Genomic DNA, 225,400 nt, shown 5'->3' with positions numbered 1-225,400 from the left:
CACTTCCCGGCGCCCTTCCCCGGGCGTCGGATTCCACCTAGGATTCGGCCTGTGACCTCGACGTCATCGGATCGGATCGCCGCATTCTTCGACCTCGACAAGACGGTGATCGCCCGATCCAGCGCCCTCGCATTCACCCGCCCCTTCTTCGACGGCGGGCTGCTCACCCGTCGCGCAATGCTGAGGTCGGCGGTTGCGCAGCTGCAATTCCTGCTCGCCTCCACCGGCGACGATCAGGTGGAGCGGCTCCGCAAGCATGTGACCGACATGTGCACCGGCTGGGACGCCGGCCTGGTTCGCGAGATCGTCTCCGAGACACTCGAGGAGGTGGTCCGGCCGGCGATCTTCAGCGAGGCCGCAGCCCTGATCGAACAACACAGACGCGCAGGCCACGAGATCGTGCTCATCTCCGCCTCCGGAATCGAGATGGTGGAACCGATCGGCCGCCTCCTCGGTGCCGATGTGGTCCGGGCGAGCATCATGCGCGTGGTCGACGGTCGATACTCGGGAGAACTCGAGTTCTACTGCTTCGGCGAGGCCAAGGCGATCGCCATGCGGTCACTCGCCGACGAACGCGGCTACCGCCTGGACGAGTGTTACGCGTACTCCGATTCGAGCACCGATCTGCCGATGCTGACCGCGGTCGGCCACCCCGCCGTGGTGAATCCAGACAGGGCGCTCCGTCGCCACGCGACCGAGAACGGTTGGGAGATATTCGATTTCCCGAATCCGCTACCCGCATCGCCGTGGTCGTCCAAGGCCACAGTGACGCGTACGGCGCTGTGCGCCACGGGGATTGGCGCCGCCGCCGCGGCAGCGATCGTCTATCAGCTTCGGCACTCGAAAAACGCCAGGTCAGAGGCCGCGTGAAGATTTTTCACGAAGGGCTTGATGTGATGGGAATCACCATGTACAAATGACTTACGGAGCCCCGGACGGCCCAGCTTCTCCCGGAAGAGAAGGGCAGAAGCCCCCGGACCGGCAAGCTCCCAGCACGGGCGGCAAGCACCCACGCGGAGCGCGCCGCATTGGCACAAGTGTTGTGCGCCTGCGACATTGCGGGCATCATTCGCGAAATCTCTTTTGGGCCGACAACCCGACGTTCGATTCACGACGAGATGCCAGCAGTCCCTCGCCGAGGCGGATACCACAACCCACATATGCACGCCTGGTCACTTGGGCCCGTGCTTGCGGGCGGCCGCACCGATCGGAGATCCGATCGGTGGGCCGCCCGCAAATATGTGTGCGGCTCCTACTCTTGACGGCGATCCGTCGGTGACGCCGCCGATCAGCCGCGGGCCGCGTCGGCGATCGCCCTGGCCTCTGCGCCGCCTGCCTCCATCGCCTCGCAGCACAGAACGATCCACGCACCGATCGCCTCCGGATCGCCGGTAGCGAAGCGTGCGGACAGTTCCCGGTACTCACCGAGACGCTTGAGCCAGGTCACCTCCGGCACGCCGAGCAGATGCGGGTCGAGCCCGGTCATCGCCGAGACCAGTCGCGACGCGGCGCGCGCGACCACTCCGTTCGCCTCGGTGAAGGGTGCCAACGCCAACAGTTCCCCGTGCACCACGGCGGCCAGCACCGGAGCCGGCGCCGACGTGCCCCCGGTGATCAACTGCCCGAGCAGGTCGAGACGCTGTGCGATATGCGGCTCGGGGCGGGGACGGCCGAGCAGCTCCGGATCGTCGAGCAGGTCGGCGGCGGCGAGTGTGTGCAGGCGGGCCAGCGACTGGGCGGGCGCGCGCCGGAACACCGCGACTGCCTGATCGATCGCATCGCTGTCGAGCGACTGGGCCACCCGGACCGCTCCGGCGGCGATCGGGTCACCGAGATCCGACCGCGAGATGTCCGTGGTGCCGCCGTCGATCGCTGCCGACGACCGCCCGGCCCGCCACGAGGCCTCGCGGGAGGTCTTGTCCCACTGCCGCAGGTTGATCGGATGACGATGTGCCGCGCTGACCGCGTCGCGGGCCCGGTCGGACGCCTCGCGAACGCCGGGCAGGTCGAGCAGCGGCGACAACGGATCTGAACTCACGCGTTCAACAGTAGCGGCACCTGCGCGAGCGCCGCCGACCGCTGACGACCGACCGCTCATCGCTCGCAACCCGCATGCAACCGTCCCGCCGTCACACTGTCAGACGGTAGTGATTACCTTCACAATGGAAGTCTCTTCGCCCTGCAGACCCGTTCCGGTCTCACCGTGTGGCCGGAGTCGATGAACGAACAGAGGAAAGGCAAACGACGATGTCTTCGAGCGCAAATCAGGTCTACCCGCCGTCTCCCGAATTCGCTGCCGACGCGAATGCGACGGCCCAGCTGTACGACCGCGCCGAGGCCGATCCGCTCGAGTTCTGGGCGCAGCAGGCACGCCGCCTCGACTGGGACACTCCATTCGGCGAGGTCCTGGACTGGTCCAACGCCCCGTTCGCCAAGTGGTTCGTCGGCGGCAGGCTGAACGTCGCCTACAACTGCGTCGACCGTCATGTCGCCGCGGGCAAGGGTGATCGCGTCGCCATCCACTGGGTCGGCGAGCCCGGGGACTCGCGCGACATCACCTACAGCCAGCTCAAGGACGAGGTCTCACGCGCCGCGAACTATCTGGCGTCCATCGGGCTGCAGGCAGGCGACCGCGTCGCCATCTACATGCCGATGGTTCCCGAGGCCGTCGTCTCGATGCTCGCCTGCGCCCGGCTCGGCCTGACCCACTCGGTGGTCTTCGCGGGCTTCTCCGCCACCGCCCTCCGGTCGCGAGTAGACGATGCCGAGGCCAAGGTCGTCATCACCACCGACGGCCAGTACCGACGCGGCAAGCCGGCACCGCTCAAGGAAGCCGTCGACGAGGCCCTCGGCACCGGCGACGACGCCGCGAAGTCGGTCGAGAAGGTGCTGGTGGTGCGGCGCACCAACCACGACCCGAACCTGAACTGGGTGGAGGGCCGCGACGTCTGGTGGGACGACACGGTCGGCGAGTCGTCACCCCATCACGAGCCCGAGGCCTTCGACGCCGAGCACCCCCTCTTCCTGCTCTACACCTCCGGCACCACCGGCAAGCCCAAGGGCATCGTCCACTCGTCGGGCGGCTACCTCACGCAGGCCAATTACACCTTCCACAACGTCTTCGACCACAAGGAGGGCCGCGACGTCTTCTGGTGCGGCGCCGACATCGGCTGGGTCACCGGACACACCTACCTCGTCTACGGACCGCTCTCCAACGGCGCCACCGAGGTGATCTACGAGGGCACGCCGAACACTCCCAACGAGCACCGGCACTTCCAGGTGATCGAGAAGTACGGCGTGACGATCTATTACATCGCGCCGACTCTCATCCGCACTTTCATGAAGTGGGGACGCGAGATCCCCGATGCGCACGACCTCTCGTCGCTGCGCCTCCTCGGCAGCGTCGGCGAGCCGATCAACCCCGAGGCCTGGCGCTGGTATCACGAGGTCATCGGGGGCAGCCGCTGCCCGATCGTCGACACCTGGTGGCAGACCGAGACCGGCGGCATCATGATCTCCCCGCTCCCCGGCGTCACCGCGACCAAGCCGGGATCGGCCATGCGCCCCCTGCCCGGAATCAGCGCCAATGTGGTGGACGACAACGGCAATCCGGTGCCCGACGGCGAGCAGGGCTACCTCGTTCTCGACCGTCCGTGGCCGGGGATGCTGCGCGGCATCTGGGGCGACGACGAGCGGTTCAAGGAGACCTACTGGTCGCGCTTCGCCGAGCAGGGCTGGTACTTCGCCGGCGACGGCGCGCGGTACGACGAAGACCACGCACTGTGGGTCCTGGGCCGAGTGGACGACGTCATGAACGTGTCGGGGCACCGCATCTCCACGTCCGAAGTGGAATCGGCGCTGGTGGCGCACTCGGCCGTGGCCGAGGCCGCCGTCATCGGCGCCGCGGACGAGACCACCGGTCAGGGCATCGTCGCATTCGTCATCCTCATGGAGGGCGCCGACGCCTCCGGCGATTCGCTGATCGCCGAACTCCGCGAACAGGTGTCGGTCGACATCTCGCCGATCGCGAAGCCCCGGGAGATCAACATCGTCCCGGAGCTTCCCAAGACGCGGTCGGGCAAGATCATGCGGCGCCTGCTCAAGGACGTCGCCGAGGGCCGCGAGTTGGGCGACACCTCCACCCTCGTCGATCCGTCCGTATTCGAAGCCATCCGGTCGCGCAAGAGCTGATCGCCGGACCGTCCGCATCGACACCGCCGACCTGCCCGGGTCGGCGGTGTCGTTTCGCGGTACGACCCGACATGGCAACATGAGACCGACCAACGATCTTCAAGGGAGTATTCGTGAGCGGAAATTCCGACACCTGGCCGAGTGAACCGAGCAACGCTCCCCGCGTTCCGTCGATCCCCATGTCGGACGCGAACCTCGGACCGAGCGGCGAACCGACGATCGGCAATCTGGTCAAGGACGCCGCCGCGAGCGCCTCCACCCTGTTCCGCGCCGAGATCGCGCTGGCCAAGTCCGAGCTGGTCCGCGAGGCCAAGAAGGCCGGCGCCGGCGGTGGACTGATGATCGTGGCGGCCGTGCTGCTGCTGTACGCGAGCCTGTTCTTCTTCGTGTTCCTCGGCTTCCTGCTCGACATCTGGCTGCCGACCTGGGCTGCGTTCGGCATCGTCTTCCTGGTGCTCCTGGTGGTCTCGATCGCCCTGATAGTCGCTGGGTACGTGTTCCTGAAACGGCTTCGAGCGCCGGAGAAGACGATCGAATCGGTCAACGAGCTGGCGACCGTGATCCCCGGTCACCACGAGTCGACCGGCGGTATGGCGCACCCGCAGATCCCGCCTGCGCGCGACCCGATGCGCAACTGATCCATCACCGCCAGATTGACGAGCACTCCTCCGGACCCGACCCTGGTCCGCTTCGATGGACCGTGGCGGCACTTCGACGTCCGCGCCAACGGTCTGCGCTTTCATGCCGTGGAGACGCAGCGGTTCGTGGCCGACCGTCCGTTGGTGCTGCTGCTGCACGGCTTCGGCGAAGTCTGGTGGTCGTGGCGACACCAGCTCGAAGCACTGACCGAGGCCGGCTACCGCGCCGTCGCCGTCGACCTGCGCGGCTACGGCGACTCCGACAAGCCACCCCGCGGATACGACGGGTGGACGCTGGCCGGCGACACCAACGCACTCGTGCGCGCACTCGGCCACACGAGCGCCACGCTGGTGGGTCACGCCGACGGCGGACTCGTCTGCTGGGCCACGGCCACACTGCATCCCGCGGTCGTCGAACGGGTGGCGGTGCTGTCGTCGCCACATCCGCGCGCGCTCAAGCGCGGCGTTCTCTTCAACTCCGAGGAGCGGTCGGCGTTTCTCCCGCTGTTCCTGCACAACCAGCTGCCTCGCCTGGGCGAGCGTCGCCTCACCCGGGCGGACGGAGCCTTCATCGAGGAGTACTTCCGGGAACGCTCCGGACCGGCTTGGCAGCAGAGCCCCGACTTCGCCGAGACGATCGCCCGCAACCGGCTCGCCATTCAGATCCCCGGCGTGGCCCACTGCAGCCTGGAGTACCGGCGGTGGGCGTTCCGATCGCAGTTCCGCAACGACGGCCGGCGTTTCATGGATCTCATGGACAAGCGGCTGCCGATCCCCATCCTCGCCGTGCGCGGCCACGACGACGAGTACATCCTCGACTCGGTGATGGTCCAGAGCCGCCACTGGGCAGCCGACATGGACTACCGGATCATTCCCGACACCGGGCACTTCGCACACCAGGAAGCACCCGAGGAGTTCAACGCGCTGCTGCTGCAGCTCCTCGGCCGGTGACGAACGCCGCCGCTCGAGAGTCCGATCGATCCCGGATCAGCCCGAGACGCATTGCTGCGTCGCCGCTTCGGAATCGCTCTGCTCCGAAGCCGCGAGATCGCGCTGAACCTGTTCCGCGGTGAGGACGAAGCCGGTGTCCTCTGTAGGGTCCTCTGCGGCGCCGAAGACCACGCCGAGGACTTTGCCGTCGGTGGAGATCATCGGACCGCCGGAGTTGCCCGAACGGATGTTGCCGCGCACCGTGTACACCTGGCGCTGCACCTGGCGCGGGCTCTGATAGATGTCCGGCCCGTTGAGCTCCACCACATTCCGCACGCGCAGCGGCGTGACCGTGAAGGGCCCGTTCTCAGGGTAGCCGAGAGCGATGGCGTCGTCGCCCGTCTGCGCCTGCCCGGAGGCGAACTCGAGGGCCGGCGCGCGCAGTCCCGGCACGTCCAGGACCGCGACGTCGTTGCGCGGGTTGAACCAGACGACGGTGGCCTCGTAATCGCCGCCCGCCGACGTCTGAACGCTCACGGTGTCGGTACCCGCCACGACGTGCGCGTTGGTCATCACGCGCTCGGGCGAGACCACGAATCCACTGCCCTCCAGCGCCTGACCGCAACTGCGGGCCACACCGCTGATCTTGACGACGCTCCGCTTCGCCGAGCGCACCGTGGGCTGGTCGACCAGAGCCGCGTCGGGCGGACCGACGTTCGCCACGCGCGTCTGCCCGAACGGCCCGATCACCTCCTTGAGCCCGGAACTGTCGACCAGACCGGTGAACTCGTCGGGCAGGTCGCGCACCCACTGCGGGGCCACCTTGTCGACCGTCTGAATCACCTTCGAGCCGTCGATCGCCGACGAGAGACGGAATTGGTCCGTACTCCGCAGAGGGAAGGCGAGCAGCCACGCAGCGATCACGATGGCGATCACCTGCAGCACCGAACCGATCCAGCTGTCCACGCGCCGCAGTCCCGGGGAGTGGATACTGCTGCGCACCGCACCGCCGAGGACCATGCCCGCGACTTCGCCGATGATGACGAACACGACGATCAGCACCACGCCGATCAACAGCCTCAGCCGGGCGTCGTCGAAGCGTTCGATGACGACGGGAGCCAGCAGAATTCCCGCGACCGCACCCAGGACCACGCCGAAGAAGGCCAGTGCGGACGCTGCCGCACCCTGGCGGTATCCGCTCAGCGCCGCCAGCAGGGCGACGACGAGGATCACCAGGTCGACCCACACCGATCCGCTCATCGATCTCCGTTCACGTCGGCGGCGAGGCCGCCGTCCCGGGGGTCGGAGAACCCCGACACCTGCCGACCGCCGGTCTCGGCGATCATCTGCTCCAGTGGGCGCACGTCGTCGGTGTCCCACGGGACGTCCCAGCCCGCGGCTTCGCTGATCGCCGCCAGCAGTCCACCGGTGAATCCCCAGACCAGCATGCCGTCGTAGAGAAACGCCGGGCCCTTGTACACGGTGGTTCCCACGAGCGACCGGCTCACCTGGAAGCGGTTCTCCGGTGCCAGGAGTTCGCGCAGGTTCACCCTGGTTACCCTCGCCGTCTCACCGTGGTCGACGGCGTACACGTGGCTGGGGCGTTCCCAGTGTGCGAGCACCGGGTGCACTTCGAAACCGGTCGGCACCGGGAAGGCGGGCAGATTCGCCAGCACTTTGACGCCGTCGTCGGTGAGTCCGGTCTCCTCCCGCGCCTCTCGCAGCGCGGTGCCGACGGGATAGTCGTCGCCGGGATCGCGGCTGCCGCCCGGAAAGGCGATCTGTCCGCTGTGCGTCCGCAGGGTGGCGGCGCGCTCGGTGAGCAGCACGTCCGCGTCGGCGGGCAGTCCTCCGGCCGCCAGCGGGTCGGCGGCGAACGACCCGGCGAAGAGCACCAGAACGGCCGCGGCACGGTGTCCGCGCAGGCCCGCGACGAGCCGTGCCCGACCGCCGCCTCGGCTGAGCACCTTCTCGTTGACGACCTCGGGGTCGTCGGTCACCGGGCGCAGCCACGGCGGGATCTGGTCCCGGGACACGAGCGGCCCCACCGGAACTCCGCTCACTGCGCTCCCCCTACGTCGACACCCAGCTTCTCACGGACCACCTGTGCGAGCTGCGCCTCCGAATCGAACACTCGCGGCAGCACATCGGCCACGGTGCCGTCCGACCGGATCAGAACGGTCGACGGGAACACCCGGGGCGCCCCGATCGCCTTGGCGACCGCACCGTTCGGATCGGTGACCACCGGAAGATGCACCCCGACCTCCTGCAGGAATTTCAGGACGAAGTACGGTTTGTCGCCGCCCTGGCTTGCGTGAACGGCGAGCACGTTCAGGCTCTCGCCCGCGTCCGTGGAGAACTGGTCGAAGATCGGCAGCTCACGACGGCAGGGCAGACACCACACCGCCCACATGTTGATGACCAGAGGCTTTCCCGCCGTGGTCACGCCGAGGTCCACGGGTGCGCCGGTGGCCATGCACGGAACCGTGACACCGGCCAGGACGGAATGCGGGCCGGCCGGCCCCGTGCCGTCGGGACAGGGCTGCAGTGCGGCCGCCGCGCGCTCCTTGCTCAGCTCGTCCTCGGACACCTGCTGATCGGTCACACCAGAGGTGGAGGTCGCCGCCGTCGTCCCGCCGCCGTCCGCGGTGTCATCGGGCCCGCCACGGGGCCAGAGCGCCACGATCAGCGCGACCGCGACGATGACGAACGCCAGCGTGGCCCGGGCCGCGGGCTCCTTCAGGATCTTCACTGAGCCGCTCCCGACTGCTCGACTCCGGCCAAGGCGAGCAGATGCTCGGTCTCCGGCCCCTTCACCAGTGCCGCCGCCACGCCCTTGTCAGTGGGCCCCTCACCGTAGGAGGGACAGTCCTTGGCGAGCACGCAGACACCGCACGCCGGTTTGCGGGCATGGCAGACGCGCCGACCGTGGAAGATGATGCGATGCGACAGGTCGGTCCAGTCGCGCTTCTCGAACAGCGCGCCCACCGCGTGCTCCACCTTCACCGGGTCGGTCTCCCGAGTCCAGTCCCAGCGCCGGACCAGCCGGCCGAAATGCGTGTCGACGGTGATCCCCGGCACGCCGAAGGCGTTGCCCAGGACGACGTTGGCCGTCTTGCGCCCGAAGCCGGGAAGGCTCACCAGATCCTTGAGATTCGCCGGCACCTCGCCACCGAACCGTGAGACCAGCGCCTGCCCCAGGCCGATGATCGAATTGGCCTTGTTCCGATAGAAGCCGGTGGACCGAATCATCTCCTCCAACTCGGTCCGGTCGGCCTCGGCATATGCGCGCGCGTCCGGGTACCTGGCGAAGAGCGCGGGCGTCACCTGGTTCACGCGCACGTCGGTGCACTGTGCCGACAGGATCGTCGCGACCGACAGTTCCAGCGGCGTTGTGAAATCCAGTTCGCAGTAGACGTGCGGGAAGGCCGCCTCCAGCGCTCGGTTCATCCGCCGCGCCCGCCGGACCAGGCCCAGCCTGGTCTCTTCCTTGCGTCTACTCACAACAGACCAGGTTAGCCGCCGTGCCCCCGGCCGCGCGGTCGGCTGACCTCGCCGGCCCGGGTAACCGCAGGTCACAACTCGGTGACGAGAGCCGTCTGGGTTTGCGGCACCCCCACGGCCCCGGTGTTTACTGTTCCTCATGCAAGGACTGGCCGGACTTCTCTTCCCCGCTGTGCTGATGCTCTTCGCACTCGCGATGGAGAGGGTGCAGGCGGGACTCGACCGACTGTCAGTGGGCCCGGCCCACGTCGAGGAGTTCCTGGAAGCCGCGGATGAGACCGACGTGAGCAACCTCGCGAAAGACGGGCTGCCCGCCGCACTCGACGAGCTCCGGAGCCGGCGCAGCAAGCCGATCGCGGAAACAGACGAACCGGAATCCAGTCGCGCGTCCTGAAGTCCGGTGAGCGTGCAGGCGGCCCGAGCCGCAGGTACGACGCGCGCTAGTTGCCTACTAATGCGAACAGTGATCAATCCAACATCTATGATCTTTCACGTAGTCTTTATCACTGGACGCGGCAAAAGCATTTGAGAGAGGTTCTTTAGGTGGAAGAAGTACTAGCACGGGCCGGCATTTTCCAGGGTGTCGAACCCACCGCCGTCGCAGCTCTCGCGAAGGAACTTCAGCCGGTCGAGTTTCCGCGCGGTCATGTCATCTTCCACGAGGGCGAACCCGGCGACCGTCTTTACATCATCCTGTCCGGCAAGGTGAAGCTCGGCCGCCGCTCGCCGGACGGTCGCGAGAACCTGCTGACCATCATGGGTCCGTCGGACATGTTCGGTGAGCTGTCGATCTTCGACCCCGGCCCCCGCACCTCGTCGGCGACCACCGTCACCGAGGTCCGCGCGGTCACCATGGACCGCGACGCGCTGCGCAAGTGGATCAAGGACCGTCCGGAGATCGCCGAGCAGTTGCTCCGCGTGCTGGCACGTCGCCTGCGCCGCACCAACAACAACCTCGCCGACCTGATCTTCACCGACGTCCCGGGTCGCGTCGCCAAGCAGCTCTTGCAGTTGGCGCAGCGCTTCGGCACGCAGGAGGGCGGCGCACTGCGCGTCACGCACGACCTCACGCAGGAAGAGATCGCCCAGCTCGTCGGCGCCTCGCGCGAGACCGTCAACAAGGCGCTCGCCGACTTCGCACAGCGCGGATGGCTGCGACTCGAGGGCAAGAGTGTCCTGATCGCGGACTCCGAGCGCCTCGCGCGCCGCGCACGCTGAGCAAGCGCAACAATCAGTACCGACAAACAGGTCCGAGGGCATTTCGCCCTCGGACCTGTTTGTCAGTCCTGATCTCCGCCGCACGCGCTCACAGCGTGCGGAGATACTCCAATTGAGTCTTCACCGACATCTTCGCGGCCGGCCAGAGCTTCTGATCGACGTCGGAGTAGACCTTCCGGACCACCTTCATCGGCTTGGCCTTCTCCGGTGAGACACCGAGTTCGTCGAGCGCGGCGACGATCTGCGCGAGACGTTCCTCGCGATGCGACTTGTAGTAGCGCGCAATGGGTTCCAGCTCCGGATGGTCGGGGCCGTGTCCGGGCAGCACGACCGCGTCGGAGGCCTCCACCAGCAGCCGATTGAGCGAGTTGAAGTAGTCCTTCAGCGAACCGTCCGACGGATCGAGCACGGTGGTGCCGAAACCGAGAATGGTGTCGGCGGTCAGGATCGCACGCTGCCCCTCCCACTCGACGAGGAAGCTCGTGGAGTCGGCCGTATGTCCCGGGGTGTGCATCACCGTGATGGTCACACCCGCCGCCTCGATGACTTCACGGTCCCGCAACCGCGGGGCGCCCACCGAGTACTCGTCCGAGTAGGCCCGCTGCGGTGCGCCCACGAGTTTGCGCATCCTCTTGCATGCACCGACGTGATCGTGATGGCGATGGCTGATGAGGACGAGTTCGACCTCCCCGGCCGCGGCCGCGACGGCCCGCACGTGTTTGCCGTGCTTGGTCGGTCCCGGATCCACGACCACCGCGGTCGACGAACCCGGCGCTCGCAGGATCCAGGTGTTCGTGCCGTCGAGTTCGAACGAGCCGGGATTGTGACACAGCAGCACAGAGGCGAACGGCGTCACCTCACGCACTACGCCGTATGCGGGATGGACCGGCTTGTCGTCGGCGGAAGCGTCGGCATGAAGGGGCATTCACCGAGCCTACCGAGCGACCGCCGCGTCACCACACCACCGGTGCCAGGAACTTCGTGGCGTAGGCCCGGACGGTCTCGACGTCCGCGATGTCCAGACGCGAGGTCCGGATCTGCGTGAGCGACAGCGCGACGCGTACGAAATGCTCCGACACCAGCAGAAGATCGTCGTCGGGCATGGTCGCGCCCGCACGACGCAGCGTGCCCGCGACCGCGGCGCCGGAGGCTTCCAGGAACTCTCCGGCGGTACGGGAGGTCTGGCTCACCAGAACGTCGGCGACGTCCGGCTCGTCGAGCAGCAGTCGGCGCACGAGCGGATCCTCGTCGACGATCCGCGTGCATTCGACGAAGGCCTCGACCACCGCCTCGCGCGGCGGCAGGCCGCGGACGGCCGCGGCGAGATGCCGCATGGTCGCGAGTGCGATCGCCTCGCCGACCTTCGCGAGCAATGCGTCCTTGTTCGGGAAACGCCGGTACAGCGTGCTGCGCGAGACGCCCGCGGCGCGCGCCACGGCGTCCATGCCGGCCCGCCGCACTCCGACCTCCGCGAACTCGCGGCGCGCCGCCGCCAGGATCACCGCTTCCTGTTCCTCGGGACGCACGCTGGTCCGCAGCCTCCGGGCACCGCTCCCCGGTCGGGTCATTTCACCTGGACGACGATTTCCACCTCGACGGGCACGCCCAGGGGGAGTTCGGCGACCCCGACGGCCGACCGCGCGTGGACGCCGGCCTCGCCGAAGATCTCACCCAGCAGGTCCGACGCTCCATTGATCACGCCGGGCTGACCGGTGAATCCGGGTGCCGAGGCGACGAATCCGACCACCTTGACCACCCGGACGATCGAGTCGATGCCGACTTCGGCGTGCACGGCCGCGAGCGCGTTGAGCGCGCAGAGCCGAGCCGCCGCGTTCGCCTGTTCCGGCGTGACGATACCTTCCGCGCCCTCGGACACCTTCCCCGTGACGCTCACCTGACCGTCGGCCACCGGGATCTGTCCCGAGGTGTACACGAGATCGCCGACGCGGAGTGCGGGGGTGTAACTGCCGACCGGTGCGACCACCGTCGGAAGATCGATTCCGAGTTCCGCCAAGCGCTTCGACCACTGCCCGCTCATCGGTCAGGCCTTCGGACGCTTGAGGTATGCGACGTGCTGTTCTCCGGTGGGACCGGGCAGAACGCTCACCAGTTCCCAGCCGTCCGAGCCCCACTGGTCGAGGATCTGCTTGGTCGCATGCGTGAGCAGCGGAACGGTGACGTATTCCCAGGCGGTGACTTCACTCATGGTGCCAACCTTAACGGTTAACCGCGGTCACAGTAGACACGGTCGATAAGGTGATCGGCGTGGTCAACGAAGTTCGCAAGGACGGTCCCGGGGCGTGGCCGGCGCAGGCGGCGAGCGCGCGTCTGCATTTCGTGTCCGGCAAGGGCGGTACCGGAAAGACGACGGTGGCCTCAGCGCTGGCACTCACCCTCGCCTCCGAGGGTAAGAAGGTCCTGCTCGTCGAGTGCGAGGAACGGCAGGCCATCGCCCAGCTCTTCGACGTCCCCCCGCTTCCGCCCACCGACACTCAACTGGTCGGGATGGACGGCGGTGGCTCGGTGTGGGCGCTCGCACTTCAGATCGAGCACGCCCTGCTGGAGTATCTGGAGATGTTCTACAACCTCGGCTTCGCCGGGCGGGCGATCAAGAAGGTCGGCGCGATCGACTTCGTCACGACCGTCGCCCCCGGACTCAAGGACGTCCTGGTGACCGGCAAGATCAAGGAACGCGTCATCGCCACGGACAAGAACGGCGCGCGGACCTACGACGCGATCGTCGTCGACTCACCTCCGACCGGCCGAATCGGCAACTTCCTCGACGTGACCACCGCGATGCGCGATCTGGCGAAGAGCGGCCCCATTCGGAATCAGTCCGAAGGTGTTGCGGCACTGCTGCATTCGCCGGAGACCGCGATACACCTATGCACCCTCCTGGAAGCCATGCCGGTGCAGGAGACCATCGAGGCAGTCGCCGAACTGCGTGCCAAGAACCTCAACATCGGCGCCATCGTCGTCAATCGCGTCAACCCGTCCTATCTTCCCGAAGCCGAGGCGGACGCCATCGCCGAGGGCCGCATCGACTCGGCGCGGATCGAGAAGAGCCTGGCGGAGGCCGGCGTTCACCTGTCCGACGACGATCTGGCCGGTCTGCTGACCGAGACCATCGACTACGCGGCACGGCTTCAGGCGCAGCAGATCGCGCGCGCCGAACTCGACGACGTCGACGCCGCGCAGGTGGAACTGCCGACCGTGGAGAACGGTGTCGACCTCGGCGCCCTGTACGAACTGTCCGCCGTGCTCAAGGAGGCTGGAGCGTAATGCCCGACCTGAAGATGGGCGCGGTCCTGGCCGACCCCGGAACCCGCGTCGTGGTGTGCTGTGGGTCGGGCGGCGTCGGCAAGACGACGACCGCCGCGGCGATGGCCCTGCACGCCGCCGAGCGCGGCCGCAGAGTGGCGGTTCTGACCATCGATCCGGCACGTCGCCTCGCCCAGTCGCTGGGAATGTCGGAGCTGACCAACGAACCGCAGCCGGTTCCCCTCGACAGGGTCGACGGCGCGGGCAGTCTCGACGCGATGATGCTCGACATGCGGCGCACCTTCGACGACATGGTGATCGAACACTCGACGCCGGAGCGCGCCGAGTCGATCATGAACAACAGCTTCTATCAGACAGTGGCGTCGTCGTTCTCGGGCACGCAGGAGTACATGGCGATGGAGAAGCTGAGCCGACTCCTCGACGAGCAGCGGTGGGATCTGATCATCGTCGACACGCCGCCCTCCCGGAATGCGCTCGACTTCCTGGACGCCCCCCAGCGCCTCGGCTCGTTCCTGTCCGGTCGACTGATGCGCATGCTCGTCGGCGGCGGTCGCGGCGTCGGCCGCGTGCTGACCGGGGCGATGAGCCTGGCGATGCGAGGCATCTCCACGATCGTCGGCGGGGAGATCCTGCGCGATGTGGCGACCTTCGTACAGTCCCTCGACTCGATGTTCGGCGGATTCCAAGAGCGCGCCAACCGCACCTACGAACTGCTCAAGCAGCCCGGAACCGAGTTCGTCGTGGTGGCCGCCCCCGAGCCCGATGCGCTGCGCGAGGCCTCGTTCTTCGTCGAACGGCTGTCGAAGGACTCGATGCCGCTCACCGGCCTGATCGTGAACCGGACCCACCCGACCCTCACCTCCATGACGGCCGCTGCGGCCGAGACCGCGATGACCGGCATGGACGATGAACTGACGCGCGGCGTGCTGAAAGTGCACACCGAGCGCGCCGCCACCGCCAAGCGCGAGGTGCGCCTGCTTCAGCGGTTCACCTCGTCGCACCCGAGCGTTCCGCTGGTGGGTGTGCCGGCGCTGCCCTTCGAGGTGGCCGACATGTCGGCCCTGCGCGCAGTCGCCGAACAGATCACCAGCCGCGGCTGACCGAAGGACCGCACAGCCCCAGACGACGAGGAGCCCGGCGCGTGCCGGGCTCCTCGTCGTTCAGTTCTGGTCGGGAACTGCGCCGAGACGCTGTCGTCGGCGCTGCGCTTCGAAGAACGCCGCCCACGACGTCACTTCGGGATGCTGACGGAGCAGCGCGCGACGCTGCCGCTCGGTCATTCCGCCCCAGACGCCGAACTCGACGCGATTGTCGAGCGCATCCGCACCGCACTCGAGTTGCACCGGACAGTGTCTGCAGATGGTCGCAGCCTTCCTCTGAGCAGCTCCGCGGACGAACAGATCGTCCGGGTCACCTCCACGACAACGCGCCTGGGAAACCCAAGCCAGTCGAGCCTCTGAGTCAACGGTGGTCAACGGCGCCAGAGTCATTGCGCAATCCCGCCTTTCACAAACCCATCGACATGCCCCTGGTTGAGCGCATGCATAAGATCCTGCTGTGATTCGTACCTACCAATGAGTTTCTTTGTTAGGTAACTCACGTTTCCAATCTATTGAGGCGGCCGATGCAACGCAAGTCGGTGGGCTATGGTCCTGAGTTCGACGCAGGTCGGGCCGACATCCGCGCAGGTGGATACGGCGCCCCGCGGCGAATCACACGTATCCTGGCCATCGTGCGCAAGACTTCGAACCTCGCAGGCCTGGCCGTCGCCGTCGTGATGGCCGCGGTCCTCGTGGCCGGACTCCTGTTCCCCGTCGCCACCGGAATGGGCGTGCTCTCGAACCGGGCAGCCGCCACGATGGAGAACTCGTCGTCCGAGCTGCTGGGCGGAACCGTCCCCGAAGTCACCACGGTGACCGACGCGAACGGCACACCGATTGCGCTCCTCTACGACCAGTACCGCTACCAGGTCGGATACAACGACATCTCGCAGGACATGATCCGGGCGATCATCTCGATCGAGGACCGGCGTTTCCTCGAACACGACGGCGTCGACTGGAAGGGCACCATCCGTGCGGCCCTGAAGAACTCGTCGTCGGGTGAGGTGCAACAGGGTGCCTCGACGCTCGATCAGCAGTACATCAAGAACTACCAACTGCTGGTTCTGGCCCGGACCGAGGCCGAGCGCGAAGCGGCCACGGAGACGACACCCGCGCGCAAACTGCGGGAGGTGCGGATGGCCCTGACTCTGGAGCAGACGCTCACCGATCAGGCCAAGCGGGAGAAGGGACTCGACGACGCCGCCGCGAAGCAGGACGCGAAGAAGCAGATCGTGACCCGCTACCTGAACGTCGTACCGTTCGGCAACAACGCCTACGGTGTGGAGGCCGCGGCCCAGACGTACTTCGGTCACTCCGCGAAGGAGCTGACGGTGGAACAGGCGGCCATGCTCGCCGGCATGGTCCAGTCGAGCTCCGGGCTGAACCCGTACACCGATCCGCAGGCCACCATGGCGCGGCGGAACACCGTGCTCGACACCATGATCGAGAACTTCCCCGAACGTCGCGCCGAACTTGAGGCGGCGAAGAAGAAGCCGCTCGGCGTGGTGCCCGCGCCGAAGACCCCCGTGCAGGGATGCATCTCCGCGCACAACAACGGCTTCTTCTGCGACTATGTCCTGCAGTACCTGGCCGACAACGGCATCCCGCGCGCACAGGTGATGCGGGGCGGTTACCTCATCCGAACCACCCTGAATCCCGAGGTCCAGGCCGATGCGGTGCGGTCCGCGCAGCAGCACACCGCTCCGGACACCGACGGCATCGCGACCGTGATGAGCATCGTCGCTCCCGGCAAGGACTCTCACGACGTGCTGGCGATGGCCTCGAGCCGCAATTACGGCCTCGACGCCAAACGCGATGAGACAGTTCAACCGCAGCCCTTCTCTCTCGTCGGCGACGGCGCCGGCTCGATCTTCAAGCTGTTCACCACGGCCGCGGCGATGGAGAAGGGGTTGGGCACGGGCAGCGTGCTGCCGATCCCGTCGAGCGTCGCGGTGTACGGCATGGGCGACAGCAACGGTGCGTTCGGTTGTCCGGTGAACGCGTACTGCGTCAAGAACGCCGGCGCGTATCCGCCGTCGGCGTCGGTGACGCAGGCCCTCGCCACGTCGCCGAACACCACCTTCGTCCAGCTGCTTCAGCAGGTCGGGGTGAAGCCCGCGGTCGACATGGCGGTGCGGCTCGGACTGCGCTCGTACAACGAGCCCGGTACCTCGGGTGTTGGCGATCAGAGCCTCGCCGAGTATGTGAAGAAGGGCAATTTCGGCTCGTTCACGCTCGGCCCGTTCGCGGTGAACGCGCTCGAACTCTCCAATGTCGCAGCGACCCTCGCCTCCGGAGGCACGTGGTGTCCGCCGAACCCGATCGCGTCGATCCAGCAGGTCAAGCGCGATCAGTACGGCAACGCGGTGCTCGACCAGAACGGACAGCGCGCGATGGTCAACGTCCCGTTCAACCCGCCCAAGTGCGAACAGGTCGTCGAGTCCGGGCTGGCCAACACGCTCGCGAACGCGATGAGCGAGGACGACAAGGGCGGCGGCACGTCGGCGGCCGCGGCTTCGGCGGCGGGCTGGAACCTGCCGCTGTCGGGCAAGACCGGCACCACCGAGGCGCACCGCTCGGCGGCCTTCCTCGGATTCACCAACCGCCTCGCCGCCGCCGTCTACACCTACAACGACGGTTCGCACCCGGCGGGCATCTGCACCTCGCCGCTGCGCCAGTGCGGCGACGGAAATCTATACGGCGGCTTCGAGCCGGCACGGACGTGGTTCTCGGCGATCGGACCGATCGCGACCAAGTTCGGTCCGGTCGCGCTGCCTCCCGTGGATCCGCAGTACGTCGCGGGCAGTGACCGCGGACGCATCCCGCAAGTGAGCGGACTGCCCGCCAGCCAGGCCACCTCGCGCTTGCAGGAGGCCGGTTTCAAGGTCACCGAACTCGAAGTCGACAGCACTCGCCCCAAGGGCACCGTCGTCTTCACCGCTCCTTCCGACAGCGCGATGCCGGGAAGCACCATCGCGATGTACGTGAGCAACGGCCGCGGCAAGACCTCCGGCGACGGCACGTCAGACAAACCGGCGGAGAAGACGGTGCAGGTGCCGGGAGTGGGTCCGGTGGTCATCGAGGTGCCCGGCGGCTGACGGCGCAGCGCGGGGTCGGCGGGCGTCTTCGGCGCGTATCCTGAAGTCCATGGTCTCGGTTCCCGGATTCGGTGCGCCCTCGCGCACCACACGTGACGCCTCAGCTCTCACCCGCGTCGTGGCCGGTGCCGCCGGTGCGGCCGCCGCCGGTCTCGTGTATTCGACGGTGATCGAGCGCAACGCATTCACCCTGCGTCACGCGACGCTGCCGGTGCTGGAGCCGGGATCGTCGCCCTTGCGCGTGCTGCACATCAGCGACATCCACATGATGCCGAACCAGCATCTCAAGCAGGCATGGATCTCCGAGCTGGAGCGACTCGAGCCCGACCTGGTGGTCAACACGGGCGACAACCTCGCCCATCCCAGCGCGGTCCCCGCTGTGGTGCAGGCACTGGGCGGGCTGCTCGCGCGCCCCGGCCTGTTCATCTTCGGCTCCAACGATTACTTCGGCCCGAAACCGAAGAACCCGTTCAAGTACTTCAAGAAGAACCACACACGCACGCACGGCGAGCCGCTGCCGTGGCAGGATCTGCGCGCGGCCTTCACCGAACGCGGCTGGCTCGACGCCACGCACACGGTGCGCGAACTCGAGGTCGGCTCGGTGCGCATCGTCGCGGCCGGCGTCGACGACCCGCACATCGAACGCGACCGCTACGAGGCGATCGCCGGGCGACCCAACCCGCTCGCGCAACTGCGGCTGGGGCTGACGCATTCACCGGAGCCCCGCGTGCTCGACTCCTTCGCCGACGACGGGTACGACCTCGTGCTGGCGGGCCACACGCACGGCGGTCAGCTGTGCCTGCCCGGCTACGGCGCGCTGGTGACCAACTGCCATCTCGATCGTTCGCGGGTCAAGGGCGTCTCCAACTGGGGTTCGACGATGAAGCTGCACGTCAGCGCGGGCCTCGGTACCTCGCCGTACGCGCCCGCCCGGTTCTGCTGCCGCCCGGAGGCGTCGCTGCTGACGCTGACCGCGGTGTCGAACGGCGGCGACGTCGACAGCGTTCAGCAGTCGTTGCCCCAGCTCGCCGACCAGTTCAGCTGACCGAGACGGCATGACCACCGACCGGGAACGGATGCTGGCCGGCGAGTTGTACCGCGACGCCGATCCCGAATTGGTCGGGTTGCGCAAGGCCTGCGCGCGGCTGCTGGACCGATTCAACGCGACCGCCGCCGACGAGGACGGCGTGCGCGACGCACTGCTGCGTGAATTGCTGGGCGGCCTCGGCGAGGGCAGCTGGGTGATGCCGCGTCAGATGGGAGCCGGGAGCGTCGTCACTCGCGATCTCCCCGACCATGTATTCGCCGCGGGCAATCCCGCGCGAGTGATCCGCGAGTTGCCGATCGAGGCTTGAGGTCGCGGCGTAGTTCCCGGCGCACGAGACCGGCTATTCGAGGGCGGTCCGTCCGGCTCCCTCCCCTTAGACAGGAGCGGGACGGACCGCGTCATCGCACCCGTCCGGTTCACTACCCTCCCCAGAGCAACCGCCGGACGGGGCGGCGTCCGCTTGCATCAGTTAGCAACGGACTTTTTCAAGTGAATCAGGCTCACGAGTTCAACACAAGACTGGGTGCGTGAACTGCCACCGGAGTCCTCCTTCTGAACGACTCGAGTGGGTGCCTGTCCCATCGCTGATGAACTGGCCGGGCGTCCGCCGTCAGCCCGAATCCGCCCAGAAGGCGGCCGTAGCACGATCACTGACCGAGAGAACTCCGATGGAACAGTTACGCCGCGGTATCGAGCGTCGGGGTCGGCACGATCTGCTTGAGCAGTAAGCTCGCGGAAGCCTGACCTCTACCGCAAGGCCGGGTCTCAACGACGATCTGACACCTGAGCAGAACGGACACGCACGATACGAGGAAGCCCCCGGCTCGCATCTCTGCAGGCCGGGGGCCTCAACTGCTTCTCAACCAAAGCGTCGGGGTAGCGGGATTCGAACCCACGACCTCTTCGTCCCGAACGAAGCGCGCTACCAAGCTGCGCCATACCCCGTGTATGACCTGCAATAGCGTACAACGAGCTCGGCCGAACTACTAAATCGTCAGGTCAGGACGGGTTTTCGAGGGCACCGGAGCTGACCGACCCGTCGGCGACCGCGGCATCGAGGCGTCCGTGGTCACCGATGTTGATGCGGCTGTACTCCACCGAGAAGTCGGCGATCGCCGCGTCGAAGGCCTTTCCCGCGTCGGCCAGGTATGCCGCGATCTCGTGGCGGGATGCGGTACGCGCGTGCGCCTGCGCCAGCACCTCGCCGCACAGCGCCCCGTAGTACTCCATCCCGGCCGGAAGCAGCGACTCCACGACCACCGACCCCTTGCCGTCGCGCAGCTGGCGCACGTAGAAGTCGGTGTCGACCGTCGCCTCCCCGCCGGCCGCACGGACCCATCCGAGGAAGATGTCGCTCGACGCCTGCAACAGTTGCTGACCGAACACGACACGCTGTCCCTGATTGGTGTACTCGCAGCCCGGCACGAACGGCGCGAGGACCGATTCGGAGGCCTCCTTGAATTGAAGAAAGAGCGGATCGGTCCCCCGCGCCCCGCCGAAGAGCGCGATCCAGCACCGGGTGCCGACGCTGCCGACGCCGACGACCTTTCGCGCCGCCTCGATGAAGGAGTACTGCGAGAACAACTCGGCGACGTGCGCGGGCAGGGTGCGCGCGTAGCGTGCGAAGGCCTCACCGAAGTAGTCGTCGAGTTGGACCTTCGACATCGACGGCGCGACCTCGGACGCCGGCACCAGCAGCGGCGGATCGCTCTTGATGTGCGCCCCCGCGAGATCGACGTAGCAGAGCTTCTCGAGCGCCTGCGCGCTGTCCCGGTGCCGCGCCTTCCGGAGCGCCTTCTGCGTCCGCTTCGACGCGGCGGTGTCGAAGCGGTCACCGAGATCGGCGACCACCTCGTCGGCGTCGACTCGCGCATACCAGCATTCGAGGGCGGGTTTGGCCTCGCTGGCGATCATCGTCTTCCGGTACGCCTTGGCCGCGAGGCGCGCCATGCTGCGGCCCGTCGTCTCGTCGAAGCCGTTCGCCTGCGACGCGATGACCATGCTGGCCGCGAGGCGCTTCACGTCCCACTCGAACGGGCCGGGGTGCGTCTCGTCGAAATCGTTGAGGTCGAAGACCATCGCGCGTTCCGGTGAGCGGAACAAGCCGAAGTTGCTCAGATGCGCGTCTCCGCACAACTGGGTCACGATGCCGGTGCTGGGAGTCGCCGCGAGGTCGGAGGCCATCACCGCCGCCGCACCGCGATAAAACGTGAACGGCGTGGCCGACATCCGCTGATGTCGCACCGGGGTCAGTTCCTGCAGCCGCGTACGGTCCTGTTCGAGGATGATCTCGAGCGAGTCCCTGCGGGTCGCGGCCTCCGGCACCGCAGCCAGTTGGTCGACGGGCAAAGCCATTGGCCGGTTCCCTTCTCTCTATTGATAGGAGACGAACCAGGGAACGGGGTCGACGTTCATGGTCCGGCGTGGAGAGAACATGGGCTTGTCCTCCGTGTAGAAATTCTTCCACCCGAGCCACGTCCGGGGAGGCAGGCCCGCGACAATCCGGTTCCACGTCTGCATCTTGACGTTCGGCACACCGTGGCCGTCGGCGTGAACGAGGAACGCGAGTTCGGTGCGCGAGGTGTCGATCTTCGATCTGTCACCCAGCATGTCGGCGTCGAACTGGTGCAGGACAAAGGCCTTCTGCGGCAGATTCCGACTCTTGACCAGGTCGGCGAGCCAGGTCGAGACCCGGTTCACCTCCGCGGGCGAGACGGACCCGATCTGCTGCAGGTGGACTTGATTCGGCTTCAGCCGCCACTCCGGGTCGAGGGCCAGGCCGACGTGCGGCTGCAGCAGCAGTTCCCGATACATCTTGGCCTGGTCGAGAAAGTCCATCCGGCCCGGTTGCAGGTCGAGGGTGACGTAGACGCCGGCCTTGCGCGCGGCGTCGACCCACGGCCGCACCGCCGCCACGTCGAGCGCCGAGGTGTAGTTGCCGCCCGGGCCGGGATCGGCGGACGCGACGGTCACGATGATCTCGAAGCCCGGGACCACCGGGACGGGCGAGAGGCGGTCGTACTGCGCTGCGACGGCTTTCGCGCGCCGGATGGACGCACTGATGCTCTGCCTGCCCAGAGGCCCCAGTTCGGGCGCACCGGGCGATCCGTAGAGCGCGACGACGCGGCGCCCCGGGAACATCAACTGTCCGCCGCCGGGGAGTTCCGGGAGGCTCCGCGCGAGTTCGACGCGGCGCGCCAGGAGCCGGGGGTCGCCGAATCCCGATCCCACCGCGAGGATCGGCGCCCCGGGCCGCGCCTTGACGAGGTTCACTGCGCGCCCGGAGCTTCTCGGATCGGGCGACGGCACGGCCGCGACCTCCGCGTGTGCCGCCTCGGCGGTCGCGATCGCGTCGTCGCCGGCCGCCGAAAGCAGCACCACGGTGCCCTCACCGCGCGTCGCGGCACCGCCGGCGAGCAACCGGACGTCGTCGGTGACCGGAACCGGCAGTGCCGGGACGCGGCCGACCCGGACCGCGCGCTCGACACCGAGTCGCTCCAATTCCGCTGCGACAGTGCGGGAATTCGTGTCATCGACCGCGAAGACCGGCACGCCATTGACGCGCGCGGCCTCCGCCGCGGCGCGGCGCTCCGACTCTCGTGCCGTCGGAGCGACCACGACCGCGGTCGGCGACGAGGCGAACAGTTCGCGACTCACGAGGACGGATCCGGGCGCACCGGCGTCGTCGACGACGCGGATCGACCCTCTCGCAAACGCCACGGCCGCGGGGTCTCCGACCACGGGAATCGCCGATGCCGTCACCAGTGCGGCGACCGCCAGCGTGACGACTGTGATGTAGAACAGACGAGCGCGGCCCGTGGTGGTGCGAGCCGGCGTCATTCCTCGTCGGACTCGTACGAGTCCGCGAAGGACACCCGCGGGGTGGTCAGCGCCGAGTATCCCGCCACAGCGGCGTGCACCACCGCGGCGAGGGTGAATCCGATGGCGAAGACGATCGCGGCGGCCCAGGCCACGACGCCCACAGCACTGTCGATCCCATCCAGGAGCAGCACCGCGGACGCCGCGAGGACGCCCCCGAGCAGGGCCCAGACGGCCGATCGAATGCGCGGACCGATCGCTCGGCTGAAGAACAGCCGCTCGTAAACCGCTGTCTCGAACTCTTCTACCGCGGCGAGCCGGACGGCGTCGGTGCCCGCCAGCTCGCGCAGCGACGCGGCGAGTTCGGCGTCGCGTTTGAGTACCGCGGTCTCATTCTGCCGGTATCGCACGAATGCGATGGTCGCGATGGTGGCCGCCAGCACTGCGGCGGCGGCGACGATAGCCCAGTTGTTCACGAGAGTTCACCGTACCGGGCCCCGTGCCGCGAATCACACGCGCGATGTGACAGTGCTCGCGATATTGCCGCGCGTGGCCTTCGAGTACGGGCAGAAGGCGTGCGCGGCCTGTGCCAGTTCGGCGGCCTCGGCGGTGTCGAGCCCGGGCAGATACACCTCGATGTCGGCGGTGAGTCCGAAGCCGCCGTCGGCGTCGTCGCTGCCGATGCCGATGTTCACCTTCACCGACGTGGCGTCGGTGAGAGTGGCGCCCTTGCTCTTGGCGACGTGCCGGAGCGCACCCATGAAGCACGCCGCATAGCCCGCGGAGAACAGCTCCTCGGGATTGCTGCCCTCGCCGTTGCCGCCCATCTCGACGGGCGGAGCGAGCACCAGGTCGATCCGGCCCGACTCGGAGACCACCTCGCTGTCGCGGCCGCCGCCGGTCGAGGTCGACGAGACGTGGTACACGGGGGTGACGGTCATTGCGTTCTCCTTAGTTCGGTCAACTCGAAACGGGAACGGTTCCAGGCGCATGGCCGAACCGGACCCGCTGTCCCCAAGCTACCCGCCGGAGGCGCGCCGGAAGGGTTTCATGGCCATCGACTTCGGCAGCCACTCGTTGATCGGCCTGCGCAGGGTGATGAGCGCGGAGAGGACGAGCACCCCGCATTGCACCCACGCGAGCACTCGCAGCGACGCCGAGACCTCCGGATAGTGGAACAGCAGATCCGCACCGACGACGGTGAACAGGACCGTCACGGTGATCACCGAGAGATAGATGCTGCGCAGATTGCGGCTGTGCGCCCGCGCGGTACCGACAAGCAGCGGATATCCCAGTGCCGTGAACAGCGGGATGCCCACGAGCAGCGCGGGCGTCCAGAACGACGCCATCGAGGCCGCCTTCTCTCCCGGATCCACCCCCGGGACGTTCTGCAGACCTGGCTGCAGACGCTCGGCCATCAACCCCTCGAGCCAGGAGAGATTGGCGAATCCGTACACGACCCACGCCAGGCACGCCACCGCGGCGATCGCCCAGACCACGCGCGCGTCACGGACGAGCGCGACCGGCGGCGGGCCGGGGTCGACGGGACGCGCCGGATACCTGCCGCTGAGATCGCTGTCCTTCGACCGCCGCGCGATCTCGGCGAGGTCCTCGGCGTCGAGTTCGGCCTGCGTCGGAATCCGATCGCGGTCGGCGTCGTCGTCGAACGGTCCGGGAGTGGTCATGTCATTGATGATGGCACGACGCGCACGCCGGTCCGGTGGGCACTAGCCGGAGATCTTCAGCATCCGGGTCACGGTGCCCTGCCAGAGTGTTCCGCCCGGCGCGATCATGCCGGTGAGCTGCATCGGCTCGTCGATCGGCGCGGTCCCCACGCGCCGCGTCGCCACCCGTCGACCGGTCTGGAAGTCGACAGCGACGTAGTCGACCGGTCCCGACTGCTGCGGTCCCGGCACGTACGGGCCGTAGGCGAGACCGTGAATCAGACCGTCCGCCCGGGACAGCCGCGGCAGCGTGGCCATTCGGTCGGTGGTGTTCTCCCATACTCTCGTGCACGCCCCGTCGCGGACGTCGATGCGCGTCATACCGCCGCGGAAGGGAGCGAACGCCGGATCGCTCGGCCCACCGCTCACCGCCATCGGCGGGTACTGGAATCCGTACGTGCTGGGGATCACCAGGCTGTCGCCCCACGCCATCGGGGAGTTCTCGGTCCCCTGGTTCGGTGATGCGAAGGCCCGCGTCCGGCATACCTGCGAACCGTCGTCGGAGCGGTAGACGATCAGGTTCGGCACCGCGGCGTTGTCGACGATCGCGACCCAGCCGTCGCCGCCGGGACCGAAGTAGGTCGGCGTGGTGCCCGATCCCCAGGTCAGCTGTCCCGGCCGGCGGGCGGCACCGCGATCGTAGGCGCGCCGCCACACCGTCCGCGGCACGCCGTGGGCGTCCGCGCGCATCTCGTAGAGTGCGTGCGTGGTCAGCACCGACGCACCGGAGCGACGGACGGTGAGCCCGTTGCCCAGTTCTTCGCCCTTCGGCAGGCGCGTGGCCCCGACCCGGCCGTCGGGCAGCACGGTGCCGATGACGCCCTCGGTGGTCGCGAACCAGGTGCGCCCCTGATAGTCGGGGGCCAACCCGGTCACGCCGTCGCCGCCGAGGTATTTCGACACGTCGGTGCTCTCGTCGACGCGCAGCGCCCAGCCGGACCGCGTCCGGTGGTGACCGACCCGCAGGATCTTGCCCGAGCCGTCGGCCACCACCACCCGGTTCCGGTCGTCGAGGAACCCGTACACCCCGCCGAGGAGCTTGCCCTTGGTCAGCGGCAGCCGCGCGACGACCTGGGCGGTCCGCGGATCGAACATGGTCACCACCGGGGTGGCGAACTGCGGCGGGGTACCCGCGACGTAGGCCGTGCACAACGAGACCGGGAAGCCGTCCGAGCCCACGAAAGTCGCGGCGCACACACCGCCGGGAACGCTCGACGCCGCGACATGCCCGGTCTTGCCCGGCCCGCGCAGGACGGTGCTGTCGGTCGATTCGGGATCACCGTGCATCAGCGAAGTGGAGGCCGGGCCGACGCCGGGAACGGCCGGGCTCGCCACGGCAGTCGTCGTCGACACCGTGACGAGCCCGATGACCGCCGCCGACAGGGCGATCAGGAAGCGCTTCATGTCAGTCATGACCAGTAGTCGATCACATGATCGCCGATCACGGGCGACCACTTGCACACGACCGACTGGTCAGCTGTTCAACTCACTGAGGATGTAACTCGTCGCCGGCAGCATCTTGGCCAGCATCGGCAGTGCGTGATTCACGACCAGCCCGGGGAAGATCGGCGGCGTGAAATCGTTGTCGAGCCGCACGTCCGCCCCCTGGGCCTTCCAGTCGCGGTACAGCTGCACCACCTGTCCGTGCGGGATGACGTCGTCACTGACCCCGGTGGAGATCAGCACCGGTGCGTTCGGCTTGAGGCGGCCGATCCGCTGGTCGTCGAGCATCTTCTGGACGCGGGGGTACTTCTTGATGACCGCGCTCAGCGACTTCCCGTTGCGAGTCCACTGGTCGGTGCGCTGGAATCCGTGCGTGAGACCGGTGTCGGCGATGCATTGCGTCGCGACGTCTTTCAGGGCGCGGCGCCCGGTCGCGCTGGTCTCCTTCTTCAGGATCGGGTCGAGCGCCGGATACCGCGCCACGAGTCCGTTGATGGCGTAGCCGATCGCGCCCGAGATGAAGGTGCCGTCGATCTGGCCGATCACCTTGGACAGATCCGCGGGAGGCGCACCGGCGTAGGTGGCCTTCACGTTGAGGTCGGAGGCGTAGGTGGACGCCAGCTCGGCTGCCGACGCGGTCGCACCGCCGCCCTGGGAGTAGCCGGAGAAGGCGACAGGAGCGTCCTTGGGTGCCTTGGCCACCTTGAGTGCGGCGCGGGCGGCGTCGAGCACGGCCCGACCGGACTCGAGACGGTTCACGTACGTGTGGATGCCGGGCGTGCCCATGCCGACGTAGTCGGTGAGCACCACCCGCACGCCGTTGAGCAGGAAGAGGTTCATCTCGAGCCCGGAGTAGTTGACGCCGAGACTCGGCTTGGTCGGGTCGATGGACATCGGCAGCGAGAGCATCTTCGACCCCGCGCACTGGTCGCCTTGTCCGACGGTGCCGGGCGCCAAGACGACGGTGGGCCGCGGCCCCCTGCCGTGCCACGGCGCGGTCGGCTCGACCACTGCGCCGGTGACGGCCGTCGGCTTCCCGTCCTGCCGCGTGGTCGTGTACATGATGCGGGTCGCGGTCCCCGGCCATTGGTTGCGAACGCCCGGGATCTGCAGCAGGAGCTGCGTGGGCTGGGTGCGAACCACCGATCCCGGGGCCTCCGACAACCGAGCGGGAGGGCGATAGAAGTCGCCGACGGCACCCGCGTCGCCGGTGCCGGCGACGAGCCCGGAGGCCGCGACCGCACCGACGACGGCGATCGAACCGGTGCGCCTGACGACGCTGGAAACGGATGAACTTCTGGACGAGACGAATCCCCGAATTTTTCTCACGGGAGTAATCTACGCCATAAGTTACCGCTTGGTAAGTCCCGATTTCGACGTTCGCCGCCGACGAGCGAACCCGCCCGCCGCCAGGCGCGCGTCGTCAGACCAGCAGTTCGGCGATCTGGATCGTGTTGAGCGCGGCACCCTTTCGCAGGTTGTCTCCGGAGACGAAGAGCGCGAGGCCACGCCCCTCCGGAGCGCCCGGATCCTGACGGATACGCCCGACGAGAGAGACGTCGCCGCCGGCCGCGTCGAGCGGGTTGGGCACGTCCGCGAGCCGGACCCCGGGCGCGCCGTCGAGGATCTCGCGTGCCTGCTCGGGGGTCACCGCTTCATCGAACTCGGCGTTGATCGACAGCGAATGGCCGGTGAAGACCGGGACGCGGACGCAGGTTCCGCTGACCAACAGCTCGGGGATGCCGAGGATGCGTCGCGACTCGTTGCGCAGCTTCTGGTCCTCGTCGGTCTCACCGCTGCCGTCGTCGACGAGGTTGCCCGCGAGCGGCACCACGTTGAACGCGATCGGCGCGACGTAATTGATCTTCTCGCCGAGATCGACGGCGTGCCCGTCGTAGACGAGCTGCTCGGCGCCGTCGACGCCGGCGCGCACCTGCCCCGCGAGTTCCTGCACGCCCGACAGCCCGCTGCCCGAGACCGCCTGATAGCTGGAGACGATCAGCCGGCGCAACCCCTTGGCGTCGTGCAGTGGCTTGAGCACCGGCATCGCAGCCATCGTGGTGCAGTTGGGGTTCGCGATGATGCCCTTGGGCGGGTTCTTCGCGAGCTCACCGTTCACCTCCGACACGATCAGCGGCACATCGGGATCCTTGCGCCAGGCCGACGAGTTGTCGATCACCGTTACTCCGGCGGCGGCGAACCGCGGCGCCTGCACCTTCGACATGGTTCCGCCCGCGGAGAACAGAGCGATGTCGAGCCCCGCCGGATCTGCGGTCGTCGCGTCCTCGACCACCACTTCACCGCCGCGCCACGGCAGCTTCTTGCCCGCCGACCGCGGCGACGCGAAGAACCGCACCTCGTCGGCCGGGAAGTTCCGGTCTTCGAGGATCTGACGCATGACGCCGCCGACCTGGCCGGTGGCGCCGACTACTCCGAGTCGAATACCCATCTGAGCGTCCTCCTATCGTCCGGTGCCGCCGTAGACCACGGCGTCCTCGTCGGCGCCGAGACCGAAGGCCTCGTGCAGAACGCGGACCGCCGGATCCAGATCGGATTCACGGACGAGGACCGAGATCCGGATCTCGGAGGTGGAGATCAGTTCGATGTTGATGCCCGCGTCGCTGAGCGACTCGCAGAAGGTCGCGGTGACCCCCGGATGACTCTTCATTCCCGCACCGACCAGCGACACCTTGCCGATGTTGTCGTCGAGCACCACCTCGCGGAAGCCGATCTCCGACTTGAGCTTGCCCAGTTCGGCCACGGCGACCTCGCCGAGCTCCTTCGGCAGCGTGAAGGTGATGTCGGTCTTCCCGGTCTCCACCGCCGACACGCCCTGCAGGACCATGTCGATGTTGATCTCGGCGTCGGCGACGGCGCGGAACACCTTCGCCGCGTAACCGGGCTTGTCTTCGATGCCGACCACGGTGACCTGAGCTTCGCTGCGGTCGTGGGCGACGCCGGTGAGGATTGCTTCTTCCACGGGGATGTCCTCCATCGAGCCGGACACAACGGTGCCGGGCTTAGTCGAGTACGACGAGCGCACATGAACTGGAACGTTGTATCGGCGGGCGTATTCCACGCAACGCAGCATCAGCACCTTCGCGCCGCATGCGGCCATCTCGAGCATCTCCTCGAAAGAGATGTGATCGAGGTGCTTGGCATTGCTGACGATGCGCGGGTCGGCCGTGTAGATGCCGTCGACGTCGGTGTAGATCTCGCAGACGTCGGCCTCGAGAGCGGCGGCGAGGGCGACGGCGGTGGTGTCCGATCCGCCGCGGCCCAGCGTGGTCACATCCTTGGTGTCCTGCGAGACGCCCTGGAAACCGGCGACGAGGACGATCTTCCCCTCGTCGAGCGCACTGCGGACCCGGCCCGGAGTCACGTCGATGATCTTGGCCTTGCCGTGGCTGCTCGTGGTGATCACGCCGGCCTGCGAGCCGGTGAACGACTGCGCGTTCTCCCCGAGGCCCTCGATCGCCATGGCGAGCAGCGCATTGGAGATGCGCTCGCCGGACGTGAGCAGCATGTCCATCTCACGGTCGGGGGGATTCGGGTTCACCTGTTCTGCCAGATCGAGCAGTTCGTCGGTGGTGTCACCCATCGCAGAGGCGACGACGACCACGTCGTTCCCTGCGCGCTTGGTCTCGACGATGCGCTCGGCGACCCGGCGAATGCGCTCGGCATCCGACACCGAGGATCCGCCATACTTCTGGACGACCAGTGCCACGTCGTGCAACCTTCCTTATCTGTACAGCTGTCTCGTCTACATGAGCTTCTGCAGCTTCTGCGGGAATCGCGCGGGGTTCACCTTACCCGCCGGACCTGGCGCGGCACATTTCGCGGAGGCCACCGTAGGATCACCTCCGATGACTACCGTGCGCCCGATGTCCACCATGCGACGCTTCGGCATCACCCACGAGTTCGCCCTTCGATGCGTCGGGGTGTACCTGACGATTCGCGTCGTCGGCATCGTGATCCTCACGGTCTTCGCCGGACTCCACCACACCGGTCTCACCGCGCTGCTGTCCATGTGGGACGGCGAGTGGATGCTCGGCATCGCCCAGCACGGCTACGGCGGAATCCCCCTGTGGTTCACCGACGGAAACGGCGTCCACACGGAGTTCACCGCGTACGCATTCTTCCCCGGTTATCCGATGACGGTGCGGACCGTCGCCCTGGTCCCCGGCCTGTCGCCGTTCGCCGCGGCCATGATCGTCAACGTGGTCGCGGGATGCCTCGCCGCGGTGGCGGTGGGTCGTATCGGAGTGATCTGCTCCGGGCGGATCCGTTCCTCGGTTCGGTCGACGCCCGACCAAGCCTCGACGGCCGGACTGGTCCTGGTGGGCCTCTTCGCCGCCACGCCCATGTCGGTGGTGCTGAACATGGCCTACACCGAGGCGGTGTTCTGCGCACTCGCGGGCTGGGCGCTCGTCGGAGTCCTGGAGCGGCAGTGGCTGCTCGCCGGACTCTGCGCCCTCGGTGCCGGACTCGTCCGGCCGACCGGCGTCGCGGTGATCGCCGCCGTGATGCTCGCAGCGATCGTGGCCCGGCGCGACGGCCCTCGTGCGTGGGCCGCCGTGATTCTCGCGCCGCTCGGTTACCTCGGCTACCTGGCAGTGGTGTGGGCGCAGACCGGCTCGGCGACGGGCTGGTTTCAGATCCAGACGACGGGGTGGAACACCACATTCGACGGCGGCGCGGCCACCTGGCGATTCCTCACCCAGACGCTCGGCAGCGGATCGGACTTCTCAGCGATCGCAACGGCCCTGTTGATCATCTCGGTGCTCGTGTTGTTCGGTTGGTCGGTCGCCGACCGCGTGCCGTGGCCGGTGCTCGTCTACGCGGCGGCCGTGCTGGCGTCGATCCTGCTGTCGGACGGCCTGATGATGAGCCGTGCGCGACTGCTCCTGCCCGCGTTCGTCCTGCTGATCCCGGTGGCCGTGCGGATCGCGCGACGGCCGCGGACCGAGATCATCGCCTTCCTCGCAGTCGCCGCCCTGTTCTCCGGCTGGTTCGGTGCCCGCATGCTCACCGTCTTCCAGTACGCGATCTGACGACGGCGCGCGGCTATCCCTTGATCTGAAGCCACGCCTTCGACCACCCGTCGTAGCCGACGCACTCGACGTTCTTGCGACCGTCGACGCAGTCGCGCATCGGCGTGGTCCAGTACCAGATGTGCGAGGCGTACTCGGGGTCCGCGGAGTGGTACACCGCGCAGTGCGTCCGGTCCCGCATCAGCTCGCACGCCTGCGCGTTCGCGGGTGACTCGCCGAAGTACTCCGCGACGCGCGCGTTGACCCGCGCGCTCACGATGTAGTCGACCCAGCGGTACGCGCAGTTCGGATGCTCGGCCCGGGAACTGATCATCCACGAGTCCGACCACCCCGTCGATCCCTCATCGGGCAGCACCGTCGCCACCGGAGCACCGCCGTCGCGGGCGAGGTTGGCCGCCATCTGCCACGTGGAACCGAGCACGCTCCAGCCCGCGCTGAACGCCTGCACCTCGCGGACGATGTCGTTCCAGTACTCGCCGACCGCTCTGCGCTGCTCCTCGAGCAGCGCGACGGCCGCGTCGAACTGCCTCCGGTCGAGCGCGTAGGGATTCGTGATGCCGAGATCGGGCCGGTGCCGCATCAGATACAGCGCGGCGTCGGCGATGTAGATCGGCGAATCGTAAGCGGTCACCCGGCCCGCATAGCGCGGCGCGTCCTCGAACACGGCCCGCCAGGACGTGGGCGCGGGTCGCACGACGTCGGTGCGATACATCAGGAGATTGGCACCCCAGCCGTGCGGCACGCCGTAGGTGATCCCGTTCTTCGCATTCCACGGCTTGCCCTTCAAGAAGGGATAGATGTCGGAGTACGAGGGGACCAGCGCGGTGTTGATCGGCTGTACGTCACCGGCGTCGATCAACCGCAGCGACGCGTCGCCCGATGCCGAGACCACGTCGAACTGACCGGTCCGCATCAAGGACACCGCTTCGTCGGAGGTGCCGAAGGTCTTGACCTCCACCTGGCAGCCGGTCAGGTCCCGGAACGGCTGCACCCAGTTCACGGACCGGTTGTTGCTCCCGTCCTCGGCGTAGCCCGGCCATGCCAGGACGTTCAGCACGCGCTCTGCCCGACCGAGGACCGATCGCATGGGCACCGGGCCGGGACCGGCGGTGCTGCAACCGGCCACGAGTGCGGTCGCCGCGACGAGGATCGTCGCGGCGGCCAGCCTGCCGATCGTGGCCACGCCTCTCCTTGCCGGCCGCCGTGGGCGGCCTCCACAGCCCGTTGTACTCCACCCGGGACCGTCGCGGTCCGCGATCGAATCACCGGTGTGCTTCTGATGTCGATCGGCCGGAAACGAGGTCGCTGACCACCGCATATCCGGCGTAGCCTGAACGGGCCGCGGTCGCGCTTGCATCGCCGGCCGCGCCCGCGATCCACCCCTCACAGATCTGGAGCCCGCACGCATGCCCTCGGTCCCGCCGCCCACCGGCACCGCACCCGCGGCCGATCGGAAGACATGGTTCGGGCTGGCGGTTCTGATGCTTCCGGTGCTGCTGGTCTCGATGGACTTCTCAGTGCTGTACCTGGCGATGCCGACGATCACCGCGGCGCTCGACCCGTCGGCCACACAGCAGTTGTGGATCCTCGACATCTACGGGTTCCTGATCGCCGGGCTGCTCATCACGATGGGCAACCTCGGCGATCGGATCGGGCGACGGCGGATTCTGCTGTGCGGCGCGGGTGTATTCGGCGGCGCGTCGGTGCTCGCCGCGTTCTCGCCCGGTGCCGGGGCTTTGATCGCGGCCCGCGCGTTGATGGGCGTGGGAGGTGCGACGCTGATGCCCGCGAGCCTCGCGCTGATCGCCAACATGTTCAAGCGCAGTCACGAACGCGCTCGCGCCATCGGGGTGTGGACCTCGGCGTTCGCCGGCGGTGCCGCCATCGGCCCGGTTCTCGGAGGCCTTCTGCTGCACCACTATTGGTGGGGAGTGGTGTTCCTGATCAACGTGCCGGTGCTCGCGGTGCTCTTCGCGGCGGGGCCGTTCGTCCTCCCCGAGTACCGATCGGCCCGCACCGGTCGGTTCGACGTCGTCGGTGTCGCGCTGTCACTGCTCGGCATCCTCCCCGCCGTCTACGCGGTCAAGGCGCTCGCGACCGAGGGGGTCTCACCGCTTGCGGCGACGGCGGGTCTGGTCGGCATCGCGATGTTCGCAGTATTCCTCCGCCACGAGGCGCGCACGCGCGATCCCCTGCTGGACTTGAACCTGTTCCGCAACCCCACGGTGAGCGTGTGCCTCGCCATCGCGCTGGTGGGAATGATGGCCGAGGGCGGCATCGCCTATCTCTCGAACGTCTATCTCCAGTCGGTGCTGGGCCACGACGTTCTGGCCGCGGCGCTCGCCGGACTCCCGATGGCGGTGACGATCGCCGTCTTCTCCGTCGTCGCCGATCGCATCGCCCGACTGGTCGGAAAGCGGTACGCCCTGGCCGGCTCGCTGGTGGTCGCCGCGACGGCGAATCTCGGATTCATCGCACTGGGCACCACGTCGTCGCTGTGGGTGTACATGGCCCTGAGCGCTCTCGCCGGAATCGGATACGGTGTGCAGTTCTCGCTGGTGACCGATGTGGTGGTCGGCGCCGTGCCGCCGGAGCAGTCCGGTGCCGCGTCGGGCATCTCGGAGACCTGTTTCGAACTGGGAACCGCCCTCGGCCTGGCTCTCTTCGGCTCGCTGGCCACCGCGGTCTTCCTGTCCCGCGGCGGCGACAGCGGGGTGACGGGATCGCTCGGTGAGACCCTCGTCCGCGCCGACGCCATGAGCACCGGCGGAGACGCCCTGGCAACGGCCGCGCGAGAGGCCTTCGTCGACGGACTGCACGCGACCACACTGGTGAGCGGTCTGCTGCTCGCGGTGTTGAGCATCGTCACCGTCCTCGCGATGCGCCGCAGCGAGCACCGCGCCGAAGCAGCCGTCGAGGTGTGACGACGAAGACGCGGGCCCCGACGTCCACAGTCGAGACCCGCGCCCTGCCGCAGGAGTGCGCCTACTCGGCGCATCCGTTCACGGATCAGCGGTGCCAGAGAATCTCTTGCCCGAGAATCGCATTCACACCCATGGCGAATCCGTCCCACACCGGCAGCCAGACGCTGTTGTAGAAATCGGACTGTGCGAAGGCGACCCCGAGGTCGCCGATGATCGGCACCTCATGCCACTGCACGCTTCCGCTGCTGCCCATCTCGTCTCCATTTCTCTAAAGAATTTGTAAACAAGGTGATCCTAACCTAACTTTTTGTGATGGCAACCGGCCCCGGCATCGCCGGACTCAAGTGCTATCGTTGATGTCATGCAGCGTGCACTCCTCCTCGGTTGCCGCGGCGGGGTCTGATCCGACCGGCCCTCCGTCGCGGGGCCTCTTCACGCGCCGGTCAAAACCCCTTCTTTTGATCAGGAGATTGACCCCTCATGGCACCAGCAGACGCTTTCACCTCCGGTCCGAGCCGCATCGTCGAGCCCAACGGACCCATCCCGGACGGCCAGCCCAGCTGGAACCCGCAACGCAATTCGGCGATGCCCGTCCACCGCTACCGCAGCTTCGCCGATGAGGTCGAGAAGATCGCGCTGCCCGACCGCACTTGGCCCGACAAGGTGATCGACCGGGCACCGATGTGGTGCGCCGTCGATCTGCGCGACGGCAACCAGGCTCTGATCGATCCGATGAGCCCGGCCCGCAAACGACGCATGTTCGATCTGTTGGTCCGCATGGGCTACAAGGAGATCGAGGTGGGCTTCCCCTCCGCGAGCCAGACCGACTTCGACTTCGTCCGCGAGATCATCGACGAGGGCGCCATCCCCGACGACGTGACCATCCAGGTGCTGACCCAGGCCCGCCCGGAACTGATCGCCCGCACCTACGAGGCCTGCGCCGGCGCGCAGAACGTGATCGTCCACTTCTACAACTCCACGTCGGTCCTGCAGCGCCGCGTCGTATTCCGCGCTGACAAGGCCGCGATCACCAAGATCGCCACCGACGCGGCCGAGCTGTGCCTGGCCGAGGAGCAGAAGTACCCCGACACCAACTGGCGTTACGAGTACTCCCCCGAGAGCTACACGGGCACCGAGTTGAGCTACGCCAAGGAGGTCTGCGACGCCGTCTCCGAGGTGATCGCCCCGACCCCCGACAAGCCGTTGATCATCAACCTGCCCGCGACCGTCGAGATGACGACGCCCAACGTGTACGCGGACTCCATCGAATGGATGCACCGGAATCTGGCGCGCCGTGACTCGATCATCTTGAGCCTGCACCCGCACAACGACCGCGGCGAGGGCGTCGCGGCCGCCGAACTGGGTTACATGGCGGGCGCGGACCGGATCGAGGGCTGCCTGTTCGGCAACGGCGAGCGCACCGGCAACGTCTGCCTGGTGACTCTCGGCATGAACCTGTTCAGCCGCGGTGTCGACCCGCAGATCAACTTCTCGGACATCGACGAGATCCGCCGGACCGTCGAGTACTGCAACCAGCTGAACGTTCCCGAGCGGCACCCGTACGGCGGCGACCTGGTCTACACCGCGTTCTCCGGCAGCCATCAGGACGCCATCAACAAGGGCCTCGACCAGATGAAGGTCGACGCCGACGAAGCCGACAAGGACGTCGACGACATCTTGTGGCAGGTCCCTTACCTGCCCATCGACCCGAAGGACGTGGGCCGCAACTACGAGGCCGTGATCCGGGTGAACAGCCAGTCCGGCAAGGGCGGCGTCACGTACATCATGAAGGCCGACCACGGACTGGATCTGCCGCGTCGACTGCAGATCGAGTTCAGCCGCGAGATCCAGAAGATCACCGACGGCGAGGGCGGCGAGGTGAACCCGAAGGCGATGTGGGACGTGTTCTCCCGCGAGTACCTGGAGCCCGTGAAGCCACTCGAGCGGGTGCGGCAGCAGGTTTCGGCTGCCGAGACCGACGACGGCGAGGACTCGGTGACCGCGACGGTTCTCGTCGACGGCACCGAGAAGGAGATCTCCGGATCGGGCAACGGTCCGCTGGCCGCTTTCGTCGACGCACTGTCGACCATCGGGTACGACGTCCGGGTCCTCGACTACTCGGAGCACGCGATGACGGCCGGCGGCGATGCCGAGGCCGCGAGCTACGTCGAGGCGGAGATCAACGGCGAGACGGTATGGGGCGTCGGCATCGCCTCGTCGATCACGACCGCGAGCCTGCGCGCCGTCGTCTCCGCGGTGAACCGGGCCTTCCGCACCGAGACGCCGGCCGAGACCGCCGCCGAGGGCGCCCGCACGTGGGCTCCCTGACGCGCCCGCGTCGCAGCCGAACCGAGCACTGAACCCCGAACGCACCGGACCCCGCGAACCGAAGCTCGCGGGGTTCGGTGCGTTCACGCCCGGTGCCCGGCTGTCAGAAGAGTCCTCGGACGAGGTCGGAGACGACACCGCCGCCCAGACTGCCGCTGCTGCTGCCGAGGCTTCCGTCGCCGTCGGGAGTTCCGGGAGTCGGAGGATCGGCGTCATCATTCACCGAGACGATGACCGGACCGGAGATAGCACCGGAATGGCCCGCCGTGCCGCTGTAAACCGCGGTGACGGTGAAGTCTCCGGCGGCCGCGAACGCGTGCTGCAGCTTCGCCGCGCCGCCGGAGACCGTCACGGGCCCGCCGACGTCGTCGCCGTTGACCTTGAACTGCACTGTCCCGCCGGTCAGGTCGGCCGGCGTCAGCTCCGCCTTGAGCTCCACTGCGGCACCCGGCTTCGCGGTCGCGGGAGCGATCACCTTCACCGTGGTCTCCGTCTCGCTCGGCTCGGGGTCGGAGACCTTGATGGTCTTGGCCGCCGACGTCGAGCCGGAGAACCCGGCCGCACCCGAGAACACCGCGGTGACCTCCTTGTCCCCGGCCGAGGCGAACGAATGCTTCAGCACAGCCGCACCGCCGGAGACAGCCACCGGAGCACCCAGATTCGCTCCATCAGCCTTGAACTGCACAGTGCCCCCACCCGGATTCGGCGACACCGACGCCGACAACGTCACCTCGTCACCGGTCGTCGCGGCGCCCGGCACCGACAAGGTGGTCACCGTGTCCTCATCCACCGGCGCGGCATCCACGCGAATGGTGGCGAGCGGACCGGCGCCGGCATTGGTCGGGCCACCGTCGCTGTCGCGCGGCGAGCAACGGGTCGGGGCCCACTGAGTACCGAACAGACTGGCCTTCGCCAACTGTGTACTGAAGTTCTCGTTCGCGTTCTGGTTCGCGGCGTTACCCGCGATCCGCACGGTGGGCTCGATGACGCCGGCGGTGCCCGCCTTCAGCGTCACGTCGATCGCCGGCATGCGGAACCACGTCTCACCGCTCGAATTGGTGGTGCCGTCGAGGTTCTTCTTCGTCTTCGGGATGACGATGCCGCCCTCGCTGTTCGTGCTCGACGTAGGGCTGTTCGCGATGACCTGGTTGTTGCCCGACAGCCTGATGACCGAGCCCGTCGGGCTCACATTCCCGCTGTTGTCGACCAGCAGAACATTCGGCGCCACGCCACTGAGGCCGACGGACGATCCCGCCACCACATCGGCGCTGACGAAGGTGGAGTTCGCCGGGACGGCGAAGTCGTACTTCAAACGCGACAGGTTGGTGGTGGTGGCACCGGAATCCTTGTCGGGGAACGAGGACGGGTTCGGCTGAATCCGGATCGTGAACTTCTCGCCCTCGGACACCGACTCCGGAGCGTCGACGGTGATCGTGTTGCCGACAGGCTTCTTGACCGTCACGATCGAACTCGCCACGCAGATCGACTGGAAGGTGGTGTCGGTCGTCGCCGCCGAGGCCGGCGCGTCGACGACCACCATCGCTCCGGCTAGAAGTACCGATCCGCTCGCCACGGCGAGCACTCGGCTGGTGGACAGTCTCATTCAAGAATCCTTCACTGGGATGATTGACAACGTTCGTAGGACAGGTATGTCAGGAAAGCCGTGGCCGGGAATCGCGAAATGTGACCAGAGGCACAAAAGTCCTCTTTACCGGCGGGTCGTCCGAATAGACGACAGAACTGGTCAAAACAGTGCGAGTGCGAACACCGAATCCGCCGCCGTGGCTCGCCGGTGGGCCGTACGGCCTGACGATCAGTCACGAGGTCGGTTGCGAGATCTCACCGCGAGGCGCCGCGTACCTGGATTGGCTCACAGCTCGCTGACCGGAAGCTATCGCTCCGACAGGTACAGCGCCCGAGCCTCCCGCACGTTGCGTCCACGCAACGCGCGCACGACGTCGGCCGGAACCTCGACGAACTCGTAGTCGGCGTCCAGTCCGCCGAGCGCCAGCGCGATCCACCCCGGATCGTCGGTCTGCATGGTGACCAGGCAGCCGTCGGGGTGCTCGGTGACCTCCGACCACCGGCCGATGCGGCCGCGCACCGCCTCCGGCTCGGCGTGAACCACGGCGCGCACCTGGAGTTGGTCCCGGCCTCCGCGCAGGCTCTCACGCACATAGGCCGCGGGGTCGCCGCCCGGCACCGCACGCGGCGCGAACCGCCGCTTCTGCGGTTGAGCAGCGCTGAGCCGGTCGAGCCGGAACGTGCGCCAGTCCTGACGATCGAGGTCGTACGCGAGCAGGTACCACCGGCGACCGACGGGAATCAACCGCAGCGGCTCGGTGCGGCGAGTGCCGGACGCACGTCCGGCCCGCGGTGCGGGCGCGTAATCGAAGGTGAGCTCCGTCGCGTCCCGGCACGCCAATGCCACTGTCGTCAGGGTCTCGGCGTCCACGGCCGGCGCCTGCTGTTCGCCGGGGAGCAACACGCTCATGGCCCGCAGCGCATCCGCACGCCGGCGCAGCCGAGGCGACAGCACCTGCATCACCTTGGCCAGCGCCCGCACCGAGGCCTCCGCCATACCGGCGGCCGAACCGTGCGCGGCCGTCCGCAGCGCACTCACGATCGCGACGGCCTCCTCCTCGTCCACAACCAGCGGCGGCAGCGACCCGCCGGGAGCCAGTTGGTATCCGCCGCCGCTGCCCCGCACCGACTGCACCGGATAGCCGAGATCCCGAAGCCGTTCGACGTCGCGGCGCACGGTCCGCTCGGTGGTCTCCAGACGGTCGGCCAGCTCCACCGCCGACCACAGGCGGTGCGCTTGGAGCAGCGCCAGCAGCTTCAGCGTCCGCGTCGTCGTATCGGCCATGACTGCATCATGCCCCAAACAACGGACAGAAACTGACCGGATTATCCGCCGCTCTTCCGGACGGGAATCGTCCGCAATGGTTCGTAGCGTCATCGGTGCAACAGACCCCCATCACCACAGGAGTTCCCGATGACCGTCACAGCCGAGCCCCCTCCCCTGGCAACCGCGTCCACGAGGAGTTTGGACAGTCCGCCGATCGTCGGGCGCGCCCGGACCGTCGCCTTGGTCTGCCTGTTGGCGGCGTCGTTCATGGAGTTGATGGACGCCACGGTCGTCAACGTCGCACTGCGGACGATGAGTGCCGATCTCGGCGCGTCGCCGACCGCGATGTCGTGGATCGTCGCGGGCTATCCGCTCGCCTACGCGACCGGGCTCGTGCTCGGTGCCCGTCTGGGAGATCGGTTCGGTCGACGCCGACTGTTCCTCATCGGTCTCGTCGCCTTCGGCGTCACCTCACTGGCCTGCGGTCTCGCCGACACGCCGACGCAACTCGTCGTGTTCCGGATCCTGCAGGGTGCCGCGGCGGCACTGATGATCCCGCAGGTGCTGACCAACATCCAGGTGCTCTATCCACCCGCCGAACGCGGCCGCGCGATGGGACTGTTCACCTCCGTCATCGGGATCGCCGCCGTGGCCGGTCCGGTGCTGGGCGCCGTCATCACCTCGGGCGACTGGTTCGGACTCTCGTGGCGGCCGGTGTTCCTCATCAACGTCCCGGTGGGGCTGCTCGCCCTGGTCGCGGCGCGCGTCTTCATCCCGGAGACTTACGCTTCCCGTCCCGCGCCCATCACGCCGATCTCCGCGGCGCTGCTCGGCGGTTCGCTGGCAGCGTTGATGGCGCCGGTCACACTGGGACCGGAGAATGATTGGCCCGCTTGGGGATTCGTCATGATGGCGGCGGGCGTCGCCGGCCTTGCACTCTTCGCTCGGCGGCAGGTCATCACTGCTCGCGCAGGCGGAACACCGCTGGTTCCGCCCGCGGTGTTCCGGTCTCGTTCGTTCACCGCGGGGCTGACCGCGTTCACCGCACTGAGCATCCCGACCGGCGGGTACTTCCTCGTCCAGTCCCTGCACGTCCAGGCCGCGCACGGCTGGTCGGTCCTGCACACCGGCCTGATGTGGGTGCCGTTCTCGATCGCCGTACCCGTCTTCGCCGGTCTGTCCGCGACTGTCCTGGCCGCCCGATTCGGCAAGCACGTCCTGCAGGGCGGAGCGTGGGTGTTCATCGTCGGGATGACGTCCATGATCGTCGCCGACCGCTCGGCCCATCCGGCCCTGTGGTTCACCGTCGCACTCATCGTCGCAGGCGCTGGTTTCGGACTCATCGTCGGGGCCGCCGGCCTGCTGGTTCTGAACGACGTGCCGGTCGGGCTCGCCGGCGCGGCGTCCGGCGTGTTCAACACCGTGCAGGCACTGTCGGTGGCGACGGGTGCGGCGGTGATCGGCACGGTGTACTCGTCGGTGTCGAGCGCATACGGCCTCGCCACCGGCTACCGGGTCTCGTTCCTGGTGATGATCGGACTGGTCGCGGTCGGTGCAGCGGCCGCCCAACTGATGCCGAAGCCCGTGCGGATCGCGGTGTAGCGGCCCAGGCGGGGCGAGGACGTCCGCCCGGCGGGAGCGCCAGGCGGACCCTCTATCCGGCCGAGGCGACCGCCTTCGCCACAGCCTCACCCATCCGCCGGACGGTGGCCTGCGCGTCCGGGCTCAGCAGCGCCATATTCGCGAATCCGTGGATCATCGTCCCGGCGCGCTCCACGGTCACCGGGACGCCGGCCTGTTCGAGCGCAGCCGCGTACTCGAGGCCTTCGTCCCGCAGCGGGTCGAACCCGGCGACCACCACGTGGGCGGGCGACAACCCGGAGAGATCTTCGGCAAGCAATGGCGAGACCCGAGGATCGGACAGTTGGTCGCGCGAAGCCAGGTAGGTGTCGCAGAAGTAGTCGATCTGTTCCTCGGTGAGGTAGTAGCCGGTGGAGAACTCATGGACCGACGGCCGCTTCCGCGACATGTCGACCACCGGATAGATCAGCAATTGCAGACACGGGGTGATCTCCTCGCCACGCACCTGCTGTGCGACGACCGCAGCGAGATTGCCTCCCGCGGAATCACCGGCCACCGCGATCTGACGCGGATCGACGCCCCAGTCCGGCGCCTTCTCGACGGCGTAGCGCCAAGCCGCCACGGAGTCGTCGACCGCCGCCGGGAAGAGGTGCTCGGGGGCCAACCGGTAATCCACCGACAGCACGTCGGCGCCCGAGGCGATCGCGAGCGCCCGGACCACCGAGTCGTGGCTGGCCCGGCTGCCCAGGACGAACCCGCCGCCGTGATAGAAGACGATCAGTCCTCGGCCCTTGCCCTCGAGGCTGTATCGCGTGACGGGCACGCCTCCGGCGTCGGTGTCGATCACCAGATCCTCTTCGACGGCGAACGGCTCGAAGGCCTCCGCCATCATCGCGCTGTGATAGTCCATCGACTGCCGTGATCGGGAGACCAGATCGCCGACCAGCGCCAACGATGGAATGTAGGCCGCCGCGGTCACGACCAGTGCGAGCATCGGGTCGAGACGATCACCGTCGCCGTTCACCGTCGTCAGGCGGCTCATCGCCTTCCGCACGGGTGCGGGCAGTTTGGCCGACGCCTTGAGCGCGGTCCGCTGGATCTTGAATGACATGGGCAGTTCGACTGCTGTTGCGCGACTCACAGTGCAGAACTTATCACCGTCAACTCATCGGGTCACCCCTCAGATAAGAACAGTTGACTGTGCAGTTAGCTGTCTAATTGCTAGAGTTGCACTCATGGTCCAGCACTCGTCCGCCGAAGTCGGAAACCGTCTGCGCGCAACGATCGCCGAGCTGAACCGGAAACTGAGGGCCAATTCGTCGGTCCTGGACCTCACCCGTTCGCAGTCGGCCGTGATCGGCTACCTCGATCGCCACGGCGCCTGTTCCACAGCCGATCTCGCCCGTGCGCACGGTGTGCGTCAGCAGTCGATGGCCGCGATCGTCGCCGCCCTCACCGACGCCGGCCTGGTGGTCGGCTCCCCCGATCCGACCGATCGCCGCCGCACCTTGCTCGCCCTCTCCGAGAACGCCCGCACGGAACTGACCACCGGACGGCTCCAGCGAGCGGACTGGCTCGCGCACGCCGTCGACGCGGCCCTCACTCCGGACGAGGTGGCCCGCCTGGCCGATGCGATCGAGTTGCTCGGCCGCATCGCGGACCAGCCCTGAAGCACCTCCGCCCCACGAAAGGATCACCATGCCTGTCACCGCAGTCGACCGCGACGCCGCACTGATCGTCATCGACCTCCAGAAGGGGCTGTCGGGCCGCGACCTCGCACCGCACAGCTTCGCGGACGTGGTCGAGCGTTCCGCGGCGCTGACCGACGCGTTCAGCGCGCGAGGGCTGCCGGTGGTCATCGTCACCGTCGACGCCGTGCCGCCCGGCCGCACCGACCTCTCCGGCCCGCCCATGGAGTTCCCCTCCGGCTGGAGCGACTCGGTAGCACCCTTCTCCGACGCCCCGGACGCGTGGCGCGTCACGAAGCGGTCGCCGGGCGCCTTCACCGAGACGCCCCTGCACCGACTGCTGCGCGAGCGTGGCGTCACCCAGGTGGTGGTGGTCGGCGTGTCGACGTCGATCGGCGTCGAGATGACCGCGCGGCAGGCCTACGAGCTCGGATACAACGTCACCGTCGCCCTCGACGCCTGCTCGGACAGCGAAGGGTCGCGGCACGCCTACAGCGCCGCCTCCGTCCTGCCGAAGGTCGCCGAGACGGGATCGGCCGCGGACGTCATCGCTGCGCTGACCCGGGCGTGAGAACAGACACCGACCGCCGCCTCGACGCCCATCCGTTCGGCATCGGATTCACCGCGCCGCTGATCCTGGCGTCGGTCCTCAACCCGATCAACAGCTCGCTGATCGCGACCGCGATGGTGGGCATCGGCGTCGACTTCCACCGCGGCCCCGCCGACACCGCGATCCTGATCTCGGTGCTCTATCTGTGCAGCGCCGTCGCCCAGCCCACCATGGGCAAGCTGGGCCCGCTGTTCGGCGAGCGGCGCGTGATGATCGCGGGGATCGGGCTCGTGCTGACCGCCGGCGTCATCGGCGCAGCGGGCTGGTCGTTCGGGGCGCTGGTGGCCTCCCGCGCACTGCTCGGCGTCGGCACCTCCGCCGCGTATCCGATGGCGATGTCGCTGATCCGCAAGCGGTCGGACGCCGCCGGCGTCGGAGTGCCCAGCCGGATCCTAGGCGTCTTCTCGATCACCGGACAGGTGATCGCGATGGTCGGACTGCCGATCGGCGGCGTCCTCACCGGCGTCTTCGGCTGGCGAGCGGTGTTCTTCATCAATGTTCCCGCCGCCCTCGCCGCTCTGCTCCTGGTGCTCACCGGTGTGCCGAAGGACACCGTGGCCTGGCCGACCGACCTGCGTCGGACTCTGACCGCCGTCGACCCTCTGGGCATCGTGGCGTTCGCCGTGGCGATCGTCAGCGCACTCCAATTCATCGACTCGCCCAGCGCGTCGACGTGGTGGCTCGCGGCGGTGGCCGTGGCGGCGACCGCCGTCCTCATCGGATGGGAACGCCGGTTCTCGACTCCGTTGATCGACGTCCGGATGCTGGTGTCGAACCGCCCGCTGATCCGCACCTATCTGCGGCAGACGCTCGCCTCGCTCGGCATGTACACGACCATGTACGGCGTCAGCCAATGGATGGAGGACGCGGCCGGCTACCGGCCGACGCAGGTCGGCATGCTCCTCGCTCCGATGTCGGCGACGAGTATCGTCGTCGCCGCCGTCTGTTCCCGGCGCAGCACCGTCCGCAGCCCGCTGATCGCGACCGGCATGGCGTTCTGCGCGGCCGGAGCCGTGATGCTCGCGCTGCGCCACGACGCCCCGGTCTGGGCGATCCTCGCCATGTCGCTGCTGGTCGGTCTGGCGAACGGCCTGAACAGCTTCGCCAACCAGGCGGCCCTCTTCATGCAGTCCCCGGCCGACCAGGTGGGCGTCGCATCCGGCCTGTACCGGACCTTCGCGTACATCGGCGCCATCACCTCCGCGGGCCTGATCGCCGCGGCGTTCGGCAGTCGGGCCACCGACGCCGGGTTCCACATCGTCGGATGGGCCACCATGGCGATCGGCCTGTGCGCGGCGACCCTGACATTGACCGACCGCACGCTGCCGCGACACGCGTGAGCTGGGCTGTCACCGCCCTCACAGTCGGCGCCGGGCGATCGTGCTCCCCGGATATGGGAAACTCGTGGAATGTCGGAAGCCCGCCGCATCCCTGACCGTCCGCGCCCGCCCGTCCGCACTCGCGTGGCACTCACCGCCGCTGCCGCGGCCCGCTGGGCCTCGCGTGCCGCCGGCCGTGGGAAGGGCTCGATGATCGGCGGCCTCGTCGCTGAGAAGATCGATCCGCGCATCATGCTCCGGCTCGCCGCCGGCCGCGAGATCGCGCTGATCACCGGAACCAACGGCAAGTCGACGACCACCCGCATGACCGCCGCCGCCCTCGCCGGGCTCGGCGAAGTGGCGACCCAGGCCGACGGCGCCAACATGGACGCGGGCATCATCGCGACGCTCAGCCTCCAGCCCGACGCCCCGGTCGCCGCGCTGGAAGTGGACGAACTGCACGTGGCCCACGTCGCCGACAACACGTCGCCGCGTGTCTTCACCCTGTTGAACCTCTCCCGCGACCAGCTCGACCGCGTCGGCGAGATCAACATCATCGAGCAGAGTCTGCGCGGGGGAATCGCCCGCCACCCGGACGCGGTGGTGGTCGCGAACTGCGACGACGTGCTCGTCACCTCGGCGGCCTTCGACGCTCCGAACGTGGTGTGGGTGGCCGCGGGGGCCGGCTGGGTGGGCGACTCGGTGAGCTGCCCGCGGTCGGGAGAGCCGATCGTGCGCCACGGTGAGGACTGGTACTCGACCGGCGACGAGCGCTTCCGGCGCCCGGCCCCGCAGTGGTGGTTCGACGACGACAAGATCTACGGCCCGGACGGGTTCGTCGCACCGATGGCGTTGAGGGTGCCGGGCCGGGCCAATCGCGGCAACGCCACCCAGGCCGTCGCGACCGCCGTCGCGATGGGCGCCGACCCCGCGGACGCCGTCGCGGCCGTCGGCACCGTCGGCGAAGTGGCCGGCCGATACGGGACCGTGCAGCTGGGCGACCATCGGATCAGGACCCTGCTGGCGAAGAATCCGGCCGGCTGGCAGGAGGCCCTGGCGATGATCGACACCGACGCCGACAGTCTGGTGATCGCGGTGAACGGGCAGGTCCCCGACGGGGAAGACCTCTCGTGGCTCTGGGACGTGCGCTTCGAAGAGTTCGAGCAGGTCGAGGTGGTCGCCTCGGGCGAGCGCGCCGCCGACCTCTCGGTGCGTCTGCTGTACGCGGGCGCCGAGCACACCGTGACCGACGATCCGTTCGCGGCGATCGCCGCCTGCCCACCGGGCCGAGTGGAAGTGCTCGCAAACTACACCGCATTCCGCGACCTCGGCGTCGCACTGGAACGCGCCGGAGCCCGGCCGGTCGAGAACACTGTGGAGGACAACGCCCGATGAGCGAATCGACCCTGCGGATCGGTCTGGTGCTTCCCGATGTGATGGGCACCTACGGCGACGGCGGAAACGCCCTCGTCCTGCGACAGCGTGCGCGCATGAGAGGCATCGACGCCGAGATCGTCTCGATCACGCTCGACGACGAGGTACCCGAGTCGCTCGACGTCTACACCCTCGGCGGCGCCGAGGATTACGCCCAGCGGCTCGCCACCCGTCATCTGCAGCGGTATCCGGGGCTGCAGCGCGCGGCGGACGCCGGACGCCCGGTGCTCGCGATCTGCGCGGCGATCCAAGTGCTGGGTCACTGGTACGAGACCGCTGCGGGCGAGCGCGTCGCGGGGATCAGCATGCTCGACCTCACCACCTCTCCGAGGCAGTCCCGGGCGATCGGCGAGCTCGTGACCGCACCGATCATCGACGGTCTCAGCCAACCGCTCTCCGGGTTCGAGAACCACCGCGGCGCGACCTCCCTGGGCGCCGCGGCCGCACCGCTGGGCCGGGTCCGCCACGGTGTCGGCAACGGCGCCGGCGCCGGGGTGGAAGGCGCCGTGCAAGGCAGTGTCGTCAGCACCTACATGCACGGCCCGGTCCTCGCACGAAATCCCGAACTGGCCGACTATCTGCTGTCGAAGGCGGTCGGCACGGAACTGGAGCCTCTCGACCTGCCGCAGGTGGACCGGCTGCGCCGGGAACGGCTCGCCGCCGCTCGCTAACCGAGCACCCGGCACCTCGCCCGCGTGTCGTCGACCGCGAACCAGCCCTCCTCGAAGTCCTGCCACCGGGCCAGATGATCGCGTTCGGCCTCGCCGTCACGCTGCACGGTTCGGCGCAACCGGTCGGCGGCGGGAGGACCGTCGATCCAGAACCGATGCGTGAAACGATCGGCCGTGCAGCGCCGCGCCGACGTCACGCCCTCGACGATCAGAATCGGCTGCCACCGCATCCAGACCTCCGGCCCCACCTCCGGTCGGCCGTCCACCCAGACCCGGGGCCGATAGAAGTAGTCGTGACGCCGTTCGTAGGCGCGGATCACATCGTGAACCAGTTCCGGCCACCACGAGGCGGGGTCGTCCCACGTCGCGTAGTCGTCGGTGCTGACCAGCACTGAGGCGCGGCCGCGCTCGGCGAGCGCACGGACGAGCTGCGCTGCGAACGTGCTCTTGCCCGCCCCCGACGGACCGTCGATCGCCACCATGGCGTCGGTCAGCCCTCCGCGGACCGCGATCTCGTCGGCCAGCCACGCCCAGTCCTGCGGTGAGGGATCGCGCTCCGCCGGTGGAAGGTGGTCGTCGGCCAACGCTCAGACCAGGATGCGCCGACCGGACAGCGCGCGGCCGAGGGTCAGTTCGTCGGCGAACTCGAGGTCGCCGCCCATCGGAAGTCCCGACGCCAGACGGGTCACGGACAGCCCGGGGAAGTCTTTGAGCATGCGCAGCAGATATGTCGCCGTCGCCTCGCCCTCGGTGTTGGGATCGGTCGCGACGATGATCTCGGAGACGTCCTGGCCGTCGGGCTGGTCGCCCAGACGACGCAGCAGTTCGCGGATCCGGAGCTGGTCGGGGCCGATGCCGGACAGCGGGTCGAGCGCACCGCCGAGGACGTGGTAGCGGCCGTCGAACTCCTTGGTCCGCTCGATCGCGTAGATGTCCTTCGGCTCCTCGACCACGCAGATCTTCGTGACGTCCCGGCGGGGGTCGCCGCAGATGCGGCACAGCCGATCGGCGGCGACGTTGCCGCACTCGACGCAGAAGGTGACGTCGTCGCGCACGTGTCCGAGGGCGGCGATCAGCCGGTCGATCTCCACGTTCTCGCCCGCGAGCAGGTGGAAGGCGATCCGCTGAGCACCCTTGGGACCCAGCCCGGGAAGTTTCGCGAGCTGGTCGATCAGATCCTGGATCGGGCCTTCGTACATGCGCCAGTCCGTCAGCCCAGGCCGGGCAGTCCGCCGCCCGCCAGCGGCCCCATCTTCTCCGCGACCAGGGCATCGCGCTGAGCCACGAAGTCGGCGAACGCACCGACGATCAGATCCTGCAACGTCTCGACGTCCGCGGGATCGACCACCTCCGGCGAGATCTCGACGGCGGAGACCGTCCCGGCGCCGTCACCGGTCACCGTCACCAGTCCGTTGCCCGCCGACCCCACCACCGACGTCGCGGAGATCTCCGCGTGCGCCGTCTCCATCTGGGTCTGCATCTGCTGAACCTGGGCCATCAGCCCGGCCATCGGGTTGTCGCCGCCGGCGCCGCCGAACAGCGCACTGGGGTCGAATGCGTCAGTCACGACTCCCAGGGTAGTCGCCGGGACCGGCCAGGAGACGCTCGACGTGTTCGGCGAGTTCGGCGACCGTGGTGCCCGAACCCGGTACCACGCGGAACGACAGCACCTCGTCGCCGAAGAGTCGAGCCGCTCGCGGTGCGAGCGCGAACTCGAAACGGTCGTCACCGACGCGGCGCCACTGCACGACGCCCCCGTACACCGGGGCGCTCGCGCCCGTGGTCACACAGTATCCACCGGCCCGGGGACCACCGGGGAGATCGCGCAGCAACTGGAAGCAGGCGTCCGAGTCCTCGTCGAGGAACACCACACCCTCGCAGCCGAGGTCCGGGTGCCGTTCGAAGGATCCGATGATCGCCACGACCGCGAGGATACGCGCCGGAGACCCCTGCGCTCGCCGCTCAGCGGGCGGTGCGGAACTCCCGGCGCTCACCGCTGAACGGATCGGTGAACTCCAGTGCCGCGGCGACGAGCCGGAGGGGCCGGGAGAAGTCACCACGATCCGGTGCGGCCGCCAGGTCGGCGTCGACCTCGGGGTACAGCGGATCGCCGACGATCGGGACGCCGAGCTGAGCCATGTGCATCCTGAGCTGGTGGGTGCGGCCGGTGTGCGGCGCCAGACGGTATTCGGCCAGCCCGTCGCCGAGCCGGGTCGACAGTTCGATGTCGCTGATCGCGTTCACCTCGCCCTCGACGACGCGGGCACGCAGGTCGCCCGCGGTCTTGACGATCCGGTTCTCGATCCGCACGCCGCCGGCCAGAGCGTCGTCCGCCGGCGCGATCGCCCGATACTCTTTGCGAACGCGCCGCTGCGCGAAGAGTTCCTGATAGGCGGCCCGCACCTCGCGGCGGCGCGTGAACAGCAGCACGCCCGCCGTCAACCGGTCGAGCCGGTGTGCCGGGGCCACGTCGTCGGAGCCGAGTTCGCGACGCAACCGCACCAGCGCCGTCTGCGCCACATGCGCTCCGCGCGGCATCGTGGCGAGGAAGTGCGGTTTGTCGACCACCACGAGATCGTCGTCCAGGTGCAGGATCGGCATGTCGAAGGGCACCGGCGGCTCCCGCGGCGGGTCGCGGTACAGGTACACCGGAACCGGTCGGAGCACCGGCGCATCGAGATCGACCGGACGGCCGTCGGCGTCGACCAGTTCACCGGTGCGCGACCGCAACTCCAGATCGGCCGCAGTGACGCCGGTCAGGACCGGAGCCGCGAGGAGCGCCTCACGCACCGACCACCCGCCGGGGCCGTCCGGCAGACGCAGAACCACCCGGGTGGCATCGATGCCGTCCCGGGCGGTCAGCGGTTTGACGCGGCGGCGTCCCCTGCGGCTCAGCTCAGCTCTCGAGACGCTGCTTGAGATTGGTGAGAAGGGCCGTCTGGATGCGGTTGAGTCCCTTCGGGGCGAAGGTCTTCTCGAAGAACCCGCCGATGCCGCCCGCGCCCTTCCAACTCGTCGTGGTCTCGACGCGCGAGCCGGTGCCCTCGGCAGTGACGCGGTAGGTGGTGACCATCGTCGAATTGCGATCGGTCTCGGTGATCGTGTCGCCCGCGACCGTCACGTCGGCCAGCACGTCGCGCTTGCGCTTCTCGGTGGCCTGCAGAATCCAGTGGACCACCGTTCCCGAACCGTTGCCGCCCTCGTCGACGCGATAGTCGCGGTAGTTCTCGGGAAGAATGCCCTCGCGCACGTTCGCGTAGTCGGCCAGGGCCGCACTGACGGCCTCGGGAGCTGCGTTGATCTGGATTGCTGCGCTGGCTGTTAGCTGTCCCACGTCGGAAGGCTCCTTCTGAACTCGTCTTGGGTCCGATTCACTTCGTTCACCGTACGGCGATCAGGCTACGGTAGGAATGTGGCTTTGAACGCATCCGAGTACGACGATGCCGCCTTCGCGCGCGGCAAGCAGAAACTTCTCGACAGCTACCGAGCTATCCCCGACGGCGCCACTGTGCGACTGGCGAAGAAGACGTCGAATCTGTTCCGCAAGAGGGCCGAGACGTCCGCTCCGGGTCTCGACGTCTCCGAACTGCATCGCGTGATCTCGGTCGATCCCGAGGAACAGACCGCGCAGGTCGCGGGGATGTGCACCTACGAGGACCTCGTGGATGCGACTCTGCCGTACGGACTCGTGCCCCTGGTGGTCCCGCAGCTCAAGACGATCACCCTCGGCGGCGCCGTCACCGGGCTCGGTATCGAGAGCACCTCGTTCCGCAACGGTCTCCCGCACGAGTCGGTGCTCGAGATGGAGATCCTGACCGGATCGGGCGAACTGATCGTCGCGACACCCGACAACGAGCACCGCGACCTGTTCTTCGGATTCCCCAATTCCTATGGGACGCTTGGGTATTCGGTCCGACTCAAGATCAGGCTCGAACCGGTTCCGCCCTTCGTCGAGTTGCGTCACGTTCGCGTGCACAGCACCCGCGAGCTCCAGGATCTGCTCGACCGGGTCGCGACCGACCGCGAATACCGCGGCGAGCGCGTCGACTATCTCGACGGGGTCGTCTTCACCTCCGACGAGGCGTACGCCGTGCTCGGACGGCAGACCGACGAGCCCGGCCCGGTGAGCGACTACACCGACGCGAACATCTTCTACCGATCCATCCAGCACGACGGCGCCGAACCCAAACGCGATCGGCTGACCATCCGTGACTATCTCTGGCGCTGGGACACCGACTGGTTCTGGTGCTCCCGCGCATTCGGTGCCCAGAATCCGCGCATCCGCCGGTTCTGGCCCGCCAAGTACCTGCGCAGCAGCTTCTACTGGAAGCTGATCGGATACGACCAGCGGTGGAACATCGGCGACAAGCTGAACGCCGTCAAAGGTCTGCCGCCCACCGAGCGGGTGGTTCAGGACATCGAGGTCCCGATCGAGCGAACGGCCGATTTCGTCGACTGGTTCCTGGACGAGATCCCGATCGAACCGATCTGGCTCTGTCCGCTCAAACTGGCCGAGCCGTCGCCGATCGCCGTCGCCGGCGACGACGAGACCGTCCAGCCGTGGACCCTGTATCCGTTGGAGCGCGGGAAGTTCTACGTCAACATCGGGTTCTGGTCCGGGGTGCCCGTCACCCCCGGCCGGCCCGGGCACACCAACCGGATCATCGAGCAGAAAGTCAGCGAGCTGGGCGGACACAAGTCCCTCTACTCCGAATCCTTCTACGGCTCGGAAGAATTCGACGACCTCTACGGCGGCGAGGCGTACGACGATCTCAAGCGTCGCTACGATCCCCGCGGCCGTCTGCTCGGCCTTTACGAGAAAGCGGTGAAACGCGCATGAAGCTGGCCCAGATCTTCGAAACCCTCGTCGGCGACGATCTCGCCGTACGGATCACGGCATACGACGGCAGCACCGCGGGACCCGAGGACGCCGAGTACGGGCTGAATCTCAAGACCTCGCGCGGCACCACGTACCTCGTGACGGCGCCCGGCGACCTCGGGCTCGCCCGGGCCTACGTCTCCGGCGACCTCGAGCTGATCGGCGCGCATCCCGGCGACCCGTACAGCGCACTGCAGGCACTGGCCGCCGATCTGAAGTTCTCCAAGCCGAGCCCGCTGGAGATGGCTCAGGTGGCGAGGGCCATCGGGCTCGAGCATTTCAAGCTGATCCCGCCGCCCCCGCAGGAGAGCCTGCCCCGTTGGCGCCGGTTCGCCGAGGGGCTGCGACACAGCCGCGAGCGTGACGCCGAGGCCATCCACTACCACTACGACGTCTCGAACCGCTTCTACGAGCTGGTGCTCGGTGAATCGATGACCTACACCTGCGCGGTGTACCCGAACGCCGACGCCACCCTCGAGGAGGCACAGGAGAACAAGTACCGGCTGATCTTCGACAAGCTGAACCTGCAGCCCGGCGACCGTCTCCTGGACATCGGCTGCGGCTGGGGCGGGATGGTCCGGTACGCCGCGCGCCAGGGCGTCCACGCACTGGGAGTGACCCTCTCCAGCGAGCAGGCCAAGTGGGCGCAGCAGGCGATCGAGGAGCAGGGGCTGTCGAAGTTCGCGGAGGTCCGCTTCAGCGACTACCGCGACGTCACCGAAACGGGTTTCGACGCCATCTCGTCGATCGGACTCACCGAGCACATCGGCGTCGCCAACTACCCGAAGTACTTCGGATTCATGCGCGACAAGGTCCGCACCGGCGGCCTCATCCTGAACCATTCGATCACCCGCCCCGACAACCGTTCGCGGAGCAAGGCCGGCCCGTTCATCGACCGCTACGTGTTCCCCGACGGCGAACTCACGGGATCGGGCACCATCATCTCGAAGATGCAGGACGTCTCGCGCCTCGAAGTGCTGCACGAGGAGAACTTCCGCCACCACTACGCGATGACGCTGCGCGACTGGAACGCCAACCTCGTCGCGAACTGGGACGAGGCGGTCGCCGAGGTCGGCGAAGGCACCGCCCGCCTGTGGGGGCTGTACATGGCGGGATGCCGCATCGGCTTCGAACGGGACATCGTGCAGCTGCACCACGTCCTGGCGACCAAGATGCAGCTCGACGGAACCACGAATCTACCGCTGCGTCCCTGGTGGCAGCCGTAGGTCCGAGTTCGTGAACGAATCCCCGATTCGCCGTCCGGCCTGCGCGGCCGAGTAGTCGGCGGGTCGGGGATTCGTCTACGCGCGGCTACTCGACCGGCCGAGCGCCGAGCTCCGACTTGAGCAGTTCCAGGGCCACCTGGTCGGGGTCGAGACGGTCGTCCGGGGTCCCCGACTGGGCCTGCGCCACCATCTCGTCACGTTCGGCGTCGGTCAGCTCCTCGTCGGGCACCGGCGGCTCCGGTTCGGGTTCCTCCGGCGCGGGCGGCGGGGCCGGTTGCTCACCGTGCGTCTGCTCCGACCGTGGCCGGCTCGGCCGGGTGTACGTCTGACGGCGGGGCTGTTCCCGTTCCGGGGTGCGCTGCGGGGTCGGCGCCGCCGCCGGTGCCGACCCGGGCTGGGCGTGCACGACGGCGACGCTGAAGCCCTCGCCGAAGACCTCGACCACCGCGGCGGTCAGGGCACGCAGTCCGCGATCGTCGGACAGGCGTCCCACCAGCGCGGGATGCGGATGTCCGAGCACCACCTGGGTGCCGTCGACCTGATGTACGAAAGCGGCCGAGAGCATCGCTTCGAGGACGGTGCTCTGCGTCCGCACAGCCGCACGGATGTCCGGCCACCGAGCCGAGACGGCGTCCACCGTGAGTCCTGTCGGGGCCTGCGGTTCCGGTTCGGGGGCCGGTTCGGACGCGGGATCGGGCTGGTGCGGCTCGTCCGCCGGCGGGAGCTGATCGGCGTCCATCGGCGGTTCGGGCGGTGGCGGGATCTCCTCGTCCGCGGCGGAGCGCTGCACCTGTTCGCGCTGCGTGTGCTCGCGTCCGACGGGCTCGCGCTGCTGCGGCGGCTCCGGAGCCCGTGGATCAGACACCTCCGGCGGATGGGGAGCCGAGACCGCGGGCTCCTCGGCGCGCGGCGCCTCAGCGGACTCGGGGGCGGGAGTGCTGGGTTCGGGTGCGCTGGGTTCGGGTGCGGGCGTGCTCGGCCGCGGAGCGGGAGGCTCAGGCGCGCGGGGCTCGGATGCCGGCGCAGGCGCATCGGCCGTGTCGACGGCCGCACGCGCTTCTTCGACGGCCTTGCGCTGCGAAGGCCGGACGAAGCGCGGTGCGGGCTCGTCCGCGGCGGGGGCGGCGGGAGCGTCCGTCACCGCGACGGGCACGGAGCCCGGGGCGGATGCTCCCGCGGGACGCCGTTCCAGCGTCTCGATTCGCTGCAGCAGCGCAGCGTCGTCGGCCGAGGCCGCAGGCAGAAGCAGACGGGCGCACATCACCTCCAGCAACAGGCGCGGCGACGTGGTGCCGCGCATCTCGCCGAGCGCGGTGTGCGCCACCTCGGCGTACCTCGTCAGAGTCGCGGGCCCCAGTTCGGCCGCGGCCTCGCGCATCGCGGCCAGTTGATCCTCGGGGGCCTCCACCAGCCCGCGCTCGGTGGCGTCCGGCACCGCCTGCACCAGGATGAGGTCGCGGAAACGGTCGAGCAGATCGATCGCGAAGCGTCGCGGATCGTGCCCGGCGTCGACCACCCGCTCGACGACGCCGAACAACGCTGCGCCGTCGCCCGCCGCGAGGGCCTCCACCGCGGCGTCGATCAGCGCCGAGTCGGTGACACCGAGCAGGGCGAGCGCGCGGTCGTAGGTGACGCCCTCGTCACCCGCACCGGCGAGGAGCTGATCGAGGATGCTGAGGCTGTCGCGCGGGGAGCCGCCGCCGGCGCGAATCACCAGCGGATACACCTCGGGCGCCACCACCACGCCCTCCTTGGCGCAGATGTTCTCCAACAGACCGCGCATCACCGGCGGCGCGAGCAGACGGAACGGATAGTGGTGCGTCCGCGACTTGATGGTCGTCAGCACCTTCTCCGGCTCGGTGGTCGCGAAGATGAAGATCAAGTGCTCCGGCGGCTCCTCGACGATCTTCAGGAGCGCGTTGAAGCCGGCCGACGACACCATGTGCGCCTCGTCGATGATGAAGACGCGATAGCGCGACTCGGCCGGCGCGTAGAACGCGCGGTCGCGGAGATCGCGGGTGTCGTCCACGCCGCCGTGGCTGGCCGCGTCGAGCTCCACCACGTCGAGATTGCCCGGTCCGCCGGGACCGAGCGAGACGCAGGACGAGCACGTGCCGCACGGGGTCGACGTCGGGCCCTGCTCACAGTTGAGTGAGCGGGCCAGGATGCGGGCCGACGAGGTCTTGCCGCAGCCGCGCGGACCGGAGAAGAGATAGGCGTGATTGATGCGGCCGGTATCGAGGGCTCGGCTCAGAGGCGCGGTGACGTGCTCCTGGCCGACGACTTCGGCGAAGGTTGCCGGGCGATAGGTGCGATAGAGAGCCACGACGCAAGACTACCGGCGAGCCCCGACAGCCGTGCCGGCGCTCACGACCGGCCGGCCGCGGGCGCCGGTCGCCCGGGTCCGGGCCGTCGATACGCCACGATCGTCACCACCGAGGTGACGACGAGGATCAGTGTCAACGGCTGGGTGGTGAACCAATCGAACGGCGGGGGGTGCTTGAAGAACAGGCCCGTCAGGTACGCCTCTTCCACGCTGCGGTTGGCGTACCACATCGGGAAGGCGAAGTGCGTCCGCCAGGCGATCGCGGATGCGAACCCGCCGAGGGCGAGCGCGGCCAGCGCGAAGGCGCCCGGGCCGGGGATCCGTTCGGCGATCTGGTGGATCGCGACGACCAGCAATGGGACCAGCCACACCCAGTGGTGCGACCACGCGACCGGGGAAACCGCGCACGAGGTCATCCCGACGATGGAGAGCGCCAGCAGTTCCTGACCGTGCCGATGCGCCAGGACGCAGGCACGGCCCGCCAGCAGCACCAGCGCGGCGGAGAGCACCAGCCACAGCAGGGTGCTCGGGTGGTCGGTGTGGGTGAAATTGGCGATCGCGCCGCGAATGGACTGGTTGCCATAGGTCTGCGGCGAGGAGACCCGGTCGGAGTCGAACATCGTGCCGAACCAGAAGTCCTTCGACGCCGACGGCATGAGGGCGAACCCGAGCACCACCGACGCCGCGAAGCCGGCGGCCATGCGCGCCGCGGTCCGCCATTGCCGGATCGCCAGGAGGTACGCACCGAACATCAGCGGTGTCAGCTTGATGCCCGCGGCGATACCGGCGCCGACGCCCCGAAGCCGGCTGCCCTCGGGCCGCGCCAGATCGGCGATCACCAGCAGCATCAGGAAGACGTTGATCTGTCCGAACCAGATGGTCGACCGTACCGGCTCGAGCAGCGCGCTCAGCAGCACGATCGACACCGCGATCGCACGCAGCCGCCAGGTGACCTCGTGTCCGAGACTCTTGAACCCGAGCACCACCACCAGATACAGCGCGACGAAGATCGCGATGGTCCAGACCAGGTGCGCCGGGCCCGCCGCCATCCACGCGAAGGGAGCGAAGAGAACCACCGACAGCGGCGCATAGGTGAAGTCCATCTGGCCGAGCAGCTTGGCCTGGTAGAGATCACCGCCGTCGAGCACCACCTGGGCGCCCGCCCGGTACACGTCGAGATCGAGGAAGTTCTGGAACAGCCCCCAGTACGGCTCGGTGAAGGGGATCAGGGAGTGCTGTGCCCAGACCGAGAGCAGCCCGGCGAGGAGGAATCCGACGACCGCCGGCGTCGACCGTTCGAGCTTCACCGGGAGTCGCTACTCGGAGCCCAGCAGCACCTCGGTCGCGGCGAGCAGCGCGCAGGTGGCGACGCCGTCCATTGCGGTGGCGAGCTCGTCGATCGACGGGAAGGTCGGGGCGAGACGGATGTTCTCGTCGCGCGGATCCTTCTTGTACGGGAAGGTGGATCCGGCGGCCGTCAGCGCGATGCCGGCATCCTTCGCCAGCTCGATGGTGCGTTTCGCGGTGCCGTCGATGACGTCCAGGCTGATGAAGTAGCCGCCCTCGGGGTGAGTCCATGAGGCGATCTTGCTGTCGGCGAGCCGGTCCTCGAGGATCTCCAGCACCTTCGCGAACTTGGGTGCGATGAGCTCGCGGTGCCGGGCCATCAGTTCACGCACGCCGTCGGCGTCGCGCAGGAACATCAGGTGCCGCAGCTGGTTGAGCTTGTCCGGACCGATGGTCGAGACGCTGACGTTCTTTGTGAACCAGTCGAGGTTGGTCTTCGACGACGCGAAGAACGCCACGCCGGCGCCGGCGAAGGTGATCTTGCTGGTGGACCCGAAGACGTAGACGCGGTTCGGGTTGCCGGCCTCGGCGGCCAGATCCAGGATCGGCAGCGGTTCGGGTGCGCGTTCGACCAGCGTGTGCACCGCGTATGCGTTGTCCCAGTAGATGCGGAAGTCGGCGGCGGCGGGCATCGCGACCAGCTTGCGCGCGACCTCCTCCGACACCGAGTACCCGGTGGGGTTCGAGTAGGTCGGGACCAGCCACATGCCCTTGATCGACGGATCGGCGGCGGTCAGCGCCGCGCAGGCATCGACGTCGGGGCCGTCGGGGTTCATCGGGACGGTGATCATCTCGATGCCGTACCGCTCGGTGATGCCGAAGTGGCGGTCGTAGCCGGGAGCCGGGCAGAGGAACTTGATCGGCTCGGCCGACCACGGCTTGTCGGAGTCGGGGTTTCCGCCGAGCAGTGAGTGCACCGTGATGTCGTGCATGATCTGCAGGCTGGCGTTGCCGAGGGCAAGGGTGCGGTCGGCGCCGGTGCCGAGCAGTTCGCCGAAGATCGCACGGAGTCCTGGCAGACCGGTGACGCCACCGTAGTTGCGGCAGTCGGTGCCGTCCGGGCTGGTGTACGTCTGCCCCGGCAGCGACAGCATCTCGTTGGAGAGGTCGAGCTGGTCGGGGGCCGGCTTGCCGCGTGTCAGATCGAGCTTGAGTCCGGCTGCCCGGAGGACCTCGTAGCGCTTTCGCAGATCGTCTTGGGTGGTGCGGAGTTGGTCGACACTCATCGAGTGAAAGTTCAACGTGAACCTCTCCCACAGACGCGGCCTCGCGGCGGCTGCAGATGTAACGCGCGAAAAAAGTTAAGCGGACCCCGCGCACCCGAGAGAGCCCGTTGACCCTTGCTGCCTTCCGGCCCTGGGGGAGTTCACAGGATGCACGCCGCGCGGGATCCGTAGAACAGTGTAGCGGGTCGTTTTGGGTTCCATGCACCCCACCCGCTACGATCGTTCTGCCTGGAGGATTCGCCTAGTGGCCTATGGCGCTCGCCTGGAACGCGGGTTGGGTTAACAGCCCTCAGGGGTTCGAATCCCCTATCCTCCGCAGATGTGGTCCCCTGCCCGTTTCCGGGCAGGGGACCACTTGAATTTCGCGCGCAGAATCCTGTCGAGTCGGCACCCTCTCAGGTACTCAACTCGACAAGATTCTCGTGCTAGCTCAGAAGAGCCGCTTGAGCAGGTTCGTCTCGGCGAGGTCGACCAGTTCGTCGCCGCGGCCGGACATCACGGTCCGCAGCGCGTACAGCGCGAAGCCCTTCGCCTGAGCGGCGGAGATCGCGGGCGGAATCGACAGTTCCTGCCGCGCGGTGGTGACGTCGAGGACGGCGGGGCCGTCGTGCGCCAGGAAGTCGCGCACCGCGGCTGGCAGGGCCGAGGCATCGGTGACGCGGCGGCCCCAGATCCCCACCGACTCGGCCAGCGCAGCGAAGTCCGGATTCTCCAGATCGGTGCCGAACGTGACGAAGCCCGCCGCCTTCATCTCCAGCTCCACGAAGTTGAGCGACGAATTGTCGAAGACGACCACCTTGACCGGCAGCGAATTCTGGACCAGCGTCAACAGCTCGCCGAGGAGCATCGCCAGCCCGCCGTCACCGGCCATCGCGATCACCTGACGCGCGGGGTCGACCGCCGAGACTCCCACACTCTGCGACAGCGCGTTGGCCATCGATCCGTGGTTGAACGATCCGATGAGACGACGCCGGCCGTTCATCTTCAGGTAGCGGGCCGCCCAGACCACCGGCGACCCGACGTCCGGGACGAAGACTGCGTCGTCGGCGGCCATCTCCGACAGCAGCTTCGTCAGGTACTGCGGATGGATCGGATCGCCGTCGGCGGACGACGTCGCCAATTCGTCAAGCCCGGCGCGAGTGCGCGCATAGTGGTCGAGTGCCGTGGTCAAGTGCTCGTCGCTGCGGCCGCCGGAGATGAGCGCTGTCAGCAGGGGCAGTGTGTCGGCCGCGGATCCGATGAGCGGGAGATCCACACGGCAGCGCCGACCGATCTGGCTGCCGCGGACGTCGAGCTGAATCGTGTACGCCTTCGACGGCAGGAACTGGGAGTACGGGAAGTCGGTGCCGATCATCAACAGCGTGTCGCAGTGCTCGATGGCGCGGTAACCCGACGAGAAGCCGAGCAAGCCGGTCATGCCGACGTCGTAGGGATTGTCGTACTCCACGAACTCCTTGCCGCGCAGCGCATGCACGATCGGCGCCCGCAACGCCTCGGCCAGCGCCACGAGCTCGTCGTGGGCACCCGCAACTCCGGCGCCGGCGAGGATCGTCACGCGCTCGGACTCGTTGAGCCGGACGCCGGCGAGCTGCAGCGACTCGTCGTCCGGGCGCATCACGGTGCCCGCCGCCCGAATCCGGGACACACGGTCCGGCCTGTCGATCTTCTTCAGGAACAGTTCGCCCGGAATCACCAGGACCGACACGCCTCGCTCCTCCACCGCCGTGCGGACGGCGATGTCGAGAAGGTAGGGCAGCTGGTCGACGGTGCTCAGCGTCTCGCAGAAAGAACTGCATTCGGCGAAGATCTGCTCGGGATGAGTCTCCTGGAAGTACCGCGTCCCCACATTGCCCGCCGGGATCTGCGCCGCGATCGCCAGTACCGGCACCCGCGACCGATGCGCGTCGTACAGGCCGTTGACGAGATGGAGGTTTCCCGGACCGCAGCTGCCGGCGCACACCGCGAGCCCGCCGGTGATCGCGGCCTCACCCGCCGCCGCGAAAGCGGCCCCCTCTTCGTGACGCACATGCGTCCATGTCACGTCCTTCGACGTCCGCAGGACGTCGGTGAAGCCGTTCAGCGAGTCACCCGGGATGCCGTAGATCCGTCGCACCCCGGCTGCCGCGATGGTGTCGACGATGAGGTCTGCGACCGTGTAGCTCATGGATTCTCCCCTCCGGAGACGTCGACGGGCTCCTCCAGGAGCCAGTCCTGATCGAGGCCCTCCTGGGGCCGGAAACTCACCGCGGTGTTCGCGAAGGCCAGCAGCGGGACGGCGAGCAGGCCGCCGACGATTCCCGCGACCATCAGGCCGATCGCGATCACCAGGATCACCGCCACGGGGTGCAGCTTCACCGAACGCCCGAGCAGGAAGGGCTGCAGCACATGCCCTTCCACCTGCATCACGACGATCAGCACGACCACCACCAGCACCGCGGTGAACCAGCCGTGCGTGGCCAGCGCGACGAGGACCGCGAGCGATCCCGCGGCGACCGATCCGACGATCGGGATGAACGCGCCGAGGAAGATCAGCGCCATCAACGGCATCACCATCGGCACCCGCAGGATCGCCAGGCCGATGCCGATGAACACGGCGTCGATGAACGCCACCAGCACCGTCGCGCGGACGTACGACTGCAGCGTCCGGTAGCCGGCGTCGCCCGCCCCGCGCACGTGCTCCCGGTGCGCCGACGGCACGATCCTCGTCACGAACTCCCAGATGCGGTGGCCGTCGTACAGGAAGAAGATCAGCAGGAAGACCGTCAGCAGTGCGGCCGTCACCAGTTTGGTGGCGACGGTTGCGGTGTCGAGGGCTCCGGTCGCGATGCTGGCCTCGTGAGCCTTGAGCCAGTCGATCATGTCGTTGCTGACGTTGCGCAGGTTCTCCGAGTCCATGTGCAGCGGCCCGGTCTCGAGCCAGTTGCGGGTCTTGGAGATGGAATCGGCGATGTCGCCCGACATCCGAGGGATGCCCACGATCAGCTGCTGAACGACGAAGGTGAGTCCGGCGGCGATGATCGCGAAGGTCGCGACCACCGCGGTGAGAACCCCCACTGATCGCGGGATCCGGTGCCGCTCAAGCCATCCCACCAACGGCACGAGGAGCGCCGAGAGCAGGATCGCGACGGCGACCGGGACGAAGACCTCCTGTGCGAAGAGGAAGAGCTTGCCGAGCGCGTACAGCCCCGCGGCGAGGATCAACAGACGCCAGGTCCACGCGGCGGCCGCGCGAACGCCCGGATGGACCTGTGCTGCGGCCCACGACGGGTCGTTCGGGGACGGGCGGTCGCCCGGTTCGGCGCTCACACGGCGAGCTTACTTGGGCTCGGCGATCCGCGAGCGGTGTCGAGGCCGCCGATCCGCCGTCAGAACCGCACGGTCACCGGCGACGCCTGCCCCAGCGACAGCGCGGCGAGGGAGACGGGAGTGATCCCCGAGCGGAAGGCGGCGGCGATCGCCGTGACGTCCTCACCGCGCGAGAGCCGCTCCACCTGCGACCGCGTGAGCGTCAGATCGGCGACATCGACACGCCGCAGAACGTCGTCACCGTTCATGTCGGTGGTGGACGTGCGCATGCTCAGCACCGCGCGGGTGCCGTCGACACGGATGATCGGATCGGCGAGCGCGATCTCGAGCAGGTGGAACTTCGTGGACGCGACGACGGTTCCGCGGTACCGCAGTTCTCCCCGCCCGTTGCGGACCGTGTTCTCGGCGAGCGCGAACGACATCGCTCCCGCGTCGTCCACCCCCGCGCCGCCGCTCCCCGACAGCGCACCCGAGGTGGTGCCGCGGACGGTCTGCGCGAAGCTCGGCGAATACGCCCACACCAGGTTCTTCGGTGCGGGCTGAGGCGTGTTCGGGCCCGGCTGCGTCGAATAGTCGAGCGGCACCGACAGCTCCTGGGCCGCGTTCACCGCGTCCGCAGCACCGAAGGTGTAGATGCCCCAGCGGCCGCCGGCCGGCGAGGTCTTCGGCGTGGCCAGCGTGATGCGGGCGGTGAACTCGCCGCTGCGGCTCAGCGGCACCCACTGCTGCCGGACGGTGCGGCGCATGTCGAACGGAACGTCGGGCACCCGGTCGAGCGCGTCGCGCGAGAGCACCCACTTGGTCTGGGCTCGGACGGTGGTCCGCGACGATTCGGGAGCTCCCTGCGACGGCCGCCAATCCGGCGCGAACGCACCGAAGGTCACGAACGTCCCGTGCGGCACGCCCGGCGGGACCGGAACCGGAAGACCGGAGGTGTTGGCGCGCGGATCGAAGCCGGTGCCCTTGACGACCACCTGATCGCCGGGGTGCAGTCGCGTCGCGCCGGCCGGGGTGACCCCGTCGGCGAGGAACACCTCGATGGCGGGCTTCCACGTCTTGGCGTCGGCAGTCCCTACGCAGAATGCGGTCAGCGACAGTGCCGTCAGGCCGGCGGCGAACAGCACGGCCACCCGAAGGAGCTTGTTCATGAGCCGAGCCTAACCTATGTCCACTTCCGGTCGAATGGGGCTTAAGTCCCGCGACCGAGACTGCACCGCGTGCCGATTTCTTCAAGAACGCGGCGACGCACGGGCCGACACTGGAGACATGAACGAGAGAAAAGACACCAACATCTGGGCAGGCATCACCTCCGACGACCCCGTCGCACTGCGCGAATGGCTCGAATCCATCGGCTTCGAACCCGGAATCCTCGTGGAGGGCGACGGCGACGGCGAGGTCCTGCATTCGGAGATGCTCTGGCCCGACGGAGGACGGGTCATGGTCCACTCCGCGTGCAAGAAGGACACGACGTTCTCCACTCCGGTCGGATCGGCCTCCCTCTACGTGGTCGTCACCGACCCCGACGCCGTGTACGCGAAGGCGACGGCGATCGGTGCGCGACTGGTCCGCGACATGGCGGAGGAGGACTATGGATCACGAGGGTTCTCCGTCGCCGACCCGGAGGGGAACACATGGAGCTTCGGAACCTACGCGGGCTGACCGGCGTCGGGATCGTCCCCTACGACGTGACGGGCAGCGCTCCAGGCGAGCACCTGGGGCTGCCCGGCACCAGCGCCACCCTGGTCGTCGACCTCGCCGACGGCCTCGTCCTCAGTTCCGGCGACAGCCCGGTCACCACCACCTTCCGGTGCTGTATCGCCGGGATCCACCTGCGACCGGTCACGATCCACCACAACGGCGTCCAACGCGGCGTGCAGCTCGACCTCTCGCCGGCGGCGGTACGCGCACTGCTCGGGATGCCCGCCGGCGAGCTGGCCGGGCAGATGGTGGAACTGTCACAGATCGACACCGCGTTCGCCCGCCGACTTCACGAACGACTCGCGCAGACTCCGGCAGGCGAGCGGGGCGCGGTGTGCGCCGCGATGCTCGCCGAGACGGTCTCCGAGGACACACCGCGGTCGGACGCATTGTCGGTCTGGGAGGTGATCGCCCGCCGCCGCGGTGATGTCACCGTTTCCGAACTGGTCGAATCGTCGGGCTGGTCGGCGCGACACCTCACCGCGATGTTCAACGCAGAGTTCGGCATCGGCCCCAAACAGGCGGCCCGCCTCACCCGATTCGAGACCGCCCGCGCACGGCTGGAGTCCGGGCACCGGGCCGTGGACGTGGCCGCATCGTGCGGTTACGCCGACCAGGCCCACATGTCACGGGAGTTCACCGAACTGACCGGATACTCGCCGCGCGCCCTGCTGAAGCGCAGGGCCGAGGAGTTCGCGTGAGCGCTGCTCCGACTGCCGGTCACTCCACCCGGTTCCCCGCCTCATCCCAATGCTCGGCCACCTTCTTGCTCGGCTGGACGCGCGGCGGTTCGCCCGGCATCTTCGGGTAGTTCGGCGGGTAGACCATGTCGCCGAGACCGTTCGCCTCGTCGCGCTCGACCATCTCGAGCAGGCGCTCGAGCCCCGAGTGGTGCTCGTCGATGCCCGACCACGGATCGCCGCGCCGCTCCACCAGAGCCGGGACGGTGGCGACGGTGAGATCATCGGGATCGACGTCGACCAACTCCTCCCACGTCACCGGTGCGGAGACGCGGGCGCGCGCGGACTTGCGCACCGAGTAGGGCGAGGCCATCGACCGGTCGCGCGCGTTCTGGTTGTAGTCGATGAAGATGCGGTCGCCGCGCTCCTCCTTCCACCACGACAGGGTCACGGCGGCGGGGTCGCGCCGTTCCAGTTCGCGACCGAACGCGATCACCGCGCGCCGCGTGGCGATGAAATCCCACTCCGGGCGGATCGGTACGAAGACGTGCACCCCGCGACTGCCCGAGGTCTTCACGTACCCGGTCATCCCGAGATCGTCGAGCAACGGTCTGACCAGATCGAGCGCCACCCGGCGGACGTCGTCGAAACCCTTGCCGTCCGGCGGATCGAGGTCGATCCGAAGCTGATCGGGATGGTCGTTGTCGGGCGCCATCGTCGGCCAGGTGTGGAATGTGACAGTCCCGAGGTTGGCGGCCCATACGACGTCGGCCGGGATCCGGGGGCAGAAGGCATCGCCGGTCCGCTTGGACGGGAACACGATTCGCGTGGACTGCACATGATCGGGGTGATGCTTCGGCAGGTGCTTCTGATAGATCTGCTCACCGTCCACGCCGTCCGGGAAGCGCTGCAGGAAGGTCGGGCGCCCGCCGATCGCGCCCAACAGCGGTCCGGCGAGCGCCACGCTCCGGTAATAGTCGACGAGATCGGCCTTGCGACCGCCGTGCTCGCCCAGTTCGGGGAAGTAGATCTTGTCGGGGTTGCTCAGCTTCACCTCGACCCCGTCGACGTCGAGCAGGACCGGCTTCGGTTTCGGCATGTCACTGTCCTCCGGTCACGAGAACGTCGAAGACGTCGTAGGTCAGGGGCACGTCGAGCTGGTCGTAGCCACAGCTCTCCGGTTCCCGGTCGGGGCGCCACCGGAGGAACTTCACCGTGTGCCGGAATCGCTGATTCTCCATCTGGTCGTAGGCGAACTCGGCCACCAGCTCCGGCCGGATCGGAATCCACTCGCCGCTGCCGGCCGCGCGCCAGCGGCTCACCTCGCCTTGTGCGACGCGATCCGGATCGAGCCGCATCGGCTCGAGCATCTCCTGCAGTTCGATCCGCTTCTTGTCGGAGAACGCACTGGAACCGCCGACCATCCGCAGTTCCCCCTCGGCGTACAGCCCGAGCAGCATCGACCCGAGTCCGGTGCCCGACTTGTGAATGCGATACCCGATCACCACGCAGTCGGCGGTGCGCTTGTGCTTGACCTTGACCATCTCCCGTTTCCCCGGGACGTAGACGCCGTCGAGCCGCTTGCCCACGACGCCGTCGAGCCCGGCGCCCTCGAACGCGGTGAACCAATCGGTCGCGACCGCCGAGTCCCGGGTGACGCGGCTGACCTGGATGCGGTCGTCTCCGGATTCGGCAGCGGCGTCCAGCAGCGCGCTGCGCCGGACCTCGAATCGCTCCGCCGTCAGGTCCATCGAGTCGGTGGCCAGGGCGTCGAAGCCGATGAACACGGCCGGTGTCTCCTCCGCCAGTCTCGCCACGCGCGACGCCGCGGGGTGGATGCGTTGCGAGAGCGAATCCCAGTCGAGCCGGTTCACCCCGCCGATGGGCCGGGCGACGGCGACCTCGCCGTCGAGGACCACCCGCTCGGGAAGCACCGCATGCGCCGCGTCGACCAGCTCCGGAAAATAGCGGGCCAGATCCTTGCCGCCCCGCGAGGACATCACGACCTCGTCCCCGTCCCGGAAGATCAAGGCCCGGAAGCCGTCCCACTTGGGTTCGTACGACCACACCGGCTCGCCGCCGGGTTGGTCGGGCACGGCGGTGACCGCCTTGGCCAGCATCGGTTGCACGGGCGGGTTCACCGGGAGGTCCACCCGTTCATCGTCGCCGAGCAACCGGTGGTTGGCAATCACCCCGGCCGTCGGCGGCACGGCTCAGGCGATGTCGGCGCGTTCCCGCCCGGCGCCCACTGCTCGCCGGACGAACTCCGCCACCCTGGCCACAGCGTCCCTGGTCTGCGCCGAACCGGGGACCGCGGCGGGGAAGGCGTGGATCTGACCGGCGTACAGGTGGAGTTCGTTGGTCACCCCGGCGCGGTCGAGGGCGGCGCACAGGTCCATCGCGTCCTTCTGCAGCGCCTCGCCGCGACCGCAGACGACGATCGCGGGCGGGAACAGCCGCGCCACCGCGTCGAGCGTCACGTTCAGCTCGCCGTCCAGCACCTCCGGGCCCTGGTCGTAGAACTGCCGCAGCTTCTCGATCTTCTTGATCGGCAGCATCGCGTCGTGACGGCTCGTCCGATCGGCGCCCGGCGAGAGGTTGAGCAGCGGCGACAGCCCGACGTACGCGTCGGGGCGGGCGAGGCCGTCCCGCGCGGCGTACTCGACGATCTTGGCCGCGATGTAGCCGCCCGCCGAGTCGCCCGCGACCACCACGGCGTCGAACTCGCCCGACCGCCGCAGCTCGCGGTACACCGCATAGCCGTCGCGCACCGACGTGCCCACGCCGACTTCGGGGCACTGCCGGTAGGCGACGTTGACCACCGGCGCTCCGACCGCCCGCGCGATCGCGGCGGCGATCGGCCGGTGGGTGTCGAGGCCGCCCGCGAGGAACGCGCCGCCGTGCGTGTACAGCACGGCGATCCGCGAATCCTCGATCCCGTCCGGCGTGATGCGCTCGACGCGAACCTCGGCGATCGTCTCCGGCGTCACGAAGACGCCCCGGATCGGGCGGGCGTTCCGCGCCGCCCACTGATCGAGGACCGCCAGCCGGCGGAGGGTGGAGGGCGTCGCCGGAATGATGCGCATGAGCGTTTTGACGATCAATCGGCAGAGCCAGAACACCAGGAAGGAACGGGCGTCTCGCTCATCGTGTTCAACCAACGGCATCGTCTCATCCTCCCCCACCTGCGCGCGGCGGAGTCGATCGACCCCAACCCGTCCCCTTCGCCAACTCCGCCAGCGCCGGCACCGCACGGCGCGGCAGCGGCTCGGTCAAGGTGAGCCAGGTGGTGGAGTGGATCACGCCGGGGTACCCCACGATGGTCTCGATCAGCTCCAGCAGCTCGGGCTGAGTGGCTGTCGCGACGCGCACGAGCAGATCCTCCCGCCCGGTCACCGTGTGCACCTCGATCACCTGCGGTATCTCGGTGACCTCGCGCGCGATTCTGGTGAGGCTGCCCTGCTCGGTCTCCAGCGCGAGGAAGGCCTGCACCACCAGACCCGCCTGCGCCAGGTCGATCTGTGGACGGTAGCCGGCGATCAAGCCGCCTTCTTCGAGCCGCCGGATCCTCGACTGCACCGTGTTCCTCGAGATCCCGAGAGTCGTCGACAGACTCGCCACGCCCTGGCGGGCATCCCGCTCGAGCAGTTTCAACAACTCCACGTCGAGCTCGTCGATGCTGAGCATATTCGTCACCTCTCACTGAGATCCACGTCACCAACTGAACAAATCTACCAGTTGCAGATCGATCAGTTGACCACCTTGCCACCCGATGGCCACCATTTAAGCATCATCCGGTGATCCGCCTCACAGATGCGGACCGACAGATTGGTGGCCCATATGACCTCCGTCGCCGAACCGCAGGCACCGACGTTCGATCTGGCAGACAAGTACCGCCCCAATTCGGGACCGGTCCTGCTGACGGGCGTCCAGGCCGTGGCACGCATGCTGATCGAGAACCACGAACGCGAGCGCCGCGCCGGCCGCGACGTCGCCGCCTTCGTCTCCGGCTATCAGGGCAGCCCGCTGGCCGCGGTCGACAAGGTCTTCGGCGAGGTACCCGATCTCGCCGGGCACGGAATCCGGTTCGTCCCCGGCCTGAACGAAGAACTCGGCGCGACCGCCGTCTGGGGCAGCCAGCAGGAGCTGCCGAAGGGCAAGCGGACCCACGACGGCGTGGTCGGCGTCTGGTTCGGCAAGGGCCCCGGTCTCGACCGCGCGAGTGATGCCTTCCGCCACGCCGCGATGTACGGCGCGCACCCGAAGGGCGGAGCCCTGGCGATGGTCGGCGACGACCCGGCCGCCAAATCGTCCACCGTGCCGGCCGCCAGTGAACGTTCCCTGGCCGCGCTCTCGATGCCGGTCCTGTTCCCGCGCAACGCCGAGGAGATCATCTCGTTCGGCATGTTCGGCATCGAACTCTCGCGCGCCACCGGCTGCTGGCCCGCGATGAAGCTCGTCGCCGATGTGTGCGACGGCCTGTGGACCCTGAACCGCGACTTCGCGGACCTGCACATCGAGGTTCCCGACCTGGAGTGGGAGGGCCGCCCCTGGACGTACCGCCAGCGCGTCATGGCGGCGCCGCCCGACAGCGTCCTGGCCGAGGCCGACCTGTACGGCCCGCGCTGGGCGATGGTCGAGAAGATGACCACCGCGAACGACATCGACCGCATCGAGGTCGATCCGGCGCACGCCTGGCTCGGCATCGTCGCCGTCGGCACCGCGTACGACTCCGTCCGCGAGGCACTCGGCGAACTCGGACTCACCGAGGACGACCTCCTCCACGCCGGCATCCGCATCCTGCGCGTGGGCATGCCCTACCCGCTCGGCTCGGAGAAGGTGCGTCGACTGGCCGACGGCGTCGAGAGCGTTCTCGTGATCGAGGACAAGACCTCGTTCGTCGAGTCCCAGGTGATCGACATCCTCTACGGCCGAGCCGACGCGCCCCGGATCCTCGGCAAGCGCGACGCCGACCGCCGGCCGCTGGTGCCCGCCGACGGCGAGCTCACCGCCGCCCGTCTTCTCGCGCCGCTGCGCCGGGTGCTCGCCGGGCGCGTCGCGATCACCGTGCCGAAGCCGGCACCGCCGAAGCTGACTCTCCTCGACACCAAGCGCACGGCCTACTTCTGCTCGGGCTGCCCGCACAACCGCTCCACCGCGGTGCCCGACGGCTCCCTCGCGGGTGGCGGCATCGGCTGCCACACCCTCGTCACCATGAGTTCGCGTACCGACTCCCAGGTCACCGGCCTCACGCAGATGGGCGGCGAAGGCGCACAGTGGATCGGCCAAGCGCCGTACACCGACGTCGAGCACATCTTCCAGAACGTCGGCGACGGCACGTACTTCCACTCCGGCCAGCTCGCGGTCCAGGCGTGTGTGGCCGCCGGGGTCAACATCACGTACAAGATCCTGTTCAACGCGGCCGTCGCGATGACCGGCGCGCAGGACGCCGAGGGCGGTCTCACCGTCGGACAGCTGACGCACAAGCTGCGTGCCGAGGGCGTCGCCAAGATCATCGTGTGCGCGGAGGATCCGTCTCGCCACCCGAAGGGCTCGCTCGCCGCGGGCACGCTCCTGTGGGACCGCGACCGGCTCGACGAGGCCCAGCGACTGCTGCGCGAGGTCAAGGGCGTCACCGTCCTGATCTACGACCAGCAGTGCGCGGCCGAGGCGCGCCGCAAGCGCAAGCGCGGGACCCTGCCGACGCGTCGCACCCGCGTCATCATCAACGAGGCGGTCTGCGAGGGCTGCGGCGACTGCGGCGTGAAGTCGAACTGCCTGTCGGTGCAGCCGGTGGACACCGAGTTCGGCCGCAAGACCCGGATCGACCAGACCAGCTGCAACACCGACTACAGCTGCCTCGACGGCGACTGCCCGTCGTTCGTCACCGTCGAACTGCCCGAGGACGGCGCGGGGGCGAAGGCGCCGAGCAAGCCGGCGCCGGTGCCGCCGGCGGTCGCCGACCCCGAGGTCGACACCCTGCGCGGCACGCACAACATCTTCCTCGCGGGTATCGGCGGCACCGGCATCGTGACCGTCAACCAGGTGCTCGGCACCGCCGCCCTGCGCGCCGGGCTCCACGTGGAGGGCCTGGACCAGACCGGCCTGAGTCAGAAGGCCGGTCCGGTCACCTCGCACCTGCGGCTCAGTGACGACACCGCGTCCAACGGAACGGCCCGGACGACTGCCGGCGCGGGATCGAACCGGATCAGCCCGGCCTCGGCCGACTGCGTCCTGGCGTTCGATCTGCTCACCGCCGCCGACGCGAAGCACGTGGGCGTCGGCGACGCCGAGCGCACCCTGACGGTGGCCTCCACCAGCGCGGTCGCGACCGGTGAGATGGTCTACGACCGCAACGTCGCCTACCCCGAGGACGACACGCTGCTGCGCCGCGTCTCCGACCACGCGCGACGAGTGGTCTCGTTCGACGCGCTGAGCGCGGCCGAGGCGATCTTCGGCCACACCGCGGCGGCGAACTTCCTGCTGGTGGGCGCCGCCTACCAGGCGGGTGCCCTGCCGATCCCGGCCGCCTCGATCGAAGAGGCGATCGCGGTCAACGGCGTCGCGGTGAAGGCCAATCAGACGGCCTTCCGCTGGGGCCGGGTGGCCGTCGCCGATCCGGAGGCGTTCGCCGCGGCCACCGCGGCCGCCGAGGTGGTCTCGCGCAGCGACACCGTGGTGCCCACGCATCTGTTCACCCGCACCACGCTCACCGGGACCGTCCTCGAACTGGTTCAGCGGCGCGCGGCGCAGCTGATGGCGCATTCCGGAGAGCGGGCCGCCGCTCGGTACGTCCGGGATGTGGAGCTGGTGTGGCAGCGTGAGCGGGCGGTCACCGACAGCACCGAGCTGTCGGCCGCCGTCGCCGAGAACCTGCATCGCCTGACCGCCTACAAGGACGAGTACGAGGTGGCGCGCATGCTCACCGACCAGGCGTTCATCGACTCGGTCGCCGCCGAGATCCCCGGTGCCACCGGCCTCACCTACAAGCTGCATCCGCCGGTGCTGCGCGCCATGGGCCGCGAGAAGAAGATCGGTCTCGGTCCGCGCTCGCACGTCGCGCTCCGCGTGCTCGCCAAGGGCAAGTTCCTGCGCGGCACCAAGCTCGACCCGTTCGGCTACGCCGAGGTGCGCAAGATCGAGCGCCGCCTGCTCGCGCACTACCGCGATCTGGTGACCGACCTGGTCGCCGGCCTCACCGCCGCTCAGTTCGACGAGCAGCGGTACGCGGCCGCCGTCGACGTGGCCCGCGCCCCCGAACTGATGGTCGGCTACGAGGACGTCAAGCTCCGCAACATCGACCGCTACCGCGCCCGTCTCGCCGAACTCGGCGTCGACACCACCCCCATCCGCTGAAAACCGACCGTCTCAACCGCCCCCCGGAGGAACCACCATGACCACTGCGCACTCATCGTCGGAAGCCACTCGCGTCCTCGCCCAGACCAGCGTCTTCTCGCACCCGGACATGTCGATCGATCCCCCGCACGAGCAAGTGGTGTTCTGCCGCGACGCCGAGACCGGACTGCGCGCGATCATCGCGGTGCACAACACCGCCCTCGGGCCGGCGCTCGGCGGAACGCGCATGTATCCCTACGCCGCGGAAGCCGATGCGGTCGGCGACGTGTTGCGGCTCTCGCGCGGAATGACCTTCAAATCGGCCGCGGCCGGACTCGACCTGGGTGGCGGGAAGGCGGTCATCATCGGCGACCCCGCGGTGCACAAGACGCCGGATCTGCTCCGCGCCTACGGCCGGTTCGTCGACACCCTCGGCGGGCGCTACATCACCGCCGGCGATGTCGGCACCACCTCCGACGACATGGACCTGATCGGCGAGGGCACCTCGTATGTGGCGTCGAAGACCGTCGCGGGCGGCGGTTGGGGCGACACCGCGCCGATGACGGCTCTCGGAGTCTTCTACTCACTGCTGGCGGCCGCCGAACGCGTGTGGGGTTCGGCTGATCTCACCGGCCGAACGGTCGGCGTGGAGGGCGTCGGCAAGGTCGGCGTCCAGCTGGCCGACCTGCTGACAGGTGCCGGAGCGACCGTGTTGGCGGCCGATCCGTACGCTCCCGCCCGCGAGGCCTTCGCCGCCCGCTTCGCGCAGGCGCGCATCGTCGACGACGTCCGTTCGGCGCAGCTCGACGTGTACGCGCCGTGCGCGATGGGCGGCACCGTCACCGAGACGCTCGCAGGCGAGACCGCCGCGGCGATCATCTGCGGCGCGGCGAACAACCAGCTGACCAGCCCGTCGGTTGAGCAGGTTCTCGGCGCACGCGGCGTCACCTGGGTTCCCGACTACATCGCCAACGCGGGCGGCGTGATCCAGGCCTTCGGCGAGCAGCAGAACTGGACCCGCGACCGCGCCCAGGAGAAGGTGGAGGCGCTGCGCGACCGTGCGGGCCACGTCCTGGACACCGCGGCATCGAAGAAGATCACCTGCGGCGACGCCGCCCGGCTGATCGTCGCCGAACGGCTGTCGCAGGCACGGTAGTGCCGTGCTCCCGTAACGGGAGCCGGGAGGAGACGCCGGGCGATACACTTGCGCACTCATGGCGACTCCTCCCGAACGGATCTCCGAGTACTCCCGCAGGCACTTCCTGGGCCTGACCGCGAGCGCGGCCGGAATCGCAAGCGCCGCAACGCTTCTTCCTCCTTCGTTGGTGTCGGCAGCGGCACAGGACCGGCCTGCGGGATCGCTCGAGGATGTCGAGCACATCGTCGTCCTGATGCAGGAGAACCGTTCCTTCGACCACTATTTCGGGACGATGCGCGGGGTCCGCGGCTTCGCCGACAATTCGGCGAAGCCGGGGGTCTTCCTGCAGAGCGGCGTCCACCCGTTCCTCGCCCGCGAGGCCGCCAATCGCGGCTCCCTGTCGGTGGAGTACCTCGCATCTCTGCCTCACGAGTGGGCCGACGGACAGCAGGCCCTGGCCGGCGGGCGGTGCGACGGCTGGGTCGCGGCGAAGGGCAAGGCCACGATGGCCTGCTACGACCGCCGCGACATCCCGTTCCACCACGCGCTGGCCGAGACGTTCACCGTGTGCGACGGCTACTTCGCATCGTCGCCGACCGGGACCGGCACCAACCGCAACTACCTGTTCTCCGGCACCAGCGGATTCGAACCGTGGGGCGCGAGGTCGGTGGGCAACGAGATGTACGCACCCGTCCATCCCGGTCTCACCTGGGAGACGTACGCCGAGTCGCTGCACCGCGAGGGCGTCGACTGGCGCGTGTACCAGGAATGGGACAACTTCACCGACAACAACCTCGACTTCTTCGCGCACTTCCGAGGCATAGGACGCGACGCCGTCGCGCGCGCCGGACAACCCGGAGTGGATCTCACCGGTTTTTACACTCTGCTGATCGAGACCGGGGCCAAGGACGCGCACGGCAACGTGGTCCCGTCGGCGGATCAACGCTCCCGGGCACGGGCGGTGCATCGGGCCGCCCGCGGCCTCGGCGAACAGGCCGCAGAGCTCTACGATCGCGCGCTGTATCGCAGCGAACCGGGCACTCTGGTCCCGCGCTTCCGCCGGGACGTCGAGAGCGGGCGACTCCCGGCGGTGTCGTGGATCGTCACCTCCGAGGCCGACTCCGAACACCCCCGCAGTTCATCGCCGGTCCAATCGGCGGGCATCACCTACCGACTGCTCGACGCGCTGGCGTCGAACCCGGAGGTATGGCGCAAGACGGTGGTGCTGCTCAACTACGACGAGTTCGACGGCTACTTCGATCACGTGGTTCCGCCGCTGCCGCCGGTCGGGGAGGCCGACGAGTGGTGGGAGGGAAAGCCGATGGGGCTCGGATTCCGGGTGCCGATGACCATCGTGTCCCCGTGGACCGTGGGCGGCCGGGTCTGCTCCGAGGTCTTCGACCACACGTCGGTGATCCGGCTCATGGAGGCGGTCACCGGCGTGCGCTGCCCCAACATCTCCGCGTGGCGCCGCGCGGTGTGCGGAGATCTGGTGTCGACCTTCGATTTCGGCCGCACTGACGGACTGCGCGTTCCGGCACAGCCCGCACCGCCGCCACCTTTCCGTCGCCGCTGGACGGCTCGGCCGGGCGGCGCCGCTCCGACGCAGGAGACTGGAACCGCCACGGCGCTGCCCACGCCGTACCGGCTTTCTGCGAACGTGGTCGACGGTGTCCTGGAACTGGTGAACACGGGCCGTCGCGCCGCCGTCTTCGGCGTCTTCGCAGACGGCGACGCCGCTCACCACACGGTGCTCGGACGCCGCCGGGTCCCTCTTCCTCAGCGCGCGCGACGGGTCGTCGTCACCGGTCCCGACCGCTTCCTGCGCGATCTGTCCCTCCGCCCGGGAGGATCGTCGGCGCAGGTGATGCCCGACCACGACCGCGGGCGCCTGTCGGTCGACGGGCGTGACGTCACCGCAACGCGCGTGCACGGCAGCTGGTACGAGGTGACCGTGGTCGGCCCCGAGGGGAGGCAGTACTTCACCGGCCGCCTCGAGAGCGGAGCCGTCACCCGTACGAGTCCCCTGCGCCGCCCGCCCGGCTAGTCGAACCGTCGAGACAGCCTCCACCGCCCACACCCGATTGACCGACACCACCCAGCGTCATATAGTCCACATGGACTAATTGATCTGGAGCATTCGATGTCGGCTGAACAACCGCGGCTCACGCCGCTCGGTGTGATGGTCCTCGCGCTGCTGCGCGAGGGCGCCATGCACCCGTACGAGATGGTCCGCCTGCTCAGACAACGGCGCGACGACCGCATGGTGTCGATCACGAACGGCACGCTGTACCACACCGTGGACCGGCTGAATCAGCAAGAACTCCTGGTCGAAGTCGGAGTGGACCGCGAGGGCAACCGCCCCGAGCGGACCACGTACCGACTCACCGACGCCGGGCGCGACGCGGTCACCGAGTGGGTTCGCCGAGAGCTGCCCCGGAACGACCGCACGGCGCAATTCCGGGTCGCCCTCGCCGAGGCCCACAACCTCGACCGCGACGAGGTGATCGCTCTCCTGACGCTGCGGCGCGAGGGGCTCGCCGCCGATCTCGAGGTCCACCGCCGAGGCCTGAGCGATGCCACCGGCCGCGGTGTGCAACCGCAGTTCCTCATCGAAGTGGATCGTCAGGCCGATCTGATCGAGACCGATCTCCGCTGGACCGACCGCCTGCTCCAACGCCTCGCCGATCCCGACTACGCGTGGGGCGTCGACTCCGCGACATCACCGACACCCGTGCTCCGCACCGACTCGAAGGACTCGAAATGACAGTCTCGTCCGGCACCGCCGACTCGCAGCGGAGCCCGTGGCCCGCACTCTGGGCACTGGTGATCGGCTTCTTCATGGTCCTCGTCGACACGACCATCGTGTCGGTCGCGAATCCGGCCATCAAAGAGGCACTCGACCCCGACACCGACAATCTCGACAACGTCGTCTGGGTCACCAGCGCCTACCTGCTCGCCTACGCCGTGCCGCTGCTGATCACCGGGCGGATGGGCGACCGCTTCGGTCCCCGCAATCTCTACCTCATCGGCATCACCGTCTTCACCCTGTCGTCACTGGGCTGCGGTCTGTCGAACTCCCTGGCCATGCTCGTCGCGTTCCGCGCCGTCCAGGGTCTCGGCGCCGCGATGATCACCCCGCAGACCATGGCTGTGATCACCAGGACGTTCCCGGCGCATCAGCGCGGAGCGGCGATGGGTCTGTGGGGTTCGGTGGCGGGTGTGGCGATGCTGGTCGGCCCGCTGGCCGGCGGTCTGCTGGTCGATCACGCCGGTTGGGAGTGGATCTTCATCATCAACGTCCCGGTGGGCGTCATCGGCTTCGCCGCGGCGTGGCGCTTGGTTCCCCGCCTCGAGACCCACCAGCACCGGTTCGACGTCGTCGGCGTGACGATCAGCACGATCGGCCTCTTCCTCATCGTCTTCGGTCTCCAGGAGGGCGAGAAGTACGACTGGGCCGCCTGGGTGTGGACGATGGTGATCGGCGGTGTGGCGATCATGGCGCTGTTCCTCTGGCAGCAATCCCGCACCGCGAGCGAACCGCTGGTTCCGCTGGCACTGTTCCGCGACCGGAACTTCTCCATCTCCAACCTCGGCATCGCCGTCGTCGGCTTCGCGGTCACGAGTATGACGCTCCCGATGATGTTCTACGTCCAGGTGGCACGCGGACTGAGCCCCACGAAGTCGGCGCTGCTGCTGATTCCGATGGCCGTCCTCGCCGGGGTGCTCGCCCCGCTCGCCGGCAAGCTCCTCGACCGGACCGATCCCCGATTCCTGCTGGTACCCGGCCTCGGCCTCTACAGCGTCTCGCTGTTCTGGTATGCGTCGATGATGAACGCGGACACCGCCATTCCGATGTTCCTGCTGCCCGCCGCGCTGATGGGCATCGCCAACGCCGGCATGTGGGGACCGCTGGCGACCACCGCCACCCGCAATCTCCCGCCGCGGCAGGCCGGCGCCGGAGCCGGCATCTACAACACCACTCGACAGATCGGGTCGGTGATCGGGTCGGCCGCCATCGCCGCCGGCATGCAGTCCCGGCTGGAGGCCAACGTGCCCGGCGCGGGCGACACCGGCTCGGTGGGCGTCGGGCAACTGCCGGACTTCCTGGTGGCGCCGTTCTCCACCGCCATGGCGCAGTCGATGCTGCTGCCCGCATCGATCCTGATAGTCGGTGTGGTCGCGGCGCTCTTCCTGGTCCGGCCGGAGAGCACGAGGCCGGGGTACCGGGCGGAGACGACGGCGGCGGTCGACACTACCGTGTAGACATGCTGCCGCCGAGCCCCGCGGGCCGCTTCGCACCGTCGCCGTCGGGCGATCTGCACATCGGAAACCTGCGCACCGCGGTCCTGGCATGGTTGTTCGCCCATGCCACGGGCCGCGGTTTCGCGATCCGGATGGAAGACCTCGACCGCGTCCGGCCGGGATCGGACGTCCGGCAGTTGCGGGATCTCGCGGCGCTCGGCCTCAGCTGGGACGAGCCGGTCGTCTACCAGTCACAGCGGCTCGAGGAGTACCGCGCCGTGGTCGACGAATTGGTGGCCGCCGGACGCACGTTCGAGTGCTACTGCACTCGCCGGGAGATCCTCGAAGCGCCGAGCGCACCGCACGCGCCGCAGGGCGCTTACCCCGGAACGTGCCGCGACCTCAGCGAGGCGCAGCGCGCGCAACGACGGTCGGAGCGGCCCGCCGCGATCCGCCTGCGCGCCGAGGTCTCGTCGTTCACCGTCCACGACCTGCTGTACGGCGAGTTCACCGGCGACGTCGACGACTTCGTCCTGGTCCGGAACGACGGAACCCCGGCGTACAACCTGGCGGTGGTGGTCGACGACGCGGCCACGGGTGTCGACCAGGTGGTCCGCGGCGACGATCTGCTCAGCTCCGCACCCCGGCAGGCCTTCCTCGCGACTCTGCTCGGTCACCGCCCGCCCGAATACGCCCACGTGCCGATGGTCCTCAACCGCTCCGGGGCCCGCCTCGCGAAGCGCAACGGCGCCGTCACCCTGACCGATCTCGCCGGCCACGGGGTGGACGCGGCATCGGCGCTGTCGATGATGGCGGAGTCGCTGGGACTGGCCGCCGCCGGTGAACCGGTCACATTGAGCGTTCTGGCGGAGCGATTCGACCCGTCCACGCTGGTTCGCACACCCTGGGTGTTCGTCCCGCCGGAGTGAACGGCGGTCCCGGCCGCGTTTCCCGGGGCCGACCGCTGCGACGAGAGGCCCGACCGGGCGAACCGGTCGGGCCTCTCGTCAGCGGACTCTGAGCGTCAGCCCAGGCGATCGCGCAGGTGCTTGAGCTGGTCGGCGAGCTCGGCGGGGAGCTTGTCCTTGCCGTCCTCGACGAACTCGAACCACTCCTCGATGGTCGGCAGTTCGTCGCGCCATTCGTCGGCGTTCACCGCGAGTGCCTCGGCGAGATCGGCCTCGGAGACGTCCAGTCCGGTGAGATCGAGCTCGCCCGGCGCCGCGACGATGCCGATCGGGGTCTCGACGCCCTCGACGTTGCCCTCGATGCGATCGACCATCCACTTCAGGACGCGGCTGTTCTCGCCGAAGCCCGGCCACAGGAAGCGGCCGTCCTCGCCGCGGCGGAACCAGTTGACGTAGAACACCGCGGGGAGCTGCGCGCCCTCCTTGCGGCCGATGTTCAGCCAGTGCTTGAAGTAGTCACCGACGTGGTAGCCGAGGAACGGCAGCATCGCCATCGGATCGCGGCGGACGGTGCCCACCTTGCCCTCGGCCGCGGCGGTCTGCTCGGAACCGACGGTCGCGCCCATGAAGACCGCGTGCTCCCAGTCGCGGGCCTGGGTGACCAGCGGCACGGTGGTCTTCCGGCGACCGCCGAAGAGGATCGCCGAGATCGGCACGCCCTGCGGGTCGTCCCACTCGGGAGCCAGCGTCGGGCACTGCGACATCGGGGTGCAGTAGCGCGAGTTCGGGTGGGCGGCGTTGGTCCCGGACTCGGGGGTCCAGTCGTTGCCCTTCCAGTCGATCAGGTGCGCCGGAGTCTCGCCGCCGATGCCCTCCCACCACACGTCGCCGTCGTCGGTGCGCGCGACGTTGGTGTAGATCGTGTTGCCTGCCTCGACGGTCTTCATCGCCGTCGGGTTCGAGTCGTAGCTGGTGCCCGGTGCGACGCCGAAGAAGCCGAACTCCGGATTCACCGCGTACAGCCGGCCGTCCTCGCCGAAGCGCATCCAGGCGATGTCGTCGCCCACGGTCTCCGCACGCCATCCGTCGAGAGTGGGGTGGATCATCGCGAGGTTGGTCTTGCCGCACGCCGACGGGAACGCCGCGGCGACGTAGTAGACCTTGTCCTCGGGGCTGATCAGCTTCAGGATCAGCATGTGCTCGGCCAGCCAGCCCTCGTCGTGCGCCATCGCCGAGGCGATGCGCAGCGCGTAGCACTTCTTGCCCAGCAGCGCGTTGCCGCCGTAGCCCGAGCCGTAGGACCAGATCACCCGGTCCTCGGGGAAGTGGACGATGTACTTCTCGGTGTTGCAGGGCCACGGCACGTCGGTCTGTCCCGGCTCCAGCGGGGCGCCCACCGAGTGCAGGCCCTGGACGAAGAAGCCGTCCTCACCGAGCGCCTCGAGCACCTTGGGGCCGACGCGGGTCATCACGCGCATCGACAGCACGACGTACTCGGAGTCGGTGATCTCGATGCCGAGCTTGGGATCGTCCGATCCGAGGGGACCCATGCAGAACGGGATGACGTACATGGTGCGTCCGCGCATGCAGCCGCGGTACAGCTCCGTCATGGTCGCACGCATCTCGGAGGGCTCCACCCAGTTGTTGGTGGGGCCTGCGGCTTCTTCGGTCTTGCTGCAGATGAAGGTGCGAGATTCGACGCGGGCGACGTCCGCGGGGTCCGAGAGCGCCAGGTACGAGTTGGGCTTGCGCTCGTCGTTCAGCTTGGTGATGGTGCCGGACTCGACGAGTTGCGCAGTGAGGCGATCCCACTCCTCGTCGCTGCCATCCGACCAGACAACTCGGTCGGGCTGCGTCAATTCGGCAACCTCGGCCACCCAGGCGATGAGCCCGGCGTGCTTGGTAGGGGCGCTCCCGGGCTCGACGCCCGGAATTGTCGCAGCGGTCATGCGGATCTCCTCATCGAAAACTCACGGGTGCCTGCGCGCAGTGGCTGTGCGAACGCATACTGGCCCCAGGATACGCCCCATACGCCGTGGACCGAACCCCCGGGCATCGCGACCAGCGGCTATTCGAGTCGGCCCAGCGTCGTCGGACTCCACTCGGCGTCATGCTCGCCCAACGCCCCCGCGTCGACTCGGCAATCTGTTCGCAGAACGGACACCTGGTCCACTCGCCCGTCCCCGTCGGTATCGGCGACGATCGCCGGGGAACCATCGACCTCGCAGGTCAGCGAGTCACGGACACCGTCTCCGTTCGCATCGAACTCCGCGGGCCCGAGGTCCCACAGGGCACCGTCCGAGTACCACCACAGGTGGTCGTGAACATCGACACCCGGCGAGTTCTCAGCGTCGGACATCACATCGAAGCCGGACGGGTGGTGCACCCCTCCCTCCGGGGAGATGAGACCATCCTCACTGTCTCCGGCGAGTCCTCCGGTCAATTCGTCCATCGGTTCCATCAGACGCGAGCGGGTCGCGTCCGGTTCCATACCTCTCTCGTGAACTGAGCTTCGGCCGCGCCGGCCCTGGTGCCGATGCGGTGTTCCATGCCGAGCCGCCTCGACGCGATCACCTCAGCGGCCCACCGTTCCAGCCGCGCGTGATCGGCGGATGCGCGGCGGACGGACACCACCCATGCGGCGAGCGCGACGCCGCCCAGGAGGGTGAGCACGGTCCCGGCGATGCCCAGTCCGGCCCACTGCAGGGTCGGCGCGATCACCATCCGGCCGATTCCGAAGCCCATCGATGCGCCGAGGAGCAGCACCATGACATCCTCGGTGCGGCGACCGCCCTGCGGTCGAGGCACCACCCGCATGCCGTTCCCGAACGGCTCGGGCGGAGACGGCGGAGACGAGCCGCCGGCCAGTCCGCCGACGGCCGCTGCCCGAACCTGATCGAGCCGCTGCGCGAAGTGGTCCATCACCCGGTGTTCGAGCGCGTCGAGCAACGACGGCAGCCAGTCGGTGAAACCGGGAGCGGCGCTGGCGTCCGGCACGCAGCGATGCACATCGGACGTCGCGGCCCGCAACGATTCGATCGCCTCCGCCCTGGAGGCGACGATGCCCGCTCGCAGTCCGGCGAGCCGATCGGCACGGATCAGCGCGACCGACTCCGAGGGCGGCTGCGCCCTCTGTCCGCTCTCGGCCCGCGCGGGAGTCCGGGGAACGGCTTCACCGTCGGCCCGATCGCGGCACCAGCGTGCCAGTTCCGGGACACCCGACGCGGAACCGGACGCGCTCGCGAGCGCCGCGGAGGTCGCGAACACCGGAAGTCCGCGCTGCGGATCCAGGCGGCGCCGCGTCTCGGCCAGCGCTTTCGGCCATGCCGGGAAGGCGTCGACGCGACACGCCACGAGTGCCGTGGGCAGGCCCGCCGCGGCGAGTTCGGCCAGCAGCAGGTCTTCTTCTTCGCACGCCGGCATCGACGAGTCGATCGCCAGCACGGCCGTCCGCGCCCGCGTGGCCTGCGACGCGGCGTCGGCCGGGCTGCCCGCGACGAGGATCTCCTCCTCCCACAGCCCGGCGGCCGCCAGTGCGGCGGCGAGTCCCGCCGGATCGGCTCCGGCGGTTCCGGCGATCAGCAGAGTCATCGGACCCGCTCCCCCGCCAGACGCCGTACGAGCGCGACGCGGTCGAAGCCGCGGGCCGCATGCAGGCGCAGTCCCGAGAGTCTGCGCACCCGGCGGCCGCGCGCGATCTCCGCGGATGCGGCGGCGATCGGCGCGACCAGCGCGTCCAGACCGCTCGCCTGCCGCAGCCGCACCGCCAGCGCCTGCGCGTCCAGGTCGGGGTCGGTCGATACGGCGGCCAGCGACTCCACGAGGCCGGCGCGACCGAGCAATGCGAGGAGCCGCGCTGCGGAGCCCTGGTCGGGCGCGGCTGCGGCGAACGCCGCCGCGGACTCGGGAACGCGGACCCCGGCGGCCGCCCACGACCGCAGAACGTCCACGTCAGCTGAAGTGATCCGCGCCGCGGCCGGCAGTGCGGACACCGGATGCACCGGACAGGCGAGATCCTCGCTCGCGTTCGCGGCGAGCCGGTCGGCGTCGGGCCGGGTGTCGGCCTTCGTGGCGACGACGACCACCGGCACCTCCGCTGCCCGGATCGCGGCGCGATCACAGGCGCGCGCCTGTGCGCCGATGACCCGGATCAGCAGATCCGCGGGGTCGTCGAGGCGCCGGTCGTGATCCGGACCGTCTCCCCGGTCCTGACCGACCGGTCTGGCGACCACGCCGAAGCGCGCGGCGAGCGCGGCGGCCATCGTCGAACTGCCCGCGCCGGGCGCCCCGGAGACGTCGACCACCAATGGTGTGCGTGCGAAGTCCGGCCCGTCGAATGCGAGGCCGCTGAGAATGGGTTCCACCCCGTCCACCTCCCCCAAGGTGTCTGCGTGCACTGAACCTACCCCGCAGGTCCGACATTGTGCGGCGGTCGCCGGAATCGGGCGATCCGAGGCGGCTGATCGGGGTGTCCGTTGTGAGCGAGCACCGTAAATAGGACACCATGGAACGGTGAACACCGACGCCGCCGATGGATCGGCGCCCGACACCGACCGCTCCCGCCTCTACCCGAGAGTCACCAGCTTCCGGTTCCGGCGCGGGACTCTGACCCCCGGACAGCAGCGCAATTGGGAGACTCTGTGGCCCCGGCTGGGTCGCGACCTGCGCACCGGACCCGACCGCGCGGACGAGCCACCGCTCGAGGCGGCGGAGTGGTTCGGACGGCAGGCTCCCCTCATCGTCGAGGTCGGCAGCGGCACGGGCATCTCCACCGCGGCGATGGCCGAGGCCGAGCCGGACGCCGACGTCGTGGCCGTGGAGGTGTATCAGCCCGGGCTCGCGCAGTTGGTCGGCCTCGTCGACCGAGCCGGACTGACCAACGTCCGCATGGTCCGCGGCGATGCGACCGTCGTCCTCTCCGAGCTCATCGGTCCCGACACCCTCACCGGCGTCCGCGTGTTCTTCCCCGACCCGTGGCCCAAGTCGCGCCATCACAAGCGGCGTTTCCTGCAGTCGGGCACCATCGAACTGATCGCCGATCGACTCAAGCCCGGCGGCGTCCTGCACATCGCGACCGATCACGCCGATTACGCGCTGTGGATCGCCGAACTGCTGGCGACGCAGCGTCCGGACCGGCCGCATGTGGTGCCGCTGACCTTCGACTCGCCGATTCTGCTCGACCGCCCGACCACCAAGTTCGAGGGCCGCGCCCAGGAGGAGGGCCGAGAGGTCAACGAGTTCGTCTACGTGAAGCCGCATCCCAAGCCCACGCGCACGGAGACCAGGGAGGACGACGCATGAGCCCCGAGTTCGCGGAGACGATCTCCGGCGCGAGCAGTGCTCGCCGACTGCTGCTGGTGTGGGACGCCCCGAATATGGACATGGGTCTCGGAGGAATCCTCGGCGGCCGCCCGACCGCCGCGCACCGGCCGCGGTTCGACGCCCTGGGCCGCTGGATTCTCAAGCGGAACGCCGCTCTGGCGGCGAGTCTGCACGCCGAGGTCGAGCCCGAAGCCACCGTCTTCACCAACATCGTGCCCGGCAGCGCCGACGTGGTGCGCCCGTGGGTGGAGGCGCTGCGGAACGTCGGTTACGCGGTGTTCGCCAAGCCGAAGCTGACCGAGGACAGCGACGTCGACGCCGACATGCTCGACCACATCCAGGTGCGACGTCATACACCCGGCCTCGCCGGTGTGATCGTCGCCTCAGCCGACGGCCAGGCCTTCCGGGAACCGCTGCTGGAGATCGCGGCCGAAGGTGTGCCGGTCACCGTCATCGGTTTCCGGGAGCATGCGAGCTGGGCGTTGACCTGCGAAGAGATCGAGTTCATCGATCTCGAGGAGATCCCCGGCGTGTTCCGCGAACCGCTGCCGCGGATCAGTCTCGACTCGCTGCCGGACGAGGGCGCCTGGCTCACCCCGTTCCGTCCCCTCACGGCGTTGCTCAAGTAGACAGGTCTTCAGAGACCTGAAGCCGTGCGCAGGTTTTCTCAGTTTAGGCTGCGAGAATCGCACTTTCGGTACCCGCAAGTAGGAAGGACACCGGCGTGTTCGGATCCATCGGCTCATTCGTCTACCGAATGCGCTATACCGTCATCGCCGTCCTCGTCGCATTGATGGGCGGTCTGGGGCTGTACGGCATCAACCTGCCGCAGTACCTGTCCCAGAGCGGATGGTTCGACCCGGGCTCGGAGTCGGCCCAGGGATCCGTCATCGCCGACACCGCCCTCGGGCGAGACCACAAGTCCGACGTGATCCTGCTGATCACGCCGCCTGCGGGGACCAAGGTCGACGATCCGGCGTTCAGCGCCAAGATCGAGAACATCGTCGACGACCTGGTCAAGGAGCATCCGGACATCGTCAGCCGGGAGTCCGGCGACGGGCACGCGGGCATCATCGATCCGTTCGAGAAGGCCGACGCGGGCGCCGGTCAGACCGCTGCCGAGATCAAGCAGTCCCGGATGTGGACGGCCGACCGAAAACACGGTTTCGTGTCCATCGGCGTCGCGGGTGACGACGACACCACGATCCTGAACAACTACAAGACCATCGAGCCCTTCTTCGACGGGCTCGCCGAGCGGTACGACCTACCGGGAACCAAGTTTCAGCTGGCCGGTCTGCAACCGATCGCGGCCGCGATGAGCAAGGGTATGGAAGACGACATCTCGCGCGCCGAGGTGATCGCGCTACCGGTGGTGGCGATCATGCTCCTGTTCGTCTTCGGCGGCGTGGTGGCGGCCGTGCTGCCGGTCTTCATCGGCGGTCTGACGATCGCCGGCTCCCTCGGCATCATGAAGGTGCTGGCGCAGCTCACCGAGTTGAACATCTTCGCCCAGTCGGTGGTCACGCTGATCGGTCTGGGCATCGCGATCGACTACGGCCTGTTCATCGTCAGCAGATTCAGAGAGGAACTGGCCGAGGGATACACGGTCAAAGCCGCGGTCCGAAGAACCGTGATGACCGCGGGCCAGACCGTGGTGTTCTCGGCGACCATCATCGTCGCCGCGCTGGCCTGTCTCCTGATGTTCCCGCAGGCCTTCCTGAAATCCGTGGCGTACGGGGCGATCGCGTCGGTCGGTCTGGCCGCCATCCTGTCGATCACCGTCCTCCCGGCGATCCTGGCGATCCTGGGCCGCCGGATCGACGCGCTGAGCCTGCCCTTCCTGCGTCGGACCAAGACGCGCGAAGAGATCGAGGCCGGATTCTGGGGCCGCCTGTCCGGATGGGTGATGCAGCACCCGGTCAAGACCGCGGCACCCACGGTCCTGCTGCTGCTGGCGCTGATCATCCCGTTCGGCAACATCCAATTCGGCGGCATGACCGAGGCCTATCTCCCGCCCGACAACGCGAACCGCGTCGCGCAGGAGGACTTCGACAAGTACTTCCCGACCGAGCGCACCGAAGACCTCAAGCTGATCGTCACCTACGACCAGAACACCGACGACGCGGCGGGCAAGATTCAGCGGATCGCCGACGAGGCCAACCAGATTCCCGGGTTCACCAAGCAGTTCTCGCCCACGGCCGACGGCGGAGCCCTCGAAGGCGTGTACGGCGACGACGAGACCGGGCTCGGCGTGACGCAGATGTCGGCCGGTCTGGTGGACCGCAACACCGCACCCGAGGCGATCAAGAAGCTCCGCGAGATCGACGACCAGGGCATGACCGTCTACGTCGCCGGCACCCCGACCCTGACCCAGGACTCCATCGACGCGCTGATCAAGCTGCTCCCGTGGATGGCCATCCTGCTGGTCCTGGTCACCGGCCTGCTGATGTTCCTGGCGTTCGGTTCGGTCATCCTGCCGATCAAGGCGGCGCTGATGACCGCGCTGGGTCTGGGCTCCACGCTCGGGATCCTGACGTGGATCTTCATCGACGGTCACGGCTCGTCGATCGCGAACTTCACTCCCGGGCCGCTCTTCGCGCCGGTGCTGGTTCTGATCATCGCGATCATCTACGGCCTGTCGACCGACTACGAGATCTTCCTGCTCTCCCGCATGGTCGAGGCCCGGCAGCAGGGCGCGTCGACCACCGAGGCGATCCGGGTGGGCACCGCGCACACCGGCCGCATCATCACCGCGGCCGCGGCCATCCTGGTGGTGGTCACCGGCGCGTTCGGCCTGTCGGACATCGTCATGATGAAGTACATCGCCTACGGCATGATCGCAGCGCTGATCCTCGACGCGACGGTGATCCGCATGCTGCTGGTGCCGTCGATCATGAAGTTGCTCGGCGACGACTGCTGGTGGTCGCCGCGCTGGATGCAACGACTGCAGCAGAAGATCGGCCTCGGCGAGACCATCCTCGAGGACGACCCGAGCCAGAAGCGCCCCGACTACTTCGACGCGGTGCCCGCGGGCACCTCGGGCGGCGTCGTGGCCGCGGCGGAGGCACCGACCACCGCGATGCGGGTACCGGCCGGAGTGGCCGAACGTCCAGTGGCCGGACGGGCCGAGCCGACGGGGCCCCGCCGCGCGCTCTCGCGGCACGAGACGCCGGGTGAGTCCGACAGCGGACCCCAGCCCACCGCCGACAGTACGCTCGACGAACTCGTCGACGACGAGGTGGTCGCGCCGTCCGCCGCGCGCACCGACCGCCGCGGCTCCGGCCCCGACACCGGCTCGTGGAAGCTCGGACTCGGCGGCGTCCGCCAGGTGAGCCCGGATCAGCGCCCACGACCGCAGGCAGCCCCGTCGGCACGACCGCAGACCGCACCGCCTGCACCTCAGCCGCGTCCGGTGCGGACGCCGATCGCACCGACGACGGGCGGTGCGACGCCCGCTGCACGGCCACAGGGACCCGCTCCCACCGCCCCGGCGACCGCGCGCCGCCCGATCGGTGCACCGCCGGTACCGCCGCGCCGGGTTCCGCCGCGCCCGGTGGTACCGGGTCAGAGCGGCCCGCAGCCCGTGGCTCCTCGCCCGGCGACCGACCAGCCGCAGGCCCCCGCGCCGCGCCGCGCCCGGGCCACTCCCCCGGCACCGACACCGCCTCCGCGCCCGACCGCACCGGCACCGGAGGCCCCGGCCCGTGAGCCCGCGGCACCCGAGCCGCAGGCCCCTTCGCGCGAGCTCCGCGCCGACCGCGGCGAGGAGGGAACCCAGATCAGCGTGCAGGATCTGCTGCGCCGGAGCCGTCGGGCACAGCAGGACGGGGAATAGGTCCCTCGCTACCGGGCAGTTACGCTGTAGCGCATGCCCAACGACGACGCCGACCACGTCGCCGCGGACCCGACGCCCGAGGGCGGGTCCTCGCGACCGTGGCGCCGTTGGCTCCGATGGGGTCTGATCGTCCTCGTCGTCGCCATTCTGGTCACCGAGGGCGTGATCGTCTGGCCCAAGCTCACACAGACCTGGGCGCGCATCGGCGAGCTCCGGTGGCAGTGGGTCTTCGTCTCCATCGTGGCTGCTCTGCTGTCGATGGACAGCTACGGCCAGGTGCAGCGCGTCCTGATGCGTTCGGCAGGCGTCCGGGTCCGGCAGCGCGAATCACTGGCGGTGATCCTGGCCTCGAACTCGGTGTCCCAGACCCTGCCCGGCGGACAGGTCCTCGCTCCGGCGTTCATCTACCGCGAGAGCCGGCGCTGGGGCGCGACACCGGTGGTCGCCTCCTGGCAGCTGGTGATGTCCGGGCTGCTGGCGGGCGCCGGACTGGCGCTGCTCGGTCTCGGCGGAGCCCTGCTCGCCGGCGCCAAGACCAGTCCGTTCTCGGTGATCTTCAGCGTCTCGCTGTTCGTCGTGTTCGTGGCGGTCGTGCAGTACATGGCCAGTCATCCCCAGGTGCTCGAGACCATCGCCGCCCGGCTGCTCGGCTGGTTCAACGAGTTGCGCGACAAGCCCGCCGACTACGGGACAGACCGACTCCACCAGATCATCACCCAGCTGCAGGCGGTGAAGCTCGACCGGCGCAACGCCGTCGAGGCGTTCAGCTGGAGCCTGTTCAACTGGGTCGCTGACGTTCTCTGTCTCGCCGCCGCCTGCTATGCGATCGGCGCGCATCCCTCGATCTCGGGTCTGATGGTCGCCTATGCCGCGGGCAAGGCGGTCGGCACCGCGGTTCCGCTGCTGCCCGCCGGCATCGGCGTCGTCGACGGCGTCTTGGTCGCGGCCCTCGCCTCCGCGGGCATGGGCGCCGCGGATGCGCTCACCGCCGTCCTGATCTACCGCATCATCAGCTACATCCTGATCGCACTGATCGGTTGGGTCGTCATCGCGGTGCGGTACCGGGGTGCGTTCAAGTCCCGGCGCAGTCTGGACGACGAGATCGCCGAAGACACGACGCAGAAGTATCCGGTCATCGACCCCGGACAGCTGGATCGACGGTCCGACGACGGTCGCGATCCCGGTGCCGGCGAGACGCCGAACACAGGGTAGGGAAGGCCGGCCGGTCCGGGGATACGGTGGGGACATGACCGCACCCGTATCCGTCGCGCCGGTTCAGCGACGTCTCGTCCTCCCCGCCGTCGCCGACTTCGCGGCGATCTGCGTGTTCGTCGCCGTCGGCCGCAGCAGCCACGATGAGGCCGGCTCGTTCACCGGATTCCTGACGACCCTGTGGCCGTTCCTCGTCGGAGCGATCGCCGGCTGGGCGATCGCCGCCGCGACCACCCGGGGCCGAGACCTCGCGCCCGCCGCACTCTGGCCCGCCGGCGTCGCGGTCTGGGTCTCGACCGTCGTCGTCGGGATGCTGCTGCGCGTGGTCTCCGGGCAGGGCACGGCCCTCTCGTTCTGCATCGTCGCCACCATCGCGACCGGTGTCCTGCTGCTGGGCTGGCGCGCCGTCGCCGGTCTGGTGACGCGGCGCCGCGTCACTTCAGCGTGAAGTACTTCTGCGCCACCTGAAGGGCCGCGGTACCGGACTTGTCGCCCTCGCAGTAGATGACGATGATCTTGCCGCCCTGAGAGCCGACGAACCAACCGGGTCCCTGTGGCCCGTTGGTGCCGACCAGCGCCTTGAGGCCGGGAGCACGGGTCAGATCGCTGGCGTCGCCGGTCTTCGCCGTGGTCGTCATGGACGCCTGGATCCGCCGGACCACGCCGTCGTCGAGTTTGCCCAACTGGCCCCCGGTGACCTTGGTCTTCGACCCCTTGATGACGAACGGCGGAGCCGCGGTCCGGTCACCGCCGGCTCGTTCCAGGGCGACTCCCAGGGCCGCCATGTTGATCATCGACGCCGTGTAATCCTTCGGGTGGTACGCGGCGGCGGACACCTTGGGCGCGGTGCCGCTCGGCAGGCTCATTCCCGGAACCGTGAACTGCAGGCCCAACCCGAGTGAGTGCAGCACCGACTCCGCGCTGTGCTGATCGGCGCCCTTGCCCTCCGCGGCGATCGCGTCGAACACCGGGTCGAGGGTGCTGCCGACGGGATAGGCGATGCCCGCCTCGATGTTCTTGGCGGCCGCGGCGTCGTTCTGCGCCATCCCGCGGATCGCTCCGGTGGCGGCGTCGAGGGTCATGATCGTCGCCGGCTGCGCCACCTCGACGGCGGCGTCGCCCAGGGTGAGCTGTTCGTTCGGGTCGATCGTCGTCACGATGTCCGGGCCCGCCCCGCCCTGATGCCCGGCGAGTTTCTGCGGCGGCGCCCCGGGCGCCACGAGCTGCACCTGCCAGCCGGCGGTGGCGTCGCGGATCGCGTTCCAGTAGTTCGTCAGACCGGCGCTCAGCGGGGTCGACAGCCGGCGGTCGGTCATCACGAGCATGCCCGACTTGTTGACGTTGACTCCCGCGATCCGAGCCGGATCGGAAGTGAGCATCTGCATGTCGGAGTCGCGCAGCGTCACCGCGACCACCTGCCGTCCCTGGGAAGCGGCGAGCTTGTCGTCGATCGATTTCACCGTCACCATCGGGGCCACCGGAGCCACCGCGTTCGCCAGCGCTCGCACCGACTTGTCGAGATCCTTGGTCGCGGCCGGGTCGATGGTGATCTCGTTGACCGGCTCCATCTGCATGAACGGCTTGCCCGACGCGCTGCGCACCACCGGCGCCGGAGTGGCGTCGGTGCGGACCTCCTGCAGTCGGCCGTCCGGGGTGAGGCCGGTGTACAGCAGCCCCGGATCCCACTGGACCTTCCAGCCGGAGGAGAGCCGGCGTGCCGACCCCGAGGTCTTGGTCTGGAAACTCCGGTCGCCCGCCCAGTTCCACGTGGTGGTCAGGGTGAACGAGGCGCTGCCGTCGCTGTACTCCACGAGCCGCCCGGTGTCGACGGACACCTCACGCGGATGCATTCCCGCGAACGTGACGCCGAGCAGCTCGGCCGCCTGACTCGGCGACGTCGTCAGGTCGGCCGCTCCCTGCGTGTCCTGCCTGCTGATCGCGTCCGCGAATGCCGAGACCGCACGCGAAGCATCCGAATCGTCGTCGGAAGAGCACGAGACCATGGCGAGAACCACGGCCAGCGCAGCGACGACAGCGAACACCGCTCTTCCAACCCGCGAAACCATAGTCCCAATTATCACTTCATTCCCACCCGTTTCTCTGGCCACAAGCTCGCATTCCGGGAACTATGTGGTCACAATCGCACAACGCGCCGCTCACGGCACCCGTTCCGGGCGACGGAGGACAATGGACTCCATGAGCACGTCCATCCTGCGATCCACGGACCGCGCGCGCACCACCACCGGCTGGCTCGACTCGGCCCACTCCTTCTCGTTCGGCGACCATTACGACCCGGCGAACACCCACCACGGCGTGCTCCTGGTGCAGAACGAGGACGTGATCTCTCCCGGTGAGGGCTTCGACACACATCCGCACGCGGACACCGAGATCGTCACCTGGGTGCTGTCGGGATCGCTGGTCCACCAGGACTCCGAGGGACACAGCGGCGTCATCTATCCCGGCCTCGCACAGCGGATGAGCGCAGGCACCGGCATCCTGCACTCCGAACGCAACGACGACGCCGAGTCGGCGGACGAGCCGGTGCACCTCATCCAGATGTGGGTGATGCCCGACGAGTACGGCATCACACCGGGCTACGAGCAACTCGACATCTCGGGCGAACTGCGACCGGGACGCCTCGTCACCGTCGCCTCCGGTTCCCCCCGCCACGACTCCGCGATCCGAATCGCCAATCGCGGGGCCACCCTCTCCGCGGCCAGACTCACTCCCGGACAGACCGTCGCGGTGCCGTCGTCCCGCTTCACGCACCTGTTCGTCACCCGCGGCACCGCGCAGGTGGAGGGCGAGACGCTGGAGGCCTCCGACGCCCTGCGCGCCACCGACTTCGGCGGAACCGTCGTCCGGGCGGCCACCGATTGCGAACTGCTCGTCTGGTCGATGGATGCGCGGCTCGGGGAATAAACCCCGGCGTGATGTCACTATGGAGGGCGTGACTATCGAGCAGACCTCCGGGCTCGACCTCGAGTGGGTCGAACCATCCGTACGCGCCGCAGACGACCTCTTCACCCACGTCAACGGGAAATGGCTTGCCAGCCACCGGATTCCGGACGATCGCAGCATCGACGGAGCGTTCCACGTGCTGCGCGACAACGCTGAGGAGGACGTCCGCGCGATCGTCGAGGAGTGCGCCGAGGGCTCCCCCGAGCCGGGCACGCCCGCCGCCAGGATCGGCGACCTCTACGCGTCGTTCATGGACGTCGATCGGGTCGAGGAACTCGGGGTCACACCGATCGCCGATCAGCTCCAGGAGATCGCCGGCGTCTCCGACACCTCCGAACTGGCCGCTCTGATGGGGCGTCTGCAGCGCGAGGGAGTGGGCGGCCTGTTCGGCTTCTACGTCGACACCGATGCGCGACGGTCCGACCGCTACCTGGTGCACATCACCCAGAGCGGTCTCGGACTGCCCGACGAGTCCTACTATCGCGAAGACAATCACGCCGCCGTGCGCGAGGCCTACCGCGCTCACATCGCCGCGATGCTCGGACTGGCCGGTGTCGCCGACGCACAACGGCAGGCGACGGCGATCTTCGACCTCGAGACCGCGATCGCATCGCATCACTGGGACGTGGTGCGGCGACGCGACGCCGAGGCCGCCTACAATCTGCGGACCCTCGCGGAATTCGGCGATCTCGCCGCCGGTTTCGATCTCGCCGGCTGGCTGACCGGTCTCGACGCGGGCGAGACGTTCGCGGAGGTGGTGATCGGTCAGCCGTCGTTCATCGAGTCGAGCGCCGGACTGCTCACCTCGCAGCCGCTCGATTCATGGAAGAGCTGGCTCGCCTGGCGGCTGCTGCGCACCGTCGCACCGTATCTCTCCAGCGCCTTCGTCGACGAGAACTTCGCGTTCTACGGCAAGACCCTCACCGGTGCCGAGGTGATCCGCGACCGATGGAAGCGCGGTGTCGGTTTCGTCGAGCAGGCGGCAGGCTTCGCGGTCGGCGAACTGTACGTGGAGCGACACTTCCCGCCCGAGGCGAAGGCCCGGATGGACGAGCTGATCGCCAATCTCGTCGAGGCGTATCGCCGCAACATCGGCGATCTGCCATGGATGACCGAGGCGACGCGCGCCCGGGCCCTGGCGAAACTCGACAAGTTCACCCCCAAGATCGGCTACCCGGCCAAGTGGATCGACTACTCGACTCTGGAGGTGGACCGCACCGACCTCGTCGGCAACTCCCGCCGCGCCGCGGCTTTCGAAACCGCACGCGAGCTCCGCAAGATCGGCCGCCCGGTCGATCGCGACGAGTGGTTCATGACGCCGCAGACGGTGAACGCCTACTACAACCCGGGGATGAACGAGATCGTCTTCCCGGCGGCGATCCTGCAGCCCCCGTTCTTCGATCCGAACGCCGACGACGCGGCCAACTACGGCGGCATCGGCGCGGTGATCGGCCACGAGATCGGCCACGGCTTCGACGACCAGGGCGCGAAGTACGACGGCGACGGCAACCTGGTGGACTGGTGGACCGACGACGACCGGGCCGAGTTCGGCAAGCGCACTTCGGCACTGGCAGCGCAGTACGGCGAGTTCACGCCTCACGGGCTGGACGAGAAGTACAAGGTGAACGGCGAGTTCACCCTCGGTGAGAACATCGGCGATCTGGGTGGGCTGTCGATCGCCCTGGTGGCATACGAGATCGCGCAGGAGAAGTCCGGCGCCACGCCGCCGGTGATCGACGGACTGACCGGACGGCAACGGGTCTTCTACAGCTGGGCCCAGATCTGGCGTACCAAGACCCGGGACGAGGAAGCCATCCGGCGTCTGGCCATCGACCCGCACTCGCCGCCGGAGTTCCGCTGCAACGGTGTGGTCCGGAACGTCGACGCCTTCTACGACGCGTTCGACGTCGTCCCCGGCGATGCGCTGTATCTGCCGCCCGCCGATCGCGTCCGCATCTGGTGAGGCAGCCGACCGGCGCTCTCGATGGTGCGAACACCGCATAGCCGGTAGACATGGAGGCCATGACCTCCTCGCGGCTCGCCCGCACGCTGGTGCCCGCCGTGCTCGTGCTGATCTGGCTCGGGGTGGCCGGGGCCACCGGACCGCTGGCCGGAAAGCTCAGCACGGTCACCACCGACGACGCGAGCGCGTTCCTGCCCTCGTCGGCCGAGTCGACCCGCGTGGCCGAGCAGCTGCCCGCGTTCACCGACACCGGCTACTTCCCGGCGATCGTCGTCGCGGAGAAGCAGGACGGCGGGCCGATGACTGCGGCCGACACCGCCTTCGTCTCCGACGCCGTGACTCCACTGGCCGGAACGCCGGGCTTCGCGCCGCAGTTCTCTCCCGCGATCGGGGCGGCGGACGGTGCGGCCGTCCAACTGTTCGTCCCGGTCTCCACTGACGGGAAACCGAAGGAGCAGATCGGGAAGCTGCGCGATGCGCTGGCGAATCCACCGCCCGGAGTGGCAGTGGCCGTGACCGGCCCCGCCGCCCAGGCCGCCGACCTCTCGAACGCCTTCGCGGGCATCGACGGCGTCCTGTTGCTGGTGGCCGGGGCGGTGGTGCTGGCGATCCTGATCGTCGTATACCGCTCGCCGATCCTGCCGCTGGTGGTGCTGCTCTCCGCAGTCTTCGCCCTCGCACTGGCGTCGGGCGTGGTCTACTGGCTCGCGTCCGCGGGCACCCTGGAACTCAACGGGCAGAGCCAGGGAATCCTGTTCATCCTGGTCTTCGGCGCCGCCACCGACTACGCCCTGCTTGTGGTGGCTCGCTACCGCGAGGCGCTGTCGGCGAAACCGGACGCACGCGCGGCCCTGCGCACCGCGTGGCGCGCCACCCTCCCCCCGATCTGCGCGTCGGCTGCCACCGTGATCCTGGGCGTCCTCTGTCTGCTGCTGTCCGACCTGAACTCGAATCGCAGCCTCGGCCCGATCGCGGCGATCGGCATCGCCGCTTCGTTGCTCGTCTCGATCACCTTCCTCCCGGCCGCCCTCGCGCTCATCGGACGCACCGCGTTCTGGCCGCGCCGGCCCGGGCCGGCCAACGGTTCGACGCACCGGATCTGGCAACGGGTCGCCGCATTCGTCGCCCGTTCGCCGCGCAAGATCTGGGCGGTCACCCTCCTGGTGCTCGTCATCGGCGCCGCATTCGCCCCCGCTTTCCGCGCCGGCGGCGTCTCCACCGACGACTTCTTCCTCGGTGAGACCGAATCGGTGACCGGCGCGCAGATGCACGGCAGGCACTTCGACGCCGGGTCGGGCACCCCCACCTGGGTGATCACCGACGATGCGGCCGCGGTCCGAACCGCGGAACGGGTTCGTGCGGTCGACGGCGTCGCAGCCGCCGAGATCCTCGCCGCCGCATCGGGTCCCGTCACCCACGACGGGAGGCAGGCGATTCAGGTGACGCTGAACGATGACCCGAACTCCCTCGCCGCACAGGACACCGTGGTGCGGATCCGGAACGCCGTCTCGTCCGTCCCCGGTGCCGACGCGGAGGTCGGCGGCGCCACGGCTGTCGACCTGGACACCCGGACCACCGCCGAACGCGACCGCAACGTCATCATCCCCATCGTGTTGGCTGTGGTCCTCGCCGTCCTCGTCGTCCTGCTGCGGAGCCTTCTCGCACCGCTGATCCTGCTCGCGACCACGGTTCTGTCGTTCGGGACCGCGCTGGGCGTCGCGGCACTGATGTTCAACGGCCCGTTCGGCTTTCCCGGCGCCGATCCCGTCGTCCCGCTGTTCGCGTTCGTGTTCCTCGTGGCGCTCGGCATCGACTACAACATCTTCCTGATGACCCGGGCCCGGGAGGAGGCGCAGGCACACGGCACCCGCGACGGGATGATCAGAGCCCTCACCGGCACCGGCGGCGTCATCAGCGCAGCCGGTCTGGTGCTCGCCGCCACGTTCAGCGCCCTCGCGGTGATCCCGCTGCTGTTCCTGGCCCAGGTGGCCTTCCTCGTCGCGTTCGGCGTCCTCGTCGACACGCTGATCGTGCGATCGCTGCTGGTTCCGGCGCTCACCCTCGACATCGGACCGCGGATCTGGTGGCCGGGCGCCATCGCCGCCGACACGTCCCAGGACGCGCGCACCGCGGACTGACGCGCTCCTCGCGCGAACCGCCCGGCGCGGGGTCAGTCGCGCGGCGTCGTCCCGAAGACCGCCACGGCCCGCTCGGGCTTCGCCTCGGCGTAGTACACCTCGGCCGTATCGCCGACCAACGGCCGAGCGCCGAGGGGGAACTCGTCTCTGCCGGTCAACTGATGGGTTCGGCCCTCCGCGTCCCGATACTCGATCCGGTAGTGGACGGTGGCGTGGGTGCTCTCGATCGCCTCGGCACGGTCGCCGTCGGACTCGACCACTGTTCCGCGGACCCGCGTCCCCTGCCGATAGAGCCAGATCCGCGGAACCACCCGAAACAGCCAGATCACGACGCAGATCACTCCGACCACGGCGGCGGGGACGGCGACCCACGGCACGCCGCCGGCCGCCGCGCCGATCGCCGCTCCGACGCCCAGCGCGCCGACGGTCAACGACATCCACGCCGTCGGGATCGCGAACCCGCCGGCGATCGCGGCGAGCAGTGCCACCGTCGCCAGCGTGAGACTCTCCGATCCCCGGATCCCCGCGGCGAAGATCGCGCACCACACCGAGCACCACAGGGCGGCGCTCACTGACACCACCAGGGTGCGCGTCATCGTCTCGGGACGAGGCCACATGCTCCCAGACTAACGATCCCGACCGATCGGACACCGAATCCGCTTCGATCCCGTGCGGAACGCACTAGCGTCGGCAGCACCCAGCCGATACGACCTCCGGAAGTGATTCCCGTGACCGCTGCCTCCCCAGAATCCGATGTGCGCCATGACTTCACCTCACTGCGAGCGGGCGGGATGAACTGGCAGTCGTTCCCGCTCCGACTGTTCACCAAGGGCAACGCCAAGACCTGGAATCCCGCGGCGATCGATTTCTCCCGAGATGCGCAGGACTGGGCCGCGCTAGACGACGAGCAACGCCGGAGCGCCACCTACCTCGTCTCGCAGTTCGTCGCGGGAGAGGAGGCGGTGACCCAGGACATCCGGCCCTTCATGGACGCGATGGCGTCCGAGGACCGGTTCGGTGACGAGATGTACCTGTCGCAGTTCTGCCTCGAGGAGGCCAAGCACGCCCAGGGTTTCCGACTCTGGATGGACGCCGTGGGCCTCACCGGCGATCTGCACCCGTACGTCGCCGAGAACCCCTACTACCGGCAGCTCTTCTACGAACAGCTGCCGCAGTCGCTACGGGTGCTCTCCGCCGACCCGTCGCCGGTCAACCAGGTCCGCGCCAGCGTCACCTACAACCACGTGATCGAGGGAAGCCTGGCACTCACCGGCTACTACGCGTGGCGGCGCATCTGCGTCGAAACCGAGATCCTGCCGGGAATGCAGCAGTTGATCGGCCGAATCGCCGAGGACGAGACCAGGCATATGGCCTGGGGCACGTTCACCTGCCGCAGGCACGTGGCGGCCGACGACTCGCTCTGGCAGGTGGTCACCGACAGGTTCGGCGAACTGATCCCCCTCGCGATGGGCATGATCGCCTGGGTCGACGATCAGTTCGACGAACCGCCGTTCGGCATCGACAACGACGACTTCCTCGAGTACGCGGCAGATCGCGCGCAGCGCAGGCTGCACGCGATCGAGTCCGCGCGCGGAAGGAACGTCGAAGACATCGACGTCGATTACAGTCCGGCGACGCTGGAGGAGACGTTCAACGCGGAGGACGAGGCCTCGCTCGGTGGCGACACCGAGGCTTGAGCGCCCGCGTCAGCTCGTCAGGTGTTGCCCGCCTTCCACTGATCCCAGCTGAGTTCCCAGTCGCCGTAGGTGTCCCAGACGGGCAGCGGCGGGCCGCCCGAGTTGGTGATCTCGACGACGTCGCCGAGACCGAAGTGATCGAACATCCACTGCGAGTCGGCCGGACTCAGATTCACGCAGCCGTGCGAGACGTTCGAGGCGCCCTGCTGCCCCACCGACCACGGCGCGGAGTGCACGAACTCACCGTCGTTCGAGATGCGCAGATCGTTGTAGACGGTCTCGCGGTAGTAGCCGGGATCGCCCTGGCAGACACCGAAGGTGCACGAGTCCATGACGGTCTGCGCGGCCTTCTCGGACACGACGTGCGGACCTGTGTGCGACGGATTGTTCGGCTCGCCGAGGCTCATCGGCATCTGTTTGACCTGCTCGCCGTTGTGGAAGACGGTGAGCAGTTCGGTGGCGCCGTCGGCCTTCGCCACCCAGGAGTCGTGGACGGTGTAGTCGACGGCGTTGTCCTCGGCGCCGTAGACGCCGCCGCCGAGATCGACGCCGTATACGTCGGCTTCGATGTGGATCTTGGTGCCCGGCTTCCAGTATTCGGGGCCGCGGTAGTGGACGTTCTGGTCGTCGATCCAGTACCAGGCACCCGGCTGAGCGGGTGTGGTCGTCACTTTGAGGTGTTTGGTCACTTCGGCCTTGTCCTTCACCGGCTTGGTGAACTGGAAGACCATCGGCTGACCGACGCCGATGCCGACGTCGGAGACCACGTCCGGTGCCGGGACGACGTTGGCGTACGCGGTGTCGTCGGGGGTGATGGTGGTGACGGTGAACGACTTCGTCGTCGGCTTCTTGTCGCTGTTGACCGCTGTGGCGTCCACGGTGTAGGTCCCGCCGTACCCGAGGTCCTCGGAGGTGGTCCAATGCGTCGCGGTGGCGTCGAGCTTTCCGTCGACCTTCTTACCCGCCGCGTTGGTCACCGTCACAGCGGTGAGTTCTCCTCCGGTCGCGTCGACGACGATCGGCGTCGTCGGATTGATCGGCTTGCCGTTCGCCACGGGCACGCCGATCGCCGCGGGAGCCGGAGGCGGGGCCGAAGTGCCACCGCTGCACGCGGCGAGCACCATCGCCACGCCCACCAGGCATGACACCAGCGCGGCGGAATTACGTCGAATCACCATCTATCCCCTCGAGAGCAAAGAGCGGTGCCGTGCACCACTCGACGATTCTCCCCCGACTTCCTGTGAATCACTGAGCCGATCTGTCAGCGAGCGTCAAGGCGACCGCCGTCACACCTGTGGCCGCACCCGTCACGACCAGCACGGACGGCCATGCGCCCAGCTTCTTCGCCAGCGGGTGTGAGATTCCGAACGCACCGAGGTACGTTGCCGACAAAGCTCCCGTAACGGCCGCGCCGCGATGGAGCCAGCTGCGGCCGGCGCCGACGCCGGCGGCGGCGAGCACGGCACCGCCGAGGGGACGGATCCCGGAGTATCGGGCGGCGGCGAACCCGCCGATCAGACCTGCGGCGACGAGCGGAACTGAGACATCGATCTTCACGCGCTCCAGGATACGTCCAACCAGCAACTAGAACACGTTCTATTATGGCGGAATGGACGTGACCTACGAGGGAACCAGACGCGAGATCAGCACCGACGAGGGAGTAATCCGGTATCACGAGGCCGGTGAGCACAACGACGACGTGCTCATCCTGCTTCACGGATCCGGCCCCGGCGTCAACGGCTGGCGCAACTACCGCGGCAATCTCGGCTTCTTCGCCGAGACGCACCACTGCTACATCATCGAGTTCCCGGGGTTCGGCGTCTCCGATCCCGTCGACGGCCATCCCGTCCTGACCGCGGGCGCATCCGTCATCCGGTTCATGGACGCCCTCGGCATCGCCTCGGCGGCGATGATCGGCAATTCGATGGGCGGCGTCGTCGGCATCAACCTCGCGATCAAGTATCCGGACCGGGTAGAGAAGCTGATCACCATCGGCGGCGTGGGGCCGAACATCTTCAGCCCCAGCCCGTCGGAGGGGATCCGTCTGCTCCAGGAGTTCACCGACGCACCCGACCGCGACAAGTTGGTCCGGTGGCTCAACTCCATGGTCTACGACCGCGCGCTGGTGACCGACGACCTGATCGACGAGCGGTGGGCCGCCGCCAACGATCCGGCCGCGCAGAAGACCGCCGCGATGATGTACGGGTCGAAGGCCTTCGAGATGATGCAGCAGTACCAGGCGAACGCCGACACTCCGCCCTACTGGGCGATGATGCACAAGGTGAAGTGCCCCACCCTGCTGACCTGGGGCCGCGACGACCGCGTCAGCCCGCCCGACATGTCGATGGCGCCGATGCGGCTGATCCCGGAAGCCGAACTGCACGTCTTCCCCCAGTGCGGCCACTGGGTGATGATCGAAGCCAAGGACGCCTTCGAGTCGACCGTTCGGGCCTTCCTGGCCCGCTGACGCCGGGCGCGGCGGCTCAGGACGCGCCGTCGCGCTCGGACGCGCGGGCCGCGATCACGGCCGGTGCGAGCACCGACGCGAGGTCGTCGGCGACGTCGCTGTCGGCGTCCGGGGCGGGCGGCATGGCCACGTAGCTCAGTGCCGTGCGCGCGATCATCCGCGCGATCCGGCCGGCCGTCTCCGCGTCGATGGCGATCCACGACTCCACGAGGATCACCTCGAGGCGGTCACTCGCCGCGGCGATGATCGGCGCGGCGTCGGTGGTGATCAGCTTCAGCAGGTCCGGTTTGGCCTCGCCCGACAGCAGCGACTGGATCATCGGGTCGTCGGCGGCACTGGCCAGGAAGCGGGCGAAACCCGATCGCAGCGCACCGGTCACGTCTCCGACGTTCGCGGCCACGGCCGCGCCGATCTCGCCGGTGAACTCGTCCGCCAATCGCAGCGCGTAGGCCTGCGACAGGCCGGCGCGGGAGGCGAACTCGTTGTACACGGTCTGCCTGCTGACACCGGCCTGCCGGGCGACGTCGGCCATCGTCACCCGAGCCCAGTCCTTCTCTCGCAGCAGAGTGCGGAGACCGTCCAGCAGCGTCGTACGCAGCAGCTGCTTGCTCGCGACCGCGAAGCTGGACGAGGACTGGGCTGGGGCACTCACACCTTCGAGACTAGCGCCGCCGCGATCTCCGAGCGGCACGCGCGGGCGGCCGCCGCCCGACCGATGGTGACCGCGCCCACCAGTTCTCCGTCGACCACCGTGCGGACGGTGGCGTCGGCGTCGTCGATGGAGCCGTCGAGCTCCACCTCGCCCTCCGCGGTGGGCCACCCCACCATCTGGACGTTGACTCCGTACTGCACGGTCCACGCCCGGGGCACCTCGACGAACGGTGCCGCCGGCTCGCCGCGCAGTCCGGCGAGCACCGACTGCGCGACCGCCCTGCCCTGATCGGTGGCGCCGAACCAGTGCTCGCCGCGAGCGGGCCGTCCGGTCCGCAGGTCCGGCGGTCCGGCGGCGTCACCCGCCGCGAACACGCCCGGCACCTCGGTGGCCAGCGTCGAGTCGACGACGATCCCGGCCGGGCCGGTCGGCACGCCGGCGGCGGCGGCCAGCGCCACTTCCGGCGAGGCGCCGATCGCCGCGACGACGGTGCCCGCCAGCTCGGCCCCGCCTGACAACTGCACCCGCTCGGAGGTCGCCGAATGCGCCGCAGACCCGAGGTGCAGTCGCACCCCGTTGCCCTCGTGGAGCCGCTGCAGGTAGTCGGAGACCACGGCGGGCATCACTCGCGACGCCACGCGCCCGCCCGCCTCCACAACCGTCGCCGACATGCCGTGAGCCGCGGCCGAGGCCGCCAGTTCCAGGCCGATCAGCCCGCCGCCGATAACGACGAGCCGCTGCGAGTCGTTCAGACCGTCGCGGATCGCGATCGCATCGTCGCGCGTGCGCAGGGCCGGCACGTCGGCGGCGAGCCATGACGGGCGGATCGGCCGGCCGCCGGTCGCCAGGACGAGGGCCCGGTAGTCGAGCCGGGTGCCGTCGTCGAGTGCGACCGTCCGCGCCGCGGTGTCGATCGCGGTGACGCTGACCCGCGTGCGGATGTCGATGCCGCGCGAGGCCCAGAAGTCGGGCTTCTGCAGGGCGATCCGGGACTCGGAGAGGTCCGCGCCGAGCAGATCCTTCGACAGCGCGGTCCGCCGGTACGGCGTGCCGGGCTCGGCGCCGATCAGCGTGACCGGTCCGTCGTACCCCTCGGCCCGCAGCGTCGCCGCCGCGGTGACGCCGGCGGTGCCGGCTCCCACCACGACGACGCCCGCATCGGATGCGGTCTGCCCGGTCATGGGCGGGCGACCTCGACCATCTCGAAGTCGGCCTTGGCCGCCCCGCAGTCGGGGCAGCTCCAGTCGTCCGGGATGTCGTCCCAGCGGGTGCCGGGGGCGATGCCGTCCTCCGGCCAGCCCTCGGCCTCGTCGTATTCGAAGCCGCACTGCATGCAGCGGAAGAGTTTGTAGTCGGTGGTGCTCATGTCACTGTCCAATCAGTTCGAAATCGATCTTCTCGCGGACGCCGCAGTCGGGGCAGGCCCAGTCATCGGGGACGTCCGACCACGCGGTACCGGCCGGGAAGCCTTCGCGCGGAGCGCCTTCGGCTTCGTCGTAGACGTACTCGCACACTTCGCAGCGGTAGGCGCTCATGCCGATGCCTTTCCGTATTGGGCCTGGACCCTCCGTTCCTTGCCGGGCTGGATGTTGATCTTCGAGAGGTCGCCGTCGTAGTGCTCGAGCACCCGATGGTCCATGACTCCGCGCCACACCGGCGGGAAGTAGGTCAGCGCGATCATGCTGGCGTATCCGCTCGGGAGGTTCGGCGCACCGTCGAAACTCCGCAGCGTCTGGTATCGCCGCGTCGGATTGGCGTGGTGATCGCTGTGCCGCTGAAGGTGGTACAGGAAGATGTTGGTGCAGATGTGGTCGCTGTTCCAGCTGTGTTCCGGCGTGCAGCGCTCGTAGCGGCCGCGCTCGTTCTTCTGCCGCAGCAGTCCGTAGTGTTCCAGGAAGTTCACCGATTCGAGCAGCGAGAAACCGTAGACGGCCTGCAGTGCCGCGAAGGGCAGGATCTGCCATCCGAAGATCGCGGTCAGCACGCCCCACAGCACGATCGACATCGCCCAGGCGTTCAGGACGTCGTTGCTCGGATGCAGGACCGGACGCCCGAGACGCTTGAGACGGGTCGCCTCCAGCTCCCATGCGGACTTGAGGCTGCCGAACACACTGCGCGGCAGGAATCGCCAGAAGCTCTCACCGAATCGGGAGGTGGCCGGGTCCTCCGGGGTCGCGACGCGGACGTGGTGGCCGCGATTGTGCTCGATGTAGAAGTGTCCGTAGCAGGTCTGCGCCAACGTCACCTTCGACAGCCAGCGCTCCAGCGAGACCTTCTTGTGTCCCATCTCGTGGGCGGTGTTGATGCCGATGCCGCCCATGACGCCGATCGACAGCGCCAGACCGATCTTGGAGACGAGCCCGAGGCCTCCGTCGACGCCGAGCCAGCTCAGGTCGTCAGCCGTCCACAGGTAGCAGGCCAGGACCACGCTCGCGAGCTGGAACGGGATGTACGCGTAGGTGCAGTACCGGTAGTACTTGTCGTTCTCCAGCTGCTCCATCAACTCGTCCGGCGGATTCTGGCCGTCCGGACCGAAGAAGATGTCGAGGATCGGCAGCAGCACGTACAGCAGCAGCGGGCCGATCCACCACCAGACGGGCGACACCGTCGACACCCAGCTCCAGCCGAGTGCGTCCGATGCCCAGTTGAACAGTGCCACCAGACCGGTGGCCATGAACACCGCGGTCGGCGGGACCAGGCCCAGCAACCACAGGTATCGCTTCTTGTCGCGCCATTCCACCACCTCGGCGGTGCTCCGGTCGATCGTCGGGTTCGCCATGTGTTCCTCCTCGTCCAGCGAACTAGTGACGTTGACATTAGATGTTGTTACGTACGATGTCTAGACATTCACAATAATTTTGTAAAGTCGCCCAGGGCACCCCGCCTCCGTCGCCGGAATAAGATCGTCCGCATGCACTACTCACGGTTCGTCGCGATCGGCGACTCCCAGACCGAAGGAATGTGCGACGGCGACCCCGCGAGCGGCTACCGAGGCTGGGCCGACCGTCTGGCGGAGCACCTCGCCCGGCACAACCCCGACCTGCGGTACGCCAACCTCGCGGTCCGCGGCAAGAACACCCGGAACACCCGCGACGAGCAGCTGGAACCGGCCCTCGCGCTGGAGCCCGACCTGATCGCCGCACCACTCGGCATGAACGACGTGATCGGCCGGATCGATCTCGGCGAGGTTCACACCGACCTCGACTACATCTACCGGCGGCTGGCCGGTACCGGAGCCGACGTGGTGGTCTCGACCTTTCCCAACATCGCGGAGACCATCCCGTTCTCCGGCCGCATCGAAACGCGGCTCGCAGCGATCAACCAGATGATGCGCGACTTCGCCGACGCCTACGGCTTCGTCCTGGTGGACCTGCATGCGGCGCCGGTCCTCTCCGACCTCCGATCGTGGTCGCCCGACCGCCTGCACGCCTCGCCCCTCGGCCACGACCGCTTCGCCGCCGGAGCCGCGCACGCGCTCAGTCTGCCCGACAGCTCACCCGATTGGGGACGGCCGCTGCCTCCGGCCGGCGATCCGAACCGGGTGCTGCGCACCCTCGGCGACGCGCGCTGGTTCGTCGAGTTCTTCACGCCGTGGATCATCCGCAAGGTCCGCGGACGCTCGCTCGGCGACGGCCGACTGCCGAAGCGGCCGGAACTGACGCCGGTGGCGCCTCCGGCCGCCGCGGCGGACGCACTCAGCATCCGCGTGGTCCCGAACGCGGACGTCGCCGCGGAAAACCCGATGGAGGCGTGAGGCATCTCGTCGTACGGTGATCGAGTGAACAGACGACTGACCGACTCGATCGCCGTCGAAGCCGTGGACCTGGTGAAGAAGTTCGGTGACTTCACCGCGGTCGACGGGATCAGCTTCGCCGTTCCCACCGGAACCGTTCTCGGCATGCTCGGGCCCAACGGCGCGGGCAAGACCACCACCGTCCGCATGATGACCACCTTGAGCGCACCCACCTCGGGCACCGCGCGCATCAACGGCTTCGACGTCCTCGACGAGCCGGACGGCGTCCGCCGCAGCATGGGCCTCACCGGCCAGGCCGCCACCGTCGACGAACTGCTCACCGGCCGGGAGAACATGCGCATGATCGGCGGGCTGTACGGTATCGGCCGCCGCGTGCTCAAGGAACGGACCGAGCAGCTCCTCGCACAGTTCTCGCTCACCGACGCGGGCGACAAGACCGTCCGCGAATACTCCGGCGGCATGCGCCGGCGCATCGACCTCGCGGTGAGCCTCCTGGCGTCGCCGCCCGTGCTCTTCCTGGACGAACCGACCACCGGCCTCGACCCGCACAGCCGCAACGAGTTGTGGGAGGTGCTGCGCGGTCTCGTGGACGACGGAACCACCCTGGTGCTGACCACGCAGTATCTGGAAGAGGCCGATCAGCTCGCCGATCGGATCGTCGTGATCGACGCGGGCAAGATCATCGCCGAGGGCACCCCCCTCGAGCTCAAGCAGCAGGCCGGAGCGGCGAGTCTGGTGGCCACCGTCACCCATTCCGCCGACCTCGCGGCCGCGCAGGCACTGCTCGCGCCGATCTCCGACGACCTGTTCGTCGACCGGCACGCGCGCACCCTCACCCTGCCCGCGGGCGGCCTCGCGGACCTGACGCATGTCGCGCGGGTTCTCGACGACTCCGGCATCGCCATCGACGATCTCGGCCTGTCGCGGCCCAGCCTCGACGACGTATTCCTCAGCCTCACCGGACACCGCGCGGAGTCCGTTCCGGAGGCCGACTCCGAAGGAGCCGACGCATGAGCGCCCCCGCCCTCGACCGAGCCATCGCGGCCCGGCCGCCGTCTCTCTGGCGTCAGACGTCGATCATGGTGCAGCGCAGCTTGATCCACACCAAGCGCATGCCGGAGATGCTGTCGGACGTCACCGTCCAGCCGATCATGTTCGTGGTGCTGTTCGCGTTCGTCTTCGGTCCCGCCATGCCGGTGCCGGGCGGCGGAAGCTATCGCGAGTACCTGCTGCCCGGCATCATGGGCCAGACCATCGTCTTCACCGCCTTCATCGTCTCCAACGGCATCACCGCGGACGTCGACAAGGGGATCGTCGACCGCTTCCGTTCTCTCCCCATCAACCGGACGTCGTATCTGCTCGGCCGGGCGATCGCGTCGCTGATGCACTCGTCGATCGGGATCGTGGTGATGGCGCTGACCGGCCTGGCGATCGGCTGGCGCATTCACACCTCGCTGCTCGAGGGGGTGCTGGGATTCGTCCTCGTCCTGGTGTTCGGTTTCGGGATGATCTGGTTCGGCATCCTCGTCGGGTCGTGGCTCAAGTCCGTCGAAGCCGTCAACGGGTTCATGTTCACCGTGCTGTTCCCGCTGACCTTCCTGTCGAACGCCTTCGTCCCGACCGCTCCCATGGCCACCTGGCTCCGCACCATCGCCGAATGGAACCCGGTGTCCTCGCTGGTCCAGGCGATGCGGCAGCTGTGGGGCAACGGACCGCACGCCACCGACGCGTCAGCGCTGCCGCTTCAGCACCCGATCCTGGCGACCATTCTGTGGTCGGTCGCGCTGACCGCCGTCTTCGCCCCCTTCGCACTGCGCGCCTTCCGGCGCCGCACGGCGGACTGAACGCATCTGCCGATCCACGCCGAAAGCCCCGGTGAACGCCAGTTCACCGGGGCTTTCTCGCGTCGTGTGCCGCTAGCGCGTCACTTCTTGACGAGGTTCTCGTTCGTCAGCTTCTCGACGCCGGCGTCCGCCTTCTCGACGAGCGAGGCCGGCGGCTCGAAGTGGCTGCCGTACTTCGACGCCAGGTCGCGAGCGCGGTCGACGAAGCCCTTGAGGCCGCCCTCGTACTGGTTGATGTACTGCACCACGCCACCGGTCCACGCCGGGAAGCCGATGCCGAAGATCGAGCCGATGTTCGCGTCCTCGACGGAGGTGAGCACACCCTCGTCGAAGCACTTCACGGTCTCGAGGGCCTCGGCGAAGAGCATGCGCTCCTTCATGTCCTCGAGCGGGATCTCATTGGTGCCCGAGGCGAAGTTCTCGCGCACGCCAGGCCAGATGAGGCCGCGCTTGCCGTCGGCGTAGTCGTAGAAGCCCGCGCCGTCCTTCTTGGAGGTGCGGCCCAGGTCGACCATCTTGTCGATGACGGCGTACGAGCCGTGCGACGGGAACTCCTGACCCGCGGCCTTGGCTCCGGCCTCGGTCTCCTTGCGGATCTTCTGCATCAGGGTGAGCGTCAGCTCGTCCGACAGCTGCAGCGGCGGAGCCGGGTAGCCCGCCTGGCTGCCGGCCTGCTCGATGAACGCGGGCTCGATGCCCTCACCGACGGCCGCGATGGCCTCGTTGATGAAGGTGCCGATGACGCGCGAGGTGAAGAAGCCGCGGCTGTCGTTGACGACGATCGGCGTCTTGCGGATCTGCAGGGTGTAGTCGATGACCTTGGCGAGGACCTCGTCCTTGGTCTTCTCACCGCAGATGATCTCCACCAGCGGCATCTTGTCGACGGGCGAGAAGAAGTGGATGCCGATGAAGTCCTCGGGACGGTTGACGCCCTCGGCCAGGATGGTGATCGGCAGGGTCGAGGTGTTGGAGCCGAGGACGGCGTCCGGCTCGACGATGTCCTGGATCTCCTGGAACACCTTGTTCTTGACCTCGACCGACTCGAACGCGGCCTCGATCACCAGGTCGACGCCCTTGAAGTCGGCGGCGTCCACGGTCGGGGTGATGCGGTCGAGCAGAGCCTTGCTCTTCTCCTCGGTGGTCTTGCCGCGCGAGAGAGCCTTCTCCTCGAGCTTCTCCGAGTAGCCCTTGCCGCGCTTGGCCGCCTCGATGTCGATGTCCTTGAGGACCACCTCGATGCCGGCCTTGGCCGAGACGTAGGCGATCGCCGCGCCCATCATGCCCGCACCGATGACGCCGACCTTCTTGGCCTGGTACTTGTCGAAGCCCTTCGGCCGCGAACCGCCGCCGTTGATGTGCTGGAGGTCGAAGAAGAACGCCTTGATCATGTTCTGCGCCACCTGGCCGGTGACCAGCGACACGAAGTAGCGGGTCTCGACCAGATCGGCGGTGTCGACGTCGACGTACGCGCCCTCGATGGCAGCGGCCAGGATGGCGCGCGGAGCCGGCATGTTGGCGCCCTTGATCTGCTTGCGCAGGAGAGCCGGGAACGCCGGCAGGTTGGCGGCCACCGACGGGTTCGTCGGAGCGCCACCGGGCATCTTGTAGCCCTTGACGTCGAACGGCTGCTGGGCCTCCGGGTTGGCGGCGATCCATGCCTTGGCGGCGGGGATCAGTTCCTCGACCGAGCCGACGACCTCGTTGACCAGGCCGATCTCCTTGGCCTTGGCCGGCTTCAGACGCGGGCCCTGGAGCAGAACGCCCATGAGCGCCTGCTGGAAGCCGAGCAGGCGCACGGTGCGGACCACGCCGCCGCCGCCCGGGAGCAGACCGAGGGTCACCTCGGGCAGGCCGAGCTGGTTGCCCTTCACATCCGCGGCGACGCGGTAGTGGCAGTGCAGCGCGATCTCCAGGCCACCGCCGAGTGCGGCGCCGTTGATAGCGGCGACGACCGGCTTGCCGAGGGTCTCCAGGCGACGCAGCACGGCCTTCATGGCGTTGGTGCGCTCGGTGATCTCGGTGGCGATCTCCTCCTTGGACTTGTCGCCGCGTCCCGCGGTCATGTCCTTGAGGTCGCCGCCGGCGAAGAAGGTCTTCTTCGCCGAGGTCAGGACGACACCGGTGATGTCGTCCTTCTCCGCCTCCAGGCGATCGACGGTCGCCGCCATCGACTCCATGTAGAGGTCGTTCATGGTGTTGGCGCCCTGGTTCGGGTCGTCCATGGTGAGGATGACGACGCCGTCGGCGTCCTTCTCCCACGTGATCATGTTCGCAGTCATGAGATGAGTCTTTTTCCTTCTAGTTCCGGGGCGATCAGAGACGCTCGATGACGGTCGCGACGCCCATGCCGCCGCCGATGCAGAGGGTGACCAGGCCGTAGCGGCCGCCGACGCGCTCGAGCTCGTCGAGGGTGCTGCCCATGATCATCGCGCCGGTGGCGCCGAGCGGGTGGCCGAGCGCGATGGCGCCGCCGTTGATGTTGACCTTCTCGTGCGGAACCTTGAGGTCCTTCATCCACTTCATGACGACCGACGCGAACGCCTCGTTGAGCTCGAAGACGTCGATGTCGTCGACGGTCAGGCCGGCGCGCTTGAGCGCGAGCTCGGTGGCCGGGGTGGGACCGGTGAGCATGATCGACGGCTCGCTGCCGACCTCGCCGTACGACACGATGCGGGCGCGCGGGGTGAGGCCGTTGCGCTTGCCCGCCTCCTCCGAACCGACCAGGACCAGACCCGAGCCGTCGACGATGCCGGAGCTGTTGCCGCCGGTGTGGACGTGGTTGACCTGCTCGACGTTCGGGTACTTCTGCATCACGACGTCGTCGAATCCGGCCATGGCCGCCAGGCCCGCGAACGCCGGCTTCAGCTTGCCGAGGCTCTCGACGGTGGTGCCGGGACGGCGGTGCTCGTCGTTGTCGAGCAGCGTGACGCCGTTGATGTCCTTGACGGGGATGATCGACTTCGCGAAGCGGCCCTCGTCCCATGCCTGGGCGGCGCGACGCTGCGACTCGGCGGCGTAGGCGTCGACGTCCTCACGCGAGAAGCCCTCGATGGTGGCGATCAGGTCGGCGCCGATGCCCTGCGGAGCGATGTAGTTGTCGTACGCGGTGGCGGGGTCCATGAAGAGCGCACCGCCGTCGCTGCCCATCGGCACACGCGACATCGACTCCACGCCGCCGGCCAGGACCAGATCGTCGAAGCCCGAGCGGACCTTGGCCGCGGCCAGGTTCACGGCCTCCAGGCCCGAGGCGCAGAAGCGGTTGATCTGGGTGCCCGGAACGCTCTCGCCGAGACCCGAGGTGAGGGCGGCGGTACGCGCGATGACCGCACCCTGCTCCCCGACCGGCGACACGACGCCGAGGACCACGTCGTTGATGTCCTTCGGATCGAGATCGCTGTGGCGGGTCAGCAGTCCGTCGATCAGACCCGAGACCAGGTCGATCGGCTTGACGCTGTGCAGCGAGCCTCCGCGCTGCTTGCCACGGGGCGTACGGACCGCCTCGTAGATGAATGCTTCGTCGGACACAGGTGTTCCTTTCACACGAACCGAGAATGGTTTCCCTCGTAGGCTAACCCGCAATAACGTATTTGGCTATACCCAGTGGTCAAGTGGTTCATATACAGCCATCCATCGGCTATGGTCGGTTCATCATGACAACCACCAAGGCGACCCGGCGCACGCGGTCGACGGATCGGCGCCGCCAGCTCATCGATGCAGCGACAGTGCTGTTCGCCGAGCGCGGCTACCCGCATGTGTCGGTCACCGACATCGCCCGCCGGGCGGGCGTGAGCGCGCCGACGGTGTACCGGCACTTCGCCGACAAGCAGGCGCTCCTGCTGGCGGCGGTCCAGACCCGCGTCGACGAGCTCGAGGAGAGCACCGCGGGCGCCGACCTCGCGAGCAGCGACCATCCGGCCGACGCCCTCGCCGCCAGCGTCACCGAGCTGAGCATCTCCAACCCGCATGCCACGTCGCTGTGGCGCTGGTCGGGACAGCACCTGTCGGCCGACGAGAACGCCGATGTGGTCCGCCGCACCCGCGCCGTGCTCCGACAGTGGGCCTCGGCCATCCGCGCCGACAGACCCGAGCTCACCGAACGCGAGTCGATGTATCTGGCCGGCGCCGTGCTCAGCGTGGTCGGCAGCGGCGCCGGGCGTGCCGTTCGCAGCGGTGCGCACGAGATGGAGGAGATGGTCCTCGCACTGGTCCGCCAGACCATCCGGCTCACGCCGAGCCACGCCGTCCCCCTGCGCCAGACCGCCGGGCCGGGCGACGACGCCCCCACCCGCCGCGACGAGATCCTCGACGCCGCCGCCCGCCTGTTCGCCGAGAACGGCTTCGCCGGAACGGGAATGGACGAGATCGGCGCGGCGGTCGGAATCACCGGGCCGAGCGTCTACAAGCACTTCCCGTCGAAGCTGGCGATCCTCGTCGGGATCAGCCAGCGCAGCGCCATGCGACTGGAGGCCGGCGTGATGGCCGCGTACGCGATCACACCCGATCCGGCGGGGCGGCTGAACGCACTGGTCGACCACTACGTCGACGCCGTCACCTCCTCTCCCGACCTGCTCGTCGGCTTCGTCAGCTCCTATGTCCTCGCGGGCGAACCGCAGGCCGCCGAACTGCTGGCGGTGCAGCGCCGCTACGTGGCACGCTGGGTGCAGCTGCTCACCGGCATCGACGCCGACCGGCCGCCCGGATCGGCGGTCCTGGCTGTGCATGCAGCGCTGGCGATCGTCAACGACGCGGTCCGGCTGCCGCGCAGCACGCCGCGCCCCGAGTTCGCCGCCCGCATGGCCTACCTCATGAAAGGTGTGATGGGTGTCTGACCCTCCGCTCGAGTACTCGCGGGACGAACTGATCACCGCCCTGCGGCTCGATCCGGAGTACGCGCAGCGGTTCTGGAACGCCTTCGGTTTCGCCCGCGGCGAGGGCGGCTCGGGTCAGCGCTTCTCCGAGGAGGACCTGGCCGCGCTCGGCGTCTTCGCCGGCAACGATCAGGCCATGGACTCCACCGCCCAACTCGCCGCGGCGCGGGCGATCGGACAGGCCACCGCGCGACTGGCGCAGTGGCAGGCCGAGGAGATCACTCGGTTGGCGGCCGACCCCACCGTCGACGCCACGGCCGAGGAGATGGTTGAGGCGCTCGCACGAGTGCAGGATCTCGTCTGGCGGCGGCATCTGGCGGTGGGACTCACCGACGCCGGCCGGGCAGCCGAGCACACCGAGGTGGTCGTCGGATTCGCCGACATCGTCGGCTACACCTCACTGTCCCGGCGTCTCGGGATGGCCGAACTCGAGACGCTGCTGGAGACCTTCGAGTCCGCGGCGCACACGATCATCACCGACCACGGTGGTCAGATCGTGAAGACGATCGGCGACGCGGTGCTGTTCACCGTCATCGACGCCGGCGCGGCCGCGGAGATCGCCGTCGAACTGCACCGTCTCAGCACCGACGGCGAGTTGCCGAGCCTGCGCATCGGCATGGCCCGCGGCGACGTGCTGATGCGGATGGGCGATGTCTTCGGCGAGCCGGTGAACATCGCCTCCCGGCTGGCGAGCGCGGCGCGGTCGGGCACCACATTGATCGACGAGGCCCTCGCCACCGCACTCCGCGACAACGCCGCGACACACGTCGGGCCGATCCCGTCGCTCTCGGTACGCGGCTACCGCAAGCTGCGCGCGTACAAGCTCGTGCGCGACCGCAACTGGACGGCGTGAGGCGGCCGGATGGGCCGGGTGCGCCGGACCGCCGGCACCGCACCTTCTAAGGTCTGAAGGCATGAGGACCAGGAGTTCCACCCCGCGCCGCAGCGCACTGGCGGGGGCCGCCGCGCTCCTGCTCACGGGCGTGACGACCGCATGCTCGCCAGGCACGGAGGACTCCTCCATCACGGTGTCGGCTCCGTCGTCGCTGCAGGCCGTGATGGCGGCGATCGCGACCGAGTTCGAGGAACAGCACCCCGGCGCCCGGGTCACCGTCGCCGGCCCCTCGGCTGCGTCGGCCGATGTCATCGCGACCGACGACGAGGCGTCGATGGACAGGCTCGGCCGGCGGGTGATCGGCCCCCGGCGCTTCGCCTCCAACTCGCTGGTCATCGTGGTTCCGCCGGGAAACCCCGGCCATGTCACGGGGTTCGCCGACCTCGCGCGCTCCGGTCTCCGGGTGGCGGTGTGCTCCGACCGGTTGCCGTGCGGTGCGGCCGTGGTGGACGTCGAACGGATCGAGTCGGCCGCGCTCACCGATCCGATCCACGTCGACTCCGGCGAGGCCGCGGTCGCGTACGTGGCGTCCGGGCGCGCCGACGCCGCTCTCGCCTACCAGACGCAGGCTCGCCCCGGCCTCGGCGTGAGCGTCTCCACGGTGGACGATCCGGTGTTCGCCAAGGCGATCAACAGATATCCGATCGCCGTCGTCCGGTCCAGTGACGACAAGTCGCTGGCCGAAGACTTCGTGAAGACGGTCATCGGTCCCACCGGCGGCGAAGTCCTCTCCCGTGAGGGCTTCGGTCCGCCGTCCGGGTAGGCCGCTCGCCGCGGCGTCGGGTGGCTACGCGGTGTACGACAGCGCGTCGAGCGGGTCGGCGTAGATCGCGTCGAGCGCGACCGCACCCGCCGCCTTCTGCTGCACCGTGATGGCCGAACGTGCCACGCGGACGTCGCGCTGGGTGATGACCGTGGTGGCGCGCAGCGCCTTGCTCACGGCCGGCAGCGCCTCCGGGTAGTCGGTGAAGGCCTGTCCGCCGAGGATGACGTGGTCGGGATTGAAGATGTCCGAGATCAGCGCCACCGTGCGGCCGAGCACCTCGCCGCGTTCGGTCAGGATGTCGTTGGCGACCGTGTTCCCGGTCCGTGCCAGCGTCCGCAGCTCGTCGAGGGAATCGACCTCGAGTCCGGCTCGCTGGGCCGCGTAGAGGATGCCCGAATCGCTGACCGTCGGCTCGAGGCGTCCGGTGCGGTCGGGATCGAGCAGGGTGGTCGGACCGGTTGGGAAGTGCCCGATGGTGGGCGGGCCTGCGGCCGGCGTGTGCACGGCACCGTCGACGCTGAACGCGATGCCCACCATTTCGCGAGCGTAGAAGTAGAGGAAGTTCTGGCTCTGGTCGGCGGGATTGACGACCTGTTCGGCTGCGGCCATGGCCTCGACGTGCGATGCGACCGATACCGGCAGTCCGAGCGACTCGGCGATCAGCCTGCCGACCGGGACGCCCTCCCAGCCCAGACGGGGGTGGTCGACGAAGCCGCCGTCGGCCACGCGACCACCGATGGCCACGCCGGCCCACAACAGGCGCTTGCCCACCCAGCGGTCGGCGAACCGGCGGGCGCTGGCACCGATCTGAGCTACGACCGCCTCGGGGTCGTCGGCCTGGGGAGTGGGAATCGCGATCGCACCGGCCACCCGATGCTGGAGATCGTGGGTCGTGATCGAGGTGACCTTGTAACCGATGTGGATGCCGACCGTGAGGTATCCGTCGGTGTTGATCTCGAACGGAACTCGCGGACGCCCGACCGCACCGGGCGGGGTCAGGTCGGCGCGCTCACGGATGAGGCCGGCCTTGAGCAGTGCGCTCACCTGACGGTTGACGGTGGAGATGGACAGCCCCGTCAGGGCGGCGGCGTCGTCGCGGAACACCGGTCCGGACACCCGCGCCGTGCGCAGCACCAGCGCGGCGGCCTTGGTGGAGAGTTGCAGCTTCGCCGTGGTGACGTGCGGGGCAGACGGTTTCGCAACGGGTCGGGAGGCGGCGCCCGCGACGGGGCGAACCACGACGCCGACGGGAGCGGATTTCGACAGGATCGGGCGGTCGAGAGCAGAAGTCATGTTTCTTTGGAGTCCTGTTGCCTGGGCGGACCGGCAGAGGCGGTCACGCCGTGAGTGGTCTCGCGCAGATCAGCGCGAGGCGGAGCTGGGTCAGCGCATTCGGCAACAACAAAGGACCCGGGCCAGCGGCAGGCGGCATCCGAGAGCGGTGGTCACATACGTGACCTCCCCGATGGCGGCGAGCTGACTGGTCATGATCGCCAAAAGTAGCAAGCACCCTGTCCGCTTGCAAGTGAGGAGCACCCGATAGGTTGAGAATGTGGCAGCCGCCTCAGTCGCCCCGGGCGCGAGACGGTGTGATCGGTTCCGGCTCGCGGCTCGCGGGCCACGGCTCGGCAGCGAGGAATGACGTGGGAGTTCTGTACATCGTCCGGCACGGTCAGGCTCCGGCGCACGCCTACGGACCCGACGCCGACGCCGTGAGCGGCCCCGGCCTCACGGAGCTCGGCTTCGCTCAGGCTCGCGCCGCCGGCCGAGCGCTCGCCCGACAGGTGACCGGATTCGATGCCATGTTCTGCGGCGATCTCCCCCGACAGCGCGCGACGATGGCCGGCGTCCTCGAAGCCTTTCCCGACGCCGCAGCGCCGACGATCGATCCCGACTGGAACGAGTACGTCACGCCGCCCCTCCCGGAGGGAGACGACATCTACCGTGACGGCGGCAGACCCTTCCAGGACGCCATCACCAGCGCCCTGCACGAATGGGTCGACGGCGCCGACATCGGTCCCGAGACGTACGCGATGTACGCCAAGCGGACCCGCGCCGCAGCCGACCGCGCCGCTGATGCGGCCGGGTCGGGAAAGAACGTGCTCGTGGTGTCGTCGGCGGGTTCCATCACCCAGTTGGTGGCACAGTTGTGGGACATCCCGCCGCAGTCGTGGCCGCAGATGTCGCGCACCTTCGTCAACACCTCGATCACCAAGATCCTCGCCGGCCGCAGCGGATTGACCCTCGTCTCCTTCAACGCCCACGAACACCTCGCCGCCCTCGACTCCGGCCTCCTGACCTACCGCTAGCGCCGCCCGATGCTCGTCCCCTGGCTCGTTGAGCGGCCCCCACACGCTTGTTGAGCGAGCGCGCCCTCCCCAGGCTCGTCGAGCGGCCCCCACACGGCTGGTTGAGCGAGCGCAGCGAGTCGAAACCAAACCCCACCAAGTTTCGACACGCCCTCCACTACGTTCCGGACGGCTCAACCAGCCGACAAGAGCCGACCCAGCGACAAAGCCCACCGAACGAGACCACCCCAGGCCCGTCGAGCGAGACCTCCGCAGGCTCGTCGAGCAGCCCCCCAAAAGGCTCGTTGAGCGGCCCCCACAAGGCTCGTTGAGCGAGCGCAGCGAGTCGAAACCAAACCCCACCACGTTTCGACACGCCCTCCACTACGTTCCGGACGGCTCAACCAGCCGACAAGAGCCGACCCAGCGACAAAGCCCACCGAGCGAAACCACCCCAGGCCCGTCGAGCGAGGCCCCCGCAGGCTCGTCGAGCAGCCCCCCAAAGGCTGGTTGAGCGAGCGCAGCGAGTCGAAACCACCCTACACCCCCACTACGTTCCGGACGGCTCAACCGGCAGGCAGGGCCGACCTCTACCTCAGCGCGCGCAGACCCGCGGCGATGAACTCGGCGGTGGCTTCGGCGGCGCGTTCGGCGCCCGCCGATCCGGACGAGCCTCCGGAGAGCGCTCGGTGCGTGATCCCCTCCGCGATGACGCCGAGTTTCAGATTCGCCAGGGCGAGGTAGAAGGCCCAGTCGCCCAGGTCGGCACCGGTCGCGGCGACGTAGCGCTCGGCCAGTCCGTCCGCATCGGGGTACCGGTCACTCGTCCACGCCGCATCGAATCCGAGAACCGACGAGAACACCGGCTCGCGGTACACGCACATCAGCGCGATGTCGGTGATCGGATCGCCGAGCGCGGACAGTTCCCAGTCGACGACCGCGGCGACGGTGCCCGGGTCACCGGGAGCCAGGATGGTGTTGTCGATCCGGAAGTCGCCGTGGACGATCGAGTTCCGGGTCCGCGCCGGCACCCGCTCGGAGAGCGCCGTCGCCAGGCGCTCCACGTCGTCGAGCTCACGCGTCTTGACCAGCGCCCATTGACGAGCCCACAGCTTGACCTGCCGGCCGGCGAATCCGTCCGGCCTGCCGAAATCGCCCAGGCCCACTGCTTCGTAGTCGACGGAATGCAGAGCCGCGAGCGTCCGCACCAGTGCGTCGGCGCTCGCGGTCACCTCGGCGTCGGAGAGTGTCGCGAGGTCGTCCACCGAGCGGATCACGGCGCCGTCGACGAACTCCACGACGGTGCACGGAGCACCGATGTACTCGCCGTCACGGTCGATCGCGACGGTCCGCGGCACCGGCACATCGGTCGCCGCCAGCGCCGAGGTCACGTTCCATTCGCGATTCATGTCGTGCGCCGACGGTGTGAGCCCGCCCATCGGGGGCCGTCGAACAACCCAGTGGCTGCCGTCGTCGCGGACGTCGAAGGTCAGGTTCGACCGTCCACCGCCGATCAAGTCGATCCGCAACTCACCCACGACATCGATACCGTTCGCCGCCAACAGCTTTCGCAGGCTCTCAGCGCCCAGACCGGGATGATCCGCCGTCACCTCGTCGCCTCACGAGCCCTGCGTGCGCGTCCGACCGCCCGCCTCGCGATGGCCCACCGGTGGACTTCGCTGGGGCCGTCGTAGATCCGGAACGGTCGTAGCTCCGCGGCGAGACGCGCCAGCGGAAGGTCTTCTGAGACTCCGAGGCCTCCGCACATCTGCACGGCCCGGTCGGCGACGCGCGAGAACGCCTCCGCACCGAAGGTCTTCGCGATCGACGTCGAGTCAGAGGCGTGCTCGTCGAGATCGAGTTCGTAGCAGGCCCGGACCAGCAGCGCCCGCGCCGCGGCGAGGTCGATCTCGTTATCGGCGATCATCTGCTGAATCATGCCGAGGTCGGCGAGTCGCCCGCCGAAGCCTTCGCGCTGCTCGACGTAGTCGACGGCGATCCGGTGCGCGCGCACCGCGGTGCCCATCCAGCGCATCACGTGAGTCATGCGCGCCGGGCCGAGCCGCACCTGCGCGTACCGGTAACCCTCGTGCGGGGCGCCGAGGACGTCCTCGTCGGGTACGAAGACATCGGTGAAACCGACCACGCAGTGCCCGCCGATCATCGACTTGTCAGTGGTGTGGATGTGCCGCTCCACCTCGATGCCCTCGGTGTGCGCGGGTGCGAGGAACATGGTCGCACCACCGCGGTCGCCCCGTTGCCCGACGGTGCGGGCCATGATGATGAAGAATCCGGCACCGTCGGCTCCAGTGATGAACTGCTTGCGGCCTTTGATCTTCCATCCGCCGGCGACCCTCTCCGCCGTCGTCGACAGGGCGTTCGGGTCGGAGCCTGCGCCGGGGGCGGGTTCGGTCATCGCGAACGCGCTGCGCACCTCGCCGGTGGCGAGCGGCGCCAGGTACTTGTCCTTCTGTTCCGACGTGGCGATGTGCGCGAGCATGTGCACGTTGCCCTCATCCGGTGCACCGATGTGCAGTGCGACGGGCCCGAACGTCGAAGCTCCCGCGGCCTCGAACACCGGTGCGCGGTCGCTCATGTTGAGGCCCAGTCCGCCGAACTCCACCGGCGCGTGCGGCGCGAAGACGCCCGCGGCCTTGGCTTTCGCGTTCAGTTCCCGGCGCAGGTCGTCGCCGCCGGCCGCGGTGACATCGCCCGCGAAACGGTTCTCGATGGGGAGAACTTCCTCGGCGATGAACGCCGAGGTCCGTTCGACGAGGTCGCGCACCTGCGCGCTGTATGCGAGATCGACAGCCATCTGAGCCTCCGTGTTCATACCGAGCGAACGTTCGGTCAGGGCCAGGTTGTCATGCGGCCCCGCACGACGTCAAGCATTCGGCGATCGCCCCTCAGCCCGCCACATGTCCGACGATCGACCGGGCGAACACCAGGTTCTGAGCGATCAACTCGTCGGCGCTCATCGGCCCGTCGACTCGATACCACGTGGAGACACCGACGCACATCGTCGCGACCGCCCGGGCCGCACCCTTCGGCGCATCCGTCGTGAACGCGCCGGACACCACGCCGTCCTCGACCACCTCGTCGACCATCCGCTGCTGCCGGATCCGGTGACCGATGTAGACGCGGTGGTACTCGGGATCGAGACTGCGAAGCTCGGTGGATCCGACGAACGCCTGCTCACGCCGGTACATGTGGAATCGCAGGAGCGACTCCACCACGGCGTCGAAGCGCGCCAGCGGATCGTCGCCCGCGGCGGCCAGCGCCTCCTCCGACCGGCGAAGGAGGTCGGACATCGTCAATTCGAGCAGCCCCTGGAGCAGCGACTGCTTGGACGGATAGTGGTGGTAGAGCCCCGGGACCGACAACCCCGCACGCGCGGCGATGTCGCGGACCGAGGTGCCGTGATAGCCGTGCTCGACGAACGCGTCGAGCGCCGCGGCCAACGGCGCCGGAAGGTCGGGCTCGCCGTAGTCACGCCAGTTCGTCATGCACTCAACTTAGCCGGGCCCCAGACGCATCCGCGGCGCGACTCTCGGGAAGCAGCATCCGGACGCAGATGTCGACGAGCGCCGGGCGGTCGAGATCGATCAGCCCCTCCGTCCACGACGCGAGCAGCCGGCCGAGGCCGCCCACCTGGAAATGCGCCGCGGCGAGAGTCTGCTGACCTCCGCTGACGTTCGCGACCGCGGGCGCACTCTGGAAGGTGAGTTCGGTGAAGATCTTCAGCATCTCGAGGCGTTTGCGCACCAGCACCGGACTGCGCAGGGTGTCGGAGAAGATCACCCTCCCCTTCCGCGGGTCGCCCTCGATGACGTCGACGATCGCCTCGACGGCACCGACGACCTTCCCCCGCGCACTCGAGCCGGCATTGAAACCGGCCAGGGCGCGGTCGGCGATCTGCTCGATGATCATGTCGAACGCGGCGCCGACCAGCGTGTCCGCGTTCTCGAAGCTCTCGTAGAAGTAGCGCGGCGTGAGCGACGCGCGGGCACAGATGCCGCGGACGGTGACGGCTCCCGGCTCGGACTCGGAGAGCATGTCGAGTGCGGCGTCGATGAGGGCGGCACGACGGCGGGCCACCCGGGCGTCGCCGGATTCGCCGCCGTAATCGCGCAGCCCTCCCGGAGCGTCGTCGGATTCAGTCACGACACACATCTTGACACCTCGGCCACGCGGGCGTTGAATCAAAGGGGAAACAGTCGTTATCAGTTCATCCGCCCGGGAGGCGAACATGACCGCGGAAGCACTCGATCCTTCAGTCGCGGAACGTCATTCGAAGCGGAGTGAACTCGATGCGCAGACCGTCGACGACCTCGACATGCTCGGCCTGGCTCTGCTCGCGGGCCCGGCGAACGTCATCATGCAGTTGGCCGTCCCCGCGGTCGGATACGGCGTCTACGAGAGCAAGGTGGAGTCGGGCAACCTCTTCAAGGTCCCGGTGAAGCGAACCCGGACCACACTCACCTACCTCGCCGTCGCGGCGATGGGCACCGCGGACGACCGCCGTCGGTACCGGCAGGCGGTGAACAAGGCGCACGTCCAGGTGCGCTCCACCGACGACAGCCCGGTGAAGTACAACGCCTTCGATCCCGAATTGCAGCTGTGGGTGGCGGCATGTCTGTATCGCGGGTGGGAGGACACCCAGCGATTCTTCGGCGATCCGTCGAAGATCACCGAGGACGCCTACCGCCAGGGCGCGGTGATGGGAACCACCCTGCAGATGCCGCCGGAGATGTGGCCCGCCACCCGAGCCGACTTCGAGGCCTACTGGAACGAGACGGTCGAGGGCATCGAGATCGACGACACCATCCGCGACTACCTGTTGAAGATTGTGCGGATGGAGTTTCTTCCGCGTCCGGTTTCGCTGATGGCGGGCTGGTGGTCGGAGGCCATGACCCTCGGCTTCCTGCCGCCCGAGTTCCGCAAGAAGATGGGCGTGCGGATGTCGCGACGGCAGGAACTGCTCTTCAACACCCACAACGCGATCGCCCGGCGCGTCCTCCGGATCCTGCCCCGCCCGCTGACCGCCTTCCCGTTCAACCTGCTGCTCGCCGACGTCCGGTGGCGGATGCGGACCGGCCGGCCGCTGGTCTGACCCGCCGGCCCGTCCGCGTCAGCCGAGGTGCTTGAGAGCGCTGCGGTCCAGGTCGGCGACGTCTCGGTGGCCCGACAGTCCCAGCGTCAGATCGAGTTCGCCGATGATGTTCGCCACCGCGTCGCGGGCTCCGGCCGTGCCGTCGAGTGCGAGTCCGTACATGTGCGGCCGCCCGATGCACACCGCGTCCGCTCCCAGCGCCAGCCCCTTGAACACGTCCGACCCGGTGTAGAAGCCGGAGTCGACGAGGACCTTCGCGCGGCCGTCGACGGCGTCGACCACGTCCACCAGCGCGTCGGTCGAGGAGATGGAGCCGTCGACCTGCCGACCGCCGTGATTGGAGACGATGAGGCCGTCGATACCGGAGTCGACCGCCTGGCGAGCGTCGTCCGGATGAAGGATCCCCTTGAGGACGATCGGCAGCGAGGTGCGGTCGCGCAGGGTCGCGATGTCGTCCCAGTTCAGTGACGGGCGGGAGTAGATGTCGAGGAAGGTCTGCACCGCCGCGCGCGGTTCGGGTGCGGTCAGGTTGGTGCGGAGGTCGCCGGGTACGTTGCGGGCGATCGAGAACAGGGTCTTGATCGCGCCCACCGAGATCTCCGGCTTCTCCGCGGTGGCGGCCTTGATCCGCTCGGCGACGATCTCCCAGAACGACGGATCCGAGGTGTACTGGCTGATGCCCTCGGCGCGGGCGAAGGGCAGCGAACCGAGGTTGAGGTCCTGGGGCCGCCATCCGAGCATCGTGGTGTCGAGGGTGACGACCAGAGCCGCGGCGCCCATCCGCTCGGCGCGGTCGATCAGGCTGGTGACCAGGCGGTCGTCGGTCGACCAGTACAGCTGAAACCACCGCGGCGCGCCGGGTCGCACCGATTCCATCGCTGCCGCGACGTCTTCCATCGGCGCGCAGCCCTGATTGGAGAAGATGTACGGGACGCCGAGTTCGGCGGCGGCCTCGCCGATGTGCACGTCGGCGTTCGGGTGGGCGAGGGCGCCCGCGCCGACCGGGGAAAACAGGACCGGTGCGCTGAGCTTCTGCCCGAAGAGTTCGATCTCGAGGTTGCGCTGCGAGGTGTCGCGCAGCATGCGCGGCACGATCGCCCAGCGGTCGAGCGCGTCCCGGTTGGCCTCCATCGTTCGGCCCTCGCCCGCACCTCCGGCGATGTACGCCCAGCCGCGCCGGCTCATCACGGCCTTGGCGCGACGCTCCAGTTCCGCGAAATCCGCTGGGACCGTGGGTTTCCGCCCGTGCACCCCCGCGGTGTAGATGTCGTTCTGCCGAGCCCTGCCGAAGCCGATCGAAACCATGCGGCCATTGTTCCCCACAGACGGCTCCCGCACACCGGGCAGGCCGGATCGGCGGCTGTGCGGCGTCACTCCCGGACGAGGAAGAAGTAGAAGTGCCGGTCGCGGACCAGCGACGTCTTCCCGTTCATGATCCCCATCAGCGTCCGCTCGTCGACGCGCTTGAAATGGTCGATGACCGGCTGACCGTCGTAGACCATCGAGGCCGTCGACTCGCCTCGGAAACCGACCATCCACGCGCTCGCCTCGCCCTTGCCGATCTCGGTGTCGGAGTACAGCGAGCCGTCGTCGGCCACGCACACCATCGGCTTCACGTCGTGCCACGAGTGGAAGGTCTTCCCGTGCCACCTCACCGCGGCCAACCGGCCGTCCATCGGGTGCCCCGAGGGCAGTTCCCCACCCCGCCACGAACCGATCAACTCGTCCACCTGCACCACTGGAAGAGCGGCCCAGATCCGGTCGAGGTCGGCCGGGTCGCTCACCTCCTGAGATTCGGCACGACGGAAGAAATCGGCGACGGCTTCGTCGCGCGTCAGCTGAGACATGACTGCACTGTACGTCTCAAGCTCCTGCTACGGAACCCGTCGACCGTCGTTCAGGCGAAGGTCATCTCCTCGGTCACGTCGTACTTGCGCGCGTCGATCGCGTCCAGAACCAGGTTGTGGCGCACCTGCCAGGGTGCACGGTCGCCCGCCTTCGGCAGTCGGTCCCCGGCGCGCCGCACATAGCCCGAGTCGAGTTCTAGCAACGGGTGCGTCTGAGGCTTCGCGCCGTGCAGGGACGGCACCGCGCGGGTGTACCCGTGCCGGCGCATGTACGCCAGCAGTTCGGCGACCGCCTGACTGGTGAGGTCCACCCGCAGCGTCCACGAGGCGTTGGTGTACCCGACCGACCACGCGAGGTTGGGAACGTCGTTCAGCATGTATCCGCGGTAGGCGTACTTGTCGCCCGCCTCGAAGTGCTCGCCGTCCACCGACAGTGAGGCGCCGCCGAAGGTCACCAGGTCCAGACCGGTCGCGGTGACGATGATGTCGGCCTCCAGATGACGGCCCGAGTCGAGGTCGATGCCGGTGGGAGTGATCTGCTTGATGGTGTCGGTGACGACGTCGGCGTCGCCGGCCTTGACGGCGCGGTACAGATCGCCGTCGGGGATCACGCACAGTCGCTGGTCCCACGGCTCGTACTTGGGCCGGAAATGAGTGTCGACGTCGAATCCCTTGGGCAGCATCGACTTCGCGATCCGCCGCATGAGCCGCCGCGAGAGCTTGGGGAAGCTCCGGCAGAACAGGTACAGGCCGAGGGTGATGAAGGCGTTCCGCCACCGGATCACATCGTGCGCGAGCTGCGGCGTCAGCACTCGCTGCAGCAGCTTCGTCATCCCGTCCTCCCACGGGTACGGGAACATGTAGGTCGGCGAGCGTTGCAGCATGGTCACACTGCCTGCGGTCGGCGCCATCGCCGGAATGAGCGTGACCGCGGTGGCTCCGGAACCGATGACGACCACCTTCTTGCCCGCGTAGTCCAGATCCTCGGGCCAGAACTGCGGATGCACGAAGGTCCCGGTGAACGTCTCCTCGCCGGGGAAGTCAGGCCGATACGGGGCGTCGTACTTGTAGTAACCGGTGCACATGTAGAGGAAGCGGGTGACGATCGTCTGCGGCACCCCGCCGATCAGCGCGTCCACGGTCCACAGATCGGTCGAGGTGTCGAAGTCGGCGCCGGTCACGTCGACGTCGAAGGTGATGTGGTCGAAGATGCCGAAGTCGCGGGCGGTCTGCTCGAGGTAGTCGCGGATCTGGTCGCCTTCGGCGATCGTCCGCGAGCCTCGCCACGGATTCCAGGGAAAGCTGAGGGTGAAGATGTCGGAGTCCGAACGCACGCCCGGGTACCGGAACAGATCCCACGTGCCGCCGATCCGCGACCGACGCTCCACGATCCGGTAGTCCAGCCCCGGATTCCGATCCCGGAGCCGGTAGGCGGCATCGATTCCGGACAGTCCCGCTCCGACGATCAGCACGTCGAGCGGCTGGTCAGTCGACCCGCCACGCTGCGCATCAGCCATTTCCGCCATCCTCCATCACCCGAGCGACATCTATGATGTGCATCACTGTACAGATCGGTGTCCCGCGGAGATTTCGGCTCCCGGAAGGGTCTGAGAGACCGTTCCGGGAGCCAAAGTTTTCAGGCCGACTTCTTCTTGGCCGCCTTCTTGGCCGGAGCCTTCTTCGCCGCCTTCTTCGCGGGCGGTTTCTCGTCCTCGACCTCCCGGCCGCGGCTCTTGACCGACGCCCGCAGCGCCGCGAGAAGGTCCGCGACCTCCGAGTCGTCGTCGGGCGCTTCCTCTTCGGTCTCCGAGAATGCCTGGCCACCGTCGGCTCGCGCCTCGATGAGCTTTCCGAGCTCCACCTGATAGGTGTCCTCGAACTGGCTGGGGTCGAAGTCCGAGGCCATCGTCTCGATGAGCGAGGACGCCATGTCCAGTTCCTGATCGCGGATCTCGACGTCGGCGTTCAGGAAGTCGAAGTCCGGCACCCGGACCTCGTCCGGCCACAGCAGCGTCTGCAGGGTCATCACGCCGTCGATGACCCGCAGCGCTGCCAGCCGTGTCCGGTTCCGGAGCGTGAAATTCGCAATGGCGAGACGCTCGGTGGTCTCCAGCGCCTTCGCGAGCAGCACATACGCCTTCGGCGACTTGGACGCCGGCTCCAGGTAGTACGGCTTGTCGAAGTAGATCGGGTCCACCTGGTCGATCGGCACGAACTCGAGGATCGAGATCTCCGGGCTCTTGTTGACCGGCAGGGTCGCGAGGTCTTCCTTGGTCAGCACCACCTGCTCGCCGCTCTCGGACTCGTAGGCGTTGGCGATCTTGGAGAACTCGACCTCGGTATCGGTGCCCTCCCGCACCCGCCGATACCGGATCCGGGCGCCGTCGGCGGAATCGACCTGATGCGAACTGCGGTCGTGGCTCTCCGTGGCGGAGTACACCTTGACCGGCACGTTCACCAGACCAAAGCTCAGATCACCTCTCCAGATCGAGCGCATGTCCGTCATTGTGCCAGGAAAGAGAGCCGAGAGGCAGGTGTGCGCGTGGACAATGGTCTCCTATGACGCGATCGCATCTCGACGTGGACGGGCGCAGGATTGTGCTGACCAACCTCGAGAAGGTGTTGTATCCGGAGACCGGGACTCGCAAGTTCGACGTCGTCGACTACTACATCCGGATCGCTGACGCGATGGTGCCGCACATGGCCTCGCGCCCGGTGACCCGCAAACGCTGGCCGGGCGGAGTCGAGTCGGCGCCGTTCTTCGAGAAGACCCTCCCCGCAGGCGCACCCGACTGGGTGGCCCGCTTCACGATCGAGCACTCCGAGCGCCGGACGGTGTACCCGGTGGTCCGGTCGACTGCCGATCTGGTGTGGCTGGCCCAGGTGGCCGCGCTGGAGCTCCACGTGCCGCAGTGGCGCATCGACCTGTCCGACGACGAGGAGCGCCGCACCGACCGCATCGTGCTCGACCTCGATCCCGGGCCCGGCGTGACACTGGACGACTGCGCCGCCGTGGCCCTCGACATCCGCGCCATGCTGACCGACGCCGGTCTCGAGTCGTTCCCGGTCACCAGCGGTTCCAAGGGGATTCACGTCTACGGGCGCCTCGCATCGCCCGTGCGGTCCGAATCGGCGCGCACCGTGGCCCGCCAGATCGCGACCGCCCTGGCGCAGGCGCACCCCCGCACCGTCACCGCGACCATGGCGAAAGCCGAGCGCGAGCGCCGGGTCTTCATCGACTGGAGCCAGAACACCGCCGCCAAGACGACGCTCGCGCCGTACTCGCTGCGTGGACGCGAACGGCCGTGGGTCGCGGCGCCGCGGTCGTGGGACGAACTGTCCGAGTCCGGACTCGCCCATCTGCTCTGCACCGAGGTCCTCGACCGCTACGAGAACGACGGCGATCTGCTCGCCGGACTGTCGGAGGCGAGCCCGCCGGTCCAGACGACCACCGTTCCCGACGACGCGGTCGTCGACCTCGGCGAGTATCGGAAGAAACGGTCCTCACGCTCTCGGAGGGAGAGCGTCGCGCCGCCTCCGCGAGAGAGTGCGCCCGCCCGCGACAGCGAGGTCGACGATCCGCTGCCCGGTCTCGTCGGACTCCGCCCGATGCTCGCCACCGACGACCCGATCGAGTCCCTGACCGACGACTGGGCGTACGAGGGCAAGTGGGACGGTTTCCGGGCACTGATCAGGGTGGTGGGCGGCCGGGTCCGGTTGATCTCGAGGTCGGGCAACGACCTCACCGGCGACTTCCCGGAACTGTCCGTGTTCGGTGACCTCCTGGTCTCCGGCGGCCGACCGGTCGACGCCGTGCTCGACGGTGAGATCGTCGCGATCAACGACGCCGGGCTCACCGACTTCTCGCTGCTCGCATCGCGGAGGCGCAGAGCCGAGCCGCACGAGCTCCGGGTGCACCTCTTCGACGTCCTGTACCTGGACGGCGTCCGAGTGTGGGAGCAGCCGTGGGAGGTGCGGCGCGAGATCCTGGAGTCCCTCGACTACTTCGACGGCGAACCGCTGATCGATGTGCCGCCGCTGCTTCCCGGGCCGGCGGAGACCGCGATCCGCACCGCACGGGACCGGGGGTGGGAAGGGGTCATCGCGAAACGGCGGGCTTCGTCCTACGCGAGCGGACGCCGCAGCCCCGACTGGCGCAAACAGAAGAACTGGAACGACATCGAAGTGGTGATCGGCGGCTATCGGCCCGGTCGCGGCTCCGAGTCGAAGATCGGATCACTGCTGGTCGGCCTGCCCGCCGAGCGCGGCCTGCGCTACCTCGGCCGGGTGGGCACCGGTTTCAGCGACGCCGAACTCGACGCACTGCTCGAAGAACTCCGGCCCCTGCGGATCAGCATGTGCCCGTTCATCGACGACATCGACAAGCCCGTCGCGGGCAGCGCGACGTGGGTGCTGCCGAAGATCGTCGCGGACGTGCAGTTCATGGACTGGACGTCAACGGGGCACCTGCGCCATCCGAGTTGGCGCGGAATCCGCCGTGACAAGCTGCCGGGCGACCTGTGAGCGCTCTCAGGACTCGCTGAGCAGAACCGCGATCGTCCCCTCCTCGAGAGCGTCGAAGATGTGCTCGATGTCGCCGGGATAGTTCACGTAGTCGCCGGGCGACAGTTCCACGGGCGCCTCCGTCGGCCCCACCGACGCCCGGCCCGAGCAGAGCACGACGTGTTCGACGACTCCTCTGGCGTGCGGTTCGGAGACTCGGGGACGGCCGGGCTCGGCGCGGATCAGATAGGCGTCGCGGCGCGTGCCGTGCCGCGCCGCTGACAGCAGGGTGGCGCTGTAGTGATCGGCCTCGCCGGCGGAGATCGTCGCACCCTCGCCCAGCCGGATCACTTCGACGGTCGGACGAGGCGCGTCGACCAACGCCGAGAACTGGATTCCGAGTGCGACGCTGAGTGCCCACAGCGTCTCCACGCTGGGGTTTCCCTCCCCGGACTCCAGCTGTGACAGAGTCGACTTCCCGATTCCGGCACGGCGCGCGAGTTCGGCCAAGGAGATGCCCGCCCGCGCCCGCTCTCTCTTCAGTGCCGCCGCGACGAGTTTCTGCGGACTCACATCGTTCGACAGAGCGGACGAACGTTCATTTTGACGAACCTCTTCCATAGGTTCATCATAGTGGACATGCGTTCATCATGGAGAACACTCGTGCGGCGCGCGCCCCGCGAGATCATCGCCATCGCGTTCTCCCTCTGGATCGTCGGCGTCTCGTACGGCGCCGCCGCACACGGGATCGGCATGGCATGGTGGCAGGTCCTGCTGATGGCCTGCGTCGTACTCGCCGGATCGTCCGAGTTCGTCTTCGTGTCGGTGGTGGCCGGCGGCGGGCTGCCCGTGGTCGGCGCACTGGCCGGCCTGCTGGTGAACCTGCGCAATTTCTCGTACGGGCTCTCCGCCGGCCGATTCCTCCGGGACGACCGATCGGCATACGCCGCAGCCCACATGGTGAACGACGAGACCGCCGTCTACTCGGCCGGTCACCGCGATGTGACGGCCGCACGGTCGGCCTTCGTGATCTGCGGAACCGCGGTCGTCATCGCATGGCCACTCGGCGCGCTCACCGGTGCGATGGTCGGGCAGGTGATCGCCTCGCCCGAGACGCTCGGGCTGGACGCCGCCTTCCCCGCTCTGCTCATCGCCCTGGCGCTTCCCGCACTGCGCGACCGGGAGACGCGTTGGGCGGCCCTGTTCGGCGGGACCATCGCGCTGGCGACGGCGGGCTTCGTGGCCGCCGGACTGCCGATTGTGCTGGCGTTGTTCGGAATTCCGCTCGGGCTGATGGTGACCGGCCGCCCGCGCGTTGACCGGAGTCGCGAGCCGGAGAGCGTGCCGTCGTGACCGGCTGGGAGTTCGCCTGCGGCGTCGCGATCCTCGCCGGAGGGACCTATCTGATCCGGGTCGCCGGCGTGCGGCTGCGCAGCCGGATCACCGTCTCACCGGCGGTGGAGACCCTGCTGGAACGGTCGACGATGATCCTGTTGATCGCCGTCGGTCTCACCGGCGCCCTGTTCGCCGGCACCGAATTGAGCGATCCCGCCCGTCCGATCGGAGTCGCAGCCGGTGCGGTGGCGGCCCTGCTGCGCGCGCCGCTGGCCGTCGTGATCGTCGTCGCGGCAGCGACCACCGCGGCACTGCGACTGGTGCTGTGACGGCGGGTCACTCCAGGACGAAAACCGGAATCTGACGGTCGGTGTTCTGCTGGTACTCGCCGTACGGCGGGAATGCCTCGACCGCCAGCTTCCACCAGTGCTCGCGCTCCTCGCCGGAGACCTCGCGCGCAGTGAGGTGGAAGACCTCCGTGCCGTCCTGCACGGTGACCTCGGGGTGTGCCTTCACGTTGTAGTACCAGGACGGGTTCGACGGCGCGCCGCCCTTGGACGCCACCATCGCGTACTTGCCGTTCTCCTCGACCCGCATGAGCGGGACATACCGCTGCTTGCCGGACTTGGCGCCGAGCGTGGTGAACAGCACCACTCTCATGCCGTTGATGTCCGCGACGTCGGTCGTGCCCGCGGCCAGGATCTTCTCGGTCTGATCGCGCACCCAGTCGGTGGGGCTCAGTTCGGGGGAATCACTCATGGTCCCGATGGTAGGGCGATCGCCCGCGGCAGGGCGTCGACATCGGCAGGTTCGACCGACTCGACGTTTGAGAGCCGCATGGACGGGGTATCCCGGCACTGCATGTCCGCCGCAGCACAGCTGGAGGGAGTTCGCCATGACAGTGCACCATCACGACCCCGACCTGAGCGGACGGGCCGTCGCGTTCCTGGTCGCGCCGGAGGGCGCCGAGGAGCGCGAACTCACCGACCCGTGGCAGGCCGTGCGCGAGGCCGGTGGCACTCCGACTCTCGTGTCGACCGTCGGCGGAACGGTACAGACTTTCCGCCACCTGGACCGCGCCGCCTCATACCCGGTCGACGAGGTGGTCGAGAATCTCGACTCCACGGATTTCGATGCGCTGGTGCTTCCCGGCGGTGTCGCGAATCCGGATTATCTGCGGACCGTTCCCGGCGCTGTCGAGTTCGCGGCGCGGTTCCTGGAGTCGGGCCGCCCCGTCGCCGCGATCTGCCACGCGCCGTGGCTGCTCATCGAGACGGGTCTGATCGGGGGTCGCCGGCTCACCGCCTGGCCCAGCCTCCGAACCGACGTGCGCAACGCGGGCGCCACGTGGGAGGACGGGCCGGTGGTGGTGTGCGACTCGGGCCCGGGTCCGTTGATCACCAGCCGGGCGCCGGACGATCTGCCCGCCTTCGACGAGGCTCTGCTGCACCGGTTCTCGGTCGCGGCCACGGGCCGGCCCTGATGCCTTTCGTTCAAGGAGGTTCACATGAGACGCAGCGAATCCACGCCGGGAGGAGGCCCGCCCATGACCGGAGACCATCTGAGCGCCGCGACCGTTCGTCCACTGAAGGCGCTCGGGCTGATCGGCTACGGGCTGCTCCTGATCGCCCTGGTGCTGATCGCCGTGACCTTGACCACCGCGGCGGCCGACGACGCGCTCGCACCGTGGATCGTGGCGACGGTGGTCTGCGCTGTGGCCGCGGTCGGATGCCTCGGTTGGTCGCGGGTGAGGTTGCGGTCCCATCGCGCGCTCGACCGTCCCCAGCACGACCCGCTCATCCCGGAGACGACGGCCGAGGAGGCCGACGAGTACGAGCACCTGCATCATCCACGCGGCCGCCGCAGGAGGGCATGATCGCCGAGCGATCACCCGCCCGTGCGACGGCCGACCCGACAGACGAGGAGGCACCATGTCACTCATCAACACCCATCAGCCGGAGATCGGCGGTCTCTCGCACACCGAGTCCGATGCACTGATCTCGATCCTGCAGCACCGGCTCAGTTCCCTGATCGATCTGCATCTCACGCTCAAGCATGTTCACTGGAACGTGGTGGGCCCCAACTTCATCGGAGTCCACGAGATGCTCGACCCGCAGACCGCCACGGTCCGCGGATTCGCCGACGTGCTCGCTGAACGCATCGCGACGCTGGGCGGCTCGCCGAGCGGGACATCGGCGGGTATCACGAAGAATCGCGACTGGGACGATTACGATCTCGGCCGCGACACCGTCCAGGCGCATCTCGCGGCCCTCGACCTCGTCTACACCGGGGTCGTCAAGTCCCATCGCGACGCCATCGCCGAGGCGGGGATGATCGATCCGATCACCGAGGACGTCCTCATCGGCCAGACGCGCGAACTCGAGCAGTTCCAGTGGTTCCTGCGCGCCCATCTGGAAGACCGTTCCGGCGAACTGGCACACGCGGGGTCGCATACCGAACTCGGCGCCGCCGACGCAGCTCGCTGAGGAGGTCGCTCGCTCAGCAGCTCGGTAGAAACGAGACAGAGGCACATGAATCGGCGGCGCTGCTCGGGCAGCGCCGCCGATTTCGCTGGTTCATCTCGCTGGTTCCGGAAGCCGGACTGCGATCTGGCGAAACGCGTCCAGTGACCTCAGACGAGCCTCGCGCGCAGCAACTTCTTGCCCATCTCTGCGCCCTTGAGGCTGTCGCTCTGCGCCTTCGTGAACAACTCCACCGTCTCGTGGTCGCCGTCGCGCTCGGCGTCGGCGATGAAAGTGTCCATCCGAAGCGCGTTCGACAGGCACTTCTCCACGTACCAGATCAAGTTGTACGTCTTGTCGCGTGTTCCGGTCACTTCCCCGGACTCGGTGCTTGCAGACATGCCGCGTCCTCCCTTCACATAGTCGGTATTCGTCCGTCCGGAAGCGAACTCCGTTCCGGACATCGATCGGGTTCCCGATCGCCGAGGCCCCGAAACATGGGCCCGGGCGGCGGATACGCTGGCCGAATGTCACCCCGCCGCCGAAGGCTCACAATCTGGCTCGCAGTCGTCGTCGTGCTCCTGGGCGGCGCGACCGCCGTGGCCGTCCACGAAGGCGCAGTGGGTTTCGTCCGGACCTGGTGGAACAACCGCGACCGCGCCTATCCGGACCTGGACACCACTGCTCTCGGCCCCACGCAGAAGCGCATCGTCACCGTCACCCGCGCGGAGTTCGACGCCCAGCCGCCGGGCACCAAGTACTCCGAAGGGGTCGACGAGGAGTGGTGCGCCGACTTCGTCAGCTGGGTGATGCGCGAGTCGGGCGTGCCCTTCGAGAATCCGTTCTCCGGGCACTGGCGGATCCCGGGGGTGTACACCCTGACCGAGTACTTCCAGTCGCAGGGACGTTTCCGCGCCGCAGACTCGGGTTACCGTCCCGTTCTGGGCGACGTGATGCTCTACTCCACGAAGAGCTTCTTCCGTCAGCACACCAACATCGTGCTCGACTACTCCGACGGGGAGGTCACCACCGTCGGAGGCAATGAGTGGGGCGGACACGTGAAGGTGAACCGATTCCGGATCGGCGGATACGTCGGACTGGTCGGCTACGGCGTCCTGCCGTCGAAGCGCGCGGCCGAGTGACGGTGTCATCGACCACGCGCCTCGACGATCAGACCGGGACGAACTCGGAGATCTTCCAGGAGTCGCCGTCCTTCGTCAGGTCCACCCGGACGCGGCTGCCGTCCAGGCGCGGACCCTCCATCCCCTTGCTGGTGGTGGTCTGATTGACGAAGAGCAGGACGGTCACCGCATCGGCCTTCGCGGACACCACCGATGCTTCGACGACCTCGGCCTTGGTGACGATGTCATCGCGTTTGGCCGCCGGCTGGATGACCGAGGCGCCCAACTCGGTGTACTCGGTGAGGAACTTGCCGGTCAGCAGGGTCTTGGCCGCCTCGGGAAACGCCTGATCGATCGTGCGGTAGTCGTAGCTGAGCAGTTGCGGGACGTCGCGACGGGCCGACGCGAGCGCCGACTGGCCGGCCGCGACGTCGGCGTCGGCACTCGCCGCGGCCCACCACACGTAGCCGAGCGTCCCGGTGCCGGCGATCGTCACCGCGGCCAGGACGCCGACGACGATCCGGCGCATGCGCACCGTCAGGCCCGCGGGCCACAACAGCACGCGGTGCAGCAGTCGTCGGCGCGTACCCGTCTCGGCGACGTCCGGTTCCCGACCGGCCGGCTCGGTCGCCGCTTCGGTCGCCGCTTCAGTCGTCGTCATGACACGAACTCCACATTCCCGACTTTCCAGTCGTCGCCCTGCCGTTCGAGGTCCACCAGCATCCGGTAGACGCGTTGCTGCCCGTCGGGCGCCTCGGTGTTCTTCACCACCGAGCTGACCGCCGCCAGGACCTTCGCCGAGTCGTCGTCGGCTTCGACGATCCCGGCCTCCTTCACCGCGCCCGTGGAGCGGACCTCGCCGGACGCCAGCACCTGTTCGAAGGACGTGGCCAGCTGGCCGAACTGCTTCTGGAACGAGCCGGTCGCCACCGCTGAGATCCGGTCCAGATCGGCCTTGGACCGCTTGTAGTCCAGACTCACCAACCCCGCGACCACCTCGCGTGTCACATCGAGGACCTGGGCATCGCGGCTCTGGTCCCGTCTCGCGTGGTACAGATCGACGCCCTTGACTCCCAGCATCGTCAGCACGACCGCGGCGGCGATCACCAGCGACCACACCACGACCACCGCCGAACGCCGCGACTGAGCCCCGGGCGCCGGCTGCCCGCCATCGGACTGCCCGTCATCCTCCTCGTGGTCGGCGTCTACCACTTGATCAGCAACGACTGCCATGTCGCGTTCCCCTTTCCGGATGCTGTGCTGGTGGGCGTGCCGACGAAGTAGGTCACCCCGTCGGGTCCTCGGAATCCGCCCGTCTTCTCCGAGTAGGGAATCGGCCTGCTCGCCGCCGCGGACGTGCGCCGGCGCGGGCTCGGCGGGTCGCCTGCGCTCGCCGAATGCGGCCGCGCGAGCATCTCGGGCCACGTCGAGGGCAGCCCGCGCGGACAGTCGGCGACGAGTGCGGTCCGCACCGAGAGGTCGGTCGCACACGGCACGTTCCGGGCGCCGCGCGCCACCTTGGGGTTGGCGGCGAGGACGTCGCAGTACTGGTCCGGGACCACCGGGACCTCGCGCATATCCGACGGATCGCGGCGCTGCGTGCGGCCGTAGCCCTCCGTGCACGGCGGCGGGTTCAGCGTGTTGCCCAGCTTCACGTCGAGCGGTGCCTGCGGGCTCTCCCCCAGCGCGAAGTCCTTGACCGAGTACAGCGTTCCCGACGTGAACGCCGGGTACACGGTCAGGATGTGGCGCAGGCCCGGCACATTGACCCGCAGCACCTGTCCCACCGTCTGCAGGTTCGCGAGCAGGGTCGGCAGCGTCGGCGTGAGTTCGCCCAGGGTGGTCGACACCTCGTCGGCGGCTGCGGGGGCGTCTTCGAGCAGGGTCCGGATCCGGCCGTCGCTCATGGCGAGCTGGTCGGTGAACGAGGCCAGGTCGGCCACCGACGACCGCAGGTCGGCGGCCACCTTGTTGCCGGTGCGCAGCAGCGGATCCGCGTCGCCGATCAGCGTGGTCGTCGGCACGAGGTCGATCTGGGCGAGCCGCAGCAGTTGCTGCGACGAGTCGATCAGGCGGGCCAGCCGGTCCCCGGACTGCCCGAAGCCGTCGGAGACCGCGTCGATCGTGGTCTCCAGATTCTGCGGTGACAGCGCCGCCACCAGATTCATCGTCCGGCCCAGCACGTCCTTGGTCGGGGTCGGCGTCACATTGCCGGCGGCCGGCAGGACGTCGCCGTCCTCGAGCGACGGACCGTCTGCGGAGCGCGGAATGAGGTCGACGTACTGCTCGCCGACCGCCGACTGACTCCTGATGTGCGCGGAACTGTCGCGCGGGACCTTGCGGTCGGAGTCGATGCGCAAGGTGACCCGCACCGGAGCCGACGGGTTCGCCAGATCCAGGTCGACGCTGTCGACTCGTCCCACGGTGACGCCGCGATAGGTGACCAGTCCGCTCTCGTACACCCCGCCCGCGGCACCGAACTCGGCGACCACCCGATAGGTGCCGAGACCGGTGACCCGCCCGATGCCGATGTAGGTGATCGCTCCGTAGACCACGCTCACCACGGTGAGCAGAGCGAACACGATCAGCTGCCATTTGACCAGGCGCGTGAGTCTCATCGCCGGCCTCCCTTCGGCGCCGCGAACGGCGCACGCAGCGGGTCGGCCGCCTGTCGGGACAGCATCATCTTCTCCACATCGATCTTCGGCAGGCTGCCGATCACCTTGTCCCGGATGGCGCCGACCGACAGGTCGAGCGTGAGGAACAGATTCTGGAAGTCGCCCTTCATTCCCTTGTCGATCGTGGTGACCGGAAAGGGAATCGTCAGACCGACGAGCAGCGAACCGACCAGGTCGTCGCCGGACTGCTCGAGTCCGTTCAGGGCGGGCCGCAGTTCGGAGACGATCGCGGTCAGATCGTCATGGCTCCGGGAGAGCACCGAGGACACCTTCTCACCGAAGGTTCCGACGCGGCCCAGCATCGTCGTGAGGTTCTCCCGCTGGTCGGCGAGGACGGTGAGCGCCGGCTCGAGTCCGTCGATTCCCGCGGCGATCGTCGAGTTCTGATCGGCGAGCGAACCGCTGAGCCGACCGAGCGCGTCGATCGCCCGACCGATGTCGTCACGCTGCTCGTTGAGCCGGGTCACGAGCGTCTTGAGTCGGCCGATCGCCTCGTTCGCCGTGGCCGTCCGGCCGTCGGTAGCGGTGTTGAGTTCGGTCATGATCGACCTGAGTTGTTCGAGTCCGCTCCCGTTGAGGACGAGAGACAGCGCCGCGAGCACCGACTCGGTTGACGGGTAGGCCGACGACGAGTTCACGTCGATCGTGTCGCCGGGCAGCAGGTGGCCCGCGGCCGGCCGCTCCGGGCGAACGAATTCGAGGTACTGGGCACCGAGAACCGAGGTCTGGGCCAGCTTCACCGTGGCGTTCGAAGGGATCTCGACGCCTTCGGACAGATCGACCTCCACGGCGGCGACCGATCGGACCACCGAGATCGATCCGATCTGTCCGACCGTCACGTTGTCGTACTTCACCAGCGAGTTCGACACGAGGTTCTGCACATCGGCCAGGTGCACCGTGACGCGGTACGGGTCGCCGGTGATCGCGTCACCGGGCAGGGACAGCGAGTTCGCGCCGTCGAACCGGCAGCCGGTGAGTGCCGTCGACACCACCGCCAGGAGTGCGGCCAGCACTGCCGTGATCCGGGTGCGCCTCATCACCGGCCTCCCGTCTGGGTCGACGCGCGCGCGAGCTCAGAGGTGAGGACGCGAGTCAGTGTGGTGTTCACCTTCTGGCACTCCTTCTTGGGTGCGTCGACCGTGGTCAGCAGCGCACAGATCAGCGAGACGGGGTCCGGGAAGTCCGCGATCGCCAGCCCGCCGGTCAGCGAGTTCGAGTCCGGGTCGTAGATGTTGTAGAGATTCGACAGGGCAGTCGGCGCCGTGTGGAGGATCTGGGCCAGATCGTCCTCGCGGTCGACGAGCAACCGCGAGACCCGGGTCAGCTCCTTGACGTCGGAGCTCAGCGCGTCGCGGTTCTCCGACAGGTACTCGCGCAGATCCGGAACCATGCCGTTGAGCGCACCGACCGCGGCGTCGAGCTGGGTTCGATTGTCGTCCAGCAGTGCCGACGCGTCGTTGAGCTGTGCCGAGAAGGACACGATCTGATCGTCGGAGGCGCGCAGCGCGGTCACCACCTTCTGCAGGTTCCGCACCGTGCCGAACAGGTCCGGACCGCCGGCCGCGAGGGTGCTCGCCGCATCCGAGAGCGCATCGACCGCATGCCGGAGCGACTGTCCGTTGTCGCCGAGGACCGACGCGGAGGTGTCCACGAACCGGCTGAGCGTGCCCTTCTGATCGTCCGCGGTGGGGCCGAGCTGAGCGGCGAGATCGGTCACCTGCTTCTTGATCTCGTCGTACCCGACCGGCACCGCGGTCCGCGTGAGACCGACGACCGCGCCGTCGGCCAGCGCGGCCCCGCGCGAGGCCTCCGGATCGAGCGGTTCCGGATTGACGAACTGGACGTACCGTCCCGACACCAGGGTCGGCGAGACGATCGCCGCGCGGGCCGATGCCGAGACGAAGACCGAGTCGTCGTAGGAGACCTCGACGGTCACATCGCTCGGCGCGGGTGCCACCGATTCGACCGTCCCGATCGCCACGCCGCGCATCTTGACCGGATCGCCGGGGAACAGCCCGGTGGCGTCGGTGAAGTGCAGTGTGGCCCGCGCGGTGTGGGTGCGTTCCCAGACCACGGACACCGTCAAAGCCACCATCGCCGTCACGACGATGCCGATCACGATGAGCGCCGGGACGCCCAGCCTTCTGACTGCGTTCATCGTCCGCCTCCCGGGCTGCCCGGCTGCTGTCCGCGCAGGTTCGCCGGCGTGATGTTCTCGAGCAGTACGGCGAAGAACGGTCCGCTGCCGAGGACGTCGGTGAACTGCATGACGTACGGACGCATGCCGGCGATCGACTTGTCGAGGTTGGTGTAGTTCGCGTTCAACGTGTCGGTGACCTTCCGGAGCTCCTCGAGCATGGGCGGCGTCGAAGTGCGGTTCTCGACCGTGACCCGCTCGATCTCATCGGCGACGCCGCGCAGGCTGACGAGCACCCGGCGGATGACTGCGGCGCGGTCGTTCAGTGCCGCGAAGAGCGCATCGCCGTCGTCGATCAGCCGGGTCAGGTTTCCCTTCCGCTCGGCGAGGACGCCCGAGAGCGAATCGGTGTGCTGCAGCAGGGTGCGGATCCCCGCGTCGCGGCGCGAGACGGTCCGAGCGGCGTCGGCGACGTTCTCCAGCGAACCGCCGAGATCGTCCGGGAGCCCCTTCAGCACCTGGCTCAGGCTCTGCACCGCATCGGTCACCTGCTTCTTGTCGGTGTCGCCTACCTGCTCGGTGAGCTGGTTCAGCGAATCGGTCAGGTCGAATCCCGAGGTGGTGCGCGAACGCGGGATGCGGTCGCCGAGTTCACCGCTCCCGCCGGTCGTCAGTTCCACGTAGCGACGGCCGAGCGCGGTCTCCACCTTGATCGCGGCACGCGTCTGCGAGCCGAGATCCCGCCACCCCTGTGTGAGCCGGAGCCCGACGTCGACGTGGTCGTCCGCCAGGGAGATCGACGTGACGCTGCCTGCGGCGACGCCGGCCACGTGCACCTCGTCGTCGACGTTGAGGCCGCTGGCGTCGGCGAATTCGGCGACGACGGTGGTGGTGCCCGGCCAGAACGGCAGCGACCGATAGTTGAAGGCCAGCGCGAGGACCACCAGGATCGCCGCGGTGCCGATGATCCCGGCCCGGACGGCACGGGAGGAGTCGTCAGGTCTCATCATTTACACCTCTGAGCGGGGACTTGGATCATCGGAGTGTCCTGGTGCCCGCCGTCGAGCGTCGGGTACCGGATGGCCAGACCGCACACGAAGAAGTTGACGAAGCTGCCGTAGCCGGAGGACCGGCCGAGCAATCGGTAGGCCTCGGGCAGCTTGTTCAGGAGCATGTTGATCGTCGTGGTGTTCTTGTTGAGGTTCGCCGCCAGCCCGCGCAGGTGCGCGATGTCCGCGGTCAGATCCGGCCGGACCTGCGACAGCAGGCTGTCGAGCTGCGAGGTCGCCGAGTCGATGTGCGTGAGACCGTCCATGATGGTCGTGCGGTCCGCGGCGAGCCCCGAGACCAGTCGCTGCATCTGGCCGATCATCGAGCTGAACGCGGCCTTCCGTTCGTCGACCGTGCCGAGCACGGTGTTGAGGTCGGTCACCACCGAACCGATGGTCGCGTCGCGGTCGGCGATGGTCTTGCCGAGTTGCCCGAGCTGGGTGATGACCTCGCCGATGTCGTCGGTGCGGCCGTTGAGGACCGACACCAGGGCCGCCGAGAGGCGATTGGTCTGGTCCGGGTCCACGCCGGTGAGCAGCGGCTTGAAGCCGTTGACCAGGGCGTCCATGTCCAGGGCCGGTCGCGTGTGCGCCACCGGGATGACCGACCCCTCCGGCCGCTCCGGCGCCACGGGCGTCGACGGCGTCTTCAGCTCCACATAGCGATCGCCGATCAAGTTCTTGTACTTGATGCTCACGTCGGTCGCCTCGGTGACGGCGATGTCGGAGTCGACGTCCATGGCGATCTCGGCGCCGAGGCCCGGTCCGGTGCTCTCCTCGCGCACCACCGTCACATCGGTCACCTTGCCGACGACGACTCCCGCGAGCTTCACATCGTCTCCGGTGCGCAGTCCGGAGGCTGAGGTGAACACCGCCCGGTACGACTTCGTCGGACCGAACCGGAGGTCGCCGACGATGACGAACAGCACTCCGGTGATCAGTGCGCTGACGAGCAGGAAGATGCCCAGCTTGATCGCGGGCCCGGTCACGTTCATCGAGTCATTCCGTAGATCATGGAGGCGAACGGGTTGCCGATGACGTCCTCCGGGGTCTTCACATCGCGGTAGGCGTGACTGCCGTCGTCGAAGTCCACATGTCCCGGGGCCTTTGCTCCGGGCCCGCGCGGATACCCGTAACAACTGGGGCCCGAGGCACCGGCGTTGGTGCGCGGGGCGTCGACTCCCGGACGGTAGGGCGGATCGCCCATGATGAGCGTGCCCACGATGTCCAGGCCCGCGCGGGCCCCGCCGAAGGCGCGCTCCAAGTACTTGCGCCCGAGGTTGAGTCCGGAGAGGAAGCACGGGAGGATCGGGCCGTAATCGCCGAGGACCTGCGTCGGCGGCGCGAGCGCTTCGGCCGCCTTCACCAGCGGCGTCCCCGCACCGGTCAGGAACCGGTCGCCGGTGTTCCCGAACCGCGTGAAGCTCAGCAGGAACGCGGTCAGCTCGGTCTGCTCGTCGACGACGGTCTTCGAGGTGACGGTCAGATTCCGCACCGTCGTCATCAGGTCGGGTGTCATCGCGGCGAACGTCTCGAGATTGTCGGCGCCGAGTCGGAGGTCGCGCTGCAGGGTCGGCAGCGATCCGTTGAACGTGGCCAGGTAGCGGTTCACATCATCGATGACGGCGCCGAGTTTTCCGCCGCGGTCGACGGTACCCGTCTGCACCGCGGCCAGCGTCGCGTTCACTCGGGCCGGATCGACTCGGTTGAGGATCTTGACCAGCAGGTCGAAGGTGTCGAAGACCTCGACCGGAGTCTTCGACGTGTCGATCGTCGAGCCCTCGGTCAACCTGCCGGCAGCCGGAGCGGACGGGATCGACAGCGCGACGTACTTGCGCCCGAAGAGGGTCGTCGGCTCCATTTCGGCCAGCACGTTGGTCGGCAGCTCGCCGGTCACGCCGGAGTCGATCTCCATGCGGATCCGCGCCTTCTCGTCGGCGACGGTGACTTCGGACACTCGCCCGACGACCACGCCGTGGAGTTTCACGTCCGATCCGGGGAGCAGCAGGAGTCCGGCCCGCGGGGCATTGAGGTAGACGGTCTTGGTGTTCTGGAAGTCGCCGCGGTACGACATCAGCGCGAGGACGACGAGAGCGACGACGACGGCCGCCGCGGTGAAGGCGTACAGCAGGTGGCGGACGCGGGAGTGTTCGATCATCCGGACACCCGCACCGTCGCGTGAACGCCGCCGTAGAGCGCGATGCCGACGACGAAGTCGACGACCATGATGATGATCAGCGAGGTCCGTACGGCGTGGCCGACCGCCACCCCGACCCCGGCCGGTCCGCCGCTCGCGTTGTAGCCGTAGTAGCAGTGCACGGCCATCACCGCCACCGCCATCACGATGACCTTCAGCAGCGAGATCGCCACGTCACTGGGCTGCAGGAACAACTGGAAGTAGTGGTCGTAGGTGCCGGGCGACTGATCGGAGAGGAAGACGCTGACGAACTTGGTCGCCGCGTATCCGGTGAACAGTGCGATGGCGTAGAGCGGAATGATCGCGACCAGACCGGCGGCGATTCGCGTCGAGACCAGGTACGGCAGGGACTGGACCGACATGACCTCGAGGGCGTCGATCTCCTCGCTCACCCGCATGGCCCCGAGCTGCGCGGTGAAACCCGAGCCGACCGTGGCCGTCAACGCGACTCCGGCGATCACCGGGATCGCTTCGCGGGTGTTGAAGAAGGCCGAGATGAAGCCGGACATCGCCTCGACACCGACGCGTCCGAGTGAACTCGAGCCCTGTTGGCCCACCTCGTAGCCCGCGGCCGCGGTCAGGAAGCCGATGATGACGACGGTGCCGCCGATCACCGCGAGGGCGCCCGCGCCGAGCGAGACCTCCGCCAGCAGACGAATCGTCTCCCGGCGGTAGTGGGTGAAGGCGCGCGGTACCGCGCGCAACGACGCGCCGTAGAACGCCAGTTGACGTCCCAAGCGGTCGGCGGGCGTCAGGAGCCGCCCCGGCGCCAGCCGTTCGAACCGTGCGCGAGAGGGTTCCCGCGTTGGTGCACTCGTCATGATGATGTGGTCCTCCGATTCACCGGTGCCCGCCTAGTGCAGAGACAGGGTCGTGATGACGGCGTTCGCCAGGAACAGCAGCACGAAGCTGAGCACGACCGTTTGATTGACGGCGTCTCCGACGCCCTTGGGTCCGCCGCCCGCTTTGAAACCGAGGTGGCATGCGACGACGGCCGCGAGGAGTCCGAAGATCCCCGCCTTCAGTTCGCTGATGAGCAGATCCGAGGTGCCGGTCAGGATGGGAATGGCGGTGATGTACTGACCGGGCGTCGCCCCCTGCAGAAAGACTCCGTACAGATATCCGCCGGTCAGACCGATGGCAGTGACCAACCCGTTGAGGAACACCGCCACCACGCAGGAGGCGATGACGCGGGGCACGGCCAGACGCTGGATCGGGTCGATGCCGAGAACCCGCATGGCGTCGATCTCCTCCCGGATCGTTCGGGAGCCGAGATCGGCGCAGATGGCGGTGGCACCCGCTCCCGCGACGACCAGCACGGTCACGATCGGGCCGATCTCGCGGATGACCGCGATGCCTGCGCCCGCTCCGCTCAGATCGATGGCGCCGATCTCGTTGAGCAGCACGTTGATCTGGAAGACCACCATGACGCAGAACGGAATCGACATCAGCATCGTCGGGACGATCGAGACGCTGGCGATGAACCATGCCTGGGCGACGAGTTCGCGCCACTGGAACGGTCTGCGCGGCAGGGCCTTGAGAATCTCCCAGAAGGTGAGGAAGAAGGAACCGACCGTCTGAACGCCGTTGCGCGCCTTCCCGATTGCGGGAGCGAAAGCCGTCGTCATCGATTCACCGGACGCCCGACGGGCGTGATGGGCAGACGCAGCGCACCCGGTGCCGACTCCGGTACCGCCGGTGCGGCCGGCTGTACCGGTTCCACCCGCCGGTAGCCGAGGTACTGAGCCGGGCGGCTGTCGGTCTCGCCCTTGTTCGGCCACAGCGCCGCCGCGCGCTCGGCTTGCGCGGAGATCGTCAGCGAGGGATTGACGCCGAGGTTGGCCGAGACGGCCGAACCGTCGACCACACTGAGCGTCGGATACCCGTGCACGCGGTGATAGGGATCGATCACCCCGGTCGACGCATTCTCGCCGATCACGCAACCACCGAGGAAGTGCGCGGTCATCGGCACATTGAAAACCTCACCCCAGGTGCCGGCCGGAACGCCGCCGATCTTCTCCGCGATGCGCCGGGTGGCCTCGTTACCCGCCGGGATCCACGTCGGGTTCGGTCGGCCGTGGCCCTGGCGGCTCGACAGCCGCCGGCCGAACAGTCCGCGCCGGGTGAACGTGGTGATCGAGTTGTCGAGGTTCTGCATCACGAGCGCGATGATCGTGCGCTCGCTCCACCCCTTGACCGCGAGAATCCGGGCCGTGGCGATCGGGTGCCGCAGCATGATGCCGAGAAAACGCAGCCAGCGCGGCAGCCGCTGGTCGCCGTCGGTCATCGGCGACTGGAGCATGCCCATCGCATTCGATCCCTTTCCGTAGCGGACGGGTTCGATGTGAGTGTCCGCGGCAGGGTAGAACGACGAGGTAATCGCGACCCCGCGCGTCAGGTCGAGCGATTCGTCGACGCTGTAGCGAATGGCGCCGAGGATGGATTCGGAGTTGGTCCGGGTCAGTTCCCCCAGCCGCGACGACAACTCGGGCAGGCGCCCGGAGTCCTTCAGGTCGTGGAGCAGCCGTTGCGTGCCCCACGTGCCCGCTGCGAGGACGACGTTGCGCGCGGTGAACACCCGGCGGCGCTTGCGCATCCACGCACCGGTCCGGACGGTGTGCACCTCCCACGTACCGTCCCCGGCCAGCCGAAGGTCGGTGACGGTGGTGAGCGGATGGACCACCGCACCGATCTTCTCCGCGAGCCCCAGATAGTTCTTGAGAAGGGTGTTCTTCGCACCGTGCCGGCACCCGGTCATGCACTCACCGCACTCGATGCATCCAGTGCGGTCCGGACCGACGCCTCCGAAGTAGGGATCGGCCACGGTGCGGCCCGGCTCACCGAAGTACACGCCGACCGGTGTCTGGATGAAGGTGTCGCCGGCGCCCATATCGTCGGCCACCGACTTGACGATCGCATCGGCCGGAGTCATGTGCGGATTGGTGACCACGCCGAGCATCCGCCGCGCCTGGTCGTAGTACGGGCTGAGCTCGTCCTCCCAATCGGTGATGTGAGCCCACTGGGGATCTTCGAAGAAGGCGCCCGAGGGCTTGTAGAGAGTGTTCGCGTAGTTCAGCGAGCCACCGCCGACGCCCGCACCGGCGAGGATGACGCAGTCGCGGAGCAGGTGAATCCGCTGGATGCCGTATGCACCCAGCTTCGGCGCCCAGAGGAACCGCCGCAGATCCCAGCTCGTCTTCGCGAAGTCGGAGTCTTCGAATCGCCGTCCGGCCTCGAGCACGCCGACCCGGTAGCCCTTCTCCGACAGCCGCAGAGCGGTCACGCTTCCGCCGAAGCCGGAGCCGATGACGAGCACGTCGTATTCGGTCCGACTGGCGTGATCGGTCCGGTCGACGGCGGCGGTCGGTTCGGACTGAGCGGACTGTCGCGGTTCAGGCATGGGCGTCTCCGTCTGGGGTGATCGAAGCCGGGGCTGGCGGCCTCATCGGATGAGGTGATCTGCGCTATCGGTCATAGACACTGTGATTTGTACTGCACATTGTTTATACGTGCGAGCGTCATATGTCAATCACATCGCCAGTTGTTCGATAGTTGTCAACGGCATTGGGTCATCGAGAATCGGGCCGTTCGCCCGAATCGTGGGAGGCGCGTCCGCACGTACACTGACGCCATGGGCGAGAGTCGGACCTTTCACAGCGAGGTCCGCACCCTGCTTCGGAACCGGATACTCGACACCGTCGGAGATCTCGTGATCGACCAGGGATGGTCCTCGGTCAACATGTCCCGGGTGGCGCGCGAGGTCGGGATCAGCCGGGCCGGCCTCTACAACGAGATGGGCACTCGCCGGGACCTCGCGGCGGCACTGGTCGCCCGCGAAGCCGATCGGTTCCTCACCGGCGTCACCGATGCGATCTCGGCGCACGCCCCGGACCTGGTGGAGGGGCTCGCGGCCGCCGCAGCCGCGACACTCACGACCGGCGAACAGAATCGCCTGCTGCTGTCCGTAGTCAGCGAGGGTTCCCGCGCTCGCGAGAACGAACTCCTGTCGTTGGTAGCGGTCGACTCCGAGACGGTGCTGGGGCGAGCGATGGAAGCGGTGGCGGAGCAGTCGCGGGCAGTGGCTCCCGGACTGCGCGACGAGGATCGGGCGACACTCGTCGAGGTGTACGTTCGTCTCACCGTGAGCCACCTGCTGCAGCCCCGCGGCGACCACGGCGCCGCCGTCGATCAGATCCGCTCCACCGTCTGCGGTCTGATGTCCACCTTCGATGTCAGAGGCGCCTGATACCTTTCAGACAATCAACAAAACAAGGTGTGAACAGCTGAAACACTCGGGGGAGGTGGCAGTGATGGACCACTCGCTGACGCTGCCGGATTCCCCCGCCGAACTGTTGGCCGACGCTGGGACGGCATCTCCACCGGACTGCTGGTCGAGGTCTCCGACCGCAATGCGCATCGCACCGCCGGTTACTTGAATCCGCACCAGTATCTGTCGCAGGGCCTGCGGTTGGGGACGCGGGAAGCCGGACGTCGGGTGCGCCTGACCGAGAACATCGGCAGCCTCTCGAACTTTCAGGGTGAAACGCTGCCGCCACGCAAACCCGCGACCGCCGCGGCGGTCGCCGATGGTTGCATCGGTGCCGAGCATGCCCTGGTGATCTCGGCGGTGCTGGCGAAGGTGCCGGGCTGTATCTCGCCGGAGGTCAAAGCGCGGGCTGAGGCGGAGTTGGCCGCGGCCGCCAGTGGGTTGAACCCGGATGATCTGGGGAAGGTCGGTGACCGGCTGCTGGCGCATTTGGATCCGGACGGGCAGGAGTCCGATCACGTCGACCGGCAACGCCAGCGCGGGTTGACGATCCTTCCGCAGGATCGGCAGTTGATGAGCCGGGTTCGCGGTGCGATGACTCCGGAGTTGCGGGCCAAGTTCGAAGTGATCTTGACCGCGTGGGCGGCGCCCGGGATGAACAATCCCGCCGATCCGGAGTCACCCACCGGAGCCATCGACAGCAACCACATCGACGCTGATGCTCTGGCTGGCGCACGAAGCCGGGACCTGCGCAGCGCCGCACAGCGCACCCACGATGCATTGCTGGCGTTGTGCGACTGGGTACTCGGTCACGTGGGGTTAGGTCGGCCGGACCGGATTCCGGCGGAGTTGGTCATCACCGTCACCGATCAAGAACTCGCCGCACACGCCGGGATCTCCCTGACCGCGACCGGTACCCGCGTTCCGATCGGTGAACTCGTGAGCCTCGCCGCCGACGCGGTGCCGCACCTGGCCGTGTTCCGGAATCACACCAGCGAGGTGCTCTACCAAGGCCGCGGAGCACGCTTCGCCGCCAAGGCGCAACGACTGGCCCTGTTCGCGCGTGATCGGGGCTGCACGGCGCCGGGTTGCGACCGCCCGTTCGCGCAGACTCAGGCTCATCATTCGCCGGACTGGATCACCGCGGGTGGTCGTACCGACATCGATGCTCTCGGTGCCGCGTGCGGACGCCACAATCGGGCCGTCGGCACCAGCCGCGGACAGTGGGAGACCACCGTCCTCACCGACGGACCCGACACCGGACGCATGGCCTGGCGACCGGCCACAGGCAGCGAGCCGTGGCGCCTGAACCCCACCCACCACGCCGGACAGGCACACCACCTGCACCCACCGCCCGCATCACGGGCAGCACCCGGTCGCCGCGCCCCGCCGCATCGTGCGGCCTGACCCGGAGCCGCCGGCGCCGTCGTTCCGCTCAACTCAGGTGATGCACTTCCTGCAGTCCGTACACCGGTGTGTCCAGCCCCTCGAACCGTGCCTTCAACTGCAGCGCCAGATACAACGAGTAGTGGCGCGACTGATGCAGGTTGCCTCCGTGGAACCAGAGTCCCGGCTGCTGCGTCGGCTTCCACATGTTCCGCTGCTCGCCCTCCCAAGGGCCGGGGTCCTTGGTGGTGTCCGAGCCCAGACCCCACACCTTGCCGACGCGATCGGCCACTTCCTGGCCCATCAGATCCGCCGCCCAGCCGTTCATCGAACCGTATCCGGTGGCGTAGACCACGACGTCGGCCGGAAGTTCGGTCCCATCCTCCAGAATCACCGAGTTCTCCGTGAGACCCTGCACTCCGCCCTTGGCGAGTTTGATGGTCCCGTCGGCCACCAGCTCGCACGCCCCGACGTCGATGTAGTAACCCGAACCGCGGCGCAGGTACTTCATGAACAGACCCGAGCCGTCGTCGCCGAAGTCCAGGTCGAATCCCGCGGCCTCAAGCCGCGCATAGAAGTCCTTGTCACGCTCCCGGATCTGGTCGTACAACGGGATCTGGAACTGATGCATGATCCGGTACGGCAACGATGCGAAGGTCATATCGGCCTTCTTGGTCGTCATCCCGTCGGCCACTGCCTGCTCGCTGTAGAGCGCCCCGAGACCGATCTCCATCAACGAGTCCGATTTCACGATGTGCGTCGACGACCGCTGGACCATCGTGGTGTCGACTCCCGCTTCCACGAGCGCCTTGCAGATGTCGTGGGCGGAATTGTTCGCGCCGATCACCACCACCTTCTTGCCCACATACTCATCGGGTCCCGGATGTCTGCTGGAGTGGTGCTGCTCGCCGGCGAACACGTCCTGTCCCGGGAACTCGGGGACGTTGGGCTTGCCCGACATTCCGGTCGCGAGCACCAACTGCGTCGGGTGCAGTGTCATCGGCTCACCGTCGCGGACGAGTTCGACGGTCCAGCGTCCGGCCGCCTCGTCGTAGGCGGCGGATGTGCACTCGGTCCTGCTCCAGTACGGCACCTCCATCACCTTGGTGTAGAACTCCAGCCAGTCGCCGATCTTGTCCTTGGGCGCGAACACCGGCCAGTTGGGCGGGAACGGCAGATACGGCAGGTGGTCGTACCAGACCGGATCGTGCAGGCACAGCGTCTTGTACCGGCCACGCCACTGGTCGCCGGGCCGATCGTGCTTGTCGACGACGATCGACGGAACGCCGAGCTGCCGCAACCTCGCACCGAGCGCGATTCCGCCCTGACCGCCGCCGATCACGAGGACATAGGGCTGGACGGCTCGGCCGAGTTCGGCCTCCTCGTCCTCCTTCTTCTCCGCCCACGACCGGCGGTCCGGGTCACTGCCGTGCACCGCGCCCCTCGGCCGGCGCACGCCGCTGGGCTCTTCGAAGCCCTTCAACTCCTGCAGGGTGGTGAGCAGGGTCCACGCTCGGTCGACGCCGTCGTCGTCCTGCTTGATGCGCAAGTGACCGTCACCGCGACCCACCCGGGTCTCGAACTCGATGAACGCCTCGACAACCCCGTCGGCCTCATTCGCCTCGTCCGTGCGCGCGAAGCCGCCGGCCGCTGCATCCGTTTGACGCGCGGCGAGCATCGCGACGATCTCGTCGTGTCCTTCGACCGTCTTCAGGTTCCAGGTGAACGCCACCAGATCACGCCAGAACGAGTCCGTCACGAACAACGAGGCGACCTGCTCCGGATCCCCCGAGGCCAGGGCTCTATCGAACTTCTCGAGCCAGGCGTCGATGCGTTCGGACGGGGTGCGCCGCCCGGTGTCCACCGGCCGATCCATGGTCTGCGTCATGACTGTGTCCTCTCACTGCGGTCATTCCAAGTTGTGATGCACAGCACACTCCTTCCCGTTGGGGCCGACAAGCGTTGCAGGGGGTTGCAACCGGCTTGACGACCGCGCGGGTGGGGGCGAAGCTGAATCCGTCATGTGACGACCACCACAGCGGCATGAGGGAGTCCGATGTCGAACGCGACGACCCGGCCGGTGCCGGAACCGGCGATCTCCTCCGGCGACGATCCCCGCGAGTTCGCGGCCGTGCTCCGCGCGGTGTACGACGCCGCACGATCGGGCGACAGACTGCCCGCCCGGCCGAGGTCGGTGATCGGGCAGTCGTGGGACCGGGTCACCACCGCGGGCGTCGATCCCGATCGCGGAGCCGGACACGACCCGCTCGATCCGGGTGAGGTGGAATGCCGTCGCGCCGAATCCGGACTGGCCGACGTCCTCGAATCGGTCACCGGCAACCTCGACGTCCTGATCTCCGGCGGGGAGAATCTCCTCGTGGTCGCGGACGCCTCCGGCCACGTTCTCTGGCGGTCGGGCGGGCCGCAGGTCCTGCGCCGCGCCGACCGACTCGGGTTCACCGAAGGAGCGTCGTGGTCGGAGCGGAATGTGGGGACCAACGCGATCGGAACGGCGCTGGTCTCACGCCAAGCCGTCCAGGTGTTCTCCGCCGAACACTTCGTCCGCACCCACCACACCTGGACGTGCACCGGTGCGCCGATCCGCGATCCGCGGACCGGCGACGTGATCGGCGTCGTCGACGTCAGCGGCCCTGCTCCGTCGATTCATCCCGCGACCCTCGCATTGGTCGACTCGGTGGTACGACTCGCGCAAGCGCAACTGCGTGATGCCCACCGCACCCGCCTCGACCTGCTCCGCAGCGTCGCCGCACCGATTCTGGCCCGCGCCGGAGCACCGGCCCTCGCGGTGGACCCCCACGGGTGGGTCGCCGCCGTCGACCGACTGCCTCCCCGCACCCGCGTCTGGCTTCCGCGCGACTTCAGCGCCGGGCGCGCACACATCGGGGATCTGGGACCGTGCGACGTCGAGCCCCTTCCCGGCGGGTGGCTGCTGCGCGTCACCGATCCGGACGAAACGGCCGCCGCCGTCACGCATGTCGTCCTCGTCGAAAGCACCGACAGGCCCGCGACAGTACATGTCGACTCCTCGGATGCGGCATGGGTTCTCCATCCGTCACCGCGGCATCTTCAGATCCTCCGGCTCCTCGCCACTCATCCCGATGGACTCAGCGCGGCCGAACTGTCGGCGCACCTGTTCGGAACCGCGGATCGAACCGTCACGGTCCGCGCTGAGATGTCCCGGTTGCGGCGCAAGCTCGGCGGGCTGCTGGTGGCCTCGCCGTACCGTTTCGCCGACATCGTGAGTGTGGAAGTGTCACCGGCGCCGGCGTGATCTGACTCAGGTGCATCGGTCGTCTAGCCTGGATCAGGTATCGGCCGATGCCCAAAGGAGACGCATGTTCGTCATCGCACAGATAAGCGATCTCCACTTCGACGGCAGCCCCGACCACCGCAGGCGGGTGGCCGCGCTGATGGATTATCTCAACGGTCGCTGCGGCGGCCCGCGGAACGTGGACGCACTGCTGGTGACCGGCGATATCGCCGACGAGGGGCTCCCCGAGGAATACCGCGAGGCCCTCGACGCGCTCGTCACCGACATTCCGACTCTGATGACCCTCGGCAACCACGACGAACGCGCCGCGTACAACTCGGTGGTGACCGGGACCGAGTGCAGTGAACCGGTGAACTCGGCGCTCCGTCTGTCCGGACTCCTGGTGCTCGCGCTCGACTCGTCGATCCCCGGCCGCTCCGACGGCTACATCTCCCGCGGCACCCTCGACTGGGCGCGCGCGCAGATAGCCGAAGCCGGCCCGGGCACCGATGTGCTGGTGGCCTTCCACCACCCGGCGGTCCCGGTCGGGATACCGTTCATCGACGACCGCAGACAGCTCGATCCCGGCCTGCTCGCGGAGTTCGTCGGCGAGCACCCGAACATCGTCGGCTGCGTGGCGGGGCACGCGCACACACCGGCCGTGACCACCTTCGCCGGGCGGCCGCACGTCATCGCACCCGGCGTCGCCTCGACCCTGAACCTTCCATTCGAGGGCACCGACGTCCTCAACATCGCTCAGCGTCCCGGCGTCGCCTTCCACCTGATCGACGACGACCACCGGCTCACGACCCATTTCCGCGGAGTGCCGGTGTAGCTCGTCGGCCCACCGCGGATCACTCGTCGTTCAACTCGAACGCCAGCTGGTTGAGCCCTGGATGCTCGGGGTCGAGCCGTAGTCCTTCGAGCACCAGGTCCCACGCCCGTGCGCGCCCGTCGTCGCCGCCCGCCTCCACGGCCATGAGTGCCTGCAGATTCAGTCCGCTCAACGCCAGCGGAAGCCAGTTGGCCGCCGACGACCGCTCCACCACCGACTGCAGCAGCGACTCGGCGCGCTCGGGGTCCGTGGACCGGAGGATGTCGGCGCGAGCGAGATCGAGCCGGGTTCGCTCGAAATCGACCGGACCGTCGACGCTCAGCTCGTCGTAGACGCGCTCGGCGCGCTCCAACAGGCTCTCGGCCGTGGCGTCGTCGCCCCCGAAGTGAGCGGCCAGAGCGGCGGATCTGAGTACCTCGCCGAGATCGTGCTGCGCGCCGAACTCGGCGAACAACTCCGCTGCATGGTCGAAGTCGGCCATCGCCTCGGGGTGCCGTCCGAGATCCATCAGCTCGCCCGCACGCGCCTGATACAGCTGCGCGAGGTACCCGGGATGTTCGTCGCCCACCACCGTGTCGAGCACTCGGGAGAACGAGATCACCGCGTCGTCCGGGAGCCGAGCCGACGATTGCGCTCGGCCGAGCACCGCGAGACCGGCAGCGACGGCATCCTCGTCGCCGCGCTCGGACATCCGGTCGATCACCGGCCGTACCGCCTCGATCACCCGCCGCGCGTCGTCGCCTCGCGAGAGCTGCATCCGGGCCAAGTCGATCAACGCGGCATCGGCTTGATGATCGAGGCCCTCCACCATCCAGACGGCGATCGCCTGCTCCTGATCGGTCACCGCACCGTCGAAGTCCTCGGCCGCCGTGATCCGGAGTTCGGCCCGCTGCGCGAGCAGCGGCGCACGCTGCGCGTACCGGGAGTTCTCGACGGCCTCGTCCAGCAGACGCAACGCCGCCTGCTCGTCGCTCATCGACTGCAGTTGCGCGGCGAATCCCAGGACGCCGGCCAGCTGGGCGTGGGCTTCGAGGCGTTGGTCGGGCGTCGAGGCGGCCGCGACCATCCGGCGGGCTGCGACGAGCGCCGCATCGATCTCGGCGTCGGGAGAGTATCCGGCGGCGGCCCGCATCGACGCCGCCATGATGTGCAGCGCCGCTGCGATCGAGTAGGCATCGGCCTCCGCCGAGCCCGGGCGCGACGCCGTCTCGTCCTCCACGAGGCGGATCTCGCCCGCCAAGCCGCGTCGCAGCGTCTCGATCCCCGCGTCCACCGCACGGCCGGCTCGCTCACCGTCCACGGGTTCGCTCGCCACGGCGACGAAACGCCAGTAGTTCGCCTGAGACAGCGCCGCCCACGCCGGATCCGGGTCCGGCGCCGACAGGAGCCGCTGCGGATCGAGGACGCCCTGTGCCGCCGCCTCCACATCGGCCATGAGTTCGGCCTGCGCCGCCATGGCCGGATACTCCGCGCGCGCCGCGGCCGCAGCCTCCCGCAGTGCCGCCTCTGCGGCGTGACGATCGCTGCGGCGCAGGTCGGACGCCAGCATGATCCGGGCCCGCGCCAGGCTGCGGCCGGTGAGTTCGCCGATCCGGCCCGCGAGTGCCTCGGCGCACGCCTGCGCCCTGCGACTCGAGACCATGGAGAACACGGCCATACCGCTCATCAACTCCTGGGCCGTCCGTTCGGCGACCGGCTTCACCCGGTCGTCGGGCTGGCCCGCGGCGCGGAGCGCCAGGGTCTGCTCGACCCACGTCGAGACCGCGCCGTTGCCGTTGCGGATGTCGAACCCGCGGGCGATGTCGTGCGCCACATCGGCGAGTTCGGCCGCCAGATCGGCCGCCGGTCGGGACCGGGCCGGACGCCCCGGATCGGTGTGATGGGAGATCACGGCGTCCCCGTCGACCGCTGCCGCCGAAGCGAACGCCGCCGACAGCGCCGCCGCCAGCCGCGCCCGGTCGAGCGGCGTGAAGCAGGCGTCCAGATGGGGCAGGCGGCTCACCGCCAGATCCCGTGCCCGCCCGAGCTCACCGACGCGCAACAGCGCGGGAATGGCTTCGGCGTGGCCGGTGGAGCCCGGGAACTCGCCGTAGATCCGGTCGATGTGCTCGGCCGCCAGTACGACGTCGTCGCGCCGGCCGGCGGCGGCGTAAGCACCGATCAGCGCGACATGCGTCTCGGCGGGGAAGAACCCGCATCGCTCGCCGTCGTCCACTAGATCCGGCTCCGACAACTCGAGCGCTCGCGCGTGATCGCCGCACCGGCTGTAGAGCGCCGCGACCATCGCTCGCGCACCCTCCCGGCAGGTGCCGGCCGGCGGAGCGAAGTCCCGGCACTCGTCGAGGAACCGGCGGGCCGCGTCGGGGTCGCCGCGGTGCAGTGCGATCTTCGCGCGCACCACCGCGACCAGCGCATCCGACTCGTAGCCCGTCCCGCGGGTCCGCCGGATCCAGTCGTCGAGCAGATCTCGCACTTGGTCGAGCGACAGTTCGGGGACGTCGGGCACCGATTCGAGGAAGTCGACGAGCGTGGTGTTGAGCTGTTCGAGCTGTGTCGGCTCCAAATCGAGCGTCGCCGCCCGGCGGTCGTGGGCCCGGAGCATCCACGCCAGCAGAGTCAGCACATCGGCCGCGGTCCCCGACCACAGCGCGGCGTAGGAGGCCTCGAGCCGGACGACGAACCGCCAGTAGTCGTCGCCCAGTTCGTCGGCCCGGGCGATCAGCGCGGGAAAGGCCCCGAAATCCTCATGGCCGAACCGCGGATCCCCGTACCGCGCGTGCCAGAGGTCGTTGACGAAACTCTCCAGACGCGGATCGTGCGTCGGTTGGTCGGTCACCTGGCGCCCGCCCGCGTAGCGAGATCCGCCAGCAGCATCACGGCTTCGTCCACGTCCCTGGCCGCATCCGAGGACAACGATCGGTGCGCTCGCACCAACGCCTGGCTGTAGACCGTCCGGACCAGGGCGCCCGCCACCGTCGGATCGGTGATCGACGGCAACCGTCCCACGAGCGTGTTCGCCACGTTCAGCAGCAGCACCGGCCGGCTCGGCACCTGATGGTCGTGCGCGTCGACCGCCGCGACCGCGGCCAACCACGCGTCGGGGTCCCCGGCGACCTCCGACAGCATCTCGCGACGGTCGCCCGCGAGTTTCGCCGAGTCATCGGTCAGCAGCACACCCGAGAGTTCGCCGGGCTCGATGGCCGTCAGATCCACGTCGCAGCCGTACGGCGCCAGCGCGGTTCCCGCCAGGGCGAGGGCACCGGCGAACCGCGTCCGCACATCGTCACCGACGTCTCCCAGCGCGGTCAGCAGCATCTCCTGCGTCACGTACTCGCCGGTGATGTCGGGGTCGGCGGCGATCAACGCGCGGACCACGCCTGTCTCGAAGGCGTAGCCGGCGTTGACCAGGCCGAAACCCCGGCTGCCCAGGATGTCGCCGAGGACGCGGAAGTCATCGACGCTGCCGGTGTACCGCAGGTCGCCGAATCTCGCTCGGAAGGTCGCGAGCGGCATCGGCCCGTAATTGGTCTCGAAGACGCAGTGCCGGTCGACGAAACCCAGCAGTTCCGGCCGGTGGGCCGCGAGCGCCTTGATCCCCTGCTCGTGGACGCTGAGGAACTTCGCTCGTGTGGCCGGCCGCTGCTCGAGCCCGGCGAGCCAGGCCAGAACCTGCGCGCCGAGCGACTCGACGACGTCGTGGAACAGATCGTCGCGCACCACGCTCTCCCTCGACGCGGTCGGAGTCAGTCCGGTGGCATCGACGACGACCCGTACGAAGAACGCCCACTCCGGGAGCAGCTCCGCGAGGTCGCCGACCAGGAGTCCCTTCACGTGGACGCGGTGCTCCGACCGTGCCACGAGGTCTCCGCCGCTGGGCGGAACGAAGGCGACGCCGCGCAGACCCGCTTCGGGGATGTCGACCTGAAAGGTGTCGAGCGGAGTGAATCCGAACTCGTCCTGGCAGTAGGCGACCTGCGCGGCGATCCGGCGGCCCGCCTCCGCCGCGAAGACCTCGACCGGTGGATTGACTCGGCGCCCGTTCACCATGACCGGGGTCGGGTGCAGGGCGGTGTATCGCGCGGCCAGCGAGGCCACGCGGTCGGGATCGAGCCACTGCTCGAAACCCGGACGTGCGCAGATCCGCACGGTGGTGCCGGTCTCGCTCCGGTCTCCCGGTCCGGTCTCGACGGTTCCGGACGCGTCACCCACCCACCGGACCGGGTCGTGTCCTTCGGCCTTCGACGAGACCTCGATCCGGTCTCCGGTCAGGAATCCGCTGAGCAGCCCGACGCCGAACTGGCCGATCGTCGCCTGCTCGGAGAATCCGAGCTCGTCCCGTTTCGAGCTGCGGCCGATGGTCCCCAGCAGCTCGGCGATCTGGTCCGCCCGCATCCCGACGCCGGTGTCGGAGACGACGAACTCGGCCCCGTCGGCCGTGATGACGATGGGTTGATCGACGCTCGGGCGCTCGGTCTGGGCGTCGATCGCGTTCTGAAGCAGCTCCCGGACGAATACGCCCGGGTTGGTGTACAGATTGTTCCCCAGTACATCGATGAGTCCGCGCAGGTCCACATCGAAGACCCCAGTTTGCTCCATGTCTGTCGATGGTAGGGGTCGCCGGTGACACTCCCGGGCCCCGGGATCGGCGAATCCAGTCGCCCGGGCGAGCCGAGGCCGCACCGCCCCGGGACGACGAGCACCCCGCCGATCCGCACGGATCGACGGGGTGCTCGGGTTCGGTGCCCGGTTACAGAGCAGCGATGATGTCTTCGACGCGGTCCTTCGCGTCGCCGAAGAGCATCTGCGTGTTCTCACGGAAGAACAGCGGGTTCTGGACGCCCGCGTAGCCGGCCGCCATCGAACGCTTGAAGACGATCACGTCCTTGGCGTTCCAGACCTCCAGCACCGGCATGCCCGCGATAGGCGAGCCCGGATCCTCCGCGGCAGCCGGGTTCACGGTGTCGTTGGCGCCGATGACCAGCACGACGTCGGTCTCGGGGAAATCGTCGTTGATCTCGTCGAGTTCGAGCACGATGTCGTACGGCAGCTTCGCCTCGGCCAGCAGCACATTCATATGGCCGGGGAGACGACCGGCCACCGGGTGGATGCCGAACCGGACATCGATGCCCTTCGCGCGCAGCCGGGACGTCAGATCCGCGACCGGGTACTGCGCCTGGGCCACCGCCATGCCGTAGCCCGGGGTGATGATCACCGACTTGGCGCCGGACAGAAGCTCTGCGGCAGCCTCCGCGTTGATCTCGCGGTGCTCGCCGTAGTCGGTGTCGTCGGCCGGCCCGGCTTCGATGCCGAAACCGCCGGCGATGACCGAGATGAACGACCGGTTCATCGCCTTGCACATGATGTAGCTCAGGTACGCACCCGACGAGCCGACCAGCGCACCGGTGACGATCAGCAGATCGTTGCCGAGCAGGAAGCCCGAGGCCGCGGCGGCCCAACCGGAGTACGAGTTCAGCATCGAGATGACCACCGGCATGTCGCCGCCGCCGATGGAGGCGACCAGATGCCATCCGAGGAACAGCGCCAGAGCGGTGATCACCGCGAGCAGGATCATCGACGTGGTGTTGTCGTGGGTGTCGGACGCGACGTACACGCCGGTCAGAACCGCGAACACCACCAGCGAACCGACGTTGATGAAGTTCTTGCCCGGAAGCATCAGCGGAGCCGACTTCATCTTGGCCGACAGCTTCAGGTTGGCGACGATCGAACCGGTGAGGGTGACCGCACCGATGAAGATGCCGATCGCGATCTCCGCCTCGTGGATGTTGGTCAGCGACCGCACGTTTCCGGGATCGACGCCTGTGACGTCGAAGCCTTCGATCGCCCCGTTCCAGCCGATGAGCACGGCGGCCAGACCGACGAACGAGTGCAGCAGCGCGATGAGCTCGGGCATGCCGGTCATCTCGACGATCTTGGCGCGCCACAGACCGATCAGCGCGCCGACGACCACGGCGCCGAACATCAGGACGATCGGCACCCACTTCATGTCGAGCGAGTCGAGGTCGACGATGTTCTTCAGGACCAGGACGATGGTGGCGACCAGCGCGATCGCCATGCCGACGATGCCGTAGGTCAGACCGCTCTTGGCCGACTCATGCTTCGACAGTCCGGCGAGCGAAAGGATGAACAGCAGCGATGCGATGACATACGCCGCAACGGTGATTGCAGTGATTCCCATGAGTGATCACGCCCCCTTGCTGAACATGGCGAGCATGCGACGGGTGACCGCGAAGCCACCGAAGATGTTGATCGATGCGACCAGAATCGCGATCGTCGACAGGATCTGAACGGTCACATTGTCGGACGCGATCTGCAACAGCGCACCGACCACGACGACACCGGAGATGGCGTTGGTCACCGACATCAGCGGCGTATGCAGCGCGTGCGCCACATTGCCGATGACGTAGTAGCCGATCACGATCGCCAGCATGAGCACCGTGAAGTGCTGCGGGATCGGCGGCGGCGCAAAGGCCACCACCAGACCGAAGATCACGATCCCGACCAGCGAGAGCGCGACCTTCTTGGCGGGCGACATCGGCTCCTTGGGCGGGGCGACCTCGGCCGGTTCCGCGGCGGCGGCCTTCGGTGCCGCCGACACCTGCACCGGGGGCGGCGGCCACATGCCCTCGCCGTCGCGCGTCACCGTGATGCCGCGCTGGACGACGTCGTCCATGTCCAGCGTCAGCTCACCGTTCTTCTCCGGCGTCAGGAGCTTCAGCAGGTTGACGATGTTGGTGCCGTACAGCTGCGAGGTCTGCGCGGCCAGCCGGCCCGCGAGATCGGTGTAGCCGAGGATCGTGACACCGCCGGGGGTGACGACCTTCTCGTCGGCCACGGTGCCCTCGGCGTTGCCGCCGTTGGCCGCCGCCATGTCGACGATCACCGAACCGTTCTTCATTCCGGCGACGGTGTCGGCGCTCAGCAGTTTCGGTGCCGGACGTCCCGGGATCAGCGCGGTGGTGATGACGATGTCGGCGGCGCGGGCCTCCTCGTCGTACATCGAGGCGGTCGCGGCCTCCTGCTCGGCCGTCATCTCCTTGGCGTAGCCGTCCTCGGACTTCTCCGCCTCGAAGTCGACCTTGACGAACTCGGCGCCCATCGACTCGACCTGCTCGGCCACCTCGGGACGCACGTCGAAGGCACGCACCACGGCGCCCATCGCCGAAGCGGCACCGATCGCCGCCAGACCGGCCACGCCGGCACCGACCACGAACACACGCGCGGGCGGAATCTTGCCCGCCGCGGTCACCTGACCGGTGAACATCCGGCCGAACTCATGTGCGGCCTCGACCACTGCGCGGTAACCCGCGACATTGGCCATCGACGAGAGAACGTCCATGGACTGCGCACGCGAGATACGAGGTACCGCGTCCATCGCCAGCGCGGTGATGCCCGCACTGCGCAGCTTCTCCAGCAGTTCCGGATTACGGGCCGGAGCCATCATCGAGATGAGGACCGCACCGCGCCGCATACGCGCGATCTCGTCGTCCGTCGGGGCGTTGACCTTGACCACGACGTCAGCGGCCCACACCTCGTCGGCCGAACCGACACGGGTGCCCGCCTCAGCGAATGCCGCATCCGGCTGCTCGGCGCGGTCACCGGCGCCGGCCTCGACGATCACCTCGTAGCCGAGCTGCTGCAGCTGCGCCACCGTCTTAGCGGTGGCGGCGACGAGAGTCTCGCCCGCCTTTGATTCCCGGGGGATACCGATCAGCATTTCACTGCCTCTCCCACACTCATATTCAGCTTCACCTTGTCTTACAGAACATGGCGCACGATGATTCGACGCCAACGCTGTAGACGACAGGCGGGAGCCCCACGGGATGTACGGGCGTCTAAGCCTGCGTCGGCCAGTGCTTCATCGAACTCGCGCGACACGCCGCAGGTGGCCACGTGACCGACCCTGCTGATGGAAAACGTGGCATGACGTTAGCACGCCCTGCCACGCGGACCAGGGGCCGGTTAGATACGTCACTTACCGGACAGTAACCCGATTTCGCACGGTCGCTGCATGTGCCGCGTGACGCCCCGCCCGGCGACCGAAGTACGAGCCCTCCCCCAGTTGGGTGCCGCTGGCGTAGCCCTTTCCGTCCTGCGCGAGGTTCGCCGCACAGGCTCCGGCGGCGTACAGTCCGTCGATCACGGAACCCTCCTCGGTCAGCACCTGGCCGTCCAGCGAAGTGGCCATGCCGCCGACGGTGAACCCGGCGTACAGCGCCTTCCCGAGACTCATGTCGAACGCCGCCCAGGGCCCGGTGTCCTGCGGCGCCAGGAACTCGGGGCTCTTGTGGAAGTCCGGATCCTCGCCCTTGGCGGCGTACTCGTTGTACCGATCGAGGGTCGCGTGCAGCGTGGCCCGATCGAGGCCGAGGCCGTCGGCCATCTCGTCGACCGTCTCCCAGCCGTCGATGAAGGGCGCCAGCGGGAACTCTGGCCGCTGCATGTGCGCCTCGTCGACGATGAGGAAGGCGGCGCGGTCGGTCTGGTCCATCACGAATCCGGACGTCCGCGAGTGATAGGAGTCCTCCGCGACGAACCGCTTGCCCTCCTTATTCACGATCAGGCCGGTGAGGAGGATCGACGGCGGGTACACCGGCGCGGTGATGAACGCCTGGTCCATGTGCTTGAGTCCGGCGCCCACCGAGGCGCCCATTCGGATTCCGAGACCGTCGTCGTAGGTGCTGCCGAGCGTGAACGGCTTCTCCGCGAGCTGCGGGACGTACTCGGCGACCATGTCGGGGTTCATGACGAATCCGCCCGCGGCGATCACCACGGCGGAGGCGCGAATGAAACCGTCCTCGCCGCCGGCCTTCCAGTAGGCGCCGACCACGGCACCGGAGTCGTCGACGACGAGCCTGCGCGCCCCGACCTCGTAGCGGATCGGCACGCCCCGCTCGCCGAGACGCTTCACCAGGAGCTCGATCACCATGCCCGCGCCGCCGGTGTCGCCGGGCACGGGCACCTTGTGACCGCGCGGCGCCGGGACGGCCTGTTCGCAGAACGGCCACACCTTCTCGTTGCCGGTGTACATCAGTCCCTGGGTCTGCGGTTGGATGACCGCCTTCTCCGGGTAGTACGAACGCTCGAACTGGAAGCCGAGCGACTCGAGCCAGCCGAAGTGCTCCACGCTGTCGTCGCAGTAGGCCTTGATCTTGTCCGGCTCCGGGTCGCGCGAGACGGCGGTGATGTACTTGGCCATCTCCTCCGCGCTGTCCTGGTGTCCGGTGGCCGTCTGCACCGCGGTGCCACCGCCGAGGTAGAAGTGTCCTCCCGCCATGCAGGTGGTGCCGCCGGCCGCGGCCGATCGCTCGAGCACCAGCACCGACGCTCCGGCCTCCGCCGCTTCGAGCGCCGCGCAGCAGCCGCCGATGCCTGCGCCGATCACCAGCACGTCGACGGTGTCGCTGTACTCGGCGACGTCGGAGGCATTCACGATTTCAGGGAGGTCCAGTCCACTCATGGGAGACAGCCTAGACCAGAAATAGAACGTGTTCTAGAGACTTGGCCCGGCCGGTTCCGGGCCCCTATATAAGCGGAATGACCCGGCACCCCGTTGGGGCGCCGGGCCATCGGCTCGTTCATCTGTCAGACGTTCGACGACGCCAGCTCCGCATCCATCCGAAGGAGGCCGGAGCCGTCCTCGTTCACCAGTTGAAGGCGACCGACGATCTCGCCGACCGTCGCCTCCTCTTCGACCTGCTCGGAGACGAACCAGTCGATGGTCGGCCGAGAGTCGATGTCGCCCTGCTCCTGTGCGAGCCGGTACAGCGCGCGGATCGCTTCCGAGACGTCGCGCTCGGCGTCGAGCGCCACCTCGAAGATCTCGGTGACCGTGTCGGCCTTGACCGACGGAATCGTGATGTCGCCGATGAGCGGGCGGTTGTCGCGGTTGGTCATGTGCTCGATGAGGCGGTCGGCGTGGCTGAGTTCTTCCGAGGAATGACTGCGCATCCACGAAGCCATTCCGGGAAGGTCGCGCAGTTCCAACTCGATTGCCAACTGCCGGTAGAGCATCGCCGATTCGAATTCCCGGGTGATCTGCTTGCTGAACTCGACTTCGAGTTCCTCATTCATTTTCATATCCGCTCCCCTGCATATGAATTCCTCGGCGAGACCTTCGCCGCGATGATTCCACAGTAGGCCCGTAAACCGTCTCTGACCAGCGAGGAAAGGGTTACCGAAATGATCTGAGGTTTGGTAATCCTAAGACTCTGTCGACAACCACTACGGCTTACGCGGAGACGCGACGAGACCGGAATCCGCGCAGCCGCAGACTGTTGACGACGACGAATACGGAGGAGAAGGCCATCGCCAGACCGGCCATCATCGGATTGAGCAGAGCTGCGGCGGCCAACGGCAGCGCCGCCACGTTGTAGGCGAACGCCCAGAACAGATTCCCCTTGATGGTGCTGAGTGTCTTGCGCGACAACGCGATCGCGTCGACCACCGCCCACAGGTCACCGCTCACCAACGTGAGATCGCCCGCCTCGATAGCGACGTCGGTGCCGGTTCCCATCGCCAACCCCAAGTCGGCCGAGGCCAGTGCCGCGGCGTCGTTGACACCGTCGCCGACCATCGCGACCACGCGGCCGGACTCCTGCAGGCGGCGGACCGCGTCCACCTTCCCGTCCGGCGTCACATCGGCGATCACCTCGTCGATGCCGACCTGCGCCGCGACATGCCGCGCGGCACCGTCGTTGTCGCCGGTCAGCAGAACCGGGCGCAGCCCCATCCGCTTGAGTTCGGCGATCGCCGCCGCCGACGTGGGCTTGACGGTGTCCGCCACCACGATCACGCCTGCCACCGCGTCGAGATAGGTGACCACGACGGGCGTCGCCCCCTCCGCCGAGGCCGTGGCGATCCGTTCACGCATCCGCTCACCGAGCTGAACGGGGACGTCACGGGGGCCGGTCACGGTGACGCGCAGTCCGTCGATGAACGCGGTCACGCCCGCACCGGCGAGATTGCGGAAGTCCGCCGTCTCGGGAACGTCGAGCCCCAGTTCGGCGACGTGCTTGCAGACCGCGCGGCCGATCGGGTGCTCCGATCCGGACTCCACCGCCGCGGCCCGCGCCAGCAGATCGTCCGCATCCACGCCGTCGGCGGTGATCACGTCGCGGACGGCCATCTCGCCAGTCGTCACGGTGCCGGTCTTGTCCAGCGCCACGGTATCGACTCGGCGAGTCGACTCGAGCACCTCGGGCCCCTTCAGCAGGATGCCGAGTTGGGCTCCCCGGCCGGTCCCGACCATCAGCGCGGTGGGAGTCGCGAGACCGAGCGCGCACGGGCAGGCGATGACCAGCACCGACACCGCGGCCGTCAGCGCCAGCGTCGCGCCGCCGCCGACACCGAGCCAGAAACCGAGCACGCCCGCCGCGATCGCGATCACGACCGGGACGAAGTACGCCGAGATCCGGTCGGCCAATCGTTGCACCTGCGCCTTCCCCGCCTGCGCGTCGGCGACCATCTTCGCCATGTGGGCGAGTGCGGTATCGGCGCCGACCGCCGACGCCTCCACTTCGAGGCGGCCGTGCGCGTTCACCGTGCCGCCGACGACCTTGTCTCTCACCGCCACCTCGACGGGGATCGACTCGCCGGTGAGCATCGACTGATCGACAGCCGAAGCTCCCGAGACCACCCGGCCGTCGGTCGCGATCTTCTCACCCGGCCGGACCACGAATCGCTCTCCGACCTGCAGTTCACCGATCGGCACGGTGATCTCACGCCCGTCGCGCAGCACGGTCACGTCCTTGGCGCCGACTTCGGCGAGCGCGCGCAGCGCGTCACCCGCGCGGAGCTTGGCGCGCTTCTCGAAATAGCGGCCCGCCAGCAGGAAGGTGGTGACTCCCGCCGCGGCCTCCAGGTAGATGTTCGACGATCCGTCGCCGCGGGAGGCGATCAAGTCGAAGCCGTGGGTCATGCCGGGGACGCCGGCATCACCCCAGAACAGGGCGTAGATCGACCACCCGAAAGCGGCGAGGGTGCCGACCGAGACCAGGGTGTCCATGGTGGTGGTGCCGTGCCGGCCTCCGGCGAGCGCCGCCCGATGGAAGGGCAGCGCACCCCACACGACCACGGGTGCCGCGAGGGTCAACGACAGCCACTGCCAGTAGGTGAACTGCCATGCGGGAACCATCGCCAGCGCGATCACCGGAACCGTCAGCACCGCCGACACGATGAGGCGCTGGCGCAGTGCCGCCAGCTCGGCCTCGGCCCGCGACGGCGCCGGATCCTCATCGGCCTGCTCGGCGTCCGTGGCCACCGGACGCACCGGTTCGGCGTCGTATCCGGCCGCCCGGACCGCCTCGATGAGATCGTCGGAGGTCACGTCGCCGTCGTATTCCACGTGCGCCTGCTCGGTGGCGTAGTTGACGGTGGCGGTGACTCCGTCGAGTTTGTTGAGTTTGCGTTCGATCCGGTTGGCACACGAGGCGCACGTCATCCCGATCAGTTCCAGATCGAGTTCCCGGTCGGCGGCGATAGGCTGCGTCATCTGTGCGTTCCCTCCTGGTCGTGCTGCATCTGGGTGCCGTGGGACGGCTGCGGCGCGGTGTCCCAGGGGCCGACGGCCCGGCCGACGCCGAACATCGCCCCGAAGACCACCGCGAGACCGGCTGCGAATGCGACGATCCGCACGCCCGGTCTCGCCGACGCGGTCACTGGACCCGGTAGCCGGCCTCGGCGACAGCAGCGCCGACGGCGGCCGGATCGAGCGGGGCGGCGCTGGTGATGTCGACGCGACCGCTGGCCACATCGACGTCGACCTTCTCCACTCCTGCGATCTCGGAGATCTCATCCCGGACCGAGGCTGCGCAGTGGCCGCAGGTCATGCCGGTGACGGTGACAGTGGTGGTGGTGCTCATGGATTCTCTCCTCATTTGTCTGATCTGGTTGATGTCGTCCGTCGGGAAACGGACTCGGCCGCGGTCAGGACTTGACCAGGCGGGTGATGGCCTTCATGGCCTCATCGACCTTGGCCGCGGCGGCCTCGTCGCTTTCGCGTGCGGCTTCGACCACACAGTGGTTCATGTGGTCGTGCAGCAGCCCGAGCCCCACGGACTCGAGCGCCTTGGTCATCGCCGACACCTGCGTGAGGATGTCGATGCAGTACGCCTCCTCCTCGACCATTCGCTGAAGACCTCGGGCCTGACCCTCGATCAGCTTGAGCCGACGGATGAACTTGTCCTTCTCGGGCAGGTATCCGTGACCGGTGTGCCCACCGCCTGCATGGTCGTGGGCGGTCGCCGTCTCGTCGGTGGTCATCCCGCCTCCCTTCGATACCCCCGGTGGGTATCTCAGTCACAGTTCTACTCCGAAATTCGACGTACGTCTACCCCCTAGGGGTATCAAATTCCAGAAGGTGTGCGGAGTCGATTCAGCGGGAGGGTTTGAGCGCGTCCGCGAGACGGCCCAGCGATTCTGCGACATCGAGGAGCGCCGCCGACACCTCGCCGTCTTGAGCGGCCTCGGGAAGCGACCGCACGTGCGCGGCCGCGCCTTCGACGACTTCCGCCACCGACCAGACGTCGGAGTCACCCGGCAGTGGTCGGCGCGCAACCGGGATGCCCATCCGCACGGGATCCCAACTGGACGAGATCACCTCGACCATCGGGGTGGTGAGCACCGAGGCCGCGCCGGGCCGGACCTCGAGCATGTTCGGGTCCACGGGGGCCGCACCGGCGGAGTCCTCCGCATCGTGCGCCGCCCGATGCCTGCTGCGGCCGGCCTCGGCCGGCCGAAGTGCCGGATCCGCGTCCTCACGCAGCCTCCGCCGACGCCCCCGCTTCGGTTCGGCGGCCGGCGCCTCCACCACCTCCGCATCGATCACCTGCTCCGCCGGTTCGAAGCGTGCGGGACCGGAGACCACCGCCTCCGGCGCGTGCGGACCGTCCGGGCGGTGCTCGGCGACGTAGTCACCGCGCGACTGCGGCCAGGCGGGGGCGGCGGGGTGGAAACTGCTCTCGGGAAAGACCAGCAGATCCGTGGTCGGCAGATCCCGGAGGCTGGGCATCCCCGCGAAGAGGTCGTCGAGCGCCGAGACGCTGAACGACTCGTCCTCGGGCGGCAGCGGAGGTGGCGATGCCGGGGCGGATCGGGGCTTCGGCACCGGCGCCGGTGAGGGCGCGCCGTCCACGACCGGCTCGGCCGGGAAGTCGCGGCCCACCGGCGCGGCGTATCGGTGCGGACCGCCGTGACCGGCGAAGAACAGACACGGCGCACCGTCGAGAGCCTGCGAGGGACACTCGAACTCCTCGGCGAGGGTCTGCGCACCGCGCGCGTAGTCGTCCCACATCAGCCAGCGGCGACGGCCGGAATGGCTCTGCGCGCCGTCGGATCCGTGAGCGCCGTCATGACCGGCGGGCAGCACGCAGGCCACGAGCCAATCGTGAGTGGGGGTCAGATGCAGTGCGGAGCGCTCATCGGGAGTGGCGACGATCGACGACCAGCAACCACCACCGCGCATTGCACATCACCTTCCCGTGAGTTCCCCGATCGAGTCTACGGAGCCCCTCCGACACTGGCCATAGGCTCGGCAGATCCGGCACAGGTCACCGGCCGGAGTCGCGGGACGCTGCGCATCCGGCCTTCGAGGAGGGCGAAGTATCGCGGCTGCGGCGCCTCCTCGCTCCCGGGGAAGTCCGAACGATAATGACAGCCGCGCGACTCCCGGCGCTCGAGCGCGGCTGCGACCACCGCACGCGCCGCCAGGGTGAGGTTGGCGTCCTCGATGTCGGCCACGCTCGCGAGGCGACGAAGGGGTGCGGCCTCGAGCAGCGCACCGACCGTCGCCAAGCCCTCGGCGTTCCGGTCGAGCGCGGCCGCCACCGACATCGCGTCCTGCAACTCGGTCCTGTCGCATGCGGGCAGGGCGGTCGGCGCGGAGGCCGGCACGCGCGGCGGCTCGACCCCCGCGAGTTCGACCGCCGCCAGTGCCGCCGACCGGCCCATGACCAGACCTTCGAGAAGGCTGTTGGACGCCAGCCGGTTGGCGCCGTGCAACCCGGTGCGCGCCACCTCCCCGGCCGCGAGCAGACCCGGCACGCTGGTACGACCGTCGCTGTCGGTCACCACACCTCCGCAGAGGTAATGCGCGCCGGGGACCACCGGCAGCCGCGCGCCCGCGAGGTCGAGCCCCGAGGCCCGCACACCGGCGGTGACAGTCGGGAACCGGCGCTCGAAGTCCTCCACCGCCGAGATGTCGAGCCAGACGTGCGGCCGACCGGTCCGCCGCATCGCCGCGGTGACCGCCCGTGCGACCACGTCGCGCGGGGCGAGATCGCCCTGCGGGTGCACGCCGGCGGTCACCGGGGCGCCGTGGTCGTCCACCAGCACGCCGCCCTCCCCGCGCACTGCCTCGCTGACCAGCGTGCGCCTGCCCCGCCCCCCGGGCACGTACAGCATGGTGGGATGGAACTGGACGAATTCGAGGTCGGCGACCTGCGCTCCGGCCCGAAGCGCCAGCGCCACGCCGTCACCGGTCGACGCAGCGGGGTTCGTGGTGGCCGAGTACACGTGTCCGAGACCGCCGGTCGCGAGCAGCACCGCCGGCGCCCGGACCACCCCGCGACCGCCGGCGGTGACGAACTCCAGCCCCGCGGCGCGACCGTCGCCGGTGAGGATCGCGGTGGCCGAGGCGTGATCGATGACTCGGATCGGTGCCGCGGCGACCGCGGAGGCGAGCGCCTGTTGCACCCGTGCGCCGGTGGCGTCGCCGCCTGCGTGGATGATGCGACGGACGCTGTGGCCGCCCTCCCTGGTCCGCAAAAAACGGCCGTCGGCTCCCGTATCGAACTCCGCACCCCAGCCGACCAACTGGGTCACCGCAGGCCAACCCCCGGCCAGGATCGGCTCCGTCGCCAACGGGTCGGTGAGTCCGGCACCGGCGGCCACTGTGTCGGCCAGATGCAGGGCCACCGAGTCGCCGGAGTTCCCGGGCTCCACCACCGCGATGCCGCCCTGCGCGTAGAAGGTGGACGCGGAGTGCTCCGCGCCCGGCTGCGCCCAGGTGCGCCCCTTGGTCAGCACTGTCACCGTCAGACCGCGGGCCGCAGCCGTCAGCGCCGCCGTCAGCCCCGCCACACCCGCACCGACCACCACGAGGTCGGCCCGACTCTCCTCGACCATGCTGAGCTCCCAACCAGAGGCGATCGACAGGTTATCGACTGTCGATCGAAAACATGCGGTCGAGACTACGCCGCCGTGAGGCGGAGCACTAGTGACCCCCTGCCTCGACCTCGACACGACGACCGCCGCGTCGGCCCGGTGGTCGGTGCGCATTCGCCCACTACACTTGGGCAACTGTGATGGCCAATCAGGAATCCCCCAGCGCGCAGGCACGCCCCGGCCTGCCCAGCGTCTCGGCGGTCACCGAGGTCACCCGCTTCACCACCACCGCGGGCCACGCCGCGGTCGGCGCCGGGCGGCTGACGCTCGGCGCGGTGACCGGACTGCTGCGCGGGCGCCCGCCGGGCACCTCCGACGTCGCCCATGAGGTGCGCCGGACGTTCGAGCACCTCGGTCCCACCTACGTGAAACTCGGTCAGCTGATCGCGTCCAGCCCGGGAGTGTTCGGCAAGACCATGGCCGACGAATTCGAGACCCTGCTCGACCGAGTCCGACCGGCCGACCCCGCGCTGGTGCGGCAGGTCTTCGTCGAAGAACTCGGCGCCGAGCCCGAAGAGGTCTTCGCACAGTTCGATCCGGTGCCGATCGCGTCGGCCTCGATCGCCCAGGTCCACACCGCGACGCTCGCATCGGGCGACGAGGTGGTCGTCAAGATCCAGCGGCCGGGCATCGCCGACCGGCTGGCGCCCGACGTAGCGATTCTGGAACGTCTGGCCGGGCTCGTGGAGATCTCCGAGTACGGCCGGATGCTCAGCGCCCGCCACGTGGTCGAAGACTTCGCCGACGGACTCGGTTCCGAGCTCGACTTCCGCAACGAGGCCGCCACCATGGCCGAGTGGTTCGAATGCCTGCAGCCGGGCCCGTTCGGTGACCGGGTCCGCGTGCCGCGGGTGTACGGCGAGCTGACCACCGCTCGGGTGCTGACGATGGAGCGGATCCACGCCACCCGCATCGACGACGTCCGCGCGGTCCGCGCCGCGGGGCACGACGGCGTGGCACTGTGCCGCAATCTGCTTCTCTCACTTCTCGATTCGGCATTCCACGGCGGACTGTTCCACGGCGATCTGCACGCGGGGAACGTCCTCGTCGACGACCAGGGGAAGCTGGTGATGCTCGATTTCGGCATCGTCGGCCGGTTCGACGCACGCACCCGCCGCATCCTCCGGCAACTGGTCGTCGACCTCATCGTCAAACAGGACTACGACGCCGCCGGACGCGCGATCTTCCTGTTGGGCGCGGTGCACAATCCGGGGTCGACGGCCCAGGGTGGCGCCGACATCGAGAAGGTGGCCGCACCGTTGTCGGCCACCGACATGGCCTCGATGTCGTACACCGACCTCGGACGGCAGCTCGCAGCGGTCGCCAGGGCCCACGACGCGCGGCTTCCGCGGGAGTTGGTGCTCGTCGGCAAACAACTGTTGTATGTAGAGAAGTACATGAAGCTGCTGGCTCCGCGCTGGAAGGCGATCTCCGATCGCGAGATCTACGGCTACATGGCGGGAATCATGAAGGAAGCCGAACGCGATCGCCGAGCTCCCCGCCCGGCGTCCCGACCGGCCGAGAGCTGACCGAAGCACGCAGATCGACCGAACAAGAGGAGACGAGAAGGATATGAAACGTGCCGCGCTGGCATTGCTTGCCTTCCTCGGCGTCGCGTGCATAGTCGCGGCCATCGCCATCCCCACCTATCTGGTGCCGAAGCTGAAGGTGGTGCCGCTCGATCTCGACATCACCTCGGTCGCGACCACCGTTCCGAGCGACGGGGACGCCGGCAATCGGTTCCCGGCGACCATCTTCGACCGCTGCTCCGTCAGCAAGTCGAAGGCCGCCACCTTGGAGGCGCATCTGACCCAGCAGCGCCGGTCGGTCATCGTCGACCCGTCGAACAAGGACCAGGCCACGTTGCAGTCCGGCCAGACGGTCCAGATCGACCGCGTCCGCGACACCGCGGGCAAGGAGAGCGACCCGACGATGGCGTCGAGCGACGGCGACCGCAAGTGCAACGACGGCCTGCTGACCGCGACAGTCGACCGAGTGTCGGTGAATCGCAAGACGTCCGCGCCCAACGGCGCCGTGAGCGAGCTGCAGTTGGAGGCTGTGCCGGAGGGCGGCAACGTCGAGGAGGCCTCGGTGAAACTGGAGGACCGCAAGGGCTTCCAGTACAAGTTCGGATTCGACGTCGGCAAACGCGAGTACTACTACTACGACACCACCACGCGTCAGGACGCGATCGCCAAGTACGTCGGCGAGAAGACCATCGACGGCGTCAAGACCTACCATTTCGTCGCCGACGTTCCCGAGACCGACCTCTCGAATCTCCCGAATCCGCAGGGCGACGCACCGCTCGGCACCATCCTGGACATGCCTGCCAAGTGGTGGGGCATCAAGGGCAAGGGCGTCAAGCCGAACGACATCATCACGATGCACCGCTATGCCAAGGCCACTCGCAATGTGTACGTGGAGCCGGTGACCGGAACCATCGTGTACGGCGAAGAGGACCAGGCGCAGTACTTCAAGTCACCCGACGACAGCGAGGACTCGCCGCGCGCGGTCCGCGACTTCCGCATGGACGCGCTCAAGGGCACGTTCAAGTGGAACGACGAGACGGTCTCGCACCAGGCGCAGCGGGCCCAGGGTTACCTCGACCAGCTCAAGTGGGGCGGCACGATCACTCCGATCATCCTCGGTGTGCTCGGTGCGCTGCTCCTGATCGCCTGGGCCGTGCTGGTGTGGCTGGGGCGCCGTCGCGGCGACGGGCCGGACGACGCCGACCAGACCCGCGGCGACGAACCGACGCCGGATGACGGTGGTGCCGGCGAAGCCGCAAGCCGTCAGGCCCAGACCACGGTGATTCCGACGCCGCAGGGCGGGCCGTACGAGGAGTATTCCGCCGGTGAGACGACGACGGTGCTGCCGCAGACTCCACAGGAGCCGTCCACCCAGGCCATCGGCGCCCACGGTGCGATCTCGTCACCGATGGATGAAGCCCAGACCCAGTCGTTCGGGGCTCCCGCCGATGGATTCGCCCCGATCCCGGGATCCGAGGGCGGGCAGTCCGGTTCGCCGTATCCGTTCGCCGATCCGACGCGCCCGATGCCCGACGTGGAGCGCTACCGCACCCCCGACCAGGATCAGCCGGGCCGGCACGAGCGCTGACCGACGGGGTCACCTCAATTGCGGGCCACCGCCCGTCCCGCGGCGCGCCCGGAGAAGATGCAGCCGCCGAGGAAGGTGCCCTCCAGCGCGTTGTAGCCGTGAACGCCGCCGCCGCCGAAGCCGGCGACCTCGCCCGCGGCGTACAGACCGTCGAAGGCGCTGCCGTCGGGACGCATCACCTGCGAGTCGAGATTGGTCTCCAGACCGCCGAGGGTCTTCCTGGTGAGGATGTTGAGGCGCACCGCGATCAGCGGACCGTGTGCGGGATCGAGTAGACGGTGCGGCTTAGCGACGCGAACCACCTTGTCCCCGAGGTAGTTCCGCGCATTGTGCACCGCCATCATCTGCGCGTCTTTGCTGTAGGAGTTCTCTACCTGTGAATCTCGCGCGGAGATGAGCCGTTCGAGGGACTGGAGATCGACGTGGCCACCGCGGCCGATCTCGTTCATCCCGGCCACCAGGTCCGAGAGGTTGTCGCGGACCACGAAGTCGACGCCGTGACGGGTGAACGCCTCCACCGGTCCGGGCATCCCCTTCGCGAGCCTGCTCTTGGCGGCGGTCTTCAGTGACTTCTCGGTGATGTCGGGATTCTGCTCGGACCCCGACAGCGCGAACTCCTTCTCGATGATCGACTTGGTGAGCACGAACCACGAGTAGTCGTAGCCGGTGTCGAGGATCGCCTTCATCGTGGCGTTGGTGTCGAAACCCGGGAAGTTCGGCGCGGGAAGGCGATTGCCGTTCGCGTCGAGCCAGAGCGACGACGGTCCGGGAATGATACGGATGGCGTGGTCGGACCAGATCGGATTCCAGTTCTGGATGCCCTCGGTGTAGTGCCACATCCGATCGCGGTTGACGATGTTCCCACCTGCGGCCTCCGTGATCTCCAGCATCCGGCCGTCGACGTAGTCGGGGACGCCGGCGATCATGAACTTCGGCGCCGGGCCGAGACGCTCGGTGGGCCAGTTCCGGCGGACCAGGTCGTGGTTGTGGCCGATGCCGCCGGAGGTGACGATCACCGCGCCCCCGCGGAGCTCGAAATCCTTGATCTCGGTACGCGAACTCGGCACGCCGCGAGCTGTTTCGGTCGGCTCCAGGACGCGGCCGCGCACGCCGACCGCTGCGCCGTCCTCCACGATCAGGTCGTCGACCCGATGACGGAACGCGAAGGTGACCAGACCGCGCTTCTCCGCTTCGAGGACCGGCTCGGCGAAGATGCGCACCACCTCGGGTCCGGTGCCCCACGTGAGATGGAACCGCGGGACCGAATTACCGTGCCCGTCGGCGAAACCGCCACCGCGCTCGGCCCATCCGACCACCGGTGTGAAGCGCAGACCCAGATCGTGCAGATACTGCCGCTTGATCGTCGAGGCGAACTCGACATACGCCCGCGCCCACTGGCGGGGCCAGTAATCCTCGTCGTCGCGGTCGAAACCGGCCGATCCCATCCAGTCCTGCAGCGCCAGATCGGGCGAGTCCTTGATGCCGAGCCGTCGCTGTTCGGGACTGTCGACGAGGAAGAGTCCACCCAGCGACCAGAACGCCTGTCCGCCGAGATTCTGTCGATTCTCCTGATCGACGACGACCACCGTGCGCCCCGCCTTGGTCAGTTCGTAGGTGGCGACAAGTCCCGCCAACCCCGCGCCCACCACAATGGCGTCCGCCGCTTGCGTCTGCTTCAACACCCGACTCGTCCTCTCCGCGAAAGATGTGTGGCCCATCGCACAGGCCGTCGGGACCGACACTACCCGCGCCGGCCTGGGCCGCCGACGGGCGGAAGTCCCACGCGCACCGGGCGAGAGCGGGGACGTACCGCGGTGACCGAACTCGCCACGCTGCGGCGCGCACGGCCCGATACTGAGACGACACGCACGATTCGTCTGACGAGGAGGCACCCGTGGCCGCACCGACCCCGACCGTTCATTCCGAGGCAGCTGATCCCGTCACCTGGGCGTCGATGGCGCGAGGCGTCCTGGGGCTGCTGCGCGACGTTCCGGTCCTGGCCCGGCAACGGCCGTCGCTCATCCATTTCGACGAACACCGGAGATGGAGTGTGGGCCGGGCCTTCGCCGCGGCGGCGGCACGCCATCCCGATCGTCCCTTCCTCCGCACCGGCGGCACCGTCCACACGTACGGCGAGTGCAACCGCCGCGCCAACCGGTGGTCGGCCGTGCTGGCCGAGCACGGGGTCCGCCGCGGCGACGTGGTCGCGGTGATGGCGCACAACAGTCCGGAATGCGTGATCGCGATGCTCGCGATCGTCAAGCTCGGCGCGGTGACGGGAATGGTGAACCACACGCAGCCGGGTGACGCACTGAATCACAGCTTCGGCGTGCTCGACGACGCGAACCGCCGCGGCGCCCGGCTCGTCGTACTCCACGACGACGAATGCGGCGAGCAACTCGGCGCCCTCACCGGCGTCGACACCGATCCGATCGCCCTGGCCGAGATGGACGCGCGGGGCTCCGCGCTCGCGGCCCGGAATCCCGCGGTGCAAGCGGACCCGCGTGCGACCGCGGATGTGCGAGCCGACGACCCCGCGTATTACATCTTCACCTCGGGTACCACCGGCTGGCCCAAGGCCAGCGTGATGAGCCACGGGCGCTGGCAGACCGCGATGAACGGATTCTCGATGGGCCTGCGGCTGCGGTCCGACGACGTCCTGTTCGTCACGCTGCCCTTCTATCACAACAACGCGCTGACGGTCTGTGTCGCGACGGCGCTCGCGGCCGGCGCCTGCCTGGCCGTCAGTCCGAAGTTCTCGGCGAGCCGCTTCTGGGACGAGGCCATCGAGAACGAGGCGACGGCCTTCTGCTACATCGGCGAACTCTGCCGCTACCTGCTGGCTCAGCCGCCCCGGCCCACCGACCGCGCGCATTCGATCCGGCTGGCCGCGGGCAACGGCCTGCGCCCGGAGATCTGGGACGAATTCGCCGACCGGTTCGGGATCGACCGGATCGTCGAGTTCTACGCCGCGAGCGAATCGAACATCGGGTTCGTCAACATCCTCGATCAGCGCAAGACCGTCGGCTTCTGTCCGCTGCCGTACATCGTGGTCGAAGCGGACGAAGCGACCGGACTGCCGGTCCGCGGCCCCGACGGCCGCGTGATCGAGGTCCCGAAGGGCACACCCGGACTGCTGCTCGGGAAGATCACCCGGCTGGCCCGGATCGACGGATACACCGATCCCGCCGCCACCGAGAAGAAGATCGTCCGCGACGCTCTCAAGGACGGCGACTCCTACTTCAACACCGGCGATCTGGTGGCCGACGTCGGGTTCCGGCACGTCGCCTTCGTCGACCGCCTCGGCGACACCTTCCGCTGGAAGGGCGAGAACGTGGCGACCACCCAGGTGGAGGCCGCACTGAACGCGGTGCCCGGCGTCGCCGAGTCGGTGGTCTACGGGGTGGCGGTGCCGGGTGCCGACGGTCGCGCCGGGATGGCCGCGGTGGTCGTCGAGGACGACTTCGACCCCCGGCTGGTCGCAACCGAGCTGCGCGCCCGGCTACCGCACTACGCGGTGCCGCTGTACCTCCGGGTGGTGGCGGCGCTGGCCCGCACGTCGACGTTCAAGAATCAGCGCGTTGCGCTCCGCGAGGAGGGCTACGCGAAGACCGGCGCGGACCCCGTGTACGAGCTCGGCGATGACAGCTACGTCCGGATGGCCTGAATCCGGCGCCGTCGCTGACAAATCCCGCGAGGTTTATCGATTTGTGACCTGACCGCTGCAAACGGGTCCCGAAACGGCTACTACCAGCACCGAATCGCCCTCTTGCCTTTGCGGCAGCGTCGGGAGTCCGTTAATCTCACCACTCGTGCGGGGGTGCTGCGGGTCGATCGACCCGCGGCGACTCGGGCCGATCGGCTCACGGATCGAGATCGGGGCACCGCTCCGGCCCCGATCCGGTGACACGACAGTCGCTCCCGCGACCGAACAGACCGAAGGATTCATATGCGAAAGAGCGTCGGCAAGCGCTTGACGATCGCGGTCGCCGCCCTGGCGACCCTCGTCGGCACCGCAGTCTCCGTCACGCCGCAGGCACAGGCCGCAGGCACCACCGAGTACGTGTACTCGAACGCGATGCACCGCAAAGTCCCGGTCCGCATCGTCGACGGCGGCGGGAGCGGCCCGAAGCCGACGCTCTACCTGCTCGACGGCCTGCGCGCCCCGAACAACACCAGCGGCTGGCTGCAGAACACCAAGGTCGACAGCTGGATGGTCGGCAAGGGCACCAACGTCGCGATCCCGTTCGGCGGCGGCGGCAGCTTCTACACCGACTGGGAGCAGCGCGACCCGAAGCTCGGCGTCAACAAGTGGGAGACCTTCCTGACGCGTGAGCTGCCCGCGTACATGAAGAAGCACCACAACAGCGACAACCGACGCAACGGCATCGCCGGCCTGTCGATGTCGGGGACCGCGGCCCTGAACCTGGCCTCGCGGCACCCCAGCTTCTACAAGGCGGTCGCGTCCTACAGCGGCTACCCGACCGTCACCATGCCCGGCTTCACCCAGGGCATCCAGGCCTCGGTGGCCGAGATGGGCGGCAACCCGACCAATATGTGGGGCTTCTACCCCGCAGGCGAGTGGTTCGCCAACGACCCGTTCCTGTCGGCGGGCAACCTGGCCGGGCACTACGTGTACGTGTCCTCCGGGACCGGCGTCGGCAGCAAGTACGACTCGAGCCTGACTCCGGGCAGCGGCAGCTTCAACCCCGTCAAGTTCGCCCAGATGGTTCCGCTGGAGGTCGCGGCGTCGACCAGCTCCCAGCTGTACATCGCCCGCGTCGCCACCGTCCCCGGCGTGCACCTCACCACGCACATCACTCCGGACGGCGCGCACTGGTGGGACTACTGGCAGGACCGCTTCAAGCAGTCGTGGGCCACCACGTTCCGCCCCGCGTTCTTCTGATCGGACACACCGCTCACGATGGCCGGCACCCGCCAGGGTGCCGGCCATCGTGAGTCTGCGCCGGAAACTGTCCGATCGCCGCGTTAGGCTGGTTCCGTGCCCACGCCTCAGACGATCCTCACCCGTAAGACCGGCGCCGCTGCCTTTCTCGTGTTCACCGTCAACGACGGCGGCGAGGCCGCGGTGCGCGACGCGCTGGCCGAGTTGCCCGGACTGTCGACGGCGGTCGGCTCCCGCGCCCCCGAGTCGGCGCTGACGTCGATCGTCGGAATCGGATCGCAGGCATGGGATCGGCTGTTCGCCGGCCCGCGCCCGAAGTCGCTGCGGCCGTTCACCGCGCTGGCCGGATCCGTGCACTCGGCGCCCGCCACCCCGGGCGACCTATTGCTGCACGTGAAGGCCGACCGCATGGACCTCTGCTTCGAAGTGGGCCAGCGCTGGACCGAACGCCTCGGCGACGCCGTGACCACCGTCGAGGAGGTTCACGGCTTCCGCTACTTCGACATGCGCGACCTCATCGGTTTCGTCGACGGCACCGAGAACCCGGTCGGGCAGGAGGCGATCGACGCCATCACCGTCGGCGACGAGGATCCGGATTTCGCCGGCGGCAGCTACGTCGTCACGCAGCGGTACGTCACCGATTTCGAGTCGTGGAACGGTCTCCCGGTGCCCGAGCAGGAGAACGCGATCGGCCGCACCAAACTCGAGAACATCGAGATGGACGACGATGTGAAGCCGGCCAATTCGCACATCGCGCTCAACGTCGTGACCGACGACGAGGGCAACGAGATCGACGTGGTGCGCGACAACATGCCGTACGGTGACATCTCCGGAAGCGGAGAGAAGGGCACGTTCTACATCGCGTACTCGAGCGCGCCTGATGTGAGCGAGGAGATGCTCCGCCGGATGTTCATCGGCGAGCCCGAGGGCAACTACGATCGTCTGCTCGACTTCACCACCGCGGTCAGCGGAGCGCAGTTCTTCGTGCCCACCCGCGACTTCCTCGAGGAACAGCCGCCCGCCCCCGGCCCGGTCCCCGAGACCTCCCCGGAACAGCCCGACGCCCGGTCGGACGGCTCGCTCGGAATCGGCTCCCTCCGATAGCCGGCGATCACCGGCCGCTCGGGCCGGTGAGCGTTCCCAGTCACAGTTCCCACAGTCCCAGTTCCCTCCGACCACCGCACGACCACACCGAGTTAGGAAACACGATGAACAATCTGCACCGCGAACTCGCTCCCATCTCCGCCGCTGCGTGGGCCGAGATCGAGGAGGAGGCGTCCCGTTCGTTCAAGCGGAACATCGCCGGTCGTCGTCTCGTCGACGTGAAGGGTCCGCTGGGACTGGACGTCGACTCCGTCACCCGCGGGCACCGCACCAAGATCGACTCGCCGGCCGACGGGATCACCGCCTTCCTGCGCCACACTCAGCCGCTGGTGGAGTTCAAGGTGCCGTTCACCGTCACCCGGGAGGCGATCGACAACGTCGACCGCGGCGCCTCCGATTCCGATTGGGACCCCGTGGTTCGCGCCGCGCGCGAACTGGCTCTGGCCGAGGACCGCGCGATCTTCGAGGGTTATGCGGCCGCCAAGATCAACGGCATCGCCCACGAGTCCGGCGTGAACTCGATCGCGCTGCCCGACGACGTCCGCGATTACCCGGAGGCCATCAGCCAGGCGATCAGCAAGCTGCGTCTGGAGTCGGTCGACGGACCGTACTCGCTCGCGCTCTCGGCGGAGCACTACACGCAGGTGAACGAGACCTCCGATCACGGCAACCCGGTGCGCGACCACTTGCGCCGGATCCTGGTCGACGGCGAGATCGTCTGGGCGCCGGCCATCTCCAGCGGCTTCCTGCTGAGCACCCGGGGTGGCGACTTCGAACTGTCGATCGGTCAGGACGTGTCGATCGGCTACGACTCGCACGACGCCGACACGGTGAACCTCTATTTCTTCGAGTCCTTCACGTACCTGACATACACCCCGGAGGCTGCGGTCGCGCTCACGTAGCGCCGCACGGGCGGCGCGCGAATCCCGATCGCGCGTGTCACACACCGCACGTAATGTGGACCCGTGCTCATTCGCCTACTGCGGACGTATGTCCTCCGTTATCGTGGCGCGGTCGTCGCGGTGGTCTGCCTCCAGCTGGTGGCGACCGCCGCGATGCTGTATCTGCCCACCCTGAACGCCGACATCATCGACATCGGCGTCGCCAACGGCGACACCGGCTACATCCTCTCCACCGGAGGCTGGATGCTGCTGGTGTCGCTCGCGCAGATCGCGGGTTCGGTGGCCGCGATGTACTTCGGCTCGCGGGCCGCGCTCGGCGGCGGCCGCGACATCCGGCACGATCTGCTCCACCGGGTGAACGGATTCTCCACCCGAGAAGTCGGCAGGTTCGGTGCCCCCTCGCTCATCACCCGCACCACCAACGATGTGCAGCAGGTACAGCTGCTGGCGGTCATGGCGATGTCGATCCTGGTGACGGCTCCGATCATGGGCATCGGCGGCATCGTGATGGGCGTACGGGTGGCAGCGCCCATCTCATGGGTGCTGGTGGTGGCCGTCCCGGTTCTCGGGATCACGATGGGCCTCATCATCTCGCGCATGATCCCCGGGTTCCGCGCGATGCAGACGCGCATCGACAACGTCAACCGCATCATGCGCGAGCAGGTCACCGGCATTCGCGTGGTGCGTGCCTTCGTCCGTGAACAGCACGAGACCGAACGCTTCGGCAGCGCGAACGACGACCTCGCCGAGGCGTCCCTCCGCGTCGGCCGCATGATGGCGCTGATGTTCCCGTCCGTCATGCTCATCACCAACCTGACGCTGGTCGCAGTGCTCTGGTTCGGCGCGCACGCGGTCAACGACGGATCGGTGGAGATCGGCGCGCTCACCGCCATGATCAGCTACGTCATGCAGATCATGATGTCGGTGATGATGGCCTCGTTCCTCGCGATGATGGCGCCTCGGGCGGGCGTCTGCGCCGACCGCATCTGCGAGGTCCTCGACACCGAGACCACCGTGACCGCGCCGGCCGCCCCGCAACCGATCGTCGGCGATCCGGCCGTCCTGCGCCTCGACGACGTCGAATTCCGTTACCCGGGCGCCGACGAGCCCGTGCTCAGCGGGATCAGCTTCCAGACCGCGCCCGGCACCACCACCGCCGTCGTCGGATCGACGGGATCGGGCAAGACCACCTTGATCAACCTCCTGCCGCGGATGCTGGACGTGACCGGCGGATCCATCACGATCGGCGGCACCGACCTGCGCGACGCCGACCCCGACGCACTGCGCAGGCACTTCGGTCTCGTCCCCCAGCGCCCCTACCTCTTCTCCGGCACCATCGCGAGCAACCTCCGGAACGGCAAACCGGATGCCACCGAGGACGAGATGTGGGAGGCCCTGACGATCGCGCAGGCCGCCGATTTCGTCCGCGCCATGCCCGACGGTCTCGACACTCCGGTCGCACAGGGCGGCACCACGGTCTCCGGCGGTCAGCGTCAGCGGCTGGCGATCGCGCGAGCACTCATCCGGAAGCCGTCGATCTACCTGTTCGACGACTCGTTCTCGGCGCTCGATCTCACCACCGACTCGCGTCTGCGCGAGGCCCTGGTGCCCGCCACCCGCGATGCGGCGCTGGTCGTCGTCGCACAGCGCATCTCGACGATCACCGCCGCCGACCAGATCGTGGTCCTCGACCGCGGAACGATCGTCGGTCTGGGCACCCACACCGAGTTGCTGCAGTCGTGTCCCACCTACGCTGAGATCGCGGAGTCTCAGCTGTCGATCGGGGCAGGCGCATGACCCGCGGCGGACCTCCCGGCGCCGCTCCCACGCTGGAGAAGGCCAAGTCGTTCAAACCGTCGCTGAAGCGCCTCGTTCGTCGTCTCGGTGATCATCGAGGAAAGATGCTCGTGGTCCTGGGCTCCATCGTGGGATCCGTCGCATTGACCGCGTACGCCCCGCGGGTCCTCGGCGACGCCACCGACGAACTCTTCGCCGGTGTGGTGGGGGCGCGGCTGCCGTCGGGCATCTCGAAGGAGCAGGCGGTCGAAGGCCTGCGCGCCAAGGGACAGAACACCTTCGCCGACATGGTGTCGTCGATGGACGTGATCCCCGGCCACGGAGTCGATTTCACCGCCGTCGGCCGGATTCTGGCGACCGTGCTGGCCCTGTACGCGGCCTCGGCGGTGCTCGGCTGGCTCGGTGCCTACCTTCTGAACAAGGTCGTCGTCGGAACCGTGACGAAACTGCGAGCCGAGGTGGAGAGCAAGATCCACCGACTCCCGCTGTCGTTCTACGATGCCTCGGCGCGCGGTGATCTGCTCAGCCGCGTCACCAACGACCTCGACAACCTGTCGCAGTCGTTGCAGCAGACCATCAGCCAGCTGCTCAACTCACTGCTGATGGTGGTCGCGATTCTGATCATGATGCTGACGATCTCGCCGCTGCTGTCGCTGATCGCGATCGCGACCGTTCCGGTCGCGGCGATCGCCACCGCACTGATCGCCAAGCGGTCCAAGCCGCACTTCGTGGGTCAATGGACCAGTACCGGCGCCCTCAACGCGCAGATCGAAGAGGCCTTCACCGGCCACGAACTGGTCACCGCCTTCGGCAGGCGAGCCGAGGTCGAACGCGTCTTCGACGACCGGAACGAGAAGCTCTTCGCCTCGTCGTGGCGGGCTCAGTTCATCTCCGGCATCGTCATGCCGACGATCATGTTCCTCGGGAACCTGAACTACGTGGCGGTGGCGGTGGTCGGCGGTCTGCGCGTCGCTTCCGGACAGCTCAGCCTGGGCGAGGTGCAGGCGTTCATCCAGTACTCGCGCCAGTTCACCCAGCCGCTCACCCAGATCGGCTCGATGTTCAACCTCATGCAGAGCGGCGTCGCCTCCGCCGAACGCATCTTCGACGTTCTCGACGAGGACGAGGAGCAGCCGGATCCGGCAGCGCCCAAGACGCCCGCGGTGGACGAGGGACACATCGTCTTCGACGACGTCTCGTTCCGCTACCGCGCGGACCAGCCGCTGATCGAGAACCTCTCACTCGAGGCCAAGCCGGGCGACATGATCGCGATCGTCGGACCGACCGGTGCCGGCAAGACGACCCTGGTGAACCTCATCATGCGGTTCTACGAGATAGACGGCGGAACCATCTTCGTCGACGGTGTGGACTCGTCCGAGATGACCCGCGACGACCTGCGGGAGCGCACCGGCATGGTGCTGCAGGACTCGTGGCTGTTCGGCGGCACGATCTACGACAACATCGCCTACGGCGATCCCGCCGCCAGCCGTGAGGACGTCATGGAGGCGGCCTGGATCAGCCACGTCGATCACTTCGTCCGCACCCTGCCGGACGGGTACGACACCGTGATCGACGACGAGGGCGGCGGAGTGAGCGCGGGTGAGCGTCAGCTGATCACCATCGCGCGCGCCTTCCTCGCCAAGCCGACGATCCTCATTCTCGACGAGGCCACCAGTTCGGTCGACACCCGCACCGAACTGCTCATCGGCAAGGCGATGGCGAATCTCCGCAAGGACCGCACGAGCTTCGTGATAGCGCATCGGCTCTCGACGATCCGCAACGCGGACCTGATCGTGGTGATGGAGAACGGGCGGATCGTCGAACAGGGCGACCACGAGTCGCTGCTGGAGCGTCGTGGCGCGTACTTCCGGCTGTACAACGCCCAGTTCTCGGCGCCGATCGAGGATGTGGACGCTCCCGTGTGAGCGCTCTCGTCGTTCTTCGTTCCCTCGCGTGGTGCAGTGAGGTGCGGGGTCCTGTCCTAGCCGTCCCGCAGCCTTCGGGCCGCACTCGTGGCCAGGGTGTCGGCGATCTCGTTGTACTTGTCGCCGGCGTGGCCCTTCACCCAGCGCCACTCGACGGTGTGCACGTCCTCGGCGGCGATGAGCTCCTGCCACAGGTCGGCGTTCTTGACCGGTTGTTTGCTCGCCGTCTTCCAGCCATTGCGCTGCCAGCCCGCGACCCACTTCGTGATCCCGTTCCGGACGTAGCTGGAGTCGGTGTAAAGGATCACGGTCGACGGTCGCTTCAGCGCACGGAGCGCCTCGATCGCCGCGGTCAGCTCCATCCGGTTGTTGGTGGTGTCGGCCACGCCGCCGGAGATCTCCTTCTCGATGTCGCCGTAGCGCAGGATCGCCCCCCAGCCCCCGGGGCCCGGGTTTCCGAGGCACGCACCATCAGTCGAGATCTCCACTACCTTCGAAGTGGTTCCGGCGTCGCTCATGACGTCCAACGCTACCGGGTGAGGAGATCCGAATGGCCGCTGGCCGCATCGTTCTGATCCGCGCCGTGAACGTCGGCGGCGCCAAGCTGCCGATGGCGCGCCTACGCGAGATCGCCACCGCACTCGGTGCCGACGACGTCAGCACGTACATCGCCTCCGGCAATCTCCTGTGCACACCGCCGGGAGATCCCGACGACTTCGATCGCGCCCTCGAGCAGGCGATCTCCGACGAATTCGGGTACTTCCGGGAAGTCATCGGCCGCACGCCCGACGAATTGTCCCGAGCACTGGCCGACTATCCGTTCGGCGACCCGCCGCACGGACACATCTACTTCCTCACCGGAGTACCCGATCCGGACGCCGCCGTCGAGTTCTGCGCCCGCGACTTCGGGAACGGCGAACGCCTGCGAGTGATCGGCAGGGATCTTCACATCGACTATCCGGCGCCCACCGGCGTGGGCAGATCGAAGCTGACGCCCGCGGGCATCGCCAAAGGGCTCGGAGTCACCGGCACCGGACGTAATCTTCGGACGACCGCGAAGCTCATCGCACTCGCCCGCGAGGGCTCAGCACAGTGAGGAGCCCGCAACATCATGACTGAGCACGATCCTGCATCGACCCCGCCGCCTCCGGGGGCCACCGACGCCCGCTTCACGCTCGCCGCGGAGCGGACCATGCTGGCCTGGCTTCGCACCGCCCTCGGTCTCATCGCCGCCGGCGTCGCGGTGCTCCACATCGTGGACGACTTCGGCGTCACCGGGTCCAAGACCGCTCTCGGCGTGTCCCTCGTGGTCCTCGGCGCGCTGGCCGCGCTGACCGGGGCATGGCGGTGGCAGCGGGTGAACCACGTCCTCGAGCACGGTGGCCGGATGCCCGGCCCCGCCGCGGTGTGGGCGCTCACCGTGGCGATGGTCGTGATCGCTGCGGGCTTCGTGGTCTTCGTCTGAACCTGCGCGGTTCGGGGCTGGCTCGGACCGATTTCCCCGCTCAGCGCTACCACCTCCCCCACAGGGCGTGGTGCCGCTGAGCGGGGAACCTGATCCGTCCGGCACGATGCTGTGGGGAATCCCCGATCGGTCCACAATCTGCATTTGAACCGCCGAAAGCCATGTGCTGCATCCGTATTCGGACGATCGTGGCGGCATGGAACGCATTCCGGACGGGGTGTATCCGCACCGCGAACTCCTCGCGACGCTCGGCCGCGGCGACCTCGACATCCTCATCCGCGAGAAGACCGCGCGGCGACTCCGGCACGGCTGGTACGCGGTGGGTGAGCCCTCTGCCGCCGACGTCGCCGCCGTCCGACGAGGCGGCGTCATCAGCTGCGTCACCGCACTGAATCGGCACGGCGTCTGGACGCCCGAGGACCATCGGTTCCATGTCCGGGGGAACAGCTCGGCGATTCGGAGCCGGAAGGGACCGTTCTGCCGGCAGTTCGGTCGGCCCGAACCGGAGTACGGGCTGGTCGACGACGTTCCCACTGCCCTCCGGCATGCCGCGCGATGCCTCGACGACGAGGGCTTCGTCGTGGTCTGCGATTCGATTCTCAACAAACGCCTCATGACCGCCGAACAGATCGAGTACCAGTTCCGCTCGGCGCCCCGGCACATCACGAAGCTCCTCGACCGTTGCGACGGCCGGGCCGAGTCGGGGCCCGAGACGATGACCAGGTTTCGGCTGCGCAGCCAGAACGTCAAGGTCCGGATACAGGTGGTGATCGACGGTCTGGGGCGCGTGGACCTGGTGGTAGGCCGCTGGCTGAGCATCGAGATCGACGGATGGGAATTCCACGGCGACCGCACACATTTCCAGAACGATCGAACCCGCGATGCCATCGCTCTCGAACTGGGCTATTACCCGCTGCGGTTCACCTACGACGACGTGGTCTTCCGCTGGCCGGACACCAATGCCCGGATCATGACGGCGATCCGCCGCGGCGCACACCTTCGCAGCCACTTCACGGATCAGATTCCCCGATGAGGACCGGCGACCTCGACACGAGCTACGCCGCGTCTCACCGGGGAATCTGGCCCGGCTCACACTTCGATGGGCGGATACAACTGCGTCATGGTGTACTGCCGGTTGCGTCTGGCCGCCCAGGAACTGATCGCGAGCGACACCACCGTCACCCCGGCCAGGACCGCCACGGACACCCACAGCCGGTGATCCATGCCGCCGCTGACGACCTGGCGGAGACCGGTGACGGCGTAGCCCATGGGGTCGTAGGGGTGGAACCATTGAGCCGGTGTCGCTGTGGTCTCAACCGGATAGATGCCGCCCGACGCGACGATCTGCACCATCAGGAACGCCAGCGACACCACCCGGCCGACGGCCGCTCCCAGGACCGCGTTGAACATCTGGATCATCGCCAGGAAGGTGACCGACACCAAAAGCATGAAACCGACCATGCCCAGCGGATGGAAGGCGTCGAGTCCGACCGCGAAGTGCGCGACCACGAACATGACCACGACCTGCGCGACGGCGATCAGCACTGCCGGCCAGTACGACGCGAGGACCGATCGCAGACCGCCGAGGCCGCCGATCACCGGCCGCGACTGCAGCGGCTTCAGCATCATCCAGATGATGATGGCGCCGATGAACATCGCCAACGACAGGAAGAAGGGCGCGAAGCCGGTGCCGAAGGTGGGCGCGCGATTCTCGGTGAACGTGCTCAGCGCGACCGGCTGCGACAGATTCGACGCGGTCTTGAGCCGCTGCTCGGTGCCGCCGAAGTTCGGGATCTGCTTCACCCCGTCGGCGAGCCCGCTCGACAGTTCGTCGGCACCCGAGGACAGTTCGGTGGTGCCGTCGGCCAGTCGACCGGCCCCGGTCGCCAGGCGTTCACTGCCGTCGGTGAGCTGGATGAGTCCGCTGTGCAGTTGCGCCGCACCGGTTTTCAGCTGTCCGGCACCGTCACGCAGTTCGCCCACCTTGCTCGCCAGACCGCCGTTCTCGAGCATCGCCAAGGTGCTGCGCAACGGTGAGTTCGCGTCCCCGAGCTGGGCCGACAGGGCGTCGGACTGTTTCGCCAACCGATTCACGGTCGCGGTGGTCGACGGCGTCACACCCTGGGTTCGGAGGAAGTCCTGAACCGGCGCGAGCCCGTTCGCGAGGGCGCGCATGTTGGGGTCGGAACTGTTGCGGAGAGCGGTGGCGACCTGTGAGACGGCTTTCTCCGCCTGCGATTGTCCGGCACCGGCAGCGCTGATCAGGTCGAGCACGCCGGAGAGGTCCGACGACAGTTTCGCGGCGTCGTTCGCGTACGCAGAGGGCTTCACCCCCGACGACTGCACGCTGTTGAGCAATCCGAGCAGTGGTGTGGTGGCCGCGTCGATCCCGTTCGCGAGTTGTGCCGTCCCCGCGGCGAGTTCGGCGGAGCCGTCCCGGGCGGTGACCATGTTGGTCGCGAGTTCGCGTGATCCCGAGGCCAGTTCGTGTGCGCCGGAGTTCGCCGTGTGCAGTCCGTCGGCGAGTTGCGCCGATCCGTCCGCCGCCTTCTCGATGCCCTTGCCCGCCGTGGTGAGTCCGACCAGCACCTGGTCCACCGCCTGCTGGCCGACCTTGTCGTTGATCGCCTGGGTCACCTGCGCCGCGGCGTTCTGCCCGATGATGCCCGCTAGGTAGTTGTTGGCGTCGTTGAAGGTGAACTCGATCTTCGCCTTGTGCGGATTCGGTGTGGTCGCCGACGTGATCGCCGACGTGAAATCGTGCGGGATGGTGATGGTGAAGTAGTAGTCTCCGTGGGCCAGGCCCGTGGCCGCCTCATCGGCGTTCACTTCGTGCAGGTCGAGCTGTCCGGAGGTCAGCAGCTGGTCTGCGACCTGATCGCCCGCGTTGATCTCGAACGCGCCCGATTTCACGCCCTGGTCCTCGTTCACCAGTGCCACCGGGACCTTCGAGACCTCGTCGAACGGATTCCAGAACACCCACAGGTACATCGCACCGTAGAGCAGCGGCATGAGGATGATCGTGACGATGGCGATGCGCGGCATCGCCCCCTTCGAGTAGCGCTTCAGCTCGGTGCCCAGCGACATTCCCGCCAGCATCAGATCTCCCCCTCGGAGTCGGCGCCTGCGGGCGCGTGGAAAGTCTCTCTCGGCAGCATCGACGGAACGTCGATCAACGCCCGGTACCCGAGTGCGGGATCGATGCGGTTCACCGTGGTCGTGACGACCGTCTGTCCGGTTCCCAGCTCGGCCAGACGGGAGATCAGGATGCGCTGATCGTCGTCGCTGGACACCTGGTCGATGTTGCCGACCACCAGCAACGGGAGCCGCCGGGTGTTGGCCAGGGCGACGCGCAGCAGCAGGCCGTCGAGTTCGGAGAGCTCCTCGACGTATGCGGTGAGATCCGGCAACGGCAGGTCGCCGAACACCGGACGGCAGATCCGCTCCAGATCCTGTTCGGTCGATCTCCGGATCAGCCGGTACCACGGCGCGTCCCACCGCATCTTCTCGGTCAGCAGGTCGACCACTCGGACCGAGGTGTACACGTCGTCGAGGGCGGCGACCCCCGCGAGCGAGGCGACCTTGAAGATCGCTCGCGCGGACGTGCGGCCGAGCACGTCGAGCCGCCCGGTCTTGGCTTTCATCCGGCCGGCGATCGTCATCTGCAGCGCCGTGCGTCCGGGACCCGGCTCGGCGCGCAATACGGTGAGCCCGCCCATCGGGATGTCGAGGTCGAGGGGACCGTACACCTGTCCCCACGGGCCCTTCTGGGCGATTCCGCGCGCGACGACGGCCATGGCGGCCGTCTCGGGGTAGTCAGTCATGAACCAGGAGCGTAGTCGGATGGCAGCACTTCGCAGGTCTCCACACTCACGCGAGTGTGCAAACACACGTTATCAGATGGTGCTGTGGCGAGGGCCACGCGATGCAGTGGTCCGTGCATACGCAGGTCAGGCCGTTTTGTCGTAGGGCCGGGATAGTGTTCACCCATACCGACGATCACACAGTCGTCGAGCACCACGGGGAGGCGGTGAGCAGGATGGATGCACAGTCGTCGCTGGTGTTGCCGGAGGACCCGGCCGCGCTAGCCGCGGTCATCGAAGCCGCTACGACCCGGCTCGCCGCCGCTCGCTTCGCCGCCGTGACCGAACGCGAGTTGCTGGAGACCGCCGAAGCCCTCGAGCACGTGCATCGCCGGCTGGACGGGGTAGACGCGGCCCTGCTGGTGGAAGTCTCCGACCGCGGCGCCTACCGCAAAGACGGCTTCCTGTCACTGCATCAATACCTGTCGTCGGGGCTTCACCTCGGCGACGGTGAAGCCCGTCGTCGGCGGACCTCTGTCGCGGCGATCGGCCGATTCACCGGCATGCAAGGCCAAACTCTCACGCCGGCGTGTCCGGCCACGGCCGAGGCGGTCAATGCCGGAGCCATCGGTACCGCGCATGTGCTGGAGATCGACGCGATCATGGACAAGATCCCCGCCGCCGTCGACACTCAGACCCGCAAACTCGCCGAAGTCCAGTTGGCTTCGGTGGCCCGGGAGCTGACCCCGGAAGGAGTCCGCACCGCCGGACACCGACTCCTGGCCCATCTCGACCCGGACGGGTCACTCACTGACGAGCGGGACCGCAAACGCCGGCGGAAGTTCGCGCTCATGCCGCAGGACCGGCAGCTGATGAGCAAAGTCACCGCCTCCCTGACCCCGGCTCTGCGGGCCAAGTTGGAGGTAACGCTCGAGTCTTGGGCCGCGCCCGGCATGAACAACCCCGCCGACCCCGACTCCCCATGCGGCGCACGCGAGGCAGCCGACCCAGCAGCGCTCGCCGCGGCCGCCGAGCGCGATGATCGCACCGCCGGGCAACGCGGCCACGACGCGCTCGTCGCCCTGCTGGATGCTGAGCGGGCGTTCACCGCCGCAGGCACCACCGGCGGTGGGCGGCTGTCGTCGCAGCTGGTCATCACCGTCACCGACAAAGAACTCCGCGAACACGCCGGAATCGCACTCACCGCGACCGGAACAAGGTTGCCGGTGGCCGAGCTGGTCGAGGCGGCATCCGGCGCGACGCCGCATCTGGCGGTGTTCTCCCACGCCAGGGTCAGCCGCTCTACCTGGGTCGGGGACGGCGCCTCGCCTCGAAGGCTCAACGTCTGATGCTGTTCGCCCGCGACCGCGGCTGCACCGCACCCGGCTGCACGGCGCCGTTCGCGCGAACAGAAGCCCATCATTTCCCGGATTCCGCCGACGGCGGCCCGACGAACATCGATCACCTCGGCGCCGCGTGCGGACGGCATAATCGGTCGGTCGGCAAGATGCTCGGCGACTGGGAGACCATGATCCTGAACGACGGCCCGCACGCCGGACGCGTCGCCTGGCGTCCGATCACGACTGGCCACGGGCGGAAAGCGTGGCGGGTCAACCACATTCACCACGCGGAGCTGCTCCCCGATCAGGGTCCACACGCCCCGCCCGGACCGGAGGACTCCCGCATCGATGGCTACCTGGCCCGCCTCACCGCCGCCTGACGCTACTGCCCCGCCGACGTCGTGACGGGGACAGCTCACTCGAACAGATCGAGCAGCGAGGTCTCGCTCTCGGACCCCACCACACCGAGCGGCTTCGCCGAGCTGTCGTCGAGGATCTCCTCGAGATGATCCTTCACGTCCTCCGGAGTGATCTCCGTGTTCGTGTAGCCGTCGTTCATCGCGAGCGAGAAGCGCTGGATCAGTCCGCCCTGCGCAAGGATCGTCTCTCCGCTGATGCTGCACTCCTCGTGCGCGAGGTAGGCGACTACCGGCGACACCATCGCTGTCGTGTAGTTGGCTTTGAGGTTCTCTTTCAGCGCATCCGGCAGATCCGCCTCGGACGCCATCCGGGTGTACGCGGTCGGGGCGATCGCGTTGACGCGGACTCCGGACTTGAGCGCCGCGATCGACACCGTCCGGGTGAAGACGTACACGGCCCCCTTCGACGCCACGTAGGCGCTCTCGCCCTCCCAGCCCGACAGCGTCGGCGAGCAGGTGTTGACCACCCGACCGCTGTTCGCCACCAGGTGCGGCCATGCCGCCGCGGTGACGGCGACGGTTCCGAGGAAGTTGATCTCCATGTGCCGCCTGATCGAGTCGACCGCCGTGGGGCCGAACGGGGACGGGCTGTCCACGCCCGCGTTGTTCACCACGATGTCGAGCCGCCCGAAGGCGTCGACCGCCGCGTTCACGACCGCCTCCGCGTCCTTGGTGATGTCGCCCGTCGCCACTGCCGCGCGTCCGCCCGCCGCGGTGATCGCGGAGACGGCCTCCTGCGCCGCAGCCGAATCGAGGTCGTTGATCACCACAGCGGCTCCCCGCTCGGCGAGCAGTTCTGCGTGCGACCGTCCGAGGCCGCGACCGGCACCCGTGATCAGTGCGACTTTGCCGTCGAATCTCAGCATTGGTAATCCTCCCAATCGGATGAGATCTTCGCCGGAACGCCGCTGGTCGTGCGTCCGCGCATACGGCACCATTCTTCAAGAGACCGACCGCACCGGATTGTCCAAGAAATTGGACACTTCTCGGACACTCGAAGCCCGGCCGGTCGGCTCACCTCGAGTTCGACAGACCTCGGAAGACCTTCATCGTGTCGCCGGCCGGCGCCTGCGCGGTCACCGCGTAGAACACCAGGACGATCTGTCTCTACGCGCCAGCTGATTCCTGACCCGACGTTCGCTGCGACGGCACCGCCCCAGCCAATCGGCCGTCAGTAGAGTCGAAGCGAGACGACGTCAAGCTGCTGAGTCGTCCGAGCACCGCCGCAGCCCCCGGCGGAGGTGGAGAATAGAGGAGAGGATGTCGAGATGTCGTCAGCCGATGCCCCCGTCGTAGTCGCCGTCGACGGTTCCGTCGAGGCCCTGAACGCCGCACGTTGGGCCGCACTGGCCGCCGCTCGCCTGCACCGCGACCTGCACATCGTCAGTGCCGTCCACCCGTTCAGCCCACAGTTCAGCTTCGCCGGCCTCTCCGCGGAAGACGCCGCCATCCGTGCCGCCCGGGCATTCGCCGAGACCGCGACGCAGACCGCGACCGACCTCGCGGCGGAGGTCGCGCCTGACGTCACCGCTCATCGGCACATCGTCGAGGGCAGGGCCGCGCTGGTCCTGCGCGATGCTTCGACGCGGGCGCACCTGCTGGTCGTCGGACGCCGCGGCCTCGGCGGAGTCCAAGGGCTGCTGATGGGCTCGGTGAGCACCGACATCACCGCGCACGCGAACTGCCCGGTGGTCGTCGTGCCCGGCAGGGACGACGCGGTGGACGACCGCCCCGGCACCGGGCCCGTCGTGGTCGGCGTCGACGACTCCCCACTGTCGGAGGCGGTCATCGCGCACGGTTTCGATCAAGCCGCGTCGCTGGGCACCTCGCTGACCGCAGTGCATGCCTACGGCGGACTGACCGGCGAGGAGTTCTACGACGACCCTAGCGTCTTGGAGCGCGCCCGTACGGAAGCCGACGAGACGCTGGCAGAGCATCTGGCCGCCTACGCCGACGATTTCCCCGGCGTCGAGACCACCACCGTGATCACCGCCGGCACCCCCGCCGATGAGATCAACCGGATTGCAGCGGATGCTCAGCTGGTGGTGATCGGCAGCCGCGGTCACGGAGGCTTCCGCGGTCTCCTCCTCGGCTCGACGAGTCAGGCGGTCCTGCAGGTGGCGGGATGCCCGGTGATGGTCGTTCACGAAGACCGCTGATCGCACACTGATCTCGGGCCAGGGCTACGCGATGACGCCGTCCTCCCTCAGACGGGCGAGTGCGGGCGCGTCGAGACCGAGGACCTCGGAGAGGACCGCGTCGGTGTCGTGTCCGAGGTCGGTCGCCGGCGCGGTGCCCGAGTACTCGGAGTCCCAGCGGGCCGGGGCGTTCGCCGAGATGACCTCACCGATCCCCGGCTGGTCGATCGCCGTGAGGACCGGCTCGGCCGAGGGGTCCTCGGCGAATTCGGCGGCGACGTCGGCGGTGGTCTTGTACGGGCCCCACAGGACGCCGGCGGCCGAGAGGCCGGCGTGCACCTGCTCGGTGGTGTGCGCCGCGAACCACGGCCGCAGGACGGCTTCGATCAGCTCACGATGGGCGTAGCGGCCCTCGTCGGTGTTGAAGTCGGCGCCGAGCGACTTCTCCAGGGCGGCCAGCACTTCGGTGGTGCCGGTCGCCGCCCCGATGGCGCTCCACTGGCGCGGGGTGAGCGCGACGATCATCACCCGGTCGCCTTCGGACGAGGCGAAGTCGGTGCCGAAACTGCCGTACAGGTGATTGCCGTGGCGGGCGCGCGGGCCGCGCTCGGCCGCTTCGGAGAACCAGCCGAGGTTGGCGACCGCCGCCATCGCGACATCCGAGAGTGCGATCTGCACGTGCGCGCCCTGACCGGTGCGGTCACGACGGCGCAGCGAGGCGAGTACCGCGGTCACCACTTCCTGCCCGCACAGCAGATCCCACGCGGGAAGGATGTGGTTGACCGGCCGATCGGTGTCGGCCGGACCGGTCAGTGAGGCCACGCCCGAACCGCCGTTGACCGTGTAATCGACCGCGGCCGAGCCGTCGGCCCGGCCCTCCACCCGCACCGCGATCACGTCGGCGCGACGCGCGGCGAGCGCCTCGTACGAGAACCAGCTGCGTCCGACGGCGTTGTCGACGACGATGCCCGCGTCCGGACCGGGGGCCGTGGCGAGCGCCAGGAGCAGGTCCCGGCCCGCATCGGCGCGCAGGTTCAGTGAGACCGATTTCTTGCCGCGGTTGAGCGAGTTCCAGTACAGGCTCTCGTCCGACCGCACCGACAGCGGCCAGCGCTTGAAGTCCGCGTTTCCGCCGATCGGATCGACGCGGATCACCTCGGCGCCGAGCTGCGCCAGTGCCATGCCGGCGCTGGGGCCGGCGACGAAGCTCGCGAATTCGACGACTCGAATACCGTCGAGCGGACGTGCGAGAGCGGTGCTCATGCTTCCTCCCCAGAAGTGGTCGCGGACGCGGCGGCCTGGCTGAACTCGCCGCGGACGGCGTCGGTGTGCTCGCCGAGCGCGGGCACCGACCCGGACAGTCGCGGCCAGGAGCGGGCGGCGGCCGGCGGCAGCAGCGCCGGAACCTCGCCGCCCGGCGTCCCGATGGTGCGCCAGCGTCCGCGTTCGGACAATTGGGGATGCTTCGCCAGATCGCCGACGGTGTTGAACCGCGCGTTGCCGATGCCTGCGGCATCGCCCGCGGCGGCGATCTCGTCCAGCGTGTGCTCCCGCGTCCACGCGGCCACGGCCTCGTCGAGCTCGGCCCGGTGCACCACGCGGTCGTCGTTGTGCGCGTAGGTCTCGTTCGCCGCCAGATCCGGCCGATCGATCATCTCGCACAGCCGCTGCCATTCGCGATCACTCGTGGTGCCGAGCACCGCGGTCTGACCGTCGGAGGTGGGGTACGCGCCGTAGGGCGCGATCATCGGCGATCCCATGCCGACCGGGATCGGTTCGACGCCGGTGTGGATCACCTGATTGAGCGCGAATCCCATGAACTCCGAGACCACGTCCAGCATCGAGACCTCGATGACCGCCCCGGCGCCGGTGCGGTCGCGATCGTAGAGCGCCGCCAGGACCGTCGAGTAGACGTACACCGCGGTGCCGATGTCGGCGATCGGGATGCCGGGCTTGGCCGGGGCGCCTTCGGTGCCGGTGATGGCGCACGATCCGGTCTCCGCCTGGATCAGCAGATCGTAGGCGCGTTTGTGATCGGCGGGACCGCCCTTGCCGTAACCGGAGACGTCGGCGATGATGAGCCGCGGAAACCGCTCCGCGAGACTGTCGATGCCCAGGCCGAGCCGGTCGAGGGCCCCCGGCGCCATGTTGCTGACGAGCACGTCCGCCCGGCCCAGCATGGCGACGAGGATCTCCACGTCGGCGGGATCCTTGAGGTTGAGCGCCGCCGACTCCTTGCCGTAGTTCAGCCAGGTGAAGTGCGCCGAGGTGCCCTTGACGACGCTGTCGTAGTGCCGGGTGCTGTCGCCGTAGCCGGGGTTCTCGACCTTGATGACGCGCGCGCCCAGGTCGGCCAGGTGACGGGTGGCGAGCGGCGCGGAGATGGCCTGCTCCATCGTCACCACGGTGATCCCGGCGAGCGGCGCCTCCGAGCGAGTCGCGGTCATCGACGCTCCACCTTGCCGGTGAACAGCGGACCGGGGACGTTGAAGTCGGGATCGCGCTTGGCGCGGTGCGATGCCACGCCCTCCTGCACGTCGGGTCCGCCGAATCCGTAGAACTCGTAGCCGAGCGAAGCGTCGAAGATCGCCCAGTTCTGTCGATACCAGTTGTTCAGCGCGTGCTTGCTGAACTGGATCGACGATGCCGAGCCGCCGGCCAGCCGCTCGGCGATCTCCATCGCCTTGTCCTGCACCTGGTCGTCGTCGACGCACAGCGAGACCATGCCGAGTCGCTCGGCCTCCTCGCCCGTCATCACCTCGTTGAGGAGCAGGTGGTACTTGGCCTTCGGCATGCCCGCGAATAGCGGCCAGGTGATCGCCGCGTGGTCGCCCGCAGCGACCCCGAGGCGGACGTGACCGTCGATGATCTTGGCTCGACGGCCCGCCACCGAGATGTCCGACAGCATGGCGGTCACGAGGCCGGCGCCGACCGCGGGACCGTTGATCGCCGAGACCAACGGTTGCGGCAGGTCGATGAGATTGCGGACGAGGTCGCGGGCTTCGCGGAGCACGCGGGTGCGGTCATGCCAGTCGCCGACCATGTCCTCGACGAGGTCGAAGCTGCCGCCGGCGGAGAAGACCCGGTCGCCCTCGCCGCGGATCAGCACGGCCTTGACCGACTCGTCGCGGGCGATACGCGTCCAGATGTCGGCGAGGTCGCTGTGCCGCTGCGGGCCGACCGCGTGCATGTCCGGCCCGTCGAGCACGATGCGGAGCACGCCCTCCGACGGGCGGTCGATGGTCAGGGATTCGAAATCGTCATACGTCTGCATGGGCCGACGACCTTCCAGCTATAGGTGAGGGGGCCGGGAACTGCGCTCGGAGCCATGATTATGGATTATGCATTATGCGTTGACGCGGGACCATCGAGCGGCGACTGCGCCGCGTCGGCCCTACCACTCAGATCATCAATAATATATTATGCGTAGGTGGCAGTCGCCACGAACGAGCGCGAGGAGATTTCATGTCACAGGTCAGTCCCGAGGACTTCGCCCAGATCAAGGACGCTGTTCACGAGTTCATCCGGACCAGGGTGGTACCGCGGGAACGGGAGATCGCCGACAACGACGCGATTCCCGCTGATCTGGTCGCGACCGCCAAGGAGATCGGACTGTTCGGCTACGCGATTCCTCAGGAGTGGGGCGGCCTCGGCCTCGACCTGACGCAGGACGTCGAACTGGCGCAGGAGTTCGGGTACACCGCACTCTCGCTCCGGTCGATGTTCGGCACCAACAACGGCATCGCCGGACAGGTACTGGTGAACTTCGGCACCGACGAGCAGAAGGCCGCGTGGCTCGAGCGCATCGCCTCGGGCGAGGTGGTCGCCTCGTTCGCACTCACCGAGCCCGGCGCCGGGTCGAACCCCGCGGGTCTGCGCGCCAAGGCCGTCGAGCAGGAGAACGGCGACTGGGTCATCGACGGCGCCAAGTGCTTCATCACCAACGCACCGCTGGCGAATCTGTTCGTCACCTTCGCGCGGGTCCGTCCCGCCGACGAGAACGGTCCCGGCATCGCCGTGTTCCTGGTGCCCGCCGAGACGGCAGGCGTCTCGGTCGCCGAGCACGACCGCAAGATGGGCCAGGAGGGCGCCTGGACCGCCGACGTCCACTTCGACGGTGTCCGCGTCCCTGCGTCGGCACTCGTCGGCGGCAACGTCGACGTCGGCTACAAGGCCGCGATGACCTCCCTCGCCCGCGGGCGCGTGCACATCGCCGCCCTCGCCGTCGGCTCGGCGCAGCGCGCGCTGGACGAGTCCCTGCGCCATGTCGCCGTGACCACCCAGGGCGGCACCCCGATCGGCGACTTCCAGCTGGTGCAGGCCCACATCGCCGATATGCAGGTCGGCATCTCCGCCGGTCGTGCGCTGGTGCGCGACGCCGCCGCGAAGTACGTCAGCGGCGAGGACCGCCGCATCTCGCCGTCGGTCGCCAAGGTGTTCTGCACCGAGATGGTCGGCCAGGTGGCCGACAAGGCCGTCCAGGTCCACGGCGGCAGCGGCTATATGCGGGAGATGCCGGTGGAGCGGATCTACCGTGACGTCCGACTGCTGCGCCTGTACGAGGGCACCAGCGAGATCCAGCGCCTCATCATCGGCGGCGGGCTGGTCCGCCAGGCCAAGAAGGATGCGACGAAGCAGTGACGACAGCTGCGCACCACGCCGCCGGCGACCTCGCCCGCGGCGCTCACACCCTCCTGTTCGTCCCCGGCGACCGCCCGGAGCGGTTCGAGAAGGCCGCCGCCGCGGGTGCCGATCTCGTGGTCGTCGACCTCGAAGACGCCGTGCCCGCGGCCAATAAGGCGAAGGCTCGTGCCGAGGCCGCGGCGTGGATCGCCGCCGGTCACACGTGCGCGGTGCGGATCAATGCCGCCGACACCGAGCACTTCGACGCGGACGTGTCCGCCCTCGCGGGCAGCGGTGCCGCGATCATGCTGCCCAAGGCCGAGGATCCCGCGGCGGCCGCGCGGCTCACCGAGACCACCGGCAGCGCGGTGATCGCCCTGATCGAGACAGCGCGCGGCGTCTTGGCGGCCGCGTCGATCGCATCGGCTCCCGGCGTGGTCCGTCTCGCGATCGGTACCTTCGACCTCGCCGCGCAACTCGGCGTCGACCCGACCGACACCGAAGCCCTCGCGGCCTCCCGTGGCGCGCTGGTCCTGGCCTCGGCGGCCGCCGGTCTCACCGGTCCCGTCGACGGCGTCACCGGATCGGTGGACGATCCCGACCGGGTCCGCGCCGACGTCGCGTACGCGCGACGTCTCGGCTTCGCGGGCAAGCTCGTCATTCATCCGAAGCAGCTCGACCCCACTTCGTCGGCGTTCGCCCCCAGCGCAGACGACATCGCGTGGGCGCGGCGGATCATCGAAGCGCTGGGAACCGACGGCGTAGCCGTGGTCGACGGCCAGATGGTCGACAAACCCGTCGTCGATCGCGCGCGCAGCATCCTCGACCGCGCGTAGCGCCCGACCTCGAACTCGAAACTCGACAAACCTCAACCCACAGGAGCACCGCAAAATGTCCGGACCACTTCTCGAAGGCAAGACCGCCGTCATCACCGGTGCCGCGCAGGGCATCGGCTACTCGATCGCTCAGCGCTTCATCGCCGAAGGCGCCCGCGTGGTGCTCGGTGACATCAACCCCGAGCAGGTCGCCAAGGCCGCCGAGGCGCTCGGCGGTCCCGAGGTCGCCGTGGGCGTCGCGGGCGACGTCACCTCCTCCGACGACGTCCAGACGCTCGTGCGCACGGCCGTCGACACCTTCGGCTCCCTCGACGTCATGGTCAACAACGCGGGCATCACCCGCGATGCGACCATGCGCAAGATGACCGAGGAGATGTTCGACCAGGTCATCAACGTGCATCTCAAGGGCACCTGGAACGGCACCCGCCTGGCCGCCACCATCATGCGCGAGCAGGGCAGCGGAGCGATCGTGAACATGTCCTCGCTGTCGGGCAAGATCGGTCTGGCCGGCCAGACCAACTACTCGGCCGCCAAGGCCGGCATCGTCGGTCTGTCGAAGGCCGCCGCCAAGGAACTCGCCCACGTGGGGATCCGCGTCAACGCGATTCAGCCGGGCCTCATCCGCACGGCGATGACCGAGGCCATGCCGCAGAAGGTCTGGGATCAGAAGATGGTCGAGATCCCTATGGGCCGCGCCGGCGAGGTCGACGAGATCGCCAAGGTGGCGCTGTTCCTCGCCTCCGACCTGTCCTCGTACATGACCGGAACGGTCATGGAGGTCACCGGCGGGCGGTTCATGTGACCATGACCGGCACCGCCGACACTCCCGTCTTCGAGGGCTGGACCGCTCACACCGTCACCACCGAGGAAGTGGTCGACGCCGGCCGGGTCCGCGCCCTGGCGCATCTGTTCGACGACGGTCTGCCCGTACCGCAGATCGGCGATCCGCTGCCCCCGCTGTGGCATTGGGTCGCGCTCCCGGAGTGGTCCGTCTCGAGCAGCCTCGGTCTCGACGGACACCCGCGGCTCGGTTCGTTCCTGCCGCCGGTCGGTCTGCCCCGGCGCATGTTCGCCGGCGGCACGGTCTCGTTCCCCGGAACCATCCGGGTCGGCGACACCATCACCCGCGAGTCGACCGTCGAGTCGGTGACCGACAAGACCGGTCGCAGCGGCCGGCTGGTGATCGTGGTGGTCGCCACCACGCTGTACGCGCCGGACGGCACCGCCGCGGTGCGCGAGAAGCAGAACCTCATCTACCGGGAAGCGGCACCCGTCTCCGCGCAGCCGGCGGCCGACCCCGCTCCGGCCTCGGCCTTCGTCCCGATCGGCAGCCCGATCGTGCCGTCGGAGACCCGCCGGTGGGATTTCCTGACCGACCCGACGCTCCTGATGCGGTTCTCCGCCGCCACCGCGAACGCCCATCGCATCCACTACGACTGGCCGTACGCCACCCGTGTGGAGGGCTATCCGGGACTGGTGGTGCACGGACCGTTGATGACGCTGTCGCTGGCGGAGACTCATCGCCTGCTGGCCGACGGCACCGTGGTCGACACCGTCTCGCATCGCAACTCCAAGCCGCTGTTCTGCGGAGACGACGCCGCGCTGGTGTACTCGGGCACGGGCATCGACGCCCGCGTGGAACTCGTCGGCGCCGGTGGCGACGTCCACACCGCGATCGACCTCGCCTTCGCCACCGGAACCACCACCGACCAGGGAGCCTGGTCATGACCCGCGTGTTCTCGTCGCTCGATCAGCTCCGCGACGCCCTCGGCGAGGAGATCGGCCCGAGCGCGCCGCTCGTCGTGGAACAGGAGCGCATCGACGCCTTCGCCGATGCGACCGGCGATCACCAGTGGATCCACGTCGACACCGAGCGCGCCGCCGACGGCCCGTACGGCACGACCATCGCTCACGGATTCCTGACGCTCTCGCTGATCCCGCTCTTCGGGCGGGATCTGTATTCGATCGAGTTCGGCTCGGCCCGACTCAACTACGGCCTGAACAAGGTCCGGTTTCCGGCGCCGGTCCCGGTCGGCAGCTCGCTGACCGCCACGGTGACGTTCACCGACATCGCCGAGGGACCGGCCGGTGCGACGGTGACCGCGAAGTACGTGATCACCGCGGAGGGCGCCGCCAAACCCTCGTGCATCGCCGAGTTCCTGGTGGTCGTCACCGGCTGATCGGCGAATCCGCTCAGCGGCAGCCGACGTGCCGCCTCCGATCCCGCCGCCGCCGTGAAGCCGACCATCTTGAGTCCGTGGGCGGCTCGGACGTCGAAGAGGCTGGAGTCTTGTATCCGCCGATCTCCAGGATCCGGATGCCTTCGAGGGGCGGGTGTTGCATGGCGATCCCCAATGACAGCTTGCTAATACTATATACAATAAGGAACGGAACCCGGGACCGAAATCCCGGGAACCGCTCTGTCAGACCGCTTCGAACGTGGCCGCCATGCCCTGGCCGCCGCCGATGCACATGGTCGCGAGGCCCTTGCCTCCGCCGCGGCGATGCAACTCGTGCAGCATCGTCGTGACCATCCGGACGCCCGTCGCACCGATCGGGTGCCCCAGCGAGATGCCCGAGCCGTTGACGTTGACGCGCTCCTCGTCCCGCCAGTCCCAGCCCTCCAGGACCGCCAGGACCTGGACCGCGAACGCCTCGTTGAGCTCCACCACATCGAGCGCGTCGAGCAGTTCGTGCACGGACACGCCCGTCCGGGCGGCGAGCCGCTGGACCGCGGGTACCGGACCGATGCCCATGCGCGCCGGATCGCAGCCCGCGGCGGCCCAGCCGGTGAGGAAGCCGAGCGGTTCCAGACCCAGCTCGTCGAGCTTGTCCTCGGCCACGATGATGCAGGCCGCCGCCGCGTCGTTCTGCTGGCTGGCGTTGCCCGCGGTGACGGTGCCGCCCGGGCTCACGGTGCGCAGCTTGCTCAGCGTCTCGACGGTGGAACCGGGACGGATGCCCTCGTCGCGGGCGAAGACGATCGGATCGCCCTTGCGCTGCGGGACGGTCACCGGGACCACCTCGTCGTCGAACTTCCCGGCCTCCCACGCCGCGTGCGCACGCTGATGACTGCGGGCCGCGTAGGCGTCGGCGGCCTCGCGGGAGACGCCGTAGTCCTTCGCGAGGTTCTCGGCCGTCTCGATCATTCCGGAGATCTTGCCGAAGCGATGCTCGGGCTGGCTGCGCTCGCGGCCGCGGTCGAGGCGGTCGTAGAGCACCGAGTTGCCCGCGCGCGAACCCCAGCGATTGCTGGTGGAGTAGTACTCGATCCGGCTCATCGACTCGATGCCGCCGGTGAGCACGGCATCGGCGGCACCGGTCTGCACCATCATCGCCGCGGTGACGATGGCCTGCAGTCCGCCGCCGCATCGACGGTCCAGCTGCATTCCGGGCAGGGCGATCGGCAGGCCGGCGTTCAGCGCCAGCCATCGGCCGACGCACGGCACCTCGGAGTTGGCGTACGACTGCGCGAACACCACGTCGTCGAGGCGCTCCGGGTCGATGCCCGAACGCTCGACGACCGCGTTGATGATGCCGGCGCCGAGATCCTCGACCGGCACATCCTTGAGGGAACCGCCGAACGTGCCGACGGGGGGTGCGCAGCGGACTCACGATGGCCGCGCGGCGAAGGGTCTGCTGAGTCATGGTGAAGTCCAGTTCCTTCTCGATCAGATCTTGTTGCGCGCGATGTGCTGCGCGGCGATGACGTTGCGCTGGATCTCGTTGGTGCCCTCACCGACGATCATCAGCGGTGCGTCGCGGAAGTAGCGCTCCACGTCGTACTCCTTGGAGTAGCCGTAGCCGCCGTGGACGCGGATCGAGTCGAGAGCCAGCTGCATCGCCGTCTCCGACGCGAACAGCTTGGCCATTCCGGCCTCGAGGTCCGCGCGCTCGCCGCGGTCGAGCTTCTCAGCGGCGTCGACGGTGAGCAGGCGGGCGGCCTGCTGCTTGGTCGCCATGTCGGCGATCATGTTGCCGACGCTCTGGTGCTTCCAGATCGGCTTGCCGAACGACTCGCGCTCCTGCGCATACTTGGTGGCCGCCTCGAGCGACGCCTGACCGACGCCGAGCGCACGGGAGGCCACCTGGATGCGCCCGACCTCGAGGCCGCGCATCATGTGGCCCCAGCCCTTGTTCGGCTCTCCGCCGAGGACGGCGTCGGCGGGCACCTTCATGCCGTCGAAGACCAGCTCGCAGGCCTCGACGCCGCGGTAGCCGAGCTTCGGGAGCTTCTTGGAGACGGTGAAGCCGTCGCCCGGCTCCACGAGGATGACGCTCATGCCCTTGTGGGCCGGGCTGGCGTCACGGTCGGTGATGCACAGCAGGCCGAACAGTCCGGAGTGCGCCGCATTGGAGATCCAGGTCTTGGATCCATTGATGGTGAAGCCGTCCTCGCCGGGCGCCGCGTAGGTGCGCATGGCCTGCAGATCGCTGCCGCCGCCGGGCTCGGTGAGAGCCATCGTCGCGCGGATCTTGCCCTCGGCCATCTCCGCCAGGTACTTATCCTTCTGCTCCTGGGTGCCGAAGGTCTTGATCAGATACGTGATCACCGAGTGTCCGCCGATCGCGCCGGCGAGGCTCATCCACCCGCGCGCCAGTTCCTCGCAGACCCGGGCGAAACACGCCATGCTGACGTCGACGCCGCCGTACTCGGCGGGCGCGAGCAGACCGAAGAAGCCGAGTTCCTTCATCTCTTCGATGAATTCCTCGGGATAGATGTCGTCGGCTTCGAACTCCCGAACACGCGAGGCCACCCGCTGGTCGATGAAGTCGCGGACCAACGACACCATCTCTTGTTCGTCCTTGGTCAGTGCCATGAGCTGAAAGCCTTTCTAGCCGGGATCGTCGTCTGGATCACGTCCATCATCGGTAGCATAATATATTATGCTCAGATAACCCAGTGGCCCGGGACACAGCAGCAGCCCCGGTGCGCCGGCCGGATCGCATCGACCCGGATCGCGTTGAAGAGGAGCCGAGACAGCATGAGCACCCGACCGTTCTCCGCCGACTACTGGAGCGCCGTCGAGGTGATCGGCCCCGACCAGGCGCGGGCGATGCAGGAGTCGCGGCTGGCCGAGCAGCTCGCGTACCTCGCCGCCAACAGCGAGTTCTACCGGGCGAAATTCGCCGAGCACTCGGTGAACATCGACCGAGTGACGACGCTCGACCACCTGGCCGATCTCCCCTTCACCGAGAAGCAGGAGCTCCGGGACAGTCTGGCGGAGCATCCTCCGCTCGGCTCGCACGTGGCGGCGCCGATGTCGGAGATCGTCCCGATCCAGGCGTCGTCGGGCACCACCGGCAGCCCGTCGTACGTCGGCCTCACCGAATCGGACATCACGATCTGGAGCGAACTCGGCGCCCGGGCCCTGTACGCCAACGGCTTCCGGCCGGGCGACCGCATGTTGCACGGATTCGGCATGAGCAAAGGCTTCGTGGGCGGGCTCCCGGTGGTCCAGATCGCCAGGCACATGGGCATCGTCGACATCCCTATCGGCGCGGAGGCCGGTGCCGAGCGTCTGCTGCGCGTACAGGCCGACCAGCGTCCGGAGGCGCTCATCGGCACGCCCAACTTCCTCGCCTACCTCGCCGAACAGGCGCCGGACATCGTCGGTGTGCCCGCCGCCGAATTGGGCGTCCGCAGCATCAGCGTCGGCGGCGAGCCGGGCGGCGGACTGCCCGCGATCCGCGACAAGCTGCAGTCGCTGTGGGGCGCCACCTCGCGCGAGATGCTCGGCGGCACCGACCTCGGCTGCATCTACTGGGGCGAATGCGAAGCCGGGGAGGGCATGCACTTCCACTCGCCGGATCTGATCATCGCCGAGATCATCGATCCCGCCGACGGGCAGGTGCTCGCCCCCGCGGCCGGCGTCGAGGGGGAAGTGGTGTACACCGCCCTCGGGCGTCGGGCGTCGGGCGTCGCCGCTGCTGCGCTTCCGCACCCGCGATCACGTCGTCGTCACCGCCACCGACTGCGCCTGCGGTCGGACCGGATACAAGGTTCGGTGTGTCGGGCGCACCGACGACATGCTCATCGTCCGCGGCATCAACGTGTTCCCGTCAGCGGTGAAGCAACTCGTGGAGGAGATGGCGCCGCTCACCACCGGGCACATCCGTATCCGCCCCGACTTCGAGGGTCATTCCACCCAGCGTCCACTGCCTGTGGTGGCCGAAGTCGCCGACGCCGTCGACCCCGCACGCCACCCCGAGGTGAAGGCCGCCATCGAGGACCGGATCCGCTCGGCCCTCAACATCAAGGCCGATGTGGAGCTGATCGGCGAGGGCACGCTGAAGCGGCCGGATCACGTCAAGGTCGCACCGGTCGAGCGCGACGCAGGCGCGGCCGCGCAGTGAGCGGGCCGCGTCCGGGCCTCTCTCAGGCGTCGACCCAGCGCACCACGTCCGACAGCTCCGCACGCGAGGTGCGGTAGGTGTTGGTCGGGGTCGGCGTAGCCGAACGAGATGCCGAGCAGGACCTTGCGATCGTCGGCGATCGCGAAATGCGACCGGATCAGCGGAGACGCCATCGCGAGGGCCGCCTGCGGAATGGCGCCGAGACCGAGTGCCCGCGCCGCCAGCAGGAAGTTGCTCACGTAGAGCCCGGAATCGACGGCACCGTACACATCGTGCACCGCGTCGGTCGTCACGATCGCGACGTGCGGCGCACCGAAGAGCCGGAAGTTCTCCATCGCCTGCTTCGCCGATCCCACTCGGTCAGAGCCGCGCGGGATCGCTCCGTTCCCTCGCCCTCGGGTGACGATGACCTGCCACGGCTGCGTGTTGCACCACGACGGCGACCGCTGAGCGATCGACAGCAGCCGCTCGATGTCCGCACGCGGAACCTGCCGGCCCTCCTGATAGCCGCGGCAGCTCCAGCGGCTGTCGAGCAGCGCCTCGAGGACGCGACCGTCCTCGTCCGGCGACTCGAGCGTCGCGGTGCCGGGTTTCGTAATGATCGATCTGTGCAGGCAGAAGCACACCTGCATCAGCGTAGAAACGCAACGCACTCGCCGTCAGACCGCTCCGCCGCGCGAACGATCCGATCGACATCAACCTGGAATCTGCCACCCGGACATCATCCGGCTTCGACCTACTTGAATGTCAACCGGCGCGGACGCCTCGACGGACGTCGTGACCGGCAACGCCTACTCCGCGTCCTTCCACAGTCCGCGCTCCTCGAGCATCTGGACCACGTAGTCGGCGCTGTTGACGATGTGCTTCTCGGTGATCTCGCGTGCGCGCTGGGCGTCGTGCGCGGTCAGCGCGTCGAGCATCTGATGGTGTTCGGGCGTCACCGTGCGCACATGCGACTCGATCGACGCGTAGAACGAGTTGGGCAGGTGCTTGACGATGGACGCCAGCAGTCGAGCGAGCCGGTCGGAGTCGGCCGCGAGATTGATCAGCCGGTGGAACTGGTGTCCGAGGTCCCCGATGGCCTCGGTATTGCCCGAACTCACCGCGGCATCGCACTGCGCCATCACTTCTTCGAGCTGCTGGAGCTGGACATCGGTGATCCGCTCGGCCGCACGCGCGGCGAGTTCTCCCGACAACTGTGCCTGCGCCCAGAACAGATCGCGCACGTCCTGTCGCGTGAACTCCGCGACCACGAAACCACGGCGGGGCACGGCCGTGACGAATCCTTCGTTCGACAGGCGCAGCAGGCCCTCGCGCACCGGAGTGATCGAGACGCCGACCGTCTCCGCGATCGGCTCCATCCGCAAGAATTCGCCCGGCTTGAGGTTGCCCGACATGATCTGTTCACGGACGTAGCTCGTGACCGCGTCCGGCAACTGCTTATGCCGTCCACGGCCGCTCGACACGGGTGCACTCACGATGATCTGCCGCCTCACTGGTGTCGGTTCTGTCACCTGGATAATATCTTTCACACAATGCGCACGACGCGCCGGGCACTCGAGTGTCCGGCGCGTCGTGCGTTGCAATTTGATTGACCCGTGCGCGGTTCAGCTGATGGCACCCGATGCGTGCAGTGCGGCGAGGCGCTCGGCGTCGAAGCCCCAGTCGGTCAGTACCTCGTCGGTGTGCTCACCCGGTTCGGCCGGAGGCCGCGAGATGGAGCCCGGCGTCCGACTGAACCGCGGCGCGGGCGCCGGCTGCGGTACGCCCTCCACTTCTACGAAGGTCTCACGTGCCACGAGATGCGGGTGCACCGGCGCTTCTGCCAGTGACATCACGGCAGGTCGAAGAGCTTCCTGGGCGGCGTACGTCACCAGATCCGCCTCACCCCGGAGGCAGAACCGCATATTATGCACGATGGTTGGGGCAGCGAACAGAGACGAGGACCCATGGGCAAGTTGTGTGCGACCGAGAACCTCAGCACCGAACAGCGAGACATCCTCGCGACGGTCCGGGATTTCGTCGACCAGCAGATTCTGCCCATGGCCACCCATCTGGAACACGCGGACGAGTACCCGACGGAGATCGTCGCGCAGATGAAGCAGATGGGGCTCTTCGGCCTCACCATCGACGAGGAGTACGGCGGACTCGGCGAGTCGCTGCTCACCTATGCGCTGGTCGTGGAAGAGATCGCCCGTGGCTGGATGAGCGTCTCCGGCATCATCAACACGCATTTCATCGTCGCCTACCTGCTGCAGCAGCACGGCACACCGGAACAGAGGGCGAAGTACCTTCCCCGCCTCGCAGCCGGCGACCTCACCTGCGCCTTCTCCATGTCCGAGCCCGGTCTGGGGTCCGACGTCGCCGCCGTCACGACGTCCGCCACCCCCGACGGCCGAGGACGGTACACCGTCAACGGCCAGAAGATGTGGGTCACCAACGGCGCGAGCTCGTCACTCGTGGCCGTCCTGGTCCGCACTCCCGAGGGGCGCGACCGTCCGCATCAGAACCTGACGACCTTCCTCATCGAGAAGACGCCCGGATTCGGCGAGGCGGCACCTGGCCTCACGATCCCCGGAAAGATCGAGAAGATGGGGTACAAGGGCGTCGACACCACCGAACTGCTCTTCGACGACTATTCGATCGACGCCGCCGAGATCCTCGGCGGCGAGCCGGGCCGGGGCTTCTACCAGATGATGGACGGCGTCGAAGTCGGCCGCGTCAACGTCGCCGCACGCGCCGTCGGCGTCGCCCACCGCGCCTTCGAGCTCGGCACCTCGTACGCCCAGCAGCGCGAGACCTTCGGCAAGCCGATCGCCGAGCACCAGGCCGTCCTCTTCCGCATCGCGGAGATGGGGACGAAGGTCGAAGCCGCGCATCAGATGGTGGTCCGCGCCGCCCGCGTCAAGGACGCGGGCGAACGGAACGACCTCGAAGCCGGAATGGCGAAGTACCTGGCCTCCGAGTACTGCCGCGACGTGGTCGAGGACGCCTTCACGGATCCACGGCGGATACGGTTTCGCCAAGGAGTACGAGATCGAACGCCTCTACCGCGAGGCCCCCATGCTCCTGATCGGCGAGGGAACCGCCGACATCCAGCGGATGATCATCGGCCGGCGGCTGCTGGAGAACTACTCCGAACGGTGACGGGCTCCGGAACACGCGGAAGGCGGACCCGGCACACCGCCGTGATCCGCCCCGCCGTCGTGTCTGTCCGTCAGGCCAGCCCGAGCTGTCCCAGGAGTGCGAGATTGTCGTAGTAGACGCGGTGCGCGCTCACCTTTCCGTCGGTGACGAGAAAGGTGTCGATGAGTCCGAACTCCACCTTCTTTCCGGTCGGCGGCACCTCCCCGTTCGGCGTGGCCAGCGGGCCGGTGTGCGTCCCCGTGAAGACCTGCTCCACCACGACGCCGTTGTCGTCGGCCCAGATCTGGCGCGGCGTGAGCCGGATGTCGGGAAAGGCGGTGTAGAACGCGACGGCTGTCTGCACGATCCCGTCGCGGCCCTCGAAACTCGTCCCGCCCGGCAGTTCCACGGCGACGTCATCGGCGAAGATGCTGCCGAACAATTCCATATCCTTCTCTGCAAGTCCTCGGTTGTGGGCATCGACGATATGGTCGGATAACGCGGTCATAGGAGTCCTCCTCGATTGGCTGATTGAGAGTGAACCCACTATGCGCGCGTAGTCCGCACGCGAAATGTCCAAGATTCTGGACGTCGACGAAACGAGCGTCAGCCGAGTTCCACCAGCAGCACGCCGGCGATGATGAGGGCCATGCCCAGCAGCATCCGGCCGGTCAACGGGTCCTTCCAGATCACGCGGGCGAGCGTCGCTATCGCCACGATGCCGACGGCGGTCCAGATTCCGTACGCGACACTGACCGGCACGCCGGCGTCGAGGGCGAAGCCGAGGAAGACGAAGGCACAGGTGTATCCGATCCCCACCAGGATCAGCCAGCGACGGCGACCGGCACCGGCCGCACGCAAGCCCAAGGTGCCGGTGACCTCCGAGGCGATCGACAGCAGCAGCCACACCCAGCTCACAGCACCTGCTCCTCGCTCGCGGCGCCGACGGTCTTCGCCCCCGTCTCCACCACGACCACACCGAGGATGATCAGCGCGATTCCGATGATCGCCCGCGCCCCGAGCGTCTCACCGAAGATCACCACGCCGAGCACTGCGACGAGTGCGACGCCGGAAGCACCCCAGATCCCGTAGGCGACGCCGATGTGCATACCGGCGCGCAGGGTCTGCGCGAGCAGAGCGAAAGCCGCGCAGTAGGCGACGATCACCACGGGAATCCAGCCGGGATGGTCGACGGTGGCGCGCAGGGTGAGCGTCCCGGTCACCTCGGCGGCGATGGCGCCGCCCAGCAGCAGCCACTTCACCGCTCCGCCCCCTCGGCGGCGTCGATCAGCGCGAGCGCGTGGCGTCGGACGGCGGGAAGATCGTCGGCGGGGAACACGCCGGTGGCCTCCGACATCCACGCCCCGTCGGCGCAGAAACGCGCGGCCGTCAGCCGTGCCCGCGCCGGTACGGGCACGTCCTCGAGTGCGAACCACGGTCCGAGGACACGAGCCCAGGGTTCGGTCAGTGCGGGGTGGTAGAGCGCATCGGTGAAGATCCAGTAGTCGGCCCGGGATACGTCGGCGGTGGTGGCGACGGTGACGTACGCGCGGTAGCGGTCGAAGACGGCCAGGTCGGCGGGACCGGCTCCGGCGTGCGCGCGCAACAGCGAGTCCCAGTGGCGCGCAGCGTATTCCACCAGACCGAGCATGAGTTCCCGTTTGGTCGGGAAGTGGTACATCAGGCCGGGTTTGGTGATCCCGGCACGAGCGGCGACCGACTCCAGGGAGATCGTCACCCCCTGCACCGATTCGCTCTCTTGGGCCAGTTCCTTGGCCGCCTGCAGGATGCGCACCCGCGTCTCGGACTCCATCCGGCCACTTTACCTTCCAGAAGGTAAAGTGCGGACACAAAGAAGCGCCGGCCCGCCGGGGAGTTCCCGACGGGCCGGCGTGCGATCACTTGTCGCCGGTGAGCTTGTCCTTCACCTTGGCGGCCGCGTCCTTGACCTCTTCGACGCCCTTCTTCACCGCGGCCGCGGCCTGATCGGCCTTGCCCTCGTTCTTGAGGTCGTCATCGCCGGTCAGCGAGCCGCCGGCCTCCTTGGCCTTGCCCTTGAGCTCGTCGGCCTTGTTGCTCATCTTGTCTTCCATCGCCATTGCGGCAACTCCTCTTCTCGGATTTCACTTCGGTTATTGCAGCGCGTCCAGGTGAATGAAGACCTGGACGTGCACATCCGAATCCCCCAGCGCGATTCGGAGGTCTTCGATCGTCGGCGTCACAATGCCGACGATCTCGTCGTACGAGCGCTCGGGTGCGACGTCGACCGTGATGCGGATGATCGCCTCGCCGCGGTCGTCGATCGCCTGCACGCGCACCTGGCGCAGGACAGTCTGTGTGGCGAGTTGTTCTTCGACGGCCGAGGCCACCTGCTTGAGCGAGACCGTCATCGTCCCCTCGGGCCCGCTGCCGTTCAGCACCAGGAGTTCGGGTCGGCGCGGCGCGATCGTGGTCCGGATCAGCCTCCAGCCCCAATACAACGCGAGCAGTGCGACGGCGACCAGGACGGCGGCGAACCAACCGGCGGCGGTCGCGTCACGGATGCCTCCGGTGTCGATTCGGTCCACCCACCCCTCGACCGGGTGCACCGACAGTTGGTGCAGGATCACCCCTGCGGCCAGTACCAGACACAGAAGCCCGATCACACCGATCGACAGTCGGTGCAGGGCTGCGGCTCCGCGGTTCATTCGACGAACTCTTTCCTCGGCCCCCGGACCTTCACCACCACGTGCTTGCCGGAACTCACCGCCCCGACCGCGTCATCGGCCACTTGCGCGATGCGATCGCGGTCGACGGGCCCGGACGTGCGGACGGTCACCCTGATGCGGCGGCGTCCCACCGTCGTCAGCGCATGCCGGACGTTGGGCACCTCGGAGACCGCCGCGCTCGCGCGGCGCGCGACGTCGACCGGGCGGGTCCACACCACGCGGACGCCGTCGACGTTGAGGTGCGTTCGCCGGCGGGGCTTCACCGCGAGCCAGAGCAGGACGAGGCCGACCACGGCGCAGACGGCGGGGATCGCCCACATCCAACCGCTCCAGGTGGACGACCCGAGATTGTCGGCGGCACGGTGAGTCCAGGTCTCCCCGGAGACGGCGCCGGTGGTCACCAGTAGGTCCCGGATCATCGCCCCGCACAGCACGAGCAGCGCCACCCCGAGCAGCCCGCCGGCGATGGCGGCTCCGGGGAACCCCGCCGGATCGCGAATCGGTTCATCGCTGATGTCCCGCAACTCGTCGTCACGGTCTTCGGCGGCCGACGGTGTCATGGTCTTCCCCCTTCGTCAACGGCTTCGCCTGCAGCGGGCCCGTCGTCGGGATCGGGCAGTTGCACGAAGCCGTTCTTCCTGAATCTCGCGGCGGCTCCGGGCACCACCGCCTCCACCGCGACGTTCACGCGCACCGGGCGGTTCCCGGTGAGCCGGTCGAGTTCGTCGCCGACCTTCTGCCGCACCCGTGAGCAGGTGGCGGAGATCGGTGAGGGCCACGCGAGCGCCAACGTGAGGTCCACGACGTGGGCGGCGCCGCCCGCGCTCTCCACCCGCACCCGGGGATAGTCGGAGCCCGCGGTCGCCTCACCGCCGACGAACGCGCCCAGCCGACCCGCCATCGATCCGTCGTGACGGACCACGCCGTCGACGCTCAACGCGGCGGCCAACGCGATCTTCTCGAAGACGCTGTCCGCCATCGTCAGCCGACCGGGCGCGGTGGTGTCCGGCACGTTGGCCGACGGGGCCGAGACGTCAGCCACGGCTGCGTCCGCGCGCGATCGCGCGCACATCGATGGTGCCGTCGACCTGCAGGCCCACGATCAGCCCGACGGCTCCGAGGATCAGCGCCAGGATCAGACCGCCGAATCCGCCGGTGGTGGCCGCCAACGCCAGCAGCAGGCCCGCGAACAGGCCGATCGTCGCAGCTTTAGTCATCGAGTTCTCCTTCAGATTCGGTCGTCGCGGTCCCGGCGGCGGCGGGTTCTCCGGTGGTGACGTCCTCGATGGTCACCGAGAACCGGCGGCCGCTGATCTCACTGGCCGTGTCCGCCACCTGCGCCGCCACCTCGCGCAGGTCGTGGCGCAGATCGACCACGATGTGCACCGAGCCCTCCTCGTCGGAGAGCCGGATGCCGCTGACCCGTTCGCCCGGGAGATACGTGGCGACCTCGCCGAACATTCCGCCGTCGAGTTCCACCACTCCGGGTACCGCGAGCACGGCGGCGGCGATGTCCTTCACCAGCGCGTCGTCGGCCGAAGGCGGCGCCATCACTGGACCCGCGGTTCGCCGAAGTCCTGGTCCTCGTCGTCGAAGTGGATGTCGTGCACGGTCACGTTCACTTCGGTCACTTCCAGGCCGGTCATCTGCTCGATCGCGTTGATCACGTTGCGGCGGATGGCCCCGGCGAGTTGGTGGATGGCCACGCCGAATTCGGCGACGATCGAGATGTCGATGGCGGCCTGCCGCTCCCCGACCTCGACGTCGATTCCCTGAGTCACGCTGGTGCTGGTACCCGGCAGCACGTCGCGGACCTTGCCGACAGCGCGTTCCGTGGTACCGCCGAGGTCGTACACACCGTCGATCTCGCGGGTGGCGATTCCCGCGATCTTGGCGACGACGACGTCCGCGATCGACGTGGTGCCGAGGCTGCCGTTGAGCGCGGTCGTCGAGTTCCGGGCCAGTTGGACGTCGCGCCCGGTGGTGCGCGGACCGTCGGTGTCGGTGCCTGCGTCGGTCGACTTCGCGGTGGTCTGTTCGCTCATGCTGGTCCTTTCCAAGGGACCCCGTCGGTTCCGGGGTTGTATATAGTCAGTCGCAGCCGAACAGAAAGTTGCACGCGAATCGGTGAATGATCTGAATCACACCAACGGTCACCGGGCGAGCCCTGGTCTGGACGACTTCTCCGACGAGGAGTTGGCCGCCGCCGCAGGTGCCGGTGATCCGGAGGCCTTCGACGTCCTGATCGGCCGAACGGCGCCGCTCCTGCTGCGATTCGTCCGGCGCATGATCGACGATCCGCAGGTCGCCGAGGACGTCGCGCAGGAGACGATGATCGCGGTGTGGCGCGCACTGCCGGACTTCGAGTTCCGCAGCGCGGTCCGCACCTGGGTGCTCGGCATCGCTCATCGCAAGGTGATCGACCACTATCGCCGCCGCCGGGAACTGCCCACTGAGAACGAGCAATTCGCCGACCTCGAGTCGGCCCAGCCGCTGCCGAGCGAGGCCGCCGAGCGAGCCGAATTGGTCGAAGCACTCCGCACCGAACTGACGCACCTGCCGCCCGTACCGCGGGCGGTGTGGTGGCTTCGGGAGGTCGAGGGCCTCTCTCTCGGCGAGATCGAGTCGGTACTGAAGATCAGCAACGGTTCGGTGCGTGGGCACCTCCAGCGCAGTCGGACCTTCCTCACCACTCGCCTCGCGCCGTGGAAGCCTGGGAGTAGCGGGATGCCGAGCCCGGAGGAACGCATCGGCGAACCCGAAGCACAGCGACAGAGTCGAGAGAGGAGGACGCGGACATGAATTCAGAGGCTGTAGGCGGAGATCCGACCGACGCCTGGCTGGTGGACGCGAGCCGCCGCCTCGATGAGCCGACCGGCGACGTCGCACGCCTGGTCTCGGCGATCGCGTCCGGACTGCCCCGGCTCCGTCGGCCCGGCCGCGACCTCGCCACCGACGACCCGAGGGTCCGCGTCAACGACCGCGTCCTCAAGCAACTCTTGGCCACGCGGGTGCGGAACGCCGTCGGCCGCCTGGTGGTCCACGTCCGGCTGGACGGCGACGACGATGAACTCACCGGCCTCACGATCGGGCTCGTCGCCCGCTACCGCGACGACCTCCACGCCGAGGCCGACCGAGTCCGCGACGCCGTCGAACAGGTTCTGGGCCAGACCCTCGGCCCGGACCGCGCACGGCGGGCCGGCGCCCAGGTGCATGTCCGTTGGCAGGACGTGTACAGCCGGGAGTGGCTGAACTGAGAAGGGGGTTGGGGCGAGGCTCAAGCCCGACAACCCGCGTCGCGCCGCGCCGCTCAGCCCCGCGCCATGTCGACGAACCGAGACAGGTGCAACTGGTGCGCCACCGTGATCGTCGCAGTGGGACCGTTGCGGTGCTTACCGACGATGATGTCCGCTTCACCCGCGCGCGGGTCGTCGCGTTCGGTCGAGTCGGGACGGTGCAGCAGGATGACCATGTCGGCATCCTGCTCCAGCGATCCCGATTCGCGCAGGTCGGAGACCTGGGGACGCTTGTCGGTCCGCTGTTCGGGGCCACGGTTCAGCTGGCTGATCGCCACCACCGGCACCTCGAGCTCCTTGGCGAGCAGCTTGATCGATCGCGAGAACTCCGAGACCTCTTGCTGACGTGATTCGACCTTCTTGCCCGACGTCATCAGCTGCATGTAGTCGATGACGACGAGCTTGAGATCGTGCTTCTGCTTCAGCCGTCGGGCCTTGGCCCGGATCTCCATCATGGTGAGGTTCGGCGAGTCGTCGATGAACAGCGGCGCCTCGGTGATCTCGCCCATGCGGCGCGCCAGCCGGCTCCAGTCGTCGTCGCTCATGTTGCCCGACCGCATGTCGCCGAGCTTCACCTTCGCCTCGGCCGACAGCAGTCGCATGACAATCTCCGTCTTGCTCATCTCCAGCGAGAACATGGCCGAGGTGAGCCCGTGATGAATCGACGCCGAACGGAGCCAGTCCATGGCGAGGGTGGAGTTGTGAGTCGGCACCATCGCCTCACCCGCCAGGTACAGGTGGCTCATGTTGTCGACTTCGACGCACCGCACCGGGACACTCGGCACCGAGCGCACCGACACCACCCGCCGCGCCCGCACGCTGCTGCGCAGTTCCTTGTGTCGCTGGGCCTTCTCGAAGACGGTGAACACGTCGTCGGGCGCGTTGAGCCGGATCCAGCCGCTGCTGGCCCGGCGGAAGGTGTAGCCGAGGCCGGCGGCGAGATCCCCGACCACGGAAGACATGTGGTTGGTGGCCGCGGGCACGGTGATCCAGCCGTCGTCGTCCACACGCGCGCGGGAGTCCAGGATGCCCGCCAGCAGCGCGCGCCGCTGCGGCACCGAACCGCGCAGGTACTCGTGCGGGATGCGGCCGCCCAGATCCGTCATCAACGTCATGACGTCGACCGGACCCTCGGCCTCGATCCGCGCGCCGATCTCCGGGTCGTCATACGCCATTCCGGCCAGCGCGCCGACGGTGTACGGGCCGTAGGCCAGCGGGCGGTACGGCAGTTCGAGCGGCGCAGCGTTGGCGATGCTGGCGCGGCCGCCGTAGATCTGGAGCTGTTCGGTGGTCAGCAGCCGGTCCTCGCCGTCGACCTCCACGGCCCACTGATGCTGTTCATCGGCGACGATCACACCGCCGTCGTCGAACTCCACCGCATAGCAGGGCCGGCGGGTCATCACCTCGGTCGCGGCGACGACGGTGGTCGGACGACCGTCGGCCCCCAGGAGCAGGTCACCCTTCGCGACCCGGCCCATCGTGGTCCACCCGCTCGGAGTCGGCAGCGGCGTGTCGAGCGCCAGCGCCTTGCCGACGCCCGGACGCGCCGCCACGATGATCATCTGACCGGGATGAAGACCGTTCGTCAGCTTGTCGAGGTCGGCGAAACCGGTGGGCACGCCCAACGACAGTCCGCCCCGCGACGCGATCGAATCGAGCTCGTCGAGCGTGGGCTGGAGCAGTTCCTCCAGCGGCACGTAATCCTCGGTGGTGCGACGCTCGGTGACCTCGTAGATCTCCGCCTGCGCTCGGTCGACCACCTCGGCCACGTCCTGGCCGTCGGCCCCGGCGTAGCCGTACTGCACGATGCGGGTACCCGCCTCCACGAGCCTGCGCAGAATCGACTTCTCGCCGACGATCTCGGCGTAGTAGCCGGCGTTCGCCGCGGTGGGGACTGTCGAGATCAGCGTGTGCAGGTACGGCGCGCCGCCGACCTTGCGCAGTTCGCCCTTGCGCTCCAACTCGGCGGCGACGGTGACGGCGTCGGCGGGTTCGCCGCGGCCGTACAACTCGAGGATCGCGTCGTACACGGCCTGGTGAGCGGGCTTGTAGAAGTCGCCGGGACGGATCCGTTCGAGCACGTCGGCGATCGCGTCCTTCGACAGCATCATGCCGCCCAGAACCGACTGCTCGGCCTGCTGATCCTGCGGTGGCTGTCGTCCGAACTCCTCCGTCGGAGGTTCTGGCGGGAGATCGGGCTCGCGCCCGAGGTCGGCCTCAATAGCCACTCACACACCCCCTGGTACAGCAACGACAACCGGTGATTTCCGCAAGGGAAACCGAACACTTCAGAAAGGTTAGGGCCAGGGGCGCGATGCTGCCAACCACCCCCTGTGGACAGGGCTGTGGAGCCCGTGTGGACAACTGTGGACGTTGCAGGAAGACATGTGCACAACCCTGTGGAGCAGGTGGGGAAATGTCGTGGAATTCACGTCGTAACCCCAGGTCAGAGCTTGTTGACGAAATCCACAGAACCCGGCTGCGGAATCACCGGCGTGTCGGCTTGCGCCACGCCGAAACACCGTCCAGCAGCACTTCAGGTGATCCACCGTGCACCCGAATCCGCGGTCGCGCACCCGGTGCGATCCGCCCGATTCCGCGCGCCGGACGGGCTGTCGTGCTCAAATGGGAAACGTGCGTGTGTCCCATCCTGCGCGAGCGAGCATCCGGGCGACTGTCGTCGCCGTGATCGCGCTGCTGGCCGCGTCGGTCCCCGCGATCGCACACGCGGCACCGCGGGCGTCGGACTTCGACTTCTCGCCGTACCGCTCGGTGAACGCCGACGACTACCGCTCGGTGGCCTACGTCGACAACGGACGCCACTACTTCACCGCGGGCGGCTGGCGCTGCCAGATCGGTCCGCAGGCGAATGCGATGGCCTGCCGGGGACGCCCCGCCACCGCGCCGCCCGGGACGATCGGCGTGGCGGTCAGCGGCGAGAGCCAGGGTCCGTACTGGGTGCGCAAGGGAACGTCGTTCGAGCTGGGCCCGGTGAGCGGCTACCGGCCCCGCGTGCTCCCGGTAGGCAGCCGGATCACGGTCGCGAACGTCACCTGCGCGGCGCCTCGTGCCGGGGTCGTCGCATGCCGGAACTGGAATCTCGGATTCCTCCTCAGCCGCGCCGGCCATCGGTTCCTGTACCCCGCCGGCGATACCGCGCACTCCGCGAACCCGAAACGTCACCCGCAACCCGCACGTCGGTGACGACGGTGTCGGATGCGAGCGGCGCACCGGACCGACGTCAGAGGCCGGCCACCCCGTGGGGTGACCGGCCTCCTTCGATGCTCTACGTCAGCTGACGACGGCGAGGCTCAGCTTGGCCTCCACCTTCGGGTGCAGCTTGACGACGACGGGGTACTCGCCCAGAGCCTTGATGTGGCCCTTCGGCAGCTCCAGGCTGCGCTTGTCGACGACGGGGCCGCCCGCAGCGCGGATGGCGCCCGCGACGTCCGACGCCGAGACGGAGCCGAACAGCTTGCCCGAGTCGTGGGTCTTGACGGTCAGCGAGACGTTGTCGAGGCCCTCGAGAGCCTGCTTGATCTCGTTGGCGTGGTCGAGGTCGCGCACCGCGCGAGCCTCCTGCGAGCGGCGGATGCCCTCGACCTGCTTCAGCGCACCGCGGGTGGCGACGATCGCCAGTCCGCGAGGCAGCAGGTAGTTGCGGCCGTAGCCGTCACGCACCTCGACGGTGTCGCCGGCCTCGCCCAGATTCTCAACCGATGCGGTCAGGATCAGCTTCATTGTCTTCTGTCCTTTCCCGCTCAGCGTCCGGTCGACGTGAACGGCAGCAACGCCACCTCACGCGAGTTCTTCACGGCCACAGCGACATCGCGCTGGTGCTGCACGCAGTTGCCGGTGACGCGACGCGAACGGATCTTGCCGCGGTCAGAGAGGAAACGACGCAGCAGCGCGGTGTCCTTGTAGTCGATGACGGTCTTCTTGTCCTTGCAGAAGGTGCAGGCCTTGGCCTTCGTGACCTTCTCCACGCGGGGCTTGCGGCCCTTTTGCTTTGCCATGTATTGCTCCAGTCAATGGTCTCCGGGTGGCGGCCCGGAATCAGAAAGGTGGTTCGTCGTCCCCGCCACCGAAGCCGCCGCCCGCTGCGGGCGCACTGCCCCACGGGTCGTCGGCCGGCTGGCTCGCGGCCTGCTGGGGGCGTCCGCCCTGCGGTGCGCCGAAGCCACCGCCTGCGTTTCCGCCACCCTGATTGCCGCCGTATCCGCCGCCACCGCCGTAGTTGCCGCCACCACGCTGGGTGCGGTTGACCTTGGCGGTCGCGTAACGGAGCGAGGGACCGATCTCATCCACTTCGAGCTCGACGACGGTGCGACGTTCCCCTTCACGGGTCTCGTACGACCGCTGCTTGAGCTTGCCCTGCACGATCACTCGGGTGCCCTTGGTGAGGGACTCGGTCACGTTCTCGGCGGCGTCGCGCCAGATGCTGCAGCGGAGGAACAGCGCTTCGCCGTCTTTCCACTCGTTCGTCTGACGGTCGAACGTCCGCGGAGTGGAGGCCACCGTGAAATTGGCGACCGGCGCACCGGAAGCGGTGAACCGCAGTTCCGGATCGGCGGTCAGATTTCCGACGACCGTGATGACCGTGTCCGTCATGAGACTCCCCTAATCGTGTCGAAGAACGCTGACTGGCGCGCCCTGTGAAGTGGTTGACACCACCCTAGAGGCGGGCACCGACAATGTCAGCGTGCTCCGCAGGCTGTGGATTACTTGCGCAGGACCTTGGTGCGGAGCACCGACTCGTTCAGCTTCAGCTGACGATCGAGCTCGCTCACGGTCGCCGGAGTCGCGTTCAGCTGAACGACGGCGTAGATGCCCTCGTTGTGCTTCGCGATCTCGTAGGCCAGGCGGCGCTTGCCCCAGATCTCGACGTCGTCCACCTTGCCGCCTTCGTTGCGAACAACGTTGAGGAAGGTATCCAGGGATGGGGCGACGGTGCGCTCGTCCAGGCTCGGATCGAGGATCACCATCAGTTCGTAATGACGCATAAGACCACATCACCTCCTATGGGCTTTCGGCCACGGACGGTCCGTGGCAGGAGGGTCGCCTGCGTCGGCAACCTGTCAAAGATACATGAGAGCGGACTGACCTGCGAAATCACCGCCGGGCCGCACCGGCGGACGTCACCGGGCTGCACTAGGCTCATCGCATGCCATCGGCCCGCAATGCCTTCGCCGCCAAGCGGCTTCACTTCGGTGAGACCGCCGTGATCCTCGTGACCGCGATGCTGTTCACCGCCGCGTCGGCCGCGGCCTCTTATGCGACGAAGGTGCGCTGCACCACCCCGACGTCGGGCGCCAAACGCGAATGGCTCTACGGCAGCCCGTACGACGTCGTCCCCTGCTACTCGGATCTGATGACGATGTGGCACGGCCGCGGCCTGGCCGACCACGTCTTCCCGTACATCCACGGCGGGATCACGCCGAGCGGCGAACTGTTCGGCGGCGTCGTCGAGTACCCGGTGCTGTCGGGACTGATCATGTGGTTCAGTTCGCTCGGCGCCCACACCGACCGCGAGTTCCTCTGGCACAGCCTCGTCATTCTGTTGCCCTTCGCCTTCATCACGACGATCCTCCTGGCGCTGATGACGCGCTGGTGGGTGCTGCTCTGGGCCGCGACCCCGCCGCTGATGCTCTACGCCCTGCACAACTGGGAACTCCCGGTGGTCTGCGCCGCGGTAGCCGGTGTGGCCGTCATGGCCTGGGGCGGCTCCGCGGATCCCGCGACCGGCCTGCGACGCTGGTCGGTGCGGACCACAGCGATCGTGGCGGCGATCCCGCTCGGGGTGGGGTTCTCCCTGAAGATCTATCCCGGACTCTTCGTTCTGCCGTTGATGCTCTACGTCCTCACCCGTGGAGAGAAGACCGATCGCAGGCCGCGGGGGCTCGACTGGGCCGGTGCGGCCTATGTGGCGCTGTCGGCCGTGGTGACGGTCGCGGTGACGCAGGTCCCGTTCATGATCGCCGGCTACGAGGGATGGAAGGCCGCAATCGACTTCCAGAGCAAGCGCGAGGCGAATCTCTCCACCAACTCGATCTGGTACTGGGGGCTGCGTTTCCTGACCGGCGGTGAGACCTCGACCTACAACAGCATCGTCGACGTCGCGTCACCCCTGCTGATCATCGGCTCGTTCGCCCTCGCCTGCTGGCTCGGGTGGCGCGTCTATCGGCGCGACGGCGTGTTCCCGTGGCTGGGCGTCAGCGCCGCGATGCTCGCCGGATTCATGGTCTTCCACAAGGTTCACTCGCCGCAGTACACCCTCTGGATCCTCCCGTTCTTCGTGCTGCAGCGGGTCCGCTGGTGGCTGATCGCGCTGTACCTGGTGGCCGACGCGGCCCTCGATCTGACGATCTTCCACCTCCTGATGAACTACTCGGCGACCACACGCGCCTGGGTCCTCGCCGGAGTCAACTTCGGCGTCTGGACCCACGCCGTCCTGCTCGTGGCGCTCATCTTCGTGTTCGTCAGAGCCCGGCCCCGCGAGCCGCTCGCCTCGTATCTGACCGGCGGTGTGCCGCCGAAGGGACCGCTCACCCGACTCGCCGTCGCCGATGCGGCCGGCGCCCGCAGCTGGCTCGGCGCGCCGACGCTGGCCAACCGGCACGTGACCCTTCGACCGCTCGTGCCCGCGGACGCCGAAGCGCTCGGCAGGGTTGCCGGCGATCCCGAACTGTACAAATGGACCGGCGACCTGCCGCGCGACACGGCAGCTGCCGCGGCCTGGATCACCGCGGCGCTCTCGGATCCGCGGCGCATACCGTTCGCCGTCCTCGACGCGCAGGGACGGCTCGTCGGCACCACGAGCTTCTACGACGTCGACTCCGCGAACCGGTCCCTCGCGATCGGCTACACCTATTACGGCCCCGCGGCGATGGGAACCGCGGTCAATCCGGCGGCCAAACTCCTGCTCTGCGAGTACGCGTTCACCGTGTGCGACGCGGTGCGGATCGTGTGGCACACCCACGCCGAGAACGCCCGTTCGCGCGCCGCGATCACCAGACTCGGCGCGGTTCCGGAGGGCGAGCTGGGAAAGCACCGCCGATTCTGCGGCGGATGGCGGACCACCGCCCAGTTCGCGATCGTCGACGACGACTGGCCGGCCTCGCGGGATCTGCTCGCGGCGCGGCTCGGAGCTCGATCAGACGCTCGGTGACCCGGTCGCGGCTTCGCCTGCGACCGGCGAACGCATCAGCCGGGACGATGAGGGTTCGTCGTCGTCGACGCGGAGCAGCTGCCACACGACCACCGCGCACAAGCCGACCAGAACCGCACCGCGAAGCGTGTTGACGGCGTAGAAGACGTCCGGCGGAAGCCATTTGCGGCTCGGGTCCAGGAACAGGCCCATCCGCGGAATCCAGACGAGCGCGTCGAAGGTCATCCACGCCAGCACCGCGCTCGGGTACGGGACCGCCAGCACGGCGAGCGGGACCAGCCACAGCGACGACTGCGGTGTCCATTCCTTTCCGAACAGCAGGAAGCCGGCCACCAGCAGGAACATCAGCTGCGCCAGGGTCGGTTCGCCGCTCGCGCGCAGCCCGATGTATGCGACGGCGGCGACCACGGCGATCAGCAGCAGCAGGACGATGCCGTTGAGCAGGGCCGTCGACGGGTTCCATCCGGTCGCCATCGATATCAGGCGGTACAGGGTGTCCGGTTCCACGCCGCGGTCGCGCCAGACACGGAAAGCCTGGCTCCATCCCGTCGGGTACAGGATCATCAGCGGCAGATTGATCGCCAGCCAACTCGCCGCCGCCGCTCCGACGACGACCGCCAGCCTGCGGAGCTCTCGCTGCCGGACGCACAGGACCGCGATCGCGGGCAGAAGCAGAAGCGGATACACCGCCGCGGCCGCGCCGAGGCCGGCGAAGACACCCGTACAGCCGGGGCGGCCGCGCGTCCAGCACAGCATCGCCACGGCGACCATCGCGATGGCGATGACGTCGGTCGAGGTGAAGGCGTGGAAGAACAGCAGGGGCGAGAGCGCCATCAGCGCGCCGAGCCACAGTCGGCGGCGGTCGGTCATCATCGTGGCCCACACCGCGAGCAGCCAGAACAGCGACAGCAGCACAGCGCTGATGTTGAAGTAGTTCACCACGTCGAGCGTCTTCGGCAGCCCCAGGGTGTCGGCCAACAGGCCCCAGCCCCGCGCGGCCTGGGCGCTGACGTACATGAACAGCCCAGTCAGCGCCGGCTCGGCGAGATAAGCCTTGGTCTGGGCGCCGTCGCCGTCGCTCTGCGTCCAGTGGGTGCGGTACGGGAAGGCGCCCTTGGCCAGGTCGGCGGGAGTCAGCTTGTCCTGCTCGTACGACGCGACCAGATCGGAGTAGCACAGGCCGACGAACTGCCGCTGGTTGTCCCAGTTCAGACGCACCTGACCGGGTGCGTCCTGGACGGGCGCCTGCTGGATGCAGCCGGCTTTGCCGAACCAGCTGATCGACAGCCCCACCAGGGCGAGCAGGAGGACCACCCGCACCGGCGTCCAGGTCCGACTGCGACCGACGGCGGCGTGCAGTCCGACAGGCCCGCCGATCGAGTCGCTGGCCGCCGCCAACTGGGGGCTCGACCACGACGGCACCACACGCTCGGTCTCCACCCGCAGATCATCTGCGAGCGGTTCCGGCGAGTCCCACGTCGGCTGCTGCGTCACTACGTCGCGGGCACCGGTGCTGCTGGAGCGAGTTGCTGATCGGTCGGATTGCGGCCGCGATTGTTGTTCGCGGTCCCGTTGCCGTTGCCGGTTCCGTTGCCCGGACCTGTTCCGGTTCCGTCGTCACCGCCGGTGCCCGGCTCCTGGGTGGGCGACTCATCGTCACCGCCGCCGATCGGGATCGTGACGCCCGGAGCGATCACCACGTCGCCGTTCTCGTTCTGCCCGGGCAGACGCGGAAGTCGAGGACGCTCGCGGGTGGTCTGAGTCTCGGTCGGGGTGTAGGTGGTGGGCGGCGGCTCATACGGGACGCCCGCCTGTCCGCCGACCGCCTCGGGGGTCGGGAACTGCTCGATCGGCTCGCCCTCCAGGGCGGCGTCCATCGAGGCCTTCCAGATCTGAGCGGGCAGTCCGCTGCCGTAGATCGACGATCCGGAGTAGTTGCGCAGCGGCGCGCCCTTGTCCGTGCCGACCCAGGTGGCCGTCGACAGCTGCGGCGTGTAGCCGGCCATCCACGCGTCCTTGTTGTATCCCGTGTCGCCGAGCTGGGCGGTACCGGTCTTGGCCGCCGACGGCCGCGGCCCGTAGGTCGAGTCGTACAGCGAGTTGCCGTTGGAGTAGGCCGCGATCGGCATCATCGCCGAGGTCACGTTGTCCGCGACGGCCTCCGAGACCACGCGCTTGCCCTTGTCCTTCTGGCGTTCGAAGAGCACGTCGCCGGTCGAGGTCTCGACCTTCTGGACGAAGAACGGGTCGCGGTGGATGCCCGACGCGGCGAGCGTCGCGTAGGCCGAGGCCATGTCGAGCACGCGGGACGGGTACTGGCCCAGGACCACGCCGCCTTCACTGTGGCCGTTCTTCTCCTGCAGGGTGTGCTGGATGTCGCCGAAGCTCTCGGCGATGCCGAGCCGGTGCGCCGTGTCGGCGACCGCGTCGGCCTGACCGTTCAGGTCCATCATGAGCCGGTAGTAGACGGTGTTCAGCGACATCTTCAGCGCGGTGGCCAGGTTGCAGCTGCCGCAGCTCTCGCCGTCGGAGTTCTGGACCACCAGGCCGCCGGGCGCCTCGTACGGCGCCGAGCTGTAGTACTTCGAGAGCGGGATGTCCTGCTCCAGGGCCGCGACCAGCGCGAAGACCTTGAAGATCGAACCGGTCTGCAGGCCGGCCGAGGCGTAGTCCCAGCCCTGTCCGTCCTCGCCGCCGTAGTAGCCCTGGATGCCGCCGGTCGCGGGATCGATGGACACCGACGCGGTGCGCAGGTTCTTCGGCTCGCCGTCGAGCTTGTTGCGCGCGGCGGAGACCAGCGCCTTCTGCACCTTCGGATCGATCGAGGTGGTGATCTTCAGACCGGAGGTCTGCACCTGCTGCTCGGTGATGCCGAGCTTCTCGAGTTCGGCCAGCACCTGCCGCTTGATCAGGCCGTTGGGTCCTTCGTTGGCCTCGGCCGTCTGGTCCTTGACCTTCGCGACCTTCGGGAACTTCTGCGCGTCGCGGTCAGACTTGCTGAGTGCGCCGATCGAGACCATGCCGTCGAGCACGTAGTTCCAGCGGCTGACCGCCAGATCCGGGTTCACCGCGGGATCGTAGATCGACGGACCGCGGATGATGCCCGCGAGCAGCGCCGACTCCGACGGGGTGAGTTTCTTGAGCGGCTTGTTGAAGTACGCGCGCGCGGCGGCGTCGACGCCGTAGGCGCCGCGGCCGAAGTAGATGGTGTTCAGATACGCCGCCATGATCTCTTCCTTGGACCACTGGCGGGACATCTTGGTGGCGATCGCGAGTTCTTTGAACTTGCGCTTGTAGCTGACCTCGTCACCGACGATCGCGTTCTTCACGTACTGCTGGGTGATGGTGGAGCCGCCGCCCGCACCGGACTTGCCGAAGGCCTTGCCCAGCACGGCCCGGGTGAAGCCGGAGGTCGAGAAACCCGCGTTCGAGTCGAAGTCTCGGTCCTCGGCGGCCTTCACCGCGTCGACCATGGACTGCGGGATGTCCTCGTACTTGACGTCGGTCCGGTTGCCCTCGGGTGGCACGATCTTGGCGATCGTCCCGCCCTTGCTGTCGGTGATGGTGGCGACCTGGTTCTGCTTGATGTCGCCCGGCGACGGCACGTCCACCGTCAAGTAGGTGAACAGGAAGGCCACCACCAGGAAGACGGCGACCAGCGGCACTGCTCCGGCAAGAATGCCCAGCGTCCACGCCGTGGCCTTCACCGCCGTCGATTTCTCCGACGTCGCAGCACCTTTACCGCTGGTCATCGCTCACCCACTTCTCTGCGCTGTTGCGCGGACGAAACTAACACTCTCAACTGTGACGTATGGCTGCGGCTGCGCCAACTCCGGTCACATCACTTGGCGACCCGGCGACGCCGTCGACCGGCGCCCTCGGGCAATCCGGCAACGTACGACTGCACGAGATAGTTCCACCGGCAGGTTCGGCAGACTTCGACGACGTGAACCGTGAAGGCGCCGGCGCTCCCGTCGAGGGCCTCGATCTCGCCCGCCGAACGAGCCGAGCCGTGGATGTGTCCGAGGTGCTCTCCGAACACCCAGGACACCACCGTGACCTGCTCTTTCCGGCACACGGGACAGACCTCGTCGGTCGGCTTTCCGTGGAACTTGGCCGCCCGCAAGAGGTAGGGGTCGGCGTCGCACACCTGGGACAGAGCCGTGCGGCCCGTCCGCACACGCGCTAGGCACTCGCGTCGCGCGAGTGCGTAGTCCACGATCTGCCGGTGCACGTTCCCAAGCCTAGACGCGAGCCCGCCACGACTGCCCTGTGATGCAGATCAAGCCGCTGCCGTACTCGCAACTTCACTGCGAGTTATATCGATGCGATACATTAGATGCTGCATCAAGGCGCGATAACGCATCGAAAGGGGGCCGAGTCATGCTCGAAATGGCGATTCTCGGCCTGCTGCTCGAATCGCCCATGCACGGGTACGAACTGCGCAAGCGGCTCACCGGGCTGCTCGGCGCGTTCCGCGCGTTCTCGTACGGCTCGCTGTATCCGACCCTGCGCCGCATGCAGGCCGACGGGCTGATCGCCGAAGACGAGCCCGAGACCTCCACGGGAACCAAGGTCCGCCGGGCACGCCGCGTGTACCGGCTCACTCCGGCGGGCGAGTCGCGCTTCACCGAGTTGGTCGCGGACACCGGCCCGCAGAACTACACCGACGACGGCTTCGGTGTGCACCTGGCCTTCTTCAGCAGGACGCCCGCGGTGGCTCGCATGCGCATCCTCGAGGGCCGCCGCAGGCAGGTCGAGGAACGCCGCGAGGGTCTGCGCGATCTGCTCGGCCGTGCGACGCGCTCGAACGATCACTACACGCGCCAGATGCACGAGCTCAGCCTGGAGACCTCCGAGCGCGAGGTCCAGTGGCTCAACAAATTGATCGCCGACGAGGCCTCCGGGTCTGTCGGCACCCCGGATTTTCGTTCCTCGTCGTCGGAGACGACGACGCAGGACGAAGTAGGAAAGAACTCGGCGGCACAGCATTCCGCCGTACCGCTGCAACAAGAAGGAGATCCCGACCATGGGTGAAACCAACAAAGTGCGCGTGGCCATCGTTGGCGTGGGTAACTGCGCCTCATCCTTGGTTCAGGGCGTTCAGTACTACCGCGACGCCGATGAGAACGCGACCGTCCCCGGTCTGATGCACGTCAAGTTCGGCGATTACCACGTCCGTGACGTCGAGTTCGTCGCCGCTTTCGACGTCGACGCCAAGAAGGTCGGCTTCGACCTCTCCGAGGCGATCGTCAACAGCGAGAACAACACCATCAAGATCGCCGACGTCCCGCCGTTGAACGTGACCGTCCAGCGCGGCCACACCCTCGACGGTCTCGGCAAGTACTACCGCGAGACCATCACCGAGGCCGACGGCGAAGGCGTCGACATCGTGAAGGCCCTCAAGGACAACGACGTCGACGTCCTGGTCAGCTACCTGCCGGTCGGTTCCGAGCAGGCCGACAAGTTCTACGCTCAGTGCGCCATCGACGCCGGCGTGGCCTTCGTCAACGCCCTGCCCGTGTTCATCGCCTCCGACCCCGAGTGGGCCGAGAAGTTCCGCGCCGCGGGCGTCCCGATCGTCGGCGACGACATCAAGAGCCAGGTCGGCGCGACCATCACCCACCGCGTCATGGCGAAGCTGTTCGAGGATCGCGGTGTGGAGCTCGACCGCACCTACCAGCTGAACGTCGGCGGCAACATGGACTTCAAGAACATGCTCGAGCGTGAGCGTCTGGAGTCGAAGAAGGTCAGCAAGACGCAGGCCGTCACCTCGATCCTCGACGGCCCGCTCGCCGGCAAGGTCTACGACAAGAACGTGCACATCGGCCCGTCGGACTACGTCCAGTGGCTCGACGACCGCAAGTGGGCCTACGTCCGTCTCGAGGGCCGTGCCTTCGGCGACGTGCCGCTGAACCTGGAGTACAAGCTCGAGGTCTGGGACTCCCCCAACTCGGCAGGCATCATCATCGACGCCGTCCGTGCCGCCAAGATCGCCAAGGACCGCGGCCTCGGCGGCCCGATCCTCCCGGCCTCGGCCTACCTGATGAAGAGCCCGCCCGAGCAGATCGCCGACGACAAGGCGCGCGCGCAGCTCGAGGCGTTCATCATCGGCGCCGAGTAGGACGTCGGTACTGACGAATCGAAGGCCCGGCACTCCCCCTCGGAGTGCCGGGCCTTCGTCGTCTTCCGGGCCGTCGGGTACTACGGTGACGGTGTTCGATTCCTTCCTCTGGGGTCTATGTGCGACCTGCGCGGACTTGTCCGGTCTGGACTGCGGCGATCGTGAAGGAGCGGACAGGATCCCGGATCCGCGGCGTGCGGAGATGGCTTCGCGACGTGAATCTCGCCCCTCAGTTCAGCGATTCGAGGTGCCGCGCAAACTCTTCGGCGGCCTTCTTGGTGTTGTGCAGGTTCACTGACAGCCTGTCGATGTCCTGGTTCGCCTGATCGAGCGCGTACGAGAGTTGTCCGATCGGCCCAGAACCGCCGCGGCCGAGGACCGCATGAACCTGTCTGATGTTGCGGTTCAGGGACTGCTTCAGACCGGCGGCCTGCCGATTCGCGTCCTCCGACTTCCGTGCCAGCTGTTTCACCTGGCGGGTGAGTTCCTCGTGTTTCGACATCAGAGCCTCCTGGCGATGTCTTCGGCCTGCCGCATCGCAGCGGCGATGCGCTGCTGCAATGCATCCAGGCTCACCGAACTGGCCTGCAGAGCATTGACCATCCGGTCGTCGGCCTTGGTCGAGGTCGAACCGGCGACCCTGCGGACCTCGCTCGACAGGTTCCGGACTTCCCCGTGCTGGCTGCGAATCAGCCGTTCTAACTGCTGCAACGTCGAAACCGCCTGCATGACCGCCTGTCGTTCAGCCTGTACTTCACTCATGAAGCCTCCATCGTCTCTAAAGGATCAGGACCAGCACGATGATGAGAACGATGAGCGTCCCGACCGCGCCCGCCACGATCGCACCCGTACGGCTCGGTGCCGGCGGTGCGGGCAGCGGATCGGTGGCCACCGGCTTCGCCACGCGGGTCGGCTCGTGCCGTCTGCGCTCGTCGACCGCACGTTCCCGTGCCTCGGCGAGCTTTCGCTCGCGCTCGGCCTGTTTCGCCGTGAGTTCTTCACGTCGCGCCGCCCGGTCGGTCTCGTCTCGCGCGATTCGCTTCTTCGCGCGCTCGTACCCCTCCACGACCGACGCGTGCTTCTGGAGGCGGCCGACGACGAGTTCGAGGTCGGCCAGCACCACGTGCGCGTGTCTGGCCTGCTGTGGAACGGCCGCGGCCGGCACCCGATCGAGCCCGATCGTCCGCGCCGCCGCATCCAGCTGCTCGGACAGTGCGTCGCGGCGCCCGTCGAGCCCGGCAAGGCACTGTTCGCGGTCTGCAGCCTCGACCGCCACGTTCCGTTCCCGTTCCTGGAAGAGGTGATCCGACCTCCGCCGCTCGTCGATCAGCTCTCCGTCGATCGCCGCGAGATCGTTCACCGCCCCCAGATACCGGTCCCATGCCGTGCCCGTCATATCGGGATGCTCACCTCCGTCTTCTCGATACCGTTCTGCGGCAACGCAGCCGGATCGAACGGAACCAACAGATCCTGCCGACCGCTGCTCCTGTCGACGACGACGACGCGCGGTCCGCTGAAGTCCATGCGCCCGGTGCCCGGCGCCAGCAGGTCGGTCTGCGATCCGGGTTCGGTCAGGACGATCGTCCGGAAGCCGTCGCGAAGTTCGCCCGCCGTCCTCGCGTCGTATGAGCTCATCGAGCGGAACCTGATCACGAAGAGCATGCCGCAGGCAATCGATCGCTTGATGAAGCGCTCCACCGCCTCGATCGGACGCGGGTATTCGTCTGAATCGACCAGCGACGCGATGTCGTCGGGGTCGTCGAGGATGATCACCCGCTCGATGCGGCTGCTCGGCACCGCCGTCCGCGCTGTCAGGGTACGCAGGAAGCTATCCGCCTCTTCCGCTGAGATCCGCTGGATTCCCGCTTCGTTCGCCCACGGACCGACGTCATCGAGCCCAACGCCCGAGCTGTCGATGACGGTCCACTGCGCGGAGGCGAGATCGGACGCGCGAATGGATGCGTGGATCGACGACAGCACCGCCCTGGTGCGGTCGAGGTCGTCGCCGATCAGCGCGACGTTGCCGAGTCGGCCGCGCTTCAGCGAGAATCCCTGCGCGGTTCCACCGACGCTGATCGGGACTCCGACCGTGGCGATCTCTCGATCGTCAGCTGGGATCCACTCGGCGTAGGCGGAACTCACGAAGGTGCTGGGACGCCGGGGAGTGAAGCCATCCGCCATCGCCCGGCTGAACAGTTCCGTCTGCAGCCGGTCCAGGTAGGCGGGATCGGCCCACACCACCGAACCGATCCGATTGGCCGCCAGATGTCCGAGATCATCGTTGAACACCGCCTGACCACGCCCGTGCAGATCTCCCGCGGCGAGGTTCCCCGCACCGAGGATCGTCTCCGACTCGTGTTCGGTGTTCCGCAGCGAGATCCGGTTGTGGAACTGACCGAAGATGGCGTCACGCTTGAGCGCGAGCGCTTGGATACCAGACAACGTCTGCGATGCGAGCACCAGGTGGACCCCGTAGGCGCGGCCCTTCCGAGCGAGGTGTTCGATCAGCTGCACCGCTCGTTGCGCGACATCATCGTCCGGTTCGAAGAGCACCTGAAACTCGTCGGCCACCAACACCAGCCGCGGCATGTCCCGACCTGTCAGCGCCCGATAGTCCGCGAGCGAAGACGCGCCCGCGGACTTGAAAGCGTCCGCCCTGCGGTCGAACTCGGAGGCGAGATGCTCCAAAACTGCCACTCCGTACGCTCGATCGCTCTCCAGGCCGAGGGAGTCGACGTGCGGCAACCAGGTCTCGTCGCCGATCGGTGCGAGCCGCGCGAACTCGACGCCCTCTTTGAAATCCAACAGGTGAAAACGAACCTCCCGCGGCGAGTACCGGCTCGCGAGACCGTAGATCAAGCAGAGCAGCAGGTTCGACTTTCCCGTGCCGACGGCGCCGCCGATGAGCGCGTTCGGCGCGGGCGGATTCGCACTCCGGAGTTCCAGGCCGCCGAGTCCGCCGGGCATTCTCGCGAAGATGCCCGATAGCCCGTCGTCGCCGCGATCGGACCATCCGGCATCGATCTCGGCGAGGACCGCCTCCAAGGTCATCGTCCCCTGCGCCGCGGCCTCGATCGCTTCGGCCCTCGCGTGGATCAAGTTGTTCCGCGCCGCTGGGGTGGGCGACGGATCAGCCCGAACCGTCAATCCGGGCACCGCCGCGAACGAATCCGACCGGATCTCGCCGGCCGCGTCGACCCGGACCAGCCCGCGGTCGACGTCGACCTGTGCCCGATCACTCACGCGGATCGGGCCATCGACGTACCCCGGGCTCGCGATCAGCAGAAACACCCCGCGCCCGGCCGCCGATTCGACGATCCTATTGAGATCGTCAGCGGCGGTCTCGGTGACTCCGCTCGGTGCGTCGAGCAGGACCGCGAGTTCGAGACGCCCCGCCTGCGACAGCGGCAGGTCCCGATGATCGGCCGCACCCGCCGTACTCATCGACTCCGCGGCCCGGCCGATTCTGTCGATGAGCCCGGACAACAGCTTCCGCAACCCGTCCTCGGTCTGGATCGCGGGCGGGTACCCGATCGGATCGGTGTCGCGGAACAACGACGTGAAGCCGAGGATCCCACGGAGCATGGGATCGAACACCGAGACCCGCAGGGACTCCGGCGGCGCCGACAGCGCCAGTCTGAGCACGGTGTCCGCGATCAACTGCTCGGCACCGCTGCCACCGACGACCCACCCGGAGACGCCGATCAATGGAAGAAGCGCCGGCGCACCACCCGGGAGGGTGCCGACCCGGACCGCCGACGGTACCGCCCGCGCCGGCTGCGGCACGCTCAGCGCCCGCGCAGCCCATCCGGCACCGGCCGCACCGGGCGCGAGTTCCTCGGCTGCGGCCCGCAGCGCCGCCCCAACAGCCCGCGTCCGCCGCACGGCATCAGCCTGCAGCTGCGCCTCCGCCTCTTCCTTCTCGCGCCGGAGTCGACGCCGCTGCGCCGCCAGCTCGTCGTCGAGCGTTGTCCGCGTGATCGACAGCGCGATGTCGATCTCCCCGAGGAGCCTGCCGGCTTCGGCTGTGAGGCCGCCGGCCTCGGCCATCGTCGCGGCCATCGCGTCGGTGAGGCGGCGACGAGCGTCCTGCTGATCGTCACGGCCGGTACCGCCACTAGTCATCCGCCGCGCCGTTCTGTCCAGGAGCCCTCGGTCCCGCAGCCACGACCACGCCCGCCGGGCGCAGCACGCGACCGTCCAGTTCGAAACCGCGGACGGTGCGTCCGGTGATAGCGCCTTCGGGGGCGTCGGCGACAACGACCGACTCGATGCGATGCCTCCGCGGGTCGACATCTCCGTCGACGCCGATCTGCTCGACCCCGAAGTCCTCCAGGATCTGGATCACCTCGTCTCGAACGGACTCTGCGAGCGGGTCCGCCTCACCGTCCCAGTTGTCGACACGGTCGATGACATTCATCAGCCGGGTGGC

The 225,400-nt window shown here is 68.3% G+C and carries 209 protein-coding genes, 2 tRNA genes, 1 other RNA gene and 6 pseudogenes (1 of these 218 running past the window's edge); 86 read left to right on the top strand and 132 right to left on the bottom strand.

What is annotated here, in order from left to right; genetic code table 11:
* Positions 1 to 51: 51 nt before the first annotated feature.
* The gene (locus ABFX36_RS03290; protein ID WP_045537290.1) at positions 52 to 870 is read left to right on the top strand and encodes an HAD family hydrolase; all 819 of its coding nucleotides are present in this window, start codon (positions 52 to 54) and stop codon (positions 868 to 870) included.
* A gap of 418 nt (positions 871 to 1,288) precedes the next feature.
* Here the strand turns inward: ABFX36_RS03290 and ABFX36_RS03285 are convergent, their stop codons facing one another.
* Positions 1,289 to 2,038: a Fic family protein gene (locus ABFX36_RS03285; RefSeq protein ID WP_045537288.1), complete on the bottom strand. Its 750-nt coding sequence runs from the start codon at positions 2,036 to 2,038 to the stop codon at positions 1,289 to 1,291.
* 209 nt (positions 2,039 to 2,247) lie between these two features.
* On the opposite strand from ABFX36_RS03285, the gene acs reads away from it, so the two are divergent.
* The 3 genes from acs to ABFX36_RS03270 all read left to right on the top strand — a co-directional run bounded on the left by acs (position 2,248) and on the right by ABFX36_RS03270 (position 5,780).
* The gene (gene acs / locus ABFX36_RS03280) at positions 2,248 to 4,191 is read left to right on the top strand and encodes an acetate--CoA ligase (protein ID WP_006897359.1); all 1,944 of its coding nucleotides are present in this window, start codon (positions 2,248 to 2,250) and stop codon (positions 4,189 to 4,191) included.
* Positions 4,192 to 4,304: 113 nt separating this feature from the next.
* The gene (locus ABFX36_RS03275; RefSeq protein ID WP_006897360.1) at positions 4,305 to 4,829 is read left to right on the top strand and encodes a phage holin family protein; all 525 of its coding nucleotides are present in this window, start codon (positions 4,305 to 4,307) and stop codon (positions 4,827 to 4,829) included.
* A gap of 15 nt (positions 4,830 to 4,844) precedes the next feature.
* Positions 4,845 to 5,780, top strand: a complete 936-nt coding sequence (locus ABFX36_RS03270; RefSeq protein ID WP_278125332.1) for an alpha/beta fold hydrolase — start codon at positions 4,845 to 4,847, stop codon at positions 5,778 to 5,780.
* 36 nt (positions 5,781 to 5,816) lie between these two features.
* On the opposite strand, the gene ABFX36_RS03265 is transcribed toward ABFX36_RS03270, so the two are convergent.
* From ABFX36_RS03265 to nth, 4 genes are read right to left on the bottom strand one after another with little or no spacing between them, the layout of a single operon-like run.
* A complete protein-coding gene (locus tag ABFX36_RS03265) occupies positions 5,817 to 7,019 on the bottom strand; it encodes a MarP family serine protease (RefSeq protein ID WP_346074875.1) in 1,203 nt (400 codons plus the stop codon).
* Positions 7,016 to 7,822: an NUDIX hydrolase gene (locus ABFX36_RS03260; protein WP_039867779.1), complete on the bottom strand. Its 807-nt coding sequence runs from the start codon at positions 7,820 to 7,822 to the stop codon at positions 7,016 to 7,018. The genes ABFX36_RS03265 and ABFX36_RS03260 overlap by 4 nt, the downstream gene beginning before the upstream one ends.
* Positions 7,819 to 8,511: a TlpA family protein disulfide reductase gene (locus ABFX36_RS03255; protein WP_278125334.1), complete on the bottom strand. Its 693-nt coding sequence runs from the start codon at positions 8,509 to 8,511 to the stop codon at positions 7,819 to 7,821. Before ABFX36_RS03255 ends, ABFX36_RS03260 begins: the two co-directional genes overlap by 4 nt.
* Positions 8,508 to 9,209 carry an endonuclease III gene (gene nth, locus ABFX36_RS03250; protein ID WP_278127465.1) on the bottom strand — a complete coding sequence of 234 codons (702 nt, stop codon included), beginning with the start codon at positions 9,207 to 9,209 and terminating at the stop codon, positions 8,508 to 8,510. Before nth ends, ABFX36_RS03255 begins: the two co-directional genes overlap by 4 nt.
* A gap of 193 nt (positions 9,210 to 9,402) precedes the next feature.
* Between nth and ABFX36_RS03245 the strand changes: the two genes are divergently transcribed.
* Both ABFX36_RS03245 and ABFX36_RS03240 read left to right on the top strand, forming a co-directional pair.
* Positions 9,403 to 9,657 (top strand): hypothetical protein, encoded by a 255-nt coding sequence (locus ABFX36_RS03245; protein ID WP_006897366.1) that lies wholly within the window; start codon positions 9,403 to 9,405, stop codon positions 9,655 to 9,657.
* 149 nt (positions 9,658 to 9,806) lie between these two features.
* Complete coding sequence (locus ABFX36_RS03240; protein WP_006897367.1) at positions 9,807 to 10,481, top strand: Crp/Fnr family transcriptional regulator; 675 nt, start codon at positions 9,807 to 9,809, stop codon at positions 10,479 to 10,481.
* 88 nt (positions 10,482 to 10,569) lie between these two features.
* Here ABFX36_RS03240 and ABFX36_RS03235 read toward each other — a convergent pair whose 3' ends face one another.
* The 4 genes from ABFX36_RS03235 to sp36 are packed head-to-tail and all read right to left on the bottom strand — an operon-like array spanning position 10,570 to position 12,687.
* On the bottom strand, positions 10,570 to 11,406 hold the full coding sequence (locus ABFX36_RS03235) for an MBL fold metallo-hydrolase (RefSeq protein WP_222110851.1): 837 nt from the start codon (positions 11,404 to 11,406) through the stop codon (positions 10,570 to 10,572).
* Positions 11,407 to 11,434: 28 nt separating this feature from the next.
* Positions 11,435 to 12,049, bottom strand: a complete 615-nt coding sequence (locus tag ABFX36_RS03230; protein WP_006897369.1) for a TetR/AcrR family transcriptional regulator — start codon at positions 12,047 to 12,049, stop codon at positions 11,435 to 11,437.
* Positions 12,046 to 12,519 (bottom strand): RidA family protein, encoded by a 474-nt coding sequence (locus tag ABFX36_RS03225; RefSeq protein ID WP_346074870.1) that lies wholly within the window; start codon positions 12,517 to 12,519, stop codon positions 12,046 to 12,048. The genes ABFX36_RS03230 and ABFX36_RS03225 overlap by 4 nt, the downstream gene beginning before the upstream one ends.
* A 3-nt stretch (positions 12,520 to 12,522) precedes the next feature.
* Positions 12,523 to 12,687, bottom strand: a complete 165-nt coding sequence (sp36, locus tag ABFX36_RS03220) for a Sp36 family protein (protein ID WP_006897371.1) — start codon at positions 12,685 to 12,687, stop codon at positions 12,523 to 12,525.
* A gap of 50 nt (positions 12,688 to 12,737) precedes the next feature.
* Here sp36 and bagA point away from each other — a divergent pair, with 50 nt between their 5' ends.
* Both bagA and bagB read left to right on the top strand, forming a co-directional pair.
* Positions 12,738 to 13,763: an ATPase BagA gene (gene bagA / locus ABFX36_RS03215; protein WP_006897372.1), complete on the top strand. Its 1,026-nt coding sequence runs from the start codon at positions 12,738 to 12,740 to the stop codon at positions 13,761 to 13,763.
* Positions 13,763 to 14,863, top strand: coding sequence for an ArsA family ATPase (bagB, locus tag ABFX36_RS03210; protein ID WP_222110848.1), 1,101 nt, complete (start codon positions 13,763 to 13,765; stop codon positions 14,861 to 14,863). Before bagA ends, bagB begins: the two co-directional genes overlap by 1 nt.
* Positions 14,864 to 14,923: 60 nt before the next feature.
* On the opposite strand, the gene ABFX36_RS03205 is transcribed toward bagB, so the two are convergent.
* A complete protein-coding gene (locus ABFX36_RS03205; RefSeq protein WP_006897374.1) occupies positions 14,924 to 15,253 on the bottom strand; it encodes a WhiB family transcriptional regulator in 330 nt (109 codons plus the stop codon).
* 287 nt (positions 15,254 to 15,540) lie between these two features.
* On the opposite strand from ABFX36_RS03205, the gene ABFX36_RS03200 reads away from it, so the two are divergent.
* The 3 genes from ABFX36_RS03200 to ABFX36_RS03190 are packed head-to-tail and all read left to right on the top strand — an operon-like array spanning position 15,541 to position 19,316.
* Entirely contained in the window at positions 15,541 to 17,961 is a 2,421-nt protein-coding gene (locus ABFX36_RS03200; RefSeq protein ID WP_045537298.1) for a penicillin-binding protein, read from the top strand.
* Between the two features lie 49 nt (positions 17,962 to 18,010).
* Positions 18,011 to 19,006, top strand: coding sequence for a metallophosphoesterase (locus ABFX36_RS03195; protein ID WP_346074866.1), 996 nt, complete (start codon positions 18,011 to 18,013; stop codon positions 19,004 to 19,006).
* 10 nt (positions 19,007 to 19,016) lie between these two features.
* A complete protein-coding gene (locus ABFX36_RS03190) occupies positions 19,017 to 19,316 on the top strand; it encodes a maltose acetyltransferase domain-containing protein (protein ID WP_045537283.1) in 300 nt (99 codons plus the stop codon).
* A gap of 564 nt (positions 19,317 to 19,880) precedes the next feature.
* On the opposite strand, the gene ABFX36_RS03185 is transcribed toward ABFX36_RS03190, so the two are convergent.
* The 10 genes from ABFX36_RS03185 to ABFX36_RS03140 all read right to left on the bottom strand — a co-directional run bounded on the left by ABFX36_RS03185 (position 19,881) and on the right by ABFX36_RS03140 (position 29,722).
* A tRNA-Pro gene (locus ABFX36_RS03185) sits at positions 19,881 to 19,954 on the bottom strand.
* A 54-nt stretch (positions 19,955 to 20,008) separates the two neighbouring features.
* The gene (locus ABFX36_RS03180) at positions 20,009 to 21,364 is read right to left on the bottom strand and encodes a DUF2252 domain-containing protein (protein WP_346074864.1); all 1,356 of its coding nucleotides are present in this window, start codon (positions 21,362 to 21,364) and stop codon (positions 20,009 to 20,011) included.
* An 18-nt stretch (positions 21,365 to 21,382) separates the two neighbouring features.
* Positions 21,383 to 22,849, bottom strand: coding sequence for a hypothetical protein (locus ABFX36_RS03175; RefSeq protein WP_006897379.1), 1,467 nt, complete (start codon positions 22,847 to 22,849; stop codon positions 21,383 to 21,385).
* Positions 22,846 to 23,304 carry a hypothetical protein gene (locus tag ABFX36_RS03170; protein WP_346074861.1) on the bottom strand — a complete coding sequence of 153 codons (459 nt, stop codon included), beginning with the start codon at positions 23,302 to 23,304 and terminating at the stop codon, positions 22,846 to 22,848. Before ABFX36_RS03170 ends, ABFX36_RS03175 begins: the two co-directional genes overlap by 4 nt.
* 33 nt (positions 23,305 to 23,337) lie before the next feature.
* Entirely contained in the window at positions 23,338 to 23,769 is a 432-nt protein-coding gene (locus ABFX36_RS03165; protein WP_006897381.1) for an Ohr family peroxiredoxin, read from the bottom strand.
* A 78-nt stretch (positions 23,770 to 23,847) separates the two neighbouring features.
* The gene (locus ABFX36_RS03160; protein ID WP_006897382.1) at positions 23,848 to 24,513 is read right to left on the bottom strand and encodes a hypothetical protein; all 666 of its coding nucleotides are present in this window, start codon (positions 24,511 to 24,513) and stop codon (positions 23,848 to 23,850) included.
* Positions 24,514 to 24,555: 42 nt separating this feature from the next.
* Complete coding sequence (locus ABFX36_RS03155; protein WP_412475371.1) at positions 24,556 to 25,965, bottom strand: hypothetical protein; 1,410 nt, start codon at positions 25,963 to 25,965, stop codon at positions 24,556 to 24,558.
* A gap of 60 nt (positions 25,966 to 26,025) precedes the next feature.
* The gene (locus tag ABFX36_RS03150) at positions 26,026 to 27,324 is read right to left on the bottom strand and encodes a lipase family protein (RefSeq protein ID WP_346074858.1); all 1,299 of its coding nucleotides are present in this window, start codon (positions 27,322 to 27,324) and stop codon (positions 26,026 to 26,028) included.
* Positions 27,325 to 27,418: 94 nt separating this feature from the next.
* A complete protein-coding gene (locus ABFX36_RS03145; RefSeq protein WP_006897385.1) occupies positions 27,419 to 28,444 on the bottom strand; it encodes an aspartate-semialdehyde dehydrogenase in 1,026 nt (341 codons plus the stop codon).
* 12 nt (positions 28,445 to 28,456) lie between these two features.
* Positions 28,457 to 29,722 carry an aspartate kinase gene (locus tag ABFX36_RS03140; protein WP_039867782.1) on the bottom strand — a complete coding sequence of 422 codons (1,266 nt, stop codon included), beginning with the start codon at positions 29,720 to 29,722 and terminating at the stop codon, positions 28,457 to 28,459.
* A 139-nt stretch (positions 29,723 to 29,861) separates the two neighbouring features.
* Here ABFX36_RS03140 and ABFX36_RS03135 point away from each other — a divergent pair, with 139 nt between their 5' ends.
* Positions 29,862 to 31,049, top strand: a complete 1,188-nt coding sequence (locus ABFX36_RS03135) for a hypothetical protein (protein ID WP_006897387.1) — start codon at positions 29,862 to 29,864, stop codon at positions 31,047 to 31,049.
* Between the two features lie 13 nt (positions 31,050 to 31,062).
* Here ABFX36_RS03135 and ABFX36_RS03130 read toward each other — a convergent pair whose 3' ends face one another.
* Positions 31,063 to 32,232 (bottom strand): ABC transporter substrate-binding protein, encoded by a 1,170-nt coding sequence (locus ABFX36_RS03130; RefSeq protein WP_346074854.1) that lies wholly within the window; start codon positions 32,230 to 32,232, stop codon positions 31,063 to 31,065.
* A gap of 223 nt (positions 32,233 to 32,455) precedes the next feature.
* On the opposite strand from ABFX36_RS03130, the gene ABFX36_RS03125 reads away from it, so the two are divergent.
* Positions 32,456 to 33,973 carry an MFS transporter gene (locus tag ABFX36_RS03125; RefSeq protein WP_278125343.1) on the top strand — a complete coding sequence of 506 codons (1,518 nt, stop codon included), beginning with the start codon at positions 32,456 to 32,458 and terminating at the stop codon, positions 33,971 to 33,973.
* 85 nt (positions 33,974 to 34,058) lie between these two features.
* Here ABFX36_RS03125 and ABFX36_RS03120 read toward each other — a convergent pair whose 3' ends face one another.
* Positions 34,059 to 34,226: a hypothetical protein gene (locus ABFX36_RS03120; RefSeq protein ID WP_278125345.1), complete on the bottom strand. Its 168-nt coding sequence runs from the start codon at positions 34,224 to 34,226 to the stop codon at positions 34,059 to 34,061.
* 227 nt (positions 34,227 to 34,453) lie between these two features.
* Between ABFX36_RS03120 and leuA the strand changes: the two genes are divergently transcribed.
* Positions 34,454 to 36,301: a 2-isopropylmalate synthase gene (gene leuA / locus ABFX36_RS03115; protein ID WP_006897391.1), complete on the top strand. Its 1,848-nt coding sequence runs from the start codon at positions 34,454 to 34,456 to the stop codon at positions 36,299 to 36,301.
* Positions 36,302 to 36,404: 103 nt separating this feature from the next.
* On the opposite strand, the gene ABFX36_RS03110 is transcribed toward leuA, so the two are convergent.
* Positions 36,405 to 37,904 (bottom strand): Ig-like domain-containing protein, encoded by a 1,500-nt coding sequence (locus tag ABFX36_RS03110; protein ID WP_346074850.1) that lies wholly within the window; start codon positions 37,902 to 37,904, stop codon positions 36,405 to 36,407.
* A gap of 288 nt (positions 37,905 to 38,192) precedes the next feature.
* Positions 38,193 to 39,170, bottom strand: a complete 978-nt coding sequence (locus tag ABFX36_RS03105) for a helix-turn-helix transcriptional regulator (RefSeq protein ID WP_346074848.1) — start codon at positions 39,168 to 39,170, stop codon at positions 38,193 to 38,195.
* Between the two features lie 129 nt (positions 39,171 to 39,299).
* On the opposite strand from ABFX36_RS03105, the gene ABFX36_RS03100 reads away from it, so the two are divergent.
* On the top strand, positions 39,300 to 40,754 hold the full coding sequence (locus ABFX36_RS03100; RefSeq protein WP_346074846.1) for an MFS transporter: 1,455 nt from the start codon (positions 39,300 to 39,302) through the stop codon (positions 40,752 to 40,754).
* Positions 40,755 to 40,806: 52 nt separating this feature from the next.
* Here ABFX36_RS03100 and ABFX36_RS03095 read toward each other — a convergent pair whose 3' ends face one another.
* The gene (locus tag ABFX36_RS03095) at positions 40,807 to 41,844 is read right to left on the bottom strand and encodes an alpha/beta hydrolase (RefSeq protein ID WP_156479396.1); all 1,038 of its coding nucleotides are present in this window, start codon (positions 41,842 to 41,844) and stop codon (positions 40,807 to 40,809) included.
* Between the two features lie 124 nt (positions 41,845 to 41,968).
* On the opposite strand from ABFX36_RS03095, the gene ABFX36_RS03090 reads away from it, so the two are divergent.
* The 5 genes from ABFX36_RS03090 (at position 41,969) to ABFX36_RS03070 (ending at position 46,455) form a co-directional block, all read left to right on the top strand.
* Positions 41,969 to 42,403: a MarR family winged helix-turn-helix transcriptional regulator gene (locus tag ABFX36_RS03090; protein WP_062366376.1), complete on the top strand. Its 435-nt coding sequence runs from the start codon at positions 41,969 to 41,971 to the stop codon at positions 42,401 to 42,403.
* A 28-nt stretch (positions 42,404 to 42,431) separates the two neighbouring features.
* On the top strand, positions 42,432 to 42,992 hold the full coding sequence (locus tag ABFX36_RS03085) for an isochorismatase family protein (protein WP_062366374.1): 561 nt from the start codon (positions 42,432 to 42,434) through the stop codon (positions 42,990 to 42,992).
* The gene (locus ABFX36_RS03080) at positions 42,989 to 44,371 is read left to right on the top strand and encodes an MFS transporter (RefSeq protein WP_045537268.1); all 1,383 of its coding nucleotides are present in this window, start codon (positions 42,989 to 42,991) and stop codon (positions 44,369 to 44,371) included. Before ABFX36_RS03085 ends, ABFX36_RS03080 begins: the two co-directional genes overlap by 4 nt.
* A 69-nt stretch (positions 44,372 to 44,440) precedes the next feature.
* Positions 44,441 to 45,745, top strand: coding sequence for a MurT ligase domain-containing protein (locus ABFX36_RS03075; protein ID WP_062366373.1), 1,305 nt, complete (start codon positions 44,441 to 44,443; stop codon positions 45,743 to 45,745).
* Positions 45,742 to 46,455, top strand: coding sequence for a type 1 glutamine amidotransferase (locus ABFX36_RS03070; RefSeq protein WP_062366371.1), 714 nt, complete (start codon positions 45,742 to 45,744; stop codon positions 46,453 to 46,455). The genes ABFX36_RS03075 and ABFX36_RS03070 overlap by 4 nt, the downstream gene beginning before the upstream one ends.
* Here ABFX36_RS03070 and ABFX36_RS03065 read toward each other — a convergent pair.
* The 6 genes from ABFX36_RS03065 to ABFX36_RS03040 all read right to left on the bottom strand — a co-directional run bounded on the left by ABFX36_RS03065 (position 46,452) and on the right by ABFX36_RS03040 (position 49,789).
* Positions 46,452 to 47,039, bottom strand: coding sequence for a uridine kinase family protein (locus ABFX36_RS03065; protein WP_006897401.1), 588 nt, complete (start codon positions 47,037 to 47,039; stop codon positions 46,452 to 46,454). The two genes, ABFX36_RS03070 and ABFX36_RS03065, sit on opposite strands and share 4 nt — an antisense overlap.
* A gap of 3 nt (positions 47,040 to 47,042) precedes the next feature.
* Complete coding sequence (recR, locus tag ABFX36_RS03060; protein WP_006897402.1) at positions 47,043 to 47,654, bottom strand: recombination mediator RecR; 612 nt, start codon at positions 47,652 to 47,654, stop codon at positions 47,043 to 47,045.
* A gap of 11 nt (positions 47,655 to 47,665) precedes the next feature.
* On the bottom strand, positions 47,666 to 48,022 hold the full coding sequence (locus tag ABFX36_RS03055; RefSeq protein ID WP_006897403.1) for a YbaB/EbfC family nucleoid-associated protein: 357 nt from the start codon (positions 48,020 to 48,022) through the stop codon (positions 47,666 to 47,668).
* On the bottom strand, positions 48,015 to 48,377 hold the full coding sequence (locus tag ABFX36_RS03050; protein WP_346074838.1) for a hypothetical protein: 363 nt from the start codon (positions 48,375 to 48,377) through the stop codon (positions 48,015 to 48,017). The genes ABFX36_RS03055 and ABFX36_RS03050 overlap by 8 nt, the downstream gene beginning before the upstream one ends.
* Positions 48,378 to 48,417: 40 nt before the next feature.
* Positions 48,418 to 49,284, bottom strand: a complete 867-nt coding sequence (locus tag ABFX36_RS03045) for a pseudouridine synthase (RefSeq protein WP_006897405.1) — start codon at positions 49,282 to 49,284, stop codon at positions 48,418 to 48,420.
* Positions 49,285 to 49,351: 67 nt separating this feature from the next.
* Positions 49,352 to 49,789 (bottom strand): SRPBCC family protein, encoded by a 438-nt coding sequence (locus ABFX36_RS03040; protein WP_062366369.1) that lies wholly within the window; start codon positions 49,787 to 49,789, stop codon positions 49,352 to 49,354.
* Positions 49,790 to 49,873: 84 nt separating this feature from the next.
* Between ABFX36_RS03040 and ABFX36_RS03035 the strand changes: the two genes are divergently transcribed.
* Both ABFX36_RS03035 and ABFX36_RS03030 read left to right on the top strand, forming a co-directional pair.
* Positions 49,874 to 51,295 carry an FAD-binding oxidoreductase gene (locus tag ABFX36_RS03035; protein ID WP_045540206.1) on the top strand — a complete coding sequence of 474 codons (1,422 nt, stop codon included), beginning with the start codon at positions 49,874 to 49,876 and terminating at the stop codon, positions 51,293 to 51,295.
* Positions 51,292 to 52,560: a class I SAM-dependent methyltransferase gene (locus ABFX36_RS03030; RefSeq protein WP_006897408.1), complete on the top strand. Its 1,269-nt coding sequence runs from the start codon at positions 51,292 to 51,294 to the stop codon at positions 52,558 to 52,560. Before ABFX36_RS03035 ends, ABFX36_RS03030 begins: the two co-directional genes overlap by 4 nt.
* Positions 52,561 to 52,645: 85 nt before the next feature.
* Here the strand turns inward: ABFX36_RS03030 and ABFX36_RS03025 are convergent, their stop codons facing one another.
* The 4 genes from ABFX36_RS03025 to ffs all read right to left on the bottom strand — a co-directional run bounded on the left by ABFX36_RS03025 (position 52,646) and on the right by ffs (position 57,630).
* Positions 52,646 to 54,886, bottom strand: coding sequence for a DNA polymerase III subunit gamma and tau (locus tag ABFX36_RS03025; RefSeq protein WP_346074834.1), 2,241 nt, complete (start codon positions 54,884 to 54,886; stop codon positions 52,646 to 52,648).
* A gap of 41 nt (positions 54,887 to 54,927) precedes the next feature.
* Complete coding sequence (locus ABFX36_RS03020) at positions 54,928 to 56,193, bottom strand: glycosyltransferase 87 family protein (RefSeq protein WP_006897410.1); 1,266 nt, start codon at positions 56,191 to 56,193, stop codon at positions 54,928 to 54,930.
* A gap of 9 nt (positions 56,194 to 56,202) precedes the next feature.
* Positions 56,203 to 57,474, bottom strand: a complete 1,272-nt coding sequence (locus ABFX36_RS03015; RefSeq protein ID WP_006897411.1) for an aspartate aminotransferase type Ic — start codon at positions 57,472 to 57,474, stop codon at positions 56,203 to 56,205.
* A gap of 59 nt (positions 57,475 to 57,533) precedes the next feature.
* Positions 57,534 to 57,630: signal recognition particle sRNA small type (ffs, locus tag ABFX36_RS03010), an RNA gene on the bottom strand.
* Positions 57,631 to 57,689: 59 nt separating this feature from the next.
* Between ffs and ABFX36_RS03005 the strand changes: the two genes are divergently transcribed.
* A tRNA-Ser gene (locus ABFX36_RS03005) sits at positions 57,690 to 57,775 on the top strand.
* Between the two features lie 114 nt (positions 57,776 to 57,889).
* On the opposite strand, the gene poxB is transcribed toward ABFX36_RS03005, so the two are convergent.
* The 3 genes from poxB to ABFX36_RS02990 are packed head-to-tail and all read right to left on the bottom strand — an operon-like array spanning position 57,890 to position 61,913.
* Positions 57,890 to 59,623 (bottom strand): ubiquinone-dependent pyruvate dehydrogenase, encoded by a 1,734-nt coding sequence (gene poxB, locus ABFX36_RS03000; RefSeq protein ID WP_045539236.1) that lies wholly within the window; start codon positions 59,621 to 59,623, stop codon positions 57,890 to 57,892.
* Positions 59,620 to 60,765 carry an AI-2E family transporter gene (locus tag ABFX36_RS02995; protein ID WP_006897413.1) on the bottom strand — a complete coding sequence of 382 codons (1,146 nt, stop codon included), beginning with the start codon at positions 60,763 to 60,765 and terminating at the stop codon, positions 59,620 to 59,622. Before ABFX36_RS02995 ends, poxB begins: the two co-directional genes overlap by 4 nt.
* Before the next feature lie 59 nt (positions 60,766 to 60,824).
* Complete coding sequence (locus tag ABFX36_RS02990) at positions 60,825 to 61,913, bottom strand: HtaA domain-containing protein (RefSeq protein ID WP_045539234.1); 1,089 nt, start codon at positions 61,911 to 61,913, stop codon at positions 60,825 to 60,827.
* A 118-nt stretch (positions 61,914 to 62,031) separates the two neighbouring features.
* Between ABFX36_RS02990 and ABFX36_RS02985 the strand changes: the two genes are divergently transcribed.
* Together ABFX36_RS02985 and ABFX36_RS02980 are read left to right on the top strand one after the other, a co-directional pair.
* Positions 62,032 to 62,424, top strand: a complete 393-nt coding sequence (locus ABFX36_RS02985) for a VOC family protein (RefSeq protein ID WP_006897415.1) — start codon at positions 62,032 to 62,034, stop codon at positions 62,422 to 62,424.
* A complete protein-coding gene (locus tag ABFX36_RS02980; protein ID WP_346074828.1) occupies positions 62,397 to 63,164 on the top strand; it encodes a helix-turn-helix domain-containing protein in 768 nt (255 codons plus the stop codon). Before ABFX36_RS02985 ends, ABFX36_RS02980 begins: the two co-directional genes overlap by 28 nt.
* A gap of 19 nt (positions 63,165 to 63,183) precedes the next feature.
* On the opposite strand, the gene ABFX36_RS02975 is transcribed toward ABFX36_RS02980, so the two are convergent.
* Genes ABFX36_RS02975 through ABFX36_RS02960 form a run of 4 tightly spaced genes read right to left on the bottom strand, consistent with a single transcriptional unit; the run spans position 63,184 to position 66,830 of the window.
* Positions 63,184 to 64,242, bottom strand: a complete 1,059-nt coding sequence (locus ABFX36_RS02975; protein ID WP_006897417.1) for a DNA polymerase domain-containing protein — start codon at positions 64,240 to 64,242, stop codon at positions 63,184 to 63,186.
* Between the two features lies 1 nt (position 64,243).
* Complete coding sequence (locus ABFX36_RS02970) at positions 64,244 to 65,296, bottom strand: ATP-dependent DNA ligase (RefSeq protein ID WP_006897418.1); 1,053 nt, start codon at positions 65,294 to 65,296, stop codon at positions 64,244 to 64,246.
* Between the two features lie 60 nt (positions 65,297 to 65,356).
* Entirely contained in the window at positions 65,357 to 66,310 is a 954-nt protein-coding gene (locus ABFX36_RS02965; protein WP_346074825.1) for an alpha/beta hydrolase, read from the bottom strand.
* Between the two features lie 4 nt (positions 66,311 to 66,314).
* Positions 66,315 to 66,830: an Lrp/AsnC family transcriptional regulator gene (locus tag ABFX36_RS02960; RefSeq protein WP_006897420.1), complete on the bottom strand. Its 516-nt coding sequence runs from the start codon at positions 66,828 to 66,830 to the stop codon at positions 66,315 to 66,317.
* A gap of 153 nt (positions 66,831 to 66,983) precedes the next feature.
* Between ABFX36_RS02960 and ABFX36_RS02955 the strand changes: the two genes are divergently transcribed.
* The 6 genes from ABFX36_RS02955 (at position 66,984) to gluQRS (ending at position 76,790) form a co-directional block, all read left to right on the top strand.
* Positions 66,984 to 70,499, top strand: a complete 3,516-nt coding sequence (locus ABFX36_RS02955) for an indolepyruvate ferredoxin oxidoreductase family protein (protein WP_346074822.1) — start codon at positions 66,984 to 66,986, stop codon at positions 70,497 to 70,499.
* A gap of 37 nt (positions 70,500 to 70,536) precedes the next feature.
* Positions 70,537 to 71,634 (top strand): Glu/Leu/Phe/Val family dehydrogenase, encoded by a 1,098-nt coding sequence (locus ABFX36_RS02950; protein ID WP_346074820.1) that lies wholly within the window; start codon positions 70,537 to 70,539, stop codon positions 71,632 to 71,634.
* A gap of 58 nt (positions 71,635 to 71,692) precedes the next feature.
* The gene (locus ABFX36_RS02945) at positions 71,693 to 73,663 is read left to right on the top strand and encodes an alkaline phosphatase family protein (RefSeq protein WP_346074818.1); all 1,971 of its coding nucleotides are present in this window, start codon (positions 71,693 to 71,695) and stop codon (positions 73,661 to 73,663) included.
* A gap of 96 nt (positions 73,664 to 73,759) precedes the next feature.
* Positions 73,760 to 74,383 (top strand): PadR family transcriptional regulator, encoded by a 624-nt coding sequence (locus ABFX36_RS02940; protein ID WP_006897424.1) that lies wholly within the window; start codon positions 73,760 to 73,762, stop codon positions 74,381 to 74,383.
* The gene (locus tag ABFX36_RS02935) at positions 74,380 to 75,882 is read left to right on the top strand and encodes a DHA2 family efflux MFS transporter permease subunit (protein ID WP_006897425.1); all 1,503 of its coding nucleotides are present in this window, start codon (positions 74,380 to 74,382) and stop codon (positions 75,880 to 75,882) included. Before ABFX36_RS02940 ends, ABFX36_RS02935 begins: the two co-directional genes overlap by 4 nt.
* Positions 75,883 to 75,884: 2 nt before the next feature.
* The gene (gluQRS, locus tag ABFX36_RS02930) at positions 75,885 to 76,790 is read left to right on the top strand and encodes a tRNA glutamyl-Q(34) synthetase GluQRS (protein ID WP_346074814.1); all 906 of its coding nucleotides are present in this window, start codon (positions 75,885 to 75,887) and stop codon (positions 76,788 to 76,790) included.
* 95 nt (positions 76,791 to 76,885) lie between these two features.
* Here gluQRS and ABFX36_RS02925 read toward each other — a convergent pair whose 3' ends face one another.
* The 4 genes from ABFX36_RS02925 to ABFX36_RS02910 form a co-directional block, all read right to left on the bottom strand.
* On the bottom strand, positions 76,886 to 78,718 hold the full coding sequence (locus ABFX36_RS02925) for a phosphoenolpyruvate carboxykinase (GTP) (protein ID WP_006897427.1): 1,833 nt from the start codon (positions 78,716 to 78,718) through the stop codon (positions 76,886 to 76,888).
* A 119-nt stretch (positions 78,719 to 78,837) separates the two neighbouring features.
* Positions 78,838 to 79,221 carry a DUF6802 family protein gene (locus tag ABFX36_RS02920; protein ID WP_346074812.1) on the bottom strand — a complete coding sequence of 128 codons (384 nt, stop codon included), beginning with the start codon at positions 79,219 to 79,221 and terminating at the stop codon, positions 78,838 to 78,840.
* 8 nt (positions 79,222 to 79,229) lie between these two features.
* Entirely contained in the window at positions 79,230 to 80,360 is a 1,131-nt protein-coding gene (locus tag ABFX36_RS02915; protein ID WP_346074810.1) for a hypothetical protein, read from the bottom strand.
* Positions 80,357 to 81,133: a hypothetical protein gene (locus ABFX36_RS02910; protein ID WP_346074808.1), complete on the bottom strand. Its 777-nt coding sequence runs from the start codon at positions 81,131 to 81,133 to the stop codon at positions 80,357 to 80,359. The genes ABFX36_RS02915 and ABFX36_RS02910 overlap by 4 nt, the downstream gene beginning before the upstream one ends.
* A gap of 148 nt (positions 81,134 to 81,281) precedes the next feature.
* On the opposite strand from ABFX36_RS02910, the gene trmB reads away from it, so the two are divergent.
* The 5 genes from trmB to ABFX36_RS02885 all read left to right on the top strand — a co-directional run bounded on the left by trmB (position 81,282) and on the right by ABFX36_RS02885 (position 87,586).
* Complete coding sequence (gene trmB / locus ABFX36_RS02905) at positions 81,282 to 82,070, top strand: tRNA (guanosine(46)-N7)-methyltransferase TrmB (RefSeq protein ID WP_062367287.1); 789 nt, start codon at positions 81,282 to 81,284, stop codon at positions 82,068 to 82,070.
* Positions 82,067 to 82,720, top strand: coding sequence for an NYN domain-containing protein (locus ABFX36_RS02900; RefSeq protein ID WP_006897432.1), 654 nt, complete (start codon positions 82,067 to 82,069; stop codon positions 82,718 to 82,720). Before trmB ends, ABFX36_RS02900 begins: the two co-directional genes overlap by 4 nt.
* Before the next feature lie 95 nt (positions 82,721 to 82,815).
* On the top strand, positions 82,816 to 85,926 hold the full coding sequence (locus ABFX36_RS02895; RefSeq protein WP_346074805.1) for an MMPL family transporter: 3,111 nt from the start codon (positions 82,816 to 82,818) through the stop codon (positions 85,924 to 85,926).
* Between the two features lie 33 nt (positions 85,927 to 85,959).
* Positions 85,960 to 87,138 (top strand): lysylphosphatidylglycerol synthase transmembrane domain-containing protein, encoded by a 1,179-nt coding sequence (locus ABFX36_RS02890; protein WP_006896817.1) that lies wholly within the window; start codon positions 85,960 to 85,962, stop codon positions 87,136 to 87,138.
* A gap of 34 nt (positions 87,139 to 87,172) precedes the next feature.
* Positions 87,173 to 87,586, top strand: coding sequence for a DUF3054 domain-containing protein (locus tag ABFX36_RS02885; RefSeq protein ID WP_006896818.1), 414 nt, complete (start codon positions 87,173 to 87,175; stop codon positions 87,584 to 87,586).
* Here the strand turns inward: ABFX36_RS02885 and ABFX36_RS02880 are convergent.
* Complete coding sequence (locus ABFX36_RS02880; protein ID WP_039867609.1) at positions 87,573 to 89,204, bottom strand: NTF2-like N-terminal transpeptidase domain-containing protein; 1,632 nt, start codon at positions 89,202 to 89,204, stop codon at positions 87,573 to 87,575. The genes ABFX36_RS02885 and ABFX36_RS02880 overlap by 14 nt on opposite strands.
* Positions 89,205 to 89,334: 130 nt before the next feature.
* On the opposite strand from ABFX36_RS02880, the gene ABFX36_RS02875 reads away from it, so the two are divergent.
* The 3 genes from ABFX36_RS02875 to ABFX36_RS02865 are packed head-to-tail and all read left to right on the top strand — an operon-like array spanning position 89,335 to position 94,200.
* A complete protein-coding gene (locus tag ABFX36_RS02875; RefSeq protein WP_346074801.1) occupies positions 89,335 to 90,060 on the top strand; it encodes a pirin family protein in 726 nt (241 codons plus the stop codon).
* A 19-nt stretch (positions 90,061 to 90,079) separates the two neighbouring features.
* The gene (locus tag ABFX36_RS02870) at positions 90,080 to 92,062 is read left to right on the top strand and encodes a M13 family metallopeptidase (RefSeq protein ID WP_346074799.1); all 1,983 of its coding nucleotides are present in this window, start codon (positions 90,080 to 90,082) and stop codon (positions 92,060 to 92,062) included.
* 59 nt (positions 92,063 to 92,121) lie between these two features.
* Positions 92,122 to 94,200: an MMPL family transporter gene (locus ABFX36_RS02865; RefSeq protein WP_346074797.1), complete on the top strand. Its 2,079-nt coding sequence runs from the start codon at positions 92,122 to 92,124 to the stop codon at positions 94,198 to 94,200.
* Positions 94,201 to 94,232: 32 nt separating this feature from the next.
* Here ABFX36_RS02865 and ABFX36_RS02860 read toward each other — a convergent pair whose 3' ends face one another.
* Entirely contained in the window at positions 94,233 to 94,817 is a 585-nt protein-coding gene (locus tag ABFX36_RS02860; RefSeq protein WP_346074795.1) for a DUF3592 domain-containing protein, read from the bottom strand.
* 111 nt (positions 94,818 to 94,928) lie between these two features.
* Here ABFX36_RS02860 and ABFX36_RS02855 point away from each other — a divergent pair, with 111 nt between their 5' ends.
* Positions 94,929 to 95,897: a R2-like ligand-binding oxidase gene (locus ABFX36_RS02855; protein WP_428832037.1), complete on the top strand. Its 969-nt coding sequence runs from the start codon at positions 94,929 to 94,931 to the stop codon at positions 95,895 to 95,897.
* 17 nt (positions 95,898 to 95,914) lie between these two features.
* Here the strand turns inward: ABFX36_RS02855 and ABFX36_RS02850 are convergent, their stop codons facing one another.
* The gene (locus ABFX36_RS02850; protein ID WP_346074791.1) at positions 95,915 to 97,075 is read right to left on the bottom strand and encodes a L,D-transpeptidase; all 1,161 of its coding nucleotides are present in this window, start codon (positions 97,073 to 97,075) and stop codon (positions 95,915 to 95,917) included.
* Positions 97,076 to 97,142: 67 nt separating this feature from the next.
* The gene (locus ABFX36_RS02845; RefSeq protein WP_039867616.1) at positions 97,143 to 97,454 is read right to left on the bottom strand and encodes a hypothetical protein; all 312 of its coding nucleotides are present in this window, start codon (positions 97,452 to 97,454) and stop codon (positions 97,143 to 97,145) included.
* Positions 97,455 to 97,506: 52 nt separating this feature from the next.
* Here ABFX36_RS02845 and ABFX36_RS02840 point away from each other — a divergent pair, with 52 nt between their 5' ends.
* Positions 97,507 to 98,364, top strand: a complete 858-nt coding sequence (locus ABFX36_RS02840) for an alpha/beta fold hydrolase (RefSeq protein WP_045540643.1) — start codon at positions 97,507 to 97,509, stop codon at positions 98,362 to 98,364.
* 16 nt (positions 98,365 to 98,380) lie between these two features.
* Here ABFX36_RS02840 and ABFX36_RS02835 read toward each other — a convergent pair whose 3' ends face one another.
* Genes ABFX36_RS02835 through ABFX36_RS02815 form a run of 5 tightly spaced genes read right to left on the bottom strand, consistent with a single transcriptional unit; the run spans position 98,381 to position 101,795 of the window.
* Positions 98,381 to 99,016, bottom strand: a complete 636-nt coding sequence (locus tag ABFX36_RS02835) for a TetR/AcrR family transcriptional regulator (RefSeq protein WP_006896828.1) — start codon at positions 99,014 to 99,016, stop codon at positions 98,381 to 98,383.
* Positions 99,013 to 100,197, bottom strand: coding sequence for an NAD(P)/FAD-dependent oxidoreductase (locus ABFX36_RS02830; protein WP_062367269.1), 1,185 nt, complete (start codon positions 100,195 to 100,197; stop codon positions 99,013 to 99,015). Before ABFX36_RS02830 ends, ABFX36_RS02835 begins: the two co-directional genes overlap by 4 nt.
* Positions 100,194 to 100,382: a rubredoxin gene (locus ABFX36_RS02825; RefSeq protein WP_006896830.1), complete on the bottom strand. Its 189-nt coding sequence runs from the start codon at positions 100,380 to 100,382 to the stop codon at positions 100,194 to 100,196. Before ABFX36_RS02825 ends, ABFX36_RS02830 begins: the two co-directional genes overlap by 4 nt.
* A 1-nt stretch (position 100,383) precedes the next feature.
* Positions 100,384 to 100,551: a rubredoxin gene (locus ABFX36_RS02820; protein ID WP_346074787.1), complete on the bottom strand. Its 168-nt coding sequence runs from the start codon at positions 100,549 to 100,551 to the stop codon at positions 100,384 to 100,386.
* Entirely contained in the window at positions 100,548 to 101,795 is a 1,248-nt protein-coding gene (locus ABFX36_RS02815) for an alkane 1-monooxygenase (RefSeq protein WP_346074785.1), read from the bottom strand. Before ABFX36_RS02815 ends, ABFX36_RS02820 begins: the two co-directional genes overlap by 4 nt.
* 132 nt (positions 101,796 to 101,927) lie before the next feature.
* Here ABFX36_RS02815 and ABFX36_RS02810 point away from each other — a divergent pair, with 132 nt between their 5' ends.
* The 3 genes from ABFX36_RS02810 to ABFX36_RS02800 are packed head-to-tail and all read left to right on the top strand — an operon-like array spanning position 101,928 to position 104,614.
* The gene (locus tag ABFX36_RS02810) at positions 101,928 to 102,770 is read left to right on the top strand and encodes an SGNH/GDSL hydrolase family protein (RefSeq protein WP_346074783.1); all 843 of its coding nucleotides are present in this window, start codon (positions 101,928 to 101,930) and stop codon (positions 102,768 to 102,770) included.
* 24 nt (positions 102,771 to 102,794) lie between these two features.
* Complete coding sequence (locus tag ABFX36_RS02805) at positions 102,795 to 103,784, top strand: ATP-binding cassette domain-containing protein (RefSeq protein WP_006896834.1); 990 nt, start codon at positions 102,795 to 102,797, stop codon at positions 103,782 to 103,784.
* The gene (locus tag ABFX36_RS02800; RefSeq protein ID WP_346074780.1) at positions 103,781 to 104,614 is read left to right on the top strand and encodes an ABC transporter permease; all 834 of its coding nucleotides are present in this window, start codon (positions 103,781 to 103,783) and stop codon (positions 104,612 to 104,614) included. The genes ABFX36_RS02805 and ABFX36_RS02800 overlap by 4 nt, the downstream gene beginning before the upstream one ends.
* A gap of 80 nt (positions 104,615 to 104,694) precedes the next feature.
* On the opposite strand, the gene ABFX36_RS02795 is transcribed toward ABFX36_RS02800, so the two are convergent.
* A complete protein-coding gene (locus ABFX36_RS02795; RefSeq protein ID WP_006896836.1) occupies positions 104,695 to 106,893 on the bottom strand; it encodes a 3-hydroxyacyl-CoA dehydrogenase NAD-binding domain-containing protein in 2,199 nt (732 codons plus the stop codon).
* 34 nt (positions 106,894 to 106,927) lie between these two features.
* Positions 106,928 to 108,139 carry an acetyl-CoA C-acetyltransferase gene (locus tag ABFX36_RS02790; protein ID WP_006896837.1) on the bottom strand — a complete coding sequence of 404 codons (1,212 nt, stop codon included), beginning with the start codon at positions 108,137 to 108,139 and terminating at the stop codon, positions 106,928 to 106,930.
* A gap of 125 nt (positions 108,140 to 108,264) precedes the next feature.
* Here ABFX36_RS02790 and ABFX36_RS02785 point away from each other — a divergent pair, with 125 nt between their 5' ends.
* From ABFX36_RS02785 to ABFX36_RS02775, 3 genes are all read left to right on the top strand, one after another.
* Positions 108,265 to 109,443 carry a TetR/AcrR family transcriptional regulator gene (locus ABFX36_RS02785; protein WP_278125413.1) on the top strand — a complete coding sequence of 393 codons (1,179 nt, stop codon included), beginning with the start codon at positions 108,265 to 108,267 and terminating at the stop codon, positions 109,441 to 109,443.
* Complete coding sequence (locus tag ABFX36_RS02780; protein WP_006896839.1) at positions 109,436 to 110,335, top strand: adenylate/guanylate cyclase domain-containing protein; 900 nt, start codon at positions 109,436 to 109,438, stop codon at positions 110,333 to 110,335. The genes ABFX36_RS02785 and ABFX36_RS02780 overlap by 8 nt, the downstream gene beginning before the upstream one ends.
* Before the next feature lie 61 nt (positions 110,336 to 110,396).
* Positions 110,397 to 111,140 (top strand): substrate-binding domain-containing protein, encoded by a 744-nt coding sequence (locus ABFX36_RS02775; protein WP_006896840.1) that lies wholly within the window; start codon positions 110,397 to 110,399, stop codon positions 111,138 to 111,140.
* Positions 111,141 to 111,164: 24 nt separating this feature from the next.
* Here ABFX36_RS02775 and ABFX36_RS02770 read toward each other — a convergent pair whose 3' ends face one another.
* Positions 111,165 to 112,436 carry an ROK family transcriptional regulator gene (locus ABFX36_RS02770; protein ID WP_197078060.1) on the bottom strand — a complete coding sequence of 424 codons (1,272 nt, stop codon included), beginning with the start codon at positions 112,434 to 112,436 and terminating at the stop codon, positions 111,165 to 111,167.
* 350 nt (positions 112,437 to 112,786) lie between these two features.
* Between ABFX36_RS02770 and ABFX36_RS02765 the strand changes: the two genes are divergently transcribed.
* Positions 112,787 to 113,452 carry a histidine phosphatase family protein gene (locus ABFX36_RS02765; RefSeq protein WP_006896842.1) on the top strand — a complete coding sequence of 222 codons (666 nt, stop codon included), beginning with the start codon at positions 112,787 to 112,789 and terminating at the stop codon, positions 113,450 to 113,452.
* A gap of 569 nt (positions 113,453 to 114,021) precedes the next feature.
* Here the strand turns inward: ABFX36_RS02765 and ABFX36_RS02760 are convergent.
* The 4 genes from ABFX36_RS02760 to ABFX36_RS02745 all read right to left on the bottom strand — a co-directional run bounded on the left by ABFX36_RS02760 (position 114,022) and on the right by ABFX36_RS02745 (position 117,604).
* On the bottom strand, positions 114,022 to 115,041 hold the full coding sequence (locus ABFX36_RS02760; protein ID WP_006896843.1) for a phosphotransferase family protein: 1,020 nt from the start codon (positions 115,039 to 115,041) through the stop codon (positions 114,022 to 114,024).
* Positions 115,038 to 116,246 (bottom strand): acyl-CoA dehydrogenase family protein, encoded by a 1,209-nt coding sequence (locus tag ABFX36_RS02755; RefSeq protein WP_045538090.1) that lies wholly within the window; start codon positions 116,244 to 116,246, stop codon positions 115,038 to 115,040. The genes ABFX36_RS02760 and ABFX36_RS02755 overlap by 4 nt, the downstream gene beginning before the upstream one ends.
* A gap of 91 nt (positions 116,247 to 116,337) precedes the next feature.
* Complete coding sequence (locus ABFX36_RS02750) at positions 116,338 to 116,937, bottom strand: TetR/AcrR family transcriptional regulator (protein WP_006896845.1); 600 nt, start codon at positions 116,935 to 116,937, stop codon at positions 116,338 to 116,340.
* 4 nt (positions 116,938 to 116,941) lie between these two features.
* On the bottom strand, positions 116,942 to 117,604 hold the full coding sequence (locus ABFX36_RS02745) for a TetR/AcrR family transcriptional regulator (RefSeq protein WP_222110828.1): 663 nt from the start codon (positions 117,602 to 117,604) through the stop codon (positions 116,942 to 116,944).
* Between the two features lie 76 nt (positions 117,605 to 117,680).
* Here ABFX36_RS02745 and ABFX36_RS02740 point away from each other — a divergent pair, with 76 nt between their 5' ends.
* Complete coding sequence (locus ABFX36_RS02740; RefSeq protein WP_006896847.1) at positions 117,681 to 118,544, top strand: oxygenase MpaB family protein; 864 nt, start codon at positions 117,681 to 117,683, stop codon at positions 118,542 to 118,544.
* A gap of 18 nt (positions 118,545 to 118,562) precedes the next feature.
* On the opposite strand, the gene ABFX36_RS02735 is transcribed toward ABFX36_RS02740, so the two are convergent.
* The 4 genes from ABFX36_RS02735 to ku all read right to left on the bottom strand — a co-directional run bounded on the left by ABFX36_RS02735 (position 118,563) and on the right by ku (position 122,888).
* Positions 118,563 to 119,849 (bottom strand): alpha-hydroxy-acid oxidizing protein, encoded by a 1,287-nt coding sequence (locus ABFX36_RS02735; RefSeq protein ID WP_045538083.1) that lies wholly within the window; start codon positions 119,847 to 119,849, stop codon positions 118,563 to 118,565.
* A 65-nt stretch (positions 119,850 to 119,914) separates the two neighbouring features.
* The gene (locus ABFX36_RS02730; RefSeq protein WP_045538085.1) at positions 119,915 to 120,391 is read right to left on the bottom strand and encodes a DUF4334 domain-containing protein; all 477 of its coding nucleotides are present in this window, start codon (positions 120,389 to 120,391) and stop codon (positions 119,915 to 119,917) included.
* 50 nt (positions 120,392 to 120,441) lie between these two features.
* The gene (locus ABFX36_RS02725) at positions 120,442 to 121,908 is read right to left on the bottom strand and encodes a flavin-containing monooxygenase (protein WP_045538086.1); all 1,467 of its coding nucleotides are present in this window, start codon (positions 121,906 to 121,908) and stop codon (positions 120,442 to 120,444) included.
* A gap of 119 nt (positions 121,909 to 122,027) precedes the next feature.
* Complete coding sequence (ku, locus tag ABFX36_RS02720) at positions 122,028 to 122,888, bottom strand: non-homologous end joining protein Ku (protein ID WP_006896851.1); 861 nt, start codon at positions 122,886 to 122,888, stop codon at positions 122,028 to 122,030.
* 62 nt (positions 122,889 to 122,950) lie between these two features.
* Here ku and ligD point away from each other — a divergent pair, with 62 nt between their 5' ends.
* The gene (ligD, locus tag ABFX36_RS02715; protein WP_045538087.1) at positions 122,951 to 124,915 is read left to right on the top strand and encodes a non-homologous end-joining DNA ligase; all 1,965 of its coding nucleotides are present in this window, start codon (positions 122,951 to 122,953) and stop codon (positions 124,913 to 124,915) included.
* 6 nt (positions 124,916 to 124,921) lie between these two features.
* Here the strand turns inward: ligD and ABFX36_RS02710 are convergent, their stop codons facing one another.
* The gene (locus tag ABFX36_RS02710) at positions 124,922 to 125,515 is read right to left on the bottom strand and encodes a helix-turn-helix domain-containing protein (protein ID WP_006896853.1); all 594 of its coding nucleotides are present in this window, start codon (positions 125,513 to 125,515) and stop codon (positions 124,922 to 124,924) included.
* An 18-nt stretch (positions 125,516 to 125,533) separates the two neighbouring features.
* Here ABFX36_RS02710 and ABFX36_RS02705 point away from each other — a divergent pair, with 18 nt between their 5' ends.
* Positions 125,534 to 126,247: an AzlC family ABC transporter permease gene (locus tag ABFX36_RS02705; protein WP_039867626.1), complete on the top strand. Its 714-nt coding sequence runs from the start codon at positions 125,534 to 125,536 to the stop codon at positions 126,245 to 126,247.
* Positions 126,244 to 126,558 carry an AzlD domain-containing protein gene (locus ABFX36_RS02700; RefSeq protein ID WP_006896855.1) on the top strand — a complete coding sequence of 105 codons (315 nt, stop codon included), beginning with the start codon at positions 126,244 to 126,246 and terminating at the stop codon, positions 126,556 to 126,558. The genes ABFX36_RS02705 and ABFX36_RS02700 overlap by 4 nt, the downstream gene beginning before the upstream one ends.
* 7 nt (positions 126,559 to 126,565) lie before the next feature.
* Here ABFX36_RS02700 and ABFX36_RS02695 read toward each other — a convergent pair whose 3' ends face one another.
* Positions 126,566 to 126,988 carry a nitroreductase family deazaflavin-dependent oxidoreductase gene (locus tag ABFX36_RS02695; RefSeq protein WP_006896856.1) on the bottom strand — a complete coding sequence of 141 codons (423 nt, stop codon included), beginning with the start codon at positions 126,986 to 126,988 and terminating at the stop codon, positions 126,566 to 126,568.
* Between the two features lie 136 nt (positions 126,989 to 127,124).
* Between ABFX36_RS02695 and ABFX36_RS02690 the strand changes: the two genes are divergently transcribed.
* From ABFX36_RS02690 to dps, 3 genes are all read left to right on the top strand, one after another.
* On the top strand, positions 127,125 to 127,712 hold the full coding sequence (locus tag ABFX36_RS02690) for a type 1 glutamine amidotransferase domain-containing protein (protein WP_006896857.1): 588 nt from the start codon (positions 127,125 to 127,127) through the stop codon (positions 127,710 to 127,712).
* Positions 127,713 to 127,775: 63 nt separating this feature from the next.
* Positions 127,776 to 128,105: a hypothetical protein gene (locus tag ABFX36_RS02685; protein ID WP_006896858.1), complete on the top strand. Its 330-nt coding sequence runs from the start codon at positions 127,776 to 127,778 to the stop codon at positions 128,103 to 128,105.
* Between the two features lie 55 nt (positions 128,106 to 128,160).
* Complete coding sequence (gene dps, locus ABFX36_RS02680; RefSeq protein ID WP_006896859.1) at positions 128,161 to 128,715, top strand: DNA starvation/stationary phase protection protein Dps; 555 nt, start codon at positions 128,161 to 128,163, stop codon at positions 128,713 to 128,715.
* Positions 128,716 to 128,861: 146 nt separating this feature from the next.
* Here dps and ABFX36_RS02675 read toward each other — a convergent pair whose 3' ends face one another.
* Entirely contained in the window at positions 128,862 to 129,092 is a 231-nt protein-coding gene (locus ABFX36_RS02675; RefSeq protein ID WP_006896860.1) for a hypothetical protein, read from the bottom strand.
* A gap of 126 nt (positions 129,093 to 129,218) precedes the next feature.
* On the opposite strand from ABFX36_RS02675, the gene ABFX36_RS02670 reads away from it, so the two are divergent.
* Positions 129,219 to 129,833 carry a CHAP domain-containing protein gene (locus tag ABFX36_RS02670; RefSeq protein WP_006896861.1) on the top strand — a complete coding sequence of 205 codons (615 nt, stop codon included), beginning with the start codon at positions 129,219 to 129,221 and terminating at the stop codon, positions 129,831 to 129,833.
* A gap of 28 nt (positions 129,834 to 129,861) precedes the next feature.
* Here ABFX36_RS02670 and ABFX36_RS02665 read toward each other — a convergent pair whose 3' ends face one another.
* Genes ABFX36_RS02665 through ABFX36_RS02615 form a run of 11 tightly spaced genes read right to left on the bottom strand, consistent with a single transcriptional unit; the run spans position 129,862 to position 141,273 of the window.
* Positions 129,862 to 130,473, bottom strand: coding sequence for a hypothetical protein (locus ABFX36_RS02665; protein WP_006896862.1), 612 nt, complete (start codon positions 130,471 to 130,473; stop codon positions 129,862 to 129,864).
* A complete protein-coding gene (locus ABFX36_RS02660) occupies positions 130,470 to 131,045 on the bottom strand; it encodes a hypothetical protein (RefSeq protein WP_039867627.1) in 576 nt (191 codons plus the stop codon). Before ABFX36_RS02660 ends, ABFX36_RS02665 begins: the two co-directional genes overlap by 4 nt.
* Positions 131,018 to 132,430 carry an MlaD family protein gene (locus ABFX36_RS02655; RefSeq protein WP_006896864.1) on the bottom strand — a complete coding sequence of 471 codons (1,413 nt, stop codon included), beginning with the start codon at positions 132,428 to 132,430 and terminating at the stop codon, positions 131,018 to 131,020. The genes ABFX36_RS02660 and ABFX36_RS02655 overlap by 28 nt, the downstream gene beginning before the upstream one ends.
* Positions 132,427 to 133,527 carry an MCE family protein gene (locus ABFX36_RS02650; RefSeq protein ID WP_006896865.1) on the bottom strand — a complete coding sequence of 367 codons (1,101 nt, stop codon included), beginning with the start codon at positions 133,525 to 133,527 and terminating at the stop codon, positions 132,427 to 132,429. Before ABFX36_RS02650 ends, ABFX36_RS02655 begins: the two co-directional genes overlap by 4 nt.
* The gene (locus tag ABFX36_RS02645; RefSeq protein ID WP_045538092.1) at positions 133,527 to 134,648 is read right to left on the bottom strand and encodes an MCE family protein; all 1,122 of its coding nucleotides are present in this window, start codon (positions 134,646 to 134,648) and stop codon (positions 133,527 to 133,529) included. The genes ABFX36_RS02650 and ABFX36_RS02645 overlap by 1 nt, the downstream gene beginning before the upstream one ends.
* Positions 134,645 to 135,637, bottom strand: coding sequence for an MCE family protein (locus ABFX36_RS02640; protein WP_006896867.1), 993 nt, complete (start codon positions 135,635 to 135,637; stop codon positions 134,645 to 134,647). Before ABFX36_RS02640 ends, ABFX36_RS02645 begins: the two co-directional genes overlap by 4 nt.
* On the bottom strand, positions 135,634 to 136,671 hold the full coding sequence (locus tag ABFX36_RS02635) for an MCE family protein (protein ID WP_006896868.1): 1,038 nt from the start codon (positions 136,669 to 136,671) through the stop codon (positions 135,634 to 135,636). Before ABFX36_RS02635 ends, ABFX36_RS02640 begins: the two co-directional genes overlap by 4 nt.
* Positions 136,668 to 137,834: an MCE family protein gene (locus tag ABFX36_RS02630; protein WP_006896869.1), complete on the bottom strand. Its 1,167-nt coding sequence runs from the start codon at positions 137,832 to 137,834 to the stop codon at positions 136,668 to 136,670. The genes ABFX36_RS02635 and ABFX36_RS02630 overlap by 4 nt, the downstream gene beginning before the upstream one ends.
* A complete protein-coding gene (locus ABFX36_RS02625; RefSeq protein ID WP_006896870.1) occupies positions 137,831 to 138,694 on the bottom strand; it encodes an MlaE family ABC transporter permease in 864 nt (287 codons plus the stop codon). Before ABFX36_RS02625 ends, ABFX36_RS02630 begins: the two co-directional genes overlap by 4 nt.
* Before the next feature lie 33 nt (positions 138,695 to 138,727).
* Positions 138,728 to 139,501 carry an MlaE family ABC transporter permease gene (locus ABFX36_RS02620; protein ID WP_006896871.1) on the bottom strand — a complete coding sequence of 258 codons (774 nt, stop codon included), beginning with the start codon at positions 139,499 to 139,501 and terminating at the stop codon, positions 138,728 to 138,730.
* Positions 139,498 to 141,273, bottom strand: coding sequence for a GMC oxidoreductase (locus ABFX36_RS02615; protein WP_006896872.1), 1,776 nt, complete (start codon positions 141,271 to 141,273; stop codon positions 139,498 to 139,500). Before ABFX36_RS02615 ends, ABFX36_RS02620 begins: the two co-directional genes overlap by 4 nt.
* A gap of 231 nt (positions 141,274 to 141,504) precedes the next feature.
* Here ABFX36_RS02615 and ABFX36_RS02610 point away from each other — a divergent pair, with 231 nt between their 5' ends.
* Positions 141,505 to 142,119 (top strand): TetR/AcrR family transcriptional regulator, encoded by a 615-nt coding sequence (locus tag ABFX36_RS02610; RefSeq protein WP_006896873.1) that lies wholly within the window; start codon positions 141,505 to 141,507, stop codon positions 142,117 to 142,119.
* A gap of 114 nt (positions 142,120 to 142,233) precedes the next feature.
* A pseudogene (locus ABFX36_RS02605) lies at positions 142,234 to 143,547 on the top strand (HNH endonuclease signature motif containing protein); the annotation flags it as partial.
* A 28-nt stretch (positions 143,548 to 143,575) separates the two neighbouring features.
* Here ABFX36_RS02605 and ABFX36_RS02600 read toward each other — a convergent pair.
* Complete coding sequence (locus ABFX36_RS02600; protein WP_006896875.1) at positions 143,576 to 145,414, bottom strand: flavin-containing monooxygenase; 1,839 nt, start codon at positions 145,412 to 145,414, stop codon at positions 143,576 to 143,578.
* A 168-nt stretch (positions 145,415 to 145,582) separates the two neighbouring features.
* On the opposite strand from ABFX36_RS02600, the gene ABFX36_RS02595 reads away from it, so the two are divergent.
* Complete coding sequence (locus tag ABFX36_RS02595; RefSeq protein ID WP_346074773.1) at positions 145,583 to 146,818, top strand: helix-turn-helix domain-containing protein; 1,236 nt, start codon at positions 145,583 to 145,585, stop codon at positions 146,816 to 146,818.
* Positions 146,819 to 146,882: 64 nt separating this feature from the next.
* Entirely contained in the window at positions 146,883 to 147,632 is a 750-nt protein-coding gene (locus ABFX36_RS02590) for a metallophosphoesterase family protein (protein ID WP_045538103.1), read from the top strand.
* Between the two features lie 19 nt (positions 147,633 to 147,651).
* Here the strand turns inward: ABFX36_RS02590 and ABFX36_RS02585 are convergent, their stop codons facing one another.
* From ABFX36_RS02585 to nadB, 12 genes are all read right to left on the bottom strand, one after another.
* Positions 147,652 to 150,468 (bottom strand): hypothetical protein, encoded by a 2,817-nt coding sequence (locus ABFX36_RS02585; protein WP_045538105.1) that lies wholly within the window; start codon positions 150,466 to 150,468, stop codon positions 147,652 to 147,654.
* Positions 150,465 to 152,228 carry an HSP90 family protein gene (locus tag ABFX36_RS02580; protein WP_045538107.1) on the bottom strand — a complete coding sequence of 588 codons (1,764 nt, stop codon included), beginning with the start codon at positions 152,226 to 152,228 and terminating at the stop codon, positions 150,465 to 150,467. The genes ABFX36_RS02585 and ABFX36_RS02580 overlap by 4 nt, the downstream gene beginning before the upstream one ends.
* Before the next feature lie 151 nt (positions 152,229 to 152,379).
* Positions 152,380 to 153,828, bottom strand: a complete 1,449-nt coding sequence (gene pntB / locus ABFX36_RS02575) for a Re/Si-specific NAD(P)(+) transhydrogenase subunit beta (RefSeq protein ID WP_006896880.1) — start codon at positions 153,826 to 153,828, stop codon at positions 152,380 to 152,382.
* A 6-nt stretch (positions 153,829 to 153,834) separates the two neighbouring features.
* Positions 153,835 to 155,367, bottom strand: a complete 1,533-nt coding sequence (locus ABFX36_RS02570; protein ID WP_045538109.1) for a Re/Si-specific NAD(P)(+) transhydrogenase subunit alpha — start codon at positions 155,365 to 155,367, stop codon at positions 153,835 to 153,837.
* A 258-nt stretch (positions 155,368 to 155,625) separates the two neighbouring features.
* Positions 155,626 to 157,110 carry an FAD-binding protein gene (locus ABFX36_RS02565; protein WP_045538111.1) on the bottom strand — a complete coding sequence of 495 codons (1,485 nt, stop codon included), beginning with the start codon at positions 157,108 to 157,110 and terminating at the stop codon, positions 155,626 to 155,628.
* A 125-nt stretch (positions 157,111 to 157,235) separates the two neighbouring features.
* Complete coding sequence (locus ABFX36_RS02560; protein WP_082083933.1) at positions 157,236 to 157,724, bottom strand: ferritin; 489 nt, start codon at positions 157,722 to 157,724, stop codon at positions 157,236 to 157,238.
* Between the two features lie 157 nt (positions 157,725 to 157,881).
* Complete coding sequence (locus tag ABFX36_RS02555; RefSeq protein ID WP_045538114.1) at positions 157,882 to 160,143, bottom strand: heavy metal translocating P-type ATPase; 2,262 nt, start codon at positions 160,141 to 160,143, stop codon at positions 157,882 to 157,884.
* Positions 160,140 to 160,286, bottom strand: coding sequence for a hypothetical protein (locus tag ABFX36_RS02550; protein ID WP_197078061.1), 147 nt, complete (start codon positions 160,284 to 160,286; stop codon positions 160,140 to 160,142). Before ABFX36_RS02550 ends, ABFX36_RS02555 begins: the two co-directional genes overlap by 4 nt.
* A gap of 20 nt (positions 160,287 to 160,306) precedes the next feature.
* Complete coding sequence (locus ABFX36_RS02545; RefSeq protein WP_045538116.1) at positions 160,307 to 160,513, bottom strand: heavy-metal-associated domain-containing protein; 207 nt, start codon at positions 160,511 to 160,513, stop codon at positions 160,307 to 160,309.
* 64 nt (positions 160,514 to 160,577) lie between these two features.
* Complete coding sequence (locus tag ABFX36_RS02540) at positions 160,578 to 160,913, bottom strand: metal-sensitive transcriptional regulator (protein ID WP_045538118.1); 336 nt, start codon at positions 160,911 to 160,913, stop codon at positions 160,578 to 160,580.
* Between the two features lie 112 nt (positions 160,914 to 161,025).
* On the bottom strand, positions 161,026 to 162,114 hold the full coding sequence (locus tag ABFX36_RS02535; protein ID WP_222110827.1) for a hypothetical protein: 1,089 nt from the start codon (positions 162,112 to 162,114) through the stop codon (positions 161,026 to 161,028).
* Positions 162,115 to 162,149: 35 nt separating this feature from the next.
* Positions 162,150 to 163,775 carry an L-aspartate oxidase gene (gene nadB, locus ABFX36_RS02530; protein WP_222110826.1) on the bottom strand — a complete coding sequence of 542 codons (1,626 nt, stop codon included), beginning with the start codon at positions 163,773 to 163,775 and terminating at the stop codon, positions 162,150 to 162,152.
* Between the two features lie 179 nt (positions 163,776 to 163,954).
* Between nadB and ABFX36_RS02525 the strand changes: the two genes are divergently transcribed.
* The gene (locus ABFX36_RS02525) at positions 163,955 to 165,343 is read left to right on the top strand and encodes an ABC1 kinase family protein (protein WP_346074772.1); all 1,389 of its coding nucleotides are present in this window, start codon (positions 163,955 to 163,957) and stop codon (positions 165,341 to 165,343) included.
* A 43-nt stretch (positions 165,344 to 165,386) separates the two neighbouring features.
* Positions 165,387 to 166,931 (top strand): cell envelope lipid trafficking protein PgfA, encoded by a 1,545-nt coding sequence (gene pgfA / locus ABFX36_RS02520; RefSeq protein ID WP_045538575.1) that lies wholly within the window; start codon positions 165,387 to 165,389, stop codon positions 166,929 to 166,931.
* Positions 166,932 to 166,945: 14 nt separating this feature from the next.
* Here the strand turns inward: pgfA and ABFX36_RS02515 are convergent, their stop codons facing one another.
* A complete protein-coding gene (locus ABFX36_RS02515) occupies positions 166,946 to 168,649 on the bottom strand; it encodes an FAD-binding dehydrogenase (RefSeq protein WP_045538574.1) in 1,704 nt (567 codons plus the stop codon).
* 176 nt (positions 168,650 to 168,825) lie between these two features.
* On the opposite strand from ABFX36_RS02515, the gene ABFX36_RS02510 reads away from it, so the two are divergent.
* The 6 genes from ABFX36_RS02510 (at position 168,826) to ABFX36_RS02485 (ending at position 177,565) form a co-directional block, all read left to right on the top strand.
* Complete coding sequence (locus tag ABFX36_RS02510; protein ID WP_346074771.1) at positions 168,826 to 170,598, top strand: long-chain-acyl-CoA synthetase; 1,773 nt, start codon at positions 168,826 to 168,828, stop codon at positions 170,596 to 170,598.
* Between the two features lie 282 nt (positions 170,599 to 170,880).
* Entirely contained in the window at positions 170,881 to 171,837 is a 957-nt protein-coding gene (locus tag ABFX36_RS02505; RefSeq protein ID WP_346074770.1) for an alpha/beta hydrolase, read from the top strand.
* A gap of 96 nt (positions 171,838 to 171,933) precedes the next feature.
* Positions 171,934 to 172,941 (top strand): Dyp-type peroxidase, encoded by a 1,008-nt coding sequence (locus ABFX36_RS02500; protein ID WP_346074769.1) that lies wholly within the window; start codon positions 171,934 to 171,936, stop codon positions 172,939 to 172,941.
* A 104-nt stretch (positions 172,942 to 173,045) separates the two neighbouring features.
* Positions 173,046 to 173,843 (top strand): family 1 encapsulin nanocompartment shell protein, encoded by a 798-nt coding sequence (locus ABFX36_RS02495; RefSeq protein WP_006896896.1) that lies wholly within the window; start codon positions 173,046 to 173,048, stop codon positions 173,841 to 173,843.
* Between the two features lie 63 nt (positions 173,844 to 173,906).
* A complete protein-coding gene (locus ABFX36_RS02490; RefSeq protein ID WP_006896897.1) occupies positions 173,907 to 175,640 on the top strand; it encodes an ABC transporter ATP-binding protein in 1,734 nt (577 codons plus the stop codon).
* Entirely contained in the window at positions 175,637 to 177,565 is a 1,929-nt protein-coding gene (locus ABFX36_RS02485) for an ABC transporter ATP-binding protein (RefSeq protein WP_006896898.1), read from the top strand. The genes ABFX36_RS02490 and ABFX36_RS02485 overlap by 4 nt, the downstream gene beginning before the upstream one ends.
* 56 nt (positions 177,566 to 177,621) lie before the next feature.
* Here ABFX36_RS02485 and rnhA read toward each other — a convergent pair whose 3' ends face one another.
* A complete protein-coding gene (rnhA, locus tag ABFX36_RS02480; protein WP_006896899.1) occupies positions 177,622 to 178,083 on the bottom strand; it encodes a ribonuclease HI in 462 nt (153 codons plus the stop codon).
* Positions 178,084 to 178,115: 32 nt separating this feature from the next.
* On the opposite strand from rnhA, the gene ABFX36_RS02475 reads away from it, so the two are divergent.
* From ABFX36_RS02475 to ABFX36_RS02465, 3 genes are all read left to right on the top strand, one after another.
* Positions 178,116 to 178,661: a DUF1697 domain-containing protein gene (locus ABFX36_RS02475; protein ID WP_006896900.1), complete on the top strand. Its 546-nt coding sequence runs from the start codon at positions 178,116 to 178,118 to the stop codon at positions 178,659 to 178,661.
* Positions 178,662 to 178,676: 15 nt separating this feature from the next.
* A complete protein-coding gene (locus tag ABFX36_RS02470; RefSeq protein WP_006896901.1) occupies positions 178,677 to 179,030 on the top strand; it encodes a YidH family protein in 354 nt (117 codons plus the stop codon).
* Between the two features lie 196 nt (positions 179,031 to 179,226).
* Complete coding sequence (locus ABFX36_RS02465) at positions 179,227 to 180,063, top strand: endonuclease domain-containing protein (protein ID WP_346074768.1); 837 nt, start codon at positions 179,227 to 179,229, stop codon at positions 180,061 to 180,063.
* A gap of 56 nt (positions 180,064 to 180,119) precedes the next feature.
* On the opposite strand, the gene ABFX36_RS02460 is transcribed toward ABFX36_RS02465, so the two are convergent.
* Together ABFX36_RS02460 and ABFX36_RS02455 are read right to left on the bottom strand one after the other, a co-directional pair.
* Positions 180,120 to 182,129: a YhgE/Pip domain-containing protein gene (locus ABFX36_RS02460; RefSeq protein WP_006896903.1), complete on the bottom strand. Its 2,010-nt coding sequence runs from the start codon at positions 182,127 to 182,129 to the stop codon at positions 180,120 to 180,122.
* Positions 182,129 to 182,854, bottom strand: a complete 726-nt coding sequence (locus tag ABFX36_RS02455) for a hypothetical protein (protein WP_045538557.1) — start codon at positions 182,852 to 182,854, stop codon at positions 182,129 to 182,131. The genes ABFX36_RS02460 and ABFX36_RS02455 overlap by 1 nt, the downstream gene beginning before the upstream one ends.
* Before the next feature lie 215 nt (positions 182,855 to 183,069).
* Between ABFX36_RS02455 and ABFX36_RS02450 the strand changes: the two are divergent.
* Positions 183,070 to 184,553, top strand: a pseudogene (locus tag ABFX36_RS02450) (HNH endonuclease signature motif containing protein).
* Between the two features lie 35 nt (positions 184,554 to 184,588).
* Here ABFX36_RS02450 and ABFX36_RS02440 read toward each other — a convergent pair.
* Positions 184,589 to 185,458, bottom strand: coding sequence for an SDR family NAD(P)-dependent oxidoreductase (locus tag ABFX36_RS02440; RefSeq protein WP_045538555.1), 870 nt, complete (start codon positions 185,456 to 185,458; stop codon positions 184,589 to 184,591).
* A 402-nt stretch (positions 185,459 to 185,860) separates the two neighbouring features.
* Here ABFX36_RS02440 and ABFX36_RS02435 point away from each other — a divergent pair, with 402 nt between their 5' ends.
* Entirely contained in the window at positions 185,861 to 186,751 is an 891-nt protein-coding gene (locus ABFX36_RS02435) for a universal stress protein (protein WP_006896908.1), read from the top strand.
* Between the two features lie 24 nt (positions 186,752 to 186,775).
* On the opposite strand, the gene ABFX36_RS02430 is transcribed toward ABFX36_RS02435, so the two are convergent.
* From ABFX36_RS02430 to ABFX36_RS02420, 3 genes are read right to left on the bottom strand one after another with little or no spacing between them, the layout of a single operon-like run.
* Positions 186,776 to 187,993, bottom strand: a complete 1,218-nt coding sequence (locus tag ABFX36_RS02430) for a CoA transferase (RefSeq protein WP_006896909.1) — start codon at positions 187,991 to 187,993, stop codon at positions 186,776 to 186,778.
* Entirely contained in the window at positions 187,990 to 189,177 is a 1,188-nt protein-coding gene (locus ABFX36_RS02425; RefSeq protein ID WP_062367207.1) for a CaiB/BaiF CoA transferase family protein, read from the bottom strand. The genes ABFX36_RS02430 and ABFX36_RS02425 overlap by 4 nt, the downstream gene beginning before the upstream one ends.
* A complete protein-coding gene (locus tag ABFX36_RS02420; RefSeq protein WP_062367205.1) occupies positions 189,174 to 190,004 on the bottom strand; it encodes an enoyl-CoA hydratase/isomerase family protein in 831 nt (276 codons plus the stop codon). The genes ABFX36_RS02425 and ABFX36_RS02420 overlap by 4 nt, the downstream gene beginning before the upstream one ends.
* A gap of 191 nt (positions 190,005 to 190,195) precedes the next feature.
* Between ABFX36_RS02420 and ABFX36_RS02415 the strand changes: the two genes are divergently transcribed.
* From ABFX36_RS02415 to ABFX36_RS02395, 5 genes are read left to right on the top strand one after another with little or no spacing between them, the layout of a single operon-like run.
* Positions 190,196 to 191,371: an acyl-CoA dehydrogenase family protein gene (locus ABFX36_RS02415; RefSeq protein ID WP_006896912.1), complete on the top strand. Its 1,176-nt coding sequence runs from the start codon at positions 190,196 to 190,198 to the stop codon at positions 191,369 to 191,371.
* Positions 191,368 to 192,189: an HpcH/HpaI aldolase/citrate lyase family protein gene (locus tag ABFX36_RS02410; RefSeq protein WP_062367202.1), complete on the top strand. Its 822-nt coding sequence runs from the start codon at positions 191,368 to 191,370 to the stop codon at positions 192,187 to 192,189. The genes ABFX36_RS02415 and ABFX36_RS02410 overlap by 4 nt, the downstream gene beginning before the upstream one ends.
* 55 nt (positions 192,190 to 192,244) lie before the next feature.
* Positions 192,245 to 192,991: a 3-oxoacyl-ACP reductase FabG gene (gene fabG, locus ABFX36_RS02405; protein ID WP_006896914.1), complete on the top strand. Its 747-nt coding sequence runs from the start codon at positions 192,245 to 192,247 to the stop codon at positions 192,989 to 192,991.
* A gap of 2 nt (positions 192,992 to 192,993) precedes the next feature.
* Positions 192,994 to 193,917 (top strand): HTD2 family dehydratase, encoded by a 924-nt coding sequence (locus ABFX36_RS02400; RefSeq protein ID WP_039867636.1) that lies wholly within the window; start codon positions 192,994 to 192,996, stop codon positions 193,915 to 193,917.
* Positions 193,914 to 194,369: a MaoC family dehydratase gene (locus ABFX36_RS02395; protein WP_006896916.1), complete on the top strand. Its 456-nt coding sequence runs from the start codon at positions 193,914 to 193,916 to the stop codon at positions 194,367 to 194,369. Before ABFX36_RS02400 ends, ABFX36_RS02395 begins: the two co-directional genes overlap by 4 nt.
* Before the next feature lie 243 nt (positions 194,370 to 194,612).
* On the opposite strand, the pseudogene ABFX36_RS02390 reads toward ABFX36_RS02395, so the two are convergent.
* From ABFX36_RS02390 to ABFX36_RS02380, 3 genes and pseudogenes are all read right to left on the bottom strand, one after another.
* Positions 194,613 to 195,837 (bottom strand): annotated as a pseudogene (locus ABFX36_RS02390) (acetyl-CoA C-acetyltransferase).
* A 23-nt stretch (positions 195,838 to 195,860) separates the two neighbouring features.
* On the bottom strand, positions 195,861 to 197,009 hold the full coding sequence (locus ABFX36_RS02385; protein ID WP_006896918.1) for an acyl-CoA dehydrogenase family protein: 1,149 nt from the start codon (positions 197,007 to 197,009) through the stop codon (positions 195,861 to 195,863).
* Positions 197,010 to 197,024: 15 nt separating this feature from the next.
* Positions 197,025 to 198,134, bottom strand: coding sequence for a hypothetical protein (locus tag ABFX36_RS02380; RefSeq protein ID WP_346074767.1), 1,110 nt, complete (start codon positions 198,132 to 198,134; stop codon positions 197,025 to 197,027).
* 85 nt (positions 198,135 to 198,219) lie between these two features.
* Between ABFX36_RS02380 and ABFX36_RS02375 the strand changes: the two genes are divergently transcribed.
* On the top strand, positions 198,220 to 198,546 hold the full coding sequence (locus ABFX36_RS02375; protein WP_006896920.1) for a phenylacetate--CoA ligase family protein: 327 nt from the start codon (positions 198,220 to 198,222) through the stop codon (positions 198,544 to 198,546).
* Positions 198,547 to 198,568: 22 nt separating this feature from the next.
* On the opposite strand, the pseudogene ABFX36_RS02370 reads toward ABFX36_RS02375, so the two are convergent.
* The 4 genes and pseudogenes from ABFX36_RS02370 to ABFX36_RS02355 all read right to left on the bottom strand — a co-directional run bounded on the left by ABFX36_RS02370 (position 198,569) and on the right by ABFX36_RS02355 (position 200,381).
* Positions 198,569 to 199,178 (bottom strand): annotated as a pseudogene (locus tag ABFX36_RS02370) (nitroreductase).
* Positions 199,179 to 199,191: 13 nt separating this feature from the next.
* Positions 199,192 to 199,242, bottom strand: a pseudogene (locus ABFX36_RS19020) (hypothetical protein); the annotation flags it as partial.
* A gap of 95 nt (positions 199,243 to 199,337) precedes the next feature.
* Positions 199,338 to 200,030, bottom strand: coding sequence for a GntR family transcriptional regulator (locus ABFX36_RS02360; protein WP_372452473.1), 693 nt, complete (start codon positions 200,028 to 200,030; stop codon positions 199,338 to 199,340).
* 123 nt (positions 200,031 to 200,153) lie between these two features.
* Positions 200,154 to 200,381, bottom strand: coding sequence for a hypothetical protein (locus ABFX36_RS02355; RefSeq protein WP_039867638.1), 228 nt, complete (start codon positions 200,379 to 200,381; stop codon positions 200,154 to 200,156).
* Positions 200,382 to 200,495: 114 nt separating this feature from the next.
* Between ABFX36_RS02355 and ABFX36_RS02350 the strand changes: the two are divergent.
* Positions 200,496 to 201,693: pseudogene (locus ABFX36_RS02350) on the top strand (acyl-CoA dehydrogenase family protein).
* 70 nt (positions 201,694 to 201,763) lie between these two features.
* Here ABFX36_RS02350 and ABFX36_RS02345 read toward each other — a convergent pair.
* The 11 genes from ABFX36_RS02345 to ABFX36_RS02295 form a co-directional block, all read right to left on the bottom strand.
* Positions 201,764 to 202,180, bottom strand: coding sequence for an ester cyclase (locus tag ABFX36_RS02345; protein WP_082781281.1), 417 nt, complete (start codon positions 202,178 to 202,180; stop codon positions 201,764 to 201,766).
* Positions 202,181 to 202,278: 98 nt separating this feature from the next.
* Complete coding sequence (locus ABFX36_RS02340) at positions 202,279 to 202,590, bottom strand: DMT family transporter (protein WP_006896926.1); 312 nt, start codon at positions 202,588 to 202,590, stop codon at positions 202,279 to 202,281.
* Positions 202,587 to 202,934 (bottom strand): DMT family transporter, encoded by a 348-nt coding sequence (locus tag ABFX36_RS02335; protein ID WP_006896927.1) that lies wholly within the window; start codon positions 202,932 to 202,934, stop codon positions 202,587 to 202,589. Before ABFX36_RS02335 ends, ABFX36_RS02340 begins: the two co-directional genes overlap by 4 nt.
* Positions 202,931 to 203,485 carry a TetR/AcrR family transcriptional regulator gene (locus ABFX36_RS02330; protein WP_222110817.1) on the bottom strand — a complete coding sequence of 185 codons (555 nt, stop codon included), beginning with the start codon at positions 203,483 to 203,485 and terminating at the stop codon, positions 202,931 to 202,933. Before ABFX36_RS02330 ends, ABFX36_RS02335 begins: the two co-directional genes overlap by 4 nt.
* An 85-nt stretch (positions 203,486 to 203,570) precedes the next feature.
* On the bottom strand, positions 203,571 to 203,771 hold the full coding sequence (locus ABFX36_RS02325; RefSeq protein WP_006896929.1) for a CsbD family protein: 201 nt from the start codon (positions 203,769 to 203,771) through the stop codon (positions 203,571 to 203,573).
* A gap of 33 nt (positions 203,772 to 203,804) precedes the next feature.
* Positions 203,805 to 204,359: a hypothetical protein gene (locus ABFX36_RS02320; RefSeq protein WP_006896930.1), complete on the bottom strand. Its 555-nt coding sequence runs from the start codon at positions 204,357 to 204,359 to the stop codon at positions 203,805 to 203,807.
* Positions 204,356 to 204,940 (bottom strand): DUF6286 domain-containing protein, encoded by a 585-nt coding sequence (locus ABFX36_RS02315; protein ID WP_006896931.1) that lies wholly within the window; start codon positions 204,938 to 204,940, stop codon positions 204,356 to 204,358. Before ABFX36_RS02315 ends, ABFX36_RS02320 begins: the two co-directional genes overlap by 4 nt.
* A complete protein-coding gene (locus tag ABFX36_RS02310) occupies positions 204,937 to 205,422 on the bottom strand; it encodes an Asp23/Gls24 family envelope stress response protein (RefSeq protein WP_006896932.1) in 486 nt (161 codons plus the stop codon). The genes ABFX36_RS02315 and ABFX36_RS02310 overlap by 4 nt, the downstream gene beginning before the upstream one ends.
* Positions 205,415 to 205,597 carry a hypothetical protein gene (locus ABFX36_RS02305; protein WP_006896933.1) on the bottom strand — a complete coding sequence of 61 codons (183 nt, stop codon included), beginning with the start codon at positions 205,595 to 205,597 and terminating at the stop codon, positions 205,415 to 205,417. The genes ABFX36_RS02310 and ABFX36_RS02305 overlap by 8 nt, the downstream gene beginning before the upstream one ends.
* Positions 205,590 to 205,931 carry an Asp23/Gls24 family envelope stress response protein gene (locus tag ABFX36_RS02300; RefSeq protein WP_006896934.1) on the bottom strand — a complete coding sequence of 114 codons (342 nt, stop codon included), beginning with the start codon at positions 205,929 to 205,931 and terminating at the stop codon, positions 205,590 to 205,592. The genes ABFX36_RS02305 and ABFX36_RS02300 overlap by 8 nt, the downstream gene beginning before the upstream one ends.
* On the bottom strand, positions 205,931 to 206,425 hold the full coding sequence (locus ABFX36_RS02295) for an Asp23/Gls24 family envelope stress response protein (RefSeq protein WP_006896935.1): 495 nt from the start codon (positions 206,423 to 206,425) through the stop codon (positions 205,931 to 205,933). The genes ABFX36_RS02300 and ABFX36_RS02295 overlap by 1 nt, the downstream gene beginning before the upstream one ends.
* 82 nt (positions 206,426 to 206,507) lie before the next feature.
* Between ABFX36_RS02295 and ABFX36_RS02290 the strand changes: the two genes are divergently transcribed.
* Positions 206,508 to 207,182, top strand: coding sequence for an RNA polymerase sigma factor (locus tag ABFX36_RS02290; protein WP_006896936.1), 675 nt, complete (start codon positions 206,508 to 206,510; stop codon positions 207,180 to 207,182).
* A complete protein-coding gene (locus ABFX36_RS02285) occupies positions 207,179 to 207,637 on the top strand; it encodes a hypothetical protein (RefSeq protein ID WP_006896937.1) in 459 nt (152 codons plus the stop codon). The genes ABFX36_RS02290 and ABFX36_RS02285 overlap by 4 nt, the downstream gene beginning before the upstream one ends.
* 53 nt (positions 207,638 to 207,690) lie before the next feature.
* Here ABFX36_RS02285 and dnaB read toward each other — a convergent pair whose 3' ends face one another.
* A complete protein-coding gene (dnaB, locus tag ABFX36_RS02280) occupies positions 207,691 to 209,904 on the bottom strand; it encodes a replicative DNA helicase (RefSeq protein ID WP_006896695.1) in 2,214 nt (737 codons plus the stop codon).
* 397 nt (positions 209,905 to 210,301) lie between these two features.
* On the opposite strand from dnaB, the gene ABFX36_RS02275 reads away from it, so the two are divergent.
* On the top strand, positions 210,302 to 210,880 hold the full coding sequence (locus ABFX36_RS02275; RefSeq protein ID WP_260868157.1) for a hypothetical protein: 579 nt from the start codon (positions 210,302 to 210,304) through the stop codon (positions 210,878 to 210,880).
* Positions 210,881 to 210,967: 87 nt separating this feature from the next.
* Here ABFX36_RS02275 and rplI read toward each other — a convergent pair whose 3' ends face one another.
* From rplI to rpsF, 4 genes are all read right to left on the bottom strand, one after another.
* Positions 210,968 to 211,417, bottom strand: coding sequence for a 50S ribosomal protein L9 (gene rplI, locus ABFX36_RS02270; RefSeq protein WP_006896697.1), 450 nt, complete (start codon positions 211,415 to 211,417; stop codon positions 210,968 to 210,970).
* A gap of 20 nt (positions 211,418 to 211,437) precedes the next feature.
* Positions 211,438 to 211,692 carry a 30S ribosomal protein S18 gene (rpsR, locus tag ABFX36_RS02265; protein ID WP_006896698.1) on the bottom strand — a complete coding sequence of 85 codons (255 nt, stop codon included), beginning with the start codon at positions 211,690 to 211,692 and terminating at the stop codon, positions 211,438 to 211,440.
* Between the two features lie 40 nt (positions 211,693 to 211,732).
* On the bottom strand, positions 211,733 to 212,287 hold the full coding sequence (locus tag ABFX36_RS02260; RefSeq protein ID WP_006896699.1) for a single-stranded DNA-binding protein: 555 nt from the start codon (positions 212,285 to 212,287) through the stop codon (positions 211,733 to 211,735).
* Between the two features lie 110 nt (positions 212,288 to 212,397).
* Complete coding sequence (gene rpsF, locus ABFX36_RS02255; RefSeq protein WP_006896700.1) at positions 212,398 to 212,679, bottom strand: 30S ribosomal protein S6; 282 nt, start codon at positions 212,677 to 212,679, stop codon at positions 212,398 to 212,400.
* Positions 212,680 to 212,840: 161 nt separating this feature from the next.
* Between rpsF and ABFX36_RS02250 the strand changes: the two genes are divergently transcribed.
* Complete coding sequence (locus ABFX36_RS02250) at positions 212,841 to 214,844, top strand: GNAT family N-acetyltransferase (protein WP_346074766.1); 2,004 nt, start codon at positions 212,841 to 212,843, stop codon at positions 214,842 to 214,844.
* On the opposite strand, the gene ABFX36_RS02245 is transcribed toward ABFX36_RS02250, so the two are convergent.
* The 3 genes from ABFX36_RS02245 to ABFX36_RS02235 form a co-directional block, all read right to left on the bottom strand.
* The gene (locus tag ABFX36_RS02245) at positions 214,830 to 216,338 is read right to left on the bottom strand and encodes a glycosyltransferase family 87 protein (RefSeq protein ID WP_346074765.1); all 1,509 of its coding nucleotides are present in this window, start codon (positions 216,336 to 216,338) and stop codon (positions 214,830 to 214,832) included. The genes ABFX36_RS02250 and ABFX36_RS02245 overlap by 15 nt on opposite strands.
* Positions 216,338 to 218,596 carry a transglycosylase domain-containing protein gene (locus tag ABFX36_RS02240; protein ID WP_006896703.1) on the bottom strand — a complete coding sequence of 753 codons (2,259 nt, stop codon included), beginning with the start codon at positions 218,594 to 218,596 and terminating at the stop codon, positions 216,338 to 216,340. The genes ABFX36_RS02245 and ABFX36_RS02240 overlap by 1 nt, the downstream gene beginning before the upstream one ends.
* 89 nt (positions 218,597 to 218,685) lie before the next feature.
* Positions 218,686 to 219,078, bottom strand: a complete 393-nt coding sequence (locus tag ABFX36_RS02235; protein WP_006896704.1) for a DUF5318 family protein — start codon at positions 219,076 to 219,078, stop codon at positions 218,686 to 218,688.
* Between the two features lie 149 nt (positions 219,079 to 219,227).
* Between ABFX36_RS02235 and ABFX36_RS02230 the strand changes: the two genes are divergently transcribed.
* Entirely contained in the window at positions 219,228 to 219,881 is a 654-nt protein-coding gene (locus tag ABFX36_RS02230) for a PadR family transcriptional regulator (protein WP_006896705.1), read from the top strand.
* On the top strand, positions 219,874 to 220,968 hold the full coding sequence (locus ABFX36_RS02225) for an inositol-3-phosphate synthase (RefSeq protein ID WP_006896706.1): 1,095 nt from the start codon (positions 219,874 to 219,876) through the stop codon (positions 220,966 to 220,968). The genes ABFX36_RS02230 and ABFX36_RS02225 overlap by 8 nt, the downstream gene beginning before the upstream one ends.
* 229 nt (positions 220,969 to 221,197) lie before the next feature.
* Here ABFX36_RS02225 and ABFX36_RS02220 read toward each other — a convergent pair whose 3' ends face one another.
* The 5 genes in view from ABFX36_RS02220 to ABFX36_RS02200 are tightly spaced (at most 16 nt apart) and all read right to left on the bottom strand, a layout consistent with a single transcriptional unit that may run on beyond the window.
* Positions 221,198 to 221,470, bottom strand: coding sequence for a hypothetical protein (locus ABFX36_RS02220; protein WP_006896707.1), 273 nt, complete (start codon positions 221,468 to 221,470; stop codon positions 221,198 to 221,200).
* Entirely contained in the window at positions 221,470 to 221,730 is a 261-nt protein-coding gene (locus ABFX36_RS02215; RefSeq protein WP_006896708.1) for a hypothetical protein, read from the bottom strand. The genes ABFX36_RS02220 and ABFX36_RS02215 overlap by 1 nt, the downstream gene beginning before the upstream one ends.
* Positions 221,731 to 221,746: 16 nt before the next feature.
* On the bottom strand, positions 221,747 to 222,364 hold the full coding sequence (locus tag ABFX36_RS02210) for a hypothetical protein (RefSeq protein ID WP_222110762.1): 618 nt from the start codon (positions 222,362 to 222,364) through the stop codon (positions 221,747 to 221,749).
* Entirely contained in the window at positions 222,361 to 225,093 is a 2,733-nt protein-coding gene (locus ABFX36_RS02205) for an FtsK/SpoIIIE domain-containing protein (RefSeq protein ID WP_346074764.1), read from the bottom strand. Before ABFX36_RS02205 ends, ABFX36_RS02210 begins: the two co-directional genes overlap by 4 nt.
* Positions 225,086 to 225,400, bottom strand: the 3' portion of a protein-coding gene (locus tag ABFX36_RS02200) for a nucleotide exchange factor GrpE (RefSeq protein WP_006896711.1). The gene runs 165 nt beyond the window's last position; only the last 315 of its 480 coding nucleotides appear in the window; its start codon lies off the right edge, out of view — the gene reads right to left on this strand; its stop codon occupies positions 225,086 to 225,088. The genes ABFX36_RS02205 and ABFX36_RS02200 overlap by 8 nt, the downstream gene beginning before the upstream one ends.

Source organism: Gordonia cholesterolivorans, from assembly GCF_039531975.1.
In the GTDB taxonomy this organism is placed as follows: Bacteria; Actinomycetota; Actinomycetes; order Mycobacteriales; family Mycobacteriaceae; genus Gordonia; species Gordonia sihwensis.
Note: the sequence above shows the minus strand (reverse complement) of the source record. Positions and strands in the feature narration are given on the sequence as shown.

What these genes read in the sequence shown, in the direction of transcription:
- acs (WP_006897359.1), top strand. Translation starts at nt 2,248, where the DNA reads ATGTCTTCGAGCGCAAATCAGGTCTACCCGCCGTCTCCCGAATTCGCT.
- ABFX36_RS03265 (WP_346074875.1), bottom strand. Translation starts at nt 7,019, where the DNA reads ATGAGCGGATCGGTGTGGGTCGACCTGGTGATCCTCGTCGTCGCCCTG.
- nth (WP_278127465.1), bottom strand. Translation starts at nt 9,209, where the DNA reads ATGAACCGAGCGCTGGAGGCGGCCTTCCCGCACGTCTACTGCGAACTG.
- ABFX36_RS03245 (WP_006897366.1), top strand. Translation starts at nt 9,403, where the DNA reads ATGCAAGGACTGGCCGGACTTCTCTTCCCCGCTGTGCTGATGCTCTTC.
- ABFX36_RS03235 (WP_222110851.1), bottom strand. Translation starts at nt 11,406, where the DNA reads ATGCCCCTTCATGCCGACGCTTCCGCCGACGACAAGCCGGTCCATCCC.
- ABFX36_RS03230 (WP_006897369.1), bottom strand. Translation starts at nt 12,049, where the DNA reads ATGACCCGACCGGGGAGCGGTGCCCGGAGGCTGCGGACCAGCGTGCGT.
- ABFX36_RS03225 (WP_346074870.1), bottom strand. Translation starts at nt 12,519, where the DNA reads ATGAGCGGGCAGTGGTCGAAGCGCTTGGCGGAACTCGGAATCGATCTT.
- sp36 (WP_006897371.1), bottom strand. Translation starts at nt 12,687, where the DNA reads ATGAGTGAAGTCACCGCCTGGGAATACGTCACCGTTCCGCTGCTCACG.
- bagB (WP_222110848.1), top strand. Translation starts at nt 13,763, where the DNA reads ATGCCCGACCTGAAGATGGGCGCGGTCCTGGCCGACCCCGGAACCCGC.
- ABFX36_RS03205 (WP_006897374.1), bottom strand. Translation starts at nt 15,253, where the DNA reads ATGACTCTGGCGCCGTTGACCACCGTTGACTCAGAGGCTCGACTGGCT.
- ABFX36_RS03200 (WP_045537298.1), top strand. Translation starts at nt 15,541, where the DNA reads ATGGCCGCGGTCCTCGTGGCCGGACTCCTGTTCCCCGTCGCCACCGGA.
- ABFX36_RS03195 (WP_346074866.1), top strand. Translation starts at nt 18,011, where the DNA reads ATGGTCTCGGTTCCCGGATTCGGTGCGCCCTCGCGCACCACACGTGAC.
- ABFX36_RS03190 (WP_045537283.1), top strand. Translation starts at nt 19,017, where the DNA reads ATGACCACCGACCGGGAACGGATGCTGGCCGGCGAGTTGTACCGCGAC.
- ABFX36_RS03180 (WP_346074864.1), bottom strand. Translation starts at nt 21,364, where the DNA reads ATGGCTTTGCCCGTCGACCAACTGGCTGCGGTGCCGGAGGCCGCGACC.
- ABFX36_RS03175 (WP_006897379.1), bottom strand. Translation starts at nt 22,849, where the DNA reads ATGACGCCGGCTCGCACCACCACGGGCCGCGCTCGTCTGTTCTACATC.
- ABFX36_RS03165 (WP_006897381.1), bottom strand. Translation starts at nt 23,769, where the DNA reads ATGACCGTCACCCCCGTGTACCACGTCTCGTCGACCTCGACCGGCGGC.
- ABFX36_RS03160 (WP_006897382.1), bottom strand. Translation starts at nt 24,513, where the DNA reads ATGACCACTCCCGGACCGTTCGACGACGACGCCGACCGCGATCGGATT.
- ABFX36_RS03155 (WP_412475371.1), bottom strand. Translation starts at nt 25,965, where the DNA reads ATGACTGACATGAAGCGCTTCCTGATCGCCCTGTCGGCGGCGGTCATC.
- ABFX36_RS03145 (WP_006897385.1), bottom strand. Translation starts at nt 28,444, where the DNA reads ATGGGTATTCGACTCGGAGTAGTCGGCGCCACCGGCCAGGTCGGCGGC.
- ABFX36_RS03135 (WP_006897387.1), top strand. Translation starts at nt 29,862, where the DNA reads ATGACTACCGTGCGCCCGATGTCCACCATGCGACGCTTCGGCATCACC.
- ABFX36_RS03125 (WP_278125343.1), top strand. Translation starts at nt 32,456, where the DNA reads ATGCCCTCGGTCCCGCCGCCCACCGGCACCGCACCCGCGGCCGATCGG.
- ABFX36_RS03120 (WP_278125345.1), bottom strand. Translation starts at nt 34,226, where the DNA reads ATGGGCAGCAGCGGAAGCGTGCAGTGGCATGAGGTGCCGATCATCGGC.
- leuA (WP_006897391.1), top strand. Translation starts at nt 34,454, where the DNA reads ATGGCACCAGCAGACGCTTTCACCTCCGGTCCGAGCCGCATCGTCGAG.
- ABFX36_RS03110 (WP_346074850.1), bottom strand. Translation starts at nt 37,904, where the DNA reads ATGAGACTGTCCACCAGCCGAGTGCTCGCCGTGGCGAGCGGATCGGTA.
- ABFX36_RS03105 (WP_346074848.1), bottom strand. Translation starts at nt 39,170, where the DNA reads ATGGCCGATACGACGACGCGGACGCTGAAGCTGCTGGCGCTGCTCCAA.
- ABFX36_RS03100 (WP_346074846.1), top strand. Translation starts at nt 39,300, where the DNA reads ATGACCGTCACAGCCGAGCCCCCTCCCCTGGCAACCGCGTCCACGAGG.
- ABFX36_RS03095 (WP_156479396.1), bottom strand. Translation starts at nt 41,844, where the DNA reads ATGTCATTCAAGATCCAGCGGACCGCGCTCAAGGCGTCGGCCAAACTG.
- ABFX36_RS03090 (WP_062366376.1), top strand. Translation starts at nt 41,969, where the DNA reads ATGGTCCAGCACTCGTCCGCCGAAGTCGGAAACCGTCTGCGCGCAACG.
- ABFX36_RS03085 (WP_062366374.1), top strand. Translation starts at nt 42,432, where the DNA reads ATGCCTGTCACCGCAGTCGACCGCGACGCCGCACTGATCGTCATCGAC.
- ABFX36_RS03075 (WP_062366373.1), top strand. Translation starts at nt 44,441, where the DNA reads ATGTCGGAAGCCCGCCGCATCCCTGACCGTCCGCGCCCGCCCGTCCGC.
- ABFX36_RS03070 (WP_062366371.1), top strand. Translation starts at nt 45,742, where the DNA reads ATGAGCGAATCGACCCTGCGGATCGGTCTGGTGCTTCCCGATGTGATG.
- recR (WP_006897402.1), bottom strand. Translation starts at nt 47,654, where the DNA reads ATGTACGAAGGCCCGATCCAGGATCTGATCGACCAGCTCGCGAAACTT.
- ABFX36_RS03030 (WP_006897408.1), top strand. Translation starts at nt 51,292, where the DNA reads ATGAAGCTGGCCCAGATCTTCGAAACCCTCGTCGGCGACGATCTCGCC.
- poxB (WP_045539236.1), bottom strand. Translation starts at nt 59,623, where the DNA reads ATGAGCTACACGGTCGCAGACCTCATCGTCGACACCATCGCGGCAGCC.
- ABFX36_RS02990 (WP_045539234.1), bottom strand. Translation starts at nt 61,913, where the DNA reads ATGAACAAGCTCCTTCGGGTGGCCGTGCTGTTCGCCGCCGGCCTGACG.
- ABFX36_RS02985 (WP_006897415.1), top strand. Translation starts at nt 62,032, where the DNA reads ATGAACGAGAGAAAAGACACCAACATCTGGGCAGGCATCACCTCCGAC.
- ABFX36_RS02980 (WP_346074828.1), top strand. Translation starts at nt 62,397, where the DNA reads ATGGAGCTTCGGAACCTACGCGGGCTGACCGGCGTCGGGATCGTCCCC.
- ABFX36_RS02975 (WP_006897417.1), bottom strand. Translation starts at nt 64,242, where the DNA reads ATGCCGAAACCGAAGCCGGTCCTGCTCGACGTCGACGGGGTCGAGGTG.
- ABFX36_RS02965 (WP_346074825.1), bottom strand. Translation starts at nt 66,310, where the DNA reads ATGCCGTTGGTTGAACACGATGAGCGAGACGCCCGTTCCTTCCTGGTG.
- ABFX36_RS02960 (WP_006897420.1), bottom strand. Translation starts at nt 66,830, where the DNA reads ATGCTCAGCATCGACGAGCTCGACGTGGAGTTGTTGAAACTGCTCGAG.
- ABFX36_RS02955 (WP_346074822.1), top strand. Translation starts at nt 66,984, where the DNA reads ATGACCTCCGTCGCCGAACCGCAGGCACCGACGTTCGATCTGGCAGAC.
- ABFX36_RS02950 (WP_346074820.1), top strand. Translation starts at nt 70,537, where the DNA reads ATGACCACTGCGCACTCATCGTCGGAAGCCACTCGCGTCCTCGCCCAG.
- ABFX36_RS02945 (WP_346074818.1), top strand. Translation starts at nt 71,693, where the DNA reads ATGGCGACTCCTCCCGAACGGATCTCCGAGTACTCCCGCAGGCACTTC.
- ABFX36_RS02940 (WP_006897424.1), top strand. Translation starts at nt 73,760, where the DNA reads ATGTCGGCTGAACAACCGCGGCTCACGCCGCTCGGTGTGATGGTCCTC.
- ABFX36_RS02935 (WP_006897425.1), top strand. Translation starts at nt 74,380, where the DNA reads ATGACAGTCTCGTCCGGCACCGCCGACTCGCAGCGGAGCCCGTGGCCC.
- gluQRS (WP_346074814.1), top strand. Translation starts at nt 75,885, where the DNA reads ATGCTGCCGCCGAGCCCCGCGGGCCGCTTCGCACCGTCGCCGTCGGGC.
- ABFX36_RS02925 (WP_006897427.1), bottom strand. Translation starts at nt 78,718, where the DNA reads ATGACCGCTGCGACAATTCCGGGCGTCGAGCCCGGGAGCGCCCCTACC.
- ABFX36_RS02920 (WP_346074812.1), bottom strand. Translation starts at nt 79,221, where the DNA reads ATGGACGAATTGACCGGAGGACTCGCCGGAGACAGTGAGGATGGTCTC.
- ABFX36_RS02915 (WP_346074810.1), bottom strand. Translation starts at nt 80,360, where the DNA reads ATGACTCTGCTGATCGCCGGAACCGCCGGAGCCGATCCGGCGGGACTC.
- ABFX36_RS02900 (WP_006897432.1), top strand. Translation starts at nt 82,067, where the DNA reads ATGAGCCCCGAGTTCGCGGAGACGATCTCCGGCGCGAGCAGTGCTCGC.
- ABFX36_RS02890 (WP_006896817.1), top strand. Translation starts at nt 85,960, where the DNA reads ATGCCCAACGACGACGCCGACCACGTCGCCGCGGACCCGACGCCCGAG.
- ABFX36_RS02885 (WP_006896818.1), top strand. Translation starts at nt 87,173, where the DNA reads ATGACCGCACCCGTATCCGTCGCGCCGGTTCAGCGACGTCTCGTCCTC.
- ABFX36_RS02880 (WP_039867609.1), bottom strand. Translation starts at nt 89,204, where the DNA reads ATGGTTTCGCGGGTTGGAAGAGCGGTGTTCGCTGTCGTCGCTGCGCTG.
- ABFX36_RS02875 (WP_346074801.1), top strand. Translation starts at nt 89,335, where the DNA reads ATGAGCACGTCCATCCTGCGATCCACGGACCGCGCGCGCACCACCACC.
- ABFX36_RS02870 (WP_346074799.1), top strand. Translation starts at nt 90,080, where the DNA reads ATGGAGGGCGTGACTATCGAGCAGACCTCCGGGCTCGACCTCGAGTGG.
- ABFX36_RS02865 (WP_346074797.1), top strand. Translation starts at nt 92,122, where the DNA reads ATGACCTCCTCGCGGCTCGCCCGCACGCTGGTGCCCGCCGTGCTCGTG.
- ABFX36_RS02860 (WP_346074795.1), bottom strand. Translation starts at nt 94,817, where the DNA reads ATGTGGCCTCGTCCCGAGACGATGACGCGCACCCTGGTGGTGTCAGTG.
- ABFX36_RS02850 (WP_346074791.1), bottom strand. Translation starts at nt 97,075, where the DNA reads ATGGTGATTCGACGTAATTCCGCCGCGCTGGTGTCATGCCTGGTGGGC.
- ABFX36_RS02840 (WP_045540643.1), top strand. Translation starts at nt 97,507, where the DNA reads ATGGACGTGACCTACGAGGGAACCAGACGCGAGATCAGCACCGACGAG.
- ABFX36_RS02830 (WP_062367269.1), bottom strand. Translation starts at nt 100,197, where the DNA reads ATGACCGGGCAGACCGCATCCGATGCGGGCGTCGTCGTGGTGGGAGCC.
- ABFX36_RS02825 (WP_006896830.1), bottom strand. Translation starts at nt 100,382, where the DNA reads ATGAGCACCACCGACTACAAACTCTTCCGCTGCATGCAGTGCGGCTTC.
- ABFX36_RS02820 (WP_346074787.1), bottom strand. Translation starts at nt 100,551, where the DNA reads ATGAGCGCCTACCGCTGCGAAGTGTGCGAGTACGTCTACGACGAAGCC.
- ABFX36_RS02815 (WP_346074785.1), bottom strand. Translation starts at nt 101,795, where the DNA reads ATGGCGAACCCGACGATCGACCGGAGCACCGCCGAGGTGGTGGAATGG.
- ABFX36_RS02810 (WP_346074783.1), top strand. Translation starts at nt 101,928, where the DNA reads ATGCACTACTCACGGTTCGTCGCGATCGGCGACTCCCAGACCGAAGGA.
- ABFX36_RS02800 (WP_346074780.1), top strand. Translation starts at nt 103,781, where the DNA reads ATGAGCGCCCCCGCCCTCGACCGAGCCATCGCGGCCCGGCCGCCGTCT.
- ABFX36_RS02795 (WP_006896836.1), bottom strand. Translation starts at nt 106,893, where the DNA reads ATGACTGCGAACATGATCACGTGGGAGAAGGACGCCGACGGCGTCGTC.
- ABFX36_RS02785 (WP_278125413.1), top strand. Translation starts at nt 108,265, where the DNA reads ATGACAACCACCAAGGCGACCCGGCGCACGCGGTCGACGGATCGGCGC.
- ABFX36_RS02775 (WP_006896840.1), top strand. Translation starts at nt 110,397, where the DNA reads ATGAGGACCAGGAGTTCCACCCCGCGCCGCAGCGCACTGGCGGGGGCC.
- ABFX36_RS02770 (WP_197078060.1), bottom strand. Translation starts at nt 112,436, where the DNA reads ATGACTTCTGCTCTCGACCGCCCGATCCTGTCGAAATCCGCTCCCGTC.
- ABFX36_RS02755 (WP_045538090.1), bottom strand. Translation starts at nt 116,246, where the DNA reads ATGGCTGTCGATCTCGCATACAGCGCGCAGGTGCGCGACCTCGTCGAA.
- ABFX36_RS02750 (WP_006896845.1), bottom strand. Translation starts at nt 116,937, where the DNA reads ATGACGAACTGGCGTGACTACGGCGAGCCCGACCTTCCGGCGCCGTTG.
- ABFX36_RS02745 (WP_222110828.1), bottom strand. Translation starts at nt 117,604, where the DNA reads ATGTGTGTCGTGACTGAATCCGACGACGCTCCGGGAGGGCTGCGCGAT.
- ABFX36_RS02740 (WP_006896847.1), top strand. Translation starts at nt 117,681, where the DNA reads ATGACCGCGGAAGCACTCGATCCTTCAGTCGCGGAACGTCATTCGAAG.
- ABFX36_RS02735 (WP_045538083.1), bottom strand. Translation starts at nt 119,849, where the DNA reads ATGGTTTCGATCGGCTTCGGCAGGGCTCGGCAGAACGACATCTACACC.
- ABFX36_RS02730 (WP_045538085.1), bottom strand. Translation starts at nt 120,391, where the DNA reads ATGTCTCAGCTGACGCGCGACGAAGCCGTCGCCGATTTCTTCCGTCGT.
- ABFX36_RS02725 (WP_045538086.1), bottom strand. Translation starts at nt 121,908, where the DNA reads ATGGCTGATGCGCAGCGTGGCGGGTCGACTGACCAGCCGCTCGACGTG.
- ku (WP_006896851.1), bottom strand. Translation starts at nt 122,888, where the DNA reads ATGCGCTCGATCTGGAGAGGTGATCTGAGCTTTGGTCTGGTGAACGTG.
- ligD (WP_045538087.1), top strand. Translation starts at nt 122,951, where the DNA reads ATGACGCGATCGCATCTCGACGTGGACGGGCGCAGGATTGTGCTGACC.
- ABFX36_RS02710 (WP_006896853.1), bottom strand. Translation starts at nt 125,515, where the DNA reads ATGGAAGAGGTTCGTCAAAATGAACGTTCGTCCGCTCTGTCGAACGAT.
- ABFX36_RS02705 (WP_039867626.1), top strand. Translation starts at nt 125,534, where the DNA reads ATGCGTTCATCATGGAGAACACTCGTGCGGCGCGCGCCCCGCGAGATC.
- ABFX36_RS02695 (WP_006896856.1), bottom strand. Translation starts at nt 126,988, where the DNA reads ATGAGTGATTCCCCCGAACTGAGCCCCACCGACTGGGTGCGCGATCAG.
- ABFX36_RS02690 (WP_006896857.1), top strand. Translation starts at nt 127,125, where the DNA reads ATGACAGTGCACCATCACGACCCCGACCTGAGCGGACGGGCCGTCGCG.
- ABFX36_RS02685 (WP_006896858.1), top strand. Translation starts at nt 127,776, where the DNA reads ATGACCGGAGACCATCTGAGCGCCGCGACCGTTCGTCCACTGAAGGCG.
- dps (WP_006896859.1), top strand. Translation starts at nt 128,161, where the DNA reads ATGTCACTCATCAACACCCATCAGCCGGAGATCGGCGGTCTCTCGCAC.
- ABFX36_RS02675 (WP_006896860.1), bottom strand. Translation starts at nt 129,092, where the DNA reads ATGTCTGCAAGCACCGAGTCCGGGGAAGTGACCGGAACACGCGACAAG.
- ABFX36_RS02670 (WP_006896861.1), top strand. Translation starts at nt 129,219, where the DNA reads ATGTCACCCCGCCGCCGAAGGCTCACAATCTGGCTCGCAGTCGTCGTC.
- ABFX36_RS02665 (WP_006896862.1), bottom strand. Translation starts at nt 130,473, where the DNA reads ATGACGACGACTGAAGCGGCGACCGAAGCGGCGACCGAGCCGGCCGGT.
- ABFX36_RS02660 (WP_039867627.1), bottom strand. Translation starts at nt 131,045, where the DNA reads ATGGCAGTCGTTGCTGATCAAGTGGTAGACGCCGACCACGAGGAGGAT.
- ABFX36_RS02655 (WP_006896864.1), bottom strand. Translation starts at nt 132,430, where the DNA reads ATGAGACTCACGCGCCTGGTCAAATGGCAGCTGATCGTGTTCGCTCTG.
- ABFX36_RS02650 (WP_006896865.1), bottom strand. Translation starts at nt 133,527, where the DNA reads ATGAGGCGCACCCGGATCACGGCAGTGCTGGCCGCACTCCTGGCGGTG.
- ABFX36_RS02645 (WP_045538092.1), bottom strand. Translation starts at nt 134,648, where the DNA reads ATGAACGCAGTCAGAAGGCTGGGCGTCCCGGCGCTCATCGTGATCGGC.
- ABFX36_RS02640 (WP_006896867.1), bottom strand. Translation starts at nt 135,637, where the DNA reads ATGATGAGACCTGACGACTCCTCCCGTGCCGTCCGGGCCGGGATCATC.
- ABFX36_RS02635 (WP_006896868.1), bottom strand. Translation starts at nt 136,671, where the DNA reads ATGAACGTGACCGGGCCCGCGATCAAGCTGGGCATCTTCCTGCTCGTC.
- ABFX36_RS02630 (WP_006896869.1), bottom strand. Translation starts at nt 137,834, where the DNA reads ATGATCGAACACTCCCGCGTCCGCCACCTGCTGTACGCCTTCACCGCG.
- ABFX36_RS02625 (WP_006896870.1), bottom strand. Translation starts at nt 138,694, where the DNA reads ATGACGAGTGCACCAACGCGGGAACCCTCTCGCGCACGGTTCGAACGG.
- ABFX36_RS02620 (WP_006896871.1), bottom strand. Translation starts at nt 139,501, where the DNA reads ATGACGACGGCTTTCGCTCCCGCAATCGGGAAGGCGCGCAACGGCGTT.
- ABFX36_RS02615 (WP_006896872.1), bottom strand. Translation starts at nt 141,273, where the DNA reads ATGCCTGAACCGCGACAGTCCGCTCAGTCCGAACCGACCGCCGCCGTC.
- ABFX36_RS02610 (WP_006896873.1), top strand. Translation starts at nt 141,505, where the DNA reads ATGGGCGAGAGTCGGACCTTTCACAGCGAGGTCCGCACCCTGCTTCGG.
- ABFX36_RS02600 (WP_006896875.1), bottom strand. Translation starts at nt 145,414, where the DNA reads ATGACGCAGACCATGGATCGGCCGGTGGACACCGGGCGGCGCACCCCG.
- ABFX36_RS02595 (WP_346074773.1), top strand. Translation starts at nt 145,583, where the DNA reads ATGTCGAACGCGACGACCCGGCCGGTGCCGGAACCGGCGATCTCCTCC.
- ABFX36_RS02590 (WP_045538103.1), top strand. Translation starts at nt 146,883, where the DNA reads ATGTTCGTCATCGCACAGATAAGCGATCTCCACTTCGACGGCAGCCCC.
- ABFX36_RS02580 (WP_045538107.1), bottom strand. Translation starts at nt 152,228, where the DNA reads ATGGAGCAAACTGGGGTCTTCGATGTGGACCTGCGCGGACTCATCGAT.
- pntB (WP_006896880.1), bottom strand. Translation starts at nt 153,828, where the DNA reads ATGGGAATCACTGCAATCACCGTTGCGGCGTATGTCATCGCATCGCTG.
- ABFX36_RS02570 (WP_045538109.1), bottom strand. Translation starts at nt 155,367, where the DNA reads ATGCTGATCGGTATCCCCCGGGAATCAAAGGCGGGCGAGACTCTCGTC.
- ABFX36_RS02565 (WP_045538111.1), bottom strand. Translation starts at nt 157,110, where the DNA reads ATGAGTGGACTGGACCTCCCTGAAATCGTGAATGCCTCCGACGTCGCC.
- ABFX36_RS02560 (WP_082083933.1), bottom strand. Translation starts at nt 157,724, where the DNA reads ATGAATGAGGAACTCGAAGTCGAGTTCAGCAAGCAGATCACCCGGGAA.
- ABFX36_RS02555 (WP_045538114.1), bottom strand. Translation starts at nt 160,143, where the DNA reads ATGACGCAGCCTATCGCCGCCGACCGGGAACTCGATCTGGAACTGATC.
- ABFX36_RS02545 (WP_045538116.1), bottom strand. Translation starts at nt 160,513, where the DNA reads ATGAGCACCACCACCACTGTCACCGTCACCGGCATGACCTGCGGCCAC.
- ABFX36_RS02540 (WP_045538118.1), bottom strand. Translation starts at nt 160,913, where the DNA reads ATGACCACCGACGAGACGGCGACCGCCCACGACCATGCAGGCGGTGGG.
- ABFX36_RS02535 (WP_222110827.1), bottom strand. Translation starts at nt 162,114, where the DNA reads ATGCGCGGTGGTGGTTGCTGGTCGTCGATCGTCGCCACTCCCGATGAG.
- nadB (WP_222110826.1), bottom strand. Translation starts at nt 163,775, where the DNA reads ATGGTCGAGGAGAGTCGGGCCGACCTCGTGGTGGTCGGTGCGGGTGTG.
- ABFX36_RS02525 (WP_346074772.1), top strand. Translation starts at nt 163,955, where the DNA reads ATGGCCAATCAGGAATCCCCCAGCGCGCAGGCACGCCCCGGCCTGCCC.
- pgfA (WP_045538575.1), top strand. Translation starts at nt 165,387, where the DNA reads ATGAAACGTGCCGCGCTGGCATTGCTTGCCTTCCTCGGCGTCGCGTGC.
- ABFX36_RS02515 (WP_045538574.1), bottom strand. Translation starts at nt 168,649, where the DNA reads ATGGGCCACACATCTTTCGCGGAGAGGACGAGTCGGGTGTTGAAGCAG.
- ABFX36_RS02505 (WP_346074770.1), top strand. Translation starts at nt 170,881, where the DNA reads ATGCGAAAGAGCGTCGGCAAGCGCTTGACGATCGCGGTCGCCGCCCTG.
- ABFX36_RS02495 (WP_006896896.1), top strand. Translation starts at nt 173,046, where the DNA reads ATGAACAATCTGCACCGCGAACTCGCTCCCATCTCCGCCGCTGCGTGG.
- ABFX36_RS02485 (WP_006896898.1), top strand. Translation starts at nt 175,637, where the DNA reads ATGACCCGCGGCGGACCTCCCGGCGCCGCTCCCACGCTGGAGAAGGCC.
- rnhA (WP_006896899.1), bottom strand. Translation starts at nt 178,083, where the DNA reads ATGAGCGACGCCGGAACCACTTCGAAGGTAGTGGAGATCTCGACTGAT.
- ABFX36_RS02475 (WP_006896900.1), top strand. Translation starts at nt 178,116, where the DNA reads ATGGCCGCTGGCCGCATCGTTCTGATCCGCGCCGTGAACGTCGGCGGC.
- ABFX36_RS02470 (WP_006896901.1), top strand. Translation starts at nt 178,677, where the DNA reads ATGACTGAGCACGATCCTGCATCGACCCCGCCGCCTCCGGGGGCCACC.
- ABFX36_RS02465 (WP_346074768.1), top strand. Translation starts at nt 179,227, where the DNA reads ATGGAACGCATTCCGGACGGGGTGTATCCGCACCGCGAACTCCTCGCG.
- ABFX36_RS02460 (WP_006896903.1), bottom strand. Translation starts at nt 182,129, where the DNA reads ATGCTGGCGGGAATGTCGCTGGGCACCGAGCTGAAGCGCTACTCGAAG.
- ABFX36_RS02455 (WP_045538557.1), bottom strand. Translation starts at nt 182,854, where the DNA reads ATGACTGACTACCCCGAGACGGCCGCCATGGCCGTCGTCGCGCGCGGA.
- ABFX36_RS02440 (WP_045538555.1), bottom strand. Translation starts at nt 185,458, where the DNA reads ATGCTGAGATTCGACGGCAAAGTCGCACTGATCACGGGTGCCGGTCGC.
- ABFX36_RS02435 (WP_006896908.1), top strand. Translation starts at nt 185,861, where the DNA reads ATGTCGTCAGCCGATGCCCCCGTCGTAGTCGCCGTCGACGGTTCCGTC.
- ABFX36_RS02430 (WP_006896909.1), bottom strand. Translation starts at nt 187,993, where the DNA reads ATGAGCACCGCTCTCGCACGTCCGCTCGACGGTATTCGAGTCGTCGAA.
- ABFX36_RS02425 (WP_062367207.1), bottom strand. Translation starts at nt 189,177, where the DNA reads ATGACCGCGACTCGCTCGGAGGCGCCGCTCGCCGGGATCACCGTGGTG.
- ABFX36_RS02420 (WP_062367205.1), bottom strand. Translation starts at nt 190,004, where the DNA reads ATGCAGACGTATGACGATTTCGAATCCCTGACCATCGACCGCCCGTCG.
- ABFX36_RS02415 (WP_006896912.1), top strand. Translation starts at nt 190,196, where the DNA reads ATGTCACAGGTCAGTCCCGAGGACTTCGCCCAGATCAAGGACGCTGTT.
- fabG (WP_006896914.1), top strand. Translation starts at nt 192,245, where the DNA reads ATGTCCGGACCACTTCTCGAAGGCAAGACCGCCGTCATCACCGGTGCC.
- ABFX36_RS02400 (WP_039867636.1), top strand. Translation starts at nt 192,994, where the DNA reads ATGACCGGCACCGCCGACACTCCCGTCTTCGAGGGCTGGACCGCTCAC.
- ABFX36_RS02395 (WP_006896916.1), top strand. Translation starts at nt 193,914, where the DNA reads ATGACCCGCGTGTTCTCGTCGCTCGATCAGCTCCGCGACGCCCTCGGC.
- ABFX36_RS02385 (WP_006896918.1), bottom strand. Translation starts at nt 197,009, where the DNA reads ATGGCACTGACCAAGGACGAACAAGAGATGGTGTCGTTGGTCCGCGAC.
- ABFX36_RS02375 (WP_006896920.1), top strand. Translation starts at nt 198,220, where the DNA reads ATGCTCATCGTCCGCGGCATCAACGTGTTCCCGTCAGCGGTGAAGCAA.
- ABFX36_RS02355 (WP_039867638.1), bottom strand. Translation starts at nt 200,381, where the DNA reads ATGTCACTGGCAGAAGCGCCGGTGCACCCGCATCTCGTGGCACGTGAG.
- ABFX36_RS02345 (WP_082781281.1), bottom strand. Translation starts at nt 202,180, where the DNA reads ATGACCGCGTTATCCGACCATATCGTCGATGCCCACAACCGAGGACTT.
- ABFX36_RS02330 (WP_222110817.1), bottom strand. Translation starts at nt 203,485, where the DNA reads ATGGAGTCCGAGACGCGGGTGCGCATCCTGCAGGCGGCCAAGGAACTG.
- ABFX36_RS02325 (WP_006896929.1), bottom strand. Translation starts at nt 203,771, where the DNA reads ATGGCGATGGAAGACAAGATGAGCAACAAGGCCGACGAGCTCAAGGGC.
- ABFX36_RS02320 (WP_006896930.1), bottom strand. Translation starts at nt 204,359, where the DNA reads ATGAACCGCGGAGCCGCAGCCCTGCACCGACTGTCGATCGGTGTGATC.
- ABFX36_RS02315 (WP_006896931.1), bottom strand. Translation starts at nt 204,940, where the DNA reads ATGACACCGTCGGCCGCCGAAGACCGTGACGACGAGTTGCGGGACATC.
- ABFX36_RS02305 (WP_006896933.1), bottom strand. Translation starts at nt 205,597, where the DNA reads ATGACTAAAGCTGCGACGATCGGCCTGTTCGCGGGCCTGCTGCTGGCG.
- ABFX36_RS02300 (WP_006896934.1), bottom strand. Translation starts at nt 205,931, where the DNA reads ATGGCGCCGCCTTCGGCCGACGACGCGCTGGTGAAGGACATCGCCGCC.
- ABFX36_RS02295 (WP_006896935.1), bottom strand. Translation starts at nt 206,425, where the DNA reads ATGAGCGAACAGACCACCGCGAAGTCGACCGACGCAGGCACCGACACC.
- ABFX36_RS02285 (WP_006896937.1), top strand. Translation starts at nt 207,179, where the DNA reads ATGAATTCAGAGGCTGTAGGCGGAGATCCGACCGACGCCTGGCTGGTG.
- ABFX36_RS02275 (WP_260868157.1), top strand. Translation starts at nt 210,302, where the DNA reads ATGGGAAACGTGCGTGTGTCCCATCCTGCGCGAGCGAGCATCCGGGCG.
- rplI (WP_006896697.1), bottom strand. Translation starts at nt 211,417, where the DNA reads ATGAAGCTGATCCTGACCGCATCGGTTGAGAATCTGGGCGAGGCCGGC.
- rpsR (WP_006896698.1), bottom strand. Translation starts at nt 211,692, where the DNA reads ATGGCAAAGCAAAAGGGCCGCAAGCCCCGCGTGGAGAAGGTCACGAAG.
- ABFX36_RS02260 (WP_006896699.1), bottom strand. Translation starts at nt 212,287, where the DNA reads ATGACGGACACGGTCATCACGGTCGTCGGAAATCTGACCGCCGATCCG.
- rpsF (WP_006896700.1), bottom strand. Translation starts at nt 212,679, where the DNA reads ATGCGTCATTACGAACTGATGGTGATCCTCGATCCGAGCCTGGACGAG.
- ABFX36_RS02250 (WP_346074766.1), top strand. Translation starts at nt 212,841, where the DNA reads ATGCCATCGGCCCGCAATGCCTTCGCCGCCAAGCGGCTTCACTTCGGT.
- ABFX36_RS02240 (WP_006896703.1), bottom strand. Translation starts at nt 218,596, where the DNA reads ATGACCAGCGGTAAAGGTGCTGCGACGTCGGAGAAATCGACGGCGGTG.
- ABFX36_RS02230 (WP_006896705.1), top strand. Translation starts at nt 219,228, where the DNA reads ATGCTCGAAATGGCGATTCTCGGCCTGCTGCTCGAATCGCCCATGCAC.
- ABFX36_RS02225 (WP_006896706.1), top strand. Translation starts at nt 219,874, where the DNA reads ATGGGTGAAACCAACAAAGTGCGCGTGGCCATCGTTGGCGTGGGTAAC.
- ABFX36_RS02220 (WP_006896707.1), bottom strand. Translation starts at nt 221,470, where the DNA reads ATGTCGAAACACGAGGAACTCACCCGCCAGGTGAAACAGCTGGCACGG.
- ABFX36_RS02215 (WP_006896708.1), bottom strand. Translation starts at nt 221,730, where the DNA reads ATGAGTGAAGTACAGGCTGAACGACAGGCGGTCATGCAGGCGGTTTCG.
- ABFX36_RS02210 (WP_222110762.1), bottom strand. Translation starts at nt 222,364, where the DNA reads ATGACGGGCACGGCATGGGACCGGTATCTGGGGGCGGTGAACGATCTC.
- ABFX36_RS02205 (WP_346074764.1), bottom strand. Translation starts at nt 225,093, where the DNA reads ATGACTAGTGGCGGTACCGGCCGTGACGATCAGCAGGACGCTCGTCGC.